The 224,420-nt window shown below is 54.5% G+C and carries 227 protein-coding genes, 7 tRNA genes, 1 other RNA gene and 6 pseudogenes (2 of these 241 running past the window's edge); 127 read left to right on the top strand and 114 right to left on the bottom strand.

Going from position 1 to position 224,420, the window contains the following annotated elements; translation table 11 throughout:
- Positions 1-178 carry the 5' end (the start) of an ATP-dependent chaperone ClpB gene (gene clpB / locus CKV94_RS10215; protein WP_003822600.1) on the bottom strand. The gene continues 2,396 nt to the left of window position 1, outside the view, so only the first 178 of its 2,574 coding nucleotides appear in the window; its start codon is at positions 176-178; the stop codon falls past the left edge of the window.
- Between the two features lie 162 nt (positions 179-340).
- On the opposite strand from clpB, the gene CKV94_RS10210 reads away from it, so the two are divergent.
- Together CKV94_RS10210 and CKV94_RS10205 are read left to right on the top strand one after the other, a co-directional pair.
- On the top strand, positions 341-790 hold the full coding sequence (locus CKV94_RS10210) for an acyl-CoA thioesterase (RefSeq protein ID WP_003822599.1): 450 nt from the start codon (positions 341-343) through the stop codon (positions 788-790).
- The gene (locus CKV94_RS10205; protein ID WP_003822598.1) at positions 787-1,710 is read left to right on the top strand and encodes a tyrosine-type recombinase/integrase; all 924 of its coding nucleotides are present in this window, start codon (positions 787-789) and stop codon (positions 1,708-1,710) included. The genes CKV94_RS10210 and CKV94_RS10205 overlap by 4 nt, the downstream gene beginning before the upstream one ends.
- A gap of 105 nt (positions 1,711-1,815) precedes the next feature.
- Here the strand turns inward: CKV94_RS10205 and CKV94_RS11265 are convergent, their stop codons facing one another.
- The 8 genes and pseudogenes from CKV94_RS11265 to ccoN form a co-directional block, all read right to left on the bottom strand.
- Entirely contained in the window at positions 1,816-1,983 is a 168-nt protein-coding gene (locus tag CKV94_RS11265; protein ID WP_003822597.1) for a hypothetical protein, read from the bottom strand.
- 89 nt (positions 1,984-2,072) lie between these two features.
- Positions 2,073-2,351, bottom strand: a complete 279-nt coding sequence (locus CKV94_RS10200) for a hypothetical protein (protein WP_003822596.1) — start codon at positions 2,349-2,351, stop codon at positions 2,073-2,075.
- Positions 2,352-2,408: 57 nt separating this feature from the next.
- Positions 2,409-3,242 (bottom strand): PHP domain-containing protein, encoded by an 834-nt coding sequence (locus CKV94_RS10195; RefSeq protein WP_035580052.1) that lies wholly within the window; start codon positions 3,240-3,242, stop codon positions 2,409-2,411.
- Positions 3,243-3,314: 72 nt separating this feature from the next.
- Positions 3,315-4,607: a serine--tRNA ligase gene (serS, locus tag CKV94_RS10190; RefSeq protein WP_003822594.1), complete on the bottom strand. Its 1,293-nt coding sequence runs from the start codon at positions 4,605-4,607 to the stop codon at positions 3,315-3,317.
- A 115-nt stretch (positions 4,608-4,722) separates the two neighbouring features.
- Positions 4,723-5,733: pseudogene (ccoP, locus tag CKV94_RS10185) on the bottom strand (cytochrome-c oxidase, cbb3-type subunit III); the annotation flags it as partial.
- Positions 5,734-5,774: 41 nt separating this feature from the next.
- Positions 5,775-5,924 carry a hypothetical protein gene (locus tag CKV94_RS10180; protein WP_003822591.1) on the bottom strand — a complete coding sequence of 50 codons (150 nt, stop codon included), beginning with the start codon at positions 5,922-5,924 and terminating at the stop codon, positions 5,775-5,777.
- A 9-nt stretch (positions 5,925-5,933) separates the two neighbouring features.
- Positions 5,934-6,557 carry a cytochrome-c oxidase, cbb3-type subunit II gene (gene ccoO, locus CKV94_RS10175; RefSeq protein ID WP_003822590.1) on the bottom strand — a complete coding sequence of 208 codons (624 nt, stop codon included), beginning with the start codon at positions 6,555-6,557 and terminating at the stop codon, positions 5,934-5,936.
- Between the two features lie 39 nt (positions 6,558-6,596).
- On the bottom strand, positions 6,597-8,039 hold the full coding sequence (gene ccoN, locus CKV94_RS10170) for a cytochrome-c oxidase, cbb3-type subunit I (protein ID WP_003822589.1): 1,443 nt from the start codon (positions 8,037-8,039) through the stop codon (positions 6,597-6,599).
- 261 nt (positions 8,040-8,300) lie between these two features.
- Between ccoN and CKV94_RS10165 the strand changes: the two genes are divergently transcribed.
- The 4 genes from CKV94_RS10165 to CKV94_RS10150 all read left to right on the top strand — a co-directional run bounded on the left by CKV94_RS10165 (position 8,301) and on the right by CKV94_RS10150 (position 10,962).
- A complete protein-coding gene (locus CKV94_RS10165) occupies positions 8,301-10,040 on the top strand; it encodes a M61 family metallopeptidase (protein ID WP_035580049.1) in 1,740 nt (579 codons plus the stop codon).
- 194 nt (positions 10,041-10,234) lie between these two features.
- Positions 10,235-10,537 carry an integration host factor subunit alpha gene (locus tag CKV94_RS10160; RefSeq protein WP_003822587.1) on the top strand — a complete coding sequence of 101 codons (303 nt, stop codon included), beginning with the start codon at positions 10,235-10,237 and terminating at the stop codon, positions 10,535-10,537.
- A complete protein-coding gene (locus tag CKV94_RS10155) occupies positions 10,521-10,865 on the top strand; it encodes a hypothetical protein (RefSeq protein WP_003822586.1) in 345 nt (114 codons plus the stop codon). Before CKV94_RS10160 ends, CKV94_RS10155 begins: the two co-directional genes overlap by 17 nt.
- A 20-nt stretch (positions 10,866-10,885) precedes the next feature.
- A tRNA-Pro gene (locus CKV94_RS10150) sits at positions 10,886-10,962 on the top strand.
- A 415-nt stretch (positions 10,963-11,377) separates the two neighbouring features.
- Here CKV94_RS10150 and CKV94_RS10145 read toward each other — a convergent pair.
- From CKV94_RS10145 to dapA, 6 genes are all read right to left on the bottom strand, one after another.
- Complete coding sequence (locus tag CKV94_RS10145) at positions 11,378-12,154, bottom strand: ferredoxin--NADP reductase (protein ID WP_023886469.1); 777 nt, start codon at positions 12,152-12,154, stop codon at positions 11,378-11,380.
- 274 nt (positions 12,155-12,428) lie between these two features.
- Entirely contained in the window at positions 12,429-13,073 is a 645-nt protein-coding gene (locus CKV94_RS10140) for a thermonuclease family protein (RefSeq protein WP_003822583.1), read from the bottom strand.
- A 4-nt stretch (positions 13,074-13,077) separates the two neighbouring features.
- Entirely contained in the window at positions 13,078-13,671 is a 594-nt protein-coding gene (gene rdgB, locus CKV94_RS10135) for an RdgB/HAM1 family non-canonical purine NTP pyrophosphatase (RefSeq protein WP_003822582.1), read from the bottom strand.
- Complete coding sequence (locus tag CKV94_RS10130; protein ID WP_003822580.1) at positions 13,668-13,940, bottom strand: NGO_0222 family membrane protein; 273 nt, start codon at positions 13,938-13,940, stop codon at positions 13,668-13,670. The genes rdgB and CKV94_RS10130 overlap by 4 nt, the downstream gene beginning before the upstream one ends.
- A gap of 386 nt (positions 13,941-14,326) precedes the next feature.
- Entirely contained in the window at positions 14,327-15,454 is a 1,128-nt protein-coding gene (bamC, locus tag CKV94_RS10125) for an outer membrane protein assembly factor BamC (RefSeq protein WP_003822577.1), read from the bottom strand.
- Positions 15,455-15,496: 42 nt separating this feature from the next.
- Positions 15,497-16,372 carry a 4-hydroxy-tetrahydrodipicolinate synthase gene (dapA, locus tag CKV94_RS10120; RefSeq protein ID WP_003822576.1) on the bottom strand — a complete coding sequence of 292 codons (876 nt, stop codon included), beginning with the start codon at positions 16,370-16,372 and terminating at the stop codon, positions 15,497-15,499.
- Positions 16,373-16,775: 403 nt separating this feature from the next.
- Here dapA and CKV94_RS10115 point away from each other — a divergent pair, with 403 nt between their 5' ends.
- Both CKV94_RS10115 and CKV94_RS10110 read left to right on the top strand, forming a co-directional pair.
- Positions 16,776-17,021, top strand: coding sequence for a CsbD family protein (locus CKV94_RS10115; RefSeq protein ID WP_003822574.1), 246 nt, complete (start codon positions 16,776-16,778; stop codon positions 17,019-17,021).
- A 138-nt stretch (positions 17,022-17,159) separates the two neighbouring features.
- Positions 17,160-17,666 (top strand): disulfide bond formation protein B, encoded by a 507-nt coding sequence (locus CKV94_RS10110; protein WP_003822573.1) that lies wholly within the window; start codon positions 17,160-17,162, stop codon positions 17,664-17,666.
- A gap of 226 nt (positions 17,667-17,892) precedes the next feature.
- On the opposite strand, the gene msbA is transcribed toward CKV94_RS10110, so the two are convergent.
- The 3 genes from msbA to adk all read right to left on the bottom strand — a co-directional run bounded on the left by msbA (position 17,893) and on the right by adk (position 21,130).
- Positions 17,893-19,707: a lipid A export permease/ATP-binding protein MsbA gene (gene msbA, locus CKV94_RS10105; RefSeq protein ID WP_003822570.1), complete on the bottom strand. Its 1,815-nt coding sequence runs from the start codon at positions 19,705-19,707 to the stop codon at positions 17,893-17,895.
- A gap of 174 nt (positions 19,708-19,881) precedes the next feature.
- On the bottom strand, positions 19,882-20,400 hold the full coding sequence (locus tag CKV94_RS10100) for a CNP1-like family protein (RefSeq protein WP_003822568.1): 519 nt from the start codon (positions 20,398-20,400) through the stop codon (positions 19,882-19,884).
- Positions 20,401-20,482: 82 nt separating this feature from the next.
- Complete coding sequence (gene adk, locus CKV94_RS10095; RefSeq protein ID WP_035580042.1) at positions 20,483-21,130, bottom strand: adenylate kinase; 648 nt, start codon at positions 21,128-21,130, stop codon at positions 20,483-20,485.
- A gap of 216 nt (positions 21,131-21,346) precedes the next feature.
- Between adk and CKV94_RS10090 the strand changes: the two genes are divergently transcribed.
- From CKV94_RS10090 to rpsU, 3 genes are all read left to right on the top strand, one after another.
- On the top strand, positions 21,347-22,492 hold the full coding sequence (locus tag CKV94_RS10090; protein ID WP_035580040.1) for a M14 family metallopeptidase: 1,146 nt from the start codon (positions 21,347-21,349) through the stop codon (positions 22,490-22,492).
- A complete protein-coding gene (pgeF, locus tag CKV94_RS10085; protein WP_035580037.1) occupies positions 22,489-23,280 on the top strand; it encodes a peptidoglycan editing factor PgeF in 792 nt (263 codons plus the stop codon). The genes CKV94_RS10090 and pgeF overlap by 4 nt, the downstream gene beginning before the upstream one ends.
- Before the next feature lie 331 nt (positions 23,281-23,611).
- A complete protein-coding gene (rpsU, locus tag CKV94_RS10080; protein ID WP_023886457.1) occupies positions 23,612-23,824 on the top strand; it encodes a 30S ribosomal protein S21 in 213 nt (70 codons plus the stop codon).
- 385 nt (positions 23,825-24,209) lie between these two features.
- On the opposite strand, the gene CKV94_RS10075 is transcribed toward rpsU, so the two are convergent.
- The 8 genes from CKV94_RS10075 to clpS all read right to left on the bottom strand — a co-directional run bounded on the left by CKV94_RS10075 (position 24,210) and on the right by clpS (position 34,450).
- On the bottom strand, positions 24,210-25,553 hold the full coding sequence (locus CKV94_RS10075; RefSeq protein WP_003822560.1) for a DUF58 domain-containing protein: 1,344 nt from the start codon (positions 25,551-25,553) through the stop codon (positions 24,210-24,212).
- A 9-nt stretch (positions 25,554-25,562) separates the two neighbouring features.
- Complete coding sequence (locus tag CKV94_RS10070) at positions 25,563-26,567, bottom strand: AAA family ATPase (RefSeq protein ID WP_003822559.1); 1,005 nt, start codon at positions 26,565-26,567, stop codon at positions 25,563-25,565.
- 148 nt (positions 26,568-26,715) lie between these two features.
- Entirely contained in the window at positions 26,716-28,080 is a 1,365-nt protein-coding gene (locus CKV94_RS10065; RefSeq protein ID WP_003822557.1) for a DUF4350 domain-containing protein, read from the bottom strand.
- A complete protein-coding gene (locus CKV94_RS10060) occupies positions 28,077-29,627 on the bottom strand; it encodes a DUF4129 domain-containing protein (protein ID WP_003822555.1) in 1,551 nt (516 codons plus the stop codon). The genes CKV94_RS10065 and CKV94_RS10060 overlap by 4 nt, the downstream gene beginning before the upstream one ends.
- Entirely contained in the window at positions 29,624-30,604 is a 981-nt protein-coding gene (locus CKV94_RS10055; protein ID WP_003822554.1) for a stage II sporulation protein M, read from the bottom strand. Before CKV94_RS10055 ends, CKV94_RS10060 begins: the two co-directional genes overlap by 4 nt.
- Positions 30,601-31,374 carry an RDD family protein gene (locus CKV94_RS10050; RefSeq protein WP_003822553.1) on the bottom strand — a complete coding sequence of 258 codons (774 nt, stop codon included), beginning with the start codon at positions 31,372-31,374 and terminating at the stop codon, positions 30,601-30,603. The genes CKV94_RS10055 and CKV94_RS10050 overlap by 4 nt, the downstream gene beginning before the upstream one ends.
- 469 nt (positions 31,375-31,843) lie before the next feature.
- Positions 31,844-34,141, bottom strand: a complete 2,298-nt coding sequence (clpA, locus tag CKV94_RS10045; protein ID WP_003822552.1) for an ATP-dependent Clp protease ATP-binding subunit ClpA — start codon at positions 34,139-34,141, stop codon at positions 31,844-31,846.
- 3 nt (positions 34,142-34,144) lie between these two features.
- Positions 34,145-34,450, bottom strand: a complete 306-nt coding sequence (gene clpS / locus CKV94_RS10040) for an ATP-dependent Clp protease adapter ClpS (protein ID WP_003822551.1) — start codon at positions 34,448-34,450, stop codon at positions 34,145-34,147.
- A gap of 448 nt (positions 34,451-34,898) precedes the next feature.
- Between clpS and CKV94_RS10035 the strand changes: the two genes are divergently transcribed.
- The 11 genes from CKV94_RS10035 (at position 34,899) to CKV94_RS09985 (ending at position 47,287) form a co-directional block, all read left to right on the top strand.
- The gene (locus CKV94_RS10035; RefSeq protein ID WP_003822547.1) at positions 34,899-35,102 is read left to right on the top strand and encodes a cold-shock protein; all 204 of its coding nucleotides are present in this window, start codon (positions 34,899-34,901) and stop codon (positions 35,100-35,102) included.
- Positions 35,103-35,356: 254 nt separating this feature from the next.
- The gene (locus CKV94_RS10030) at positions 35,357-36,817 is read left to right on the top strand and encodes a DegQ family serine endoprotease (RefSeq protein WP_003822546.1); all 1,461 of its coding nucleotides are present in this window, start codon (positions 35,357-35,359) and stop codon (positions 36,815-36,817) included.
- 87 nt (positions 36,818-36,904) lie between these two features.
- Positions 36,905-38,848, top strand: a complete 1,944-nt coding sequence (locus CKV94_RS10025) for an ATP-binding cassette domain-containing protein (RefSeq protein WP_003822545.1) — start codon at positions 36,905-36,907, stop codon at positions 38,846-38,848.
- A 1-nt stretch (position 38,849) separates the two neighbouring features.
- Positions 38,850-39,359: a hypothetical protein gene (locus tag CKV94_RS10020; RefSeq protein ID WP_064103482.1), complete on the top strand. Its 510-nt coding sequence runs from the start codon at positions 38,850-38,852 to the stop codon at positions 39,357-39,359.
- Between the two features lie 92 nt (positions 39,360-39,451).
- Positions 39,452-40,528 (top strand): peptide chain release factor 1, encoded by a 1,077-nt coding sequence (prfA, locus tag CKV94_RS10015; RefSeq protein WP_003822264.1) that lies wholly within the window; start codon positions 39,452-39,454, stop codon positions 40,526-40,528.
- Between the two features lie 81 nt (positions 40,529-40,609).
- A complete protein-coding gene (locus CKV94_RS10010) occupies positions 40,610-41,317 on the top strand; it encodes an aspartate/glutamate racemase family protein (protein WP_003822263.1) in 708 nt (235 codons plus the stop codon).
- Between the two features lie 45 nt (positions 41,318-41,362).
- The gene (gene rfaE1 / locus CKV94_RS10005; protein ID WP_003822262.1) at positions 41,363-42,331 is read left to right on the top strand and encodes a D-glycero-beta-D-manno-heptose-7-phosphate kinase; all 969 of its coding nucleotides are present in this window, start codon (positions 41,363-41,365) and stop codon (positions 42,329-42,331) included.
- A gap of 260 nt (positions 42,332-42,591) precedes the next feature.
- On the top strand, positions 42,592-44,565 hold the full coding sequence (locus CKV94_RS10000; RefSeq protein ID WP_003822259.1) for a DNA topoisomerase IV subunit B: 1,974 nt from the start codon (positions 42,592-42,594) through the stop codon (positions 44,563-44,565).
- 67 nt (positions 44,566-44,632) lie between these two features.
- The gene (locus tag CKV94_RS09995) at positions 44,633-45,904 is read left to right on the top strand and encodes a hypothetical protein (RefSeq protein WP_003822257.1); all 1,272 of its coding nucleotides are present in this window, start codon (positions 44,633-44,635) and stop codon (positions 45,902-45,904) included.
- Positions 45,905-46,112: 208 nt separating this feature from the next.
- The gene (locus CKV94_RS09990) at positions 46,113-46,718 is read left to right on the top strand and encodes a glutathione S-transferase N-terminal domain-containing protein (protein ID WP_003822255.1); all 606 of its coding nucleotides are present in this window, start codon (positions 46,113-46,115) and stop codon (positions 46,716-46,718) included.
- A gap of 164 nt (positions 46,719-46,882) precedes the next feature.
- Complete coding sequence (locus tag CKV94_RS09985; RefSeq protein WP_003822254.1) at positions 46,883-47,287, top strand: ClpXP protease specificity-enhancing factor; 405 nt, start codon at positions 46,883-46,885, stop codon at positions 47,285-47,287.
- Between the two features lie 77 nt (positions 47,288-47,364).
- Here the strand turns inward: CKV94_RS09985 and CKV94_RS09980 are convergent, their stop codons facing one another.
- The 4 genes from CKV94_RS09980 to dndC are packed head-to-tail and all read right to left on the bottom strand — an operon-like array spanning position 47,365 to position 52,382.
- On the bottom strand, positions 47,365-48,984 hold the full coding sequence (locus CKV94_RS09980) for an FtsK/SpoIIIE domain-containing protein (protein ID WP_003822251.1): 1,620 nt from the start codon (positions 48,982-48,984) through the stop codon (positions 47,365-47,367).
- Positions 48,985-48,995: 11 nt separating this feature from the next.
- Positions 48,996-51,047 (bottom strand): AAA family ATPase, encoded by a 2,052-nt coding sequence (locus CKV94_RS09975; RefSeq protein WP_003822250.1) that lies wholly within the window; start codon positions 51,045-51,047, stop codon positions 48,996-48,998.
- A gap of 1 nt (position 51,048) precedes the next feature.
- Positions 51,049-51,273 carry a DNA modification system-associated small protein gene (locus CKV94_RS09970; protein WP_003822248.1) on the bottom strand — a complete coding sequence of 75 codons (225 nt, stop codon included), beginning with the start codon at positions 51,271-51,273 and terminating at the stop codon, positions 51,049-51,051.
- Positions 51,270-52,382 carry a DNA phosphorothioation system sulfurtransferase DndC gene (gene dndC, locus CKV94_RS09965; RefSeq protein ID WP_035580212.1) on the bottom strand — a complete coding sequence of 371 codons (1,113 nt, stop codon included), beginning with the start codon at positions 52,380-52,382 and terminating at the stop codon, positions 51,270-51,272. Before dndC ends, CKV94_RS09970 begins: the two co-directional genes overlap by 4 nt.
- A gap of 59 nt (positions 52,383-52,441) precedes the next feature.
- On the opposite strand from dndC, the gene CKV94_RS09960 reads away from it, so the two are divergent.
- Positions 52,442-52,693 (top strand): helix-turn-helix domain-containing protein, encoded by a 252-nt coding sequence (locus tag CKV94_RS09960; protein WP_035580209.1) that lies wholly within the window; start codon positions 52,442-52,444, stop codon positions 52,691-52,693.
- On the top strand, positions 52,690-53,166 hold the full coding sequence (locus CKV94_RS09955) for a hypothetical protein (RefSeq protein ID WP_003822245.1): 477 nt from the start codon (positions 52,690-52,692) through the stop codon (positions 53,164-53,166). Before CKV94_RS09960 ends, CKV94_RS09955 begins: the two co-directional genes overlap by 4 nt.
- 86 nt (positions 53,167-53,252) lie before the next feature.
- Here the strand turns inward: CKV94_RS09955 and ylqF are convergent, their stop codons facing one another.
- The 6 genes from ylqF to CKV94_RS09920 all read right to left on the bottom strand — a co-directional run bounded on the left by ylqF (position 53,253) and on the right by CKV94_RS09920 (position 58,496).
- On the bottom strand, positions 53,253-54,182 hold the full coding sequence (gene ylqF, locus CKV94_RS09950; RefSeq protein WP_003822244.1) for a ribosome biogenesis GTPase YlqF: 930 nt from the start codon (positions 54,180-54,182) through the stop codon (positions 53,253-53,255).
- Between the two features lie 364 nt (positions 54,183-54,546).
- On the bottom strand, positions 54,547-55,404 hold the full coding sequence (gene rapZ, locus CKV94_RS09940; RefSeq protein WP_035579948.1) for an RNase adapter RapZ: 858 nt from the start codon (positions 55,402-55,404) through the stop codon (positions 54,547-54,549).
- On the bottom strand, positions 55,385-56,347 hold the full coding sequence (gene hprK / locus CKV94_RS09935; RefSeq protein ID WP_003822238.1) for an HPr(Ser) kinase/phosphatase: 963 nt from the start codon (positions 56,345-56,347) through the stop codon (positions 55,385-55,387). The genes rapZ and hprK overlap by 20 nt, the downstream gene beginning before the upstream one ends.
- A gap of 14 nt (positions 56,348-56,361) precedes the next feature.
- Complete coding sequence (gene ptsN, locus CKV94_RS09930; protein ID WP_035579945.1) at positions 56,362-56,808, bottom strand: PTS IIA-like nitrogen regulatory protein PtsN; 447 nt, start codon at positions 56,806-56,808, stop codon at positions 56,362-56,364.
- Positions 56,809-56,909: 101 nt separating this feature from the next.
- Complete coding sequence (gene ubiA / locus CKV94_RS09925; protein ID WP_080543235.1) at positions 56,910-57,734, bottom strand: 4-hydroxybenzoate octaprenyltransferase; 825 nt, start codon at positions 57,732-57,734, stop codon at positions 56,910-56,912.
- 252 nt (positions 57,735-57,986) lie between these two features.
- Positions 57,987-58,496 (bottom strand): chorismate--pyruvate lyase family protein, encoded by a 510-nt coding sequence (locus CKV94_RS09920; protein WP_003822235.1) that lies wholly within the window; start codon positions 58,494-58,496, stop codon positions 57,987-57,989.
- A gap of 92 nt (positions 58,497-58,588) precedes the next feature.
- On the opposite strand from CKV94_RS09920, the gene CKV94_RS09915 reads away from it, so the two are divergent.
- The 5 genes from CKV94_RS09915 (at position 58,589) to CKV94_RS09895 (ending at position 64,308) form a co-directional block, all read left to right on the top strand.
- Positions 58,589-59,065: a SixA phosphatase family protein gene (locus CKV94_RS09915; RefSeq protein ID WP_035579942.1), complete on the top strand. Its 477-nt coding sequence runs from the start codon at positions 58,589-58,591 to the stop codon at positions 59,063-59,065.
- A gap of 3 nt (positions 59,066-59,068) precedes the next feature.
- Positions 59,069-59,434 carry a hypothetical protein gene (locus CKV94_RS09910; RefSeq protein WP_003822233.1) on the top strand — a complete coding sequence of 122 codons (366 nt, stop codon included), beginning with the start codon at positions 59,069-59,071 and terminating at the stop codon, positions 59,432-59,434.
- A gap of 62 nt (positions 59,435-59,496) precedes the next feature.
- Positions 59,497-59,871 carry a YkvA family protein gene (locus CKV94_RS09905; RefSeq protein WP_003822232.1) on the top strand — a complete coding sequence of 125 codons (375 nt, stop codon included), beginning with the start codon at positions 59,497-59,499 and terminating at the stop codon, positions 59,869-59,871.
- 251 nt (positions 59,872-60,122) lie between these two features.
- Positions 60,123-60,956 (top strand): pantoate--beta-alanine ligase, encoded by an 834-nt coding sequence (gene panC / locus CKV94_RS09900; RefSeq protein ID WP_003822230.1) that lies wholly within the window; start codon positions 60,123-60,125, stop codon positions 60,954-60,956.
- Positions 60,957-61,221: 265 nt separating this feature from the next.
- Positions 61,222-64,308 (top strand): DNA translocase FtsK, encoded by a 3,087-nt coding sequence (locus CKV94_RS09895; protein ID WP_003822228.1) that lies wholly within the window; start codon positions 61,222-61,224, stop codon positions 64,306-64,308.
- Positions 64,309-65,054: 746 nt separating this feature from the next.
- Here the strand turns inward: CKV94_RS09895 and CKV94_RS11610 are convergent.
- From CKV94_RS11610 to CKV94_RS09880, 4 genes are all read right to left on the bottom strand, one after another.
- Positions 65,055-65,111: a hypothetical protein gene (locus CKV94_RS11610; protein ID WP_408607583.1), complete on the bottom strand. Its 57-nt coding sequence runs from the start codon at positions 65,109-65,111 to the stop codon at positions 65,055-65,057.
- A 175-nt stretch (positions 65,112-65,286) separates the two neighbouring features.
- A complete protein-coding gene (locus CKV94_RS09890; protein WP_003822225.1) occupies positions 65,287-66,186 on the bottom strand; it encodes a plasmid partitioning protein RepB C-terminal domain-containing protein in 900 nt (299 codons plus the stop codon).
- Positions 66,173-67,066: a plasmid partitioning protein RepB C-terminal domain-containing protein gene (locus tag CKV94_RS09885; protein WP_003822224.1), complete on the bottom strand. Its 894-nt coding sequence runs from the start codon at positions 67,064-67,066 to the stop codon at positions 66,173-66,175. Before CKV94_RS09885 ends, CKV94_RS09890 begins: the two co-directional genes overlap by 14 nt.
- Positions 67,063-68,628, bottom strand: a complete 1,566-nt coding sequence (locus tag CKV94_RS09880) for a recombinase family protein (protein ID WP_003822223.1) — start codon at positions 68,626-68,628, stop codon at positions 67,063-67,065. Before CKV94_RS09880 ends, CKV94_RS09885 begins: the two co-directional genes overlap by 4 nt.
- 55 nt (positions 68,629-68,683) lie before the next feature.
- Between CKV94_RS09880 and CKV94_RS09875 the strand changes: the two genes are divergently transcribed.
- Both CKV94_RS09875 and CKV94_RS09870 read left to right on the top strand, forming a co-directional pair.
- The gene (locus tag CKV94_RS09875; RefSeq protein WP_003822222.1) at positions 68,684-69,025 is read left to right on the top strand and encodes a helix-turn-helix domain-containing protein; all 342 of its coding nucleotides are present in this window, start codon (positions 68,684-68,686) and stop codon (positions 69,023-69,025) included.
- 275 nt (positions 69,026-69,300) lie between these two features.
- The gene (locus tag CKV94_RS09870) at positions 69,301-69,780 is read left to right on the top strand and encodes a phage virion morphogenesis protein (RefSeq protein ID WP_035579936.1); all 480 of its coding nucleotides are present in this window, start codon (positions 69,301-69,303) and stop codon (positions 69,778-69,780) included.
- 187 nt (positions 69,781-69,967) lie between these two features.
- Here the strand turns inward: CKV94_RS09870 and CKV94_RS09865 are convergent, their stop codons facing one another.
- Complete coding sequence (locus tag CKV94_RS09865) at positions 69,968-70,213, bottom strand: surface lipoprotein assembly modifier (RefSeq protein ID WP_035579933.1); 246 nt, start codon at positions 70,211-70,213, stop codon at positions 69,968-69,970.
- Between the two features lie 145 nt (positions 70,214-70,358).
- On the opposite strand from CKV94_RS09865, the pseudogene CKV94_RS09855 reads away from it, so the two are divergent.
- Positions 70,359-70,541 (top strand): annotated as a pseudogene (locus CKV94_RS09855) (ABC transporter C-terminal domain-containing protein); the annotation flags it as partial.
- Positions 70,542-70,592: 51 nt separating this feature from the next.
- Here CKV94_RS09855 and CKV94_RS09850 read toward each other — a convergent pair.
- The 3 genes from CKV94_RS09850 to CKV94_RS09840 all read right to left on the bottom strand — a co-directional run bounded on the left by CKV94_RS09850 (position 70,593) and on the right by CKV94_RS09840 (position 72,416).
- Positions 70,593-70,928 carry a thioredoxin family protein gene (locus tag CKV94_RS09850; protein ID WP_002641729.1) on the bottom strand — a complete coding sequence of 112 codons (336 nt, stop codon included), beginning with the start codon at positions 70,926-70,928 and terminating at the stop codon, positions 70,593-70,595.
- Between the two features lie 92 nt (positions 70,929-71,020).
- Entirely contained in the window at positions 71,021-71,521 is a 501-nt protein-coding gene (locus tag CKV94_RS09845) for an OsmC family protein (RefSeq protein WP_223417298.1), read from the bottom strand.
- A 46-nt stretch (positions 71,522-71,567) separates the two neighbouring features.
- On the bottom strand, positions 71,568-72,416 hold the full coding sequence (locus CKV94_RS09840; RefSeq protein WP_003824814.1) for an aldo/keto reductase: 849 nt from the start codon (positions 72,414-72,416) through the stop codon (positions 71,568-71,570).
- A 128-nt stretch (positions 72,417-72,544) separates the two neighbouring features.
- Here CKV94_RS09840 and CKV94_RS09835 point away from each other — a divergent pair, with 128 nt between their 5' ends.
- The gene (locus CKV94_RS09835) at positions 72,545-73,435 is read left to right on the top strand and encodes a LysR family transcriptional regulator (protein ID WP_095114615.1); all 891 of its coding nucleotides are present in this window, start codon (positions 72,545-72,547) and stop codon (positions 73,433-73,435) included.
- A 42-nt stretch (positions 73,436-73,477) separates the two neighbouring features.
- Here CKV94_RS09835 and CKV94_RS09830 read toward each other — a convergent pair whose 3' ends face one another.
- The 7 genes and pseudogenes from CKV94_RS09830 to CKV94_RS09800 form a co-directional block, all read right to left on the bottom strand.
- Positions 73,478-74,131 carry an IS1595 family transposase gene (locus CKV94_RS09830; RefSeq protein WP_064086049.1) on the bottom strand — a complete coding sequence of 218 codons (654 nt, stop codon included), beginning with the start codon at positions 74,129-74,131 and terminating at the stop codon, positions 73,478-73,480.
- 138 nt (positions 74,132-74,269) lie between these two features.
- A complete protein-coding gene (locus tag CKV94_RS09825; protein WP_003821654.1) occupies positions 74,270-74,830 on the bottom strand; it encodes a LysR substrate-binding domain-containing protein in 561 nt (186 codons plus the stop codon).
- 189 nt (positions 74,831-75,019) lie between these two features.
- A complete protein-coding gene (locus tag CKV94_RS09820; RefSeq protein WP_003821656.1) occupies positions 75,020-75,322 on the bottom strand; it encodes an ArsR/SmtB family transcription factor in 303 nt (100 codons plus the stop codon).
- A gap of 79 nt (positions 75,323-75,401) precedes the next feature.
- Positions 75,402-75,923 carry a rhodanese-like domain-containing protein gene (locus tag CKV94_RS09815; protein WP_003821657.1) on the bottom strand — a complete coding sequence of 174 codons (522 nt, stop codon included), beginning with the start codon at positions 75,921-75,923 and terminating at the stop codon, positions 75,402-75,404.
- A gap of 12 nt (positions 75,924-75,935) precedes the next feature.
- On the bottom strand, positions 75,936-76,130 hold the full coding sequence (locus CKV94_RS09810; protein WP_080543217.1) for a YgaP family membrane protein: 195 nt from the start codon (positions 76,128-76,130) through the stop codon (positions 75,936-75,938).
- A gap of 277 nt (positions 76,131-76,407) precedes the next feature.
- Positions 76,408-77,067, bottom strand: a complete 660-nt coding sequence (locus CKV94_RS09805) for a hypothetical protein (RefSeq protein WP_003821659.1) — start codon at positions 77,065-77,067, stop codon at positions 76,408-76,410.
- Between the two features lie 112 nt (positions 77,068-77,179).
- Positions 77,180-77,389: pseudogene (locus tag CKV94_RS09800) on the bottom strand (hypothetical protein); the annotation flags it as partial.
- Between CKV94_RS09800 and CKV94_RS09795 the strand changes: the two are divergent.
- The 3 genes from CKV94_RS09795 to CKV94_RS09785 are packed head-to-tail and all read left to right on the top strand — an operon-like array spanning position 77,360 to position 81,058.
- Complete coding sequence (locus tag CKV94_RS09795; protein WP_003821661.1) at positions 77,360-77,632, top strand: type IIL restriction-modification enzyme MmeI; 273 nt, start codon at positions 77,360-77,362, stop codon at positions 77,630-77,632. The pseudogene CKV94_RS09800 and the gene CKV94_RS09795 overlap by 30 nt on opposite strands.
- Positions 77,633-77,678: 46 nt before the next feature.
- The gene (locus CKV94_RS09790; protein WP_197696258.1) at positions 77,679-79,817 is read left to right on the top strand and encodes a helicase-related protein; all 2,139 of its coding nucleotides are present in this window, start codon (positions 77,679-77,681) and stop codon (positions 79,815-79,817) included.
- 2 nt (positions 79,818-79,819) lie between these two features.
- The gene (locus tag CKV94_RS09785) at positions 79,820-81,058 is read left to right on the top strand and encodes a GIY-YIG nuclease family protein (RefSeq protein WP_003821663.1); all 1,239 of its coding nucleotides are present in this window, start codon (positions 79,820-79,822) and stop codon (positions 81,056-81,058) included.
- Positions 81,059-81,237: 179 nt separating this feature from the next.
- Here the strand turns inward: CKV94_RS09785 and CKV94_RS09780 are convergent, their stop codons facing one another.
- The 10 genes from CKV94_RS09780 to CKV94_RS09735 form a co-directional block, all read right to left on the bottom strand.
- Complete coding sequence (locus tag CKV94_RS09780; protein ID WP_003821665.1) at positions 81,238-81,648, bottom strand: hypothetical protein; 411 nt, start codon at positions 81,646-81,648, stop codon at positions 81,238-81,240.
- 1 nt (position 81,649) lies between these two features.
- Positions 81,650-83,692 carry a hypothetical protein gene (locus CKV94_RS09775; protein ID WP_003821667.1) on the bottom strand — a complete coding sequence of 681 codons (2,043 nt, stop codon included), beginning with the start codon at positions 83,690-83,692 and terminating at the stop codon, positions 81,650-81,652.
- Positions 83,693-83,694: 2 nt separating this feature from the next.
- Positions 83,695-84,228 (bottom strand): site-specific integrase, encoded by a 534-nt coding sequence (locus CKV94_RS11515; protein WP_223417341.1) that lies wholly within the window; start codon positions 84,226-84,228, stop codon positions 83,695-83,697.
- 48 nt (positions 84,229-84,276) lie between these two features.
- Complete coding sequence (locus tag CKV94_RS11505) at positions 84,277-85,215, bottom strand: hypothetical protein (protein ID WP_003821668.1); 939 nt, start codon at positions 85,213-85,215, stop codon at positions 84,277-84,279.
- A complete protein-coding gene (locus CKV94_RS09765; protein WP_035579670.1) occupies positions 85,208-86,482 on the bottom strand; it encodes a site-specific integrase in 1,275 nt (424 codons plus the stop codon). Before CKV94_RS09765 ends, CKV94_RS11505 begins: the two co-directional genes overlap by 8 nt.
- A gap of 151 nt (positions 86,483-86,633) precedes the next feature.
- A complete protein-coding gene (locus CKV94_RS09760; protein WP_035579673.1) occupies positions 86,634-87,149 on the bottom strand; it encodes a single-stranded DNA-binding protein in 516 nt (171 codons plus the stop codon).
- Positions 87,136-88,524 (bottom strand): MFS transporter, encoded by a 1,389-nt coding sequence (locus tag CKV94_RS09755; RefSeq protein ID WP_035579675.1) that lies wholly within the window; start codon positions 88,522-88,524, stop codon positions 87,136-87,138. Before CKV94_RS09755 ends, CKV94_RS09760 begins: the two co-directional genes overlap by 14 nt.
- A 153-nt stretch (positions 88,525-88,677) precedes the next feature.
- The gene (locus CKV94_RS09750; RefSeq protein ID WP_003821675.1) at positions 88,678-89,403 is read right to left on the bottom strand and encodes a DUF4304 domain-containing protein; all 726 of its coding nucleotides are present in this window, start codon (positions 89,401-89,403) and stop codon (positions 88,678-88,680) included.
- Between the two features lie 263 nt (positions 89,404-89,666).
- On the bottom strand, positions 89,667-90,674 hold the full coding sequence (locus CKV94_RS09740; protein ID WP_003825078.1) for an IS5 family transposase: 1,008 nt from the start codon (positions 90,672-90,674) through the stop codon (positions 89,667-89,669).
- An 87-nt stretch (positions 90,675-90,761) separates the two neighbouring features.
- Positions 90,762-91,391 carry a lytic transglycosylase domain-containing protein gene (locus CKV94_RS09735; protein WP_003821678.1) on the bottom strand — a complete coding sequence of 210 codons (630 nt, stop codon included), beginning with the start codon at positions 91,389-91,391 and terminating at the stop codon, positions 90,762-90,764.
- A 395-nt stretch (positions 91,392-91,786) separates the two neighbouring features.
- On the opposite strand from CKV94_RS09735, the gene CKV94_RS09730 reads away from it, so the two are divergent.
- A complete protein-coding gene (locus CKV94_RS09730; RefSeq protein WP_003821679.1) occupies positions 91,787-92,617 on the top strand; it encodes a basic amino acid ABC transporter substrate-binding protein in 831 nt (276 codons plus the stop codon).
- A gap of 275 nt (positions 92,618-92,892) precedes the next feature.
- Here CKV94_RS09730 and msrAB read toward each other — a convergent pair whose 3' ends face one another.
- Complete coding sequence (gene msrAB, locus CKV94_RS09725; protein ID WP_050754430.1) at positions 92,893-94,491, bottom strand: bifunctional peptide-methionine (S)-S-oxide reductase MsrA/peptide-methionine (R)-S-oxide reductase MsrB; 1,599 nt, start codon at positions 94,489-94,491, stop codon at positions 92,893-92,895.
- A 308-nt stretch (positions 94,492-94,799) separates the two neighbouring features.
- Between msrAB and CKV94_RS09720 the strand changes: the two genes are divergently transcribed.
- The 5 genes from CKV94_RS09720 (at position 94,800) to CKV94_RS09700 (ending at position 100,506) form a co-directional block, all read left to right on the top strand.
- Positions 94,800-95,075, top strand: coding sequence for an HP0495 family protein (locus CKV94_RS09720; RefSeq protein ID WP_161802038.1), 276 nt, complete (start codon positions 94,800-94,802; stop codon positions 95,073-95,075).
- Positions 95,075-95,698 carry a lipoyl(octanoyl) transferase LipB gene (gene lipB / locus CKV94_RS09715; RefSeq protein WP_003821683.1) on the top strand — a complete coding sequence of 208 codons (624 nt, stop codon included), beginning with the start codon at positions 95,075-95,077 and terminating at the stop codon, positions 95,696-95,698. Before CKV94_RS09720 ends, lipB begins: the two co-directional genes overlap by 1 nt.
- 61 nt (positions 95,699-95,759) lie before the next feature.
- Positions 95,760-96,749, top strand: a complete 990-nt coding sequence (gene lipA / locus CKV94_RS09710; RefSeq protein ID WP_035579678.1) for a lipoyl synthase — start codon at positions 95,760-95,762, stop codon at positions 96,747-96,749.
- A 294-nt stretch (positions 96,750-97,043) separates the two neighbouring features.
- On the top strand, positions 97,044-97,718 hold the full coding sequence (locus tag CKV94_RS09705) for an LOG family protein (protein ID WP_003821687.1): 675 nt from the start codon (positions 97,044-97,046) through the stop codon (positions 97,716-97,718).
- A gap of 658 nt (positions 97,719-98,376) precedes the next feature.
- Positions 98,377-100,506 (top strand): lysine decarboxylase LdcC, encoded by a 2,130-nt coding sequence (locus tag CKV94_RS09700; protein ID WP_003821689.1) that lies wholly within the window; start codon positions 98,377-98,379, stop codon positions 100,504-100,506.
- Positions 100,507-100,803: 297 nt separating this feature from the next.
- Here the strand turns inward: CKV94_RS09700 and CKV94_RS09695 are convergent, their stop codons facing one another.
- Both CKV94_RS09695 and CKV94_RS09690 read right to left on the bottom strand, forming a co-directional pair.
- Positions 100,804-101,139 carry a hypothetical protein gene (locus CKV94_RS09695; RefSeq protein ID WP_035579681.1) on the bottom strand — a complete coding sequence of 112 codons (336 nt, stop codon included), beginning with the start codon at positions 101,137-101,139 and terminating at the stop codon, positions 100,804-100,806.
- A 26-nt stretch (positions 101,140-101,165) separates the two neighbouring features.
- Positions 101,166-101,600 carry a surface-adhesin E family protein gene (locus CKV94_RS09690; RefSeq protein WP_003821692.1) on the bottom strand — a complete coding sequence of 145 codons (435 nt, stop codon included), beginning with the start codon at positions 101,598-101,600 and terminating at the stop codon, positions 101,166-101,168.
- Between the two features lie 81 nt (positions 101,601-101,681).
- Between CKV94_RS09690 and recQ the strand changes: the two genes are divergently transcribed.
- A complete protein-coding gene (gene recQ, locus CKV94_RS09685) occupies positions 101,682-103,514 on the top strand; it encodes a DNA helicase RecQ (RefSeq protein ID WP_003821693.1) in 1,833 nt (610 codons plus the stop codon).
- A 71-nt stretch (positions 103,515-103,585) separates the two neighbouring features.
- Positions 103,586-103,695, top strand: a pseudogene (locus tag CKV94_RS11400) (IS5/IS1182 family transposase); the annotation flags it as partial.
- Between the two features lie 370 nt (positions 103,696-104,065).
- Here the strand turns inward: CKV94_RS11400 and CKV94_RS09675 are convergent.
- Positions 104,066-105,853, bottom strand: coding sequence for a 2-isopropylmalate synthase (locus CKV94_RS09675; protein WP_003821698.1), 1,788 nt, complete (start codon positions 105,851-105,853; stop codon positions 104,066-104,068).
- Between the two features lie 474 nt (positions 105,854-106,327).
- Between CKV94_RS09675 and CKV94_RS11250 the strand changes: the two genes are divergently transcribed.
- The 7 genes from CKV94_RS11250 (at position 106,328) to CKV94_RS09645 (ending at position 112,725) form a co-directional block, all read left to right on the top strand.
- Positions 106,328-106,489 carry a hypothetical protein gene (locus CKV94_RS11250; RefSeq protein ID WP_003821699.1) on the top strand — a complete coding sequence of 54 codons (162 nt, stop codon included), beginning with the start codon at positions 106,328-106,330 and terminating at the stop codon, positions 106,487-106,489.
- Between the two features lie 90 nt (positions 106,490-106,579).
- On the top strand, positions 106,580-107,173 hold the full coding sequence (locus CKV94_RS09670; RefSeq protein WP_003821700.1) for a DUF2059 domain-containing protein: 594 nt from the start codon (positions 106,580-106,582) through the stop codon (positions 107,171-107,173).
- A gap of 215 nt (positions 107,174-107,388) precedes the next feature.
- Complete coding sequence (locus CKV94_RS09665) at positions 107,389-108,363, top strand: class 1 fructose-bisphosphatase (protein WP_003821701.1); 975 nt, start codon at positions 107,389-107,391, stop codon at positions 108,361-108,363.
- A 132-nt stretch (positions 108,364-108,495) separates the two neighbouring features.
- Positions 108,496-109,302, top strand: a complete 807-nt coding sequence (locus CKV94_RS09660) for a carbon-nitrogen hydrolase family protein (RefSeq protein ID WP_003821702.1) — start codon at positions 108,496-108,498, stop codon at positions 109,300-109,302.
- A 106-nt stretch (positions 109,303-109,408) separates the two neighbouring features.
- A complete protein-coding gene (locus CKV94_RS09655; RefSeq protein WP_003821703.1) occupies positions 109,409-110,098 on the top strand; it encodes an SIR2 family NAD-dependent protein deacylase in 690 nt (229 codons plus the stop codon).
- 137 nt (positions 110,099-110,235) lie between these two features.
- Complete coding sequence (locus CKV94_RS09650) at positions 110,236-112,116, top strand: monovalent cation:proton antiporter-2 (CPA2) family protein (protein ID WP_003821706.1); 1,881 nt, start codon at positions 110,236-110,238, stop codon at positions 112,114-112,116.
- 15 nt (positions 112,117-112,131) lie between these two features.
- Positions 112,132-112,725: a 5-formyltetrahydrofolate cyclo-ligase gene (locus CKV94_RS09645; protein WP_003821707.1), complete on the top strand. Its 594-nt coding sequence runs from the start codon at positions 112,132-112,134 to the stop codon at positions 112,723-112,725.
- Positions 112,726-112,887: 162 nt separating this feature from the next.
- Here CKV94_RS09645 and grpE read toward each other — a convergent pair whose 3' ends face one another.
- A complete protein-coding gene (gene grpE, locus CKV94_RS09640) occupies positions 112,888-113,466 on the bottom strand; it encodes a nucleotide exchange factor GrpE (RefSeq protein ID WP_035579684.1) in 579 nt (192 codons plus the stop codon).
- Between the two features lie 280 nt (positions 113,467-113,746).
- Here grpE and dsbD point away from each other — a divergent pair, with 280 nt between their 5' ends.
- Positions 113,747-115,531 (top strand): protein-disulfide reductase DsbD, encoded by a 1,785-nt coding sequence (dsbD, locus tag CKV94_RS09635; protein ID WP_003821711.1) that lies wholly within the window; start codon positions 113,747-113,749, stop codon positions 115,529-115,531.
- A gap of 218 nt (positions 115,532-115,749) precedes the next feature.
- Here dsbD and gap read toward each other — a convergent pair whose 3' ends face one another.
- The gene (gap, locus tag CKV94_RS09630; RefSeq protein ID WP_035579842.1) at positions 115,750-116,778 is read right to left on the bottom strand and encodes a type I glyceraldehyde-3-phosphate dehydrogenase; all 1,029 of its coding nucleotides are present in this window, start codon (positions 116,776-116,778) and stop codon (positions 115,750-115,752) included.
- A 226-nt stretch (positions 116,779-117,004) separates the two neighbouring features.
- Between gap and asd the strand changes: the two genes are divergently transcribed.
- Together asd and pepN are read left to right on the top strand one after the other, a co-directional pair.
- Positions 117,005-118,123, top strand: coding sequence for an aspartate-semialdehyde dehydrogenase (asd, locus tag CKV94_RS09625; RefSeq protein ID WP_003821713.1), 1,119 nt, complete (start codon positions 117,005-117,007; stop codon positions 118,121-118,123).
- A 342-nt stretch (positions 118,124-118,465) separates the two neighbouring features.
- Positions 118,466-121,135, top strand: a complete 2,670-nt coding sequence (gene pepN, locus CKV94_RS09620) for an aminopeptidase N (RefSeq protein WP_003821719.1) — start codon at positions 118,466-118,468, stop codon at positions 121,133-121,135.
- A gap of 72 nt (positions 121,136-121,207) precedes the next feature.
- Here pepN and CKV94_RS09615 read toward each other — a convergent pair whose 3' ends face one another.
- From CKV94_RS09615 to CKV94_RS09605, 3 genes are all read right to left on the bottom strand, one after another.
- Positions 121,208-121,792: a biliverdin-producing heme oxygenase gene (locus CKV94_RS09615; protein WP_003821721.1), complete on the bottom strand. Its 585-nt coding sequence runs from the start codon at positions 121,790-121,792 to the stop codon at positions 121,208-121,210.
- A 118-nt stretch (positions 121,793-121,910) separates the two neighbouring features.
- Positions 121,911-124,349, bottom strand: a complete 2,439-nt coding sequence (locus CKV94_RS09610) for a TonB-dependent hemoglobin/transferrin/lactoferrin family receptor (protein ID WP_035579687.1) — start codon at positions 124,347-124,349, stop codon at positions 121,911-121,913.
- 49 nt (positions 124,350-124,398) lie between these two features.
- Positions 124,399-125,373, bottom strand: coding sequence for a transferrin-binding protein-like solute binding protein (locus CKV94_RS09605; RefSeq protein ID WP_003821728.1), 975 nt, complete (start codon positions 125,371-125,373; stop codon positions 124,399-124,401).
- 297 nt (positions 125,374-125,670) lie between these two features.
- Here CKV94_RS09605 and CKV94_RS09600 point away from each other — a divergent pair, with 297 nt between their 5' ends.
- The 3 genes from CKV94_RS09600 (at position 125,671) to yciA (ending at position 128,894) form a co-directional block, all read left to right on the top strand.
- A complete protein-coding gene (locus CKV94_RS09600) occupies positions 125,671-127,059 on the top strand; it encodes a porin family protein (protein ID WP_155114493.1) in 1,389 nt (462 codons plus the stop codon).
- A 145-nt stretch (positions 127,060-127,204) separates the two neighbouring features.
- Positions 127,205-128,260, top strand: coding sequence for a uroporphyrinogen decarboxylase (gene hemE, locus CKV94_RS09595; RefSeq protein WP_003821730.1), 1,056 nt, complete (start codon positions 127,205-127,207; stop codon positions 128,258-128,260).
- Positions 128,261-128,453: 193 nt separating this feature from the next.
- Positions 128,454-128,894, top strand: a complete 441-nt coding sequence (gene yciA, locus CKV94_RS09590; protein WP_003821733.1) for an acyl-CoA thioester hydrolase YciA — start codon at positions 128,454-128,456, stop codon at positions 128,892-128,894.
- 205 nt (positions 128,895-129,099) lie between these two features.
- Here the strand turns inward: yciA and rtcR are convergent, their stop codons facing one another.
- Positions 129,100-130,716, bottom strand: coding sequence for an RNA repair transcriptional activator RtcR (gene rtcR, locus CKV94_RS09585; RefSeq protein ID WP_003821737.1), 1,617 nt, complete (start codon positions 130,714-130,716; stop codon positions 129,100-129,102).
- 579 nt (positions 130,717-131,295) lie between these two features.
- Between rtcR and CKV94_RS09575 the strand changes: the two genes are divergently transcribed.
- The 5 genes and pseudogenes from CKV94_RS09575 (at position 131,296) to CKV94_RS09560 (ending at position 135,714) form a co-directional block, all read left to right on the top strand.
- Positions 131,296-131,766: a hypothetical protein gene (locus tag CKV94_RS09575; RefSeq protein WP_003821738.1), complete on the top strand. Its 471-nt coding sequence runs from the start codon at positions 131,296-131,298 to the stop codon at positions 131,764-131,766.
- Positions 131,767-131,776: 10 nt separating this feature from the next.
- Positions 131,777-132,190, top strand: coding sequence for a hypothetical protein (locus CKV94_RS09570; protein ID WP_003821739.1), 414 nt, complete (start codon positions 131,777-131,779; stop codon positions 132,188-132,190).
- Between the two features lie 219 nt (positions 132,191-132,409).
- Entirely contained in the window at positions 132,410-133,978 is a 1,569-nt protein-coding gene (locus CKV94_RS09565) for a TROVE domain-containing protein (protein WP_003821740.1), read from the top strand.
- A gap of 88 nt (positions 133,979-134,066) precedes the next feature.
- A pseudogene (locus CKV94_RS11395) lies at positions 134,067-134,212 on the top strand (IS5/IS1182 family transposase); the annotation flags it as partial.
- Positions 134,213-134,412: 200 nt separating this feature from the next.
- Positions 134,413-135,714 carry an ATP-binding protein gene (locus CKV94_RS09560; protein ID WP_003821742.1) on the top strand — a complete coding sequence of 434 codons (1,302 nt, stop codon included), beginning with the start codon at positions 134,413-134,415 and terminating at the stop codon, positions 135,712-135,714.
- Positions 135,715-135,846: 132 nt separating this feature from the next.
- On the opposite strand, the gene CKV94_RS09555 is transcribed toward CKV94_RS09560, so the two are convergent.
- Positions 135,847-137,223: a nucleobase:cation symporter-2 family protein gene (locus CKV94_RS09555; protein ID WP_003821743.1), complete on the bottom strand. Its 1,377-nt coding sequence runs from the start codon at positions 137,221-137,223 to the stop codon at positions 135,847-135,849.
- A 329-nt stretch (positions 137,224-137,552) separates the two neighbouring features.
- Between CKV94_RS09555 and CKV94_RS09550 the strand changes: the two genes are divergently transcribed.
- From CKV94_RS09550 to CKV94_RS09540, 3 genes are all read left to right on the top strand, one after another.
- Positions 137,553-138,269, top strand: coding sequence for a hypothetical protein (locus CKV94_RS09550; protein WP_003821744.1), 717 nt, complete (start codon positions 137,553-137,555; stop codon positions 138,267-138,269).
- 78 nt (positions 138,270-138,347) lie between these two features.
- Positions 138,348-138,935 carry a hypothetical protein gene (locus tag CKV94_RS09545; RefSeq protein WP_003821745.1) on the top strand — a complete coding sequence of 196 codons (588 nt, stop codon included), beginning with the start codon at positions 138,348-138,350 and terminating at the stop codon, positions 138,933-138,935.
- Positions 138,936-139,032: 97 nt separating this feature from the next.
- Complete coding sequence (locus tag CKV94_RS09540) at positions 139,033-140,511, top strand: RNA ligase (protein WP_003821747.1); 1,479 nt, start codon at positions 139,033-139,035, stop codon at positions 140,509-140,511.
- A gap of 101 nt (positions 140,512-140,612) precedes the next feature.
- Here CKV94_RS09540 and CKV94_RS09535 read toward each other — a convergent pair whose 3' ends face one another.
- Positions 140,613-141,056: an RpiB/LacA/LacB family sugar-phosphate isomerase gene (locus tag CKV94_RS09535; RefSeq protein WP_003821750.1), complete on the bottom strand. Its 444-nt coding sequence runs from the start codon at positions 141,054-141,056 to the stop codon at positions 140,613-140,615.
- Positions 141,057-141,221: 165 nt separating this feature from the next.
- Here CKV94_RS09535 and CKV94_RS09530 point away from each other — a divergent pair, with 165 nt between their 5' ends.
- The 3 genes from CKV94_RS09530 (at position 141,222) to CKV94_RS09520 (ending at position 143,104) form a co-directional block, all read left to right on the top strand.
- Complete coding sequence (locus CKV94_RS09530) at positions 141,222-142,079, top strand: segregation and condensation protein A (protein WP_050754424.1); 858 nt, start codon at positions 141,222-141,224, stop codon at positions 142,077-142,079.
- 129 nt (positions 142,080-142,208) lie between these two features.
- Entirely contained in the window at positions 142,209-142,679 is a 471-nt protein-coding gene (locus CKV94_RS09525) for a PaaI family thioesterase (protein ID WP_035579848.1), read from the top strand.
- The gene (locus tag CKV94_RS09520) at positions 142,676-143,104 is read left to right on the top strand and encodes a PaaI family thioesterase (protein ID WP_003821754.1); all 429 of its coding nucleotides are present in this window, start codon (positions 142,676-142,678) and stop codon (positions 143,102-143,104) included. Before CKV94_RS09525 ends, CKV94_RS09520 begins: the two co-directional genes overlap by 4 nt.
- A gap of 181 nt (positions 143,105-143,285) precedes the next feature.
- On the opposite strand, the gene CKV94_RS09515 is transcribed toward CKV94_RS09520, so the two are convergent.
- The 5 genes from CKV94_RS09515 to CKV94_RS09495 form a co-directional block, all read right to left on the bottom strand.
- A complete protein-coding gene (locus CKV94_RS09515) occupies positions 143,286-144,083 on the bottom strand; it encodes a formate/nitrite transporter family protein (protein WP_003821757.1) in 798 nt (265 codons plus the stop codon).
- A gap of 244 nt (positions 144,084-144,327) precedes the next feature.
- Positions 144,328-144,771, bottom strand: a complete 444-nt coding sequence (gene ubiT, locus CKV94_RS09510) for a ubiquinone anaerobic biosynthesis accessory factor UbiT (RefSeq protein WP_003821758.1) — start codon at positions 144,769-144,771, stop codon at positions 144,328-144,330.
- Between the two features lie 12 nt (positions 144,772-144,783).
- Complete coding sequence (locus CKV94_RS09505; protein ID WP_003821759.1) at positions 144,784-145,704, bottom strand: U32 family peptidase; 921 nt, start codon at positions 145,702-145,704, stop codon at positions 144,784-144,786.
- 42 nt (positions 145,705-145,746) lie between these two features.
- Entirely contained in the window at positions 145,747-145,998 is a 252-nt protein-coding gene (locus tag CKV94_RS09500) for a hypothetical protein (protein WP_003821760.1), read from the bottom strand.
- Complete coding sequence (locus CKV94_RS09495) at positions 145,970-146,161, bottom strand: hypothetical protein (protein WP_003821761.1); 192 nt, start codon at positions 146,159-146,161, stop codon at positions 145,970-145,972. The genes CKV94_RS09500 and CKV94_RS09495 overlap by 29 nt, the downstream gene beginning before the upstream one ends.
- A 93-nt stretch (positions 146,162-146,254) precedes the next feature.
- On the opposite strand from CKV94_RS09495, the gene CKV94_RS09490 reads away from it, so the two are divergent.
- On the top strand, positions 146,255-147,124 hold the full coding sequence (locus tag CKV94_RS09490; protein WP_003821763.1) for an acyl-CoA thioester hydrolase/BAAT C-terminal domain-containing protein: 870 nt from the start codon (positions 146,255-146,257) through the stop codon (positions 147,122-147,124).
- 251 nt (positions 147,125-147,375) lie between these two features.
- On the opposite strand, the gene ubiU is transcribed toward CKV94_RS09490, so the two are convergent.
- Entirely contained in the window at positions 147,376-148,485 is a 1,110-nt protein-coding gene (gene ubiU, locus CKV94_RS09485) for a ubiquinone anaerobic biosynthesis protein UbiU (protein WP_223417300.1), read from the bottom strand.
- Between the two features lie 270 nt (positions 148,486-148,755).
- On the opposite strand from ubiU, the gene alaS reads away from it, so the two are divergent.
- Both alaS and CKV94_RS09475 read left to right on the top strand, forming a co-directional pair.
- Positions 148,756-151,377 (top strand): alanine--tRNA ligase, encoded by a 2,622-nt coding sequence (gene alaS, locus CKV94_RS09480; RefSeq protein ID WP_003821766.1) that lies wholly within the window; start codon positions 148,756-148,758, stop codon positions 151,375-151,377.
- Positions 151,378-151,481: 104 nt separating this feature from the next.
- Entirely contained in the window at positions 151,482-151,832 is a 351-nt protein-coding gene (locus tag CKV94_RS09475; protein ID WP_003821768.1) for a VOC family protein, read from the top strand.
- A gap of 119 nt (positions 151,833-151,951) precedes the next feature.
- Here the strand turns inward: CKV94_RS09475 and CKV94_RS09470 are convergent, their stop codons facing one another.
- From CKV94_RS09470 to CKV94_RS09455, 4 genes are all read right to left on the bottom strand, one after another.
- Complete coding sequence (locus CKV94_RS09470; protein ID WP_035579692.1) at positions 151,952-153,508, bottom strand: L-lactate permease; 1,557 nt, start codon at positions 153,506-153,508, stop codon at positions 151,952-151,954.
- Positions 153,509-153,711: 203 nt separating this feature from the next.
- The gene (locus tag CKV94_RS09465; protein ID WP_003821770.1) at positions 153,712-155,166 is read right to left on the bottom strand and encodes a LutB/LldF family L-lactate oxidation iron-sulfur protein; all 1,455 of its coding nucleotides are present in this window, start codon (positions 155,164-155,166) and stop codon (positions 153,712-153,714) included.
- Positions 155,163-155,861, bottom strand: coding sequence for a LutC/YkgG family protein (locus CKV94_RS09460; protein ID WP_003821771.1), 699 nt, complete (start codon positions 155,859-155,861; stop codon positions 155,163-155,165). The genes CKV94_RS09465 and CKV94_RS09460 overlap by 4 nt, the downstream gene beginning before the upstream one ends.
- Positions 155,858-156,628: a (Fe-S)-binding protein gene (locus tag CKV94_RS09455; protein ID WP_003821772.1), complete on the bottom strand. Its 771-nt coding sequence runs from the start codon at positions 156,626-156,628 to the stop codon at positions 155,858-155,860. Before CKV94_RS09455 ends, CKV94_RS09460 begins: the two co-directional genes overlap by 4 nt.
- Positions 156,629-156,833: 205 nt before the next feature.
- Here CKV94_RS09455 and CKV94_RS11240 point away from each other — a divergent pair, with 205 nt between their 5' ends.
- Entirely contained in the window at positions 156,834-157,169 is a 336-nt protein-coding gene (locus tag CKV94_RS11240) for a hypothetical protein (protein ID WP_153716635.1), read from the top strand.
- 52 nt (positions 157,170-157,221) lie between these two features.
- On the opposite strand, the gene CKV94_RS09450 is transcribed toward CKV94_RS11240, so the two are convergent.
- The 3 genes from CKV94_RS09450 to feoB all read right to left on the bottom strand — a co-directional run bounded on the left by CKV94_RS09450 (position 157,222) and on the right by feoB (position 160,640).
- Positions 157,222-158,331, bottom strand: a complete 1,110-nt coding sequence (locus CKV94_RS09450; RefSeq protein WP_035579694.1) for a glycerol dehydrogenase — start codon at positions 158,329-158,331, stop codon at positions 157,222-157,224.
- Between the two features lie 312 nt (positions 158,332-158,643).
- Entirely contained in the window at positions 158,644-158,778 is a 135-nt protein-coding gene (locus tag CKV94_RS09445) for a FeoB-associated Cys-rich membrane protein (protein WP_003821776.1), read from the bottom strand.
- Entirely contained in the window at positions 158,778-160,640 is a 1,863-nt protein-coding gene (gene feoB / locus CKV94_RS09440; protein WP_035579697.1) for a ferrous iron transporter B, read from the bottom strand. Before feoB ends, CKV94_RS09445 begins: the two co-directional genes overlap by 1 nt.
- Positions 160,641-160,802: 162 nt before the next feature.
- Here feoB and CKV94_RS09435 point away from each other — a divergent pair, with 162 nt between their 5' ends.
- Positions 160,803-161,456: an IS1595 family transposase gene (locus tag CKV94_RS09435; protein WP_095114614.1), complete on the top strand. Its 654-nt coding sequence runs from the start codon at positions 160,803-160,805 to the stop codon at positions 161,454-161,456.
- Between the two features lie 52 nt (positions 161,457-161,508).
- Here CKV94_RS09435 and CKV94_RS09430 read toward each other — a convergent pair whose 3' ends face one another.
- Positions 161,509-161,826: a FeoA family protein gene (locus CKV94_RS09430; RefSeq protein ID WP_003821781.1), complete on the bottom strand. Its 318-nt coding sequence runs from the start codon at positions 161,824-161,826 to the stop codon at positions 161,509-161,511.
- Positions 161,827-162,529: 703 nt separating this feature from the next.
- On the opposite strand from CKV94_RS09430, the gene pip reads away from it, so the two are divergent.
- Together pip and aspA are read left to right on the top strand one after the other, a co-directional pair.
- Entirely contained in the window at positions 162,530-163,468 is a 939-nt protein-coding gene (gene pip / locus CKV94_RS09425; protein WP_003821784.1) for a prolyl aminopeptidase, read from the top strand.
- Between the two features lie 232 nt (positions 163,469-163,700).
- Entirely contained in the window at positions 163,701-165,098 is a 1,398-nt protein-coding gene (gene aspA, locus CKV94_RS09420; protein ID WP_003821785.1) for an aspartate ammonia-lyase, read from the top strand.
- An 82-nt stretch (positions 165,099-165,180) separates the two neighbouring features.
- On the opposite strand, the gene CKV94_RS09415 is transcribed toward aspA, so the two are convergent.
- The gene (locus CKV94_RS09415; RefSeq protein ID WP_035579700.1) at positions 165,181-166,338 is read right to left on the bottom strand and encodes a THUMP domain-containing class I SAM-dependent RNA methyltransferase; all 1,158 of its coding nucleotides are present in this window, start codon (positions 166,336-166,338) and stop codon (positions 165,181-165,183) included.
- Between the two features lie 160 nt (positions 166,339-166,498).
- On the opposite strand from CKV94_RS09415, the gene mutY reads away from it, so the two are divergent.
- Positions 166,499-167,515 carry an A/G-specific adenine glycosylase gene (mutY, locus tag CKV94_RS09410; protein ID WP_035579703.1) on the top strand — a complete coding sequence of 339 codons (1,017 nt, stop codon included), beginning with the start codon at positions 166,499-166,501 and terminating at the stop codon, positions 167,513-167,515.
- 106 nt (positions 167,516-167,621) lie between these two features.
- On the opposite strand, the gene CKV94_RS09405 is transcribed toward mutY, so the two are convergent.
- Positions 167,622-168,539, bottom strand: coding sequence for an EamA family transporter (locus CKV94_RS09405; protein ID WP_003821788.1), 918 nt, complete (start codon positions 168,537-168,539; stop codon positions 167,622-167,624).
- Between the two features lie 45 nt (positions 168,540-168,584).
- On the bottom strand, positions 168,585-168,836 hold the full coding sequence (locus tag CKV94_RS09400) for a DUF1289 domain-containing protein (RefSeq protein ID WP_023886358.1): 252 nt from the start codon (positions 168,834-168,836) through the stop codon (positions 168,585-168,587).
- Between the two features lie 207 nt (positions 168,837-169,043).
- Here CKV94_RS09400 and CKV94_RS09395 point away from each other — a divergent pair.
- The 4 genes and pseudogenes from CKV94_RS09395 to CKV94_RS11235 all read left to right on the top strand — a co-directional run.
- Positions 169,044-169,577, top strand: a pseudogene (locus CKV94_RS09395) (methyltransferase); the annotation flags it as partial.
- A 74-nt stretch (positions 169,578-169,651) separates the two neighbouring features.
- Complete coding sequence (locus CKV94_RS09390) at positions 169,652-170,428, top strand: hypothetical protein (RefSeq protein ID WP_003821794.1); 777 nt, start codon at positions 169,652-169,654, stop codon at positions 170,426-170,428.
- 114 nt (positions 170,429-170,542) lie between these two features.
- On the top strand, positions 170,543-171,304 hold the full coding sequence (locus CKV94_RS09385) for a surface-adhesin E family protein (RefSeq protein ID WP_155114494.1): 762 nt from the start codon (positions 170,543-170,545) through the stop codon (positions 171,302-171,304).
- 104 nt (positions 171,305-171,408) lie between these two features.
- A complete protein-coding gene (locus CKV94_RS11235) occupies positions 171,409-172,185 on the top strand; it encodes a hypothetical protein (protein WP_035579710.1) in 777 nt (258 codons plus the stop codon).
- A gap of 76 nt (positions 172,186-172,261) precedes the next feature.
- On the opposite strand, the gene CKV94_RS09370 is transcribed toward CKV94_RS11235, so the two are convergent.
- The gene (locus CKV94_RS09370; protein WP_003821799.1) at positions 172,262-173,506 is read right to left on the bottom strand and encodes a D-alanyl-D-alanine carboxypeptidase family protein; all 1,245 of its coding nucleotides are present in this window, start codon (positions 173,504-173,506) and stop codon (positions 172,262-172,264) included.
- 281 nt (positions 173,507-173,787) lie between these two features.
- Here CKV94_RS09370 and ilvA point away from each other — a divergent pair, with 281 nt between their 5' ends.
- The 4 genes from ilvA (at position 173,788) to glyA (ending at position 178,154) form a co-directional block, all read left to right on the top strand.
- Positions 173,788-175,314, top strand: a complete 1,527-nt coding sequence (gene ilvA / locus CKV94_RS09365; RefSeq protein WP_003821803.1) for a threonine ammonia-lyase, biosynthetic — start codon at positions 173,788-173,790, stop codon at positions 175,312-175,314.
- Positions 175,315-175,423: 109 nt separating this feature from the next.
- On the top strand, positions 175,424-176,059 hold the full coding sequence (locus tag CKV94_RS09360; protein ID WP_003821804.1) for an alpha/beta hydrolase: 636 nt from the start codon (positions 175,424-175,426) through the stop codon (positions 176,057-176,059).
- 140 nt (positions 176,060-176,199) lie between these two features.
- Positions 176,200-176,523, top strand: coding sequence for a divalent-cation tolerance protein CutA (cutA, locus tag CKV94_RS09355; protein ID WP_003821805.1), 324 nt, complete (start codon positions 176,200-176,202; stop codon positions 176,521-176,523).
- Between the two features lie 380 nt (positions 176,524-176,903).
- Positions 176,904-178,154, top strand: a complete 1,251-nt coding sequence (gene glyA, locus CKV94_RS09350; protein ID WP_003821807.1) for a serine hydroxymethyltransferase — start codon at positions 176,904-176,906, stop codon at positions 178,152-178,154.
- Between the two features lie 179 nt (positions 178,155-178,333).
- On the opposite strand, the gene erpA is transcribed toward glyA, so the two are convergent.
- Together erpA and CKV94_RS09340 are read right to left on the bottom strand one after the other, a co-directional pair.
- Positions 178,334-178,684 carry an iron-sulfur cluster insertion protein ErpA gene (erpA, locus tag CKV94_RS09345; RefSeq protein WP_003821808.1) on the bottom strand — a complete coding sequence of 117 codons (351 nt, stop codon included), beginning with the start codon at positions 178,682-178,684 and terminating at the stop codon, positions 178,334-178,336.
- A gap of 249 nt (positions 178,685-178,933) precedes the next feature.
- Positions 178,934-180,439, bottom strand: coding sequence for an SEL1-like repeat protein (locus CKV94_RS09340; protein ID WP_003821810.1), 1,506 nt, complete (start codon positions 180,437-180,439; stop codon positions 178,934-178,936).
- A 556-nt stretch (positions 180,440-180,995) separates the two neighbouring features.
- Here CKV94_RS09340 and CKV94_RS09335 point away from each other — a divergent pair.
- Positions 180,996-181,832 carry a 23S rRNA (adenine(2030)-N(6))-methyltransferase RlmJ gene (locus CKV94_RS09335; protein ID WP_035579854.1) on the top strand — a complete coding sequence of 279 codons (837 nt, stop codon included), beginning with the start codon at positions 180,996-180,998 and terminating at the stop codon, positions 181,830-181,832.
- A 73-nt stretch (positions 181,833-181,905) separates the two neighbouring features.
- Here the strand turns inward: CKV94_RS09335 and CKV94_RS09330 are convergent, their stop codons facing one another.
- Positions 181,906-182,469 (bottom strand): hypothetical protein, encoded by a 564-nt coding sequence (locus CKV94_RS09330; RefSeq protein WP_003821813.1) that lies wholly within the window; start codon positions 182,467-182,469, stop codon positions 181,906-181,908.
- Between the two features lie 180 nt (positions 182,470-182,649).
- Between CKV94_RS09330 and CKV94_RS09325 the strand changes: the two genes are divergently transcribed.
- From CKV94_RS09325 to CKV94_RS11500, 3 genes are all read left to right on the top strand, one after another.
- A complete protein-coding gene (locus CKV94_RS09325) occupies positions 182,650-182,883 on the top strand; it encodes an alternative ribosome-rescue factor A (RefSeq protein ID WP_003821815.1) in 234 nt (77 codons plus the stop codon).
- A gap of 361 nt (positions 182,884-183,244) precedes the next feature.
- Complete coding sequence (locus CKV94_RS09320) at positions 183,245-184,510, top strand: Glu/Leu/Phe/Val family dehydrogenase (protein ID WP_035579715.1); 1,266 nt, start codon at positions 183,245-183,247, stop codon at positions 184,508-184,510.
- 200 nt (positions 184,511-184,710) lie between these two features.
- Positions 184,711-184,959, top strand: coding sequence for an alternative ribosome-rescue factor A (locus tag CKV94_RS11500; protein ID WP_023886342.1), 249 nt, complete (start codon positions 184,711-184,713; stop codon positions 184,957-184,959).
- Positions 184,960-185,085: 126 nt separating this feature from the next.
- On the opposite strand, the gene CKV94_RS11230 is transcribed toward CKV94_RS11500, so the two are convergent.
- From CKV94_RS11230 to CKV94_RS09305, 3 genes are all read right to left on the bottom strand, one after another.
- Positions 185,086-185,259, bottom strand: a complete 174-nt coding sequence (locus CKV94_RS11230) for a hypothetical protein (protein ID WP_003821825.1) — start codon at positions 185,257-185,259, stop codon at positions 185,086-185,088.
- Between the two features lie 95 nt (positions 185,260-185,354).
- Positions 185,355-186,137 carry a WGR domain-containing protein gene (locus CKV94_RS09310; RefSeq protein WP_223417301.1) on the bottom strand — a complete coding sequence of 261 codons (783 nt, stop codon included), beginning with the start codon at positions 186,135-186,137 and terminating at the stop codon, positions 185,355-185,357.
- A gap of 65 nt (positions 186,138-186,202) precedes the next feature.
- A complete protein-coding gene (locus tag CKV94_RS09305; RefSeq protein ID WP_003821829.1) occupies positions 186,203-187,828 on the bottom strand; it encodes an ABC-F family ATPase in 1,626 nt (541 codons plus the stop codon).
- A gap of 276 nt (positions 187,829-188,104) precedes the next feature.
- On the opposite strand from CKV94_RS09305, the gene CKV94_RS09300 reads away from it, so the two are divergent.
- The 5 genes from CKV94_RS09300 (at position 188,105) to CKV94_RS09280 (ending at position 191,145) form a co-directional block, all read left to right on the top strand.
- Positions 188,105-188,680, top strand: coding sequence for a peptidylprolyl isomerase (locus CKV94_RS09300; protein WP_003821833.1), 576 nt, complete (start codon positions 188,105-188,107; stop codon positions 188,678-188,680).
- 26 nt (positions 188,681-188,706) lie between these two features.
- The gene (locus CKV94_RS09295; protein ID WP_003821834.1) at positions 188,707-189,267 is read left to right on the top strand and encodes a YceI family protein; all 561 of its coding nucleotides are present in this window, start codon (positions 188,707-188,709) and stop codon (positions 189,265-189,267) included.
- Between the two features lie 86 nt (positions 189,268-189,353).
- Positions 189,354-189,845 (top strand): peptidylprolyl isomerase, encoded by a 492-nt coding sequence (locus CKV94_RS09290; RefSeq protein WP_003821835.1) that lies wholly within the window; start codon positions 189,354-189,356, stop codon positions 189,843-189,845.
- 76 nt (positions 189,846-189,921) lie between these two features.
- Entirely contained in the window at positions 189,922-190,164 is a 243-nt protein-coding gene (locus tag CKV94_RS09285) for a zinc-ribbon domain-containing protein (protein ID WP_003821836.1), read from the top strand.
- Between the two features lie 6 nt (positions 190,165-190,170).
- On the top strand, positions 190,171-191,145 hold the full coding sequence (locus CKV94_RS09280; RefSeq protein ID WP_003821837.1) for a glycosyl transferase family 90: 975 nt from the start codon (positions 190,171-190,173) through the stop codon (positions 191,143-191,145).
- Positions 191,146-191,233: 88 nt separating this feature from the next.
- Here the strand turns inward: CKV94_RS09280 and CKV94_RS09275 are convergent, their stop codons facing one another.
- The 5 genes from CKV94_RS09275 to CKV94_RS09255 form a co-directional block, all read right to left on the bottom strand.
- Complete coding sequence (locus tag CKV94_RS09275; RefSeq protein ID WP_003821838.1) at positions 191,234-191,974, bottom strand: pseudouridine synthase; 741 nt, start codon at positions 191,972-191,974, stop codon at positions 191,234-191,236.
- Positions 191,975-192,101: 127 nt separating this feature from the next.
- Positions 192,102-192,881: a 3-deoxy-manno-octulosonate cytidylyltransferase gene (gene kdsB, locus CKV94_RS09270; protein WP_003821840.1), complete on the bottom strand. Its 780-nt coding sequence runs from the start codon at positions 192,879-192,881 to the stop codon at positions 192,102-192,104.
- Positions 192,878-193,060: a Trm112 family protein gene (locus CKV94_RS09265; protein ID WP_003821842.1), complete on the bottom strand. Its 183-nt coding sequence runs from the start codon at positions 193,058-193,060 to the stop codon at positions 192,878-192,880. Before CKV94_RS09265 ends, kdsB begins: the two co-directional genes overlap by 4 nt.
- A 143-nt stretch (positions 193,061-193,203) precedes the next feature.
- Positions 193,204-194,235 carry a tetraacyldisaccharide 4'-kinase gene (gene lpxK, locus CKV94_RS09260; protein WP_003821845.1) on the bottom strand — a complete coding sequence of 344 codons (1,032 nt, stop codon included), beginning with the start codon at positions 194,233-194,235 and terminating at the stop codon, positions 193,204-193,206.
- A gap of 21 nt (positions 194,236-194,256) precedes the next feature.
- On the bottom strand, positions 194,257-194,757 hold the full coding sequence (locus CKV94_RS09255; protein ID WP_003821846.1) for a dihydrofolate reductase: 501 nt from the start codon (positions 194,755-194,757) through the stop codon (positions 194,257-194,259).
- Between the two features lie 150 nt (positions 194,758-194,907).
- On the opposite strand from CKV94_RS09255, the gene ribH reads away from it, so the two are divergent.
- The 5 genes from ribH (at position 194,908) to rnpB (ending at position 198,669) form a co-directional block, all read left to right on the top strand.
- Complete coding sequence (gene ribH / locus CKV94_RS09250; RefSeq protein ID WP_003821850.1) at positions 194,908-195,393, top strand: 6,7-dimethyl-8-ribityllumazine synthase; 486 nt, start codon at positions 194,908-194,910, stop codon at positions 195,391-195,393.
- A 24-nt stretch (positions 195,394-195,417) separates the two neighbouring features.
- Positions 195,418-195,855 carry a transcription antitermination factor NusB gene (gene nusB, locus CKV94_RS09245; protein WP_003821852.1) on the top strand — a complete coding sequence of 146 codons (438 nt, stop codon included), beginning with the start codon at positions 195,418-195,420 and terminating at the stop codon, positions 195,853-195,855.
- A 216-nt stretch (positions 195,856-196,071) separates the two neighbouring features.
- Positions 196,072-197,532 (top strand): TrkH family potassium uptake protein, encoded by a 1,461-nt coding sequence (locus tag CKV94_RS09240; RefSeq protein ID WP_003821853.1) that lies wholly within the window; start codon positions 196,072-196,074, stop codon positions 197,530-197,532.
- A 207-nt stretch (positions 197,533-197,739) separates the two neighbouring features.
- Positions 197,740-198,087, top strand: a complete 348-nt coding sequence (locus tag CKV94_RS09235) for an SMI1/KNR4 family protein (RefSeq protein ID WP_003821855.1) — start codon at positions 197,740-197,742, stop codon at positions 198,085-198,087.
- Between the two features lie 227 nt (positions 198,088-198,314).
- Positions 198,315-198,669, top strand: an RNA gene (rnpB, locus tag CKV94_RS09230) — RNase P RNA component class A.
- Positions 198,670-198,943: 274 nt separating this feature from the next.
- On the opposite strand, the gene CKV94_RS09225 is transcribed toward rnpB, so the two are convergent.
- Positions 198,944-199,150 (bottom strand): glycine zipper 2TM domain-containing protein, encoded by a 207-nt coding sequence (locus CKV94_RS09225; RefSeq protein WP_023886327.1) that lies wholly within the window; start codon positions 199,148-199,150, stop codon positions 198,944-198,946.
- 106 nt (positions 199,151-199,256) lie between these two features.
- Here CKV94_RS09225 and CKV94_RS09220 point away from each other — a divergent pair, with 106 nt between their 5' ends.
- From CKV94_RS09220 to CKV94_RS09170, 11 genes are all read left to right on the top strand, one after another.
- The gene (locus tag CKV94_RS09220; protein WP_003821861.1) at positions 199,257-199,703 is read left to right on the top strand and encodes a CopD family copper resistance protein; all 447 of its coding nucleotides are present in this window, start codon (positions 199,257-199,259) and stop codon (positions 199,701-199,703) included.
- A gap of 295 nt (positions 199,704-199,998) precedes the next feature.
- On the top strand, positions 199,999-200,424 hold the full coding sequence (gene rimP / locus CKV94_RS09215) for a ribosome maturation factor RimP (protein ID WP_003821862.1): 426 nt from the start codon (positions 199,999-200,001) through the stop codon (positions 200,422-200,424).
- Between the two features lie 36 nt (positions 200,425-200,460).
- Positions 200,461-201,957, top strand: a complete 1,497-nt coding sequence (gene nusA / locus CKV94_RS09210) for a transcription termination factor NusA (RefSeq protein ID WP_003821864.1) — start codon at positions 200,461-200,463, stop codon at positions 201,955-201,957.
- Positions 201,958-201,972: 15 nt separating this feature from the next.
- A complete protein-coding gene (gene infB / locus CKV94_RS09205; protein WP_003821865.1) occupies positions 201,973-204,738 on the top strand; it encodes a translation initiation factor IF-2 in 2,766 nt (921 codons plus the stop codon).
- 361 nt (positions 204,739-205,099) lie between these two features.
- On the top strand, positions 205,100-205,432 hold the full coding sequence (locus CKV94_RS09200) for a hypothetical protein (RefSeq protein WP_003821867.1): 333 nt from the start codon (positions 205,100-205,102) through the stop codon (positions 205,430-205,432).
- A gap of 23 nt (positions 205,433-205,455) precedes the next feature.
- Positions 205,456-205,827, top strand: coding sequence for a 30S ribosome-binding factor RbfA (rbfA, locus tag CKV94_RS09195; protein ID WP_003821868.1), 372 nt, complete (start codon positions 205,456-205,458; stop codon positions 205,825-205,827).
- 111 nt (positions 205,828-205,938) lie between these two features.
- Positions 205,939-206,847: an AAA family ATPase gene (locus CKV94_RS09190; protein ID WP_003821869.1), complete on the top strand. Its 909-nt coding sequence runs from the start codon at positions 205,939-205,941 to the stop codon at positions 206,845-206,847.
- Positions 206,844-207,752 carry a DUF58 domain-containing protein gene (locus CKV94_RS09185; RefSeq protein ID WP_003821870.1) on the top strand — a complete coding sequence of 303 codons (909 nt, stop codon included), beginning with the start codon at positions 206,844-206,846 and terminating at the stop codon, positions 207,750-207,752. Before CKV94_RS09190 ends, CKV94_RS09185 begins: the two co-directional genes overlap by 4 nt.
- A 303-nt stretch (positions 207,753-208,055) precedes the next feature.
- Positions 208,056-208,520: a hypothetical protein gene (locus CKV94_RS09180; RefSeq protein ID WP_003821872.1), complete on the top strand. Its 465-nt coding sequence runs from the start codon at positions 208,056-208,058 to the stop codon at positions 208,518-208,520.
- A 3-nt stretch (positions 208,521-208,523) separates the two neighbouring features.
- Positions 208,524-208,979 (top strand): phage tail protein, encoded by a 456-nt coding sequence (locus CKV94_RS09175; RefSeq protein ID WP_003821873.1) that lies wholly within the window; start codon positions 208,524-208,526, stop codon positions 208,977-208,979.
- Positions 208,980-208,981: 2 nt separating this feature from the next.
- Complete coding sequence (locus CKV94_RS09170) at positions 208,982-210,202, top strand: contractile injection system protein, VgrG/Pvc8 family (RefSeq protein ID WP_003821876.1); 1,221 nt, start codon at positions 208,982-208,984, stop codon at positions 210,200-210,202.
- Positions 210,203-210,227: 25 nt separating this feature from the next.
- Here CKV94_RS09170 and CKV94_RS09165 read toward each other — a convergent pair whose 3' ends face one another.
- The 4 genes from CKV94_RS09165 to CKV94_RS09150 all read right to left on the bottom strand — a co-directional run bounded on the left by CKV94_RS09165 (position 210,228) and on the right by CKV94_RS09150 (position 212,756).
- A complete protein-coding gene (locus CKV94_RS09165) occupies positions 210,228-211,466 on the bottom strand; it encodes a thermonuclease family protein (RefSeq protein ID WP_003821877.1) in 1,239 nt (412 codons plus the stop codon).
- A gap of 21 nt (positions 211,467-211,487) precedes the next feature.
- Entirely contained in the window at positions 211,488-211,787 is a 300-nt protein-coding gene (locus tag CKV94_RS09160) for a hypothetical protein (protein WP_003821879.1), read from the bottom strand.
- Between the two features lie 6 nt (positions 211,788-211,793).
- Positions 211,794-212,027, bottom strand: coding sequence for a YdcA family protein (locus tag CKV94_RS09155; protein WP_169838806.1), 234 nt, complete (start codon positions 212,025-212,027; stop codon positions 211,794-211,796).
- A 63-nt stretch (positions 212,028-212,090) separates the two neighbouring features.
- Positions 212,091-212,756, bottom strand: a complete 666-nt coding sequence (locus CKV94_RS09150; RefSeq protein ID WP_223417303.1) for a LexA family transcriptional regulator — start codon at positions 212,754-212,756, stop codon at positions 212,091-212,093.
- Positions 212,757-212,887: 131 nt separating this feature from the next.
- Here CKV94_RS09150 and CKV94_RS09145 point away from each other — a divergent pair, with 131 nt between their 5' ends.
- From CKV94_RS09145 to CKV94_RS09065, 18 genes are all read left to right on the top strand, one after another.
- Positions 212,888-213,097: a type II toxin -antitoxin system TacA 1-like antitoxin gene (locus CKV94_RS09145; RefSeq protein ID WP_003821882.1), complete on the top strand. Its 210-nt coding sequence runs from the start codon at positions 212,888-212,890 to the stop codon at positions 213,095-213,097.
- 44 nt (positions 213,098-213,141) lie between these two features.
- A complete protein-coding gene (locus CKV94_RS11225) occupies positions 213,142-213,654 on the top strand; it encodes a hypothetical protein (RefSeq protein ID WP_003821883.1) in 513 nt (170 codons plus the stop codon).
- Entirely contained in the window at positions 213,644-214,123 is a 480-nt protein-coding gene (locus tag CKV94_RS09135) for a YmfL family putative regulatory protein (protein WP_003821884.1), read from the top strand. Before CKV94_RS11225 ends, CKV94_RS09135 begins: the two co-directional genes overlap by 11 nt.
- The gene (locus CKV94_RS09130) at positions 214,104-214,397 is read left to right on the top strand and encodes an ogr/Delta-like zinc finger family protein (protein WP_003821885.1); all 294 of its coding nucleotides are present in this window, start codon (positions 214,104-214,106) and stop codon (positions 214,395-214,397) included. Before CKV94_RS09135 ends, CKV94_RS09130 begins: the two co-directional genes overlap by 20 nt.
- A gap of 69 nt (positions 214,398-214,466) precedes the next feature.
- Positions 214,467-214,925, top strand: a complete 459-nt coding sequence (locus CKV94_RS09125) for a hypothetical protein (RefSeq protein ID WP_003821886.1) — start codon at positions 214,467-214,469, stop codon at positions 214,923-214,925.
- Entirely contained in the window at positions 214,925-215,173 is a 249-nt protein-coding gene (locus CKV94_RS09120; RefSeq protein WP_003821887.1) for a hypothetical protein, read from the top strand. The genes CKV94_RS09125 and CKV94_RS09120 overlap by 1 nt, the downstream gene beginning before the upstream one ends.
- Positions 215,166-215,576 (top strand): hypothetical protein, encoded by a 411-nt coding sequence (locus tag CKV94_RS09115; protein WP_003821888.1) that lies wholly within the window; start codon positions 215,166-215,168, stop codon positions 215,574-215,576. Before CKV94_RS09120 ends, CKV94_RS09115 begins: the two co-directional genes overlap by 8 nt.
- Complete coding sequence (locus CKV94_RS09110; RefSeq protein WP_003821890.1) at positions 215,569-215,877, top strand: hypothetical protein; 309 nt, start codon at positions 215,569-215,571, stop codon at positions 215,875-215,877. The genes CKV94_RS09115 and CKV94_RS09110 overlap by 8 nt, the downstream gene beginning before the upstream one ends.
- A complete protein-coding gene (locus tag CKV94_RS11220; RefSeq protein ID WP_035579726.1) occupies positions 215,874-216,104 on the top strand; it encodes a hypothetical protein in 231 nt (76 codons plus the stop codon). The genes CKV94_RS09110 and CKV94_RS11220 overlap by 4 nt, the downstream gene beginning before the upstream one ends.
- Positions 216,076-216,999, top strand: coding sequence for a DNA methyltransferase family protein (locus tag CKV94_RS09100; protein ID WP_035579729.1), 924 nt, complete (start codon positions 216,076-216,078; stop codon positions 216,997-216,999). Before CKV94_RS11220 ends, CKV94_RS09100 begins: the two co-directional genes overlap by 29 nt.
- 17 nt (positions 217,000-217,016) lie before the next feature.
- Complete coding sequence (locus CKV94_RS11215; protein WP_003821893.1) at positions 217,017-217,265, top strand: hypothetical protein; 249 nt, start codon at positions 217,017-217,019, stop codon at positions 217,263-217,265.
- Complete coding sequence (locus CKV94_RS11315; RefSeq protein WP_003821894.1) at positions 217,262-217,453, top strand: type ISP restriction/modification enzyme; 192 nt, start codon at positions 217,262-217,264, stop codon at positions 217,451-217,453. Before CKV94_RS11215 ends, CKV94_RS11315 begins: the two co-directional genes overlap by 4 nt.
- A complete protein-coding gene (locus CKV94_RS09090; protein ID WP_003821895.1) occupies positions 217,453-217,737 on the top strand; it encodes a hypothetical protein in 285 nt (94 codons plus the stop codon). The genes CKV94_RS11315 and CKV94_RS09090 overlap by 1 nt, the downstream gene beginning before the upstream one ends.
- 68 nt (positions 217,738-217,805) lie before the next feature.
- Positions 217,806-218,114 carry a MazG-like family protein gene (locus CKV94_RS09085; RefSeq protein WP_003821896.1) on the top strand — a complete coding sequence of 103 codons (309 nt, stop codon included), beginning with the start codon at positions 217,806-217,808 and terminating at the stop codon, positions 218,112-218,114.
- On the top strand, positions 218,111-218,323 hold the full coding sequence (locus CKV94_RS09080; RefSeq protein ID WP_003821897.1) for a DNA translocase FtsK: 213 nt from the start codon (positions 218,111-218,113) through the stop codon (positions 218,321-218,323). Before CKV94_RS09085 ends, CKV94_RS09080 begins: the two co-directional genes overlap by 4 nt.
- Positions 218,324-218,366: 43 nt before the next feature.
- Entirely contained in the window at positions 218,367-220,661 is a 2,295-nt protein-coding gene (locus CKV94_RS09075; RefSeq protein WP_003821898.1) for a replication endonuclease, read from the top strand.
- Positions 220,662-220,742: 81 nt separating this feature from the next.
- Positions 220,743-220,958, top strand: coding sequence for a DUF4224 domain-containing protein (locus CKV94_RS09070; RefSeq protein ID WP_003821899.1), 216 nt, complete (start codon positions 220,743-220,745; stop codon positions 220,956-220,958).
- A gap of 33 nt (positions 220,959-220,991) precedes the next feature.
- Positions 220,992-222,032, top strand: coding sequence for a tyrosine-type recombinase/integrase (locus CKV94_RS09065; protein ID WP_197696257.1), 1,041 nt, complete (start codon positions 220,992-220,994; stop codon positions 222,030-222,032).
- 150 nt (positions 222,033-222,182) lie between these two features.
- On the opposite strand, the gene CKV94_RS09060 is transcribed toward CKV94_RS09065, so the two are convergent.
- The 7 genes from CKV94_RS09060 to recB form a co-directional block, all read right to left on the bottom strand.
- A tRNA-Leu gene (locus CKV94_RS09060) sits at positions 222,183-222,273 on the bottom strand.
- Positions 222,274-222,301: 28 nt separating this feature from the next.
- Positions 222,302-222,379 (bottom strand) — tRNA-Cys (locus tag CKV94_RS11210).
- An 80-nt stretch (positions 222,380-222,459) separates the two neighbouring features.
- Positions 222,460-222,533 (bottom strand) — tRNA-Cys (locus CKV94_RS09055).
- A 43-nt stretch (positions 222,534-222,576) separates the two neighbouring features.
- Positions 222,577-222,652 (bottom strand) — tRNA-Gly (locus CKV94_RS09050).
- Positions 222,653-222,679: 27 nt separating this feature from the next.
- A tRNA-Gly gene (locus tag CKV94_RS09045) sits at positions 222,680-222,755 on the bottom strand.
- Between the two features lie 23 nt (positions 222,756-222,778).
- A tRNA-Gly gene (locus CKV94_RS09040) sits at positions 222,779-222,854 on the bottom strand.
- A 151-nt stretch (positions 222,855-223,005) separates the two neighbouring features.
- Positions 223,006-224,420 carry the final stretch of an exodeoxyribonuclease V subunit beta gene (gene recB, locus CKV94_RS09035; protein ID WP_003821902.1) on the bottom strand. Its footprint extends 2,311 nt past the window's final position, so 1,415 of the gene's 3,726 nt are visible here — the last part of the coding sequence; the start codon falls outside the window, past its right edge — the gene reads right to left on this strand; the stop codon is at positions 223,006-223,008.

Genomic DNA, 224,420 nt, shown 5'->3' with positions numbered 1-224,420 from the left:
CCTGCGGCACATTCACGCCCGCATGAGCCAAGAGCGCGGCGGCTCCGCTGTTTTGGTCGTCAAGCAGGGCTTTCAACACGAAGCCTGCTTCCAGATAGCTGCTGTCCGCAGCCAACGCCAAACTCTGAGCTTCTGCAAGGGCTTGTTGGAATTTGGCGGTTAATTTGTCATATCGCATAATTTTTTCCTTTACATATTATTTTCTTGCCACACATATGGGTTTAGAGCAGATTTTGTCAAGACCTTTGCAAAACAATTTTATGAAATGTTGTTGCAATACGTTCAATCATCAGGCAACAAATGCTAAGATAGCCCCGTTTTTAATCAGCAGGCTCCCAATATGCCCGCCGCCCAACGCATCCAAATCAACCTGCCCGAGCACTTCTGTTTTTCAACCCGCATCACGGTAGAAGTCGGTCATCTCAATTATGGCAACCACCTCGCCAACGATGCCGTTTTGCGTATCGCCCACGAAGCCCGTCTGCGCTTTCTTGCTGCACACGGCTGCACCGAAATCGACGCCTTTGGCGCTGGTCTGATTATGGCTGATGCTGCCGTGCAATATCGCACCCAAGCCTTTCATGGCGAGGAGCTGTTGGTTCAGGTAGCCTTAGGCGAAATTAGCAAGGTCGGCTTCCCGTTTTTCGCCAAACTCACCCGCCTCTACGACCAGGCCGAAATCGCCCGTGTGCAATGCGGCATGGTGTTTTTCAACTACGCCTCCCAGCGTATCGAACGCACCCCCGACACCTTCCGCACCCATTTTGCCCGCTACGGAGCAGCGCAATGAGCATCGGTTGGACAGCACAAATCGAAGCCTGGCTGCACAGCCTGCAGCAGCAAAACCACTCCCCCCACACCCTGGCCGCCTACCGCCGTGACCTTACCTGGCTGGCCGATTTTCAGCCGCAAAGCAAACTTGCCCGCCCCTTATTCACCGCCGCCCTGCGCCAGTTGGGCCAACAAAACCAACACCCCCGCAGCATCGCCCGCCGGCTCAGCGCTTGGAGGCAGTTTTGCCGCTGGCTGGTGCAAACAGGCTACCTGAAAGCCGACCCGACCCACGGCCTAAAAGCCCCGAAAGCTCCTGAGCGCCTGCCTAAAGCCGTACCCGCCGAGCCACTCAACCAACTCCTCGACCAAGCCCCGGAAAACCCACTCGACAGCCGCGACCTCGCCATCTTCGAGCTACTCTACGGCAGTGGCCTGCGCTTGGCTGAAGCCTGTGCCCTCGATTTGGACGACCTCAACCTACAAAGCGGTTGGATAGCCGTCACCGGTAAAGGCCGCAAACAACGCCACCTACCCCTTACTGCCCAAAGCATCCGTGCCCTCGCAGGCTACCTAAAAACCCGTACCGCCGCGCCCGACGAAACCGCCCTGTTCACCGGCCGCACCGGCCGCCGCCTCGGCGCTCGCCAAATCCAGAAACGCCTACAGCAATTCGCCACCCACCATGGCAGCCGACACCTCAGCCCCCATATGCTGCGCCACAGCTACGCCAGCCATCTGCTGCAAAACGCCCGCGACATCCGCGCTGTGCAAGAGCTGCTCGGCCACAGCCAACTTGCCACTACCCAGCACTACACCAAGCTGGATTTCGACCATCTCGCCCGCATATACGACGATGCCCACCCGCGCGCCAAACGTCGACAAGGTAAAGCTGAAACAGTGCAAGGACAGGATAACGAAGACAAAATAGAGAAATAGTGTTGCTAGTCGGCCGGCGTGTAATATAACGAAAGGCTACCTGAAAATTTTCAGGTAGCCTTTTCTGAAGCTTAGCCAATGGCAGAGTCGCATTCCAGCAAACAATCAGCCCAGTGTTCTGTTCTGCTCAATTTCCTGCTTTTTGCGCTCTAGAATACGCTCGATTTCCTCTTCGCGGCGCTGACGCTCGATTTCTTGCTCGATACGACGGTTGCGGAAAAAGAAGAAAGCCACCACGCCGGCCAAAATCAGGGCCAGTAAAACCAAAAACATACTCACCACTCCTCTAAAAGTTCTCAAATATCTAGGCAGTTATTTCTGCACACTCAGAAATACTGCCTGACGCTTTTCGGCAGTTTACCTTATTTGGCTTTTTTTGCCTTTTTGCTATCGTCGCCACCTTGCAGACGGTCGGCAATAAAGCCTTGGATCAGCTCGCGCTTTTCCCAAAAAAAGGTTTGCATTTTGCCCAAGGAATAAATCCTGCGTACCATGCCAGGCAGTCCGGCATGTACGATAGCAGCAATTTCGTTGTTGCTGGTTTCTTCGGCCATGGCCTGCTCCAGCGTGAGTTTTTTCTCCGTGAGGTAGTCTTGCAGCTGCTTTCTCACATAGTTGTTGATTTCAAACTGTTTAATCATGGTTCATTTCCTTATATCGTTTTCCCGTGCACAAAGTATTAGTGCGTGCATGGAGTACTACAAGCAAAATTCTTGCCAAACCGGCCGACAGCGTTCGGGCAATGGCGGGCAAGCGCCGAGGCGACCGCTGCCGAAGTCGCCTATGCGATGGAAATCGCTACCAGCGCTGGCCAGAAAGCCGTGTTGCTCAGCGAGGCGGGCATAGTTGAGGCGGTCGTTCAAGTCGGTCGTGCTGCTGTGCACCTCAATAGCCTGCCCACCCAGCGCTTTAAATTCAGTGAATAAATTACGTTGCGCGGTAGCGGAGAGACCATAGCGAATGGGGTGAGCGACAACAGCAATGCCACCTGCGCCCAGAATGGCAGCCACAGCTTCTTCGAGCGTAACCCATTCATGCCTCACATAGCCGGGCTTGCCATCACCCAAATATTTTTTAAAAGCCTGCTGTTTGTTGCGCACATGGCCTTGTTCCATCAACCATTGCGCCAGATGGGTGCGGCTGGCCATTTCACGGTTTGGCACCAGCGCAAGTGCGCCCTCACAGGCACCGGCGAGGCCTTTCTTCTCAAGCTTTTCCGCCATACGCAGAAAACGCTCCAACCGACCGCGGCGCAGCCTAGCCAGCAGGTTTTGTAGCACGGTATCGGTTTCATCGAAATTGAGACCGACAATATGAATGGTACGTTTGCGCCAACTCACGGAGATTTCCACGCCGTTTATCAGCCGGATGCCCAAGGCTTCCGCTTCCTGACGTGCTTCAGCCAGACCGCCGGTATGGTCATGGTCGGTAAGCGCGAGCAAGGTGCAGCCATTGGCGTGCGCCAGTTTCACCACTTCGCGTGGTGGCAGAGCACCATCTGAAACATTGGAATGGCAGTGTAAATCTATCATCTAATCAGCTAATTGGCATGACATGAAGGCTACCTGAAAAACCAAAAATAGGTTTTCAGGTAGCCTTTGGGCTTAGGGGACGAGTTTGTCCACGCCGCCCAAATAGGGGCGCAAGGCAGCAGGGATGCTGATGCTGCCATCGGCGTTTTGGTGGTTTTCCAGCACCGCCACTAAGGTACGGCCTACTGCCAAGCCGGAGCCGTTCAGGGTGTGCACCAAGCGATTTTTACCATCTTCATCTTTGAAGCGGGCTTTCATGCGGCGGGCTTGGAAATCTTCGCAGTTGGAGCAGCTGGAGATTTCGCGATAGGTATTTTGCGCGGGCACCCACACTTCCAAATCGTAGGTTTTGGCGGCGCCGAAGCCCATATCGCCGGTACACAGAGTAATAACGCGGTAAGGCAGTTCGAGCAGTTGCAAGATGCGCTCGGCGTGGCCGACCATTTCTTCCAGTGCGTCGTAGGAGTGGTCGGGGTGAGCAATTTGCACCATTTCTACCTTATCAAATTGGTGCTGGCGGATAAGGCCGCGCGTGTCTTTGCCGTGCGAGCCGGCTTCGCTACGGAAGCAGGGTGAATGGGCGGTGAGTTTGAGAGGCAAGGCATCGGCCGGCAGGATGCGCTCGCGAACGGTGTTGGTCAGGGTTACTTCGGCTGTGGGAATGAGGTACTGCTTGGTTTTGCTCTCGTCACCACCGCGGATAACATGGAACAAATCTTCACCAAATTTGGGCAGCTGGCCAGTACCGATGAGAGTGCTATCGCTGACGATATAAGGGGTGTAGCACTCGGTGTAGCCGTGCTGCTGGGTGTGGGTGTCGAGCATAAATTGCGCCAAGGCACGGTGCAGGCGGGCAACCTGGCCTTTCATCAGGCTGAAGCGGGCACCGGAAAGAGCAGCAGCAGTTTCAAAATCGAGGCCGAGCTTTTCGCCCAAGTCCACATGGTCTTTGATTTCAAAATCAAATTGACGCGGAGTACCTACGCGGCGCACTTCCACGTTTTCAGTTTCATCTTTGCCGGCTGGCACGCTCTCGTGCGGTAAATTCGGGATACCTAGCAGCAAGGCATCGATTTGTGCCTGTACGGCTTGGTAGTCGGTATCAGCCTGTTCCAAATCGGTTTTGATCTGTGCTACTTCGACCATAGCTGCTTCGGCTTCGGCATGTTTGCCCTGCCCTTTGAGCGCACCGATTTGTTTGGACACACTGTTGCGTCGGGATTGCAGCTCTTCGGTACGCATTTGCAGAGCCTTACGCTGAGCTTCCAATGCGTCGAAGGCGGCAGAATCAAAAACAAACCCGCGTTGTGCCAGTTTGGCGGCTACAGCGGCGGCATCGGTACGGAGAAGTTGGATATCTAGCATGACTTATGTCCTGTAAAGAGAATTTGGCTATATTGTAAACGCGGTGTATAGGAAAGGCTACCTGAAAAATGCCTTGGCTTTTTCAGGTAGCCTTCGAATGGACGCTCTCTTACTTAGCCGCAGGCTGCGAGGCGGCAGAAGCTGCACTGGCTGAGGAAGCAGCAGCTGGTGCGGGAGCGGATGCTGTTGCCGCTGTGGGTTTGGCGGCGCCGTTCGGATTGGCTTTACCCCACACATAGGCAGTCAAGATATGGATTTTGTTATCATCCAAGAATCCTTCCCATGCCGGCATTTGGCTGTGGCGACCGTTAGTAATGGTTTCCACAATGGCTCTTTCGCTGCCACCCCACAACCAAACTTTATCAGTCAGGTTCGGGCCGGCTCCCTGCACGCCTTGGCCTTTATCGCCGTGGCAAACGAAGCAGTTGGCGGGCGGACCGTGGAAGATGGCATCGCCACGTTTGGCACGTTCTTCATCATGCGATGCGCCGGAAAGAGACAGTACATAATGAGCAGCGTTTTTCACGCCTTCTTCACCCAAGGCAGGGCCCCAAGGCGCCATAATGCCAACACGGCCTTTGGCGATGGTTTGCCGGATTTGCTCAGGTGAGCCACCCCACAACCAGTCGTTGTCGGTGAGGTTGGGGAAACCGGTTTGACCTTTGGCATCTGAGCCGTGGCATTGGATACAGTAGGTATCGAATAGGTTTTTACCGAAGCGTTGCGCCTGCGGGTCTGCTGCTACTTGCTCCACCGGCATATCGGCAAATTTTCCATATACAGGTGCAAACTGGGCATTGGCGGTCTCCATTTCTTTCTCATACTGGTTGCTGCTGGTCCAGCCAAATGAGCCTTTGTAGTCGCCCAAACCAGGATAAACATACAGGTAGCCGATGGAGAACAGCCAAATCAGGATGTAGAGATAAAACCACCAGCGAGGCAGCGGATTATTATATTCCTCGATGCCGTCCCAACTGTGGCCAGTGGTTTTTACATCTTCGCCTTTGGCCGGTAGCTTAACCTTATTTTGCGACAAAATCAGCCATATCAGCCCAATAAAGCTGATCACGACGATGCCGGCGATGTAGTAGTTCCAGAAATTGCTAGTAAAGTGGGATGTATTCATTATTGTGCTCCGTGTTCACGGTCTAAGGAATCTGGTTATTGTTATACCGAATCATCATCATCAATGATGCGCCGTCCCTCTTCATCATAGTGCGCTTTGAATTTGCCATAATAGGCAATACCAAGCACCACCATAAAAAACAAGAAGCAGATGACGGTGTACATAACCCGAACCAGATTCACTTCGCTCATGAAACTGCCTTATTTTCTTACTTCATGGGTATTTTTCAGTGCCAAACCCAAGCCTTGCAGATAAGCGATGACCGCTTCCATCTCGGATTTGCCTTCCACCTGCGCCGGAGCAGAGGCGATTTCCTCATCGCTATAAGGCACACCTACCCTGCGCAGGGCACGCATATGGCTGGCCACAGTTTCTCCATCCACACGGTTTCGTGCCAACCATGGGAAAGCGGGCATATTGGAATCTGCCACTACTTGGCGCGGATTAATCAGGTGACGGCGGTGCCATTCATCGGAATAGCGGCCACCCACGCGAGCCAAATCTGGACCAGTACGCTTGGAACCCCACTGGAACGGATGATCGTACACCGATTCACCGGCCACAGAATAATGGCCATAGCGCTCGGTTTCAGCACGGAAGGGGCGGATCATTTGGGAGTGGCAGTTGTAGCAGCCTTCACGGATATAAATATCTCGGCCAGCCACCTGAAGCGCCGTATAGGGCTTCACGCCTGGGATTGGCTGAGTAACGGTTGGGCTGAAAAACAGTGGCACAACCTCAACAAACAACCCAACGCTGATCAGCAGAAAGGTAAACACAATCAGGTAGCCTACTTTTTCTTCGGCAAGTTTTTGCAGTTGCATTTTGGTAGCCTGTTCTTGATTTCTATTGATTTTATAGCTTTAGTGCTGTTGGTTCTGTGTGAGAGCAGGAATAGCAGCATCCACCGGCTTGCCCGCTACTGCGGTGCGGTAAACGTTGTATGCCATCAATACCATACCCACCAGATACAACAGACCACCGGATAAGCGGATCAGATAAAAGCGCATGCTTTCACGAACCGAGGCAACGAAATCAGGATTGGTAAGCGTACCGTCTTCGTTCAACGCGCCCCACATCAAACCCTGCATCACACCGGCAATCCACATGGAGGCGATATACAGCACAATACCCACTGTGCCGATCCAGAAATGCGCTTCCACCATTTTGGTACTGTACATTTCCTTCTGGCCGAACAGGCGCGGGATCAGATAGTAAATCGAGCCCATGGTCACAAAACCTACCCAACCCAAAGCACCAGCATGCACGTGGCCAACCGTCCAGTCGGTATAGTGGCTCAGGGCGTTTACGGTTTTAATCGACATCATCGGACCTTCAAAGGTAGACATACCGTAGAAGGAGAGAGAAACCACGAGGAATTTAAGAATCGGGTCAGTGCGCAGTTTGTCCCACGCGCCGGAAAGAGTCATGATACCGTTGATCATGCCGCCCCAAGAGGGCACAAACAGAATCAGCGACAACACCATACCCAAAGACTGCGTCCAGTCTGGCAGTGCGGTGTAGTGCAGATGATGCGGGCCAGCCCACATATAGGTGAAAATCAGCGCCCAAAAGTGCACCACAGACAAGCGGTATGAGTACACAGGTCGACCTGCTTGTTTAGGCACGAAGTAATACATCATGCCCAAGAAGCCGGCGGTGAGGAAGAAGCCTACGGCATTGTGGCCATACCACCATTGCACCATGGCATCAATCGCGCCGGCGTAGATGGGGTAGGAGGTCATATCGAACAAGCCGGCAGGCACAGCTAAACTGTTGACAACATGCAACAGTGCCACGGCCAAAATGAATGCACCGTAAAACCAGTTGGCTACATAAATGTGTTTTACTTTACGTTTAGCGAGCGTGCCGAAAAACACAATGGCATAAGCCACCCAAACCAGAGTAATCAGAATATCAATCGGCCAAGCCAATTCGGCATATTCTTTGCCTTGTGTATAGCCCATTGGCAGAGTAACCGCCGCCAGCACAATCACCAGCTGCCAGCCCCAAAAGGTAAAGGCTGGGAGCCAGCCGCCATACAAGCGGGCGTTACAAGTGCGCTGCACCACATAATAAGATGTGGCGATCAGGCCGCAGCCGCCGAATGCAAAAATAACAGCATTGGTGTGCAGCGGGCGTAAACGACCGAAATGGAACCATGGTCCCACCTCAGACAGATTCAGTTGTGGGAAATAGAGCTGTGCCGCCACGATTACCCCAACCAACATCCCAACCACACCCCAAACCACTGTCATCACAGCAAACTGCCGCACTACTTTGTAGTTATAGGTTTGTGTTTCCATGAAAAACCTCCATAAAGATGGCTGTACTCTTCTTCAACACCGGTTCAGCCAAACCCATGCAGGCCGGCACATCCGATTTTCTTAATTTATATAGAAAGAAACCACCGCAAGCCATACAGCGATAGACTGCGCGCAGTTTAAGCGGTATATTTTAAAGCAAAACACACACTATAACCACAAAAATACACACATCTTTTCATTTTTCGCAAAACAGGCTACCTGAAAACTCCATATCCCTTTCAATCAAAACCGAATAAATAAATGCCTCACTACACCATTACCCCACTACTCAAACAACATCTCTTCCGTGTTTGCCTGCGTTTCAGCCACCACGGCAGCCAACCCGTTCTCCTCACCTTACCCAACTGGGTGCCCGGTAGCTATATGATTCGTGAGTTTGCCCGGCACATCATCCGCATTGAAGCCAGCTGCAACGGCCAAGCTGCCGATTTACAAGCCATCAGCAAAAATATCTGGCAGGCCGAAGAAAATACACCCGGCGACTGGATCATCGAATACGATGTTTATGCTTTCGATCTCTCCGTGCGCGGTTGCTATTTAGATAGCGAACGCGCTTTCTTCGACGGCGCCGCCCTGTTTTTTCAGGTAGCCTCACACACTGAAGAGCTACACCAAGTCGAACTCTGTTTCCCCAGCCAATGGCAAACCGCCACCGCTCTGCCCAGACTAGGTGACCATCTCTACCAAGCAGACAACTACCGCCACCTCATCGACTGCCCGCTGGAAGCCGGCACTCTCGAAATTCTCGAATTCACCGCTGCCGGCATTCCACACCGCATCGTCCTCAGCGGCCACTACCCCGACTTCGACCGCCAACGCCTGCTAGCCGACACCCAAGCCATCTGCACCGCCCAACTCCAATTCTTCCCCAACCCCGCCCCGTTTGCGCACTACACCTTCCTGCTGCATCTGGGCGACCACATCTACGGCGGCCTCGAACACACATCATCTACTGCCCTACTCGCCGACCGCAGCTGGCTACCTGAAAACAACCTTGCTGAAGCCTCTACCAACTATACCCAGCTGCTCGGCCTGATTTCTCATGAATACTTCCATGCTTGGAACGTCAAATCCATCAAACCTGCCGCCCTCGCCCAATCCGACCTCAACCAAGAAGCCTACACCGAGCTTTTATGGGCATTCGAAGGCATTACATCTTATTACGACGACCTATTCCTCGTGCGCAGCGGTCGAATCAGCCCTGCTGCCTATCTCGAGCTCTTAGCCAAAACCATCACCCGTGTGCACCGCAACCCCGGCCATCGACGGCAAACCCTCGCCCAATCCAGCTTCCACGCCTGGGACAAATACTACAAACAAAACGAAAACAGCCCCAACGCCATCACCAGCTACTACCAGCAAGGCGCCCTCGCCGCCCTCTGCCTCGACCTCTATATCCGCAAGCAAAGCCGGCACAGCCTCGATAGCATTATGCAGTCCCTCTATCAAGACTGGCTGACCAGAAAACAACCGCTGCATGAAACCGAATGGGAAGAGCTTGCCCAAACCATCACCAGCCTCGATTTACACAATCTGTTTGACCAGCTCATCCGCAGTACCCAAGCCCTGCCCCTTGAAATAGCCCTCGCCCACGCCGGTTTACGCCTACACTGGCTACCCCTGCCGCCTTCTCACAACGGAGGCTGCGGGCCACTCCCCCCTATTCCGCCAGCCAATGACTTCGGCGCCCGCTTCCAGCAAAACGGCAGCGACATCACCATCAGCCACGTACTCAATGGCAGCAGTGCCGAACATGCCGGCCTAGCCCCTGGCGACCGCATCATCGCCATTAATGGCTATGCCGCCAACGATTTTGCTACCCAATGGCAGCAACAAAAAATCGGCAGCCAAGTCAAGCTACACTACTTCCGGCACAGCGTATTGCACCACACCACCGCCCCTGTACAACCTGCCACTGCCAATACCGCTTGGCTAACCATCGAAAATTCAGCTGCACTGCAAGCTTGGCTGCAAATATAAAAATACAGCTATTTTTCAGGTAGCCTGCGCTATGGCAGCTCACAGCGAAACCCACTGTGGATAGGCATAATGCACAGATTGCCACACAATATGCCGCCCTGTTCTACAGATTTTCTCATATACCCCAGCATTCGCTTGATTTCTAAAAAGTAATTAGCGATAATCCGCAACTTAGCAACTTAGAGGTAAACCCAATGACACTCACCAAAGCAGAATTAGCCGATATTCTGGTAGAAAAAGTCAGCAATATCAGCAAGAACGACGCAAAAGAAATCGTTGAACTATTCTTCGAAGAAATCCGTGCCACTTTAGAACGCGGCGAAGAAATCAAAATTTCCGGCTTCGGCAACTTTCAACTACGCGACAAACCGCAGCGCCCAGGCCGCAACCCCAAAACCGGCAAAGAAGTTCCGATTACCGCCCGTCGGGTGGTAACCTTCCACGCCAGCCAAAAACTCAAAGGCATGGTGGAACACCACTATGGCAAACAAAACTGAACGCGCCCTGCCGCCCATTCCGGTTAAACGCTATTTCAGCCTGGAAGAGTTATGCTATCTGGCCGATATCCAGCCCGAGCAATTCTTCCAATGGCAGCAAGATAATGGCGTAGTGATCGGCCATGGCGGTAACCAATACACCCGGCAAGATGTGGTGAAAATCCGCAAATTAAGCGGCAGTTTCCCCACCTACATCGACCGTTTCAATCTAAACGGCCACGACAGCCTAAACCGCCCCGCGGCCACTGCTGAAGAGGTTCGGCAGGATTTGCAGGTTGTTTTAGAAAAAATCGAAGCAGCCCTTGCCAAGCCGCAAAAAACAGCTTAAAATTACTTTCTTTCGGAAGTCGGAGTGTGGCGCAGTCTGGTAGCGCACTTGCATGGGGTGCAAGGGGTCGAAGGTTCGAATCCTTTCACTCCGACCAAAAATCCAAAGGCTTAACCAAAATGGTTAAGCCTTTTCTTATTATCTCTTCATACAACATTGCCTACCCTGATTACTCACAGCCTCTACTTATATCCAAGTTTATAAACCTACTAAAGGCTACCTGAAAACGAACGCAGTGAGTTTCGCTAAAACATGATCCGCAACAAAACTAAAACGAGTTTTGGCACAGCCTAAGCTGAGTTGCCACGAAGTTAAAACCAGATTTTCAAAGGAAGGCCAATTTCTAAAAAGCAAAACGAGCAAAGCAAATCTCACTAAAATTCTTAAGCCTCCCCCTTCAACATCCGATAAAAATGGATACACCAGCCGATATCTCCCCATGTGAAGGTTCCACCAAAAAGGCTACCTGAAATTTTCAGGTAGCCTTTTTGGTGTACTCAAACATTTAAACCTTATTGGTCCACAAACGCGCGTTCAATCAGATAATCACCGCGCTGCCCCATTTTGGGCGACACAGTGAGACCGAAGCTGTTGAGCACATCACTGGTGTCTTTGAGCATGGCCGGGCTGCCGCACAACATGGCGCGGTCATCTTGCGGATTAATCGGCGGCAGGCCGATATCCTCGAACAGTTTGCCGCTCCGCATCAAATCGGTAAGTCGGCCTTGGTGTTCGAATTCCTCTCGGGAAACAATGGGGTAGTAAATCAGTTTCTCGCGAATCATTTCGCCCAAGTATTCGTGGTTAGGCAGCTCTTGGGTGAAGCGGTCATAGTAAGCGAGGTCTTTTTTATAGCGCACACCATGCACGAGAATGACTTTTTCAAATTGCTCATACACTTCCGGGTCTTTGGTAATACTCAAGAACGGCGCGATGCCGGTACCGGTGGAGAGCAGATAGAGGTGTTTTCCGGGGTTTAAATCGCCGCAAATCAGAGTGCCGGTGGGCTTTTTGCTGATGAGCACTTCGTCGCCGACTTTAAGGTGCTGCAAGCGGCTGGTGAGCGGGCCATCCGGCACTTTAATGCTGAAAAATTCGAGATGCTCTTCCCAGTTGGCGGAAGCCACACTGTATGCACGCATCAGGGGTTTGCCGTCCACCAACAGGCCGACCATGACGAATTGCCCGTTTTCAAAACGCAGGCTGTCGTCGCGGGTGCAGGTGAAGGTGAAATAGGCGTCGGTCCAGTGGTGTACGGACAGGACTTTTTGTGTGTTGAAGGCTGCCATATTGTCTTTCTGAATAAAGTGAACCCGCACGGCGGCGGAAAAATTTGCGAATTATAGCATTGTGTTGGCAGGGATAGGAGTTTTATTGCGAACGATTTTGATTAAGCAGCTATCTAGTTTTGGCCAAGCCCATCCCTTTCGCTTTTGCTCCGTTGCAACCTCGTTTGAGCTTCGTTGAGGCTTACGCTTTAGCGAAACTCACTGCATCCGTTTTAACAAAACTCACTGCGTTCGTTTTAGCGAAACTCACTACGTTCGTTTTCAGGTAGCCTACTCAATGCCGGTACTGTTGTTGCTGCCGGTGACGAAACTGCCACGGTGCCTGCGGAGAAGCTTGCCGCCATAGGCCGAGCCGCTGGTTTTTGGCTTGCACCTCAGCTTCGGCATAAGCGGCATATTCAGCCTCACTCTGCCATTCTCGGGCGTAGCGGCGGTAGTGCCAGGCGCAGCCGTCGGCCACCTGCTGCCGGTTAATATCACGGCCGTTCAGGCGGATTTGTGCCACTTTGCGGCCGTAGCGGTCGGTATCCACGATTGCGGCCTGCACTTGCCGATACAGCACTTGTTCGGCCAAACGGTCGCGGCAGGCTTTGCCGTGGGCTTGCTCCAATTCCGGCGCATCAATGCCGGCAAGGCGGATTTTATGTCGGTGGCCAAAGCCGTCTTGCAGATGCAGCGTATCACCGTCCCACACGCGCACCACTTCGCCGCTGATGGTGTTGCTCCTGGCAGGTTCGGCACTGGCAGGCAAGATAGAACAGGCGGCCAGCAGCATGGCACAGCCAATCATACCGATTTTGGCAGAATTTGCTTCGCTCGTTTTAGCTCCACAGAAACTCACTACGTTCGTTTTAGCGAAACTCACTACGTTCGTTTTCAGGTAGCCTTTGGCCAGCGAAAGGGATAACTGACCTTTCATCGCGTTAAAACCCGGCACGTATTTTTGCTGCCAGTTGCCGCAAAGCTTGGGCACGGTGGCTGAGTTGGTTTTTGGTGTCCGGCGTGAGCTGGGCAGCGGTTTGCTGCAAATCGGGCAGGTAGAAATGCGGGTCGTAACCAAAGCCGTTGCTCCCAGCAGCCTGCTCCTGCCATTGCCCGTACCATACGCCTTCGGCAATCAGCGGCTGCGGATCATCAGCGTGGCGCACCAAAACCAGTACGCAAACGTAATACACGGCACGGTTGGCCTGCATCGCTAAATCGGCGCTCAGTTTGGCATTGTTGGCTGCATCAGAACGCGGTTCCGCTCCGGCATAGCGTGCGGAGAGCACCCCCGGCGCGCCGTTTAGGGCGGGAGCGCAAATGCCGCTATCGTCGGCCAGCGCGGGCAGACCGCTATGTCGGCTGGCATGTCGCGCCTTGGCCAGCGCGTTTTCCACAAAACTCACATGCGGCTCCGGGCATTCGGGCACGGCAAAATCTGACTGCGGCCGCACCCGCCAGCCGAGTTCGGTAAACAGAGCATTGAATTCACGCAATTTCCCAGCATTGCCGCTGGCTAATACCAATTCTTTCACGATGTCTCCTTGTCGACCGCTTGAGCTTCGCTTTCCAGCTGCTGAGAAGCAACCTGCTGCATTTGTTGGGCAGCAATCAGCTGTTTTTCACGCAAAAACTTGGCCAGCGACGCCATCTGCCCGGCTACACACAGAAAGGCGGCCAGAAAGCAAGCCACGGCAGCGATGGAGTGTTTCAGAATAAACAAAACATTGCCGGCAAGCAGCAACAGAATAAACAAGATGGTAAATAGCGCGGTAAGTTTCAGGTAGCGTCTGGTTTTATTCATAGTGGTATGAGAGATAAGAAGCTAGGGAGGAGTGCCTAAAATATTGGAAGTTCTATAGATAAAAAGGGAATACAAACTATCGCTTACATTCAAACAATATTAAAGTTTTGAGATACCTGCTAAGGCGTGTATGCCACCAACAGGGTAAACAGCGGGCAACACGAACGTTTCGGCTATGTTTAGTTAATTTTCGGTTACGGAGCACAACCAAACTGATCGTCCTACTCTAACTCCGCTGACTCTTATATTTTCAGGTAGCCTAATTGCACACGATAAGGCTACCTGAAATATCATTTTGCTAGCGGCTTCTTTTCCCTACCTGCCTTAACCAATAAGCACAGAAGCAGCCTTTAATCTGCATTAAAGGCTGCTTTCTCATTGTGTTATTAGCGTAGCTCGTTATACAGGCGGCTCAGCCAGGTTTGTGCATCTGCGCCTTGGTAAGGGCTGCCATCTTTGTTAGACAATACTAATTGGCTGGCATTGTTGCCCCGCGGCTGTACGGTCACTACAAATTCGGGCCGTGCCTGCGGCTCAGCAGGTTTGCTGCTGCGGCCAAACAGACGACCGAAGAAACCGGGTTGCTCAGTACGCACGGCTTCGCCTTCGGCAGGAGCTACCTGAACCAAATAGGCTTGGCGCTGGGTGTTTTGGGCAGTAACACTCAGACCAATACGGTCAAGCGCGAGGCCGACGCGGCGCCAATTACGGGCTTGGTCGCCACGCAAAATCAGATGGCCGTTTTCCAATGTGGCCAAATCTCCACTGCGCGGAGCGGCAGATTGCTGCTGTTTCAGCGCCTGTTCAATCTGCTGTTCGTCCGCACCCAAATACTGCATGAAACGGCCGAGCAAGGCGGCTTCCAAAGCAGTATCACGCTGCGAGGGCTGCCACATGGTGGTGTCTTTGTTGCGGTCGGAGTAGGTTTCCTTCATGCCGCGATGGGTGAAGAATACATCGGTACCACCTTTGCTGTTGCGCTCGAGGCGGATGGTAAATTTGTCGCGCTCGCCAGTGGAATATACACCGCCCAGGCCGACGCGTTCAAACAGGCGGCGCAGGCCGTCTTGCGGCAGTTTGGCCCGGTTTTCCGCCCAATCGGTTTCCATCAGGCCGATACCCGGCTCTTCACGGGCAATCACGAAGCCCTGCTCTTGCCAGAAAGCGTGCAAGAGTGGCCACACTTCGGCCGGGTTTTTGTTGGCAATGTTCAGCCAACGCTCACCACCTTCGCGCTGCATGGTAATGTTTTTTACCTCAGCCAACACCGGCGAGCCGGCTTTATTGGCAGCGGCCTGCTGGCTGCGGGCAACATCGGTGGCCCGCACTGAGCCGCCGGTGGGCAGGTTGTACACATTGCCTTGCGAGGGGTTGTCTAAATCGGGCGGCACTTCCAAGCTCACCACTTTGCGGTTTTCAGTTTGGTAGTCCAGCTTGGGCGTTTCGGTTTTAGTGGCGCAACCGGCCATCAGGCTGGCCATCAACAAGGCGGCGGGCAGTTTGAATACGTTCATGCAGCTATGTCCTTCAGGGTTGAAACTTGGGATTAAATCCAATTAAATCAGTTGCAGTTTTTGCAGTGCGGCGCTCACTCGCGCCTGGCCGGTTTCGCTCAGGCTAACCATCGGCAAGCGCACGGCACGGCCGCACAAGCCCAGTTTTTCCAGCGCCCATTTCGGCGCGGCCGGGCTGGGCTCGCAAAACATTTCTTGATATAGAGGCACCAGTTTCGCATTCAGCGAACGGGCCTCCACCAGATTGCCGGCCAGCGCGGCACGGCACATATCGGCAAACAGCTTGGGCGCCACGTTACCGGCCACGGTAATCACACCGTGTGCGCCGCACAGCATAGCAGCCATACCGGTGGGATCATCGCCGGAATAGATGGCAAAATCTTTGGGTACACGGTTAACCAGATCCACCATGCGGCCAATATCGCCACTGGCTTCTTTGATGCCGATGATGTTCGGGATTTCGGTCAGGCGCAGCACGGTATCGTTGTTCATGTTGACCACTGTGCGGCCGGGCACGTTGTACACAATCATCGGAATATCCGCCGCTTCGGCAATAGCAGCGAAGTGGCGGTAGATGCCTTCCTGCGGCGGTTTATTGTAGTACGGCACCACAGACAGCGTGGCATACGCACCGGAGCCAACTGCCGCACGAGACAGCTCGATGGCTTCGCTGGTACTGTTCACACCGGTACCGGCAATCACAGGAATGCGGCCGTCGGCAAAGCGGATGGCTGCCTCGATCACTTCAATCTTTTCCGGCACACTGAGCGTGGTGCTCTCGCCGGTGGTACCAACGGCGACAATGGCATCGGTGCCGTTGGCAACATGCCAATCAATCAGGCGTTGGAATTGTTCGTAGTGGACACTGCCATCTTCACGCATCGGAGTGATGATGGCGACAAGACTACCGGTTAGCATGGCTCAACCTTTATTTGGAGGGTGGTCGAAAACGGGGCGATTGTAGCCTATTTTGCCGGCTTGTGCGAAATATTGCATAGATTAAAACTTGCTTGCCGGAATTATCTCCCAAGTGCCGGCAATATGGATTTAGCAAACAGATTGAGTATGATAAACGAAGACATTAACTGCTTTCAGGTAGCCTTTGCAACATACAATAAGGCTACCTGAAAATATAGCCGAATAATTTTCAGGTAGCCTCCACTAGGCAGCCACCACTATAGGCTGCTTGAAAATGGATTTGACTCTTGGCAAAGGAAAAACAAGCGGAAACAGTAAAGCAAGGTTAATTGGTTTTACTCGTCAAGTAGAAACGGTTTATAGTCATAGTTCCTACATCACACAACCACCAAGGAGTATTTTTATGAGCAATTTTGATGAAATCGTAGGCAAAGTAAAAAAAGAAGTGGGCGACACCATCGGCAGCGGCAAGATGCAGGCTGAAGGACTGATTCAAGAAGGCGTTGGTAAAGCCAAAGAAGCCATTACTGACGTGGAAAAACAAGCAGCCGATGTGCTGGAAAAAGGTAAAAAAACTGCTGAAGAACTGATGACTGAAGCCAAAGACAAGGCTGAAGGACTGATTAACGACATTAAAAGCAAGTTTTAATTAAACAGGCACAACAGTTTTGCTCTACTAAACAAAGGCTATCTGAACAAATTTCAGGTAGCCTTTGCCGTTTGGCGCTCTCCGACGGAGGGTTTATAATGTTATTCCTTAATTTTGCAAGCTAGATGAAAGCAGATCATGATTGGTTCTTATCGAAAAATCCTGTTGGGCATCTTTGCCGTGGCGGCGGTGTGTACGGCGATGTCGTTGTATATGCAGTATGGGCGGGGCATGGATCCGTGCGTGATGTGCATTATCCAGCGGGTGTCGATTATTTTCGTGGGGCTGCTTTCGCTGCTCTCTATGCTGTTGCCGCTGAAGCGCCGTTGGGCGCGGACGGTAGCGGCAATGCTGGTAAGCATTCCGGCGCTATGGGGCGGCTGGACGGCCATCAGTCAGCTGCATCTGCAAAGCCTGCCCCTGGAACAGCAACCTTCCTGCGGGGCGCCATGGACTTTCCGCTTGCAGGGTGCGCCGCTGTTTGATTGGTATGAGCCGATTATCCGCGGCTACGGCCAATGCGGCACAGTGGAATATTTCTTGAGTGTGCCGTTTGCCTGGTGGTCACTGCTGGCTTGTGCATTTATCTTGCTCGGCCTGTGGGGCGGCTGGTGGGTGATGCGCCATCATGAAATAGCGGAATAGAAGTTTTCAGGTAGCCTGTTGCAATATGCAGGCTACCTGAAATTTTGGGATTGATTAAATGGAAGGCTGGCTGAACATTTCAGGCAGCCTTAATGCGTGCTAATCCGGCTTATTGGCCGGAATACCAGCATTGCAATCCAATCCATGCAACACTTGCCTGCAAACATACTAAAAGGCTACCTGAAAGATTTCAGGTAGCCTTTCCTTTTACTCCTATGCAACAGCGTTAAAGCACGCCCGATAGGCTTTCGGCGGTTTCTGCCTGTTGCGCCTGTTGCTCTTGCTGTTCGTGGAACTGCATACGGTAGAGGTCGGCGTAGCGGCCGCCTTTGGCAAGTAGCTCGGCATGTTTGCCTTGCTCGACAATCCGGCCTTCATGCATCACCACAATCTTATCGGCCTGCTCGATGGTAGAGAGGCGGTGCGCCACCACCAAAGTGGTGCGCTGCTGCATGAGTTTGTCGAGCGCGGATTGCACCAAGCGTTCGGATTTGGTGTCGAGCGCGCTGGTGGCTTCGTCCAAAATCAGGATGGGCACGTTTTTCAACAGGGCGCGGGCGATAGCGATACGCTGGCGCTGGCCGCCGGAGAGTTTGAGGCCGTTTTGGCCGATTTCGGTTTGCAAACCCTGCGGCATGGCAGAGATGAATTCCCAAGCATTGGCGGCTTTGGCTGCTGCTTCAATATCGGCGGGATCGGCATCGAAACGGCCGTAGGCGATGTTTTCGGCCACCGTGCCGTTAAACAGCACCACGTCTTGGCTCACCAGCGCCATTTGTTTGCGCAGGGAGGCCATGCTGTACTCACGGATGTCGCGCCCGCCGATACGCACTTCGCCAGCGGTGGGGTCGAAGAAGCGCGGCAATAGATTGGCCAGCGTGGTTTTACCACAGCCGGACGCACCCACCAAGGCCACCACGCTGCCGTTGGGAATGTGCAAATTGATGTTGTCGAGGCTGTTGCGAGCAGCGCCTTCATAATAGTGGCTCACGTTTACCAACTCGATATCGCCGGTGTGCTCGCTGAGGGTTTCGGTGCCGTTATCGGGCTCAACTGGTTCGTCTAAAAAGCTGAACACGCTCTCGGCGGCAGCCAGGCCGCGCTGCAGCGAGGAAGAAATGCCGGTCATGCGCTTGATGGGATCGAACATCATCAGCATGGCGGAGAGGAAGGACATGAAATCGCCGGCGCTAAACGAATCGGAAGCAGCGCGGGCGGCAGCCAAATAAAGGATGGCGGCCAGCGCGGTGGCAATCATCAGCTGGGTTACCGCTGTGCTGAAGGAGTTGGCGGCGGTTTGCTTCACGCCGTTGCGGCGCACGTTGATGGCGGTTTCATCGAAGCGGTTTTTCTCGTACTCCTGCCCGCCATACACTTTAATCACGCGCTCGCCGGTAATGCTTTCATCTAACACCTGCGTCATCTGCCCGATATATTGCTGGCTTTCGCGCGAAAGTTGGCGCAGGCGTTTGCTCACCTGGCGCACGCACCAGGCCAGCACCGGAATCAGAATCAGCGTAATAATCGTGAGCTGCCAATCCAGATACAGCAGAAAGCACAATAGCCCGACCACGGTGATGCCGTCTTTGGCGGTTACGGTTACCACATTGAAGCCGGCCTCGGTAATCTGGCTGGCATCATTCATGATGCGCGACATAATCCGCCCGCTGCCGTGTTGGCTGAAATAGCCGGCCGGCAGCTTGAGCATTTTGGCAAACATTTCGCGGCGAATTTGCTGCACTAGATGGCCGGAGAGGTAGCTGGTGCTGTATTCGTTGATGAAGTTGAAAATACCGCGCAAGATAAACAGGCCGATAATCGCCAGCGGTACCCACCGCATAGCGGAAAGGTTTTTCTCCACAAAGCCTTCGTTAATCAATGGCTTGAGCAGCCAGGCGAAAATCGGCCCGGTAGCGGCCACCACCACCATGCCGAACACGGCCAGGGCGAAAATACGCAGATAGTTTTTCAGGTAGCCAAACAGGCGGCGGTATAAGGCCAGGCTGCTGGCTGTAGTGTGCGGGGTAGAAGACGAAGACATGGTGGCCTCTGTCGTTGAAAACGGCGATTGTAAGGCAAATCGGGGGCGGGCAACAATGCGGCAAGGCTGCTTTAGCAGGGTTTAACTTAAATTTGTGGCTGGCTGGAAAAAGGCTACCTGAAACCCAAACCGGTTTTCAGGTAGCCTTTATCTTGGCTTTAAGCGTTCCCGGCGTCAATGCAGCCCGCCCAGGCTGCGGATGCGCTGATCGAGCTCTTGCGCGGTGAGCGCGCGGCCATCGTTGCAGAAAATTGCCATCAGGCGGCTGCGCACCGGGTCGTTGGCGTTCACATAGCTGTCGAACTTGCGCCATACATTATTACGCGGAGCAATCCAGCGCCGGTTGGTGTTGTCGCCGAAAGCGAAAGATCTGAGGTGACGGTCGCCGCAGCGCATGCCTTCGTAGCTCATATTTGGTTGTCCGCCCTGCGGTTGCACCGCCAGCACATAGCGCATGCTGCGGTCGGCGGCCTGCTGCACGGGCAGCTGTAGCCAAACTTTATTGCGGTAGGTAGGGTTGATATACAGCTCAAACCACTCGCCGCGCTGCAAATCGGGATAATCAGGCAGCACCACGGCAGCCTCTTCCCACGGCTTTTCTTCTTCCGGCATGTAAGAGCGGTTTTCGCGCAATTCGGCCGAAGCGGCGGCGGAAAGCACCAATACGCAGGCTGCAAACCATAATTTTTCCATTGCTTTTCCTTTTTCAGGTAGCCTTTTGGTTTCAGGTAGCCTGCTACTTGGCTGGAGGCTACCCGAAAACTTCTGCGCCGGCTTATTTGCCTAAAGCAGACAATACAGCAGCTTTCACGGCTTCCACCGGCTGTGTACCGTCGATTTTGATATAGCGGGGCGCGTTGTCGCCGGTGAGCTGGCTGTAGAAGCCGATGAGCACGGCAGTTTGTTTGTGGTACACATCCAGGCGGTTTTTCACGGTTTCCTCACGGTCGTCGTCACGCTGGATCAGGTCTTCGCCGGTAACGTCGTCTTTGCCTTCCACTTTAGGCGGGTTGTAGCGGATGTGGTAAGTACGGCCGGAAGGCAGGTGCACACGGCGGCCGGCCATGCGCTCGAGAATCACCGCATCAGGCACATCGATTTCCACCACCGCATCCAAAATCACGCCTGCCTCCTGCATGGCTTCGGCCTGTGCCAGCGTGCGCGGGAAGCCGTCAAACAGGAAGCCGTTTTTGCAATCATCCTGTGCAATGCGCTCTTTCACCATACCGATGATGATATCGTCACGCACCAAGCCACCTGCATCCATAATCTTTTTGGCTTCCAAACCCAGCGGCGTGCCGGCTTTAATGGCGGCGCGCAGCATATCGCCGGTAGAAATCTGCGGAATACCGAAAGCGGCAGTAATAAACTGCGCCTGCGTGCCTTTGCCCGCACCGGGTGCGCCCAATAACAAAATCTTCATTGTCTCTTCCTTTAAAATCAATATAAAAGCACGGTAGCGGCACGATGCAAACAAGCTGCCCGAAGCGATGCCGCCACCCAATCCGCTGTACAGTTTAGAGCCCCTGCCGCAAAAAATCCAGTTTCCGCCGCCCTTTCCCCACCCCGCCGTCCCTAGAAAGGCTACCTGAAAAGCATTACAATCCCCGCTTCCCCTCCTCAAGTAGCGAGACCTGCTATGCCTAAAATCAGCAGCAACTTCGATGCCGGCGCCATCAGCGTAATCGACAGCGCCGACAGCCAAAACATCCGCCTCGCCCTGCGCGGCGACAATGCCGCCTCCTTCAGCCAGTGGTTTTATTTCCGCCTGCAGGGAGCGGCCTACCAACCTTGCCGTATCCGCATCGAAAACGCCGGCCAATCCAGCTACCCCGAAGGCTGGGAAGATTATCAGGCCACCGCCTCCTACGACCGCAGCAACTGGTTCCGCGTGCCCACTCATTATGAAGACGGCGTGCTCATCATCGAACACACCCCGCTGGCCGGCAGCGTGTATTACGCCTATTTCGAGCCCTACTCCCACGAGCAGCACCTCAACCTCCTCGGCGACGCACAAGGCAGCGGCCTGTGCCAAATCGACGACCTCGGCAGCACCGCGCAAGGCCGCGACATCAACCTGCTCACCATCGGCCACCAAGCCGCCAGCGACCTAAAAATCTGGATCATCGCCCGCCAGCACCCCGGCGAAAGCATGGCCGAATGGTTTGCCGAAGGCCTGCTCTCCCGCCTGCTCGACCACCAAGACCCCACCGCCCGCGCCCTGCTCGACTGCGCCACCTTCTATATCGTGCCCAATATGAACCCCGACGGCGCCGCCCTGGGCAACCAGCGTACCAACGCCGCCGGCGCCGACCTCAACCGCGAATGGCAAAACCCCAGCCCCGAGCGCAGCCCCGAAGTGTATGCCGTGCGCCAAAAAATGCACGAAACCGGTGTAGATTTATTCCTCGACATCCACGGCGAAGAAGCCCTGCCCTACGTATTCGCCGCCGGCTGCGAAGGCAACCCTTCCTATGATGCCCGTCTCGCCGCGCTCGAAGCCGCCTTCAAAACAGCCCTGCGCCAGGCCAGCCCCGATTTTCAAGACGAACACGGCTACCCCAAAACCGCCCCCGGCCAAGCCAACCTCGCCATTGCCAAATCCTACGTGGGCGAAACTTTCGGCTGTCTCTCCTACACCCTCGAAATGCCCTTCAAAGACAACATCAACCTGCCCGACGACGACTTCGGCTGGAACGGCCAACGCTCCCTGCGCCTGGGTGAAGCCATCCTCAGCGCCATCCTCGCCGTCTGCCCACAACTGCGCCCGGATGAAACTGCATGAACGGCCAATTCCCCGCCAACAGCTTTGCCGCCAGCCTAGGGCTACCTGAAAGTTCAGGTAGCCTCCTGCACGCCGATTGGCCCGCGCCCAGCAATGTCCACACTTTGATTACCACCCGCCAAGGCGGCGTCAGTCAAGGCCGTTTCGCCAGCTTGAACGTGGGCGACCACGTGGGCGACGACCTTGCCGCCGTGGCCGAAAACCGCCGCCGCGTGCAGGCGTATGTTCCCCTGCCGCTGGTCTATCTGCGCCAAGTGCACGGCAACCGTGTAGTGCACGCTGCCGACTACCTTGGCACTCCGCCGGAAGCCGATGCCGCTTTCGACCGCAGCCGCCGTGCCGCCTGCGCCGTCATGACTGCCGACTGTCTGCCCGTACTCCTCTGCGACCGCGCCGGCAGCGTCGTGGCCGCCGCCCACGCCGGCTGGCGCGGCCTAGCTGGTGGCGTGCTGGAAAACACCATCGCCGCTATGCAAGCAGACCCTGCCGACCTCCTCGCCTGGCTCGGCCCTGCCATTGGCCCCGACGCTTTTGAAGTGGGCGGAGACGTTTTGGCTGCCTTCACCCAGGCCGACCCCGCCGCCGAAGCCGCCTTCGAGCCCATCGGCAGCGGCAAATACCTGGCAAACATTTATCTGCTCGCCACCCAAACCCTGCGCCGTGCCGGCGTTAGCCAAATCTACGGCGGCCAGCATTGCACCGTGCTCGAGCGCGACCGCTTTTTCTCCTACCGCCGCGACGGCCAAACCGGCCGCATGGTCAGCACCGTGTGGCTTAGCCCGGAGTAAGCAGGCAAAGGCTACCTGAAAGCCCATGCTGCCGATTTAAACCAAGCATGGGCTTTATCGCGAAACACTTATTCCCTCATACGCCGCTACCGCCTTGCCCTGCTTGACAAATCCGACCGTAGCCGCGATAATTCTCGCCTTTATATGCAGCCCTTTCTGCTGCCTAATATTTTGGCGCACCGCTCAATCGGTGCAGCCGTCCCGATTAGGAGGTGATTTTTCCACCACGGCTCTTATCCAGCCCGCACCAGCCAGTGCAAAAGTGATAAATCAAACCATTTTCTCGGGCACCATTGCCCGGCAACAAATAAAATATTTTAAGGATGATAAAATGCCTTCTATTCGCGTAAAAGAAAACGAACCGTTTGAAGTAGCCATGCGCCGTTTCAAGCGCTCTATCGAAAAAACCGGTCTGCTCACCGAGCTGCGTGCCCGTGAAGCCTACGAAAAACCGACTACTGAGCGCAAACGCAAAAAAGCCGCTGCAGTAAAACGTTTGCAGAAACGCCTGCGCAGCCAACAGCTGCCGCCGAAACTGTACTAATCTTTCGAGAAACAAACACAGCCCGTTACCACAACCGGCTGTGTTTTTCTTTGGCCATAAATCGAAAAGGCTACCTGAAAGTTTATGTGCTCATGGCTTGGGGGTTTGGATGCACCACTGACTGAAACAATTTCGTTTCATACGGCATTGGCTCGCCTTACAGCCCTTCCGCACTACCTAAGACCAGCCTCCTGTAAGAAAATGATTGTTTCAGCTATAAGTTTGAGTGTTTGAAGTTAAAGACAGGGCTACCTAAAATTTTCAGGTAGCCTCTTTAGCATTTGAGGCTACCTGAAAACTTACAGCAGATACAAATATTGGTTTACGGTTTACCGCCCATTGCCAGCCCTCAGCAAGAACAGGAAATACTTTCAGGTAGCCTGCCCTACCACGCTTGACGACGTTTGAGCTGGAGGTAGCGGTTGATGAGCTCGGTGCTCAGTTGGTTGGGCAAAACATTGATGGCGTTGATGCGGGCGGCATCAAAGTGGCGGATGGCTTCGGCCACGTGGCTTTCGTATTGCAAAGCGCCGAGGTAGGCTTGGGCGTCTGCTTCGTTGCGCACGGGCTGTTGGCGCACTTCTTCGGGGGCGAGCGGGCGCAGGCCGCCGAATAAAACCATGTGGTGCTTGCGCAGGCGCTGGATGTGTTGCAGCAGATGGCGGCTGTCTTCGTGGTTCAAGTGGGAGAGCACCACCACGAGGGCGCGGCGTTTCTGTTTTTGCAGCAATAAGTTCACGGCGCTTTCAAAATCGGCAGCCTGCTGCGAGGGCTCGATATCGAATACGCCCTGCACCAGGCGGCCGAGCTGCTCCATGCCCTTGTGCGGCGGCACGAAGCGGGCCACGGGATGGGCGAAGGTGAGCAGGCCGGCGGCATCGCCGTGCTTGAGCGCGGTGTAGGAAAGCAGCAGCATGGCCTGCAGGGCATGGTCGAAATGGCTTTTGCCTTCCATTTGCAGGCGCATATTGCGGCCGCAGTCGAGCAGGAAGATGAGCTGTTGGTCTTGCTCGTCTTGATAGGTGCGCACGATGGGGCGGCTCATGCGGGAGGTGGCTTTCCAGTCGATATTACGAATGTCGTCGCCGTCTTGGTAGTCGCGCAGTTGGTGGAAATCCTGGCCGAGGCCTAGGCGTGGCAGTTTTTTCACGCCCACGAGGTTGAGCCAGCGCTGCAGGCCGATTAAATCGGCACCGAGGATGCGGCTGAAATCAGGCAGCACGTCCACTTTACCGGGCAGCTCCTGCCGATGCCGCCGCTGCCACAAGCCGAGCGGGCTGGCGAGCCAGTATTCGATGCCGGCAAATTCGGCACGACCGCGCCGGCGCGGGGTAAGCCGGTAGCGGATGGTGGAAAGGCGGCCGGGCCGCGTGTCGATAATCAGGTGCGGGGTGTCGGTGTCCCAATCGGGCGGGAACAGGTCGGCCACCAGGATGGTTTGCGGCTGCCGCCAGCGGCCTTTGGCCGGCGGGGTGAGCGTGAGTTCCACTTCGTGCGGCCGGCCTTGGATAAACTGGTGCGGCAGGCTGCGCTCCCAGTTTGGCTCAGGCTGGCGGCGCTGCCAGAAGGCATCAACCAGCGCAGCCAAAACGAGCAGGATGGCAAGGCCGCCGGCAGTATATTGGACGATGCGGCCATTATCTGCGTTCAGGTAGCCTGCCAGCCAGCCGGCAGTGCACACGGCAACGATGGCGGCAAATAGCAGCACCAGCAGTCTGGACGGTCTCATGGGCAGGCCTTACAAGCGCGGGGCGGGCACGGAGGCGGCCAGTTCGTTCAACACCTGCTCCACTTGGATGCCTTCCATTTCCATTTGGGTGGAGAGGCGCACACGGTGGCGCATAGCAGGCAGCCAGATGGCTTTGATGTCGTCGGGGGTAACGAAATCGCGGCCGGCCAACAAGGCATAAGCGCGGGCACAGCTGATGAGGGCGATGCCGGCACGCGGCCCTGCGCCCACGGATAAGGCAGGCCAGTCGCGGGTAGCCGCCACCAGGCGCACGGTGTAGTCGATAATCTGCGGATCAACGCCCACCTGCGCCACCAGTTTTTTCAGCTGCTCGATTTGCTGCGGCTGGAACACGTGTGAAGGCTGGCTGCTGCTGAGCAGGTCGTTATTGCTGCTGTTGATAACGGCATTCAGCATGCGTGCTTCGTCGGCAGGAGCCGGGTAGCCGATCATCACTTTAAACATAAAACGGTCGAGCTGGGCTTCGGGCAGCGGATAGGTGCCTTCCTGCTCGATCGGGTTTTGCGTGGCCAATACCATGAAGGGGCTGGGCAGATGATGGGTGTGGCCGTCGAGCGTGACGCTGCGCTCCTGCATCACTTCGAGTAGGGCGGATTGGGTTTTGGCCGGGGCGCGGTTGATTTCGTCGGCGAGCAACAAGTGGGTGAACACCGGGCCTTGGCGCAGCTCGAAACGGCTGTTTTGCGCATCGTAGCGGTAGTGGCCGGTAACGTCAGATGGCATCAAATCAGGGGTAAATTGGATGCGGCGGAATTCGCCGGCAAAGGTTTGCGCCAGCGAGCGCACGAGCAGGGTTTTACCGGTGCCCGGCACGCCTTCGAGCAGCACATGGCCGCCGGCCAGGAATACGGTGAGCACTTCGTCCACTACCTGCTGTTGGCCGATGAGCACTTCGTTCAGCCGCGCGCGCAGCATTTGAATGGCGCGCGCACCCTGCTGGATGGCGGGGTTGGTGCTGGCTTGGTGGGGCTGGGAAAAATTGATGTCCGTCATCGAATCATCCTTTTGCGTTGTTTATTTCGTTGGTTAATCGGAGGTTTGGGTTTCAGGTAGCCTGTGGTTCGGTTGAGGCTACCTGAAAAATAGGTTGGGTCGGACTACCTGAAACATGCCATTTATATTTTCAGGTAGCCTCTGCCGTTCAATACCACGAGCGGTTTATCTTACGCACGATGCGCTGGTGGGCGGCAAGCATTTGCAGCCACTGCACCAAATTGACCTTTTCCGGCAAGGGTGTAATCCAAGGCTCGACCACGGAGGGCGGCAGCTTGGTTTGGGCACACAAAAACTCCAGCTGTTTGCGGCTGCTCATCTGCTTCCAGGCCGGGTGGCGCTGTTGTAGGCCTTCGAGCAGTCGGCGCTGCATATCGCTGAGGATGGCACGGCGGCTCAGGTGGCGGGTAAGGAACTGGCCTTGTGCGAGCAGGTGCTGGTTCAGGTAGCGTTCCGGCGCGGGCGGCAGTTGCTGCACCACGCCCACGCGCACGATGATGCGCCACAGCAATACGGCGGCGGCGGCCAGCACGACGGCAAACAGTATGGGCTGGCTTTTGAGCATTTTCCATATCATCGGCTCGGAGCTGCTGTAATCAGACGGATAAACTTTGTCGGCCAATAAGATGCTGTCTTTTTCCTGTGCCAGATAAACGGCGAGATAGGGGTGATCGTAGAGGGCAAGATGATTGCGATTAAAATCAGGGCGGCTTGGATTGCCCAGCCAGTCTTCGTTCCAGGTGAGCAATACGCTGCCGTCACCATAGCGCACGCGGATGGTTTGCACGGCGCCGTAGCCAGTTTTGCCTTGGAACAGCACCAGTTTGCTATCTTGCACCACCCAGCCGCTATTAGAGCTGTATCCGGAGCCGGTGAAGGTTTGGATCGCGACACCCTCGGGCAATTGGATGCTACTCAAGCCAGCATTGCAGTGCGGATCAATCTGCAAAGCAACTTCATCGCCAATTTGGCGGGCGGCTTCGCGGCGCTGCTCGGCAGCTTTCACGCAGGCAGGCAGATTGGGCAGGGTTTTGCTGTCGGTTTCTTCCAGCTCCACGGTGCCGATTTGCAGGTGGCGCAGCATGGTTTGGCGGAAGTTTAGTGTGTCTTTATCTTCACTATTATCCGGCTTGCCGTCTGCTTTTAACGGATTGTCATCAGCATAACTGGGGAGCGCCATCACCAGATGATTGCCGCGCCCTACCCATTCCAGCAGGCGTTCGGCATCTTCCTTATCCCGCATGCGGTTGTCGGCCACGATCAACAGTCGATTACTGTCGTATGAGTTGAGCTCGTTTAAACCAAACAGACTGTGCTCGTGCTGGATATTTTTCACACCATATCGAGTGAGCAGGGTTTTCAGAGCGTAGAGCGAGCCTTCGCGCATTTCCTGCTGCGGATCGAGCGACTGCCAGGTTTTGCTTTCCTGCTTGGACAGGCCGGCAACGGCGATCAAGCCACCGATAAGCAATATGGCAATCAAGCCGATTAGGATAGAACGGCGGTTTTTCATGCCCTACCCTCCCCGGCGGCACGCAGGCTACCTGAAAATTCCTGTTCCCCGCCGGCAAACACTTGGCGGTATTGGCGGCACAGGCTGTGCACCGCTTCGCGCTCTGGCAAACGGTGGGCATAAGCCAGCTCTACCCAGTTGTCGGTAAGCGGCTGCCAGTAGTCCAAAAGCTGCGGCTGGCGCTGGCGCACGCGCTTGAGCACTTGGCCTTCGGTGTCGCTGCTGCGCAGCGGCAGACCGTATCGGCGGCTGATTTGCGAGAGGCTGGCGCGGTAGAGCAGGCTCATGGCGGCACGCGGGTCGCGTTCGTATTCGGCCAGCACGGCGGAAGCCACGTCGTTGGGCAGGCTTTCGGGCGTAATTTTCATGCCGAACAAGGTTTCCGGCACTTCTTCGCCCTGGCTCAAGCCGAAGCCGCCGTTGGCTTGATACCAACGGTATAAAATCCATAACACCAAGGCTAGCAGCAGGCCGATTAAGGCATACATCATGGCGTTAAACCAAACTGGCGATGGGGGTTTCACATCAGGCAGCTCCGGCAGCTGGCGTGATGAAGCATCGTCGTCTTTATCGCATTTGAACCAGCAGTATTCGGTTTTTGTTTTAATGCTTTGAAACGGCGCCTTACGCAGAGTGTTATCACGGATTTGCTCTACCTTTTCACGCTGGGGCAGCGGTTCGGCATGCAGGCTACCTGAAAAACTGAAGCCGATAAACACGGCTAAAGCCAATGCCCACAACGCGCTGCTACTGCCCAACAGGCGGTCTTGGATTTTGCGGGCAGCCAGTCGGATGTCCCAGCCTTCGGCCTTGGTGCGGGCATTCAGATAAAGCGTGAAACCGCAGGCCACATAAATCGGCCCCCAGAAACACAGCAGCAGCACATAAATGCCATTGAGCAAATGCTGGAAAATCAAACCTTCTCCGGAAGACACCAAAGCCTCAATCTGCTGCAAAGCATCGGTGGAACGCGTCCCGCCGAACGGGCCGGCCACAATGTTTTGCGCCGGATCGCCCGTCCACAGCCAAAACAGCATCGCAAGCAGACCAAAAGCCAAGATACTTTCCAGATGGATGCCGAAAAACGCCAGCCAGCTGGCCGCACCGCCGCTTTGGCGCGACAATTCGTTGCAGCGGCGCTGATGCGCCTTGCCACTCAATCCTTCCAAGAGCGTAACCGGCAGCACCAGGCTGCGGCGCAGACTGAACCGCCGCCAGGTTAAATCACCAATCAAGCGCGGTCGCCACATCTGCCTAAATGCCGTGCGCACGCATTGCCGGTATGGCGGCAGCGGCTCGAATACCTGCTGCGACATCAGCCACAGCACCGGTGCTTCAAACAACGGCTTAAGCCACCACACCAAAAAACCACCCCATTCAGGCTGCTGCCAGCACAAAGCCAGCACCAACGCATACACCGGCAGCGACAGGGTGGCCCACACCGCCATATACAGCGCCGGCCGCTCCTGAAACAGGCGCGCACCCAAATCCAAAGCCTCCCAGCCGCTGCGTGGGCGGAAATTCAGGCGGGTTTCCCAAATATTCATGCCGCCCTCCTGCCCGCATACAGCAGATAGGCATACACCAGAAGCCACATCGCTATGGAAACAATATATTTCAAAATCATCGGAATACTGGTAATCGGCGACCAAAAGCCTTCAATAAACGCGGCAATAAACAGCATCAGGAAACCGCCATTCATCAGCCCAACTGCCTGTTTACCCTGAATGCGCAAGGCATCGCGCCGCGACAAACCCAGTGGGTTGAGCAGCGCCAAACCCAACCGCAGGCCGCCTGCTGCCGCCATCACAATACCGGTAAGCTCAAATGCGCCGTGCGCACCTACAAACGAGAAAAAGGCCGGCCCGGCCGGATCGCGGGTCATATAGCCCATTGCCCCGCCGATTACCCAACCATTCATCACTGTGAGATACACCGTGCCCAAACCAAACAGAATGCCGCTGGCAAAACTTTGAAACGCGATACCTATATTGTTGAAAATATAATAGCCGGCCATCAAAAAGTTTTGCCACGCCTCGCGATTGGTACCCTCACTATACTGATCCAGCATCTCTTTATAGCTATCCGCCAATTGCGGACCATGCTGTAAGCCTTCGATTTTGTCCACGCTGTCGGGATAAAACGCCGCGAGCAGGAAAGCCACGATAAACGGCAGGTAAAACAGCGCATGCGCCAGCCACACCAGTTTTTTCTCACGCCGCACCAGCTGCGGGAAGCCCTGCATCACGAAATCGCGGCAGCGCACCCACAGCGATACCTGCTGCCCCACATACAAAAGCTGGTGCGCGCGTTCGCACAGATATTGCAAATAATCGGTAAGGCCGCCGGAATAGCAGCGGTCGGTGGCCACCGCCAAATGGTGGCACACTGTGCGGTAGTTCTGCATAAACAAAGCGGTTTTCTGCGCACTCAGGCTGCCGCGCCGTTTTTCCAGCTGCTGCAAATCCTGCTCGAACGTACGCCAGAACGCCTGATGCTGTTCTTCAAAAAACAGTTGCCTCACGCCGCCTCCTTCCGCTGTTCACCCGCATAATATTTGGCCAAACCCAAGATCAGCTGCTCGGCGCTGCGTTCGTCTTCCTGACGGCCGAAAATCGCCTCCACCATCATTTGTGCCAACTCGCCGGTACGCGCCGCACTCAAATGGCGGCGGCGCTCGACAAAGCTCAAAATTGCCTGCTGCTCCTCACGCGTGAGCGCCACGGGCGGAGTAATCGCTTCAATATTGCCCAAATCCATACGCTCGGCCTGCCCGCGCGTTTTATCCACATATACCACCACAGTGGACGCCATGATGTCGCCCAAGCGGCGGCCGTAGGGATTGCACAGGCCGCAAATCATGCCGATACCATAGAAAAACGGCAGGCTGTCGAATACGCGCAGCAGGTTGCGCAGTAACGAAGCCGACCAGGAAATATGCGTGCCGTTGTCGTTAATCACACGCAAGCCGAAGATTTTCTTGCCCGGCGTCTGGCCGTTCCAGCACACTTCAAACACCACGAAATACAACCACAGCGTGAAGAAAATATTAACAAACAGCATAAAGAAGAACAGGCCTTTAGCGATATTGCCGTCATCACCGCCATTCGCACCAGAGAAGATAAATGCAAACAACATAGTGGAGAGCATCAGCCAAATGCCACGGAGAATGAAATCAACAAACCAAGCGCGCGAACGGGCAAACACCGAAGCCGGACGCAGATAAATATCAATGGCTTCTGGCGTTTCAACTTTGAGCAGGGTATCCAGCCGCGAGAGAATGGGTTCAGACATAATGAATGGTTTGCCAAACGAGATAAAGGGTGGCCAAGAAAATGACGAACTTTGCCCGAAAGACGGGGGTTTGGCAAGCCCCCCAAAGGAGTGGGAAAACTGCTTACAGACAATTTTTATGCGGGATGACTGTGTGGGATTAGGATAGAAGAAAAGGCTACCTGAAACACAATAGCGCAATTTCTGCGAACCACTCTTCAGTTAGCCTTTAAATATCAACCAGCACCAACTTCTCTGCATACCAGCAGGCTACCTGAAAACGAACGCAGTGAGTTTCGCTAAAGCGAAACTTCAATGAAGCTAAAACACAAAGCGGCAGCTTTCACGAACCAATTTTCAGGTAGCCTAAGTTCAGTTCAGGCTACCTGAAAATATCAGCTTCAATACAGTTGCATCCTCGCCCTCATAAAGAAGCTGCACTTCTGCAAAGCTACAACACGCTTACACTGCAAACCATATCCGACCTACATCAGCCGTTGGCATCCGCCACTTTGCCGCGTTTGGCTTTAGCAGCAGAGAAAGCAAGGGTAACTTTGTCGGATTTGGTATCGTAGCCGATGGTTACTTCACCGCCTTTGCTTAGGCGGCCGAACAGGAGCTCGTCGGCGAGCAGGCGGCGGATTTTGTCTTGAATCAGCCGTTGCATGGGGCGTGCGCCCATTTGCGGATCAAAGCCCTGCTCGGCCAAGTAGCTGCGCAGACCGGTGGTGAAATGGGCTTCCACATTTTTCGCCAACAGCTGCTGCTCCAGGGCAAGCAGGAATTTGTCAGTTACCTTGGCGATGATTTCGGTATCCAACGGAGCAAAGGAAATCACGGCATCCAGGCGGTTGCGGAATTCGGGGGTGAAGGCTTTTTTCAGCGCTTCGCCCTCGTCGCCGCTCATGCGCTGGCGGGTGAAGCCGAGCACAGGACGGCTGAGGCTTTCCGCACCGGCGTTGGTGGTCATGATTACGATAGCGTTGCGGAAATCGGTTTTGCGGCCGTTGTTGTCGGTGAGCGTGCCGTAGTCCATGATTTGCAACAGGATATTGTGCACGTCTGGGTGGGCTTTTTCGATTTCGTCCAAAAGCAGCACGCAGAAGGGCTGCTTGTTTACCGCTTCGGTGAGCAGTCCGCTCTGCTCAAAGCCAACGTAGCCGGGCGGCGCACCGATGAGACGAGCCACGGCGTGGCGTTCCATGTATTCCGACATATCGAAACGTTGCAACGGCACGCCCAAAATATAGGCAAGCTGGCGGGCGACTTCGGTTTTGCCCACGCCGGTGGGTCCGGAAAACAGGAAGCTGCCGATGGGTTTTTCCGCCGACCCCAGACCGGAACGGGACATCTTAATGGCGGCAGCCAATGCTTCGATAGCAGCATCTTGGCCGAACACCATATTTTTTAGATTGCGCTCCAAATGGCGCAACACTTCTTTGTCGTCTTTGGATACGGTTTGCTCGGGAATGCGGGCAATTTTGGCCACCACTTCTTCAATCTGTGCGGCCTCAATCACTTTGCGCCGTTTATCACCAGGCAGGATGCGCTGGGCGGCGGCAGCTTCGTCAATCAAATCGATGGCCTTATCGGGTAGGAAGCGGTCGTTCAGGTAGCGTACCGAAAGCTCGGCGGCAGCACTCAGGGCGTGTTGAGAGAAGCGGATTTGATGGAAATCTTCAAGCGCAGGTTGCAGGCCTTTAAGGATTTCCACGGTTTCGGCTACGCTGGGCTCGGGCACATCGATTTTCTGGAAGCGTCGGCTTAAGGCGTGGTCCTTAGCGAAAATGGTGCGGTATTCGTCATAGGTGGTGGCGCCGATACAGCGCAGATAGCCTTTGGAGAGGGCGGGTTTGAGCAGGTTGGAGGCATCCATGGTGCTGCCGGTGGTGCTGCCTGCGCCGATGATGGTGTGGATTTCGTCGATAAACAGGATGGAATGCTCGATTTTGGCCAGCTCTTTGAGTACGGCCTTGATGCGGGCTTCAAAGTCGCCGCGGTATTTGGTGCCAGCCAGGAGCGAGCCCATATCCAATGCAAACACAGTGGCGCCGGCCAGTGCTTCGGGCACATCGCCGTGCTCCAAACGATAAGCCAAGCCTTCGGCCAGCGCGGTTTTGCCCACACCGGCCTCACCCACCAGAAGCGGGTTGTTTTTGCGGCGGCGGCACAGGGTTTGCATGAGACGTTCCAACTCCATGGTACGGCCAACCAGCGGATCGATACGCCCTTCGCGTGCTTCAATATTAAGGTTAACGGTATATTTGGCTAAGGCATGACGGATAGGTTTGCCCTCTTCGCCACCTTCCTGTTCAACTTCATCACTTTTATCTGCTTCCACTACGCGATCCGGCACGATGCCGTGCGCGATATAGTTGAGAATCTCGCTACGGCCAATCGACTGCAAGCCCAGGAAATACACAGCATGGCTGTTTTTTTCCGACATAATCGCCACCAGTACGTCCACCGGCTGCACCTGCCGTTTGCCTGCCGACTGCACATGCACAATCGCACGCTGAATCACGCGCTGGAAGCCGAGCGTGGGCTGGGTTTCGCTGCCAGTTGGAGAATCCTCGGGCAGCACCGGTGTATTTTCTTCAATACTGATGGCCAGCTGTTCGGCCAAAACCGGAATGTTTGCACCGCAGCTTTTTAACACCGCCCGCACCTCGTCGCTCTCCTGCACCAGCGAGAGTAATAAGTGTTCGATGCCGATAAATTCATAACGCTGCATACGCGCATCGGCATAAATCACCTGCAAAATGCTTTCCAGCTCTTTCGACAACATGGCTCACACCTCCTCAACCATACTCAGCAGCGGATGACCGGCCTGCCGGGCAAGGTTTTGCACTTGCTGATGTTTGGTATCAGCAATATCTTTTTGGTAAATACCGCACAAGCCTTTACCTTCATGATGCACTTGCAACATCACCGCCTCTGCCCGATTTTCAGTTAGCCTGAAAATATCAGTAAGTAAACCAACTACAAAATCCATCGGTGTGTAATCATCATTCAGCAAAAATACACCGTATCTCTTGGGCGGCGGCGCGTTTTCCCGGACCACTTCTGGCCGGAGCGCCTGTTCGGTATCAGACATAACTTTAATTCTTCACAACATATTGCCACTGGCCAAAGACATTCCTCCTTAGCCAGCAGCAAAATAAACTCTTGCTACAATTAGGAAACCAACAGGTTTAACTGAATCAGTTTTGAATTGTAAATCACCCTGATTTGTTGGTTGCCGTTTTTTACACAAACTAGCCGCAGGATGATGCCAGCAAATTATATTCAACCACACGGTGAAATACAAAATAAGGGCAAACGCTCAGATTTCTGTCTTTTTTTTGCGATTTTTAACGTTATTATTCAAACATTACTTGACTGTTAATTCCAGCTGCGCGAAACTTACTCACGCAAGCGCGGCAGGCCGGATAAATTGCTCCGGCTCGGCAGCTGAACAAACCGTTTTACCCAACACAGTCGTTTTCCTGCTTTGCCAACCCTGCTTTTTTCCGATATTTTGTTTTTTAGATAGGATGTATTGTATGGCAACTGGTACTGTTAAATGGTTTAACGATGCTAAAGGTTTTGGTTTCATCACTCCCGATGAAGGCGGCGAAGATTTGTTTGCCCACTTCTCAGCCATCAACATGAATGGCTTCAAGACCCTGAAAGAAGGCCAGAAAGTTTCTTTTGAAGTAACCACCGGCCCGAAAGGCAAACAAGCCTCTAATATCCAGCCGGCCTAAGTAGCCGCTTATTAAAAAGACAGGTAATCGCCTGTCTTTTTGTGCTTTCAAATATCCCAGTCTGCTTCGGCAAAGGCTACCTGAAAACACATCTCAGCAAGATCACAGCCTGATATAGCAAGTTTTTAGCCTGCTACAACCACACACTCCCAATACACCCCGCCAAAGCAAGAGCCACCCAGCCCGGCATAGCTAAATAAATGCTTTAGTTATACAATGCTTCCCTTGCCTGCCGATACAATATTATTGCCACCATGCCAAATACCACCCGCTCCATCCTTCCCCTTCTGCTCGCCCTGCTGCTCTTAGGCGGCTGCGGCAAAGAAGAAGCCCCAGCCGGCAATTCTGAGTTTGTCCGCACCGTGAGCGCGCCCGCAGGCGGTACCGATATGCTGCTGCCCGATTTCACCAAACTGGTCGAACAGGAAGGCGGCGCCGTGGTTAATATTCAAGCCAGCCGTACCAATGAAAACACCACCTTGGCTAGTGGCGAAAACGATATCGACCAGCTGCCTGAAAACGATCCCTTCTCGGAATTTTTCAAACGCCTGCAGCCCAGCCAATCCGATTTAATCGAGCCCGGCGACGACGAATATAATTTCGGCTCCGGCTTCCTCATTAGCTCCGACGGCTACATCCTCACCAACACCCACGTCCTCAGCGGCATGAACAGCATCAAAGTCGTGCTCAACAACCGCCGCGAATACACCGCCCGCCTAGTCGGCTCCGATACCCAAACCGACATCGCCCTCTTAAAAATCGACGCGCAAGGCCTGCCCACCGTCAAAATCGGCGACCCCAAAACCCTGCGCGTAGGCGAATGGGTAGCCGCCATCGGCGCACCTTTCGGCTTCGACAACAGCGTAACCGCCGGCATCGTTTCCGCCAAAGGCCGCAGCCTGCCAAATGAAAACTATACCCCTTTCATCCAAACCGACGTGGCCATCAACCCCGGCAATTCCGGCGGCCCGCTGTTTAACCTGCGCGGGCAAGTGGTGGGCGTAAACTCCCAAATCTACAGCCAATCCGGCGGCTTTATGGGCATCTCCTTCGCCATCCCCATCGATGTAGCCATGAATGTAGCCGACCAGCTGCGCCGCAACGGCAAAGTTGAGCGCGGCCGCATCGGCGTGGTGATTCAAGAAGTAAGCTACGACTTAGCCAAATCCTTCGGCCTCCAAGCCGCCAACGGCGCACTGATTTCGCAGGTAACCCCTGGCGGACCCGCCGACAAAGCCGGCCTCCAACCCGGCGACATTGTGCAAAGCGTAAACGGCGAAAACGTGAAAGCTTCCAGCGACTTGCCCGTGCTCGTCGGCATGATGCCGCCCGGCACCCAGCTCACCCTCGGCATTTGGCGCAATGGCAAACGCGAAGAAGTACAAGTCACCCTCGGTTCTAGCAACACCGGCAACGCCGATACCGGCAACCAATCCGGCAGCGGCACCAATGCCGATAACGGCAGCGGCTTCACCTCCGAGCCTACCGGCCTGCAACTGCGCAGCCAAGGGCAAGGCCTCTTGGTTTTGCAGGTTGAAGGTGCCGCCCAACAGGCTGGTCTGCGGCGTGGTGACATCATCCTAATGGTAAACCGCACCACCGTGAGCGACGAAAACAGCTTCAACCAAGCCCTCAACCATGCCGACCGCACCGTCGCCCTACTCATCCAGCGCGGCAACAGCAAGCTGTTTTTAGCGTTGGAATTACACCGTTAGCCGACCCACATAGCAAAGGCTACCTGAAAAATATTTTTCAGGTAGCCTCTTCATCTAAAAAATTCAGATTCCCACATATCAAACAATATGATAGAAATCAACCGCCTCACCCTGCAACGCGGCAATAAAGTCCTGCTCGAACAAGCCTCCGCCCGCATCACCCCCGGCCGCCGGGTCGGCCTCATCGGCAAAAACGGCAGCGGCAAATCCAGCCTGTTTGCCCTGATTAAAGGCGAAATCGGTGCCGATGCCGGCGACATCCGCCTGCCCCCGCATTGGAAACTCGCCGCCGTGGCACAAGAAACCCCCGCTCTGGAAATCAGCGCACTGGATTACGTGTTGCAAGGCGATGCCGAGCTGCAAACTTTTCAGGTAGCCCTCAAGCAGGCCGAAGCGCAAAACGACGGGCACGCCATTGCCGAATGCCACGCCAAGCTTGAAGAAATCGACGCCTACAGCGCTCCTGCTCGCGCAGCCAAGCTATTAAACGGGCTTGGGTTTAGCCAATCTGAACACAGCCGCCCCGTTAAAGCCTTTTCCGGCGGCTGGCGCATGCGCCTCAACCTTGCCCAAGCCCTCATGTGCCGCGCCGACCTGCTCCTGCTCGACGAACCCACCAACCACCTCGACCTCGAAACCGTGTTGTGGTTGGAAAGCCACCTCGCCGCCCTGCCTTGTACCCAAATCATCATCTCCCACGACCGCGACTTCCTCAACGCCGCCACCAACCACACCATCGAGCTCGCTCAGCGCCAACTGCACAGCTACAGCGGCAACTACGACTTCTACCAGCAGCAACGCGCCCAGCGCCTTGCCAACCAACAGGCTGCCTATGTCAAACAGCAGGCGCACATCCAGCACCTCCAATCCTTTATCGACCGCTTCAAAGCCAAAGCCACCAAGGCCAAACAAGCCCAAAGCCGAGTTAAAGCCTTGGCCAAACTCGAGCTCGTCGCCCCTGCCCACCTCGACAGCAGCTTCAACTTCTCCTTCCCCCCTCCCGAACACCTGCCCAACCCCCTGCTCAAGCTCGAACAAGTCGATCTCGGCTACGGCGGCCACACCGTCCTGCACCAAATCACCCTCTCGCTCGAAAGCGGCGCCCGCCTCGGCCTGCTCGGCGTAAACGGCAGCGGCAAATCCACCTTAATCAAAGTCCTTTCAGGTAGCCTTGAGCCCCAAAGCGGCCAAATCATCCGTACCGACAAACTCAAAATCGGCTACTTCGCCCAGCACCAGCTCGACACCCTGCGCGCCGACCAAAGCCCGCTCTGGCACATTCAGCGCCTCAGCCCCGAAGCCAAAGAGCAAGACATCCGCAACTTCCTCGGCGGCTTCGACTTCGCCGGCGACATGGCCATCCAGCCCATCACCGGCTTTTCCGGCGGCGAAAAAGCCCGCCTCGCGCTGGCCGTTATCGTGTGGCAGCAGCCCAACCTGCTCCTGCTCGACGAACCCACCAACCACCTCGACCTCGATATGCGCCACGCCCTCACCGTGGCCCTGCAAAGTTTCCAAGGCGCGCTCATCGTCGTTTCTCACGACCGCAGCCTGCTCGAAGCCACTACCGACAGCTTCCTGCTCATCGACCAAGGCTACCTGAAAACTTTCGAAGGCGACCTCAACGACTACCGACGCCTGCGCCTGGCCCAAAGCAACCCAGAAGCCGCCCCGCCTCCTTCTGCCGCCGGCCAAAACCGCAAAGACGAAAAACGCCTCGCCGCGCAAATTCGCCAGCAACGCGCCCAGCGCGGCAAACCCATTCAGCAGAAAATCGAGAAAGCCGAACAGCTCATGGCCAAACTCAGCACAGAGCAAGCCGAATGCGAAGCCTTTCTCGCCGATGAAGAAGCATATAAGGAACACAATAAAGCCAAATTGCACCAATACTTAGCCAAAACAGCTGAAATTAAAGTACAATTAGCACAAATAGAAGAAGACTGGCTCGCCCTGCAAGAACAACTTGAAGCCGTGTATCAAGCCGTCGAACAGGAATTTTCCAGCCAGCAATCGTTAGAAAAGGGAAAATAAAATGCAGAAAACTACGCTACTTACCATTTTCGCCCTAAGCTGCCTCAGCGCAGCCGCCGGCCCCGTTTATTCCTGCGGTAACGGCAGCTACAGCAGCAAACCCGGCCCCGGCTGCCAACGTGCCGACCTGCCCACTATCGGCCGCTACAGTGCCGCCCGGCCGCGCCCCACGCCTGCGCCCGTTGCCGCCGCACCCGCTCCGCAGCGCGCCGCTGCCGCCGGCAGCCAGCAAGCCGCCGTATATCGTGCGCCCGCACCGCAGCCCGTGGCCGCAGCAGCCCCTTCCGGCCGCACCAACAGCGGCCGCCGCATGATTCTCGAGCAAGAGCTGGCCAACGAACGCCGTGCCCTGGCCACTGCACAAAGAGCCCTCACCGAAAGCCGCACCATGCCCAAAGGCGACGGTGCAGCCTACCAGGCTCACCAAGCCCGCGTCAGCAGCCTGCAAAGCGACGTGCTCGACCGCCAGCAAAACATCCAAGCCCTACAGCGCGAACTCAGCCGCATGTAGGCACGGCGGCAAACCCAGCCGCATTTGCTATAATCCTTTTCAGGTAGCCTCTATCGCTTGAGGCTACCTGAAAATTGTTTGAAAGAGCCCACATGAAACCCTCCGTTCTAGACAAACTCCAATCCCTCTCCGAGCGGCTCGAAGAAGTAACCGCCCTGCTCAGCACCCCCGAGGCCACTGTCGACATCAACCGCTTCCGCCAGCTCAACCAAGAGCATGCCGAGCTCACCCCCGTGGTAGAAGCCTACCGCCAATACCGCCAAGCCGAAAGCGACCTTGCCGACGCTGAAGACATGCTTGCCGACCCCGAAATGAAAGACTTCGCCGCCGAAGAAATCGAGGCCGCCAAAGCCAAAATCGAAACGCTGGACACCGAGCTGCAAAAACTCCTGTTGCCCAAAGACGAAGACGACGGCAAAAATATCTTCCTTGAAGTCCGTGCTGGCACCGGCGGCGATGAAGCCGCCCTGTTTGCCGCCGATTTGCTGCGCATGTACACCCGCTATGCCGAGCGCAACCGCTGGCAGGTCGAAATCGTTTCCGCCAACGAAAGCGATTTGGGCGGCTACAAAGAAGTCATCGCCCGCATCGCCGGCATCGGTGCCTACGGCCGACTCAAATTTGAAAGTGGCGGTCACCGTGTGCAGCGCGTGCCCGCCACCGAAAGCCAAGGCCGCATCCACACCTCCGCCTGCACCGTGGCCGTGATGCCCGAAGCCGACGAGCTCGAAGAAATCCAGCTCAACCCCGCCGAACTGCGCATCGACACCTTCCGCGCATCCGGCGCCGGCGGCCAACACATCAACAAAACCGACTCCGCCATCCGCATCACCCACCTGCCCACCGGCATGGTGGTGGAATGCCAAGACGGCCGCAGCCAGCACGCCAACAAAGCCCAAGCCATGAAGGTGCTCGCCGCCCGCCTGAACGACAAACAAAAGCGCGAAGCCCAGGCCAAAGAAGCCGCCGAACGCAAATCCCTCATCGGCAGCGGCGACCGCAGCGAACGCATCCGCACCTACAACTACCCGCAAGGCCGCGTTACCGACCACCGCATCAACCTCACCCTGCATAAGCTCGACTTCGTGATGGACGGCGATATGGAAGAAATCACCAACGCCCTGATTGCCGAACACCAGGCCGAACTCCTGGCCGCGATGGGCGAATAAGTTTTAACGCTGCCGGATTGCATTTTCAGGTAGCCCGTACTGCCCACAGGCTACCTGAAACCCATCCGAAAGAAAGACCGCATGAACACACTCGGCATCATCGGCGGCATGTCGCCCGAAAGTACCGCCGCCTACTACACTCAAATCAACCGCCTCATCAACCGGCAAAAAGGCGGCAACCACAGCGCGCCCATCCTGCTCGCCAGCGTTGAATTTCAAGAAATCGTGGATTGCCAGCAGCGCGGCGATTGGCACAAAGCCGGCGAAATCCTTGCCCAAGCCGCCCGTACTCTGGAGCAGGCCGGCGCAGACGCCGTCCTTCTGGCCACCAACACCATGCACAAAGTTGCCGCCCCGATACAGGCCGTCATCGGCGTGCCCTTTCTGCATATTTTAGACAGCGTGGCCGAACGCATCCGCGCACAAGGCATCCGCACCGTCGGCCTGCTCGGCACACGCTTTACCATGCAGGACGCGTTCTACCGCGAGGGTCTGGCCGCACGCGGCATCCAAGCCATCGTGCCGGATGAATGCGTGCAGGCCGAAATCCACCGCATCATTTTCGAAGAGCTCTGCGTGGGCAACTTTACCGAAAACAGCCGCCGTTTCTATGTGCAAGCCATCGAACGGCTGGCTGCCCAAGGCGCACAAGGCATCATCCTCGGCTGCACCGAAATCGGCCTGCTAGTGCGCCCCGAAGATACTGCCGCGCCGCTGTTCGACACCACGGAAATCCACGTGCAGGCCGCTGCTGAGTTCATTTTGCAGCCTGCCCAACATAGATCATGATTTTCAGGTAGCCTGCCCACCCCATTCATTAAGAGGTTAGCCATTATGCCAACATTGCCTGCCAACCTAATTTCGCTCCTACAATCCGCCCGTGTGCTGGTGGTGGGTGACACCATGCTCGACCGCTACTGGTTTGGCGAAGTGGAGCGTATTTCCCCCGAAGCCCCTGTGCCTGTGGCCAAAATCGAACGTATAGATCAGCGTGCCGGCGGCGCCGGCAACGTGGCGCGCAACATCGCGGCCCTGGGTGGGCAGACAGCCCTGTTGTCGGTGGTTGGCCAAGACGAGGCTGCCAACGAACTGGAAAAAATCGTTCAAAGCAATGGCGTACAAACCTTTTTAGAACGCGATGAAACCATCGACACCACCGTCAAACTGCGTGTGCTGTCGCGTAACCAGCAGCTTTTGCGCATTGATTTTGAAGAGAAGCCCAGCCAAGACGTGCTGGATCGGCTCAACCGCCGTTTCCGCAGCCTGCTACCGGACTACGATGCGGTTATCCTTTCCGACTACCGCAAAGGCTGCCTGTTTCAGGTAGCCGATATGATTGATTTCGCCCGCGATCACAATAAACCCGTGCTGATCGATCCCAAAGGCGACGACTACGAAAAATATGCCGGTGCCAGCCTAATCACCCCCAACCGCAACGAACTGCGCCAAGTGGTCGGCTCGTGGGAAAATGAAGCCGATCTCACTGAAAAAGCCGAAGCCCTGCGCCGCCACCTGCAATTAAACGCCATCCTGCTCACCCGCAGCGAAGAAGGCATGAGCCTGTATGAGCCCAACCACATCAGCCACCAGCCCACCCGCGCGCAGGAAGTGTTTGACGTATCCGGCGCGGGTGATACCGTTATCGCCACCGTAGGCCTCGGCCTGGCCGCCGGGCTGGATTTGCGCCAAGCCATGCACATCGCCAATGCCGCCGCCGGTGTGGTGGTGGCCAAACTCGGCACCGCCGTGTGCAGCCAGGCCGAACTGCTCGCTGCTTTGCAGCAAGATGTCGAAGCAGGCTAAAGCCCAACCCCATTCCCAACACAGGCTACCTGAAATTTTGTCCCACTCACTTTCAGGTAGCCTGTTTCTTGTAGACCAGGCACAGCTTGGATAGCCATAAAGCACCAATCCCAATATGTTAAAATATAGCTGCAGCACTTATTCCTTCCTACCGCGTTGGCTCGCCTTGCCGTACTACTCTGTACTGTCTGCGGCTCGCCGCCTGGTAGGAAAAAAATAATTGCTTCAGCTATAAGCCTAATTGAAACGTGAACACACCCATGACCAAGCAATACTCAGAAAGCAGCATCAAAGTCCTCAAAGGCCTGGAGCCGGTGAAAGAACGACCCGGCATGTACACCCGTACCGACAGCCCCACCCACATCTGCCAGGAAGCCATCGACAATGCTGCCGACGAAGCACTGGGCGGCTTCGCCAGCCGCATCGATGTGGAAATCCATGAAGACGGCTCGCTTTCCGTGTCCGACAACGGGCGCGGCATCCCCGTGGGGCTGCATCCCGAAGAAAACGTGCCCGTGGTCGAGCTGGTGTTCACCCGCCTGCATGCCGGCGGCAAATTCAATAAAACCAGCGGCGACGGCGCTTATGCCTTCTCCGGCGGCCTGCACGGCGTGGGCGTATCCGTAACCAACGCCCTCTCCCGCCGCCTCGAAGTGGCCGTGCGCCGCGAAGGGTGCGAATACCGCATCGCCTTTGTCGGCGGCGACGTGGTTGAGCCTTTGACCGAAACCGGCAAATGCCCCGCCAAAGACAGCGGCACCACCCTGCGCATCTGGCCAGATGCCCGCTACTTCGAAAGCCCCAACTACGACATCGCCGAAATCGAACGCCTGCTGCGCGCCAAAGCCGTGCTACTGCCCGGCGTAACCGTTACCCTCACCCGATGGCACAACGGCCTGCCCGAAACCCAAACCTGGCACTACCCCGACGGCCTGGAAGGCTACCTGAAAACCCTGCTGGCCGAGCAAGAAAACACCCTGCCCCTGCTTACGCTGCAAAACCACGTTTCAGGTAGCCACCACGGCGATTTTGCCGATGGCGAAGGTGTATCCTGTGCCCTCACCTGGCTGGAAGAAGGCCGCATCACCACCGAAAGCTATGTTAACCTCATCCCCACCCCCGCCGGCGGCACCCACGAAGCCGGGCTCAAACAAGCCCTGTTCAACGCCGTATCCAACTTCATCACCCACCACAACCTTTTGCCGCGCGGCGTGAAAATCCAAAGCGACGACGTATTCAACCGCGTCGCCTTCGTGCTTTCCGTGCGCATGCTCGACCCGCAATTCCAAGGTCAAACCAAAGACAAACTCACCAACCGCGACGCGCTCAAACTCGTGGCCTCCCTCGCCGGCGACCCCGTCGAACTGTGGCTCAACCAAAACCTCGAAGCCGGCAAGAAAATTGCCGAGCTCGCCATCAAACAAGCCCAAGAGCGCATGCGTTCGGTGAAGAAAATCGAAAAACGCAAGGGCAGCGGCATTTCCGTGCTGCCCGGCAAGCTCACCGACTGCGAAAGCGAAGACATCCGCGAAAACGAGCTGTTCCTGGTGGAAGGCGACTCTGCCGGCGGCTCCGCCAAACTCGCCCGCGACCGCAACACCCAAGCCATCCTGCCCCTGCGCGGCAAAGTGCTCAACAGCTTCGAAGTACACCGCGACCAACTCTTCGCCAACACCGAAATCCACGATATTTCCGTGGCCATCGGCGTAGACCCGCACGGCGAAGGCGACAGCCCCGACCTCTCCGGCCTGCGCTACGGCAAAATCGCCATCCTCTCCGATGCCGACGTCGACGGCTCGCACATCCAAGTGCTGCTACTCACCCTCTTCTACCGCCACTTCCCCGAGCTCATCCGCCGCGGCCACATCTACGTTGCCCAGCCGCCGCTGTTCCGCGTGGACGTCGCCGCCCAAGGCAGGAAAAAAACCGCCCGCAAATTCTACGCCCTCGACCAAACCGAGCTTGAAGGCATCCTGGAAAAACTGCGCAAAGAAGGCCTGCGCGAAAACCAATATTCTATCAGCCGCTTCAAAGGCCTGGGTGAAATGAATCCCGACCAGCTCAAAGACACCACCATGCACCCCGACACCCGCCGCCTGCTGCGCGTGCATATCCCTGAACACAGCAGCGAGCCCACCCACAACGTATTTGTGAAGCTCATGGGCAAGGGCGAATCTGCCCAGCGCCGCAGCTGGATGGAAGCCGAAGGCGACAAAGCCGAGCTGGATATTTAGGCTACTTTCCATTCAACTGAATCAGTCAGCCCCAACTGCCCATTCCCTTTATCCCAGGAATTGCGCGATGAAAACAAACGAAAAACCTCCGGCTACACAGATATTACTGCCTATTCTGATTTTTGCCGCCCTAGGTATGGGTTTGTGGTTTGCCTTTCCTGATCTGCGGGCATCATCCGGCGGGCATGCTCAAGAAAACAATCCTCCTATTACCGCCTCCGATACCTCTGGTATTAACTTAGAAAAAGAACCGGAATCCATTTCCGCTATCCCGCCCTTGGAAACCGAACCACCTCGAGACGACAAACAGCAGCCTGCTGCGCTCAGCAGCTATCCACTTGCCGATCATAGCTGGGGAGATACCTTCAATCCGCAGAAGTCTACGCCTTCGCAAGGCTATTTTGCCTGGTATATCAACACCAACCAGCCTAAACAGGTCATTGGCCGCGAAACGGTAAACAGCATTGCCATCAACTATCCTTTCGACCAATTCCTCAAGATTCCGTCTGAAGACTTTGGCGCCTACTGGGCCGGCCGATTGCATGTTCCGCAACGCGGTGCTTACCGCATTTCAGCAGACATCAGCTGGGCAAAAATGCGCGTGATGCTGAATCGGCACATCATTGCCGAATCAGAAAACTCAAGTGAAAACCAAATGGTATGGCTCGAGCCTGGCGACTACCTGCTCGAAGTAGAATTCATCAATAATTGGCACACTACCGGCTTCCAGCTTACTGTTGCCCCGGTAATCGAAGAGATGGATAGCTCCGACCTACCTGCCGCTGTGGCCGCCAGACAGCTGCCAGCGCGAACTGTGGCCTATGCAGTCAGTGTAAATGAGAGCAGCAACAGGAATAACAGCCTCATCCTGCAGATGCCGACCGGCAACACCCCATACATCCTGATTCTAAGTAGTTCTAATGCCGTGCAATGGGACATCCAAGGCCGTGCCCCGGAACTGGTTATCTACAACAACGCAAGCAGCGGCAGTACCGTGCACACAGCCGGCCAGGTGCCGCAAATTGCCTGGAAAAATAGGATACCTTACGATATCACCAACCAAGAAGTCTCCTCTTGCCATTGCACGGTACATGACTTCCACTGTAACAACAGCAGAACCAGCTTGAAGGAGCTTGCTGCCGACATCCGGCAGCTAACCGGTTTCCCGCTGCAAGGCTTCAGCGGCGAATACAGAACCAACTACCTGCCCATCCCGCAAACCATAGTTAATTCTGCCAGCATTGCAAACAATGCCCGCCAACTGCAAGAAATCGAACAGGCCCGCCAAGCTTGTGCCAAACGGAACAATGCCGGATTTGAAGATATGATGCAGCGCTAACCCACCGCATCCGGCAACAAAGGCTACCTGAAACATTACTTGCTTTTCAGGTAGCCTCTCCTTCCATCTCAAATTTAAATTAATCATATAAACATCATTAAGTTACACCTATTTTCTAGCCATAAAACCACCGGCAGGCTATAATACACGGCTGGCATACGCCGGCAGTCTTGCCAAGCCGGCGACACCGTTTAGGGAGAATACAGTTATGATGGTTTTATACTCAGGCATTACCTGCCCCTTCAGCCACCGCTGCCGCTTCGTGCTATACGAGAAAGGCATGGATTTCGAAATCAAAGATGTAGACATCTTCAACAAACCCGAAGATCTCTCCGTGATGAACCCCTACAACCAAGTTCCCGTATTGGTTGAACGCGACCTCATCTTGTTTGAGTCCAACATCATCAACGAATACATCGACGAACGCTTCCCACACCCGCAGCTCATGCCCGGCGACCCTGTTATGCGCGGTCGCGGCCGCCTGGTTTTATTCCGGATGGAAAAAGAGCTGTTCAGCCACGTGCAAAAACTTGAAAGCCCCGACACCTCAGCCAAAGAGCAGGCCAAAGCGCGCGAAGCCATCAGCCAAGGCCTCACCCTGCTCGCCCCCGCATTCTCCAAAAACAAATACGTGCTGGGCGACGACTTCTCCATGATCGACGTGGCCATCGCCCCCCTGCTGTGGCGACTCGACCACTACGGCATCAAACTGGGCAAATCTGCCGCGCCCATCCTGAAATACGCCGAGCGCATTTTCCAACGCGAATCCTTTATCGCCGCGCTCACCGCCGCCGAAAAAGCCATGCGCCGCTAAGCATATAGGCCGTTTGTTTGGAAACCGCTTCCGCGTTGTCTAAACAAGCGGCTTTTAGCTGAAATCATGATTTTTCATTCTAGGCGGCTATCCAACGCCGTAGGAAGTGAAGTATTTTAGCGATATGCTTTCAGGTAGCCTTTCGCCACACAGGAATCTTGCCCATGAATCCCACCCTTAAACCCTACCTCATCCGCGCCTTGCACGAATGGTGCAGCGACCAAGGCCACACTCCCTATATCCAAGTATGGGTAAACGAACATACCCGCGTGCCCATGCAGTTTGTGAAAGACAACCAAATTATCCTCAATATCGGCGCCACCGCCTGCGCCGGCCTGCACATCGATAACGACTGGGTCAACTTCACCGCCCGCTTCGGCGGCGTGGCGCACGAGATTTGGATTCCGGTCGGCCACATCGGCGCCATCTATGCCCGCGAAACCGGCGAAGGCATGAACTTTGATATCACACCCTACGAACCCAGCACCCCGCCCCAACCCGAAGCGGGAAACAGCGGCAAAGACAGCAAACCCGCCGGCAAACACAAAGGCCTGAAGCTGGTGAAATAACCCTTGGCACAACCAAAACAAAGGCTACCTGAAAAGCAGTTTGTATGCTTTCAGGTAGCCTCTTAATATCTCTTTAACTACACATTATACCCGTGTAAAAACTGTGCTGCGCCACCATTCCATTTGACTAAGTGGTCACCTTTACTGGTTAAATACTCCGCTCCGCCTTCGCCTAAAATCATGCGTGAAGAGCCAGGTTTAACAACGCGCAATGCAATCCGACTGGGCAAATTGGCAAGTAGTTTGGACGAGAATGTTTGCGAATTGGGTTCTTGCGTTACTAAAAGCATATGAATGCCGGTTTTTGCACCTTCTTGAAGCATTTGGATAATCGGTTTTTCGGCATTTTTGTCTGTGTCCAACAAGGCCGCCAATTCCTCCAGCAAAACAATGAGGAGTTTTGGCCGATATTCTTCGGGCAGATGCTGTATTTTTTCAGCATCGTGTTCACGCAAAAGTGCCAACCGCCCGTTCATTTCATCTACAAGGTTTTCCAGCAAAGACAAAAACCGACTGCGTTCCCCGTGTATTTCGCTCTGCCACAGGTTGGGTGCGGTTTTGAATACGGAATAGTTGGCAGCAGGATCAAATATCGCCGCTTCAAAACTATCCTGACGGTTGAGCTCAAAAAGGCTTTTCATGATGGATGAAACCAGCACGGATTTGCCCATCCTCGTCGTGCCACCCACCAATATATGCGGCGCTTCATATAAATCGGCAAAAACAGCCTTGCCGTCCTCATCAGCACCGATACAACACGGTATCAGGAAATCGCCGCGATATTGTTTCAGTGCCGATTCAAAATCATTCTTTTCCAGTTTGTGCCAGGTATTTTCATGGCGGAGTATTTTGATTTCATGGGCGTGCGGTAGTCCCGCATACTGTTCCGTGCGTACGGTGCTGCTGTCTTTGGGAATTCCCATTGCCGAACAAAATCTGTCGTATAGTTTGTCCCAGTCGGCATAGTCGGTAAATTGGATGAGATAGCTATCGTAGCGCACACCCTGTCCCAAAAATGTTATGGTTTTCACTCCTTTGCCCATACCCTGCAATGCGGCAACGATTTTCTCGCCCATTTCCCGATTGGCGGCGGGAGAGGATCTCAAATCGATGCCGTTTGAAACAGGATTTGGGGAGTGCAGACTGCCTGAAACGGCCGGGGCAGCACCGTCTGAACCACTGCCCCTGTGTTGCGCCGCCAGGCCGGCCAGTTCGTCAAAGAATATCTTTTTGGCTTCCACGATGCTGCCGTCGCAGTAGTCCAAGGCTTTCCGGTAACGCCCTTCCAACAGTTTCGCGCCGTTGTGCCACGCCAGTTGGATATAGGCAAACAAGTGTTTTTTGGTGAATTTCCGTTCTGGCGCTTCGTCAAACATGCGCTGGCTGATGTAGGCTAGCCAAAATTTTTCTTCGCCTTTTTTGCCGTTTTGATTAAAGCAGGTGTTGAACGATGCGATTTCCAAACCACCGTCCATGCCGGGTTTCTGTTCCCAATCTTTGATATTTTTGGTTTTGGCAAAGCAGAAGGCGATGCACAGCCGTGCCCATTCATGGTTCTGCATTTTAGGCAGCACGCCGTCGCTTTCGAGCCGTTTCAGAATTTTGGCCGCTTCGCCGCTGGATTTGATGTGGGTGTTTTCAGTCAACGTTACCCAGTATTTGTCATTGCAGATTTTGTCGTCGTCCAATTCGTACATGGCGTTTCCCTTTATTCAAAATAGGCGTGCGGGGTAACGGTGGCACGTTTTCCGCCACCTTGCAGGCTTTGCGAACGGATAAGGTAGCTTTTGCCGATACGCCCCTGTGCGTTGAGCTTTTGATAGGCTTCGGATCCGATTTCGGCACTTTGCACCAGAATAATCACTTGGCGGTTCAAATTCATCCAGTATTGCACCAGATTGTTGCAATGGCGCGTGTCCAACGATGTGAGCGGGGTATCGACCACGAAGGGGACTTGGTAGTCGGTGATTTCGGCCAGCGCGGCAATCAGGGTCAGCACCAGTATTTTCTTTTCTCCGTGCGAAAGCGGCTGGAAGTTGATGGCCGTGCCGTTTTGGCTGTACAGAGACAGGCTGCCGTCTTCGCCGATTTCGATGTCGCCGATTTGTTTGTCATGGGCGATTTTCTTGTGCAGGCTGCTTACGGTTTTACGAAATGCGTCCAGTTTGCTGCGGCGCAGTTGCACGGCCAAGTCGTCTATCATGCGGCACACGGCTTCGGCGCGTTCGGCTTTTTGCTGTTTGGGCAGGCTGTCTATCAGTGCCTGTTGCAGGGTTTCCCAGTCGGTTTTCAAGCGGTTGGCTTCGGTTTGGCTGCGCTCGATGCTGTTTTGCGCACCACCGAGTTTTTGGTTAGCTTCGGCCAGCTCTTTCTGAACGCGCTCCAATTCTTCGCGCAGACGGTCGGAATCGGCAAGGCTGTCTTCCTGCTGTTCATAGCGGCGTTTCAGCTCGGCCAGTTTGGTTTCCTGACGGTTTTTCTCTTTGTTCAGGCTGCCGAGGTCGTTGTCGGGCGATGTGATGCGGGCAATGTTGTCGGAGGCCGCCTGAAAGCCTGCATCGTCCAAGTAATTGTGCTGCATGGGGTCAGACGCATCTGGCGGCAGTTTGTCGAACAGAACGTTCCATGATTCGTTCAGAGCACGTTTGAGCAGTTCGTCTTTCAGGATTTTCGGCGTCAGTAGTTCCAGCGTGTTGGGATTGGTGGAAAACGCCTGCCAGAATTCTTCCAACCGGTGCGCGTTCTGCTCTTTGCCCTGCTCGTGCAGCAGGCGGCGGTAATCACCGTGAAGCTGCGTTTTCAGGGCGGCGATATCGCTTTCAGGTAGCAGGGCAAGCGGCAAGGCCAACAAGGCTGCCTGAATGCTTTGGTTCAGTCGGGCGGTTTCGGCTTCACACTGTTCGATTTGGGCAATCAGCTCTTTGGAATGCTGCGTGCTGCCCGCGCCCCGCAACCGCGTCTGCAAATTGTCCTGCCTGGCTTCAGCTTCCTGCTTCTGCCGCTGCCACTGTTGCAGGGTTTCGGTGTGGCGCGCCAATTCTTCGGAGGCCGTCTGAAAACGGCGTTCGGCTTCGGCAAGCTGCTCTTTCTGCCGGCCACCCGCCTTTTCGCTGTATAGTTCCTGCCCGTATTTCTTCACGTCTGCCTGCAAGGCTTTAAGCAGGTCGATGCCTAAAAGTTTGTTCAGCGCACCGCTCATCCAGCCGCCTGCGCCGAACTGTTTGGCGATATTGACTAGCTGTTCCCCGTCAAAAAAGAAAAACGTGGAATATTCGGACGGCAGGCCGTAATCTTCTAAATAATCTTGGATTTCTTCGCCCGAAACGGGTTGCAGGCTGCCTTTGTCGGACGAATACAGCATCAGTTCGTTATGTTCTTCCCGATAACGGCCGTGATGGTCGAAATGCCATTTGCGGACGATGCGGATGCCCTGTTCGTCGAATGCGCCGGTTTTCATTAAATCCATTTCCAGCACCATTTCGTAGGATCTGGCCATTTGGGTGGCGGCCTCCTTGTACAGCGACTGGCTGATGAAGTCATGGTATTTGAATTTGCTGTCACCCAGTCCGGCGCGTTGGAAATTGGCAATCGCGTCTTTGTCGTACAGGCACAGGTAAATCGCTTCCAGCAGCGTGGTTTTGCCGTGCCCGTTTTCCGCCCCGACCAAAATCAGGTTTCGCCCTTTTTCTGGCGGGGGAAATTCAAATTCGGCTTCGGCGTAGGATTTGAAATTTTTCAGTTTTATCCGTTTGATATACACCTTATTTCCCCCATAAATCCTGTTGTTCGAAGATTTTGTCCAGCTTCTGCTTCATGCCGCCGTATTTGTCACCCTTGCGCCGCACCTGGCGCGCCCAAGCAAGAAGTTCCGCCGCCGCTTCTATTTTGATATTGTGTTTTTTGGCGGCCGCTTCCAGCAAATAGCGCGCGTCGGGGTCGCGCCACAGCAGCAGGTCGGCAATTTGTGCTTTGGTTTCCGGGTTCATCGTCTGTCTCCTTGTTTCAAAATATCTTCCGTCCAAATCTGCTTGATTAGGTCGATTTCTTCCTGCGAAATCAGTTCTTCGCCGAAAGCAGCCTGCACGTCCAGCAGCTTCGCCAGCATTTCCTGCCGCGCCGTGATGGTGAACGGGCCGGGGATGTGTTTTCCGCCTTTGAACGTGAGTTTTCCGTTGCGCCGTTCGGCCTGGCGGTATTCGGGTTTGTTGCGGATGTCCACCAGCCAGTCGCGGTATTCGATTAACGGTGTGAATTCAGTTTTCCCCGCATCCACAAAACCTTGCAGGCTTTTGTCCTTATTGACCACCGTGCACGTCCAGCAGCCGAAGCGGCTGGAATTGGTGCCGCAACCGGGGGCTTCTTCCTGCGACAGCACAATCGGGCATTCGCCGCCGGCGGCTTCGCGGTAGAGCTTGATTAAACCGTTGTGCGTGCCGCCCCAGGGCGGGTCGTTGGCAGCAAGGAATTCCCACACGTCGTCGGTACTCAAATCGGCAATTGGTCGGTACACCAACGCATTTTTCAGATCGCTGTGCGGAGTCAGGTTGCTGTTTTCCAAGTTTTGGTGGTTTTCGATACTGGCCTTTCGGGTGACGGATTCGTCTTTACGCACACCCAGCACGATGATGGCTTTGCCATTTTCGTTTACTTTTTGCAGGATGTAGCCGCTAGTAGGCTGAATTTTCAGGCGATCGGTACACCAGCGCATTGAGCGGTTAGGCGTGGGGTAGCCTTTGCCTATGAGTAGAGTCCAAAAGGTGTCCTGCAATTTCGGCACGGTAATTTCGCCGCTAACGGGCAGCCTGAAAATTTCAGCGGCGCGCAGGATTTCTGCCAAAGATTGGCGCATGTGTTTCACCACCAGCGGACTTTCCACCAGCGTGTCGTTGGACACGAAAAATACCTGCCGCATCCGAAGCATCGGCGGCAGCGAAAGCAGCATGTCAAACACCAAATGGGCGACAAGGGTACTGTCCTTGCCGCCTGAAAAGGTAACAATCCAAGGGTAGTGCTGTGTTTCGCTCAAATATTCTTCAGTGATATTTTGGCGTATAGCCTCAAACGGATCAGCTGTATTTATGGGGATAACCTTCATACATTTTCTCATTTGCACCGAAAACAGGTGCATCCATGATTGTACCTAAAATCGGTGCAATGAAGAACATCCGGCTGTCGGTTCATTCCAAGGAACATACGAAATTGCGACAGCTCCTTATCCGGCGACGCCTGGATTTGGGGTTGTCACAACGTGCGTTGGCGGAACGGATGGATGTGGTGCATTCGTTCGTAGGAAAAGTGGAAACAGGTGACAGACGGATGGATATATTTGAATTTATCGAATACTGTCGGGCTTTGGATTGGGATGCATCAGAGGTAGTTCGGGGTTTGCAGGAGGGCTCGGTATGATAGATTTACCGGTCTTGTTGAAATATGCAGAACAACTCCGAGGGTTGCATACCAGTTTTACTTATGCGCAAAATCAGTCACCGCACAAATTTATTTTGCTGTACAGCCTGTGTCTTCTATATGCATCAGGTAGCTTGAGAACAGAGCAGATTAAATTTTCTGACGGATTGTTAATTGAATGGCAGATGGTGTTTCGGAAACAATGGCAGCTGTGGGTAGCGAATGACTACCATCAGGAAAAATTCGATATGCCGCTTTACCATATGAAGACCGAGCCGTTTTGGCATTTCCACATCAAACCCGATATGGCGGACATATTTGAACAAAAGAATCGCATGAAGACTTTATCCAGCCTGCGTCAAACCGTTTCAGGTGTAGAGCTTGATTTGCCGCTCGCGCGGCTGCTGCTACAACCCGAAACGCGCCTGGTACTGCAGGATGTATTATTGGCAAGGTTGTTTGAGATTCTGTAGCAACATGGTAAAGCGATAAACAAAGAAAACAAAGGCTACCTGAAAAGCAGCTTGTATGCTTTCAGGTAGCCTTTGGCATATATCGCCTATTTACCCTTACGCCGTTCAGCCTGCCGCTCGGCACGTTTGGCTTGTAGGCGGGCTTCTTCTTCGCGGGCGGCAGCAAGCCAGATTTGCCATTGCTCAGGGGTTTCGAGGGTAATGCGGCCGATTTGGCCGTCGCGGAAATCGGTGAGGGTGTTTTCGGCGGCTTTTTGGTAGTTGATGCGGCCACCGCCAAGCAGGGCACCGCGCCGGCGGCCGATCCATTCGAGCCAGTCGGTGTCTTGCCAGCTTTGGCTTTCTTCCGGGTCGGCTTGGTAGCGCGCTTGCAGCTGGGGCAGGTAGTGCTGGCGCAGATAGTTGAGCAGCTCGAGGGCGACGGTTTCTTCATCCAGCGCATTGCGGCCTACAGCGCCGCTGGCGGCGAGGTTGTAGCCGCTTTGCGGAACGATGATTTTCGGCCAAAGCATGCCAGGAGTGTCGTAGAGCCAGAAGTCATCGGCAAGCAGCAAGCGCTGTTCGGTTTTGGTGATGCCGGGTTCGTTGCCGGTTTTGGCGGATTTTTTGCCGATCATGCCGTTGATCAGGGTGGATTTACCTACGTTCGGGATGCCGCAGATGAGCACGCGCAGGGGGCGGTCGATGCCTTGCCTATGAGGAACCAGCGCGCGGCAGGCAGCGGTGATTTTTTGGGCGGCCTGGCGTTCGGAAGCATCAAGGGCCAAGGCGCTGGTGTTGGGCCGGTTTTGCAGTTCGGTCAGCCACACGCGGGTGAGCTCGGGATCGGCAAGGTCTTGTTTGTTCAGCAAGTAGAGCTTGGGCTTGCCGCGTGATAGCTGGGCCAGCAGGGGATTTTGGCTGGAGGCGGGCAGGCGGGCATCCAGCATTTCGATGACCATATCGGTGCTTTTCAGCCGCTCGATGAGGGCTTTTTTGGTTTTGTGCATATGGCCGGGAAACCATTGGATGCTCATGATGTTTTCTTTCTATTGGTTTCAGGTAGCCTTTGGCGGAGAAGGCTACCTGAAAATGTTGGGGATACAGGTTGGCGGTGTTGAAACTGATTTTTTTAGCGCTGCAGAACCCTGCCTGCCTTCCTTCGGAAGTCTCAGTTCGCTCCGCAGAAACTCATCCTCCTTCGGAAGCATCGTTTTAGCTCCACAGAAACTCGTCCTCCTTCAGAATTCCGTTTTAGCTCCGCAGAAACTCGCCCTCCTTCGGAAGCCCGTTTTAGCTTCGCAGAAACTCGCCCTCCTTTGGAGACCTCGTTTTCAGGTAGCCTGTGGTGTTGAGGTTACCTGAAACTCAAACTTCAACCAAAGCAAATATGCTTGGCACTCACGCGCGGTGGGCGGCGGTGGCGGGAAGCTGGCGGTGGCGCACCCACACGGGGTAGTCACGCAGGCGTTCGGCCACGGCTTCGGCCACGAATACGGAGCGGTGCTGACCGCCGGCGCAGCCGATGCCGACCACGAGCATGTGTACGCGGGTTTGGCGGGCATATTCGGATAGCCAGCGGTTTAGGTAGCCGCTGATGTCGGCTACCATCTGCTGCACGATTTTAAATTGGGCGAAATAGGCGCGCACGGCTTCGTCTCGGCCGGTGAGTTCGCGCAAGTTTTCATCGTAATACGGGTTGGGCAAGGCACGGGTGTCAAACAGGAAATCCAAATCCAACGGTGCGCCGTATTTGAAGCCGAATGATTCGATCACCACCTGCAAACCGCCGTGGCTGAGAGCTAACCACTCCTGGATGCGGAATTTCAAATCGCCGATGCTGTCGTGGGAGTTGTTGATGCAAAAAGCGAAACTCTGCCACGGTTGGAGCATTTGCCGCTCGGCGGCTATGCTTTCGGCCAAGGTAAGGGTGGTGGCTGCGAGGGGATGGCGGCGGCCGTGGCGGTCGAGCCGGCGGATAAGGGTAGCGGTGTCGGCATCAAGAAACAACAAGCGCAGTGGGTGGCCTTGGCGGCGGATGGCACGCAGGCAGTTTTGGATGGTGTCTTGGGGATACAGCAGGCGGATATCGAGGCTGATGGCCAGCTTGCTGATTTTACTGGCAGCAGATTGAGCCACCAATTGTGGCAGGAGCGCGGGCGGAATATTGTCCACGCAAGTGAAGCCCATATCACCGAGCAGTTTTAAGGCAACTGTTTTTCCCGAGCCGGTCAGCCCGCTAATCAGCACTATCCTCATGGCTGCGTTCGTCTTCCCTCAGCATGGCGGTATGGCGTTCTAAAAATTCTTTGGTACTGTCTTTGCCACGCGCCTGCAGAATATAGTTGCGCACCGCTGCTTCCACCAGCACGGCGAGGTTGCGGCCAACGGCCACCGGCAGCGTCACCGAGCGTACGGCCACGTTGAGGATGGTTTCGGTTTCGCTCTGGATGGAAAGGCGGTCGAGCGTTTTCATGTAGTTGTCGTCGGCCAGCGTCAGGTTGATGATGAGTTTAAGCTGCTTGGAGGGCAGCACGGCGGTTTCGCCGAAAATGGTGCGGATATTGAGCACGCCCAGGCCGCGCACTTCGAGAAAATCACGCAATACGGCCGGGCAGCGCCCTTCTAGCGTTTCCGGACCGGTGCGGTAGAGTTCCACCGCGTCGTCGGCCACCAAGCCGTGTCCGCGCGAAATCAGCTCCAAGGCCAACTCACTCTTGCCCAAGCCGGACGCGCCCATCAGCAGCACGCCGATTTCAAACACGTCCAAAAACACGCCGTGCTTCACAGTGGAGGCGGCCAGCACGCGCTGCAGGTAAATCCGCAGCACGTCCATCAAAAACGGGCTTTCGGTTTTGGAGGTGAGCAGCGGCACGTTATGGGTGTGGCAATAATCGCGCAGCATGAAAGGCACGGGCAGATCGTTGGCCACAATCACCAGGGCGATGCTCAAATCGAAGAGTTCGTCCAGACTCGCCTTCACTTCCCCGGCGGCCATCTTATCTAAATAAGCCACTTCGGCCACGCCCAACACCTGCACTTGGTTGGGATGGATAAAATTCAAATGCCCCACCAGCGCCAACACAGGTTTGTCGGCATCCACGCTGATGCGGTTGTCTGCGCCCGCCGTGCCGGCCGACCAAGCCAAACTCAACTTGGCCTGGTTGTCTTGATAGAGCTTGCGCACGGAGATGCTGGGCATGGGCGTCCTGTTGGTTATGCGGTGAGGATGCGGTGGGCGGCTTCAGCGCTTTCGGCAACCAAAAGCTGCTCGCGCACGGCTTTATCTGAAAGCTTGATGGCCAAGGCAGATAGCACTTCTAAATGCTCGCCGGAAGCATTTTCCGGCACCAGCAGCACAAACACCAGCGATACCGGCTCACCGTCGGGCGCATCAAAATCCACGGCTTCTTTCAAGCGGATAAACGCGCCGGTGGCCGCTTGCACTTCGGCATGCCGGCCATGCGGGATGGCCACGCCGTGCCCCAGCGCGGTGGTGCCGAGCTTTTCGCGCGCAAACAGGCATTCAAACACAGCGGCGCGGCTCAGGCCGGATTCGCTTTCCAGCAGCAGGCCGGCTTCTTCAAACAGGCGTTTTTTGCTGCTCACTTCCAAATCCAGCACAATATGCGATACGGGCAGGATATTGCCGATCAGGCTCATGGTTACTTCTCTTGCGTAAAAATTCATTAAGGATAGGATTGTACCTGTGCCGCCGCCGAAGGGCAATTTTGTGCCCGGCGGCCAGCTTTCAGGTAGCCTAATCAGCCGCCGCTGTAATGCGCCAGCAAGCCGAGCCATAAAGCCCAGCCGATGCGGTTGTTGGATAAGAACACTTTAAAACAGGCTTCCCGGTTGCGGCTGCGGATGGCACGGTATTGGCCGAATTGGTGCCATACTGCGTACACCAGTGCGAGCCAATACGGCCAGCGGGCGTGAATGGTGCAGCCGGCAGCGGCCATCAGCAACACAAACAGTGCGTGGCACAACATGGCGGCTTCAGCATCGCGGCGACCGAAAGTGATGGCCGAGGTTTGAATGCCGATTTTCAGGTCGTCTTCCTTATCGGCCATGGCGTAGATGGTGTCGTAAGCCAGCGTCCAGCAGGCATTGGCGGCAAACAGCAGCCAAGCCAGCGGCGGCACATGGTTTTGCACGGCAGCAAAGGCCATCGGAATGCCGAAGGAAAAAGCCAGCCCCAAATACAGCTGCGGCAACGGGAAAAAGCGTTTGGTGAAGGGATAGCTCAAGGCCAGAAACAGCGCGGGCAAGCTCATCAGCTTGGTAAGCGCATTCAACGGCAGCAGGCATAGGCAGGCAGCGGCACACAACGCCAACAGCAAAAGCATCGCCTCTCGCGTGCTCACTTTGCCGGTGGCAAACGGGCGACTTTTGGTGCGCGCCACCGCACCGTCGAAATTGCGGTCGGCAAAATCATTGACCACGCAGCCGGCACTGCGCATCAGAAAGGTGCCTAGCACAAAGGCAAACAAGATGCCGAAATCGGGCAGCCCACCGGCAGCCATCCACAGCGCCCACAGGGTGGGCCACAGCAAAAGCAGCGTGCCGATGGGCTTGTCGGCGCGCATCAGTTGCAGGTACACGGCCAGACGCTCGGCTTGCTTCGGGGAGAGGAAAGAAAGAAAAGGCACGGGAGTTCTCGGGGTGTGGTTTCAGGTAGCCTCGAGGCTGCGGCAAAGGCTACCTGAAAAAGAGTGTTACACAATAAAACAGCCTGGTGGAAGCTGATGGTTTAGGCTACCTGAAAATTATCGCTTTCAGGTAGCCTGCATGTGGTGGCAAGAGGCTACCTGAAATACTGTCTGCTGCAAAATACCGCCCTACTCTTCTAAAAACCTTGCCAGCTCGGGCATAAACCCTTCTGTCAGCACCATCTTTTCGCCGTTCAAATCGAATGCCGAACGGCGCAGGCAAACGGCTCGGGCGGCTTGTTCTTGTTGCGCGGACGGCACGGCGGCGAAGGCGAGCGGGCTGCGTTCGGCGGCCAGGCGGCCATCAAACAGGCGTTTGCCCAAAGGCTGCGTGCCGCAAGCTAGGATGCTTGGCCACGCCCCCGCTAAAGGGCACACGCTGCGCGCCCACACCACCGGCGTATCATTCAGCAGCAGCCACACCTGGCGCACATGAAACGCATTGCTCCCCACCTCTTCGCCCGGCCATCGTTGCGCCCTTTCACCCTGAAAGGCTACCTGAACGCGAAAATCTGCGCCGGTGGCCTGCAAGGCCAGGGTGAGCGAGGTTGCCTGTATCAGGCGGCGCAGAGCGGCGGAAACGGTGGGCGGTTCGGGCTGCCAAATCAGCGGCGGCAGGGTGTGTGGAAAGGCTGTCATTTGTTTGTGTTATTGAAACCATGCTTTTCAGGTAGCCTCTGCGGCTGCCAAGCATTAAGATGCGAATTGTATCAGAGAATAAGGAAGGCAAGATGAACCTGATTTTATGGCGGCACGCCGAAGCTGAAGATGGCGTACCCGATTTAGAACGCGGCCTCACCGACAAAGGCCGGCGGCAGGCCGATGCGGCTGCCCGGTGGCTGCGGCCGTATCTGAACGACCAAGTAGACGTGTGGGCTTCGCAAGCATTGCGCAGTCAGCAAACTGCCGAAGCGCTCGGCCTGCCCTATGCCGTGAAACCCGAGCTTAATCCGATTAACCACGTGGAAGAGCTGCCCGCGCTGATTGCCGCGCATAAAGGGTCGGATTATTTGATACTGGTGGGGCACCAGCCCTGGCTGGGGCAATTTTGCAGCTATCTGCTCAACGGCGGCTGGCTGGCCGGACAATATTGGACGGTGAAAAAATCCGGTATTTGGTGGTTTGGTGTGAAAAGCGGTGAAGGCGGCAGGCTCTACGCCAAGCTGAAAGCCGCCATGACCCCGCAGCTGCTATTGCCGGAAGATTAAAAGATGCTCAACAAAGCCGAGATTGAGGAAAAAATCTTCTCTATTGATGCAGAGGTATGTACCCATGCCATTTTAGAGATGGTTTTTAACGCCGATCGCGAAGAAGTGGATTGGGTTTCCGACTATTTGGTAAAACTGAGCGAAAATACCAACCCGACCGTGAGCGGCCTGGCTTTAACCTGTTTCGGGCATTTGGCTAGGCTACACGGATATATGGGCGACCACAGGCGGGTTGTTGCGCTATTGGAGGCTTTCCGAAACTCGCCCGTAAGCGAATTGCGGGGCAGGGCTGAAGATGCGTTAGAGGATATTGAAATTTTTTGTAGCAAGCCGCAAACGCATTGCTCCGAACCGACATCCGGAACATAAATCCACTTGAAACCTGTCGCTGCCGCGCCCATTTGTGCCCCATCCAATGCAAGGAGTTTGCTATGAATCAAGACAACCCTGTCCGCCCCGAAGATTTCGTGCCGGAATTCCGCCGTCGCCGTTTTGAGCCGGACGGCTTTTTGCGCAAACTGCGCCGTTTCGCGTTGCGGCTGGGGCGGCCGGTGGTGGAACAGCTGTATGCGCTGTATTTCCTGTTTCAATCGCCCGCCGTGCCCAAACGCGCCAAGCTGATTATCGTGGGCGCGCTGGTGTATTTCGTCAGCCCCATAGACAGCATCCCCGACCTGCTCGGCCCGCTGGGCTTCAGCGACGACATTGCCGTGGTCACGCTGGTATACGCACAAATGAAGGATTATCTGACAGAGGAAATCAAAATCCGCGCCCGTGCCGCGGCGGAACGATTAGTGCGGAAATAGGCTTGCCTATACCCGGAAAGGCTACCTGAAAACCCGATTGAGTATTTTCAGGTAGCCTTTCTCATACTCGGGCTACCTGAAACTTTGAAACGCATAAACCGCATCACATAAATGCAAACAAGCCATCCACGCTCCATGCTGTGACCCAACAATGAAGGCTACCTGAAACTCCATCATCTGTTTTTTCAGGTAGCCTCTCCCAGCACGGCGGAGTATACTGCGCCGCATTTTATTGATAGGGCAAACCAGCCATGAAAATTATCCATACCATTAAAGAACTGCGCGACTGGCGCCGCGAAGCTGGCAGCGTGGCATTCGTGCCCACCATGGGCAACCTGCACGAAGGGCACCTGGCCTTGGTGCGTGAAGCGGCCAAACGGGCAGACAATGTGGTGGTGAGCATTTTTGTCAACCGCCTGCAATTCGGCCAAGGCGAGGATTTCGACCGCTACCCGCGCACGCTGGAGCAGGATGCCGCCAAACTGGCTGGCGAAGGTGTAGCCGTACTCTTCGCACCGAGCGAGCAAGAGCTGTATCCGCACGTGGCTCAGCAATACAACGTGGAGCCGCCCAATCTACAAAACGAACTGTGCGGCGCGTTCCGCCCGGGGCATTTCCGCGGCGTGGCCACCGTGGTGGCCAAGCTGTTCAACATTGTTGAGCCCGATTACGCCTGCTTCGGCAAAAAAGACTACCAACAGCTGGCCATCCTGCAAGGCATGGCTGCCGATTTGAATTTCCGCGTGGAAATCGTGCCGGTAGACATCGGCCGCGCCGCCGACGGCCTGGCGCTCTCCAGCCGCAACCAATACCTGAGCGAAGCCGAGCGCAAACAAGCCCCGCAGCTCTACCGCGAATTGCAAGCCGTTGCCCGCGCAGTGGAAAACGGCAACCGCGACTATGCCGCGCTGGAGCAACAGGCGGCAGCAAACCTGAAACAGGCCGGCTGGCAGGTGGACTATGTGGAAATCCGCCACGCGGGCAATCTTCAGGTAGCCCATGTCGGCGACGGCGAACTGGTGGTGTTGGCCGCCGCCCGTTTGGGCAATACGCGCCTCATCGACAATGTCGAAATTCACCTTTGATATTCCAAAGAAGTAAACCGTTTGGCTATCCCCCTCCGCCCGCAATATGCGGGCGGAGATCTTTGTAAAGCCTTAGATTTGAGCAACAATCAAAGCGCCAGCATCACAGAACGCGCAAACATATCATACAGATAGGCAGACCATCGGGAAGCACATCACGCAGAAATGCGCCAAAGTCGAGTTTTTACCCAGGCCACAAGGTTTAATTTCGACGGGAAACACGTTAAAATACCAGCCTTTGCGCCAAATTCGGGAGCCGCTGTTTATGTTTTTAGTTTTTCTGCTGATTCTGTTGTTGGCCGGCATCGCCGTGCTCTTGTGGTGGCGCGCACGCGAAGAGCGCGAATGGCTGCTGGAGTTTACCTATCTCAACCGGCACCAAAACAATAAGCAATCCACTGATATCGAAGCGGAAAATACACCGCAGCAACAACCTGCCCGCCCCAATGTGCTGCCGCAGCGCGCGCAAACCCAAGTGAAGCTGCACTATCAAAAAGTGCAGGACGAATTGCAGCGCAAAATCGAGTTGCTTGCCGGTGGCGTAAAGAAAAAAGCCCGCCGTCGCAACGTGAGCGAAAACCAAGAAGAGCTGCCGATTTTCAGTCCCACCGAAGAAGAAACAGCCGCCGCGGAAGCTGCCCTGCTGGCAGAAACTGCCGTTGATGCGACTCCTGAACAGGTTGACAACACTGATAGCTCTCATACAGCCGAAACCGAAACCAATACCGCCGCCGAGCCGGAAATCCACGATTTATCCGCTCCCGATGCCGATTTGCCGGTGATCACCGAAGCCGAAGCCACCCGCCACAGGCTACCTGAAAACATCGAAAACGAAGAAAACCAGCCTGAGCCGAGCATCATTTCCCTTTCCGAAGCCACCCGTATGCTGCATAAAAACGAAGCAGCCGAAGCCAAGCCACTGGAACCTGTGGTGCTGAACTGGCCGATTAAAGCCCCCTCCCCCGCCGCTGAACCGCGCGAAGAAATCACATCAGCCGATCCCGCCGTGCAGTATGTGCGCGAAAAAATTCAAGCCCACCTGCCGCCTGCAGCCGAGCCTGTGCCTGAAGAGCCTGCCGAAGAGCGGCACACCATCAGCCCCGACGACATCCGCAACAACCTCCTGCGCCAGCGCCTGCGTGCACGCCGGCAACCCCAGCCCGCGCCCCAACCAACCATTGCCCCACAGCAGCCCGATTTGCCGGTAATCAATGAAGACGAAATCTTGGCTAATCTGGCCAAAACCGATGCCCCGGCCAATCGCCAGCGCAGCCGCTTCAAACGCCAAACCGTGCGTGAGAGCGTGATTCCAGCCGCTGCGCGCGTGAACCACAGCCAGGGCGCACAAGTGCCGACGGCTATGCCGCTCCAGCAAGCCCAACCGCTGCCGATTTCCACCCGCTTTACCCCCTTCAATCATGGCACTGCGCCCGAAAGCCCCGACGCCCAGCCCACTGAGGAGGAGTCGGCGCTGCCCGCCGAACAGCCACCGATTTTTTTCCCGCAAAGCACCGTTGAAGACAGTCCGCCTTGGAGCTTGGCTGAAACTGTGAGCGACGATACCGCTGAAACGTATTCAGACACCGCCGACCAAGCCGGTGCCCAATATCACTTCCGTCCCGACCTCTCGCTCACCGAGCAAGCACCGGCTACCGAACCCGCCATCGAATTCGACAACGGCAACGAATGGCAGCAAGCCTTGGAGCAAGGCGCAGCCGAAGCCCAGGCGCAAGCTGCGTGGACAAGCCCCGCGCCCACTGCCGCGCCCGGCATCCCTCCCCTGCCCGACCTGCCGACGCAGCCCGCGCCAGTTTCGGCCGTTTCCGCCGTATCGTTTGCCGATTTCGGCCACTACCATGTGCCGATGAACGAGCTGCTCCTGCCGCCGCAATACGACAACGAAGCCACCCTCAGCGAAGAGCAGCTGCTGGACAACAGCATCAAAATCGAAGAAAAACTGGCCGAGTTCCGCGTGAAAGTAAACGTGGTGGATGCTTATGCCGGCCCGGTGATTACCCGCTATGAAATCGAGCCCGATGTAGGCGTGCGCGGCAACTCAGTGATTAACCTGGAAAAAGACCTTGCCCGCTCGCTCGGCGTGGCCGCCATCCGCGTGGTGGAAACCATTCCGGGCAAAACCTGCATGGGCTTGGAGCTGCCCAATCCCAAGCGGCAGATGATCCGCCTGAGCGAAGTGTTCAATTCGCCGGTGTTTGCCGAAAGCAAGTCCAAGCTCACCCTCGCGCTGGGCCAGGACATCACCGGCCAGCCGGTGGTAACCGACCTCGCCAAAGCCCCGCATCTTTTGGTGGCCGGTACTACCGGCTCGGGCAAATCCGTGGGCGTGAACGCCATGATTTTGTCGCTGCTGTTCAAGGCCACGCCCGACGAAGTGCGCATGATCATGATCGACCCGAAAATGCTCGAGCTCTCCGTGTATGAAGGCATCCCGCACCTGCTCGCGCCGGTGGTAACCGACATGAAACTTGCCGCCAACGCGCTCACCTGGTGCGTGAACGAGATGGAAAAACGCTACCGCCTGATGAGCCATGTCGGCGTGCGCAACCTCGCCGGTTACAACCAAAAAATCAAAGATGCCGCCGCCCGCGGCGAGCGGCTGGCCAACCCCTTCAGCCTCACCCCCGACAATCCCGAGCCGCTCATCAATCTGCCGCACATCGTGGTGATCGTGGACGAATTTGCCGATCTGATGATGACGTCTGGCAAAAAAATCGAAGAGCTGATTGCCCGCCTCGCCCAAAAAGCCCGCGCCGCAGGCATCCACCTCATTCTCGCCACCCAGCGCCCCAGCGTGGACGTGATTACCGGCCTGATTAAAGCCAACATCCCCACACGCATCGCCTTTCAGGTAGCCTCCAAAGTGGACAGCCGCACCATCATCGACCAAATGGGCGCGGAAAACCTGCTCGGCCAAGGCGATATGCTCTTCCTGCCGCCCGGCACCGGCTACCCGCAGCGCGTACACGGCGCCTTCGTGGACGACAGCGAAGTGCAGCGCGTGGCCGAATACCTCAAAGGCTTCGGCGCACCCGACTATGTGGAAGACATCCTCACCTCCGGCGTGGGTAGCGACGATTTGTTCAGCAATGCCAACAGCGGCATCGGCGGCAGCAACAGCGGCCAAGACCCCCTGTTTGACGAAGCAGTCGCCATCGTTTTGCGCACGCAAAAAGCCACCATATCCTCCATCCAGCGCCACCTGCGCATCGGCTACAACAAAGCCGCCACCCTGGTGGATCAAATGGAAGCCGAAGGCATCGTTTCCCCCGCCGACAACAACGGCAAACGTACCATCCTCGCCCGGCCGGATCATTTGGACGATGGTGCATAGGAGCGGATAAGCTGGAAAAGGGCTACCTGAAATTTTCAGGTAGCTTTTTTATTGCAACGTGCTATCAAGCTCAGCCAATTTTGGCTTTACTAAGCAAATAACATATATATGCTCTGTCTGTTCCGGCCTACCCCCACACAGCAGGCTACCTGAACGCAGTAGATTGAACTCTTAAATTTGGCATAAAGGCTACCTGAAAATTTTCAGGTAGCCCATACAAATCAGTCGGCCTTGTTACTGTGCCCTAATTTTTCCTAGTAATTTACGCACTTCTTCCAAAGCGTACCAACCCCATGATTTATCCATTTCTATCCCCTGGATGACACTAAAACGGTTGTTTCTATATAATAGAAATCGTAAAAATAAAATCACAATGATTTCAATTTATTATTTCTGAAAATTAGTATAATTCTTCAAAATACGTAAAAATAACGCCAAGAATAGAGTAATAATAGCATTATATTTTACAAAATTAACATAGGGTTTTAATTAAACCTTGGGGCTGACATAGAGAACCCTAGAATACAACACATCAATCCAGCAAAATTTTAAGCTGCCGAGACAGTGTATCGACGAGACAGTGTATCGAAGTTAAATTCAAATTTGCACAAAACCAATATCTTCATTATGCAAAACAAAAGAAACGCTTAGTCTGCCCCTCTATACATTTCCCACAACACCTCCGTCAACCACAAGCAGTTCCAACTTATGCAGCAAGCTCGCCTTCAATTTTTCTACTTCAACAATCAAATCTTGCGATTTGTGCTTCCCCGTTCAATCTTGGCATAGCTGCTAGGAGACATTCCCATTTTTTCAGCTATGTCTCCCAGCACCCGGTTCTGGGTTTCACACAGAAGATTGATTTTCTAGTGTGTTTTCATTAGCCACTACTTTTTCGGAGGGTGGCGTACTTTTTGTGATTGGAGTAACAAAGCTAAAAAAGCCACCTTTCAGAAATGAGGCAGCTTTTTTGATACTTTACTCTTTCTCAAGAGACATCGGGGCTTGTTGTAATTGCTGGGAAACCGTATCTAATGCGGTTAGGATGTCCGCATAATACAAGCTGATGAACTCTTTCACAGCAGAGTTATCTAACAATCTTTTTAAATAACCGCCAGCCACAATCAAAGACAGATTGGTATCACTAATTTCTTTCTCTGTCCGGGTATAGTCCTCCTTCAACCTGTCCATTTCTTGTTCCAACAGTGAAAGTTTTTCTAGACTATCCGAGTGCTTTTTCTTTTTCTGAGCATGATCAACCAAGTCTTCCTGGGAGGAGGCCACCAAGATCATCTCCGCATAGGACTTGGTGAACTTGTTGGCTGCAATCATCATATCTGCAGCTTCCATCTGTCGGATGGGTTTCATTTTTCGGAGAATCCGAAACGTATCTTGTGCCAGATGCTTGTCTGCGAGTTTCGCGGCTACTTCGGGCGCGATATCATTCAGCAAATTCAACTTGCTTTCGATTCCGGATAAGTTGATATTCAGGGTTTTGGCAATTTTCTCCCTTGATATGCCTTTGCCAATTGCACGGCTGATCATCCGGTATTCCTGAATTGGGCTTAACCGGTTAATTTGCCGGTTATAGGTAAATCCTTCATCGTCTGTGGACAGCAGACATACTACCGTGTCGATTCCTAGTTCTTGTAAGGCAAGCAGACGGAGATGACCGTCCAGTAAGAGGTACTTACCGTTTTCTTCATAAACAGCCAGCGGCTCAATAACACCAATTTCCTCTACTGAGGCCAAGATGCTTTTGAACTTCACGCTTTCCCGTATCCCTGCGGGGAAGGGGTGCATGGTTTGAATATCTTTGAGCGCGATGTTCTTCAATGATGCTTGGAAAGCATAAGCGATGTGTTTAGGCTGATTCATTGATATATGTTTCCCTATAATGGCTCAGACATTTACTGAGGTTCTCAGGCATATCTACGATTCTCTCTGCCCGAAGCAGTGTTTTGAAATGATTATCCTCAAACAAACGATTTAACCCAGAAAGAATGATCAGCAGCTGTTGTTGGCAAAATTCAGCCTGTGTTGCCATCAACTGTCTTCGCTTAATCTCATTCTCATACATTTGAAGTAGCTTCTCCTTATTGATAGGTGTATTACGCCTCGGAGTGAAGTGGTAAGTTTTACCATCACGCTTTCTCTGTTGGATCAGTCTCCTGATTTTGGCAATATCTCCGCGCTTTAGCTTCTGTTGTTGGTAAAGATCGGATAAAGCCGTTTGAACTTCTTTTTCTTTTGCACGGGAAATATCGACAGCAACGTCAATCGGCAAATAGCCTTTTTCTACGCCTGCAATCAGGCGTACCTCACCTTCTCGCAACAAATGTAAAATTCCCCGTATGTATGCTTGATGAAGGCCGATTTTTCGTGAAATATCTTTTTCGGAATATCCACGTTCATACAACACCCGAATGGCAGACAGTATTTCCAAATTGGTGTGCTTACGTCTAGCAATATTTTCAGCCAGGCTGATTAAAAATCCTTCGTCACCACTAACCTCCACAATGTGACACGGTATGTACTCTTCACCTAGCTCTTGGCAGGCGGTCAATCTTCCTTCGCCGCATAATAGGCCATACCATTGTTCTCCATCCAATATTTCCGATTTGGTAACGGTAATCGGACGCTTTAGACCGACTGCCGCGATGCTGGCGACCAATTGGTTAAACACTTTAGGGTTCCTACTGCGTGGATTCAGGACCTTGATTCGATTGATCGGTAGTGTTTGAATCACCATCCTCATAAAATTGCCTCCTTAATCAATACCCGTTTACTCATGGCAAAAAAACGACTCAAATCTTTATGGCGATAACAATCCCAGTCAATCGGGTTTTGTTCCGTCAATCTCACTTTGGCACAATGGGTTTTTTCGGAAGGAAGTAGATAGTAATCTACTATTTTTTCCGCCGTTTCATCCAGCCGCACAGCTATGGTCAAATCAGGAGCAAGGCTACTGTCAAAACGTATAAACCAGCGTTTGGTACCAGCATCGGTTATCCGACAGCGTGCCAGCACTAGAGAAACAAAAAACTCCTGATTAATATGGAGTAAATCGTTTTCCGGAATGCGGGATACCGCTCCCCCCAGCCGCTCAATTTCTGCAATCGTCTGCTCAACCAGATCTGCATGAGTCCGTCTCAAGGCACGATTGATTTTCAGATAGCGATAGTCTCGGCTGGGTGTATAACCTACTTCCTGATAGCTCTTAAGTAGGCTTCCGAAGCGGCTACGAAACATACTGCTGGAAGGGCAATCTGCGGCTTCATCAATGATCAAGCCAGACAGCTTGCCGTTAATTCTGAGTAGCTCCTTTAATTTATCCAGCATTTCTTCATTGCTCCAATGCCGGCTTCTTTGATGGATAATGCTTTGGGCGGCATTGAACAGTACGGTGGAAACAATGGGTTGAAAGACTGAATTGGCCCGTACCCATTGTTCGGAGGCATTCTTGCCTTTATGTGGTTTGAAGGGCGAATAGCTGCTTTTGTTCCAGACATTATTGCCGATGTATTTTTCGTTAATCAGGATTTGATGCACAACACCTCTAGTCCAAGAGGTGCCACGGTCGGTCAAAATGTGCTGTCTGTTTAAATCATCAGCTATCGCCTGTTCGCTCATTTTTTGGTAAATGAAGTCCTCGTAAATTTTCCGGATAACGGCCTGTTCATGTTCCGGGCCGGGAACCAGAATTACCCTGTCGGTTTGGATACTCTTATGTTCCCCGGCCTTAAGCTCAAATTTTGGCTGCCTGTTCTCGTCTACCAACAAACGGCGCAATCCGTACCCTGCAGAGCCGCCTTGTCGAAAACCGAGCCTGATCAAGTTTTCCTGTCCGAGAAAAACCTTCTTTGATAGTCCCTTGCTAAAGAGACCGGCGGAAGTTTGCTGGAATACATCTATGATACCTGTTACTACTGGATCCAACTCTTCTGTTGCCACTGGAATCGGTTCCGCACATTTGTGCAGAATGATGTTTTGCTGCTGACAGAGGTATTGGTAATAACTAGATTCTTGCGGGTCAATAAAGCGTCCCCAGCGACTCGCGTCATAAACCAAAATATGACCGAAATCTGCTTTGCCGCTTCTGACCAAATCAATTAAGTTCAAGAACTGATACCGTTTTTGCGTCACGACTCCGCTGATGCCTTCGTCAATAAATTCACCAACAACGGCCAGTCCGTTCTTATTGGCATATTCCAGCAAAAAAGCTTTCTGGTTATCAGGCGAATATTTCTGATGATCCGTGGACATACGGATATACAGAACCGCTTTTTGCTGTTTTGATAACTGTTCCTTTGGATCCATAACAAATGGTAGGTAATTTATTGATTAACAAAATATAAAGGAACAGTTAGGAAAAATGTTGCACTCAAATGGAAAAAAACTTCCCTTGAAGAATATCAATGAAGATATGTGGAAAGAGTTACTCTCAAGCGCTTTATACAAAGAATTGCAGAAAAATCATGTCAATGTCAAAAACCTTGCACATTGGACAGGTGTATCAGAGCGAACAGTCAAAAACTGGTTGGGAAAAAGGTTTATGCCTGACAGCTTGGCTATGATCAGGTTGATGCAGCATTCAAGCTTTGTCCGTCAAATCGTACTCACTCAGATCTGTTTAAGCGAAAACTTGAATGCGGCAATGTTCGTGTGTGAATTCAAAAAGTTTCTTGCTTCATCAGAAGCATATCTGAGAGACTGATACTAGTAAAACAGGCATCTCCTGAAGGATATGCCTGTTTTGATTTCATAATGCAGATCACTCAGAGCGATCTAGTGTCGAGAATGTCATCTCAGGGAACTTTTCTCGTGCAAGCCGGCGTAGATTAGTTCGATGCTCGGCACCGAAGAGGGAAATAAAAAATAATTTGCTGTTTGTTGCTAAAATATTTCGACGCGCCGCCGTCTCCGCGTTTTGTTTCCATCACTCAATGCCGCCCAGCTGGCTTGGGTAATTAATCTATTGAAAGGATGACGATGCTGGAAATCAGCCTGGACGACAGCGACCTGCAACGCGGCCTCGGACAGCTGTTGCGCAACGCCCGCCACCCGCGCCCGATGATGCGAGCCATTGCCGCCGAACTGCTCAGCATCACCGAAGACAACTTCGAATCCGAAAGTTGGGGCGGTCAAAAATGGCCGGCCAATACGCGCGGCGGCAAAATCCTGCAAAAGAGCGGACAACTGGCCGCCAGCATCCACACCGCCTCCGGCAGCAACTTCGCCCGCTTCGGCACCAACAAACCCTACGCCGCCATCCACCAGTTCGGCGGCACGGTCAAAGCCAAAAACAAACCCTATCTGGTATTCAAAGTCGGCGACGGCTTCCGCAGGGTCAAACAGGTCAAAATCCCGGCACGCCCCTACCTGCCAATGAGCAAAGGCGGTACACTTCAGGCCGGTGCCGAATCCCGCCTGCTGGATGTCACCCTCGATGCTTTGGTACGGGGTGTCTGAAAATAAAAAAGCGGGCAAATTCGCCCGCTCCGTTTTGTTGCACCCAGTGCAACGTTGTTACAAATTTCCTATCCCCCTTCATCCATCCTCATCCAACTTAATCCCATTTATCTCACAGACCCCTTATATTTATTTCACTGGGTTTCACCAATGATGGATTTTTTTCGATTAAAGAACCATTAAACAATTAAAACCGATAACGCAGGTTCACGAGCACTTCGTTTTGCCGATAGCGGTAGTAGTCGGCATTGCTGCGGTTTACGGTGTGCTTGAAGCGCAGTTCGGGGTAAATGCCGTGCCACTGCCAGCGCGGAAAGCCCAGCGCGACAACAGCGGTGTATTGTTTGTCTTGGCGCCGCTCACCGTTGCTGATGAAGCTGGCCGCATCATAGCGGCTGCGGCGGTGCATCAGCAACAGGTTGGCATAAGGCAAAGTGGCTATTACTGTGTATGTCTATGTCATGAAACCGCACGACGCTGGCATCGCCGCCATGGCGGTTGACACAGTCGGCGAAGGCTTGCGCCATATGGATGCGCTCAATCCACCGCTGTGATGCCCAGTGCGGGTTGTCTGCCGAGATGTAATCGCCGCGCTGGAAGCCGAACAGGCCGATTTAAACGCCCAACTTTCCGACCCCGAAATCTTCAAAGACTACGAAAAAGCCGGCAGCCTGCAAGCGCGCGCGGAGGAAATCGAAACGCTGCTGCTGGAGAAATTGGAACGGTGGGAGATGCTGGAAGGGAAGCAGAACGGGGGGTGATTTTGAGGGTTCAGGTAGCCTGATAGGGCGTCTGAAACATTGATAGACCAGTTACTGATGTCCGCTTTCTGCTACTTTTGTCCATTTTGCCAATGTCTGCTTCATTTGTGCCTGAGGGATGAAGCGGGCCATCCGTTCTACTTCCTTGCCTTGATAAAACAGCAGCCATGCAGGTGCGGTCAGCACGTGGAAACGTCCGGCCATTTCGGGTATTTCAGCAATATCGGCTTTTACGGCATACACATTTCCTTCCTCCGCCAAAGCTGAGTCAAGCTGGGCGGCCACGACCGTACAAACACCGCAGATTGGGGCTTTGATGTACAGTGATACTAAAGGGTGTGTGGCGATGGCCTGTTCGATGTCTTTCAAAGTGTGCAGTTGTTGCATGTCATGTCCTCCTTTGAGCGATTAAGCCCTTTTCTAGTTGTCCAGAAAAGGGGCTTTTAACGAAATGAAAACAAGAAAACGTTTTGAGTCGTCTAGATTTTTTCCACAACCACTTTTGCCCGCGCTTTCAGGCTGTTCAACACTGGCGAGGTGGCGGCGGAGCGGTCGGCGAAATTTTGCAGGGTAGGAAGGTCGGCATCGGCTTTTACTTTTACGGTTAGCACCAGATTATCCAGTCCGCCGTAGCCATCTTCCATGCCGCACAGTTTGGCCATGTCGATACCGCCGCTTGCGGATATTTCAAACTGTTCCAGTTCCACGCCTGCTTGTGCTGCTTGCAACTCGAAACCTATGGCGCAGCAGCCTGCAGCAGCACCGATCAGGTATTCCATCGGACTTGGGGCGGCGTTTTCACCGCCCATGTTTTTCGGTTCGTCTGTGGTAAAGGCAGGGAAGCGGCGCACGGAGATTTCGTTCTTCGTGCCGGATACCCAGCGCGAATCGGCGCGCAATGCTGCCTTGCCTTTTGTATGGTCGTTTTCAATCGCTGCCATGGTAGTTCGGAAACGTTCGATATCTAACCCGTTAATCATGTTTTGTCCTTTCATATGATGAATTGCAGATGGTTTTTCGCTACACTTACACGTCCATTTTCCACGCGGCGATACGTTTCAAATTATCCACCGTGTCGTGATTGACGATAGCGTCGAACGTGCCGTCCAGTTTGGCAATTTCGGCTTTGTCTTCATCACTGAGAGCAAAATCAAAGACATTCAGGTTTTCCGCCATGCGTTCGGGTTTGGTGGATTTTGCCAATACAATGATGCCACGTTCCACCAGCCAGCGGGTAATCACTTGTGCCACAGATTTGCCGTATTTCGCACCGATTTTGCTTAACACGGGATTGTGGAAAATATCGTTTTTGCCTTCAGCAAACGGTGCCCATGCTTCCACGGCGATGCCTTCAGCCTGCAAAGCGGCAACGGCTTCGGTTTTTTGTTGGAACGGATTGATTTCAATCTGATTGGCTTGCGGCATCACTTTATTGAATAGTCCCAAATCCACCGCGCGTACGAGCGAAAAATTGCTCACGCCGATGGCGCAGATTTTGCCGGCTGCCTGATATTCTTCCAGCGCGCGCCATGTGCCGTAGCTGTCACCGTAAGGCTGATGAATCAGCACCATATCGATGTAATCCAAATTCAGACGGCCCAATGAACGATCCAACGAGGCTTTGGCGGCTTCGTAGCCGAAATTTTCCACCCAAATTTTGGTGGTAACAAACAATTCTTCGCGTGCCACGCCGCTGTTTTTAATCCCCAAACCGACTTCGGTTTCATTCATATAAATCTGTGCCGTGTCGACGTGGCGATAGCCTGCCTTGATGGCGGCAATCACGGCCTGTTCGGTTTCTGCAGGCGGAATTTGGAATACGCCGAAACCAAGTGCAGGAATTTGTACGCCTTTGTTTAATTTGATGTTTTGCATGATATTGTCTCCTGTTTGTTCTCATGAAAGTGTAGCCATTTTAGCCCGTGTTTTTATTGAGATAAATTAGGTTTGGTTTTATGATGTCGTGAATTAAATTCACTAATCACCTAAAACGGGGTAGGAAAATGCAGAACTTTAACGAGCTGAATTATTTTTTGACGCTGGCGCAAACGCAGAGTTTTGTGAAAGCGGGGCAGCTTTTGGGGATTTCTTCTTCGGCGTTGAGCCACAGCATGAAAAATCTAGAAACGCGGCTGAACCTGCTCCTGCTCAACCGCACTACGCGCAATGTGTCGCTGACCGAAGCGGGGCAGCAGCTTTTCGACCAACTTTCTCCACTTTATCAAGCCATAAACCAAGAAGTCGATGCGTTAAATGACTTTTTGAATACACCATCGGGGCTGATTCGTATCAATGCTCCGACGCTGGCGGCGGAAGCGGTGTTATACCCGAAATTAAAGCCGATTTTGAACCAATACCCGAAAATCCGCTTGGAAATCGTGGTGGACGATCGTTGGGCAGATATTGTGAAAGAAGGGTTTGATATGGGCGTACGGTTAGGCAACGATGTAGCGAAAGAGATGATTGCGGTGCCAATTTCCGCACCGCTCAAAATGGCGTTGGTCGCCTCGCCCGATTATTTGGCGCAACACGGTTCGCCGAAAAATATTGACGATTTGCAGCAGCACCGCCTTATCGGCACGAAGCTCTCCGCCGAACACGGCACGGTGATGCAGTGGGAATTCAAATACAAAAAAGAGCTGATTACATTCACGCCCAAATCGCAGTTTTCCATCAACAACCATCTACGCCTGCAAGCCGTTTCAGACGGCCTCGGCATTGCATGGGTGGCACATATGAGCGTGGCAGATGCACTCAATTCGGGGCACCTGGTCGAGCTGTTGCCTGAGTATGCGATGACTTACGAACCGCTTTACCTCTATTACCCCAGCCGCCGCGGGCATTCGAATGTGTTTAAGTTGATTGTGGATGCGCTGCGGGTAGAGGTCGTCTGAAAAGGCTACCTGAAAAATAAAAGGGGCTGTACTAGATTAGCCCTAAATTCCACACCACTCCCGCAAGATTTTAAGCTGCCGGGATGGTGTGCCGAAGTTAAATCGAAATTCGCATTCTTTCAAGAACAGCGGGAAAGATTTGCGATCGATTCCGTTGTACTTGCGTAAGACGCGTTTTGCCTGATTCCAAAAGTTCTCAATGCCGTTGATGTGGTTCTGGCGGTCTGCAAATTCCTTGGAATGGTTGATGCGGTAATGGATAAAACCGCTCACGTCCAACTTGTCGTAACTGCTCAGACTATCGGTATAAACAATACTGTCCGGCATGATTTTCTGTTTGATAACAGGCATCAAAGTATCGGACTTGGCATTATCCACCACAACGGTATAGACCCGTCCGTTGCGTTTCAGAATGCCAAAGACAACCACTTTTCCTGCCGCACCGCGACCACGTCTGCCTTTACGCCGTCCGCCGAAATAGCTTTCGTCCAATTCGACAGAGCCATCGAAAACCTCATCGGCAGCCAAGGCCAAATGATGGCTGATGACCATACGGATTTTGCGGTAGAACAGGGCTGCCGAATTGGGATGGATACCCAAAATATCGGCGGCAGAACGGGCGGTAACTTCGAGTACAAAAAAGCGGAGCAGTTCTTTCTGTACTTTCTTCCTTAATTTGCAGTGTGTTATCTTCATATTTCGAGGGTAACATATCTGCTAATCTAGTACAGCCCCAAATAAAAAGCAGTCTGCACTTCCATCAACAAAGTGCAGGCTGCTTTTGAAATTTGGCTTTGCCGCTTCCCGCTTCGTCCGTTTTCAGTCTGCCCAACTTCAACGGTATTGCGCCGTTTTCTCCAGCAAAAACTCAATCACCGCCTGCACCTTTTTCGTCCGCTGGCTGTGTTGCAGATAATAAAGATACAACGGCGGATACTGCCGCCAATACTTTTGCAGCACGGGCACAAAATCCGTGCGGTCGGGCTGTTGCTGCATATTGTGGGTAAACGCCCGTCCAATACCCAAGCCTTGGCGGGTGGCATCCAATAAGATTTCAGGGTCGTTGCAGATAAGTGGCGTATCCATTTCCACGGCGGTTTCCTGCCCGTTTTGCACAATCACCAGCGGCTCGATTTTGTTGGACGAGATAAAACGGTAGCCAATGAGTTTGTGGGCGGGCAAATCCTTGGGCGTTTTCGGCGTGCCGTGTTGCGCGGCGTAGCTTTGGCTGGCGTACAGCCCTTCCTGCGTGCCGTTCAGCAGCTTTCGGGCAACCATACCTTCATCCAAACGGTTGCCGAACCAATCAATCATCTGCTCCAACTTCAACAGCGGGAAGCAGTCGATATGTTGGGCAATCATGGCTTGTGCGGTTTGCCGGAAGAAGATGCTCATAGAAAATCCCCTAAATGTCTTGGTGGGAATTTAGGGGATTTGGAGAATTTTGCAAAGGTCTCAGGTTCATTAGGCAATAGTGCAAAGGGTAGATTACTAAACACAACAAAAAGGTCGTCTGAAAAATTTTCAGACGACCTTTTAGGCTAATTTTTCCGGATAGTCTGTCCAAGGCAGTACAACCACATTTCAATCTTTTCCTGCACAGAAAAAGGAATACAGCAGCTGTATCATCTCGTTGACTCGTGAATCGGCAATGTAATATTGCCGCTCTCGGTGGTTCACTTCAAAAGACACCAATCCGGCCTCGCGCAACAGGGCTAATTGGCTGGACATCGCCGCTTGAGGCAGGCCGGATGATTCAGCCAGTTCGGTTACATTGTGCGGTCTTTCGTGCAGCTTACATAGTACGGCGAGGCGATGGGGGTTTGCCAGAAGTTTAAGAAAGGCAGCGGCTTCTTCGTAGGGCGGTTGATTATCGGCAGTGGTCATGGTTTGCCCTTTTCGGCAAATGTGAAGGTCGCATTATCAGTCATAACTGCCGCAGCGGCAACTTTCGGACGACCTCTGTTTAGCGGTTCCATGGCATTTTGGCCAGTAGTCGTGCCATGCCGCAGAATCCGGTTAAACCGGCTGTCAACAGGCCTGCGCCGACTAGCGCATCTATCAGATAAAACCAAGGCGACACCAGCCAACCTACCAACACGCCGAACAGAACCAACCCGCCCGCGATGGTTTGCACCTGCCGCATGATGTCCGGCGCGGCATGTTCGGCGATTATGGGGAGACCTGCGGCTTTCCATGCCTGCAAACCGCCTTCAAGAATGTAGCACTCGCGTCCCCGACCAAGTTCCGCCAATGCTGCTTCCGCCTGCGCCGTGCGCTTGCCGCCTAAGCAATAAAAAATCAGACAGGGCGCGGTGTTGTCGGGCAGTTTTTCACGATGTCGCTCCGGTGGCAGGGACAATGCGCCGCCAATATGCCCGCCCCGATATTCTGCTTGGCTGCGAATGTCCACTGCCAACGCACCCTCACGAATTTTCGCTGCCGCTTCCTCAGGAGTAATCCGTGGAAGTTGTCCTTCTTTACTCATGTTTTGCTTTCTTTATTTTTTGTTGATGTGGCAGGTATTGATGCCCAATAAGCTGTACAACGCGCAGCTTCCTATCAAAGCGGTAGCCAGCGGGATGATGCCCAACCAACCCCACCAGCCGATTTGACCGGTCGCAGCGGCGGCAATTAAGGCTACCCCAATGACAATGCGGAGAGCGCGATCCAAAGTACCTAAGTTCCGTTTCATTTAATTGCTCCTTGTTTGAGAGTGATTCATCTAAAAATAAAAATATATAATAAAAATTATATATAACAAATATTATAGCTTTAAGATAATTTTGTCAAACGGTTTGCAACCATGCGGCTCAAAAGGATGGGATGACCTTATTTTTAAACGGGTATGTGCAAGCTAAGTTATGCCTAATTTGCTACACGCAGCAAAAAGGTCGTCTGAAATTTGCTGACTGTTTTTCAGGCAGCCTGCACCATTCAAGGCTACTTGAAAATTCATTTCTAAAAAAAGCTCATTCATTCAATGCTGCCAATCTCGCCCGAACTTTTGCAGCCGCATCTTCCGTGCTGTTGCCGACAATAACGTTTTGTTTGTCGTCGAAATACTGCACGGCAGGGAGGTCGCGCAGGAAGCCGTCAATATCTTGTGCGGTCAGGAAACGGCCGTGCATATCCCAGCCGACATTGAGGGCGCGTCCTTTGACGGCAGCCATGCGGTCGTGCAGATGGCCGTAGAGGTGGTATAGGCCGTGGTGGATGCCGTCCCATTCGTATAAGGGATAGTGGCACAAAATCGCGGTATTGCCGATTTCGGGCAGTTTGAGCCGTAGGTAATGGCTGGCGGACGAGAGCAATGGATGGCCGTCGGCTTTGCGCGTGTTGAGGAAATGTGCTTCGTTTTGCCGAATCAGGTAGTCGTGGTTACCGTAGATCAAATGATGCTGCCCGTTGAGCCGTTGCAGCACGGCTTCGATGTGTGCGGGCTTTTTGGCAAAGCAGACATCGCCGAGGTTGTACACAGTGTCTTGCGGGGTAACGACGCGGTTCCAGCAGTCGATCAGGTATTCGTTCAGCTCGTCGGCTTTATCGCTTTGCAGGCGGAATTGCGGGCAGTATCGGGCGATGTTGGGATGGGAGAAGTGCCAGTCGGCGGTGAAATAGGTTTGGGGCATGGGATACTCGGTTTCTGGTGATCTGACAATAAAAAACAAGGTGCAGGCTGCTTTTTAGGCCGTCTGAAACAGGGTTGTGATGATAAAAAAACAGCCTGCACTTTTTGCCTGCCTATCTGCCGGTCAATACCAACCGTTGGCAGAAAGCTTCCCAGTCTGCAAGGTTCACGGCGTGTGAGCCGTCTGCTAACCGGTGTACATCGGAAGCGCAGGCGGTGTGCCAATAGGTGTAAAACGGTAGTTTGGCGATGTCGGCTTCCAATACGGCAGGGGCATTGTCTTGTCCTGGCGTATGCACAATCGGCAAGCCGACGATGCTGAAAAATCTCACATAGCCGCGCTTGCCGAAGACATCCTGCTTATCCGCGCCGACTCCCCCGACCAAACCCTCGCACAACTCTACGACCCCGACAAAATGCCGCCGCCACTCAAAGAAGCCCATCTCCGCCTCGATGCCGCCGTTGACCGCCTCTACCGCGCCAAACCCTTTTCAGACGGCATGGAGCGCGTAGAATTTTTGTTTGACTTATACGAAAAAGCCGTCAACGGCCAAACAACGCCGTAAAACGGCATCTTTGCCCCGACATCACCGTCTTTAAAAGGAAAATATCTTGACTATCCCCCTGCTCCACGTCGAATACGGACAAACCGGCAACAGCACCAAACCAAACAATATGGGCATGCGCGAAATGCAGGCCAAAGCGTTTGCCAAACGCGACGCGCAATATCTGCTGCTCAAAGCGCCGCCCGCCTCAGGCAAATCCCGCGCGCTGATGTTTTTGGCTTTAGACAAGCTGGCCCATCAAGGCATCAAAAAAGCGATTATCGCCGTACCCGAAATGTCCATCGGCGGCTCGTTTGCCGATACCGAATTGGCGAAACACGGCTTTTTTGCCGATTGGCGCGTCAAGCCGGAAAACAATCTCTGCACCGGCAGCGGCGACGATAAAGACCAAGGCAAAGTGGATGCCTTTATCCGCTTTATGCGCGGCAACGACCAAGTTTTGGTCTGCACCCATGCGACTTTCCGCTTTGCTTTCGACAAACTCGCAGATGTCGGGGCATTTAATGATACGCTGGTGGCAATTGACGAGTTTCATCATGTTTCTGCGGAAGTAAACAACCGCTTGGGCGCAGTCTTGGACGAAATCATGAACAACTCCTCAGCTCATATTATCGCCATGACCGGCTCTTACTTCCGAGGCGACGCCGTGCCGATTTTGAGTGAAGAAGACGAAGCCAAGTTTGAAAAAGTAACTTACACCTACTACGAACAACTCAACGGCTACCGATATTTGAAATCTCTGGGATTGGGCTACCACTTCTACCAAGGCCGCTATCTCGATGCTTTGGGTGAAGTGCTCGATCCGTCGAAAAAGACGATTATCCATATTCCCAACGTCAATTCGGGCGAAGCGGCGGTCGATAAGTATTCGGCTGTCGACCACATCATCGACACCTTGGGCGAATTTGTGGACAAAGACCGCGAAACAGGCATCATCACGGTCAAAGCCCATGACGGCAGGCTGCTGAAACTGGCGGACTTGGTGGACGACCGTAAAACATCCGACCGTTCTTTAATCCAGGCATATTTACGCAATATCAAATCACGCGATGATATGGATATTATTGTTGCGCTGGGTATGGCGAAGGAGGGGTTCGACTGGCCTTATTGCGAGCATGTACTGACCATAGGCTACCGCAGCTCGATGACGGAAGTCGTCCAAATTATCGGTCGCGCCACCCGGGATTGCGAGGGCAAAACCCATGCTCAATTTACCAATCTGATTGCGCAGCCCGATGCGGCAGATGAAGATGTCCAAGTGTCGGTCAATAATCTTTTGAAGGCGATTACGCTGTCGTTGCTGATGGAGCAGGTATTGGCACCCAATATCACGTTCCGCCGACGTTCGGACATGAAACCAGGAGAAACACCCAATCCGGGGGATGTGCTTATCGACGATACGACGCTGCCCGCCTCTAAAAAAGTCGTCGATATTCTGAATAAGGATTCAGACGACCTTATCGCTGCGTTGGTACAGGATACGCAAAATGCCAAACGCTATATTCAGGAAGACACGCCTGCCTCTGCCGTCAATGAAACCGCCCTGCCGAAAATTGTTGCCTGCCGTTATCCCGAGCTGTCGGCAGAAGAGCAAGACCAAATCGTGCAAGGGACACTGACCAAAATGGCGGTAACCCAGGGCGGCGGCATCAAAGACGGCAAGGATTTGCCCGACAACGCGCTTATCGAAGGCGAAAAAACCTATATCAGACAAGGAGATTTTTTTGTCGATACGGTTAAGTTGCAAGAAGCTGGACAGAGTTATTCCGTCGAAGAAACCGTCAGGGAACGTGATTTACCTGACAATGCGCAAATCAAAAACCCGCAAACAGGTGAAGTCAAAACTGCTGACAACCGTTTTATCAAAGTCGGCGAAAAATTTATCAATGTAGACAGGTTGAATGTGGATTTAATCCGCGAAGTCAATCCTTTCAGAGACGCATATGAAGTCTTGTCCAAAAATGTGGACGCGCCGCTGTTGAAAGCGATTCAGGATTATGTACAGGCAGACCGCATTCAAATGACGGAAGATGAAGCCGCTATGCTGTGGCCGCGTATCAATGAATTTGTCCGCAACAACAATCGGATGCCTGACAAAGATTCAGACGACCCCTTGGAAAAACGCATGGGCGAGGCCTTAATCTATATCCGCCGCCAAAAAGCGGAACGTATGGCAAGGGGCTGAATATGTTGCTAAAAGGTATGCGCGTTGATTCCATAATCATCAGCTTGGACGATATTTTCAATCACGATGATTTAGGCCTGCTTGCCGATGTCAAACCGATTGCACCCAAAGCCGATGAAAATGCAATGGTTTTGCAAACATTCAAAGAAGTCGAATCGTTTTTCAGACGACATGGACGTTTGCCGAACAATGATGGAAATTTGGATGAGAAAATTTTAGATAGGAAATGGCAAGCCTTGCTGAACAACAAACAGCATTGTGAAACCCTCCGACAATACGATACGCTCAATTTGCTAAGGCCGTCTGAAAAAACGGAATGCTGCAAAGCTGAAAATGTGGTTACGCTGGAAGACATCTTCAACAATGACGATTTAAACCTGCTCGACGTGGGCAATACGGATATTTTCCGGATGGAACATATCCCGCAGCGGGCAGCAAATGGATCTCCCTATGAGGATGAAAACAATGCAGTACGAAAACCGTGTACAGATTTTTGGCGGTTTGAAGCTTGGTTTAAGCAGATCCACCATATGCTCAAACACGGCGAAGCCCACTTCGAACGCCTAAAAACGGAAACCTTCCTGCAGCCGGGCGATGTGTTCCTACTACACGGAGCTTTGTGTTACGTCGCTGATTTTGCAGAGACGGAAGACAGGAAAAGTACAAGAGGAAACAGACGGTTGCGCGTTATTTATGAAAACGGGACGGAATCCAACATCCTGACCCGTTCACTCGCCCGCGCTGTCTATAAAGATGGAAATGGTAAAAAAATTATGCTGAGTAGTGCAGAATTATTACCTGATATCCTGACTGCCAACTCCCCACAGGACTTGGTGACAGGACAACTTTATGTCGTCCGCCTGCTTCAACCTAAACCGGAATTTGCCACATATAGAAATTTGTACAAAATCGGTTTTACCACAGGGACTGTGGAGGCGCGAATTGCTGATGCCGAAAACGATACAGCTTTTTTAGAAAGCAAAGTGGTACCCGTATTGTCGTTTGAATGCCGCAACATCAATCCTCATACATTCGAGCGTTTATTACATGCTTTCTTTGCTGCGCAAAGAGTGAATATTCGTTTGATTGGAAAGAATGGAAAAATCTACATCCCGCACGAATGGTTCGATGTCGAATTGGATGTAATAGAAAAAGCTGCAGAATATATTATTAACGGCACAATCAATCAGTACCGTATGAATAATACAACTGGAAAAATTGTTCCTAAAATCATAAAATAAATCAGGAAATTTATTCAATAAAATCCGTATTTAGGTAATCCTTTGGTGGCTCAAATATTTTTGATATTAACCAGATAATAATCACTCATTCTGCTTTTTTACCAGCAACCTTGCCGATATAGCTTTTGAAGGTTACCGAGAGATCATGTGGAATTTAGGGCTAATCTACGTCAGCCTCTTTATCTATGCTGCCGGTTAACAGCAATAAGAGGTTTATTTAGTGTATCTTGTGTCATTCCATGCATATATGCATTATATTGCCATACAATAAATTGCTGTTTATATCGCTCATTAATTTCTTCCAAGAGTTGTACCTGAGCCTTCAAATTATTAACTTGTTTTAGCAAATAATCCATCGTTACATTTGGTACTGGTTCTTTTTTTGCATCTTCTTTTATTTTTTGCTTCTGTTGGCTAAAGGCTTTTTGTATATCAGGATAATTAGCCAGTGACTGCCTCTCAATACTCTTAATATTCAATAACTCTGCAACTTTAGAGCAAAATAAATTCCATGTTAACTTCCCCTCCCAGGTCTTAATTAACATGATGATATCTTCCAAATTTTCTTCTGTAATAAGAATTTTAGGCATACTACATCTCCATTAACCTATATAAATCATCATCTAGTTTAGCCGTTTCTGCCTTTTTAACATCTATATTCATTCCTTTTTCCAATAAAGTCAGCTTAACTGGTGAAGGATCATATTCGTCAGGTACTCGTAATAGTGTACCATTTGAAATTTCACTATTCTCCAAGAATGCAATTTTGGTTCTTATATGCGCCAATCTCCACCCTAGGTTACTTATCCAACGATCTGCACCAAAAGCTCCTAATTTATGGTGTTCTTTTGCTTTATTAATTTGCTCTGTAAGCTGAATTTCTCTATGTTTTAATATTTCTAAAGATGATTCTAATCCTTTAATACAAATAAGTTCTTTACATGTTTCACAATCCCCATGGCGAGAACATGGCGACATTGCATAATCATGCTCACAAATGCCTATTTCTGTTATTGTTGTGATTCCCACTCCATCTTTCCCTACGTCCTCATATGTAACTGGAAGATTTAAATGTATTTTATCTAATATTGAGATATCCTCAGGAATTAACAAATCCCGGACTGCCTCACTTTTTTCTTCTTCTGTCCTGTGATCATAAGCTTTATTATCTGCAATTCTAGCCCTCCCTGCCCAGTTCGCTAAAGTTAATTCATCCATTCCACCTCTCTCAGCTTTTGTACTTAACCAATGCCTTGCATTGTGTGATAGTAATCTAACAAACTCCCCTTTCGAAGTTGTTATACAATGCTTTTCCCATAATGATGTTTTAGGACGTGTATCAGAATAGCAGAATCTATCATTAATAAGATTTACTGTCGGTAATAAAAAAGAGAACTTTTTAGGGAGAAAAGCATTATGAAATTCATTTTCTCTGAATAATAATAAGACTTCAGAAGCTTTAACGTTTTTATTTTTATCAATATATGGCCAGTAATTGAATTTTGAGGTATATTTTTCGTATAAGTATTTTCCTAAAACATTAGGAGTTATAACGCCACTATTTTCTTTCATTAACTTTTTAAACCACTTAGTTTTAATCCCATGCTTTCCATTAATTTCTAAAACCTTACCTATTTCTATTTCAGTTAAAGGTTTTTGAGATAAATAATGGGATACTTGCATACCTTGATCTGGTGATATCATTACCGTGTTAGGATTTTCTTCCGCAAACTTTGCTGCTTTTCTTGCTAAAGCTCCTATATCTGTTAAACGTTTGACTGCTTCAATAATCACATCTTGCATACTACTAGGAACCCATTTCAAACCCTCTTTTCCGTTTTTTGCAGGTATCCATCGAATACCTAATTGCTTATTTCCTAAGCTATCTTCTTCCCATTCTAAGCAATTAACAGATAAAGACATCAACTCAGAACAACGAGATGGAGCAACCATAAGTAGAGCCATAACTGCTGTATAATACTCAGTTTCTTTATCTAAATTTGGTGCATCATGAAAGAGTTTAGCAACCAACATCATTTCTTCATCTGTTGGCATCTTACTTGAACGGTATTCTTTTCCTCTTTCATCAAGCAATATCGTTAAATCTCTAGGACGTTTATATGGGTTATTCCATAAAGACAAATTTGGAGTAATACCATTTTCACGACAAAAATCAAACAACTTCTCAAGTTGATATCCTAATTTATTGACTGATTTAGTATCTTTTTTATATTTTTTCAATACAATGGTTTCAACTTCATTAATGACTAAATTATCGAGTTGTAATATATCGCAATTACCTTTTACATTGTATAAAGCCATTTCAACCATACGTAATGATTCCATATGCCGTGATAATTGACGAATTGGCTGCTGAGAATAAACATAACGAATGTATGCTTTAGCAAAATCAATAAATGGTTCAGATAACGGCTCATATTGATAGGATGTAGATTTAACCCTATCTGTGGAAAAACGAACTTGAATGTTGTGAAGATTAAAGGTATCTCTCCATTGATTATTGTCCCAACAATTACTTCCGAAAGCTGTAAGTTTGTTTTTACAGAAAGTGATAAAATTTTCTAAACTGGATTTTGGATTCTCATGTACTTGGAAAAAAATTGTATTATTCATAATTAATGAGCATCCATATTTTTTTTCATTTCATTACATGCTTGAACAACATATTCAACAGCCAATATAATACGATCCTTAGAAGATGCATAATCTATACTTTTAGTTCTTCTTAAACGTTCTTCTTTCTCTTTATATAGTTTATTTAATATTTGTTGATGTGGACCATCAACCAAAGGTCTAAATTTAGGGCATAAATAACATGTCTCATAGCCAGTTATACAAAAATCATTCGTCCCACATGCTCCTATAGTATCTACTCCGTTATTAGTTATTAAAGATGTTGGATCAAATCCTCTTTCACTTTCATTTAAATTAGAAATAATTCTACCAACAAATGCTTGGGCCAGTTTTCCCATTTCAGCACCCATAACACGATCAATATATTGAACTGTATCCGCTGTATTTTCAGTATATACTTTCACATTTTGTGTATCTGAGTGATCTAGTAGTTCTGCTATAATCGCTGCACCAACTCCTTTTCTCCCTAGGTTAGTTCCCCTTGTATGACGAAAACGTCTTGCATTAACATGAATAATTTCACCTGTCCGCTCTGAAACAGCTTTTTGATGTATACAGAATTTTCATAATACATTCTGTTCTAATGAAGAAGCAGAGTAATGAAAAATATCTTTTTCTAATAATGAAAGATCAAAATGCCTATTTCTTATATTATTATTAAGAGTCTTCCAATCGATAAAAATTGGTAATTTCATTTTGTAAACTGATATAACTGATTCATCAATCAAACTAAGTAATTTTTTGTACTGATATTCTACAAAATTTAATATAACTAAATACAAATCCTCTGTGATGGCAAGTTTTTTAAATGTTTTTCTAAATAACCCACCTCTCTTTTTAGCACTAGGGATGTTTAGGAAATAATTCCATGTTCCTTGAGAAGCTTCCTTTTTCAGGTCTTCAAATTTTAAATGGCGAATTTGAATAGGTCTTCTCGCGGTAGCTTGAAGTAATTGAATATATGCATATGTTTCAAATGAAATAAGATCTTCTTTCCAAAGTCTAGCCAGCTCTGTCATTAAAGCCAAAATTTCATTTTCTGTAAATGCCCCTGTATAAGGGCATCTCATTAATACCGATTTACCTTTATCATTTCCAATCAAGGTAAAGCTTTCAAGTAAAGATACAACAGCTTTATCAACTCCATAATAACCGTACTCGTTCCATGAGAGCAAAAAACCTTTTAATGCACCTAAATGCCATTCACGTTCTTTTCCTAAGTTAGTTTTCCAATTTAATAGTGTGTGAGTGTCAATAGTTTTTAGCTGCGTATTAACTACCAACTCATGAAATCTATTGTACATATTAATAGTATGATAGCTAGAATATTTCTCAGCATAGACTGCTAGTGCCTTTCTAAACCCATTTAAAGTTTTCTTATCTATACTCAATATAGCATTATAGAAATTAATTTTTATATCTTTACTTATATGCCAAGAGTTTTTATTTTCATCAAACTCATATCCATCTCTTGAACATCTAATACTTTTATTTTTATCCATAATTATCAATCTTCTTCTGAAACTCAGCTTGAAGTTCTAATAATATTTTATTAGCTTTTTCTCGGATATACCGTTGATTATAAATATCCCCAGATTTTTCTGATGTATGTCCCATAATATGTTGCCTTATTTTTGCTTCTTTCTCAGATGAAATAAAATCTTTATGGGAGAAATTATTATTTATAGTTTGATTATTTCTATCTACTTTTTTTGAAAAATCCAAGTTCCATTCGTGGCGGAAAATATGTGGATGAATGATAGAAAATTTTGTATCAACCTTTTTCATTGTTGGAACAATGATATTATCAAATGAACTCGTACTGATAGGGCTTCCTTGGGTTTTCCCTTTCCGATGTGTTACAAACAAATACGGATGACTATTTGCGTGTGGAATTTTAGAACGATAATTCATGATATAGTCATCAATATAATGAGCTGTTTTCTGCGAAATAGGAAGACGTCTTTCTTTAGTTTTACTAACTGCCTGTATTTTCCTTGTATCAAACTTATCATCATGAGTCCGTCTAATTAAAATAGATGGCCTAACTGTCCCTATCTCAATAAATGGGATTTGTATTGATAAAAGCTCCCCTCTCCTTATTCCTAATTCCTTTAACAAGATAAACATCAGATGATTTCTTTTTTTTATACCTATATCTTTAAATGGATTATTAGGATTAGAAAAATTAGCAATGAGCATAAATTCATCTAATAATCCATCAGGTAATTCGCTCTCTGTTCTTATAGATAAATTTTTATGATACTTTGGTTCTGCAGCTTTAATTGACAAAAGCGATTTAGCTAAATTCTTCTGGTATTTATCGGAAATGCTAATTACTTTAGACAAAAATAAAATATACTTTGAAAGTACTGCTAACCGATTATATTGATGGCTTAAAGAAACAGATGAGGATATATCAATAAATTGAGTTTGGCCTTTTGTTAAAACTTTTCTTTTCGTACAATCGGCTTTTTTTTGTTTCACTGCATTTAGCTTCATATGCCTAATGAGAGACTCTAATTTACCTTCGTTTAGAGCGACTTCTTTATGAAGTAAATCACTAATGGTTAATTTATTATTTTGCTCCCAATCCATTAGCCATTGTATAACTCCTAATCTATTCCTAATCGTATTCACAGCAAAGCGGTAACGTAGCTCTACTGTAACCCATAAAGTCGAATAGAAATCAGGTATCCCTGTTTCTTTGTTAACCAAAAGGGGAAAACGTTCTCCATTTGGGAAAAGGACTGTCTCTAATTTATACATAATGCTTAAATTTACAAAATCAATATATATAAATACTAACGAATTCAATGTAACTTGTAAAGATTAATGTAAAAAAAATAGAAGCCTTGTTTTAAAAGGCCTCTATATAATATATTTGAGTTATATTTTACATATTTCTCTTATATGTAACTCAGAAGGGAATATCGTCATCGATATCGTCAATCGGTGCCGGGGCAGGTGCGACAGCTTGGCGACGAGGCGGAGCGGGTGGCTCGGCAGCGTAAGCCGGTTCATTATAGCTTTGGGCGGATTGCTGACGCGGGCTGCTGGGTGCGGCTGCGTATTGGTCGCTGCCTTCGTAGGGGCTGCTTCCGCTGTTACGCCCATCAAGCATTTTCATTTCGTTGGCCACGATGTCGTAGGCGGTGCGCTCGATGCCGTCTTTGCCGGTGTATTTGCGGCTTTGGATGCGGCCTTCAATATATACCTTGCTGCCTTTTTTCAGATATTGGCCGGCAATTTCTGCCAAGCGGCCGAACATACTGATGTTGTGCCATTCGGTACGCTCCTGGCGCTGCCCGTTGCGGTCTTTCCAGTTTTCGCTGGTGGCAATAGAAAAATTGGCTACAGCATCGCCGCTGGGCAGGTAGCGCACTTCGGGATCACGCCCCAAGTTGCCGATAAGTATCACTTTATTCAACATGATTTCCTCCTAAAATAATCTGTTTGGCTGCAGCTTCATCGAAACCCTGCTGCCGCGCCTTGATATAAACGGTTGAACGGTCAGCGCTGAGGCTGGCTGCCTCCACGCCTTCAAACTGCTGCAACACGACTAAGAGCCGCTCTTCGCAACCCTGCCATATGGGCGAGATGCTCAGTGCTAAATTGCGTACGGCAGCCGGTGCGGGCGCCGCTGCGGCCATCAGCAACCAGGCCAGCGTAAGCACCATAGAAAAGGCAAACACGCCGATCAAGCCGAAATGTTCAAACAAACGCCCGCCGGCCGCGCCACCCACAAACACGCCGATGGATTGCGCCGTGTTATACATGCCCATGGCGGTGCCTTTTAAATCCGTCGGCGCCACTTTCGACACGATAGACGGCAGGCTGGCTTCCAAAATATTGAACCCGACAAAATACACCACCAGCGATATGCCGATGGCCAAAAGCGAAGCCTGGCCGGCATAAATACCGCATAAAGCCGCCGCAATCAACGCGATACCAGCAACAAACACTTGCTTAAGCTTATTGCGCGTTTCGCCCACCACAATCGCCGGCACCATCAACAGCAATCCCAGCAATACCGCCGGCAGATAAAGCTGCCAATGCTGCTCTTTGGGCAGCCCCAGGCCGCGCATCACAATCGGCAGGCTGGCAAAAATCGCCATCATCACCGCCTGCAAGGCGAAAATACCGAAATTAAGCTGCATCAAGCGTTTATTACGCAACACCTCGCTGATCCGCGAAGTTTGCATTTCCGTATCTTCGTGGAACTTCCCTCGCTGCGGATTGGGCGTAATCCAAGCCACCACACCTATAGCCAGCACACACAACGCGCCGGTGAGCGCAAATAGGCCGGAAACATTGATATAGCGGGTAAGCAGTGGCGAAACCACCATACTGACAGCAAAAGTGAGGCCGATGGTAAGCCCCACCGAAGCCATGGCACGGGTGCGCACTTCTTCACGCGTTAAGTCCGCCAAAAGCGCGGTAACTGCCGCACTCACTGCACCGGCACCCTGAATCGCCCGGCCGATGAGCAGCCAGGTAACGCTATCTGCCGCAGCGGCAATAAAACTGCCCAAAGCAAACACCACCAGGCCGAGGTAAATTACCTTTTTGCGCCCCAGCTTGTCGGAAAGCATACCGAGCGGCAACTGAAACAGCGCCTGCGTCAAGCCATACACCGCAATCGCTAAGCCGCCCGACCCAGGCGTGCTGCCCGGCAGCTCTTTGGCATACAGCGCTAACACGGGCAACACCAAAAACATGCCCAACATACGCAGCGCATACACGCCGGAAAGCGATGCGCTGGCACGCCATTCTGCGGGTAATAAGGCTGTGCGGGGAGCTCGAGACATAGTTTTAACCGAAAGAGTTGGGGAAAAACGCCGCAGATTATACCCGAAGCCTTGCTCCGTCGGTGGGCTTTTAACGCTGGCAAGGCCGGATTAGTTTTCTGGTAGCCTGCTTCGCGCTCGAGGCTACCTGAAAGGATATATGTGTAATAAAGCTCACGTCAGCACACCCCACCGGGCGGCATCCCGCTCTAACTCCGACAAATAATCCAGCCAAACTTGCGGATCGGGCTGCTCGCCGCCAAACACGATGCAGCCATCTTCGTCTTCGTAATATTCATCATCCCCGGGTTGGAAATGCTCGGCGGCTTGGCATTCTTCACGATAGCGCTGTTGCGCCCACTCTTGCTCTGCCCAATAAAACCGTTGCGCCTGTTCCGGCTCACCCAATTTGGCGGCCAGCCGCATGGCGTGCCGGTTATCGATAAGCGGATAAAGCTGCTGCGGCAGGTTGTGTGCAGCAAAGTGTGGCAGCACAAATGTTTCCACTATGGTTTGCACTTCTTGCAAAACGGCAGTGTTATTTGCACCATCTGCTACTTCAAACCAAATATCTTGCTGCTCCGGTTCGGGCAGCAGGAAGCCAATGCGTTCCTGTGCCAGGCAATCGTGTATGCTCGGAAAATCAGGCAGAGCCTGCCCGATTTCTTGGAACCGCGGGTCGTGTTGCAACAGCGGGCAGGCGATGCCAATATTGAAAGTAAAGCTGATGCGGCTTTTGTTGCTCCACCGGCTTTTTTGCGTGTGAATAAGCTGACCAACGCCGTGTTCGGTACAGCGGTAGAAATGGTTGCCTTTTTTCTTGAAGCCAAGCGGTTTGAGTAGGATATGCAGATTCTTGATGGTTTGGCTGAAGGCTTGTTCGGCAGTGAAATATTCCATATTTTGCAGTTGATCTCAGATTATATTTTTTCAGGTAGCCTGCTTCGCGCTGGAGGCTACCTGAAAAATAGAAAAGGCACTTCGGCTATGCTGAAAATCGAAATATGGAGACCTTTGCAAAATACCTCTCTTCACCTTTTCGCTGACAGCCAGAACCCAAACACAGGTTTTCGGCTATTTCCCTCCCCCAATACCTCCTGTTTTACCCAAATACCCCCTTAATCCTCCCCGGATACCCGATAATCAGGCATCCGGGCCGCCTTTTAGGCGGCAACAGGCACACTTAGCCTGTTAGCCGCTTTCAACAGGTTCAAACACATCGCCTTCAGATGGCTTTGCGCACTCACTTTAATCAGTCCGAAATAGGCTGCCCGCGCGTAGCGGAATTTACGGTGCAACGTACCGAAGCTTTGTTCGACCACATAACGGGTCTTCGACAAATATCGGTTGCGTTTGGTTTGCGCTTCCGTCAGCGGGCGGTTGCGGTGGGCTTTGCGCATAATGCCATCCTGCAGTCGACGCTCTTCCAGATGTTGCCGGTTTTCCGCACTGTCGTAGCCTTTATCGGCATAGACGGTTGTGTCTTTGGCTATTCCTTCCAGCAAAGGCAACAGGTGGTTGCACTCATGGGTATTGGCGGGGGTAATGTGCAGTTTCTCGATATAGCCTTCCTCATCGGTACGGGTATGTTGTTTGTAACCGAGTTTGTAGAGGCCGTTTTTCTTTGTCCAACGGGCATCTTTATCTTTACTCGGTGTGGTTTGGCCGCTGACTTGTCCTTCTTCATCGACTTCTATGGCCTGACGCTGTTTGCTGCCGGCGGTCTGAATAATGGTGGCGTCAATGACGGCGGCGGATGCTTTCTCTACTTTTAGGTTTTTTTCGGTCAGTTGGCGGTTAATCAGTTCCAGCAATTCGGACAGGGTGTCGTCTTGCGCCAGCCAGTTGCGGTAGCGGCATAAGGTGCTGTAATCGGGGATGCTCAACTCGTCAAAACGGCAAAATAGGTTGAAATCGATGCGGGTGATGAGACTGTGTTCGAGTTCGGGATCGGAGAGGCTGTGCCATTGTCCGAGCAGGACGGCTTTGAACATGGATAACAGGGAATAGGCGGGACGGCCGCGGTGGTCTCGAAGGTAACGGGTTCTTTGACGATTCAGGTACTGTTCGATCGGTTGCCAATCAATCACTTGATCCAACTTCAATAGTGGGAAGCGGTCGATGTGTTTGGCAATCATGGCTTGTGCGGTTTGCTGGAAGAAGGTGCTCATGAGAAATCCCCTAAATGTCTTGGGTGGAAATTTAGGGGATTTTGGGGAATTTTGCAAAGGTCTCATATGGACTTTCAGGTAGCCTAACTATGACCACTGCCAGCGGTTCTGCCACGCGCCGATTACCGCGTCGGGATAGCGCCGGCTACCGAGGCTGCCGTTGTAACGCGCCAATGCACGTTCCATATTGCCGTTTTCCAGATTGCTGTAGTGGCGCAGGATGGTGCAGCCGTAGCGCAGGTTGGTGCGGATGTCGAACAGGTTGTGCTCCGGTTTGCCGATGTAGCGCTGCCAAAACGGCATCACCTGCATCAGCCCGCGCGCACCTACGCTGCTGATGGCATACTGCCGAAACGCACTCTCCACCGTAATCAGCCCCAAAATCAGCTGCGTATCCAGCCCGGCACGGGTGGTTTCGTATTGAATATTGATAAGCAGGCGGCGGCGCTCCAGCGGGTCGGGCACAAAACGTGCCAGCCGCAGCGACATATCATTGAGCCAGCGCGGCGCGTTATACGGGTTTTCAAACACCAGGCGCGGCGGGTTCACATTATTCACCGAATGGCGCATCACCGAAGTGACATCGTCCGACAGCGTCTCCTCGCGCTGCGCCCCGGCACGGGCGGCTTGAGGCAGGCAGGCAACGGCGGAAACAGCAGCAAACGAAGCGAGCAGGCGCCGCCGCTCGGGCTGTTCGGGGGCAGACGGATACGGCATGGTTTTAAAGTGCACCGATTAAGATGATAACAGCCGCTATTATAGTGGAGTTTCGCCCACACGGCGTAGCTTGAGTCTGTTTGCTGCACCGAAGCTGGCTATCATCGATACAGGTCGAACAATGAAATGGCATTTTAGATTCGCAGCAGCCGATGCTTTCAGGTAGCCTTACCTGATATCGTTGAAGCGATTACTTCTTCCCACAATGCAGCCTACAGACAGCATGAATAAGGCAACAAAGTGCGCCCACTGCCCCAGTAGAAATAAGGTGCTTGGGCTATATTCTGCAATAAACCTTTAGAATTTCCGCATATGGTTGTATGATGTGTTCCCGAATGATGCGCACGGAGCGCAATCATTAATTAATATCCAAACCAATCCAGGAGAACCAAACAATGAACATGAAAAAATGGCTGGCCACCGCCCTGGCCTGCTCCGCCATCGCCCTCAGCGGCTGTGGCAATTCCGGCGGCACCCAGCAAGCTTCACAGCCTGCCGATGCCAATGCTTCCGGCGCTTCCGCCCCCAGCAGCGAAAAAGTATTGCGCGTGGCCACCAATGCCGAATTCGCCCCCTTCGAATCTAAAAACCCCGATGGCAGCCTCAGCGGCTTCGACATCGACCTCATCAACGCCTTAGCCAAAGAAGCCGGCTACCGCGTGGAATTTAAAGATCAATCTTGGGACAGCCTCTTCAATAGCCTGCGCAACGGCGATGCCGACGTAGTGGTAGCTGCCGTAACCATCACCCCCGAACGCCAACAAAGCATGCTCTTCACCGACCCCTACTTTGAAATCACCCAAGTAGTGGCCGTGCCCGAAGGCAAACAAGTGGCTTCTGTGGAAGATTTAAAAAACCTCAACCGCGTAGGCGTGGTAACCGGCAATACCGGCGATTTGGCTGCTTCCAAACTCTTGGGCGCCACCAATCCTAAAGTAACCCGCTTCGAAAGCCTGCCCCTCTTGCTGAAAGAATTGCAAAACGGCGGCGTGGACGCAGCCGTGAGCGACAGCTCCGTGGTGATGGAATTCATCAAACACAACGGCGACAAAGGCTTCACCATGATTAAAGTGCCCGATTTCGAAGCCGAACACTACGGTATCGCCCTGCGCCAAGACGACACTGAACTGCGCGACACCCTCAATAAAGCCCTGGCCGCCATCAAAGCCAGCGGTGAATACGACCGCATCCACCAGCAATACTTCGGTACCGCCGCTGCCAAATAAGCCGGCTCTGCCAATTTCGCGCCAACCTGCCTGCAAACAATATGCAGGCAGTTTTTTTATGCGGGAAAGGCTACCTGAAAGCTCGTTATTCCTTTTCAGGTAGCCTTTAGCCAATCAACTCAACTGCTGATACGGTGCTAGCTATCCTTACCATACACCTGTACAGTCTGCGGCTCGCCACCTTGTATCAATTGTAATTGGATTGGCTAGATCAGCCATCTCAAAACAAAGGCTACCTGAACATTCTGGTAGCCTTTTTCTGTATTGATCCGTGCTTAATGCAAATCTTTCAGATAGCCGCCGTAGCCTTGCTGCTGCATTTGGTTTTCGGGGATGAAGCGCAGGCTGGCACCGTTGATGCAGTAGCGCAGACCGCCGCGATCTTGGGGGCCGTCGGGGAAAACGTGGCCGAGGTGGGAGTGGGCGGCGCTGCTGCGCACTTCGGTGCGGTGCATATGGTAGCTGTAGTCGTCGTGTTCGGTCACGGCATCGGGGCTGATGGGGCGGGTGAAGCTGGGCCAGCCGCAATGGGAGTTGAATTTGTCGCGGCTGCTGAACAGGGGCTGCCCGCTGACGATATCGACATACAGGCCGGGCTCGAACAGGTTGTCGTATTGGTGGCTGAAGGCGCGTTCGGTGTCGCCTTTTTGGGTAACGCGGTATTGCTCGTCGGTGAGGGTGCGGCGCAGGGTGGCGTCGTCGGGCTTGCGATAGGTGGCGGGATTGAAGCCTTTGGCGGGAGCACTGCCGCCCTCGGCCGGCTCGAGCGGCTTATCGGCCAGGCCGATGTCGATGTGGCAATAGCCGTTGGGGTTTTTGGCGAGGTAGTCTTGATGGTAGGCCTCGGCGGGATAGAAGTGTTGTAGCGGCAGGGCTTCCACCACAATGGGGCGGCTATATTTGCGCTGTTCGGCCGCCAGGGCGGCGCGCACGGTTTGGGCTTCGGCCGGGTCGGTGTAGTAGATGCCGGTGCGGTATTGGCGGCCGCGGTCGTTGCCTTGCTGATTAAGTGAGGTGGGGTCGATTACACGGAAGTAGTAGCGCAGCAGGTCGGTTAGGCTGATGCGCTCGGGGTCGTACTCCACCTTCACGGTTTCGGCATGGCCGCTGCCGTGAATCACGTCTTCATAGCTGGGATGGGCGGTTTGGCCGTTGGCATAGCCGGATACGGCATCCACCACGCCGGGCAGGCGCTGCATATAGGCTTCCACACCCCAGAAGCAGCCGCCGGCCAGATAGATGGTTTTGGTGTGCGCGGTGCGGCTGCTGCCGTCGGCGGCGGTGTAGTGTTGCTGCACGGGCACGGCGGCGAGATCGGCATTGGGGTTGTCGAGCAGGGCAAGGGCTTGTTCGTGCTGCAGGCTGCCCTTGTGCACGCGCAAGATTTCTCCGTCGGCAGAAAGCAACACCCAGCTGGGATACACGCCAATACCGGCGGCTTTGGCCAGGCTGCCGTCATCGAGGGCTACCTGAAAACCGGGATAATCGAGCTTGCCAAACCATTCTTTAAATTCGGCTTCCGGCTTTTCGCCGAGAAATCCGGGCGAGGCCACGGCAATCAGGTTGGCACGGGCGTTTCCGCCGGAAAATTCGGCAGACTGCTGCCACTCGGCAGTAGTTTGCAGCTCGCTTAGGCACAAGGGGCACCAGCTGGCCCAGAATTTAACCAGCGTGGGTCGGCCGGGCTTGAGCAGGGTTTGCACCGACCGGCCATCAGGGGTGTGCAGGGAAACGAGGCGTTGGGCAAAGGCGGGATTATTGGGCATGGTATGGGCTCCGGGTTTGGCTTGAGCGATGAACTTAGGGGCAAACAAGCCGAGAATAAGAACGGCGGGAATGACGGCGGCTAAGAGCAACAATATTTTACGCAGCATGATTCGGGCTTTCGGAAAAATGGAAGACATAGCTTAGACGGAGCAGGCAGCGGTTTTCTGACACACTATAGCGGTTTCTCTGTTGAAATAACACAAAGCGGCAAACCAAAGCCGTCTTATTCTTATTTTAAGCAGCTATAAAAATCAGGCAGTTAATCTTTTCAGGTCGCCTTTATCCGGCGCCAAAGGCTACCTGAAACCCTATTTCCGCCACACGGCGGCGTGTTGTTCAAGCCATCGGTTTTCCAGTAAAATGCCACCCTGATTATACCGCGCCGCCACCCCGAACGGCGGCCGCTTGAAAGACCATCATGAGCGAAACCAACCAAGAAACCCTGCTGGAATTCCCCTGCCGCTTCTCCATCAAAATCATGGGCGCCAAGCACCCCCAATTTGCCGCCAAAGTGCTCGAAACCGTGCAGCAGCACGCGCCGGATACCGCCGAGCACGATTTGCAGCACCGCGAAAGCAGCCAGGGCAACTACCAAGGCGTAACCGTTACCATCAACGCCGAAAACAAAGAGCAGCTCGATGATATCTACCGCGCGCTCACCTCGCACCCGATGGTGAAAGTGGTGCTGTGATGAAAGTCATCCAGCTTGGCCTAGCCGAATACAGCCCGATTTTCCACGCCATGGAAGCCTTCACCGACGCCCGAAACGATAGCACGGAAGACGAGCTTTGGGTGGTGGAACATCCGCCCGTGTTCACTCAAGGCATGGCCGGCAAAGCCGAGCACCTGTTGTCCCGCAGCAATATCCCCGTGGTGCAAATCGACCGCGGCGGCCAAATTACCTACCACGGCCCCGGTCAGCTGGTGGTATATACCCTAATCGACTTCAAACGCCGCAAAATCAGCGTGCGCGAATTGGTGAGCCGCTTGGAAAACAGCATCATCGCCACCTTGGCCGAATACGGCATCGCCGCCGCAGCCGACCCGAAGCGCCCCGGCGTGTATGTGGAAGGCAAAAAAATCGCCTCGCTCGGCCTCCGCATCAAACGCGGCGCGGTGTATCACGGCTTGGCATTAAACGTAAACATGGATTTGAGCCCCTTCCGCCAAATCAACCCCTGCGGCTACGCCGGGCTGGAAATGACCCAAATTGCCGACTTGGTGCAGCCCACCCCATCCGTAGCCGACGTGGCCACCAAGCTGACTGCCCATTTGCAGCAGCAGTTGGGGCTACCTGAAAAACAGGCCGATTAGATCACCCACAGGCTACCTGAAAAGTACACACCACATTAAAAACACAGCAAAGGTATAAACCATGACCACAGAAAACAAACAAGACAACAGCCGGGGCGTCAAACACAAAGGCGCGGCCAAAGTTGCCCGTATCCCGATTAAGGTTGTGCCGCTGGAGCAGAAGCTGAAAAAGCCCGAATGGATTCGCGCCCAGCTGCCCACCGGCAAAAAGTTTTTTGAAATTAAGAACATCCTGCGCGATCAGAAAATGCACACCGTGTGTGAAGAGGCCAGCTGCCCCAATATCGGCGAATGCTTCAGCCGCGGCACCGCCACCTTCATGATTATGGGCGACATCTGCACCCGCCGCTGCCCCTTCTGCGACGTCGGCCACGGCCGCCCCAACGCGCTCGATCCCGAAGAGCCGCAACATCTCGCCTCCAGCGTGGCCGCCATGAATTTGCGCTATGTTGTTATCACCTCGGTAGACCGCGACGATTTGCGCGACGGCGGCGCCCAGCACTTTGCCGATTGCATCACCGCCATCCGCGAGCGCAGCCCCAACACTAAAATCGAAATCCTCGTGCCCGATTTCCGCGGCCGTATGGACATCGCCCTCGAAATCCTGGCCAAAACCCCGCCCGATGTGATGAACCACAATCTGGAAACCCACCCGCGCCTCTACAAACAAGCCCGCCCCGGCGCCAACTACCAGCATTCGCTCGAACTGCTGCGCCGCTACAAAGAAATGATGCCGCATATCCCCACCAAATCTGGCATCATGGTTGGCTTGGGCGAAACCGACGACGAAGTGCGCGAAATCATGCGCGATATGCGTGCCAACAACATCGAAATGATTACCGTGGGCCAATACCTGCAGCCCAGCAACAGCCACCTGCCCGTATTGCGCTACGTTACCCCCGAAATGTTCAAACAGTTCGAGCACGAAGCCTATGCCATGGGCTTCACCAACGCCGCCATCGGCGCCATGGTGCGCTCCAGCTACCACGCCGATGCCCAGGCTGCCGAAGCCATGGCCTCAGCCGGCGGCGGCTGCCACCACGGGCATTAACGATACACGCCAAACAGGCTGCCGGAGCAATCGGCAGCCTGTTTTTTTGCACCATACAGGTTTCAGGCTACCTGAACGCATCAGTTCCACCTAAAGCCAAAGGCTACCTGAAAAGCTGTTGTGGCATTTTCAGGTAGCCTTTGGCCGCCCTACCCTCCGGCCTGTGCGCAAAAATTCCTATTTCGCTATAATCCACCTTTTCACTTTTACCGGCTAATTGCCGAAACCACTACCTTCCAAGAGGATGAGGCCTGCACCAAGCTGTCGAATATAGATGCAGTTTACGGCGTGCACATGCAACACAGAAATATGCCGTGGGCAGTATTTAGCCAAGGCCTCGGGCTACCTGAAAGAATAAATATGAACGCTATGAACAATATTGTCGTCTATTGCGGCTCCAACCTCGGCGAAGACCCGAGCTACAGCCAAGCTGCCCGCGAGCTGGGGCGTGCCATTGCCGAACGCGGCAGCCGGCTGGTGTACGGCGGTGGCGGCATCGGCCTGATGGGTGAAGTGGCTTCTGCCGCCCTGGCTGCCGGCGGCAAAGTAACCGGCATCATCCCCACCTTCCTGCGCCACGAAGAAATGGCGCACGGCCGCCTCACCGAGCTCATCATCACCGATAATATGGCCGATCGGCGTACCAAAATGATTGAACAGGCCGACGCCTTCATCGCCTTGCCCGGCGGGTTGGGTACCTACGAAGAGCTGTTTGAAGTGCTCTCGGCCGCCCAGCTCAAACTGCACAGCAAACCCATCGGCTTGCTCAACATCAACGGCTTTTTCAATCCTATCACCACCCTGTTGCAACACACCGCCAGCCAAGGTTTCATGCCAGCCGCCAATACCGGCTTAGTGTGTACAGACAGCAGCATCCCCGCCCTGCTGAACAAAATGGCCGCCTATCGTTTCCAAGACGCCCCTAAATGGAAACGTCCCGCCTGGCAAGAGCAGGCAGAGGCTACCTGAAAATACTGCTTCCTCCTTATTATTCGGCAACAAACTCGCTTCTCCAACGGTAGGTGCTTCCCCAAGCCTACCGTTTCTATTTTTATAAACTCACGCTAATCCCTTGCCGGCATAGCTCTTCCACTTCTTTTCCACACCCTATCCTACAGCTTTACTCTAAAAATTTCTGACTAAGGTCAACCCAAGGCGCCATGTTTTATGATATGATGTATCAATAAATAGATAGGCATTCAAATAAACTGCCAACTCAGCCACATATCAAGATATTGTTCTTTAAAATCAACCAGCTTTAAATGCAGGCAAGGTATGCAAATAATTCTAATATTTGCCCACTTGAACGCAACAGCTAAAGAACTGTTACATTTTCTTATCAGTCCTTAACTGTAATCCGATATTCTACCCGCCGCCAGCCTCGGCTGCCACGATTCTCTATCTAATGCCAGGCCACACAGCCAAGAATATCATTAATACCCTATCAATCACTTGCCTGCATACCCCATATGCAGGTTTATTTTTGCCCTTGTATCCGCAAGCGGCAAAACACAGGTTGCCACTACTGTTGTTGCGCCAAAATGGCACAACAGCGGCGGTAGCAAAAAGCCAGCTTACCTGCTGGCAAAAGCAGTTGTTTTTTTTATTTACTTAAAGGATTTAGATCATGAAGAACATCTTATTAGGCTGTGGTCATAAGGAACTTGGTGACTATCTGAAGAGCTTGATTGAAACTTTGGAAAAGGGTGGTCACACCATCCGAATAGCCCATGACCCGCAAGAAATCCTGACGTTCCTGAAACATGACGCCAGAATAGGCTCAGTGCTTTGTACACTGGATATTTTCAACCGAGAATTAGACGAACAAATTATTGCACTCAACGATGAGCTACCCGTATTCATTCTGAAGCCCACCGACTGCGACAAACCCGTGGACTTCGGCGCTGTAGGCGACCATGCCACCTTCATCGATTGCCATCTGTTCAGCAACGAAGACGTCGTTGATAAAATTGAAAAAGCAATCTGTCACTATATCGACAATATCACCCCGCCCTTCACTAAAGCCCTGTTTGACTACGTTGATAAAAACAAATACACATTCTGTACTCCGGGCCACATGAGCGGTACCGCTTTCTTGAAATCTCCCGTAGGTAGCCTGTTCTACGACTTCTACGGTGAAAACACATTCAAATCAGATATTTCAGTTTCTATGGGCGAATTGGGCTCTCTGCTCGACCACTCCGGCCCGCACAAAGAGGCCGAAGAATACATCGCCGAAACCTTCAATGCCGACCACAGCTACATCGTAACCAACGGTACTTCCACCGCCAACAAAATCGTGGGTATGTACTCCGTTCCGGCCGGCAGCACCGTACTGATCGACCGTAACTGCCACAAATCATTAACCCACCTGTTGATGATGAGCGACATTACTCCGGTGTATCTGAAACCGACCCGTAACGCCTACGGTATCTTGGGTGGTATTCCGCAAAAAGAATTCACCAAAGAAGTTATTACCGAAAAACTTACCAAAGTTCCGGGCGCCACTTGGCCGGTACATGCCGTGATTACCAACTCCACTTATGACGGCCTGTTCTACAACACCGACAAGATCAAAGACACCCTGGATGTGAAATCCATCCACTTCGACTCTGCTTGGGTTCCCTACACCAACTTCAGCCCGATCTACAACGGCAAAACCGGTATGGGCGGTAAGCAGGTTAAAGACAAGGTAATCTTTGAAACCCACTCTACCCACAAACTGCTGGCTGCATTCTCACAGGCTTCCATGATTCACGTTAAGGGTAACCTGAACACCGCCACCTTCGGCGAAGCCTACATGATGCACACCTCCACTTCTCCGTTCTACCCCATGGTAGCCTCTACTGAAGTGGCAGCAGCCATGATGCGCGGCAACTCCGGTAAACGCCTGATGCAGGATTCACTGGAACGCGCCGTTAAATTCCGTAAGGAAATCAAGAAACACAAAGCCCATGCCGACTCATGGTATTTCGATGTATGGCAACCTGAAAATGTTGACAACATCGAATGCTGGGAATTGCATCAAACCGACAAATGGCACGGCTTCAAAGACATCGACGCCCAACACATGTACCTCGACCCGATTAAGGTAACTCTGCTTACCCCGGGCTTGGATAAAAACGGCGAGCTGGAAAAAACCGGTATCCCCGCCAACCTTGTTTCCAAATTCTTGGAAGACCGCGGCATCATCGTGGAGAAAACTGGTCCCTACAACATCCTCGTGCTCTTCAGCATCGGCGTGGACGACACCAAAGCCCTCAGCCTGCTGCACGCATTGAACGAGTTCAAGTCCCTGTACGATGCCAACGCCACCGTAGAAGAAGTATTGCCGCGCGTATTCAACGAATCTCCCTCTTTCTACCAAGACATGCGGATTCAAGAATTGGCACAAGGCATCCACAGCCTGATCTGCAAACACAACCTGCCTGAACTCATGTTCAGCGCATTCGAAGTGTTGCCGACTATGGTGATGAACCCGCACAAAGCCTTCCAGCTTGAGCTGAAAGGTCAGATTGAAGACTGCTACTTGGAAGACATGGTAGGCAAGATCAACGCCAACATGATTCTGCCCTATCCTCCCGGCGTACCGTTGGTAATGCCTGGTGAAATGATTACCGAAGAAAGCAAGCCCATCTTGGAATTCCTGATGATGCTGTGCGAAATCGGCGCCCACTTCCCCGGCTTCGAAACCGACATCCACGGTGCTTACCGTCAAGAAGACGGCCGCTACAAAGTTAAGATTGTTAAAGCTTAACCCACGCGGTACGGGGCTTCATGCCCTCGCAGCATAAACCAACCGGCCTGAATAATCAGGCCGGTTTTTTATATGCCGATATAGCTGGGCAAGCAAAGGCTACCTGAAATTTTAACTGCGCAGAAACCCTGCTGCGCCGTGCTTTCAGGTAGCCTCTCCCATACAAACTCCAACATCAAAACTTTCACATAAACTTTCAGGTAGCCTCTCCGTACGGAAAGGCTACCTGAAAGCGCAGCTTTAACCAGTCAAAACCAGTTTCTGCAAAGCTAAAAATCTGCTGCTACTAATCTTCGACTAAGGCTGCTGTCCGCGTACTGCCGTCCAAGCCGCGTCCAACCGGCGGCCGGCTTCTTCCAGCGTGGTATTTGATTGCTGCGCGGCCACATCCGCCTCATTCAATTGCGTTTGCAACTGCGTGATTTCCGCCTGTTTCTGCTGCAAAGCAGTTTGCGCCGCTTCCAAACGGGTGCGCAGCGTGTTCACACGGCTGCCGTTATCGGTTTGCGCCTTTAATGCTTCCTGATACGCCATCTGTGCACTCAAAAGCTCGGTTTGCGCCGCATCATCCGCCCAAGCTGGCGCAGCAGCGACCAGCAGGCACAGACCGGCCACAATTCCCTTGATCCGCATATTTTCTCTCCTTAATTCTGCAAAAATCACAAAGTTTTGCCACAGGCAATTTCAAACTGTTTACCGCCGGCCGAACCTTTCACCACCGGCTGGGCAGGCCGCCTGGCTGTTTCATATTGGTTGGTAGCCAGTTTGTTGCCTGAAGCATCCCACATATCCACCGCAGCCAAACGGCGGGTGCGCGCCTGGCAATCGAACTGCCATTGGTTGACCGCCGTTTTGAAATGCGGCGTGTTCACATAATGCTCGCGCCCCGCATCCGACACGGTAATCCGCTCGCGGAAACTAACCCGGCTGCCTTCTTTCCGAATGCTGGAAGTGTCTATTTCGTAACGCATATTGCCGTTCTGGCTCACGCCCACTTCTCTCCAGCTGCCGCCCAGGCTCGGCCCGCTGCTCATACTCGGACAACCCGCCAACACCAACACCGCACACAGCCCGGCCCATCTCTTCAGTTGCATAAAAATCCTTTCAGGTAGCCTTCAAACGCTATAAAATCCGCGCCATTATATCCAACAAATCCCGCAAACGGAAAACCACTCATGCCACAACCCTCCGCCCTCAGCATCCTGCGCGAAGTTTTCGGCTATCACGCCTTCCGTGGGCGGCAGGAAGAAATTGTGAACGCGCTGGCAGAGGGGCAAAATCTGCTGGTGCTGATGCCTACCGGCGGCGGCAAATCCCTGTGTTATCAAATTCCCGCCCTGATGAGGCGCGGGCTGGCCGTGGTAGTGTCGCCGCTGATTGCCCTGATGGACGACCAAGTGGCCGCCCTGCAGGCCGCAGGCGTGGCCGCCGCCAGCGTGCACAGTGGCATTGGCAGCAGTCAGGTGCAGCAGATTGCCGACACCATCGAGGCAGGCTACCTGAAACTGCTCTACGTTTCCCCCGAGCGTTTGGTAAGCGAACGCTTCCTGCGCTTTCTCGACCACACCGAAATCAGCCTGTTCGCCATCGACGAAGCCCACTGCGTGAGCCAATGGGGGCACGACTTCCGCCCCGAATACCGCCAGCTCGGCCTCCTGGCCGACCGCTACCCCACCATCCCCCGCATCGCCCTCACCGCCACCGCCGACGCTGAAACCCGTGCCGACATCAAACACTACCTCAAGCTGGAAAACGCCGCCGAATACATCGCCAGCTTCGACCGCCCCAACATCTACTACCAAATCATCGAAAAAAACAACGGCAAAAAGCAGCTGCTCGATTTTCTGCACAGCCGCCCCCACGGCGAAAGCGGCATCGTTTACTGCTTAAGCCGCAAAAAAGTGGAAGACACCGCCGCCTTTTTAAACGAACACGGCTACCGCGCCCTGCCTTATCACGCCGGCCTCACCATGACCGAGCGCAACGAAAACCAGCACCGCTTCACCCGCGAAGAAGGCCTCATCATCGTAGCCACCGTTGCCTTCGGCATGGGCATCGACAAACCCGACGTGCGCTTCGTCGCCCACCTCGACATGCCGCAAAGCATCGAACACTTCTACCAGGAAAGCGGCCGCGCCGGGCGCGACGGCCAGCCCGCCGCTAGTTGGCTGTGCTACGGCCTCAACGACTACTCCCTGCTGCGCGAACGTATCCAAACCGGCAACAGCAGCGACTTCCAAAAGCAAATCGAACAGCAAAAACTCGAAGCCATGTTTGCCGTGTGCGAAACCTCCAGCTGCCGCCGCGCCGCCCTATTGCGCCACTTCGGCGAAGAAATCCCCCCCTGCGGCCACTGCGACAACTGCCTGCACCCGCCCGTCCTCTTCAACGCCACCGAAAACGTGCAGAAACTCCTCAGCTGCGTTTACCGCGTCGGCCAGCGCTTTGCCGCCGGCTACGTCATCCACGTATTGCGCGGCAAAGCCGACGACTGGATTCGGCAAAACCGCCACGACCAGCTCTCCACCTACGGCATCGGCGCCGCCCTGTCCGACAAAGAATGGCGCGGCATCATCCGCCAATGCATCGGCCAAGGCCTGCTCGCCACCGACCCGCACAACTACCACGCCCTCATGCTCACCCAAGCCGCCCGCCCCGTGCTGCAAGGCAAGCAGACCGTGATGCTGCGCCCGCTCAAACGCGAAAAATCCGCCACCCGCACCCCGCGCGAACAATGGCTGCGCACCGAGCGCGAAGAACGCCTCTGGCAAGCCCTGCGCCAATGGCGCACCGAACGCGCCCGTGCCGACAATGTGCCCGCCTACATTGTGTGTGGCGACCGCACCCTGCAAGACATCGTGCAACAACGCCCCGCTAGCCTCACCGAACTGCAAAACATCTACGGCTTGGGCGAAGCCAAAATCCAAAAATTCGGCAGCGGTATTCTTGAAGTCTGCGCCCAATTCACTCAAGATGGCGACACCGAAACCGCCCTGCCAGATGCCTAAGCCAATTCATAAAAGGCTACCTGAAATTTCAGGTAGCCTTTTAAATGCGGACAACACGTTTCCAGCCAATTTATAGTGGATTAAATTTAAATCAGGACAAGGCGGCGAGCCGCAGACAGTACAAATAGTACGGCAAGGCGAGCCAACGCTGTACTGGTTTAAATTTAATTCACTATACCTTTGCCACACATGGCGCAGCCCATATTGTTCGGAGCAAGCCAGGCAATACCGGAGCGGCAAAACCAGCTAATTTAAATATAAAAACACAGGCTTTAATCAGATTTTATGTGGCACGAATCAACTATCTGGGGCACAAACCGCCCTGCTCATACAGAATGATTCAGGCTACCTGAAAGCAGTCTGGCGCTGCAAAACTCAGGCGAGGATATCTGCATTGTTCAGATGCGTACATCCCAGCCGCCTGCACAACAAAAAGGCTACCTGAAAACCATACCGCATAGTTTCAGGTAGCCTTTCGCGCAAAATCAAACCGCCCTGCAGCATGATGCCGAAGGGCGGTACTTCAAAAGCAAGCGGAAAACAAAACCCAGCTAAATCCCGCCCTGCGCCTTCACTTTTTCACCACCTTCCAGCTTGTTCAACGCAGAAAGATAGGCTTTGGCGGTGGCGGCCAGAATATCAGTGTCCGCACCCTGGCCGTTGGCTACGCGGCCGTTTCTGGCCAGGCGCACGCCGGTTTCGCCTTGGCTTTCCGTGCCGAAGGTTACCGCATTCACCGAATAAATCTGCAATTCGGCGCCGCTCTGCACCACGCTTTCGATGGCCTTGAAAATCGCATCTACCGGGCCGGAGCCGGTGGCTTCGGCGTGCTGCTCTTCGCCATCGGCACTGAACACGATTTCGGCGCGCGGCAATTCACCGGTTTCGGTAACGATTCGCTGCGAGATGAATTTATAACGATCAGGCGTGAGATTAGACATTTCATCCGATACCAGCACATGCAAATCTTCGTCAAAAATTTCGCGTTTTTTATCGGCCAGTTCTTTGAAGCGGGCAAAAGCAGCATTGAGTGCTTCCTCACTACCCAATTCAATGCCCAGCTCGGCCAATTTGGTTTTGAAGGCATTGCGGCCGGAAAGTTTACCCAAACTCAATCGGTTAGCCGACCAGCCCACCGATTCGGCCGACATAATTTCATAGGTTTCCCGATGTTTGAGCACGCCGTCTTGGTGGATGCCTGATTCGTGGGCAAAAGCGTTGGCACCCACAATGGCCTTATTGGGCTGTACCGGATAGCCGGTGATACTGGACACCAGTTTAGACGCGGGCACGATTTGGGTGGTATCAATGCCGGTTTCCAAGCCGAATAAGTCGTGCCGCACTTTCAGCGCCATCACAATTTCTTCCAAGCTGGCATTGCCCGCGCGTTCGCCCAGGCCGTTGATGGTGCATTCCACTTGCCGAACGCCTGCCTGAATTGCGGCCAGCGAGTTGGCCACAGCCATACCCAAATCGTTGTGGCAGTGGGTGGACCAAACCACTTTACTGCCGTTGGGTACGCTGCGGATGATGCTGCTGATGCGCTCGTACCATGCGGACGGGACAGAATAGCCCACGGTATCGGGGATATTGATGGTGGTGGCACCCGCATCAATAACTGCCGTGAAGATTTTTGCCAAAAAATCCAAATCGGAGCGCACTGCATCTTCTGCAGAGAATTCCACATCGTCCGTGTATTCTTTGGCAATTTTCACCGCTTTCACCGCTGCGTCGATCACCTGCTGCGGCTTCATTTTCAGCTTGTATTCCATATGGATGGGGCTAGTGGCGATAAAGGTGTGGATGCGCTTTTTCGGTGCGGGTGCAATCGCCTCGCCAGCCTTGCGTATATCGTTCTCCACCGCCCGCGCCAACGAGCAAACGGTTGATTCGGTAATGGTTTGGGCAATTTCGTGCACGGCTTCCCAATCGCCGGGGCTGGCTGCAGCAAAACCGGCCTCGATGACATCCACCCCCAACCGCTCCAACTGCCGTGCCACGCGCACTTTTTCTTCCTTAGTCATAGCGGCACCCGGAGATTGCTCACCATCGCGCAAAGTGGTATCGAATACCACTATGCGGCTATTGCCTGGCTGTGCCGGGGCGCGCTGCAAAGTAGGCTGCTGCTCCAGAAAAGCATTCAAATCCAACGGCCTGCCTTGCGCTTCAGCCAAGGCAGTCAGCCTTTGCAGCTGTGCCAACGGCAGCGAACCGCGTGTGCGCCATTTGTAGATGGCTGCGGTGGAGGCAGCCCCTTCAGGATCATGCTGGCGTAAGGCCTCGGCCAATGCGTTTACGCCACCGAAATAAGCAATCAGGAGATCAATATCAAGCTTCATAATGGACTTTCAGTCTAATTCAAACCGGTGATTTGCTAATTACTGGCATAATAGACATTCATGGACACAAAAGCAAGTAGAAATTATATGATGAACGCAAAAATAAGCATAATTTTATACTTATTGTCCACAATAACACACTTGTTGCACATATGCCTTAACCTTTCCCCGCACTTTAGCCACTTACTGGACATAAATGTAAAGAAATCGCTATAATTTAAAACAAATACAAAGGTTTTTGAAACAGAGGAGCTTGCTGCAATATAACAAGCAAACAGCTTGCTGCCGCTCAAAGTGGCAAGCTTTAAAAACCGGCCACGCGCCGCGATAACAAACAGATAACAAACACCGATTCTGATACCTACAGCCGAACAACTCCATCCCGCATAACCAAGGCTTCACTGCCTTGCCAAGTAAACTAGCAAAATAATTAGGGATGTAAAGTGTTTCGTGCCATTACTTGCGGGGGCAGCGATGTTCGATTTATCTCTTTCTCTTTCTTTCTTATTACTGGCTCTGTTGCTATGGCTGCTGGTGCGCCTGAAACAGCACCACCGCCAGCGCAAGCCGCTCACCACTCACGGGCATGACGATTGCAGTTTTTTCACCCGTGAATACCACCGCGACCGACAATAGCCCATTCTGTGGCAGCCGCGCGGTGCATATCTTGTTTTAACTCCGCTGAAGCAAATGCTTTCAGGTAGCCTCACTACAAAAAGGAATCCCATGCCGCATAGCCTCCGCCGGTCTATCTTCCGCAGCCTCGCCTTGGCCGCACTCTTGATTGCCCTGCCCGCCGCCGCGCAAACCCCGTCTGACGAATCACTCAACCGGCTGATTGATTTACAAAACCTGCCCGCCCAGCTGCGTACTGCCGTACCAGCCGCCACCGATTTCACCAACCAGGAAATCAACCGACAAATCAATAGCAACACCCGCCTGAGCCCCGAGCAGCGTGCCGCGCTACAACGTGCTTCCGAACAATATATTTCCGGCATGAACCGCGAAGTTTTCCAATCGGAAGAATTGCTGAACCAAATGCGCGAAATCAGCCGTGATGCCATGCGCCAAACCTACACGCAAGAAGAAGTGGACGCCATGATCACCTTCTACCACACACCTGCCGGACAGAGTGTGTTGAACAAACAGGGCGATTTGACCAAAACTATGATGCCGCCGATGATGCGCCTAATCAGCCAGCGTTACGAACAGGTAAGCCAGCGCCTTACCCCGCAGTTCCGCCGCGAAGTGAATCGTATCCGGCGCGAAGCTGGACGTACTGAGCCGCCACGCCACAGCAGCCGCGGCAAACGCCGTTAAACAGCCCGAACAGCACAACGGTACGGCAAATTTCTCCCTGCAAACCCTACCCCATCCAGCCACTGTGCGGGTAAAATACGGCCATGCCAACAGGCTACCTGAAAGCGAAACCTCTACGCAGTTAAAATCCAACGTAACGGCGTGTAGGCCATACCAAACTTTTCAGGTAGCCTTTAACACAGATAACCCACAAAAACATCCTAATCGAGTTCCCCATGCCCACCCTGTCCCAATTCCTCCAGCAACATCTCGCCGAACACCAACTGCCTGCCGAATTAGGTAGTGTAGTTTCCACCATCGTCCAAGCCTGCCAAACCATCAGCGGCCAAGTGCGCCAGGGCGCGCTCGCCGGTGTGCTGGGCGAAGCCGGTAGTAGCAATGTACAAGACGAAGCCCAGAAAAAACTGGACGTGATCGCCAACCAAATCTTGATTGACGGCCTCTCTGCCAACCCCGCCGTGGCCGGCTTGGCTAGCGAGGAAGAGGAGCAGTTTGTGCCAGCCAGCGATCAAGGCCGCTATCTCGTGCTGTTCGACCCTTTAGACGGCTCGTCCAATATCGACATCAATATTTCAGTCGGCACTATTTTCTCCATCCTAGAAAAACCCGCAGGCCCGCTTTCCGCCCAATCCTTCCTGCAAAGCGGCCGCGCCCAAGTAGCCAGCGGCTACGCGCTCTACGGGCCGCAAACCCAGCTTGTACTCTGCCTGCGCCACGGTGTGGCCGTGTTTACGCTGGATGCCGGCGGCCAATTTGTCCAAACCCAGCTCAACCCGCAAATCCAGCAGGCCACGCGCGAATTTGCCATCAATATGTCCAACCAGCGCCATTGGCAGCCGCCCATGCAGCAATACATTGCCGAATTGCTCGCCGGGGAAACCGGCCCCCGCGGCAAAAACTACAATATGCGCTGGGTAGCCAGCATGGTGGCCGAGATTCACCGCATTCTCATGCGCGGCGGCATCTTTATGTATCCCAAAGACGCGCGCGACCCGGCCAAGCCCGGCAAACTGCGCCTGATGTATGAAGCCAACCCATTGAGTCTGATCATCGAACAAGCCGGCGGCGCCAGCACCAATGCCCGCGAGAGCATGCTCGATATTCAGCCAGAAGGCCTGCACCAACGCGTGGCCGTGATTATGGGCAGCCGCGAAGAAGTGGATTACGCCACGCGATTGCACCAACAATAAACCCAAGGCTACCTGAAATAATTTTGGCTTCACCGAAACAGCCGCACGCAACAAGATATTGTTTTAACTCCGCTGAAGCAGATGCTTTCAGGTAGCCTCCCCTTAGTTTTTTAATCCAACATCGAACACACCATGCAAACTATCCGCGCCGCCGCCATCCAACTCGTTTCCCACACCGACCCCGCCGTAAACCGCCGCAGCGTCGTACAGCAAGTAGCCGCTGCCGCCCAAGCCGGCGCCGACTGGGTGCTGCTGCCCGAATACTGGTCGCTAATGGGCAGGCACGACACCGACAAACTCGCCCAAGCCGAACAATTCGGCCGCGGCCCGCTGCAAATCTTCATGGCCGAGCTGGCCGCCCGCCACCGCATCGTCTTATTCGGCGGCAGCATCCCCCTGCTCGCCAACGAAAGCGGCAAAATCATCAACAGCCTGCTCGTATACGGCCGCGACGGCCAATGCCTCAGCCGCTACGACAAAGCCCACCTCTTCAGTTACACCGGCATTGGCGAAAGCTACCGCGAAGCCGACACCATCGAAGCCGGCAACAGCATCCCCCCGTCTGTGGAAATCGACGGCTGGCGCTACGGCCAAGGCGTGTGCTACGACCTGCGTTTCCCCGAAATCTTCCGCGCCCAGCAGCCGTTTGACGTACTCCTCCTGCCCGCCGCCTTTACCTACACCACCGGCAAAGCCCACTGGCAAACCCTGCTGCAGGCCCGCGCCATCGAAAACCAATGCTACGTTATCGCCGCCGCCCAAGGCGGCCTGCACGACAGCGGCCGGCGCACCTACGGCCACAGCATGATTATCGACCCCTGGGGCGAAATCCTCGCCGAGCGGCCGGAAGGCGAAGGCTGGATCATGGCCGAACTCAAGCCGCAACGCCTGCACACCGTACGCAACCAACTGCCCGCCCTGCAGCACCGCCGGTTTTAAACAAAAAGGCTACCTGAAAAACCATTTCTTATTTCCAGGTAGCCTTTATCCGGCCATATAGGCTACCTGAAAACACACGGCAACCCCGTTCACAAGAAAGCAAACCATGCAAAAAATCGTCGTCCTCACCGGCGCTGGCATCAGCGCCGACAGCGGCCTGCGCACCTTCCGCGACACCGACGGCCTGTGGGAAGGCTACAAAGTGGAAGAAGTGTGCACGCCCGAAGCCTTCGCGCGCAATCCCCAGCTCGTGATCGACTTCTACAACGAACGCCGCCGCCAAGCACAGGCTGCCGAACCCAATGCTGCCCATCGCGCCCTGGCAGAGCTAGAAAAATACTATCAAATTCAAATTATTACCCAAAACGTGGACGACCTGCACGAACGTGCCGGCAGCAGTACCGTGCTGCACCTGCACGGCGAATTGAACAAAGCCCGCAGCAGCGCCGACGAAAACTATGTGGTCGAATGGACGGGCGACCAATCCATCAACGACACCGACCCGCAAGGCTACCCCATGCGCCCGCACATCGTTTGGTTCGGCGAAGCCGTGCCACTGATTGAAACCGCTGCCCGATGGGTATCGCAGGCCGATAAAGTGCTGGTGGTCGGCACCTCGATGCAGGTGTATCCCGCCGCCGGCCTGCTGGAATACGCGCCCTACGAAACCGAACGCTATCTGGTCGATCCGCGCCCGCCGAAAGGATTGGCAAACATCAGCATTATCGAAGCCAAAGCCAAAGACGGCGTACCGCAACTGGTAGACAAACTGATTACTGAAGCCGCACGACACTGATTGCCACAAGGCCGCCAGAAACATACGGCGGTTTCACCGAAACAAACCTGCTGTTTTCAGGTAGCCCCTCCTCCGGCAAAAGGCTACCTGAAAACCATAACCCTTTATTTCAAACACCACTTACCTAAAATACGCCCATGACCACCATCCTGCTTTACTCCTTTACCTACCTGGCTTTCGCCGTTGCCGCCGTGCTCGTCTCCAAAAAACTGGGCTTGGGTTCGGTGTTGGGCTATTTGATGGCCGGTATCGCCATCGGCCCGGTTTTAGGTTTTGCCGGCAAAGAAACCGAATCTATCCAGCACGTTGCCGAATTCGGCGTAGTGATGATGCTGTTTCTGGTTGGTTTGGAGCTGGCACCGCAAAAACTGTGGCAACTGCGGCACAAGCTCTTGGGGCTGGGTGGATTGCAGGTGCTGCTTTCTGTGGCAGCGATTGCCGGCATCACCATAGCCATCGGCAAAAGCTGGCAGATGGGCGTGGCCGTGGGTTGTATCCTAGCGCTCTCCTCCACCGCCATCGTGCTGCAAACCTACAGCGAAAAAAATCTGATGCGATCTCCCGGCGGACAGGCCGGCTTTGCCATTCTGCTGTTTCAAGACGTGGCCGCTATCCCGATGCTGGCACTCTTGCCGCTCTTGGCTGCCGGCCACCATCACCGGAGCGGCCCGCACACCACCAATCTGCTGGCCGACCAGCCCGGCTGGGTGCTCGCCGCCGTGAGCATTGCCGCTATTTTGCTGATTGCCGTAGGTGTGCGTTATCTGGTGCCGCGTATGTTCCGCTTCATCAGCAAAGTCCGCCTCAACGAAATGTTCACCATGTTCACCCTGGCCGTGGTGGTGGGCATTGCCACGCTGATGTCGCTCGTCGGCCTCTCCCCCGCTCTGGGCGCGTTCGTAGCCGGCGTGGCGCTGGCCAACAGCTCCTACCGGCACGAAATGGAAAGCCATCTCGAGCCCTTCAAAGGCCTGCTCTTGGGGCTGTTTTTCATCACCGTGGGCGCGGGCATGAATTTCACTCTACTGGCTAAAGAGTTCTGGGTGGTGGCTGCCATCACCTTAGCCACATTGGCGGTAAAAGGCATCATCCTCTTCATCCTCGGTCTGTTGTTCCGCCTGCCGCGCATGGGTAGCAAACTGCTTGCACTCAGCCTGGCGCAGGCCGGTGAATTCGGCTTTGTGCTGCTTACCATCGCCCGCCAGAGCCATGTGCTGCCGCGCGCCATGGCCGACCGCATCTCATTGGTGGTTGCCCTCTCCATGCTACTCACCCCGCTCCTGTTCATCTTCTACGACAAAGTGATCGCCCCACGCGGCATCGTGGAAGAAAACCAAGAGCGCCCGCACGACGTGATTGAAGAGGAAAACCCCGTCATCCTGCTCGGCCACGGCCGTTTCGGCCAGCAAATCAACAGCATGCTCACCGCCTGCGGCTTCCACACTACCGTGATCGACTACCAGGCCGACACCGTGGAAGGCCTCACCAAATACGGCAGCAAAACCTACTACGGCGACGCCACCCGCCCCGAGCTGCTCAATTCCATCGGCCTGGCACACGCCAAGCTGCTCATTATCTGTATCAGCAACCTCGAGCATGCCACCTCAATCGTGGAATTCGTCCACCGCCACTACCCCAACCTGCCCATCATTGCCCGCGCCCACGACCGCATCCACGCCTACCACCTGCACCATGCCGGCGCCAACTACATCATCCGCGAAACCGTAGACGCCGCCATCCGCAGCGGCCGCCTCGCGCTGGAAAAACTCGGCATCAACTCCGAAAAAGCCCAAGAGCTCAGCGAGTTCTACGCCGCCCGCGACCGCTACCAGATGGACAAAATGGCCGAGAAATACACCCCCGACCTGCCCGTGTTCGCCAACGAGCCCCTGCTCCAAGCCGCCCGCGAAATCGACACCGAAACCGCCCAAATGATGCAGGCCATACTGCGTGGCGAAAGCGTAGAATGGCAGGAAGACCCCGAAAGCTGGACCCGCCTGAAAAAAGGCCTCACCTAAACCACTGAGCCTGCCATGCCAAGTAAAATCGACCTCCGCCGCCACTTCCGACGCCAACGGCAAAGCCTTACGCCTGCCGCACGTCAACGTGCCGAGAAGCGCATCAACAACCTGCTCAAAGGCTACCTGAAACGCGGCAAACGGCTGGCCATCTATTGGCCCATCGGCAGCGAGCTGCGGCTCGACAGTCTCGCCGCCGCCGCCCGCCAACGCGGCACCGAGCTCTACCTGCCCTACATCGAACCACGCCGCCAACGCCTGTGGTTTACGCCCTTCCCGCAACAAGGCCGCCCCGAACGCCGCCGCCAAGGCAAGCTGAACATTCCCCAATTTGCCGGCCGCAAAATCCGCATCCACAACCTGCATAGCATCATCATCCCCCTAGTCGGTATCGACCGGCGCGGCTACCGCCTCGGCCAAGGCGGCGGCTTCTACGACGTTACCCTCGCTGCCACCCGCCACCGCCTCTGTCCGCGCAAAATCGGCGCCGGTTTCGCCTGCCAGGAAACCGACATCCTGCCCGCCGAAGAGCACGATATGCAGCTGGACGACTGGGTGTGCGAAAACGGCATCCGGCGTTTCGGCAAAACGGCCGATGGGCCGCGCTAGCTAAAAATGGATACAACAAAGGCTACCTGAAACTTTAGCTTCGCAGAAACTTCGCTGCGTGGCGTTTTCAGGTAGCCTTTTTATTGAACTATGCACCAAAATTTTCAGGTAGCCTGCATTCGATATAGCAGGCTACCTGAAAATCCGTTTACAGTCCGAAAGCTATTTCGCCTCCGGCGCCTTGGCAACGGACACCGTGGCGGGGCGCAGCACGCGGTCGTGCAGGGTATAGCCCTTCTGCATCACGTTCACGATGGTGTTCGGCTCTTGCTCGCTTTCCACGGTTTGGAAGGCCTGGTGGCGGTGCGGGTCGAGCTTGTCGCCGGGCTGGGGCAGGATTTCTTTGATTTGAGCCTGCTCGAAGGCACGCTTGAGCTCGGTGAGGGTCATCTCCACGCCCATTTTCAGCGCATCGAAATTGCCGCTTTGGTCGAGCAGCGCCATTTCCAAATAGTCTTTTACTTTCAACAGCTCTTCGGCAAATTTCTTGGCGGCGAATTTGTGGGCGGCCTGGATTTCTTCCTGATGGCGGCGGCCTAGGTTTTGCAGCTCGGCCTGATGGTATTTGTTGATGTCGGCCAGCTCGGCTTCCAGTTCGGCCACGCGCTGTGCCAGCTGCTCCGGCGTAGGCTCGGCAGCAGCTTCAGCATTGGTCTGCGGCTCAACCGCTTCGGCCTGGGCTTCCTGCTGCGGGAGTTCAGTTTCGGGGTTTTGGTGTTGGTGATGTTGATGATGAGACATGAAAATTCCTTTGAAAGAGAGCTTTTGCCCTGCCAAATGGGGCGGAGCGGCCGATTTTCAAGCGAAAAGGCGGCGGCGGGCATAATTATTTTGCCGCGGCTGTCAGAAACGGCATGCGCCGCTCGTCTATATAAGCAAGCCTGTGGCGGCAAAGTTAATTTCATCAATCGCTTTGTTAAATTAAGCCCATGGCGGGCAAGTTACTATTTCCTTATAATCCGCGCACATTTTTGTGCCCTTGTTTCAACTTCGTTGAAGCTAACGCTTTCAGGTAGCCTTTATGTTTAAAAAATTGATTCAATCTTTCATCCTGCCCGTGCTGTTGTGCTCCGGCATGGCGGCGCATGCAATCGATGCCGGCCAGCTGCTGCCGGCGGAGCAGGCGTTCCGCCCCACGGTGGCGGCGGGCGAGCAGGATGTGGCCGTGCAGTTTCAAATTGCCGACGGCTATTATCTCTATCAAGAAAAAATCCGCGTAGAAACCGAACCATCCGGCCTGCTGGGCACGGCTGAGTTTTCGCAGGGCAAGGAAAAGGAAGACGAATTTTTCGGCAAGCAAACCGTGCACTACCACCAAGCCGTGGTGAAACTGCCCTTCCAATCTGCCGCACCCGCCGCCTACCGCCTCACGCTCACCTACCAAGGCTGCGCGGATGCGGGCGTGTGCTATCCGCCGGTAACCAAAACGCTGGAAATCAAAGGCGCGGGCGTGTATGGCGACACAGCCGCACCGCCCGCCGGCGGCAGCAACCGCTTCACCGCGCCGCAAGACGGCGCGCCCGCTGCCAGCTCCGTGCCGCAGCCGCGCAAAAGCCCGTTTAGCTTGTCGCGCGACACATTGGGGGCAAACCTGCTGGCTTTTTTTAGTTTCGGCATTGGCTTGAGTTTTACCGCCTGCATGTATCCCCTACTGCCCATTGTGTCGGGCATCATCGTGGGAGACCGTGCCAATGCCGGCAAACGCCGCGGACTGATTTTGTCTTCGGTTTATGTGCAGGGGCTGGCGCTCACTTATGCTGCCGTGGGCGTGCTGGCCGGGCTCACTGGCTCGCTACTCACCGTGTGGCTGCAACAGCCGTGGGTGGTGCTTTCTGCCGCCGCGCTGATTGTGGTGCTGGCGCTGGGCATGTTCGACGTGTTTACCATCCAACTGCCCTCCTTCATTCAAAGCTACTTCCAACAACAGAGCAGCAAGCTGTCCGGCGGCAAGATGGCTTCCGTGTTTGTGATGGGCATGCTCTCGGCGCTGATTGTCGGCCCCTGTGTGGCGCCGCCCCTGGCCGTGGCCTTGGGCTATATCGGCCAAACCGGCGATGCCGCACTGGGCGGCCTGGCCTTATACAGCATGGCGCTGGGCACCGGCGTGCCGCTGGTTCTGGTGGGCACGTTCGGCGGGCACATCCTGCCTAAGGCCGGCGCGTGGATGAACGGCATCAAACATGCCTTCGGCATCATCCTGCTGGCCGTGGCCGTGTATCTGGCCGCCCCCTTCCTGCCCTATGGCCTGACCGTGGCACTTTATTCCCTGCTGTTGGTTATCCCCGGCGGCCTGCTGTTGGGCAAACACCTGCGCAACCGCCAAATCAAGCCGTTGGCTATGGGGCTGGGCAGCCTCCTACTCACCGTGGGCGTGTTTTTCGCCGTACAGAGCGTGCGCATGCAGCCCACCTTCCTGCACCAGGCGCTCACCGTGTTCCCGCCGCAGCAAACCGCGCACCGGGTATTCACCGCGCCGCAGCAACTCAACAGCGCCATGCAACAGGCCTTGGCCAGCGGCAAGCCGGTGGTGCTGGATTTTTATGCCGACTGGTGCGCCAGCTGCAAGGAGATGGAACACAAAACCTTCAGCCGCCCCGAAGTGCAGGCCGCCGTACCACCTGATCGCGTATTCAAAATCGACCTCACCGACAACACGCCCGAGCAGCGCGCGCTGTTGCAGGAATACGGCCTGCCCGGCCCGCCCGGTATCTTCGTTATCCATCCCGACGGCCGCCGCAGCAGCCCGCTGATCGGCTTTACCGAGCCGGCGGCATTTATCGAATGGTATCGGCAGCAGGTTTCCTGAGGCCGGTTGGGATAAGAGCAAAGGCTACCTGAAAAATTTCAGATAGCCTTTTTAATGTGCAGTTTTAATATGCAGCCATATTTTCAGGTAGCCTGAAATTTTGTGGCTACCTTCAACATAAAGAAGCAAGCCAAATGCCGGCATGGCAACACCAGCCACACACCACACAAAAGGCTACCTGAAACTTTTCAGGTAGCCTTTTCTATCACGCAGCAGCCTTATTCAAACGGGCGCACCGGCATCCCGAACATCGCGCGGGCGGTGTTCAGCATCTGGCAGGAGAAGCCCCATTCGTTGTCATACCAAGACAATACTTTCACCATATTGCCGTTGGAAACCTTGGTCAGCGTGCTGTCGAACACGGAAGCCTGGGTGGTGTGGTTGAAATCGGAAGACACCAGCGGCATGATGTTGTAGCCCAGCACGCCTTTCAGGCAGCCTTCGCTGGCGGTTTTTAGCATCGCGTTGATTTCTTCCACGCTGGTATCGCGGCCGGCTTCAAAAGTTAAATCCACCAGCGAAACGTTGATGGTGGGCACGCGCACGGCGAAGCCATCTAGTTTGCCTTTGAGCTCGGGCAACACCAAGCCCACCGCTTTGGCAGCACCGGTTTTGGTGGGAATCATGTTTTCCACCGCGCTGCGGGCGCGGCGCAGGTCTTTGTGGCCCACATCAGTGAGCACTTGGTCATTCGTAAAGGCGTGGATGGTGGTCATCAGGCCTTTGGCAATGCCTACGCCCTCAGCCAGCACTTTGGCTACAGGCGCCAGGCAGTTGGTGGTGCAGGAAGCGTTGGAAACGACAGTCATCTCGGGGGTGAGTACTTGGTGGTTCACGCCATATACAACGGTGGCATCCACATCATCGCCACCAGGCGCGGAAATCAACACCTTTTTCGCGCCGGCCTGAAGGTGTGCCGAGCTTTTTTCTTTGCTGGTGAAAGCGCCGGTGCACTCCATCACCAAATCTACACCCAGCTCTTTCCACGGCAGCTGGGACGGATCACGCTGAGACAGGAAGCGGATTTTGTCGCCGTTCACAATCAGATGGGTTTCATCGTGCGACACCTCGGCGGCAAAGCGGCCGTGCACGGTGTCGAATTTGGTAAGATGGGCGTTGATTGGCAAATCGCTGCCAGTATTGATGGCGACGACTTCAAATTGGTCGCGCAGGCCGTATTCGTAAATCGCGCGCACCACCTGGCGGCCGATGCGTCCATAGCCATTGATGGCAATCTTCAAGCTCATGTTTACACCTTTCATGAATTCCAAAAAACCCCGCGCCAAACAGCCCGGGCAGACACAAAATAATAAAGCGCATTATAGCGGTTTTATCCGCCAAACTACAGCCGCCAAATCCTAAGGGGCTACCTGAAAACATAATTCTGCCGTTCCCCCCTTTACTTTTCTCTGCCGCAAGGTTAAAAAGGCGGTCTCATTTCATTCACACTTCTTTACCAATCAAGGAGCAGTTATGCAAAAAGTAGGATTTGTCGGCTGGCGCGGTATGGTCGGCTCGGTTTTGATGCAGCGTATGCGCGAAGAAAACGATTTCGCCCACATCCCCGAAGCCTATTTCTTCACCACCTCCAACGTAGGCGGCAATGCCCCCGATTTCGGCCAAGCCGCCAAAACCCTGCTTGATGCCAACAATCCCGCCGAACTGGCCAAAATGGACATCATCGTTACCTGCCAAGGCGGCGACTACACCAAATCCGTGTATCCCCAACTGCGCGAATCCGGCTGGAACGGCTACTGGATCGATGCCGCCTCCGCCCTGCGCATGAACGACGATGCCGTAATCGTACTCGACCCGGTAAACCGCAACGTAATCGATGCCGCCCTGCAAAACGGCGTGAAAAACTACATCGGCGGCAACTGCACCGTTTCGCTGATGCTGATGGCCCTGGGCGGCTTGTTCCAAAACGGCCTGGTGGAATGGGCTTCCAGCATGACCTACCAAGCCGCCTCCGGCGCAGGTGCCAAAAATATGCGCGAACTCATCAGCGGCATGGGTGCCATCCACAGCAAAGTAGCCGCCGAACTGGCCGACCCAGCCAGCGCCATCCTCGATATCGACCGCAAAGTATCCGACTTCCTGCGCTCACCCGACTACCCCAAAGCCAACTTCGGCGTGCCGCTGGCCGGCAGCCTGATTCCGTGGATCGACGTAGACTTGGGCAACGGTCAATCCAAAGAAGAATGGAAAGGCGACGTTGAAACCAACAAAATCCTCGGCGGCAGCCGCCCAACCATCGTGGAAGGCCTGTGCGTACGCATCGGCGCCATGCGCTGCCACAGCCAGGCCATCACCCTGAAGCTGAAACAGGATCTGCCCGTATCCGAAATCGAAAGCCTGCTCACCGGCGCCAACGATTGGGTGAAAGTCGTGCCCAACACCAAAGAAGCCAGTATGCACGAGCTCACTCCCACCGCCGTTACCGGCACACTCACCGTGCCCGTAGGCCGCATCCGCAAGCTCGTCATGGGCGGCGAATACATCAGCGCCTTCACCGTGGGCGACCAACTGCTCTGGGGCGCGGCCGAACCGATCCGCCGCATCCTGCGCATCGTATTGGGCAATTTAGATTGATTTAACTTGCCCTGAAACAGCATTAAAGGCTACCTGAAAACAGTCATGGCTGATTTTCAGGTAGCCTTTATATTGTTGCATCCCCTTTCAGCAGCCCGAGATCTTTGCGGCATCAGGCTACCTGAAAACGATGTTTCGGCGCAGTAAAAGTAGGTTGGGTTAGCCACAGGCGTAACCCAACACAAAGAGTATCCGATTGTTGGGTTACGGCTTGCAGCCTAACCCAACCTACATCTAAAACGATGTTTCGACGCAGCCGGAGCTGAGTTTCTGCGAAGCTAAAACCCAGCCCCGTTTTGCGCTAAAATACCCGCTTTCCATTCCTCCATAAGGCCGCCCGCCATGCCCCAGCAAACCGCACACTACCTCAAAGACTACCGCGCCCCCGAATATCTGGTGCCGCACATCCGCCTGAATTTCGATGTGTATGACGACCATATCGCCGTTACCGCCGAACTTTCCATCCAGCCCCAGCCCGATGCCGGCGGCACATTGGTGCTGCAAGGCTCGGCCGAGCTGGTTTCCCTCGAGCTCAACGGCCAAAGGCTACCTGAAACCACCTACACTCTAGAAAACAACACCCTATCCATCCCGAACGTCCCCGCCCAACCCTTCAAGCTGAGCGTAGCCACCCGCCTTTATCCGCACCAAAACAAATCCCTGATGGGGCTCTACGCGAGCGGCGGCAACCTCTACACCCAATGCGAACCGGAAGGCTTCCGCAAAATCACCTACCACCCCGACCGCCCCGACGTGATGGGCATCTACACCACCCGCATCAGCGCCGACCGCGCCCGCTTCCCCGTGCTGCTTTCCAACGGCAACCGCATCGGCCACGGCACGCTGCCCGACAACCGCCACTGGGCCGAATGGCACGACCCCTTCGCCAAACCCAGCTACCTGTTCGCCCTCGTGGCCGGCGATTTGGTGTGCACCCGCGACAGCTTCACCACCCGAAGCGGCCGCCAAGTGGCGCTCGAATTCTTCACCCGTGCCGAAGACGCCGGCAAAGTGCGCTTCGGCATCGAATCGCTCAAACACGCCATGCGCTGGGACGAAACCCGTTTCGGCCTCGAATACGATTTGGATATTTTCATGGTGGTAGCCGTGGGCGACTTCAACATGGGTGCGATGGAAAATAAAGGCTTGAACATTTTCAACACCGCCTGCGTACTAGCCGACAGCCGCACCGCCACCGATGCCGATTTCGAGCGCGTGGAAGGCGTGATCGCCCACGAATACTTCCACAACTGGACCGGCAATCGTGTTACCTGCCGCGACTGGTTCCAGCTCTCGCTCAAAGAAGGCCTCACCGTATTCCGCGACCAAGAATTCTCCGCCGACCGTGCCAGCCGCGAAGTCCGCCGGATTGAAAACGTATCCTTCCTGCGCGCCCACCAATTCCCCGAAGACGCCGGCCCCACCTCCCATCCCGTGCGCCCCGCCAGCTATGTGGAAATGAACAATTTCTACACCCTCACCGTGTATGAAAAAGGTGCGGAAGTGGTGCGCATGTATCACACCTTCCTCGGCGAAGAGGGCTTCCAAAAAGGCATGAAGCTTTATTTCCAGCGCCACGACGGCCAAGCCGTTACCTGCGACGACTTCCGCGCCGCCATGGCCGATGCCAACGGCTTCGATTTCGAGCAATTTGCCCTGTGGTACAGCCAGGCAGGCACGCCGGTGCTGGATGTTTCAGGTAGCCTGCAAACCGGCAACCGCTTCGTGCTGAACATCCGCCAAAGCATCCCGCCCACTCCCGATATGGCCGCCAAACAGCCGATGATGATTCCGCTCAAAATCGCCCTGTTCAGCGCCGACGAAGACACCTTCGGCCAGCCCGTCCCCTTCAGGCTACCTGAAAACGGACACACGCAAACCGAAGCCGTGCTCACCCTGCGCCAGGCCGAAGAAAGCGTTGCCCTACAATTTGAAGGCAACTATCAACAAGTCGTCCCCTCTCTGCTGCGCGGTTTCTCCGCCCCAGTAAACCTGCACTACGCCTACAGCGAGCACGAACTCTCCGTGCTGCTCGCCTGCGACAGCGACCCCTTCTCCCGCTGGGAAGCCGCGCAAACACTCTACCGCCGCGCCATCGCCGCCAACGAAGCCGCCCTGCTTTCAGGTAGCCCCCTGCCCGAGCACCACGCCCTGCTGCAAGCCATCGACTACGTTTTGCGTGCCGACATCAGCGCCGCCTTCCAAGCCGCCCTGCTCGCCATTCCCAACGAAGCCGAACTCTGGGCCGGCCGCCAAAACATCGATCCGCTCATCGTCCACCGTGCCCGCGAAGCCCTGCTCGATTTGATTGCCGCACACTTCGCCGACCAATTCGCCGCACTCAATACCGAAGCCCGCCACATGGAAGAAGAACAATCCGGCCTCGCCGAGCCCTACGAATACCGCCCGCAGCAAGCCGGTTGGCGCGCCCTGCGCAACGCCTGCCGCGCCTTCATCCTGCGCGCCCGCCCCGGGCACATCGAACAAGTGGCCGCCAACTACAATCAAATGGCACGCAACATGACCCACGAATGGGGCATCCTCAGCGCCGTCAACCACAACGATCGCCCCGAGCGCAACCGCCTGCTCGAACAATTCGCCGCCAAATTCCACAGCGACGACCTCGTGATGTGCAAATACTTCAGCCTGGTTGCCGCCAGCCACCGCGCCGACACCCCCGCGCAAGTGGCCGCCGCGCTCGAACACCCCGCCTTCAGCCTGGAAAACCCCAACAAAGCTCGCGCCCTGCTCGGCAGCTTCAGCCGCAACGTGCCGCACTTCCACGCCGCAGACGGCAGCGGCTACGCCTTCCTCGCCGGCCAAATCGGGTGCATCGACCGCTTCAACCCCCAAATCGCCGCCCGCCTCGCCCAAGCCTTCAACATCTGCGCCCAGCTCGAACCGCAGCGCCGCAGCCTGATGCGCGCCGAGCTGCAAAAACTCGCCGAAAACCTCGCCCTCTCCAAAGACAGCGGCGAAATCATCGGCAAGATTTTGCAGGCTTCCGCATAAGGGGGAACACAACAAAAGGCTACCTGAAACTTTCAGGTAGCCTTTTGTTGTGCCGAAAACGGCTATCAAGCCTTACGCGGCTTCGGGCAATTCGAAGATTTCGCGCAGCAGTTTTTTGTAGAAGGCAAAAGCGGTGAGTGCGCCTTGCAGGCCTTGTTTGCGTTCGCTATCGGAAATGTCCAGATTGTTCAGCTGCTCGGCAAAACGGCGCCAGTGTTTGCCCCGGCCGTCGGCGTGCGGGCCGAGGTGGCGGGCACCGTGTTCGGCGTTGTAGCCGAGGTTGTTTTGCGCATCTTTAAACAAGAAGGCGGCACCCACGTTGGAGCCTTCGGCGCAATAGAGCCAGCCCAATGCTTCTGCGCCTTCCGGTTTGGGAATAGGCAGGGAAACGGCTTTTTCGGCAGCGTTCAGATCTTGCAGGTCGAGGATGACGTCATCGTAGCGGGCAAGCTCGGCCAGGCCGGTGATTTTTTCGTTGAGCTGCGGGTTTTTGTAGATGTCGTCCACAATTTTGTGGAACACGGCTTGCAGCTGTAGGAAGCGGATGTAGTTTTCGGTGTTGTCGAAAGGTTTAACCGACATCACCAGCTCGTCCACGCTGTCGTGGGTGGTGCGGCAGTTTTCTTTCAGGTATTGGTTGAACGGGATTTCTTGCATGGTTTATTTTCCTTTGTGTGTTGGCGACATGATTTTCAGGTAGCCTCCAAAGAAGTGCAGAGGCTACCTGAAAACATAAGCTTCAACGTAGTTGAAACAGTTTCCTTACTGCCAAGGTTTAAAACTTGGCTTCGATAATAAGGCCGAAATTGCGGCCGGGTGCGCTGAAACGCTCAAGGCCGGCATGGGCGCAGCCATCGTGGTGGGCAACGCCGCTTCGGTCGGTACAGTTATCCACACGGTTTACTGTGCCGAATTCGCGAATGCTGCGCAGGGTTTCCCAAGTGTAGTAATGACGGTTGAACAGGTTGTAAATGCCCGCGCTAATCGTTACATGTTTCCTAAACTGGTAGCGGGCGGTTAAATCTACCAACCAGATATTGCTGCTGTGGCGTGCATAAGGGAAAACCCTGCCCGTATTGTCGTAGGAGGCGACGGTGTCTTCCGGTTTTTTACGCGCAAAATAGCTAACGTTCAAATCCACGCCCCAACGGTTATCCGGCTGCTGGTAACCGATACCGATCACGCCGTTAAACGGCTGGATGGCGTTAATCGGAATATTGCCGTCAGCTTCGCCTTTGGTGTAGTTCGCGGCCAAGGTGGTGTACATACCGGCGGGCAGGCCGATGCTATCGAGATTCCAGCGTGCTTTCAGCTCCAAACCTTTGATCTCGGCTTGAGAACGGTTCACGTTTTGGTAAACGTCGGCGTATTCGCGGTTGCTTAAGGTTTTTCTGGTGTAGTCCCAGGTCATCACCTCTTTGTAGCCGCGGTTCACGAAATCAATGAAATCGGTGTAGCGGGTGCGGTAGCCAGAAAGGCGTACATGCCCCCAGTTGCCGTGCACATCGATGCCCAGCTCAACGTTTTTGGAACGTTCGGCCTTCAGGTTCGGATTGGGTTCGACATAAAACAGGGTGTTGGGGAAATAGAACCACATTTCATCGGTGGTGGGCGCGCGGAAGCCGGTGCTGTATTTACCTTGCAGGGTAACCGACGGGCTGATGTTCCAATCCAATGCGGCCACATAGCTGGGCGAACTGAAGCGTGCCTGTTGGTTCCACAGGCCTTTGGCTTCAAGCTGGCCTTTCACGTCGGGATTGAAACTTTCCGTATCCAGGGTGTGCATTTTGGTGCGGTCATAACGCACGCCGAGGTTCAGCTTAAAGCGGTCGCTAAAGCGCAATGTGTTGTTCCAATAAAGATTCGTGTTATTGGATTGAGTGCTGACCAAGAATTCTTTTTCATCACGGTCGGAAGCCAGGCGGTCGGGATAGAAAACGTATGTCCAATAACTGGTGTTGCTATTGGTGTTGCGCTTGCGCGATCCGCCCACGCCGTAGGCCATATCCCACGTCAGGCTTTTGCCAAAATCGAAATGTTTTTCGGCAGCCACTTTGAATTGGTCGGTATCGTAATTCAGGCTGCGGCGGATGAAATAGTTTTCGGCATTCCGCCCCATTCGTTGAATGTAATCTTGCTTGGGAATATCCCAAGTCAGGGTGGTCATGCGGATTTTCTGTCTGTCGAGGCTCACTGTCAGCTTGTTCCACGGCCCCCATTCCAGCAGGTTTTCGTATTCCAAGCCAACGCGGCGGCGGTAGGCCACGTCTTGGCGGTAGCGGTAGCTGGTGCTGTCATAAGCACCAAACAGATTAGAGAACTCATCCGTTTCCCGATCCTGTCTGGAGGTTTCGTAAATACCGCTCAGATAGTTGCTGTCGTTGAAGTGATAGCCGAGGCGGAACAGGTCGGCATGATCTTCAGTGTTTTGCGGGTCAGGGGTGCCGCGTGCCACGCCGCTATATGTTGTATTACCAAATTGGTAGTTGTTATTGAAGCGCAGATTGACGTTTTGGCCTTCTTTATGGTTTTTGGTTTCGTGCCCGTTACGCACAGTGCCCACCACCAAGGCATCAAACCCGCCCAGCCGACCGGCAGCGGTAATGCTGGCCAACCATTGTTCGGAGCGGCTCAGGTAGCCGGTTTTCATGCCGACATGGTATGGCTTATCTTCATCCACATAATCGCGCGGCGATTTGGTGCGGTAAATCACTGCGCCGCCCAATGCGCCGCTGCCGGCGGTGATAGAATCAGCGCCTTTGCTGATGGTTACCTCGCTCATGTGCTCCAATTCGGCAGCGTTGCGGTTGGTGTTGAAGTTGCCATATGCCCCAAACAGTTCTTGGAAAGCAGAAGAAGAGCGGCTTTCACCTTGGTCGAGGCCGTCCACTACGATGGCTACGCGATCTTTATCCACGCCGCGGATACTGAAACCATTGGAGCCGGCACGGCCGCCTTCGGCCACACTGATCCCTGGATCGTAGCGCACCATATCGCGGATGTCCTGCACCATTTCTTTATCCAGCTGCTCGCGGCGGATGCGTTCGCGGCCAAGCTGGCGCGGCGCATGCCTGCGACCTTGGATTTCGATGGTTTCCAATTGGGCGGAACCGGCATCGTCCGTTTCGCCCGCTGCCCAAATCGGAGCAGAGAAGATGCTGCACAGAGCCAAGAACAAAATGCTTGGCCGGTGTTGATGGATATGTGTTTTCATGATTCTGTTAGCGAATTGAAAATGGAATAAAGGCTGCCTGAAAATCGAATTAGGGATTAACGGGGGTTAAATCTGTGGCCGTGGTATCCGGGTCGCGGCGAGTATCGGTGGCTGAACCACCAAATACGCTGTCGAGGCTGCGGTTGCCGTTGAAAGTAACCTTACCGCCGATTTCCGTACCGGCCGGGTCGTACCAACCGCTCTTACCGTAGAAGCCACCGTTCACTTGGCCGCTCACCCCGCCGGAAGAGGCTGTGCCGCTGAAGGTATTGCCGTTTACAGTAACATCGTTGAAATCGATGTCCGCACCAAAATCGGCATTGCCTTTAATCGTGCCACCCACTTTTCCGGTGTTGAAATTAACGGTTAGCAAAGAATTAACCCGTTTAGCAGGGTTGGTATCAGTGTTATAGGAAGAGGCCACAACCGAACCGCCTTTCACGCGGAAGGCCCAAACTTCGTAGGTAGCTTTGCCGGTGGGTGCGGTGGCGCCATTGCGCTTCTGCATGTCCGCCGTGTTGGCCAATATGCCGCCCGCGAATAGATCGGTTTGCCCGTCGGCACCAATCCATGCGCCATAACGCAGAGACTGCAGGTAGCCTGCGGGGAAATTAGCATCACCGTTTTCACAGCACACCAGCAGCTTGTTACCATCGCTTGAGGTTTGCGGCTCCATCTTGGTGGGTTGGTTTTTATCGGGCGTAAAACGGCTGGAGAATCTTGGCGGATTAGTGAACCCATCAAAGGCATAACTTTTACCGTTTGGCGCCTGATAGATGAATTTGTTTTCAGACGACGGCGTGCCCCAATACTCCACATACCACGACACATAACGCAGCTGCCCGTTACCGGTTTGGAAGGTGGTGGGCGTTTCGCCTGTGCTGGCCGGGCCAAGGATTTTGCTGGAGTCGGCCGGAGTCAGCGGCGGTACAGGAGCGGTACCGTCTGGAATGGTTACCCCGCCACTGCCGGCACATCCTGCCAACGCAGCAGCCACAGACAAAGATAAAATCAGGTGTTTCATGCTTACTTAAATCCTGCCATTCGTTAAAAAGAATGGTAATATATCTCATTTTTATAAATAAGAAAACCGCTTTATTTGCACGAAATATCTAAACTTAACGAAACCTTATCTATTATATTTCATTATTTTCAAACAATTATTTATCATATGCAGATGAAAACGAGTGCGCTTCTGATTATTTTTACGTTGTGTACAGCACAACACAGTTGGGGCAATACAACGCCGGAACAGGATCAGAAGCGTTTTTTGCAAACGGGGCAGCAGCAGTGGCTGCGACAGTTGGAAAACAACGCGCAAATGCCTGCAGCCAAAGATGGGCAGCAGGCCGCGCCGGTGCTTACACAGCAGGATTTGCTGGCACGGCCACAGCTCTTGGCGCGGATGCTGGTGCAGGTGTTAAACGGCCCGCCGCAGCCGGAATTGTTGGCGGATTTGACTTCACTGTATGCGCAAACGCCGCAGCCAGACATGGTGTTGCTGCGGCGTGCACAAGGCATGCAGGCTAGATATGCGGGCGACTATGCGCGCGCAGTGCAAATTTATCGGGAACTGGTGGCAGAAGAGCCGCAGGATGTGCGCATCCGCCTGGATTTGGCGGCCATGCTGGCAGAAGATAAGCAATGGCGCGAATCGGCACAGCTATTTGAAACTGTGCGGAGCGAGCCGGAAGTGCCGGCGGAAGTGCAGAATAATGTGCAGCATTATCTGAACCATATTGCCAAACAGCAGCAGTGGCAGTGGAGCGGCGGGCTTTCGCCCTCGTTTGATAACAATGTGAACAACGCACCGCCGCCGCATTGCAGCCCGTTCGGTTGCAGCCGCGAACGCGCAGAAGATGCTGTGGGCGTGGCTTACAGCCTGGGTGTGGCGAAAAACCAGCCGCTGGCCGGGCATCATAACTTGCACGTGCAGCTGGATGTGAGCGGCACCAATTATTATTGGAGCAACAAATCGGCCTACGACAGCGCCTACGGCCGTTTGGGTGCGGGCTGGCTCTGGCAGGATGCGCGGCAGCGGCTGTTGGTGATGCCGTTTTACCAATTCCAGCTCAGCGGCACCGACAACTGGGATGGCCGCAAACCGCAAAACAACCACACGCTGAAAATGCACATGTGGGCGCACGCCCCCGGGCTGCGCACGGAATACAGCCGCCTGCTCACCCCGCGCTGGCAGCTGCACACCGCACTGGATGCCTACCGCCAGCACTATCGGATGGATACCAAAGCAGAAATGTATAACGGCTGGTATTTGGGCGAAAGCATTTCCCTGGCTTGGCGTGCCACAGCGCGCAACACGCTGTATGCCGGGCTGAATTTCAACCAGATGCTGCCGGAACAATCCACCCTGAGCGGCAAGCCGAACAATGCCGCCTACCGCCGCCACGGCATCGGCGCCGGTTGGATTCATGATTGGGACGCACTGGGCGGCCTCTCCACCCGGCTCAACGTATCCTTCGCCGAACGGCGTTTCCGCGGCACCGCACTAAACATCACACCGCAAGGCTTCCCGCGCGAACAACGCCGCGACCACGAAATCCAATACTCCGCTTCGCTGTGGCACAGAAACTGGACCATCCTCGGCCTCACCCCGAAGCTGAATTTCTCCTGGCAACACACCCGCAGCAGCCATGTGTGGGCAGAACGCAAAAGCCGGCAAGTGTTTGTGGAATTGGAAAAGCAGTTTTAACAAGAAGCTACCTGAAAGTTCTAGCTGCATAGAAACTATACAGCATGATGTTTCAATTCATTGAAACCACACTTTCAGGTAGCCCCAATTCCCCGCCCTGCCTGTGCTATGATTCGCCTCCCATCCACACCACACAAACCCTACCATGACCACCCTGCAAAACGATACCTTCCTGCGCACCCTCGCCAAACAGCCTGTTTCCCACACCCCGGTATGGCTCATGCGCCAAGCCGGGCGCTATCTGCCCGAATACCGCGCCGTACGCGCCCGTGCCGGCGGCTTTTTGGATTTATGCAAAAACACTGAGCTGGCCACCGAAGTAACCGTCCAACCCATCGACCGCTTTGGCCTCGATGCCGCCATCCTCTTTTCCGACATCCTCACCGTGCCCGACGCCATGGGCTTGGGCCTCTATTTTGCCGAAGGCGAAGGCCCCAAGTTTGCCCGCCCACTGCAAAACGAAGCCGATATTGCCGCGCTGCAAGTGCCCGATATGGCCAAACTGCGCTATGTATTCGACGCCGTTTCCTCCATCCGCCGAGCACTGAACGGCCGCGTGCCGCTGATTGGTTTTTCAGGTAGCCCCTTCACCCTCGCCTGCTATATGGTAGAAGGCGGCGGCAGCAAGGAATTCCGCCAAATCAAAGCCCTGCTCTACCGCCGTCCCGAGCTGCTGCACCACATCCTCAACATCACCGCCCAATCCGTAACCGCCTATCTGAACGAACAAATCGCCGCCGGCGCCCAAGCCGTGCAGATTTTCGACACCTGGGGCGGCCTGCTTTCCGACGCCGCTTTCCCCGAATTCAGCTTGGCCTATATGCGCCAAATCATCAGCGACCTTACCCGCGAACACGAAGGCCGCCGCGTGCCCGTTATCCTGTTTACCAAAGGCGGCGGCCAATGGCTCGAACTGATGGCCGAAAGCGGCGCCGACGCGCTCGGCTTGGATTGGACGGTAAACCTCGGCCAGGCACGGCAGCGCGTGGGCGGCCAAGTGGCGCTACAGGGCAACTTCGACCCCGCCGCCCTGTTCGGCACGCCCGAATCCGTCCGCGCCGAAGTGCGCCGTATTTTGCACAGCTACGGCGAAGGCAGCGGCCATGTCTTCAACCTCGGCCACGGCATCAGCCAGCACACCGACCCGGAAAACGTAAAGGCGCTGGTGGATGCCGTACACGAATACTCCGCCCGCAGCTGAGTCTAAGCCGGTAACTTGTTTTCACTCCGTTCCATTCAGCCAATATTTTCAGGTAGCCTCAAGCTATTTAGGCTACCTGAAAATATCAACCACGCTATAGAGCCTCCTCAGCTTCATCATCCGCATCGCCCCGCTTCCCGCCCACCGAAAACAGCGTAAAATACGCCCTCCCATCCCACTCAAGGATTAGACCATGCCACACCGCAACACGCCCACGCACACCCAGCCGCAAGGCGAGCTCCTGCTGCGCACCGTAGCCATGCCCAGCGACACCAACCCCAACCAAGACATCTTTGGCGGCTGGATTATGTCGCAGATGGATTTGGGCGGCGGGATCTTGGCTGCCGAAATCGCCCAAGGCCGAATCGCCACCGTGTGTGCGCAAGAAATGAACTTTATCCGGCCGGTGAAAGTCGGCAACGTGGTGTGCTGCTACGGCCGTTGTGTGCGCGTAGGCAACACCTCGCTGCAACTAAAACTCGAAGTGTGGGTGAAAACCCTGATGAACGACCACGTTACCGAAACCCGCGAGCTGGTAACCGAAGCCATGTTCACTTATGTGGCCATCGATGCCCAAGGCAACCCGCGCCCGGTGCCGAAGGAAAACAACCCCAAACTGGCCGGCTTGCTGTAAGTACTTGGGGCTACCTGAAAATCTTTGTACTGATTTTCAGGTAGCCCACCATCCCGCGCCGTGCAGCCATGCCCAACCCGCTCCACCCATACCATGCAAACGGTTTAGGCATTGCCGTGAAACGGCCAACACAAAAAGGCTACCTGAAACTGCATCCGCAGAATTTTCAGGTAGCCTTTTTCGCTTGCTAGCCGACACCGCCGACTTACCCCGACACATCCGCCCAAGTCAGCCCGAAGCGTTGCAGGTATTTGCGCAGGCGGTCGCTGTCGTTGGCGGTGGCGCGTTCCAGCCGCGAAACGTTAAACAGGGCGCGGCCGGCGGCAGCCATGTTGTGGTGGCGGCGGCATTCGGCGATGACGTGTTGCAGTTGGACGCGGTCGAACAGGTCGAGGGTTTCGGCATCGATTTTGGCGGGCAGTCCGTCTGAAAAAGGGTTTTCCGCATCGTCCGCATCTGTTTCGTCCGCCCACAGCCATTTCAGACGGCCTATTTCGGCTTCAACCAATTCCGTTTGTATCCTGCCCTGCGGGGCAAGCGTGGCCAGGCGCATGATGCTGGCGGCAAGGTCGCGGAAATTGCCGCGCCATCGGGCTTCGCTTGAATGGGCGAAGGCAAGGTAGGCGGACAGGGCTTCTTTATTGAAACGGGTGGCGCGGCCGAGTTCCTGCGAGGCGAGCGCGAGCTGGTGTTCAATGTTCGGCTCGATGTCTTCGCGACGGTCGGCGAGCGCGGGCAGCGGGTAGTTCCAGATATTGATGCGGGCAAACAGGTCTTCGCGGAAGCGTCCGGCGCGGATTTCCCGCCGTAGGTCGCGGTTGGTACCGGCAATCAGCTGGAAGCTGCTTTGCACTTCCTTGTCGCTGCCGACGGGATAAAAATGTTTTTCTTCAATGGCTTTGAGCAACATGGCCTGTTCGTCCAAGCCCAATTCGCCGATTTCGTCCAAAAACAACACGCCGCCGTCGGCGGTTTTCAGGTAGCCTTCGCGCTTTTCCGCCGCGCCGGTAAATGCGCCCTTTTTATGACCGAACAAGGCGGAAGCCGCACCGTCGCCGCGCAAGGTGGCGCAGTTCACATCGACAAACTCGCCTTTAATCAGATGGCGCGCTTTTTTCAATTCAAAAATCCTGCGTGCCAGCATCGATTTGCCCGCGCCGGTAGGGCCGGAGAGTAGAATCGGTGACGGGGAATGCAGCGCGACTTGTTCGATTTCCGCAATCATGCGGTTGAAGGCGGCGTTTTGGGTAGAAATGCCGCTTTTCAAGTAGCGCACCGCATCATCGCGCACGGCGGCAAGACGTTCGGCAAGCACGTCGTAACGCGCCAAATCTAAATCGATGATTTCATAACCGCCGACATCGCCTTTTCCCATGCTGCGTTTTTGATTTTTCGGCGGCGCAGTCTGCAACAGCACGCCGGGAATTTGGCGCGATTCCACCAATAAAAATAGGCAGATTTGCGCAACGTGTGTACCCGTGGTGATGTGTGTGAGATAGGTTTCCTCTTCAGTATCAAACGTATAGCCCGCTGCCCAATCGTGCAGCTTGGTATAAACCTCGGAAAAATCCCACGGGTTTTCCAGCTCCATAGGCACGAGATTGACAGCGGTGTGCGGCGACACATCTTGAATATCGGCTTTAACATGATCCGCCAGCTCGCGGTATTTCTCCGCATAAAACAGCTCCATGCGGTCAATATGAAAATCCTGGCGCTGATTCATGGCGACGTTCGGCCGCCACTTCAACCAACGCCCTTGGCCGAAACCGCTGTCCAATACCGTACCAAGAAAGCTGATAGCGACGTTTTTTCTACTATTCAATTTTCTATCTTTCTATCTTTTTAGATATTTTTTTAGTATTCTACTCCTTCCGCAGCAAAAGGCTACCTGAAAATATCTTATCTTTATTTTCAATCAATTAAAAATAATTTTTGCCATTTTCCTCATATTTGGCACAGCTATTGCGATATAGCTATCAAGCACCCAGGCAAATGCCGGAGGAATTACAGCCTACTAAGCTCGAGGTCGCGGGTTCGAATCCCGCTTCTGCCGCCAACGATGGCAGAGTAGCTCAGAGGATAGAGCGCGTAACAATTTCTCCACCTCTAGTTGCCGAAGTGCCCCCTACGGGCGAATGCCGGCAGGATTACATTGTCTGGAAACAGCGGGTTCGATTCCCGCCGCCGGAAACGGCGAAATCCTGCCAATCTAGCCGCCCACCTTTTTTCGCGGCATGGAAAAACAAATGCCTTGGAAACTACATTGGTCGCAGGTTCGAGTCCTGCCCCGCTCCAAGCGGGTAGCTCAGTCTGGTAGAGCGGTTAAACGTTTCCCAAAAACTCGTTGTTTGCTGTGCCGCCCCTTATCAATACTTTCAGACGGCCTGAAGGAGATATAGCCATGACCGAATCATTCCATATCGCCTATCAACTGCACGATGCAGGCTGGGCAAGCGTTACCGTGAAATATGGCGAAGAAAGCCATCAGCAAGCCGTTTCCTATCTGCATGATTCGCTGAAAGATTTATGCAATTTAGCACTCGCCCTGCAAAGCGGTGCCAGCATCACTGAGGCGAAAGTCCTGTTTTTAGACGAACCCGGCGAACTGGCCTTATTGGTATCTGCAGCCGAACAAAGCAACGAAGCCGAAGTGAGGCTGATTTATTCGGACGACTGGTTTTTCAGTTTCAACTTCAATCGCAGTCCACAACAAACCTTATGGCACGGCAAAGTGGCCCGGTATGAATTGGCGGAAAACATCCGTCTGATTTTAGAAGATATTTATCTGAATATCGGCGAAAAAGAATATTTGGAAAGATGGGTAGAACATCCTTTTCCGAAAAAAAGCTACCTGAAACTGTTCCGCCTTTAAGGGAATAGATATGAACACTTGGCTAATCATCAGCGTCATCGTTTTTTCGACCATGATTTATCTGTCCTTCCAAAATAGCCGCAGCCGCAAACGCGAACAGGCTTGGCGGGAACAGACTTTTCCCGAAGCGGAATGCAGTTTGATAAAGGAAGGCTGCCGTTACGACATCGCACTTTCAGACGGCCGCACCTTCCGCCAAGCCGAAATACTCGGCACGGCGCAGGGCAAAGAAGCAGATTTTCTGTTCGGCTATGGAAGCATGCTTGTACTGCGTCTTTCAGACGACCGCAAAGCCTATGTGCGGCAGGCATGTATCCGCTGCATGATTGAAAGCGAAAGGTCGTCTGAAAGTACAGCTTCAATGAAGTTAAAATCAATATTTACAAGTTTTACGGGCGGATGCCGGCAGGATTACATTGGATAAACAATCGTCGTACTAATAATACGAAGCAGGAATCCTGCCACAGCCTAGCCGCCCCCCTCCCCCTTTTATGGAGGTAGGCGGATGCCTGAAGAGATTACATTAACCTTCCACGTTAAAAAACCGTATCCCTTCAAATATTAGCCGCCGCGTTGCCAACCATTCGAGGTCGTCTGAACAGTTCAGACCGCCCAAAACCAACAACACGAAAGGAAATGAAAAATGGCCAACACCACCTTGTTCCAATCCGTTAAAACCCGTTTGACCGCTGTCGACACACATAACGAAGCAGGCGGCATCGCCTACACGCTGACACCCAAACAACAGCTCGCCCAGCTTGCCGCCACCGGCTGCCTGAACAGCACTTACTACGCCGATGCGCAAGACCAGCTTGAGCAAGTATTGGAATTGGCGGAAAACCTGGATGCCGAGTTTATCGCCAAAACCGCCGTGTACGCCCGTCAAAAAGGCTTCATGAAAGACATGCCCGCGCTGTTGCTTGCCGTGTTGGCGAAAAAAGACGTGAACATGCTTGCCCGCGTATTCGACCAAGTGGCGGACAACGGTAAAATGTTGCGCAACTTCGCGCAAATCATCCGAAGCGGCGCAGTCGGCAGAAAATCCTTCGGCAACCGTCCGAAAAAACTGATGCAGACCTGGCTTTTGACCGCCACCGAAAAACAATTGTTGAACGCCGCTATCGGCAACGCCCCGTCGCTGGCGGACGTGGTCAAAATGGTGCATCCCAAACCGCGTGAAGCATGGCGCGCTGCATGGTTTGCGTGGCTTATCGGCAAACCGTACGACCGCGAAGCATTGCCGCCCATCACACGCGCTTTTGAAGACTACAAACAAAGCCGCCAAGGCGCATTGCCCGACGTTCCGTTCCAAATGCTCACCGCCTTGGAATTGAACAGCGGCGACTGGGCGCAAATCGCCCGCAACGGCTCATGGCAGCAGGTTCGCCAAAACCTGAACACCTTCCTGCGCCACGATGTGTTTGCCAAAAACAAAAACATCAAAATGGTGACAGAAAAACTGCGCGACAAAGCCGCCATTCGCCGCGCCCGCGTCTTGCCTTACCAATTGCTGACCGCGTATCAGGCGACATCCGAACAGATGCCGTCTGAAATCCGCGAAGCACTGCAAGATGCGATGGAAACCGCCGTACAAAACGTACCGGCCATCCGAGGCAAAGTCGTGGTTTGCCCGGACGTCTCCGGCTCCATGCACAGCCCGGCCACCGGCTATCGCGGCAGCGCGACCAGCAAAACCCGCTGCATCGACATCGCCGCGCTCGTGTCCGCCGCCATGTTGCGCACCAACCCGCAAGCCCGCGTAATACCGTTTGAACAAATCACGGTAAACGTGCAGCTCAACCCGCGCGACAGCATCATGACCAACGCCGAAAAACTCGCCAGTATCGGCGGTGGCGGAACGGCATGCAGCGCACCGCTCGCCATGCTGAACCGCGAAAAAGCCGATGTGGACTTGGTTGTCATCGTGTCCGACAATGAAAGCTGGGCAGACCGCGAACAACAATGGGGCGGCAAAACCGGCCTGATGAAAGAATGGGACATCCTGAAACAACGCTGTCCCGAAGCCAAACTCGTCTGCTTGGACATCCAGCCCTACATCACCGCACAAGCGCAAAACCGCCGCGACATCTTGAACATCGGGGGTTTCTCCGACCAAGTGTTCACGCTCATCGGCTCGTTCGCCGAGCACGGTATGGGCGAGGATTTCTGGGTGGAAGAGATTGAGAAAACCGTGCTGGCGGCAGTGTGCTAGTATTTTTCAGGTAGCCTTTGCCGCACGGTGGAGGCTACCTGAAAACCTATGTGCAACACCCGCAGCACAGGCATTTCCACTCTTCATTCGATATAGTGAATTAAATTTAAATCAGGACAAGGCGGCGAGCCGCAGACAGTACAAATAGTACGGCAAGGCGAGACAACGCTGTACTGGTTTAAATTTAATTCACTATACCGTTATAAATTTTCAGGTAGCCTCTTATCCAAAAGGCTACCTGAAATTCCGCAGGGGCAGGTTTAAAACCTGCCCTCCTTTATTCACGCAGCTCAATGCCGCCGAATTTCCATTAGAAAAATGTAATTAACCATCATTTTTTCATTCGAAAAAATGTATTCATCATCTATTTTTTCATTAGAAAAAATGTATTCCCACCTGTATAATGCCAAAAAAACCGGCTATTAGGACTCCCTATGCAGCGCAGAATTATCCAAGCCTTAAAAAAGTGGAAACTCAAGCCCAACCGCAAACCCCTGATTATCCAAGGGGCAAGGCAGGTTGGAAAAACATGGGCGATGAAGCATTTCGGCGAAACCTGTTTCGCCCAAACCGCCTACATCAATTTCGACCACAACCCACGCATGCAAACCCTGTTTTCAGGCGATTACGACATCGGCCGCCTGCTGCTCGGCCTGAAAATCGAAAGCGGCGTGGATATTCAAGCCGAAGATACCCTGCTGATTTTTGACGAAATTCAAGAAGTGCCGCAGGCCTTGGCATCGCTCAAATATTTCTACGAAAACGCACCGCAGCTCCATATTGCAGCGGCAGGCTCGCTCTTGGGCATCTCCCTGCACCATCAGGTTTCCTTTCCTGTTGGCAAGGTGGATTTCCTACCGCTCTATCCGATGGATTTTCATGAATTCCTCACCGCGCTTGGGCAGCAGGATTTGGTGCAGCTCTTGGAAATGTGCGATTGGCCGCTGATTGCCGCCATGAAAAGCCGCTATATCGAGCTGCTGCGCCAATATTATTTTGTCGGCGGCATGCCGGAAGCGGTACAAACCTTTATTGACACGCAAAATTTCAGCGAAGTGCGCCAAATCCAGCGAAACCTGCTCACGGCCTACGGGCAGGATTTCTCCAAACACATTGCCGACGGTCACACCGTGCAGCGCGTGCGTGCCTTATGGCATGCCATCCCCGAGCAGCTTGCCAAAGAAAACAAAAAGTTCATCTATGCCCACCTGCAAAAAGGCGCCCGCAGCAAAGACTACGAAACCGCCCTTCAATGGCTCAGAGACAGCGGGCTGGTACACATCGTGCCGCGCATCAAAAAGCCGCACCTCCCCCTCACCGCCTACCAAGACAACGCCTTCAAACTCTACGGCTTAGACGTAGGGCTGCTCGCTGCGCAAAGCGGGCTGGATGCGGGCACTCTGCTGGAAGGCAACCGCATTTTCACCGAATTCAAAGGCGCGCTCACCGAACAATACGTTTTGCAGCAACTCATTGCTTCGCAAGATAATCCCGTTTTCTACTGGGCAAGCGAAAAAGGCACGGCGGAAGTAGATTTCGTGTTGCAGCGCGGGCAAGGCGTGATGCCGATTGAAGTGAAGGCGGAAGAAAATTTAAAAGCGAAAAGTTTGAAGGTGTACGCCGAGCAGTTCAAGCCCGAACAGGCGATACGTTTTTCCATGGCTGATTATCGGGAGCAGGAGTGGATGACGAATGTACCACTATATAGCGTAGACGCGTTTTGCAATGAAAAATGAACAAGGCAGGTATTTCCCCGCCGGCTATTTGAAGGCTACCTGAAAACCGTTTGCACAAAATTTTCAGGTAGCCTCTTATCCAAAAGGCTACCTGAAAGCATCAACTTCAACAAAATTAAGGGCTGCCGGCGATTACTCTTCCAGCCTTACCACCTGATCTTTCTCATCTCTCGGCAGAATCAGATTCAGCACCACCGCCATAATGCCGCCGGCGGCAATCGCGTTGCGGAACACTTCCGGTAGTGCCTTAAATACTTCCGGCTCAAAAGCCACGCCCAAGCCGATGCCCACCGAAGTAGCCGCAATTACGGCCTCGCGGCGGTTGATGCCATGGGTCATGATGATGCGCACGCCGGCAATCGCAATCAGGCCGAACATCAGCACCATCGCCCCGCCGAGCACCGGCGAAGGAATGGTGGTGAACACGCGCCCCACCACAGGAAACAGCCCGGCCAGCACCAAAATCACAGCAATATAACGCCCCACATGGCGCGAGGCCACGCCCGTCATTTGGATTACGCCGTTGTTTTGCGCAAACGTGGTGAGCGGCAGCGAGCCGAGCGCCGTGGCAATCACCGACACCAGCCCGTCGGCAAACACCCCGCCGCGCAGCCGTTTTTGAAACTCGTCGCCCTCATATGGTTGGCCAGACACCATCGCCGTGGCCGTGAGGTCGCCCACCGCCTCGAACACGCTCAAAAGATAAATCGTGCCCGCCACCAAAAACGCGCTCCAATCAAAGGCAAAGCCATATTTAAACGGCACAGGCAGCGTGAACAGCGGCGTGTTTTGCAACGGCGAAAAATCCACCATGCCCATCGCCAGCGCGGCAATATAACCCGCCACCAGCCCCACCGCGATGCCGCTCATGCGCAAAAACGGATTGCGCATACAGTTGAATAGCAACACGATGACCAACACAAAACCCGCCAAACCGATATTTTGCACCGAGCCGAAAGCATCCGTGCCCTTCGCGCCGAAACCGCCGCCGAAATCAGTGATGCCGATATCAATCAGGCTCAAGCCGATCAGCAGCACCACCACGCCGCTCACCGTGGGCGTGATCACCCGTTTCAGATAAGGCAGCGCCCAAGCCGAAGCGCAAATCAAAAACGCCCCGGCAAACGACACGCCCAACAGCGTGGACAGCATCGCCGACTCGCTCAGGCCACCTTCGCGCATGCCCAAACCCAGCGAAATCATCACGCCCACAAAGGAAAAATTCACCGACTGAATCGAAAGCAGCCCCGAGCCCACCGGCCCGAAGCGGCTCACCTGCAAAAACGTGCCGATGCCGGAAGCCACCATCGCCATCGAAACCAAATAAGCCGTGGTTTCCGCAGGCAATTTCAGCGCGCCGCCCACAATCAGCGCCGGCGTAACCATCGGCACGAAAATCGCCAACAAATGCGTTATTGCGCTCAACAGTGCATTGGCAAATGGTGGCTTATCTTCCAGCTTATACACTAAATCCGCCTCGGCGGCGGCTTTCATATCGGCATCAGCCATGATTTATTTCCCTGATAATAAAAGGATTAGCAACTCCCAAAGCCGCCGTGAAATAGCAGCCTCGGCTCAAATTTGGGCGCGATTGTAATGCTTTTTACACAAATAGCGCAAAGCAGGCGTATTCCGTTTTTCAGGTAGCCTTATAATTCATAGCTATATTTCTATAAATACTATCTATAAAACTATATCTTTCACCATACATACTAATCATCTGCCTACCGATAAAAAATAGTCCCCCGTAATATCAATCCATTAGACAAACAACTCGCTGCTTGGCACAATCCATGCTAAACAAATCATATTGTTAAAAAGGCTACCTGAAAGCACCCATGCCCTTGCTCCACCTAGAAACCCTACCCCACACCGGCCTGCCTGAATGGCAACACCGTCAACGCTGTGCTGCCATCAGTCGCTTCCACGAGCTCGGCGGCGTGCTCGATTTCCAGCAATTCGCTTACACCACTGCCGCTGCCAACGAGGCCGAACACCGTGAATACCACCTGGCCACCGCCAACCACACTCTGCATGCCGTTCTCGCCGAGCGCAACGCACAGGCCATGCAGCGCGCAGCCCGATACCAAGTGCCCACTCCCGCCGCGCTGGCCCAGCATTTCAGCCTGCAAGTCGATATGGGGTGCAAAATCAGCGCAGCCGAGTTCTACGGCAACCAGCTCGATTTGCAGCACACCCGCCTCATCGTGCGCGGACAAGGCAGCCAATTCGGCCGTTTTCTCTATCATGACAGCGAAACCGATGTCGAGCACACCATAGCCAGAGAGACGCCCAGCAGCGCCTTCTGCCATGCCTTCCTCAATCCACCCTACCCCGCCCGCTTCGGCCAAACGGCCCGCGAAATCGGCGAATATTTCCTCGACTTCTGCCGCCAACTGTTCGGTAGCCTGAACCACATCGAAACCTACGCATGGAACACCAATTGTTCCGACTATTTTGCAGACGGCCGCGAATGGTGGGGCACATACTTCTGGACCGTATACAGCCCGCAAACCCGGCTCTACACCGGTATCATGGGCTCAGCCACCGACTAATTAAACACAAAGCAACAAACTTTCAGGTAGCCTCTAATCCTCCCCCAAGGCTACCTGAAACTGCCAACCAAACAAACCATGACTGCCCTCACCCAACTCTTGCTCCAAGCCTTTCCTGCTGCCTACCAAGCTGAAGCCGGGCAGCTCTTGGCCCATATGCAACACCCCCGCTCCCCAAGCCCCTCCACAGAGCCGGACAAACTGCTGCTAGGCGGCCAAACCATCCGCCTGATTCGCCGGCAATACGGCCTCGCCATCGCCCGCCGCCCCGAATCACTCAACCCCATCCAACACGCCATGTTCCACTGCCTGCACACCCGCCACCACGACGGCCATGTCCGCGAACAACACTTCGCCGCCCTGCTTGCCCCCGACCAGCCCGCCTTTGTTGCCCCCTTTGCCGCCCAGCTGCTCGGCGAATACGTTTTGCCCATTCAAGAGCAAGTGTGCACCTTTTTCCGCCACAACCGCGCCATCCTGGCCGCCTTCTTGGCCGAAAACCCTGCCTACTGGCGCAAACAGCAAAACCGCATCCGCAGCTATTGGCACTGCTACCACCGCCACCAATACCCCGACTGGCCAAGCTACCCCATTAACCGGCTGGCGCAAGAAATCGATGCCGAAGTAAAACGACATCACCGCTCTTTTTCAGGTAGCCTGTCCTGAAAGGCTACCTGAAAGCGAAGCTTCAACACAGTTAAAATGCAGTGCAGCAGCGTTGCTGCGAAGTGAAAACAAACCGACAAAAGAAAGACACGCAACCATGCAAAAATTCATCTTAATCCGCGGCCATCAAGGTTCGGGAAAATCAACTTTCGCCGAACAAAAAGCCGCCGAGTTTGCCCAACAATATCCCGATGCCGAAATCGTCCACATCGAAAACGATTTACTCATGACCGACGAAAACGGCGTGTACCGCTGGTCGGGCGAGGCAGTGGATAAGGCACAGAAGCGCGGTAATGCCTTGATGACCACAACTTTGAAACTCGGACGCCAAAATCCGAATCGCAATATTTTGATTATTAACTCCAACACCAACCAAAAGGCTTCGCGTTGCCGTCACTTGTTGGATCAGGCGAAGAAGAGCGGATTCCAAACGGAAATCTACCGCCTGCACAACTTCTATCCCAACCTGCACGGCGTGAAAGAGCGCGACGTGCTGGCCGCCTATGTGAAGCTCAATCAAAACCCTGTGCCCGACGAAATCCACATCGAAGCCGTGCAGCCGGCCAACGCGGAGCAGTTGGCAAAAATCGAGCGAATGCAAGCCATCGAGCAGCACGCCCTGTCGTTTGACGAAGCGCAGCAAACCTTCGTAACCGAACACTATCTGCAACATGGCAGCCGCAACTTTACCGCCAAAGCATCCAAACGTTATCCCGAATTGCACGTGTTGAAATACGCCCGTAGCGTGTTCTACAACAACCGCTTTGATGATGCTTTGCTGGAGATGCGCGGTTTGATTATCGACGCGCACAACCACATCATCGTGCGCCCGTTTAAAAAAGTGTTCAATTATTCGGAACGTATCGCCAAAGGCAGCCGTTATCCGATCCGCATCGGCGACGAGCGATTGGTGGATGCGGTGGTAAAAGTAAACGGCTTCCTCGGCTGCTGCACTTTCGTCTCGCTTCCAAGCGACCACCCGTCGCACGGCGCAGCGTTTGACGGCAAAGTGCTGTATTCGACCACCGGTTCGCTTGATAGCGCGTTTGCGGACATGACCGCCGCACACTGCGCGCAATACGAACCCCTGTTCCGCGCTTATCCGAACCATACTTTTTTGTTTGAAATCACAGACGCGAAAGACGTGCACATCATCCGCGAAGAATTGGGCGAAACCTTAATCGGCTGCATTGACGTGGCGACAGGTCGTCAATTTACCGAAGCCGAATTGGACGAAATCGGTAAACAATACGGCATCCGCCGCCCCGAAACGCTGAAAAACATCACGTTCGGCGAGCTGAAAGGCCGTCTGAAAAACGTGGAACACGAAGGTTTTATGGTGTTTGATGCCCAAACCGGCGAAATGCTGTTCAAACTCAAATCGCCGTATTACCTGATTTCCAAGTTTCTGGGACGAAGCAACGAAGGCAACATCGGACGCAAGCTCGACAAACGCCATGTCGATGAAGAGTTTTATCCGCTTATCGACCACATCCGCGACCATCGTCAAGCATTCAACGCTATGCCGGAATTGGATAAGATCGCGTTTATCCAAGCATTCTTGCGCCAGTTGTGAGAATGGCTGGTAAAGAAAAGGCTACCTGAAGCAAAGCAGCGCAGCTTCTGCGAAGCTAAAGTTTCAGGTAGCCTTTTGTGCGTTTACGGTTTGCAAGCCCGTCAAACACCGCGTTCGAAGGCTTCGATCTCGCCCACCTTCGGCGCATAGCCGCTGGAGGTGTCGTGGCGCAAATCCAACCAGATGTTTACCAGCGCCCAAGCGGCGGGGGCGGCGATGACGTTTTGCCCCATGCAAAGCACTTGTGCGTTGTAGTTTTCCACCGAGCCGCGCAGGGTGAGCAGGTCGTGGGCGGTGGCGGCACGGATGCCGCGCACTTTGTTCGCGGCAATCGCGGTACCCACGCCCGTGCCGCAAATCAGAATGGCGCGGTCGGCGCGGCCGGCGGCTACCTCCTGCGCGGCGGCAAAAGAAAGCTGCGGATAGGTGCCGTCTGGCGACGACAAATCCACCAGGCCCGTCACACGCGGGTCGTGTTGCAGATGCGTTTTGAGTGCGTTTTTCAATTCAACGCCGTTGGCCGGCGCGGCAATCACGAGTTTCATCAATCGCTCCTTATTCTGATGTGGGAAATGCAGCCAGTATGCGCCGCTTGGCTGATGCTTTCAAGCCGTGTGTTGCTTTCAGGTAGCCTTTTGGAGTAGCGAACCGCTCTTGATAAAATCCACTATAATCCCTGCTTTCCACGCCCGCCAAAGGCTACCTGAAACATGCCCGCTTCCCCGCCCGATATGCCGAGCAGCCCCGGCATCGCCACGCTGTTCGGCCAGCCGGTTACCGACCTGCCCGCCGACCTTTTCATCCCGCCCGATGCGCTGCAGGTGGTGCTGCACAGTTTTGAAGGCCCGCTCGATTTGCTGCTTTATCTTATCCGCAAGCAAAACATCGATGTGCTGGATATTCCCATGCTCAAACTCACCGAGCAATATCTGGCCTATATCGCGCAAATGGACGAGCAAAACCTGGATTTGGCCGCGGAATACCTGCTGATGGCGGCGGTGCTGATTGAAATCAAATCACGCCTGCTCCTGCCCGCGCCGCCCGCCGCCGAAGATGAAGACATTGCCGACCCGCGCGCCGAATTGGTGCGCCGCCTCTTGGCCTACGAGCAAATGAAGCTCGCCGCCGTAGGTTTAGACGCGCTGCCCCGCGTCGGCCGCGATTTCGCCTGGGCGTATCTGCCGCTGGAAATCGCCACCGCCGCCAAGCTGCCGGAAGTGCGGCTGGCCGACCTCACCCAAGCCTGGCTCGCCATCCTCTCCCGCGCCGGCCAACGCCACAGCCACACGGTGGTACAGGAAAACGAAGCCCTTTCCGTGCGTGCCACCATGAGCCGCATCTTGCGCCGTCTGCAAGACGGCAGCTGCCGCTTCAGCCGATTGTTTGAGCCGGAAAGCGGTGTGGCACAAGTGGTGGTGAGTTTTATCGCCCTGTTGGAGCTGGTGAAAGAAGGGCTGGTGCGCCTCACGCAGGAAGACGGCGCTTTTGGCGATATTTTGGTGCAACTGCCTGGTGAAGCAGACGAAACCGCCGTGCTGCAAGGCGAAGGCGATGATGAAAACCAATAGCAAGGCTGGCTGCACATACAGCAATACGGTTTTCAGCCAGCCTTGACAAGGCCTCCTGCCAGTCAAACAATAACACCCTCCGCCTCCTAAAGGCTACCTGAAAATATATTGCTCCAAATCGAAACCGCCATGCCTGCCAATTCCGCCCTCTACCGCATTCTCAGCCAACACTTCCTCGACCTTCCCCATTCCCGCGCCATCGGCCTGCGCTACGAAGGCATCCGCGCCCGCCGCCCCGTGCTCAGTTTCGACTGGCAGCCCCACCTCGTTGGCCGCCACGACACCCAAATCATCCACGGCGGCACCATCACCACACTGGTCGATATGGTTTCCGCCTGCGCGGTAACCGCCCAGCTGCCCAGCGCCGAAATCCTCGCCACTCTCGATATGCGCATCGACTACATGCACCCCGCCACCCCCGGCCGCCTCATCTACGGCCGCGCCGAATGCTACCGCCTGGCCGGCCAAGTGGCCTTCGTGCGCAGCAGCTGTTACCAAGAAGACCCTTCCGACCCCTTTGCCTTGGGCATGGCCACCTTCATGCGCACCCCGCTCTCCCCCGCAGAACAAGCCAAGCTACAGGAGTTGTTGCAAGCATGAGCACCCCTTTTATCCTATCCCCCGAGCTCACCGCCGAGGCCGCCGAGCTCATCCCTTACAACGGCTTCATCGGCCTGCAATGCGGCGAATCCAACGGCCATCCCCTGTTTGCTCTGCCCTACAAACGGGAAAACATCGGCAACATCTTCCTGCCCGCCCTGCACGGCGGCATGCTCGGCGGCTTCATCGAAAGCTGCGCCGTGCTCTTCCTCTACCGCCAGGCCGGCCTTGCCGAGCTGCCCAAGATGATCGATTTATCGATCGATTACCTGCGCAGCGGCAAGCCGGAAACCACCTACGCCCGCTGCTCCCTCACCCGCCAAGGCAGCCGAATTGCCAACGTGGCGGTGGAAGCCTGGCAGTCCGACCCCGCCAAACCCATCGTGGTGGCCCGCTGCCACTTCCAAATGCCCGCCGCCGAATAGTTTTCCGCATCTGGTATGCGCAAAATTTCAGGTAGCCTGTTTAACGGAAAACAGGCTACCTGAAATTTTTATAATGGAAAAAGAATGCTGCGGTGTTGGTTCGCCTTGCCGTACTTGTGCGGCTTGCCACCGTCTCCCATTCTTCATTTTCATCCACTCTATTGGGATAACACATCAAACCCTAATCCACATACTCTCCCTCATCCTCATTCAAAAACGCATACGGCACACCAATCAGCAGCCCGCCGCCGATCCAATTTGCCACAAAAGCCACGCTGCAATGGCGCAGGATATTCAGCGCTTCAAAATGCGACACGCTATCGGCAATCTGATTGAAGCCCACCAGCGCAAATGAAGCAAAGTTCGCCGCCACGTGTTCGTTGGCCAAAAACACAAACATATACACCGCCGCAAACACCGCCGCAATCTTCGCCGCCTGTTCCTTCAGCAACAGATACGCCACCACCGCCACGTTCACAAACAGATTAGCAAAAATCCCCTCCGCCAGCACCAAGCCGTTTGGCCGCTCCAGCTTGTGCCCCACCATATTGGCCAAATAGCCATCCGCCGAAATATGGGCAAACGCGCTGGTTTGGTTGAACAGCCAGGCGGTGAAAATCGAACCGATTAAATTAAACGCCGTGCAGTAGAGTAAAATAATCAGCGCCTTTTCCCATTTGATTTTTTTGAGAAAGGTGCCGGCCGTGAGATACATCATATTGGAAGTGGTGAGCTCCGTATTGAGAAACAGGATATACACCAGCCCCCACGAGAAGAAAAACGGGAAAGCAAAACGCCCCAGCGAAGGGTGTACAGTGTTGAGCACATCCGCCGCAATCACACCCGTGGCCGGCGTGAGCGTGAGCAGCATGCCGGCAATCAGCGAACGCAGCGCATACTTCGACTTGCTGCGCTCAAACAGCCACTCCTTCTTATGGCAGGCCTGCTCGATTTTTTCCACAAATACGGATTGCGCCATAGTGGTTCCCTTTTCAAATTGGATTACTTTCAAATTATGATTTGTATGTTTCAGGTAGCCCTGGTTAAAGCCAGCACAGGCTACCTGAAAACTTCTCTTGCGACAGTGTCGGCACAGCCATACCAGTTTATCGTGCTGCTGCGGTGTAGCCTATCGTTTCAGCTGCCTCAGGCAAGTATGGCAGGCTACCTGAAAGACTTGGCTTCAACACGGTTCAAACGAATCGGCAGCGCCCCACGGGCGCCTATTCAAACATTTCCTGCCATTTCACCAACTGCTCGGCAAACGGCCATTCCACGCTGTCGAGCAGGTTTTTGGTGATCAGCCCCAATTCGGTGTCGCCTTCGATTTGCAGTTTGCGTTTGAAAAACAGGGTATCGGGGTCTTCTTCGCGCAGCATCATGCGCAAGAAATCCACGCCGTTGGCGGCCAGCCGGAGGTCGGGTGTGCCTTCGAAGCGGCGGTCGAGGAAGCGTTCGCTATCGGCGGTGAAGCGCACGGTGATGCCCGCGTCGAGCACGTCGATTTCGAAGGTGCGGCCGTCAAACAGGCTCATGTCGGCGGGCAACAGGCCGCGTTGGAGCATGAGGTTGAGGGTTTTAACCAGCGCGAAACGCGGCGGTAAGGCGGGCAGGCGGCGGCCGATTTGGGCGCACCATTGCGGCAGGGTGATGTCGGGCAGGGGCATGATGGTTTCCTTTCAGGCGGCGTTGATGCCGTAGGCTTTGCGGTTGGCTTCCACGGCTTCGATGCCGGGTTTACCCAGCCAGTAGCCGTCCACGGGTGTGCCGGTGGATAGGCGGGCGAGTTCGGGCAGGGCTTCGTCTAGGGTGGTTTGGCCATCGAGCAAGGCGTGGTGCAGTTCGATGATACGCGGCATGTCGGTGAGCTGGGGCGAGAGGCGCAGGATGTTTACGCCGATGGCGGCCATGTCGGCGTGGTGCGGCAGCAGGCATTGGCTGCCGTAGGACATGGTTTGGATGCCGTTGATGGTGAGGAACGGCTGGCCTTCGCGGGTGTTCATGGTGAGGCCGTGTTCGTGATCGAGGCAGCGGAATTCGCAGCTGTCTTTGTTTAGGTTGTAGTGCCGCGCGGTGAAGCAGCGGGACGAATAGGCCAAGGGAATTTTGCCCCAGGCGAAGATTTCGGTTTCGAGGCCGTCTGAAAGGCGGGCGATGTCGGCCACTTTGTCGCGGGCGAGTTCGGCAGGGGCGACCCAGCGGTATGCACCGAGGTTTTGGAAGAGTTGCAGGGTGGCTTCGTTGTAGATGTTGAGGCTGGCGCCGGCCACGAAGGGGATACCGTGTTTGCGGGCGAGTTTGACCGCCCCCATATCGTTGGCTTCGATTTTAAATTGGGTTTGGCCGGTGATTTTGCGCAGGCGTTTGAGGTCGGATTCGCTTTCGAGCAGCACTTGTGAGGAAAGGATGATTTCCTTGCCGCTGTCAGCGAGGTCTTGAGCAAGGCCGAACCAGTCATCGAAACGCATTTTCTGGCGGCGGGAGCAGACGGTTTCGCCCAGATAGATGGTGTCGAGCGGGCTGGCGAGCATTTGGACGTAGAATTCGAGCAGGGTTTCTTTCTGCCAGAAGAATTGGATGGGGGCGAGGGAGAGTTTCATGGGTGTTCCTTTGTCTTTCTGTCTTTTCAGACGGCCTGGAGGCTACCTGAAAATCGTTTGGGCAAAGCGGGCAATGTTTTTCCAGTTTACGGCCTGCAATACAACGACGGCTTCGTTTTCTAAAAAATCGGCGGCGGAATCATCGGCATAGGTTTGATTGAGGCGGCACAAATCGTAGAAGGTAAAAACAAAATCCTGCCCGTTGATATGCAATGAAAAATCCAACAGGCAACCTTTGCTCTCGGCTTCAAATTCAGCTAGGTCATCAAACCATTCCGGGAAGGTGATGTGCATAGGACTCCTTTTCAGACGGCCTTATTGTGTTCGGTTTCGGCGGCGTGAAATAAGGGTGCGCAAGCGTCCACACGGCGGGGAAGGCAGGGGTATCTTCTTCGACGGCCACGGTCAGGTCGTGTTTGTATAGGGCGTTGCGCAGGTCTTCGATGTGTTTTTTCATGCTCTTATTTTCCGCACTGTTTTTCAGGTAGCCCCTACCGCAAAACGGTGGGACAATGCTTTAACTTTAACGCTTTGTTTTTAGGAGCAAGCCATGCAGCCCGACCGGATATTGTCTTACGCTTCAGACGGCCTGACCGCCGCGCTGTACCGCGGCCGGTACGCGCCGCCTTCCGACCGCATCGTCATCATGCTCGGCGGCAGCGACGGCAGTTACGCGCTCACGCAAACCTATGCCGCCGTGTTCGCCGAAAACGGTCTGACTGCGCTGGCCGTGCCTTACTGGTGGCAGCCGCACCTGGCGCAGGGGCTGGCGCAAATTGCCGTGGAAACGGTGGAAACCGCCGTGCGACGGGCGCAGGAAATGGGTTTTTGCCAAACCGGCGTGTGGGGTATTTCCATGGGTGTGCAACTGGCCCTGCTGGCCGCCTCCCTGATTCCAGACATCGGCCGCGTGGCCGCCGTCAGCCCGCTGGACGTGTGCGTGCAGGGTTTGCAAACCGCGCCGCGCAGGAAGCTACTTGACTGTTCCGCCTTCACCTGGCGGGGGTGCGACCTGCCATATTGCCCGCTTCACATGAACCGCCTGCGCGTATTGCGGGATTGCGTGAAAACCCGCAGCCTTTGTCTGCGCTCCTGCTACCGCGATGCGGTCGGTGCAGCGGAGGAAACACGCATCCGGGTGGAAAACATCCAAGGCGCGGTGCTGCTGCTTTCCGCCGAAGACGACACCATGTGGCCTTCATACGAAGCCGTGCGGCGCATCGTCAGCCGTTTGGAAGACGGCGGCTTCCGGTATCCCATCATCGAACGCGCCTACCACCGCGCGGGGCATTACCTGTTTCCGGTGGAAAGCCGCTGGCACAAACTGTTTGCCAACGCCCGCCGTTACCCGCAGGACTACATGGCCGCCGCCCGCGACGCGCTGGCGCAGGCACTTGACTTTTTCCACGGCTGGCAATAGGGCAAAGGCCGTCCGAAAGCCTTCAAAGCAGCCGAAACTTTTCAGACGGCCTTCGGGCTGCTTGAAATTTATTCACGCCGCCAAACCCAATCCGCGTTTGATTTGGCTCGCATCCGCACCGCACCTTTGTCGGCGGAAGCGGTCGGATACTTGTATCCGACATTTATATTGATCAAAGTGTCGGATTCGAGAATCTGACCTAAAGCTGCTTTTTCAGGTAGCCTTTCAGACGGCCTTGAGGCCGTCTGAAACTACTTCCAAGGCCGGTTATATGCGCCCAGCGTGCTTTGGCTGCCTTCGGACACCTTGCCCAAAGCCGCGTCCCATGCGGGGGTTACGCGGTAGTGTGCGGGGTCTGCCGCCGCTGCGTCCAAAGCCTGCCGCAGCGTGCGCGTAACCTGCGCGGTATACATCGGGCTGCGCTGGCGGCCTTCCACCTTCACCGCCGCCACGCCGATTTTGATAAGCTGCGGCAGCACTTCCAGCACGTTCAGGCTGGTCGGCTCTTCCAGCGCGTAATAGGTTTCATCGTTCACCTCAAAACGGCCTTTGCACAGCGTGGGGTAGCCTGCCGGTTCGTCTTTGTTGAACTGGTCGATCATCACCTGGTTGAGCCGCACGTTCATTTTGTCGGGCAACTGCTCCCAACGTACGGCCTTGGCGGGCGAACACACACCCTGCATATTCGGCGATTCGCCCGTGGCATAGCTCGACAGGATGCAGCGGCCTTCCACCATCACGCACAGGCTGCCGAAGCCGAACACTTCAATCTCCACATCCGTGTTTTCAATCACATGCTGCACTTGGTCTATCGTCAGCACACGCGGCAGCACGGCGCGGCGGATGCCGAACAAGTCTTTCATTAAATTGATGGCTTCGTAATTGGTGGCCGAACCCTGCACCGACATATGCAGCCGCAGATTCGGATGTTTTTCGCAGGCATAGGCCATCACAGCGGGGTCGGCCACAATCACCGCGTCCGCGCCCAAATCGGCGGCGGTGTCGATGGCGCGCCGCCAGCGTTCCACCTGCCCGGCTTGGGCGTAGGTGTTGATGGCCATCAGCACCTGCCGCCCGCGGTCGTGGGCGTAGCGGATGCCTTCGATGATGGATTTTTGGTCGAAATTCAGGCCGGGGAAATTGCGCGCGTTGGTCGCGTCTTTCAGCCCCATGTAAACCGTGTCCGCGCCGTTGTCCACGGCGGTTTTCAGGGCGGGCAGGTTGCCGGCGGGGCAGACGAGTTCGGGGATTCGGCCGCGCTCGGTCGGCTGCGGCTGGGCGGCGGGTTTGGTGTGGTGGGTGGGCTGGAAGTCGTCAAACAGCATGGCGTGTCCGTTTGTTTGGGGGCAAATATTGGGCATTCTACGGGCAAGGCGGCGGTTTGGCGCTGATTTAAATCAACTTCGCTGGGCAGGTATTTTTCAGGTAGCCTGAGCCCTGGCAAATAAGGCTACCTGAAAAGCGTATTTGCAATTTTCAGGTAGCCTGCAAGCAAAAGGCTACCTGAAAATCCTGCCCTTTCATCCACCGTGCAAGTAGGCAGCCACCTGCAATATGCAGTAAAATCACGCCCAATTTTTGTTAAGCGCGCCAGCCGCCCGAATCATTATTTTGAAAGATACCGAAACGCCATGAAAACCTCCGAACTACGCCAAAAATTCCTAAAATTCTTCGAATCCAAAGGTCACACCATCGTCCGCTCTTCCAGCCTCGTGCCACACGACGACCCGACGCTGCTGTTTACCAACGCCGGTATGAACCAGTTTAAAGACGTGTTCCTCGGCTTTGACAAACGCGCCTACAACCGCGCTACCACCGCGCAAAAATGCGTACGCGCCGGCGGTAAACACAACGACTTGGAAAACGTCGGTTACACCGCCCGCCACCACACCTTCTTTGAAATGATGGGCAACTTCTCCTTTGGCGACTACTTCAAACGCGACGCCATCCACTTCGCTTGGGAATTCCTCACTTCCCCCGAATGGCTGAACATCCCCAAAGAAAAACTCTTGGCAACCGTATACGCCGAAGACGACGAAGCCTACAACATTTGGCTGAACGAAATCGGTATGCCTGCCGAGCGTATCGTCCGCATCGGCGACAACAAAGGCGCGAAATACGCGTCCGACAACTTCTGGCAGATGGGCGACACCGGCCCCTGCGGCCCGTGCTCCGAAATTTTCTACGACCACGGCGAAGAAATCTGGGGCGGCATTCCGGGCAGCCCTGAAGAAGACGGCGACCGTTGGATTGAAATTTGGAACTGCGTATTCATGCAGTTCAACCGCGACGAACAAGGCAATATGAACCCGCTGCCCAAACCGTCCGTCGATACCGGCATGGGCTTGGAGCGCATGGCGGCCGTGATGCAACACGTTCACAGCAACTACGAAATCGACCTGTTCCAAGACCTGCTCAAAGCCGTTGCCCGCGAAACCGGCGCGCCGTTCAGTATGGACGAACCAAGCCTGAAAGTCGTTGCCGACCACATCCGCTCCTGCTCCTTCCTGATTGCCGACGGCGTGATGCCTTCCAACGAAGGCCGCGGCTATGTACTGCGCCGCATCATCCGCCGCGCCGTACGCCACGGTTACAAACTCGGTCAGAAACAGGCGTTTTTCTACAAACTCGTGCCCGATTTGGTGAAAGCGATGGGCGATGCGTATCCCGAGTTGAAAGAGAAACAAGCGCAAATTGAAGAAGCCCTGAAAAACGAGGAAAGCCGCTTCGCCCAAACTTTGGAAACCGGCATGGCTTTGCTGGAAAACGCCTTAACCAAAGGCAGCAACAAACTGGACGGCGAAATCATCTTCAAACTCTACGACACCTACGGCTTCCCATACGATTTGACCGCCGACATCTGCCGCGAACGCAATATCAACTTGGACGAAGATGGCTTCAACCGCGAAATGGAAGCCCAACGCGCTCGCGCCCGCGCCGCGCAAAACTTCAAAGCAAACGCGCAACTGGACTACACAGGCGCGGACACCGAATTCACAGGCTACGAAAAACGCAGCCAAGACACCAAAATCATCGCTTTATACAAAGGCAGCGAAGCCGTGGACGAACTCCAAGTGGGCGAAGCAGGCGTGGTTGTTTTGGAACAAACCCCGTTCTACGCCGAAAGCGGCGGTCAAGTCGGCGACGTAGGCTTTATCTTCGCAGGAGAAAACCGCTTCCGCGTCGAAGACACGCAAAAAATCAAAGCCGCCGTACACGGACAATTCGGCGCGGTCGTTTCAGGTCGTCTGAAAGTCGGCGATGCCGTATCCGCCGAAATTGACAACGACATCCGCGACAACATCATGCGCAACCACAGCGTTACCCACCTGATGCACAAAGCCTTGCGCGATGTTTTGGGCACGCACGTCGAACAAAAAGGCAGCCTGCAAAACGCCGAGCTGACCCGCTTCGACATCTCCCACCCGCAAGGCATCAACGCGGAAGAAATCGCCGAAGTCGAACGCCGCGTCAACGCCGCGATTATCGCCAACGTGCCCGTCAAAGTGGAAACCATGTCCATTGAAGACGCGCAAAAATCTGGCGCCATGATGCTCTTCGGCGAAAAATACGGCGACTTCGTCCGCGTCATCACCATGGGCGACTACTCCACCGAACTGTGCGGCGGCACCCACGTCGCCCGCACCGGCGATATCGGTTTCTTCAAAATCATCAGCGAAGGCGGCATCGCCGCAGGCATCCGCCGTGTAGAAGCCATCACCGGCCTTGCCGCGCTGGCATGGGCGCAAAACCAAGAAAGTCTGATGAAAAACATCATCGCTGAAGTCAAAGCCCAAACCGAAAAAGACGTCCTCGCCAAAATCCAAGCCAACGCCGCCAACGCCAAAGCCTTGGAAAAAGAGTTGGCAAAAGCCAAAGCCGAACTTGCCGTCCACGCAGGCGCAAAACTCTTGGACAACGCCAAAGACTTGGGCGCAGCCAAACTCGTCGCCGCCCAAATCGAAGCCGACGCAGCCGCCCTGCGCGAAATCGTTACCGATTTAACCGGCAAATCCGACAACGCCGTGATTCTTTTGGCGGCAGTAAACGACGGCAAAGTCTCCCTGTGCGCCGGCGTATCCAAACCGCTGACAAACAAAGTAAAAGCCGGCGATTTGGTCAAATTCGCAGCCGAACAAGTCGGCGGCAAAGGCGGCGGCAGACCGGATTTGGCACAGGCCGGCGGTACGGATGCTTCCCAAGTCGGCACGATGCTGGATTCGGCAGAAGGCTGGGTTAGAGAGAAGCTGTAATTAGAAAAGTGCAGGCTGCCTGAGAGTGGGTTTTCAGGTAGCCTGAAACTCATATTGAATATTGATGTCTGATTAATTCAGCCGCTTTAAAATAAGGATTGAGCATGGGCGTTAAACGCATTGTGGCCAATATAAACGCAACCCAACCCGCCGCAGCAAAGGCTTTCTACCATGACCTGCTTGGATTGGAATTGCTGATGGATCATGGGTGGATACAGACCTACGGACAGGATACGACTATGTCTGTGCAGGTCAGTTTTGCCAGTGAAGGCGGTTCTGGCATGCCTGTGCCTGATTTGTCTATTGAGGTGGATAATCTGGACGAATTATTAGAGCGGATGCAGCATGCTGGTTTCACGCCTGAATATGGGCCGACTACTGAACCTTGGGGCGTGCGCCGCTTTTTTGTGCGCGATCCGTTTGGGCAGCTGGTGAATATTTTGCAGCATGAGTAAACGATTCTCTAGGGGGAGAGTTTACATAGCATAGCACCAGCAAACTTTCAGGTAGCCTTCCCATACAAACAGCCTGCACTCTCCAAACTAGAGTGCAGGCTGTTTTGATGCCAACAACGTTACAGTGCGAATGCAGTAAAGCAATACACCGTAATGCCCGCAATAATCACATACGCAATCGCATAAGGCATGGCCGAGCGCAGGAAGGCGCCTTCTTGGCCTTGCTGTTCGCAGGCGGCAGTGGCGATGGCGATGCTTTGCGGCGAAATAATTTTGCCGCCGGTCGCGCCGGCCGTGTTGGCGGCGGCGAGCCATGATTTATTCATGCCCAGTTGGTCAGCCACGGAGGCTTGCAGTTTGCCGAACAGGATGTTGGAAGAAGTGTCGCTGCCGGTGGCGAAGGTGCCGATGGCGCCCACCAGCGGTGCAACCAGCGGATAGAACGTGCCGGTGGCGTCTACCAAGCCTTTGGCAATCACGGCAATCATGCTGCTGTGGCTCATAATCGCGCTCATGGCCACCAAGCAGATGACGGTGATGCCAGAAGCCTTCATTTTCACCAAAGTCTGCCCCAGAATTTGGAACAGTTTTCCGGCGGAAACGCCTTGCACCAAGCCGCCGATAAACGCGCCCAAGAACAGCATCAAGCCGGCGTTAGACAACCAGCCGAAGGAGAAATATTTGCCTTCCGCATAAATCGGCAGGTGGATTTTGCTCACCAGTGTGGATTTCAAAAACGCGCTGATGGGGCCGGACAAGGGGCTGGCCATGATGATGAAGAACAGGATGAAGCCGTACACCGCCCATGCTTTTGCCATTTGCCCCATGCTGATGGCTTTATCGGCAGGCGTATCTTTTTTCTCGGTCATTTTCGCATACAGCACGATGAAGACGATACAGGCAATGCTGCCCAAAATGGCAGGCGTTTCCGCGCCGATGAAATAAGCGGCCACAAACTGAACGCCCAGCGACAAGCCGCCAACCACGGCCGACAGGATAATGTTGGGCACGAGGTATTTTTTAGAAGTGTCGGTCAGCATCAGGATGACGAACGGCACCAAGAACATCAAGAAGCCCAGCTGAATCACCACGTCCCCGGCAATGGCATGGGTCTGCTCGGAAGTTACTACCGAGCCGAACACTTCTTTGGCCAAGGTAATTACGGGGATACCGACCGCGCCGAAGCCGGTGGCCACGCTGTTGCCGATGAGCGATACGAGCGCGGAGAAGCGCGGGCTGAAGCCCAAACCAATCAAGATGGCGGCCGGAATCGCCACTGCCGTGCCGAAGCCCGCCATGCCTTCCAGCAGGCCGCCGAAGCCCCACACAATCAGCAGCACCTGAATGCGCTTGTCGCTGGAAATGTTGGTAAATTGTTGTTTAATCACTTCAATCTGTTTGCTTTCCAGCAGCACGTTGTAGCTGAACAAAGCCATCAGAATCACAATCAGAATGGGGAAGATGGCTTTCAACACACCTTCGGCAAATGCCCAGCCGACGTATCCGGCGCCGTAGCCTGTGGGGGGCGCGAAGCCGCTCACGTTGGGTACGGCAAAAATAGCAATCAAAACAGCGGACAACGCAGCCAAGATAGCGCTGCGGTCGCCGCGCATTTTGAAGCCGATCATTAAAATAATCAGAAATAAGATGGGAAAGACGGAAAGGGCGATACTCATGATGTCTCCGTGTGTGTCAATAAAACGCCGTGAAGGCAGGGGGAGGCGGTAAATACAGGGTGCAGGCTGCTTTTTGAGCATTCGAACATAGAGCGCAGCGCTTGCCGTACGCCATCAGGCTACCTGAAAAAGGCTACCTGAAACGGTTTCGGCTTCGCGCCGCGCTATGGTTATATTTGCTCAGAAAGCAGCCTGCACTCGGTTTAGCCGGAAGTTTTCTGTTGTTTTTCTTGCAACAACTGGTGCAGCGATTTGGGCGCGGGCTTCATCGGCACGTGGTTGTCGGTCCAGGTCAGCTGTTTGCCCGGGGTCAGGCCGCGGAATTTGGTGGCCAGCGCACCGAACATGCGGTAGGCGGTTTTGCCGGCGAAGATACCGTCGAACATGCGCCAAGCCAGCTGCTCGCCCAAGGTGTGCGACGCGCCTTGGCCTTTAATCGGATAGGGTACGGCTTCGTCGGGCGCACGTTGGGCTTCTTCGCGCAGGCGCTGCATTTGCTCGGTAATCGGGATTTTCACGGGGCAGACTTCCACGCATGCGCCGCACATGGTGCAGGCGGTGGGCAGGTCGCGGGTGGGCTCCAAACCCAGCAGATGCGGCGACAGGATTTCGCCGATCGGGCCGGGATAGGTGGTGCCGTAGGCTGCGCCGCCGATGCGGGTGTACACCGGGCAGTGGTTCATACACGCGCCGCAGCGGATACATTGCAGCGTGCGGCGCATTTGCTCTTCGCCGTAGGCCTGGCTGCGGCCATTGTCCAGCAGCACCAGGTGCATTTCCTGCGGGCCGTCCAGCTCGTCGGAACGGCGCGGGCCGGTAATCATGTTGAAATAAGTGGTGATGTTCTGACCGATGGCGCTGCGCGGCAGCAGGCTATAAAGCGGCGGGATATCGGACAGTTTGGCCACCACTTTTTCAATGCCGGTAATGGCGATGTGCACGGGCGGCACGGTGGTGGACAGGCGGCCGTTGCCTTCGTTTTCCACCAGGCACAGCGTGCCGGTTTCGGCCACGGCGAAGTTCACGCCGCTCAGGCCGACATCGGCGGTGCGGTACACGTCGCGCAGGGCTTGGCGGGCGAAGCCAGTGAGTTGGTCCACGTCGTCGGTCAGCGGCGTGCCGATGTTGTTGTGGAACAGTTCGCTCACCTGCTCTTTGGTTTTGTGGATGGCGGGCATCACGATGTGGGTCGGTTTTTCGCCGGCCATTTGCACGATATATTCACCCAAGTCGCTTTCCACGGCTTTAATGCCGCGGTCGGCCAGATAATGGTTCAGCTCGATTTCTTCGCTCACCATCGATTTGCCTTTCACCATCAGTTTGCCCTGATGGTGCATGATGATGCCGTGGATGATGCGGCAGGCTTCGTCGGGCGTTTCCGCCCAATGCACTTTCACGCCTAATTTGGTCAGGTTGCTTTCCAGCTGCTCCAGCAAATCGGGCAGTTTGGAGAGCGAACGCTGGCGGATGTGCTCGCACAGGGTGCGCAGCATTTGCAGTTCTTGTTCGTCCGACAGCACCATTTTGCGCTTGGTCATCAGCATATCCATGGCCGTGCGCAGGCTTTTGCGCAAGGGTTTGTCGGCCAGGGCTTCGCGCGCGTTGGCTTTAAAGGTTTCCGGGCGCGGATGGAAGTGTACGGTTTGTTCGGTTCTCATGTGGCATTCTCCAAATCGGCAGGGTCGATATTCTCGGGCAGGATGGCCAATACGACCATATCGCGCGGACCGTGTGCGCCGAAGGCAAGGGTTAATTGGATATCGGCGGTTTTTGACGGGCCGGATGCCAAAATGATATTGGTGGGCATGGCATCGATTAAGGCTTCGCCATGCAGTGCCGCATGAAAGGTGTCGTACATTTTACGTGTATCGAACAGGCAGATGTGTACGGGGGGAACCAGGCTTTGGCTGCGCGGTTCTTCGGGCGAAGAAACCATCATCACCGTGCCGGTGTGGGCGATGCCGCAAACGGACGAGGTGAAACCAGCCTGCACGTCGGCAAAGAATTCGTCTTTCCAATCGTCAATCGGTTTGGCGAAGGCGCGCGTTTCCACAGAAGCAGCCTGCAAAGCCTCTTGGGCGCGGCGACCGTGTTCGGTTTGCGGCGAAAGCAGCATGTTTTGCAAGCCTTTTTGCTGCGCCACTTCCACCAGCTTTTGTTCCCAATCGTTTTCGCGCACCCAGAAAATCTCGGTTTTCACCGCGCGCATGGTGGCCGCCCAATGGCGCAGGCGGTCGGTTTCGCTTTCCCATTCGGGCGACATTTCTTGGTAGTAATCGAAAGTTTGCGGCTCCGCCATCGGATAGGCGTTGGCTTTGCGGAGTTTGGCCAGAATATTGTCGCGCGCGCTCATGCTTTACCTCCCGTGCGTTCCAGCAAGAATGTGGCAATGTGTTTGGGTTTGGGCATGTTCGGCTCGTCTTTGGCGATTTTGCCGCCAATGTTCATCATGCAGCCTGCATCCGCGCTCACGATTTCCGTGGCCTGCGTTTCTTTCAGCGCGGCCACTTTGTCGGTGACCATCGCGCCGGAAATGTCGGACTGCTTCACGGAGAACGTGCCGCCAAAGCCGCAGCATTCGCTTTCGTGGTCGTGCACGATGCGCGCCACGTTTTGCAGACTGTCGATCAGCTTCCAGCCGGTAATGTGCACGCCCATTTCACGGCGCGCCGCGCAGGAAGTATGCACTGCCACTTTCACCGGCTCGCCCACGTCTTTGGGCTCGTAGCCGATGTCGACCAAGAAATTGGTGAACTCAACCACACGGCCGGCCAATTCGTTGGCGCGCTGTTCGTATTCGCTGCCTTTAAACAATTTGGGCCAATGGTGCTTCATCATGCCGCCGCAAGAGCCGGAAGGCACGACGATAGGATAGTTTTCGGTGAACAAGGTGAGCTGGGCTTTGGCGACATTGAACGCTTCTTCGCGGTGCCCAGAAGAGAATGCAGGCTGCCCGCAGCAGCTTTGCTCCATCGGGAAATGCACTTTGATGCCTTGCTGCTCCAGCAGCGTGATGGCATCCATACCTGCTTCCGGCATAAACAAATCCAAAAGGCAGGTGCCGAAAAAGTAAACATCGGCGGGCTTGCCGCCGTGCTGGGTGGTTTGGTTGGTGTTCATGATAATGCTTCTTATAGTTATTTAAGAATCAATAAATGTATTTGCCATAGCAAATCCGCGCTACTTTAAGCGATATACTTTTCAACGGTCAAGATACTTATTAAAGAATGGTTAATGGTGAATGTTGCTAACATACGTAGAGAGCAGCTTTAGCGGATTACAGAGTAAAATTCGTTGTTATGCGGGAGAGATAGGAAATTGATGTTTGAACAATGGATTGCCATTCCATTCGACTAAAGGCTACCTGAAAATTTGGGAGTACGGCATAAAAAATACCGGCGTGGCAACGCCGGTATTGCATAATCCGAAAGGCTGTTTCACTAGCCAATTTATAACAAAAAGGCTACCTGAAATTTTTCAGGTAGCCTTCTCACCACAAACACCCTACCCATCTAAAGTGCAGGCTGCTTTTTCAAGGAAGAATGCTCAATCTCATGAAATGGCTGAAAATAATGCTTTTGCAGCTTTATCCGGGCTGAGACTTTTTGTGGTTTGGGAAACGGACACAGCGCACCCCGCTGCCAGGTTTCAGGCTGCCTGAAACCAACCATGCTTTTCCGGCACGGTTGCCCGAAACAGCTGCCTCATCCAGCTCAACGCGCGGATTTTGCCAGATAATCACGGCCGAAGCGGTCGGCGGCGAGCAGTGCGGCATACACGTCGGCAGGCTGCACGTTGCCGGGCATATTGCCCATGGTGTCGCCTTCGGTGCAGGCGGCTTCGGCCACTTGGCGCATTTTGGCTTCAATGCCTTCGGTTACGCCGATTTGTGCCAGCGTAACGGGCAATCCGACATCCACGCATAATCCTACGACCTGTTCCAGCTCAGCGTTGTCTGCGTTTTCCAGCATGAGCTGGGTCAGCAATCCGAAAGCGACTTTTTCGCCATGCAGGTTGTGGTGGGTTTCGGGCAGCACGGTCAAACCGTTGTGCACCGAGTGCGCGCCTGCCAAACCGCCGCTTTCAAAACCCACGCCGCTCAAATAGGTGTTCGCCTCCACCACGCGCTCCACGGCGGGGGTTACCACTTTGTCTTTTACGGCAGATACGGCTTTGCGTCCGTTTTCCAGCAGCGTTTCGTAACAGAGTTTGGCCAGCGTGAGCGCGGTGGGCGACACTTTCGCCCCGGCCATGGTGTCCGCGCCGCTGTTGGCGCAGGCACGCGCTTCAAACCATGTAGCCAGTGCGTCGCCGATGCCCGCGGCCAGCAGGCGCACCGGTGCGTTGGCCACTACTTCGGTGTCCACTAGCACGCGTTCGGGATTGTTGGGGAAGAACAGGTAGGATTCAAACTCGCCCGCATCGGTGTAAATCACGGACAGCGCGGAACACGGCGCATCGGTAGAGGCGATGGTGGGGCACACGACCACGGGCAGGCCTGCGTAATAGGCAACCGCTTTGGCCGCATCCAATGTTTTGCCGCCGCCCACGCCGATAACGGCTTTGGCGCCGTTTTGTTCGGCAATGTTTTTTACACGTTCGATTTCGGTGCGGCTGCACTCGCCGTTAAACGGCACAATCGTGTGCTGCACGCCGGACGCATTCAGGCTACCTGAAAGTTTGTCCTGCAAGATGGACAGGACGAATTTGTCCGCCAACACGGCTACGTTGTCAGCCAACGGCGAAACGTGTGCGCCGATTTGCCCGAACAGGCCTGCACCTTGGATGTATTTGCCGGGAGATTGGATGGCGATGGTTTGCATGGTATTTCCTTTCATCAGGTTGGATAAGGTCGGATGGTGTTGTCTGTTTACTCAACCGAAAAATAAACCATAGTGCATGCCCCGATGCAAGGCGTGAAGGCGATGTTGTTGTTTTAAATCAAAGAATACTTCTTCCAAGCCACCCTATCCTTCACGCAAATCCGTGTCTGACTGTTGGCGCATTAGAAATTTCAGGTAGCCTCAAACTTCCGAAAGGCTACCTGAAAGCGTCAGCTTCAACGAAGTTAAAATGCAAAAGCAGCCTGCACCTTCCGCCAAACGAAGTGCAGGCTGCTTTTCTATTCGGCAGGCCTAACCGCAGCCGCCGCATTTGCCGCAGCCACTGCTGCAATCGTGTTTCGTTTTTTTGGGTTTGAACACGAACTTCCGCAGCAGGAAGAATGCGCTGGCAAGCATGATGAGGGCGACGATAATATATTGAGTCATCACAAAATCCTTGAAGTAATTTGATACACGATAAAAGCCGCGAGGTAGGCGAGTGCGAACATATAGCCTGTAATTATAGCCGTTTGTTTCAGCGATTTGGTTTCGCGCCTAATCACGGCCAAAGTGGCGGCGCACATGGGGGCGTACACATACCAGGCCAAAAATGCGAAGGCAGTGGGCAGGCCCCAGTTGCTGTGGACGATGGGAATCAGCGCGTTCTGCACCGCGTCTTCGGACGACGCGCCCACGGCATACACCGTGCCCAGCGCGGCCACGACCACTTCACGCGCGGCAATACCCGGAATCATGGCGATACACATTTCCCAAGTGAAGCCCAGCGGGGCGAACAGCGGCTGGATGGCGTGGCCGATCATGCCGGCCAGGCTGTAATCAATTGCCGCACCGGTTGCGCCTTCGGGCGGCGCAGGCCAGCTCACCAAGCCCCACAGAATCACGGTCAGCGCGAAAATAATCGTGCCGGCGCGTTTCAGGAAGGCTTTCACCCTGTCCCACAGGCTGGTCAGGATGTGTTTGAAGTTGGGCATACGGAAGGTGGGCAGCTCCATCAACAGCGGGAACTGCTGCACGTTGCCCTTAATCCGCGCCAACCGTTTCATAAGGTAGGCGGCGAGTGCGGCGGACAGGATGCCGGCAATGTACAGCACAAACAGCGTCAGCCCTTGCAGGTTGAATATCCCGCCCACGGTGCGGTCAGGGATAACGGCGGCGATAATCAGCGCATACACGGGCAGCCGCGCGGAGCAGGTCAGCAGCGGGGCGACGGCGATGGTCACCAGCCGTTCGCGCGGGTCGTGGATGGTGCGGGCGGACATCACGGCGGGCACGGCGCAGGCGAAGCTGGACAGCAGCGGAATGAACGAACGGCCGGACAAGCCGCTTTTCGCCATCACGTTATCCAGTAAAAATGCGGCGCGCGGCAGATAGCCCGAGTCTTCCAGCAGCAGGATGAAGGCGAACAGGATGGTAATCTGCGGCAGGAACACCAGCACGCTGCCTGTGCCGGCAATCACGCCGTTCACGATTAAATCGTTCAAAATGCCGGGCTGCATATTGGCGGCCACCCATTCGCCCAGCCAGCCGAAGCCGCCTTCGATGGCTTCCATAATCGGCGCGGCCCAGGTGTATACGGCTTGGAACACCATAAACAGGATGACCATCAGCAACACCACGCCCCACACGGGGTGCAGCACGATTTCGTCCAATTTTTTATGCCAGGCGGGCAGGGTCATTTCCGTGCGCACGACTTGCGCCAAAATGGATTCGACTTCGCGGTAAAGCGCGTCGCTGTCCAATTCGTCCAACGTGCGTTCGGCGGAGGCGGGGTTGGCAGGGAACGAGCGTTTGCGCGGCAACTGCGCCACGGCTTCGCGCACCGCCTGCACACCCGATGCGCTCACGGCCACGGTTTCCAGTACGGGCACACCCAACAGTTCGCTCAATTTGGCCGCGTCGATATTCAACCCGCGCCGTTGTGCCACGTCGCTCATGTTCAGCGACACCACCATCGGCAGTTTCAGCGTTTTCAGTTCCAAAATCATGCGCAACGTCATGCGCAGGTTGGTCGCGTCGGCCACGGCAATGATGGCGTCGGGCGGAATGCCGAGTTTGCCCACCGCCACGTCTTTCGCCACCGCTTCGTCGGGGCTGGTAGTGCGCAGGCTGTATGTGCCGGGCAAATCGACAATGCGCACGGCTTCGTCGTCCAAAAACGCGCCTTCGCGCTTGTCCACCGTTACGCCCGGATAATTGGCCACTTTGGCGTGCGCGCCGGTCAGCCCGTTGAACAACACGGTTTTGCCGCAGTTCGGCGCGCCGATGAGGGCAAAATAGCTCAGTTCCATCGTATTTCCTTTTTGATTTTTCTCGGTTTTTCTTCTGTTTGCCGCGTGCAATCTGCTTTCGGGCGGCACAGGTTTCAGGCAGCCTGCACTTTGGTCGGCAGGGTTGCAGGCTGCTTTTTCATTGGGGCTGACGTAGATTAGCAGTCATGCTAGTCTACAAAAATGCAGATAACCAATTGTAAATTAAGCAAGAGAGTTCAAAAGAAACTACTTGAATTTTTTGTACTCCAAGTTACCGCCCGTTCCGCTGCCGATATTTTAGACATTCAGCCCAACTCCGCCATTCTGTTCTACCGCAAAATCCGTATGGTCATCAGCCATCATTTGGCCTTGGCTGCCGATGAGGTTTTCAATGGCTCCGTCGAATTGGACGAAAGCTATTTCGGCGGACGGCGTAAAGGCAGACGTGGTCGCGGTGCTGCAGGCAAAGTGGTTGTCTTTGGCATTCTGAAACGCAACGGACGGGTCTATACCGTTGTGGTGGATAATGCCAAGTCCGATACTTTGATGCCTGTTATCAAACAGAAAATCATGCCGGACAGTATTGTTTATACCGATAGTCTGAGCAGTTACGACAAGTTGGACGTGAGCGGTTTTATCCATTACCGCATCAACCATTCCAAGGAATTTGCAGACCGCCAGAACCACATCAACGGCATTGAGAACTTTTGGAATCAGGCAAAACGCGTCTTACGCAAGTACAACGGAATCGATCGCAAATCTTTCCCGCTGTTCTTGAAAGAATGCGAATTTCGGTTTAACTTCGGCACACCATCCCGGCAGCTTAAAATCTTGCGGGAGTGGTGTGGAATTTAGGGCTAATCTACGTCAGCCCCTTTTCATTTTAACTTCGTTGAAGCTGACGCTTTCAGGTAGCCTTTAAGGTGCAGGCTGCTTTTGTTCCGCATCGACCAAATGGTTCCGCATCGACCAAATGGCACATAATCTTCCCTGCCTCATCATGCCGCAGCGAAAACTGCGACTGGTTGCCCAAGCGCACCGCAAACGGCCCGCGCCCAAAGCCACCCACGGCAATCACCTGCAAAGGCATGCCGCCGGAAAAACCCAAATCTGCCAAGCGGCGCGACACCAAGGCATCGAGTTCGCCGAACACAGGATTGGGGACAATGGAATCGATATGCGCAACTGCGCCTTTGCGCAGCTGGGAGAGAGGAATAACGGACATAATTGTGCTCTCTTAGAATGAAGTTGGAGATCTCACAGAAAGAAATGATTTTGATTATTTCTTGCTTAGTTTACCATAAAAATAAATCTTATTAACGTAGAACTCAAACCGAAAACCGCAATCATTCTAGCTTTATTAAGTAATTTATTGTGCTAAATCAAAAAAGAAAGGTTTCTGCTCAAGGCAAGATATGGCATCAGAAGCAAAGAAGAAGGCTACCTGAAAATGCAACGCAGCAAAGTTTCTGCAAAGCTAAATTTTCAGGTAGCCTTTTATTTTGTTTCCTCATGTTGCTGAAGCAGCTTTCCATGTAGATTGACGGTCTGACGCTGGCGCTCCACCATATGTAAATGAAGCTATTTAGCCACACATAATTCCTACCTGCCAAGCCGCACCTATTGCGTATTTCAGCCCAACCATTACTCTATTAAACCATTTAAATAAAACAAATCTTTACGGAAATTTAAAAAATAAACAAAATGGTGTATGATTATTCTTACGATATGCCCGGAGCCGTTATATAGTTGTTCCAAATAGGAATGAAACCAGGCGGCAAGCTGCAGATAGTAAGCTAACCATAAAGCGAGCCAACGTCGTATCATTCCTTTTTAGAACATCTGTATACAGATGGCAAACGGAGTATCGATGAGCATCTGTTAGGCAATACCGATATCTGTCCAAATTCTGAATTAAGGAGAAGTTTATGTATCCGATTCAAGAACCACTCCGCAGCGGCATGCTGCCTGTATCTGAGCTCCACACGATCTACTGGGAGGAAAGCGGTAATCCCGCAGGCATCCCTGTTATCTTCCTGCACGGTGGCCCCGGCGCCGGATCTAGTCCGGCTTGCCGGGGTTTTTTCAATCCGGAAAAATACCGTGTCATCATCATCGACCAACGCGGCAGCGGCAAATCCACCCCTTATGCCGAAACTCGCGAAAACACCACTTGGGACTTGGTGGAAGATATTGAAAAAGTAAGAAAAATGCTTGGCATCGAGAGCTGGCTGGTATTCGGCGGCTCATGGGGTAGCACCCTTTCTCTCGCCTATGCCGAAACCTATCCCGACCGTGTACGCGGCTTGATTCTGCGTGGTATTTTCCTCTGCCGCCAAATTGAAATTAATTGGCTGAGCGAAGAAGGCGGCGTAAGCATGATTTACCCCGAGCAATGGCAACGCTATTTAGCCGCCGTGCCGCCGGAGCAACGCGCCGGTTCATTAGTTGAGGCTTATTATTGGATGCTTAATTCGCCCGACCCCGCCGTGCATCTGCCTGCCGCCAAAGCTTGGGCAGATTGGGAAAGCTGGCTGATTTGGTTCGACCCCAAACCGGTGGACGAAGACCCGCAAGCCTCCTTGGCCATCGCCCGCTTCGAAAACCACTATTTCATGCACCAAGGGTGGTTACAGGGCGACAAATCCATCTTGGCCAACGCCCACAAAATCCAGCATATCCCCACCATCATCGTGCAAGGCCGCTACGATCTCTGCACCCCCACCCGCAGCGCATGGGATTTGAAGCAGGCACTGCCGCAGGCCGATTTGCGTATTATCCAAAGCGGCCACTACGCGCAAAACCCTGCCATCGCCGATGCCCTAGTGCAGGCCACCGATGAATTTGCCGAACGGCTCGGCGCTTGATTGATTCCGTTGAGCACACGCGATGAGGCTACCTGAAAACCGTTTTGCTGTTTCAGGTAGCCTCTTTGATTTAACGCCAATCATGTCTAGCAACTAACTGCTATCATTTTGCTGGCAATGAATACTAACCAACACTCTCCCAACATAGTGCAGTACGCTATCAGCAATCTCTAGGCTAACGCTGCCGCCAGCCTGCATTAACCACCCTACCCCACTCAAAGGATAGCCAAACATGACAACCCGCACCGAACACGACCTCCTAGGCGAACGCGAAATCCCCGCAGCCGCCTATTGGGGCATCCACACCCTGCGCGCAGTGGAAAACTTCCAAATCTCCGGGCAGAAGATTTCCGACGTACCCCAGTTTGTACGCAGCATGGTGATGGTGAAAAAAGCCGCAGCCCAAGCCAACGGCGAGCTGGGCGCACTCAAGCCCGAAATCGCCGCCGCCATTGCCCAAGCCTGCGACGAGGTGCTGATTAAAGGCCGCTGCCTCGACCAATTCCCATCCGACGTATTCCAAGGCGGCGCCGGCACTTCGGTGAACATGAACACCAATGAAGTGATCGCCAACCTCGCATTGGAAGCCTTAGGCCACGCCAAAGGCCGCTACGACATCGTCAACCCCATGGATCATGTGAACGCCAGCCAATCTACTAACGATGCTTACCCCACCGGCTTCCGGCTGGCTGTGTACACCAGCATTGGCGAACTATTGGGCAAACTGGCACACCTGAAAGACACCTTTGCTGCCAAAGCCGATGAATTCAAAGGCATACTAAAAATGGGCCGCACCCAGCTGCAAGATGCCGTGCCCATGACTGCCGGCCAGGAATTCCAATCCTTCCAAGTGCTGCTGGCAGAAGAAGAAACCAACCTCGAACGCACCCGCCAACTGCTGCTGGAAGTAAACCTCGGCGCCACTGCCATCGGTACAGGCATCAATACGCCGCAAGACTACGCGCCGCTGGCCGTGCAAAAACTCTCCGAAATCAGCGACCTGCCCTGCAAGCTCACCGAAAACCTGATCGAAGCCACTTCCGACTGTGGCGCCTATGTGATGGTGCACGGCGCCCTGAAGCGCACTGCAGTAAAGCTCTCCAAAATCTGCAATGATCTGCGCCTACTCTCCTCCGGCCCGCGTGCCGGCCTGAAAGAAATCAACCTGCCGGAAATGCAGGCCGGCTCATCGATTATGCCCGCCAAGGTAAATCCCGTGATTCCCGAAGTGGTAAACCAAGTTTGCTTCAAAGTAATCGGCAACGACACCACCATCACCTTCGCCGCCGAAGCCGGCCAGCTCCAGCTCAACGTGATGGAGCCGGTTATCGCGCAATCCATGTTTGAAAGCATCTCGCTTTTAGGCAACGCCGCCATTACGTTGGCCGATAAATGCGTGCGCGGCATCACGGTAAACCGCGAAATCTGCGAACGCTACGTCTTCAACTCCATCGGTCTGGTAACCTATCTCAACCCCTATATCGGCCACGAAAACGGCGACTTGGTAGGCAAAATCTGCGCCCAAACCGGCAAAACCGTGCGCGAAGTGGTGCTGGAGCGCCAGCTCTTGAGCGAAGCGGAGCTCGACCGCATCCTGTCGCCACAAAACTTGGCCAATCCGCATTTATAAGCTTAAGTTGAAACAAAACAAAGGCTACCTGAAAACCGATTACTGGTTTTCAGGTAGCCTTTTGTTTGATGCTTAAATACAGCTATTCCACCTTAGGCGTGCGGTGGGAGCCGCGCACCATGTCAAGCAGGAACAGGCGGCAGTCGAGGTTGCCGTTATACAGGGGGATTTTGCGCTTGGGCGACAGGCGCATGAGTTTGGGCATGTCGCGGTCGGCGGTGAGCAGGCCGCAGAGCCAGCCGGGGTAGTGCTGTTTGAGCCAGGAGCCGAGCTGGGGGTAGAGCGCGTGCAGGGTTTGGACCTCTTCGAGGCGTACGCCGTAGGGCGGATTGGCGAGGAGGATGCCGTTTTCGCCGTTGGGGCGGGTGTCGCGCACGTCGGCTACCTGGAAAATGATGTGCCCGGCCACTTGGGCTTCGCGGGCGTTGATGGCGGCGGTTTGAATCAGGCGGCGGTCGGTGTCGCTGCCGGCGATGGGTGCGGGAGCTTGCGGCAACACGGCGGCTTGGGCTTCTTGGCGCAGGCGCTGCCAGAGGTCGGCATCAAAGTTGTCCAGCTGCTCAAAACCGAAACGGCGTTCGAGGCCGGGCGCGCGACGGGTGGCGATAAGGGCGGCTTCGATGGGGAGGGTGCCGCTGCCGCAGAAAGGGTCTTGGAAAGGCTGGCTGCCGTTGTAGCCGGCGAGCAGGAGCAGGCCGGCGGCGAGGTTTTCGCGCAGGGGGGCGGCACCGGTATCTTGGCGGTAGCCGCGTTTGAACAGGGCTTCGCCGCTGGTATCGATAAAGATGGCGGCATGCTGTTCGCTGATGAAGGCGTGGATGCGGATGTGCGGATTGGATTTGTCTACGCTGGGGCGTTGGCCTTGGTTGCTGCGGAAGCGGTCGCACAGGCCGTCTTTGATTTTGAGGGCGGTAAAGTCGAGACTTTTCACGCGGGCGCGTTTGCCTTCCACTTTGATTTTGAAGGTTTGCCCGGCATGAAACCAGTCTTCCCAACGAATGCTTTTGGCGGCGCGGTAAATGTCGTCTTCGCTGCGGTAGGGCTGTTTGGCCAGTTGCAGCAGGATGCGGCTGGCGGTGCGGGAGTGGAGGTTGGCGCGGTAGGCGGCTTCGAGGCTGCCTTGGCAGGATACGCCGCCATCGGTGGGGGCGATATGGGTGCAGCCTTGGGCGTCCAGCTCTTGGGTGAGGATGGTTTCGAGGCCGCGCGGGCAGGTGGCGAAGAGGGTATGGATGGTCATGACTGGCAATCGTGGTTGGTTTGGGCTGCGATTATAGCGGGAAACGGGCAGATTGCGGCGGAAGGCTACCTGAAAACCATCCGGCGGCAGCTTGGGCAGTATCATTGCCATTTTAATCCGCTATACAATACGGGATTTTCGGTTTCAGGTAGCCTTATCTATGAACACAGATTTCTCCGCCCGGCTGGTGCGCTGGCAAAAGCAACACGGGCGGCACGGCCTGCCTTGGCAGGTGCGCGATCCTTATGCGGTGTGGCTTTCGGAGATTATGCTGCAGCAAACGCAGGTGGCCACCGTGTTGGCATACTACCCGCGTTTTCTGGCGGCGTTTCCAAACGTAGCCGCGCTGGCCGCGGCGGATGAAGACGAAGTTCTCGCGCTGTGGGCCGGGCTGGGCTACTACAGCCGCGCCCGCAATCTGCATGCGGCGGCCAAACAAGTGATGCACGATTTCGGCGGCCGCTTTCCCGATACGCGCCAAGGCTTGGAAACGCTCAAGGGCGTGGGGCGCAGCACGGCGGCGGCGATTGCCGCCTTTGCCTTCGGCCGGCGCGAAGCGATTTTAGACGGCAACGTGAAGCGCGTTTTGTGCCGAGTGTTTGCACAAGACGGGGCAATCGGCGACAAAAAATTCGAAACCGTTTTGTGGGATTTGGCCGAAAGCCTGCTGCCCGCAGCCGAGGACATGACCCCCTACACGCAAGGGCTGATGGACTTGGGCGCGATGGTGTGCAAACGCAGCAAACCGCATTGCTATGCCTGCCCGATGGCGGAAATCTGCCTGGCCAAACAGCAAGGGCGGATTGCCGAACTGCCGCGCAAGAAAACCGCAGTGGCGGTGAAGGAAGTGGCGCTGTATTGGCTGGTGTTGCGCGACAAACGGGGCAGGGTGCTGCTGGAAAAACGCCCGTCCGGCGGCATTTGGGGCGGGCTCTACTGCGTGCCCTGCTTTGAGCGGCTGGATGACTTGTATGAACGTGCAGCCGCTTTCGGCGTGGCCGTAGAAGATTTGGCCGAAGGGGATTTGGTGAGCCACCGCCTCACGCACCGCCTGTTGCAGATTACGCCGTTGCAGGCAAACGGCGTGGCGGCCGCTGCGGCACACGGCAGCCTATGGGCCAATGCGGCGGAATACGGTTTGCCCAAGCCGCTGGCAGAATATTTGCGGCGCGGGTAAAGCAAGAGGCTACCTGAAAGTTTCAGGTAGCCTTTGTATTCGCATAGCCAAACAGCCGAATTGTTTTTCAGGTAGCCTTCCGGCGTCGATCAAGGCTACCTGAAACTTATATCGCAATGCCCAGCTTTGCCAGCAGCCAATCCAGATAAAACAGGCTGTAAATCGCCGCGAGTGCCAACACAATGCCGGCTTGGTTCACTGCCGAAATCTTCTCCTTGAATGCCAGCGCGCCGGTGAGCGTGCCCAACACAATCACGCCCAAGTTCATACCGGCAAATACCAAGGTCGGGTCGCCGGAAAACACATGGTGTGCCTTGATATAAAACAGAATATTGCCAAAATTCAACAACCCAAGCAGCAAACCGCCGGCAAAATCCGCCGCCTTGAGCGGTTTGCCCTGCCGCCACACATAACCCCACATCAACACGCAAGCCAGCGCAAAAGCCACAAACAGATTCAACGACAGCGCCTGCCCAGTTTTGGATAACTGCTTAAACAGAATATCAATTACCCCAAAGCCCAGCCATACTCCCGCCAGCCAAAACATCCCGCCATCTTGCTTACCCTTGCCAGGCTTGTAGAGCAAAGCTGCCAGCGCACTGAAGGCCAGCACAATGCTCACAATTTTATTGCTGTTCAGCCGTTCGCCAAACAGCAGGAAAGCCGCCAACACCGGCAATACCAGCGACAGCCGCTGCGCCGCATCCGAGCGCACAATCCCCGCCTGTTCCACCGCCCGCGCCATCACCACAAAAATACTCGGCAACAGCACGCCCAAAGCCAAAAACGGCCACAGGCCCCCAATATCCGCCCCACGCAGGCTATCCAGCGGCGGCGCAAGCAAAAACCAGCAGCAGGCCGTGGCCACAATATAGTTCACCGCAATCGCATGCTCAATGTGAACCCCTTTTTTGCGCGCGATTTTCAGTAGCACCGAAACCGCCACGCTGCACAAAACCGCCAAGGCAAGAAACTGCCATGTCCAAGAGTCAGGAAAAAAAGATAAAGCAGATAAAACCAACATGATTGATGTTTAATGATAAAAGAGAAAGAAGAATGAGCAGGATGCTTAGAAAAAATCGAAATCCATCTGCTCCGGCAGTTCAATAGAAACAGCCTGCTGTTCAGCCGCCAACTGCAACAGCTTGCGCTTGCGTAAACGGCACAGGCGCAGCACGTTCTGCTTCTGCGTATCCGTAAGCTTCAGCCAATACAGCCGCTCCTCACGGCTGCGCAAACAGCCTTTGCAATAGCCCTTGCTATTGGCCTGGCAAACGCCGATGCAGGGGCTGGGAATGCTGAAAAATTCGAGTTGTTCCATGATGTGTGCGAAACGCTGCGCGAAGGCGGCATTGTATAGCAAGCATTTGGAGGGAAGCCAGCGGCAGAAGGGTTGGCTGAAAATGCCATATCACCAGATTGCAACGAAACTGAAGTTTTCAGGTAGCCTAAAATAGCAAATGGCTGGCATCCATACCTCGCTTTTAACTAGGCATACACCAAAACCTAAACTATCCCCTATTCCCAACCAGTCCGCCGCCTGCTCGACGTGGGCGGCAACACCGGCCGCTGGGCACTGCAATGCGTGGCATACAACCCGGAAGTGCAAGTCACCATCATGGATTTGCCCCAGCAAATCCAACTGATGAAAGAGCACACCGCCGGCCTGCCCGGTGCCGAACGCATCCATGGCCACCCCGCCAACCTGCTCGCCCCCGACACCACATTCCCCGAAGGCTTCGACGCCATCTGGATGAGCCAATTCCTCGACTGCTTTACCGAACAGCAAGTTACCTCCATTCTCAGCCGTGCCGCCGCCAGCATGAGCGAAAACAGCACCCTCTACATCCTCGAGCCTCTGTGGGACAGGCAAAAATATGAAACCGCCGCCTACTGCCTCACCCAAACCAGCCTCTACTTCACCGCCCTGGCCAACGGCAACAGCAAAATCTTCCACAGCGCCGACCTCAGCCGCTGCATCGAAGCCGCCGGCCTGCAAATAGCCAAAATCCACGACAACCTCGGCCTCGGCCACAGCCTCTTGTGCTGTAAGAAAACGTAAAATAGAAAAAGGCTACCTGAAAAACCAAACCGCAGTTTTCAGGTAGCCTCCAACCCGCATAAAAGGAAACCACCATGCAAGCCATCAAATTAGCCCTCATCCTATCCGCCGCCGCCCTGCCCCTTGCCGCCCAAGCCAAGCAGCCCGCCCGCCAAGCCGCCGGCCTGCCCCAATTCATCCGCAGCATCAACCGGGACGCGCCCATCAAATCCGGCCCCTTCACCATCCGCCGCGCTGCCGCGCAAGGCGGCAACATCCTGATCGACGCCGCCATCGACAGCCAACAACTCCCCCTGCCGCCCGCCGCCGAACGCGAGCCCACCGTCCAAGCCCTGCAAACCCTTGCCGAAGCCTCCTGGTGCGAACATCCCCAATTCCCCGCCCTCAACCAAACTCGCAGCCTCACCACCCGCTACACCATCAGCGGTGAAACCACCCCCATCAACCTCACCATCCCTGCCGGCCGCTGCGCCCAAATCCAAAGCAGCCAAAGCCCGGCACAACAGGAAGAAAACGGCCAAATCGCCGCCCTCATCCTCCTCATTCCCGGCATGAACCAGCGCCTCCCCCTCACCGAAGACAAGCTCACCCTGCAACGCGTCCGCTTCGACCACACCGCGCGCACCATGCACAAACACCTCACCCTCAACGACCCCGAGCTCGCCAAACAGCCCGTCGCACAAATCCGCGCCAAACTGCAGGCCGAAGCCCGCACCCTCGTGTGCGACGACCCCCTGCTCGCCCAAAGCAACCGCTACTACCCCACCACCCACCACTTCACCCTCCCCGGCCAATCCGAACCCTTCGAAGCCACCGTTACCAAAAACAGCTGCACCGAAGACGCAAAATAAGCTGCCCGGCATACAAAGGCTACCTGAAACTTTAGCTTCGCAGAGATTTGCAAAACCCGCTTTCAGGTAGCCTGTATAACCGAGAACAATTAAATCTTCTCCACTCCCTCCATCATGAAATCCCTACTCTCCATCCTGCCCATATCCCTTCTCGCCGCCTGCTCCAACCCATCCGAAACCATACAGCAAGCCCCCTCTGCGCCCGCACCTGCACCGAACACTGCCTCCATCCCCGCAGCCGCTCCAACGCCCGCCGCAGGTGAAGACCTATCTATGGTGTCACACACCCAAAAATTCAAAAAACCCCAGTCCACCCAAGAAGATGCCGTACTGGTGGAAAGCACCATGTATAGCAAAACCCAAAACAGCCCCGTCCTGCTCACCCGCCATACCGTCCTCCCACAAGACCGCCTCAACCAAGACCACAAAACCCACGGCCTCGTCTGCTGGAACTGCGAAAACCACCTCAGCTCCTATTTCGACCTTGCCAGCACCCGCTTCGACCCGGATACCCCGAGCGGCGTGTACTTCAACATGATCATCAACTCCACCGATGAGGAATCCGGCAACGCACCACGATCCAACATATTGAAACTGCACATAAACTGCGCCAACGGCCAAGGCACGCTCCTCACCAACACCCTCTACAGCAGCTTCTTCGGGCGCGGCCAAGCCCTCACCCGCGACATCCCGCGCAACGAAGCCTTCGTGCTCGATCCGCACACCGTAACCCCCCAAGCCCTCGCCGCCGCCGAAGCCTGCCGCATACAGGCACGCCCGCTGTGGAACAGCCGCATGGCCGTGGAAAAACTCGAAGCCGCCATCATCAACAAAAACCTGCAACGCTGGCAGGAACGTGAGCAAGGCAGCCGATAGGCTACCTGAAAACCGAACTCATACCATGTAAAAACCACCCGCAAGCCAAGCTCCGCAGAAACCCCGTTTCAGGTAGCCCAACCCGGGAAGCAACAGGAAACCTCATGTCCGCACGCCTTCAAACCCTCCTCCTAACCGTCTTGCTGGCCGCCGCCCCAAGCATCCAAGCCCAACCCACCCGGCAAGAGCTGCAAACCGTCATCAATTCCATCAATCGCAAACCATCTGTTCGTTTCGGCAGTAACACCGCTAGCCATAGAGTATTGTTGGAAAATGGCCATGTCGTGTTTGATGTCGTTATCAATCCAGAATCCCCTTCTCAGCCCAAACCCCTTCCGATTGACTTGCTGCCTCTCCTGCAATCCAATCTATCAGATCTAAACTTAGGATTTTTATGCGGAAGCAGAGAAACTTGGCAACTCAGCAATCTATCAGACGTAACAATGCGTTATCGTCTAACGGATAAGCACAATGATGCCATTACTGCCACACTCCCTAAAGGATATTGCGCCACCCATTCCACCATTCACCCCCAAACAGAGTCCGAAAAGATGGAAGTCGCAGCCAACATTGTAGCCACTACAAATCAACAGTTACCACTCAAACTGAACGACCAACTAACTTTGACACGGGTAGCAATGGACACAAAGAATCCAACCATGCACCGATACTTCATGATTACCGACCCATCCATCATCGGCCCAAATTTATCCGCTTTCCGCACTTTTCTCCAACAATCTCTAGAAAACGCCACCTGCAATGATCGGACAAATGCCGAAAACAACCGCCATTTCGCCACACACGAACACCTTACTTTCGCCAACCGCCTGGGTTCGGTCGATGTCGTCATCCCCCAAGGCTTTTGCGCCAACCGCCGATAGGCAGCAGCCAAAAAAGGCTACCTGAAACCCCCGTTCCGAGTTTTCAGGTAGCCTTTATCGCATTAATTACGCCGTGTTAAGACCCGCTAAACAGGCTCTTAAACCACAGCACGATGCTGTCCCACAGGCGGCCGAAGAAGCCGGCTTCGGCCACATCGTTGAGCGCCACCACGTCTTTCTGCGCCACCACGCGGTTTTGTGCGTCCATAAATTTCACGGTGCCGAGCACTTGGCCTTTGCTAATCGGCGCGAGTACGGGCTGCACGGTTTCCAACACGGGCTGGAGCTGCGCGGCCTGGCCGTGCGGCACGGTGATGTAGGTGGCGTCGATAAAGCCCACGTTCACGGCGTTATCCGCGCCTTTATACACTTTCACCTGCGAAATGGCGGTTTCGGCCTCATACAGCTTGGGCGTGTCGTAGGATTGCAGCGCCCAGTTGAGCAATTTGCTGCTCTCGGCAGCACGCGCCTGCATGCTTTCGGTACCCACCACCACGGAAATCACACGGCGGCCATTGCGTTTGCTGGAAGCCACCAGGTTGTAGCCGGCGCTGTCGGTGTGGCCGGTTTTCATGCCGTCCACGTCGGGGTCGCGGTAGAGCAGCAGATTGCGGTTGGGCTGGGTGATGTTGTTGTAGCTGTAGGATTGGATGGCGTAGAGCGGATAGTATTGCGGATAGTCGTGAATGATCGCCGCGGAAAGGGTGATGAGGTCTTGCACCGAGGTGTAGTGCTGCGCGCCGGGCAGGCCGGTGCTGTTCTCAAAATGGGTATCGTTCATGCCGAGCCGTTTGGCTTCGGCGTTCATCAGCTGCACAAACTGCGCTTCGCTGCCGGCCACGGCTTCGGCCAGGGTGATAGAGGCATCGTTGCCGGACTGCACAATCACCCCTTTGAGCAAATCGTCCACGCGGGCAGGGGTTTTCGGGTCGAGGAACATGCGCGAACCTTCCGCTTTCCAGCCCTGCTCGGAAACGGTAAAGGTTTGATCCGGTTTGAGCTTGCCTTCTTCCAGCGCTTTAAACACCAAATAGGCGGTCATCAGCTTGGTGAGCGAGGCGGGCTCGATGTGTTCGTTTAATTTGTGCGAGGCGAGCATCTGGCCGCTTTGTGCGTCGTACACGGCATAGGCCGAGGCTTTGATTTCTGGCAATCCCACGGCGGTTACGGGCTGGGTGGCGGCGGAATTGGCAGCGGCAGCCGGAGTAGAAGCGGCGGGAGCGGAGGCTTGGCGGGGGGCGGAAGCGGCTTGCGGTGCGGCCTGCACCTGCCAGCCGGCCACTAAAAGGGATAGGGTGAGAAGGGTGAGTTTTTGTTTCATTGCGTTGTCTGTTTGATTTTATTGAATGGCTTGCCGCCAGCAGGCTTGGGATTGAGGCTACCTGAAAGTGGAACTGTAACGAAGTTAAAGCGCAGCAGAGGTGCTGCAAGGCAGAAATTTTTTCAGGTAGCCTGCCGCCAAAAGCCAATCATGCGGCAAAATTGTGCCGATTATAGCCGCTCAAGCTTGTATTGCTAAGCGTTTAACCTGATTTTTCTTGCCAGCGGCGGCGCAAACGGAGTATCTTGCCGCCTTTCAAAACGATTTCAGACACCGCCATCATGCCTTTGCCCCACACCGACTACCTTACCCGCATCCTCACTGCCTCTGTTTACGACGTGGCTGCCGAAACGCCGCTCGATTTCGCCCGCAACCTTTCCGCGCGCAGCGGCAACCGCATCCTGCTCAAACGCGAAGACCTCCAGCCCGTTTTCTCCTTCAAAATCAGGGGTGCATACAATAAAATGGCCAAGCTGCCGCCCAAGCTGCTGCAAAAAGGCGTGATTACCGCCAGCGCCGGCAACCACGCGCAGGGCGTGGCGCTTTCCGCGCAGAAGCTCGGCTGCGAAGCCACCATCGTGATGCCCGAAACCACGCCGCAGATTAAAGTGGACGCCGTGCGCTCGCGCGGCGGCAAAGTGGTGCTCAAAGGCGTATCGTTCAACGATGCCTACGACCACGCCGTAGAGCTGGCCAAAAGCAGCGGCCAAACCTATATCCCGCCGTTTGACGACCCCGATGTGATTGCCGGCCAAGGCACCATCGGGCTGGAAATCGTTCGCCAGCACTCCAAGCCAATTGATGCCGTGTTCGTGCCCATCGGCGGCGGCGGTCTGGCGGCCGGCGTGGCCGTGTTCATCAAGCAGGTGCGCCCCGAAATCAAAGTAATCGGCGTGCAAACCCACGATTCCTGCGCCATGAAAACCTCCATCGAAGAAGGCCGCCTGGTGGCGCTCAAAGACGTTGGCCTGTTTTCAGACGGCACGGCGGTGAAACTGGTGGGCGAAGAAACCTTCCGCCTATGCCGCGAATTCTTGGATGAAATCATCACAGTAGACACCGACGCCATCTGCGGCGCGCTTAAAGATATTTTCGACGACACCCGCAGCATCTGCGAGCCCGCCGGCGCGCTGGCCTTGGCCGGCCTCAAAGCCTACATCGCCCGCGAGCAGGCGCAGGGCCAAACCCTGATTGCCGTAACCAGCGGCGCCAACATCAATTTCCACCGCCTGCGCCACGTTTCCGAGCGCAGCGAACTGGGCGAAGGCAACGAAGGCATTTTTGCCGTGTCGATTCCCGAGCAGCCCGGCAGCTTCCTCAAGTTCATCAATATTTTGGGCAGCCGCAACATCACCGAATTCAACTACCGCTACGGCGACGACACCATCGCACACATTTTCGTGGGCATCCAAAGCAAAGGCGCGTCCGACCTGGCCGCCATCAGCGCCGAACTCACCGCCGCCGGCCTGCCCAACACTGACCTCACCGACGACGAAACCGCCAAAATCCACATCCGCTATATGGTAGGCGGCCGCACCGGCAAAGTGGCGCACGAACGCCTATTCAGCTTCGAGTTCCCCGAACGCCCCGGCGCGCTGGCCTACTTCCTCAGCCGGATGCAGAGCAGCTGGAACATCACCCTGTTCCACTACCGCAACCACGGCTCGGATTACGGCCGCGTGCTGGTAGGCATCGATGTGCCTCCCGCCGACCACCAAGCCTTCGCCACCTTCCTGCAAGAGCTGGGCTATGTGCACACCGAGCAAACTGACAACGCCGCCTACCGCCTATTCCTCGGCCAGGCTTAAGATCAATACTGCTCATTTTCAGGTAGCCTCATCAGCCCGTTCAGGCTACCTGAAAACATCCGCCTTAGCAGTTAAAATCAAAATCCATTTATAAACAAAGAGAATCCAAATGCTCGCTCCCCAACACCTACTCTGGATAGACGGCCCTGCCGGCCGCCTGCACACCATCTACCTGCCGCCCGAGGCCCCCGAGCGCGGCGTGGCCGTCATCAACCACCCCAACCCCCTGCACGGCGGCACGTTTACCAACAAAGTGATCCAAACCGCCGCCAAAGTCTATGCCCGCCTAGGCTTCCACTGCTACCTGCCCAACCTGCGCGGCGTGGGCGAAAGCGAAGGCGAACACGACTACGGGCGCGGCGAAACCGACGACTGCCTCGCCGTCATCGACTACGCCCAGAACCAACACCCCCATGCAGCCCAACTCATCATTTCCGGCTTCTCCTTCGGCGGCTACGTGAGCCTGTTTGCCGCCCAACAGCGCCGCCCCGATGCCCTCGTGCTGCTCGGCCCCGCCGTGGGCATGTATGAAGTGCCCGCCGCCCAAGCCGCCGACCCGGCGCATACTTTGGTAGTCCACGGCGAAATTGATGAAGTCGTCCCACTGGCCAACGCCCTCAGCTGGGCCGCCCCGCAAGACATCCCCGTGGTTGTGCTGCCCCAATCCTCCCACTTCTTCCACGGCAAACTCATCCCCCTGCGCGACACCCTACTGCGCTTCGTACCCAGTGTGTTGGAAAAATAAGCTGATCGGTTTCAGGTAGCCTTTGGATTGGAAAGGCTACCTGAAAAACTATCCGCCACACTTCCCCTATTGAACCCAAAATATCCGCCAGTCTGCTGTACCCAGCCAGGCTACCTGAAACCCATCTCCTCCTTACCGCCATGCCTACCTGCCAACCAGCCATCGTCCTCACCACCTGCCCCAGCCAAACCGAAGCCGAACGCATCGGCAGGCTCCTATTGCAACAGCGCCTCGCCGCCTGCGTGCAATACGAAGCCATTCAAAGCCAATACCTCTGGCAGGGCGAGCTCTGTTGCGACAGCGAAATCCGACTCACCATCAAAATCGCCGAGCAGCACTATCCCGCCGTTGAACGCCTGATTCTCGAACAGCACAGCTACGATTGCCCGCAAATCCTGCTGCTGCCCGTATCCGGCGGCGCAGAAGGCTACCTGAAATGGCTGCAAGATAACCTCGCGCCGTAATCCGGCCAACTATCTTTAATAATATTGCCGCAGATCAAAGGCTACCTGAAATATTGGCTCCGCAGAAACCCGCAGAGCCCGCTTTCAGGTGACCTTCGTTGCCAGCCGCATACAGCTGAAGGACTTTGCTACATGCCAAGCCACAAGCCGCAAATAGGCTAATCCATATAGCCAGACCAGCCGCCGCCGCAGGAAGCAAAGGGCTTTAGCTATCGGCACCGAATTCGGCTACAATACCGCCTAATGAGTTAAATAAACTCCCCTTCCCCAGCCAACCGTCGGCAGTACAAACGGCACAGTCGGGGCAAGAGCAGGTTTGTTCAGCTTATCCCCCGCTGCCCGCCAGCATCCATCTATTGTCTGTCAAAGGAGACCCAAATATGTTTTCCCGCAGCATCACCATCGCCAAATACGATCCCGACCTCGCCGCCGCCATTGCCGCCGAAGACAAGCGCCAGCAAGACCACGTTGAGCTGATTGCCTCCGAGAACTACGTCAGCTGCGCCGTGATGGAAGCCCAGGGCAGCCAGCTCACCAACAAATACGCCGAAGGCTACCCCGGCAAACGCTACTACGGCGGCTGCGAACACGTGGATGTGGCCGAAGAGCTTGCCCTCGAACGCGTGAAAAAACTGTTCGGCGCCACCTATGCCAACGTACAACCCCACTCCGGCTCGCAGGCCAACCAAGCCGTATATGCCTCCGTATTGAAACCCGGTGACACCATCCTCGGCATGAGCCTTGCCCACGGCGGCCACCTCACCCACGGCGCATCAGTAAATATTTCCGGCAAGCTCTACAACGCCATCACCTACGGCCTGGACGAAAACGAAGTGCTCGACTACGCCGAAGTGGAACGCCTCGCACTCGAACACAAACCCAAAATGATTGTGGCCGGCGCCTCCGCCTACGCCTTGGAAATCGACTGGGCGAAATTCCGCGAAATCGCCGATAAAGTGGGCGCGTATCTGTTTGTGGATATGGCACACTATGCCGGCCTGATTGCCGCCGGCGAATACCCAAACCCCGTGCCGCACGCCGACTTCGTTACCACCACCACCCACAAAACCCTGCGCGGCCCGCGCGGCGGCGTGATTCTGTGCCGCGACAATACCCACGAAAAAGCGCTCAACTCCGCTATTTTCCCCAGCCTGCAAGGCGGACCGCTGATGCACGTGATTGCCGCCAAGGCCGTGGCCTTCAAAGAAGCCCTGTCGCCTGAATTCAAGCAATACGCTAAACAGGTGAAGATCAATGCTGCCGCCATGGCCGAAGAGCTGGTAAAACGTGGCCTGCGCATCATTTCCGGCCGCACCGAAAGCCACGTTTTCCTGGTGGATCTGCGCCCGAAACACATCACCGGCAAAGCCGCTGAAGCTGCACTAGGCAAAGCATTGATTACCATCAACAAAAACGCCATCCCGAACGACCCGGAAAAACCCTTCGTTACCTCCGGCATCCGCGTAGGTACTGCCGCCATCACCACCCGCGGCTTCGACGAAGCTGCCGCCCGCAAACTGGCGAATCTGGTGGCCGATGTGCTGGACAAACCCGAAGACGAAGCCAACCTGGCCCGCGTAGCCGGCGAAGTGAAAGCCCTGTGCGACCAATTCCCGGTATACGGCGCATAAGCAGATAGCTTTGATCGCTTCGCTTAAAATAAAACCAGCCGGCTGGAAACAGCCGGCTTTTTTATGCCATTTAATATATAGCGGATTAAAGATAAGGCGGCGAGCCAGTACCATAGCATTCTTATTTAAAAGGCTACCTGAAAATTTCAGGTAGCCTTTCATTCATGCACTTGAAGCAATCAAACCGAGAACGAAGAACCGCAGCCGCAAGTAGTTACGGCATTCGGGTTGCTGCGGATAACGAATTGCGAACCTTGCAAGCCTTCGGTGTAGTCGATTTCCGCACCGAGCAGGTATTGGTAGCTCATCGGGTCGATTAGGAAAACAAGACCGCTTTTTTCGATTTGGAAGTCGTCGTCGTTCACGATTTCGTCGAAAGTAAAGCCGTATTGGAAGCCGGAGCAGCCGCCGCCGTTCACGAACACTCGCAGTTTCAAATCGGGGTTGTTTTCTTCGGCAATCAGCTCGGCTACCTTATTACAGCAGCTTTCAGTGAAGATAATGGGATCGCTGTGATCAATGTCAGACATGATTTATTCCTTTTTCTGTGTTATGCGGGATGGGCTTATTGTGGCGCAAAGCGGGGTTTGCGGGCAAGTCGGCCTTGAGTAAATTCTAAGCGGCAAATAAGGGCGGAAGCGTCGGGTTTAAAGTGCAGGCAGGCGGTGCCTGCGGCGAAATATTTTAAGGCAGGCGTTGCGTTTCGCCATCATTGCATATAAAGGCTACCTGAAAAACCGTTTGCCATTTTTCAGGTAGCCTTTTGATTTCAGGCAGCCCTAAGCCAATTCTTCCTGCCATTGCTCCAAGAGCTTCTGCCACTCGCCTTCGTTTTTATGACCTTGGGCAATCGCGGCTTTGAGATGGGAAATTGCTTCGCCGGCGTTGGCGCGCACCCCCCAGCCGTGGTAGTAGAGGCAGGCGAGGTTGTAGTGCGCCACGGGGTCGTGCCGGAGGGCGGCTTTTTTAAACCAAGCGGCGGCTTTTTCGTAGTCTTTGCCCACAAATTCGCCAAGGAAAAACATCATGCCGAGGTTGGTCTGCGCACGCGGCAGGCCGTATTCGGCGGCGGCTTTATAGAGCGCGAAGGCTTGGCCGATGTCTTGGGTGGCGCCGTTGAGGCCGAAATGACAAACGAAGGCTTGGCGGTAGTGTTCTTCAGCCAGCTGTTCTTCCGGATCGGGCAGATGGCACACCGGGTCGGACGCACGGCGCTGGGGTTTCACCGGCTCGGCCAGCTTTTCTTTGGCTTCTTCGTGCCCGTTGAGCACGGCCTGTTCATACCATTGCCGTGCCAGTTTGTCGTCTTTAGATACGCCCAAGCCGTAGCGGTACACATCGCCCATCTGATACATGGCGTCGGCATTGCCCAAGCGCACGGCCTGCTCCAGGCAGCGCACGGCAGCTTCGAAATTCTGCTGGATGCCCTGCCCGGTGAGCAGCTGTTTGGCCAACAGGTTCAGTGCTTCGGAATCATTGGCGTTGGCAGCTTGGATAATCCATTGCACGGCGGCTTTGGGGTCGGCAGCGCAGCCGATACCGTTAAGCCGCATATGCCCGGCCTTGCTTTGGGCAGCCACCACGCCTTTGGCAGCCACACGCTCATACCAATGCAGGGCTTTGGCTTTGTCCATGCCACCGAAGCGGCCGGTTTCATACAAGCGGGCGAGCTGCCATTGCGCATCGCCGTAGTCGTGTTCGGCAGCGCGTTTGAGCCAGCTGATGCCTTGGCGCACATCGGTTTTGGTGCCAAGCCCGTGCAGGAGGGCATAGGCCATATGATATTGCGCCTGCGGTTCGCCCAGCGCGGCAGCATGGGAGGCCCAGGCGAAGGCTTTTTGGTGCTGGCCGTGGGCGGCCGCGTTTTCCATCAGCCACACAATAGCCGGCGGGAATTTTTGCGCAGCCAGATGCTGCATCACTTGGCTGGCGGCCAATACGTCTTGCTGCATGCCTTCGCCGTTAGCCTGCATCAAAGCCAGGCTGTAAGCGGCTTTCAGGTAGCCTGAAGCGGCGGCACGCTCCAGCCAATATAGTGCGGTGGCATAGTTTTGCGGCACATTTTGGCCTTGGCGGTTCCATTCGCCCAGCTCGTATTGCGCCTGCTGATGCCCCATTTCGGCGGCCTGGAGCATATCGACCACAGCTTTTTCGCGGGTGTCTTCTGCTTCCAACAGCTGTTGGGCGCGTCGGTAGTAGGCTTCGGCATCAGGCAGATTATCCTGCTCCGTCCGATTTGTTTTCACCAGCTTAACGGCTTTGCGCCCGAGTGCAAATTTAATCATTCGTTCCAACCGTATTTAAATCTTTCTTTTGGCGGCTATTGCGGCCTGGCCACATACCGCCACTCCCTAGTTAAGGCCGGTTGGCAAGGGCTATTCCCCTGCCCGCTAACTGTTCTGTTGCACGGCATCTTGTTAATATACAGACATTTTAGCATGCCGGCATACCCTGTGGCAGCCCGTTTAAGCTATTTGAGGCTACCTGAAAAGCCAGAACACACCGATAATTTGCTAACGGAGCCTCTTTTACGCATAAATTGCCAAACTTTCGGGCTATGAATTGTCGTTCATTTGATTTTGGTCAATATTTCTCCCGACCATTATCTTTATAATCCCCTCCAAGTTGAAAGGATTTAGTGCCCGGCTGGCAATCAAAGCTGGTTGGTTGAAATAGAGATGCTCCTGTTTCTTGCAACATTGGATTCATTTTCCTCTTGATGTGTGTGTGTTTAGGTGTGGCCGACTGCCACACCTTTTTTTATCTGCAATATTTAGCCAAAGTAGCGGAAGCCAACCAACCCGCTATAAAATGCCGCTTTTCCCAACTCAGCGCCACCCCATGCTCAGCTACCGCCATGTCTTCCATGCCGGCAACCACGCCGACATGCTCAAACATTTCATCCTGTTTCTCACCCTCAGCTATTTCAACCGCAAAGACAAGCCTTATTGGTATATCGACACCCATAGCGGCGCCGGCCTATACCGGCTGGCAGACGATGCCGCGCAAAAAACCAGCGAACACCAACAAGGCATCAGCCGCCTGCTCGCCGCGCCCGCCCTGCCCGCTGAGCTGGAACAATTCCGCCAACACCTGCACAGCATCCTGCCCACGCCCGATTTCTATTGCGGCTCGCCCCGCCTTGCCCAAAGCTTGCTGCGCGACAGCGACAAAATGCGCCTGTTTGAGCTGCACCCCGCCGACTTCGCCCTGCTGCAGGAAAACACCCGCGCCGACCACCGCATCATCGCCAAACAAAGCGACGGCTACCAAGGTCTGATTTCCCTCCTGCCGCCCCCAACGCGCCGCGCTTTGGTTCTTATCGACCCACCCTACGAACAAAAGCAAGACTACCGTCAAGTAGTCAAAACCCTACAGGCCGCCCTGCGCCGCTTTGCCACCGGCTGCTATTTGCTGTGGTATCCCTGCCTTTCGCGCGAAGAAAGCCGCCAACTGCCCGCCGAACTGCACAAACTGCCCGCTACCCATTGGCTGCAAGCCGAACTGCATGCCCACGCCCCGCGCAGCGACGGCTTCGGTATGCACGGCAGCGGCATGTTCGTTATCAATCCGCCCTATCTGCTGGCCGAACAGCTCGCCGCCAACCTGCCTGCCCTCGCCGAACTCTTGGCGCAAGACAAAGGCGCTAGGTTTGTGCTGGAGCAAGAAAGTGCTTAAGCATTTAAGTTTTCAGGTAGCCTTTTTCATGCAAAGGCTACCTGAAAAATACAGCACCACGCCAAACCAGCAATCAATACATTAATTTGCCATACAGCTGCCCCGGCTGACAGCGATTTCTGATTTCCTCCGCCAATTCCAAAGCATTCCCCGCGCTGTTAAGCCACACCTGGTTTCCGGCTGCAGACGACGGCTTAATCCGATTCAAATTCAAACTGAGCGTTTGCGGCACTACGCCGGCCTGTTCCGGCATACGGTATTGCAATAACAATTTGTTGGGAAAGTTTCCGCCCCGCAAATTCACAAATTGCAACCATTCATAAGCCACAAAACCTTCGCCCGCACCCGATAAACAATAACGGATACCCTCTTCCTCTAAACGCACAAACTCGCGTGGTCCGGTACGTTTGCCATGCCACCGCCACCACACCAGCCTGCATACCGCTAAGGCAAGCAGCAGCAAGATACCCAAGTGCAATACCGTTATTCGATATTGCCCAGATAGCAAAACTATCCGTCCAAGAATAGTGAGCAACGCCGCGGCACCAAACACAGTAGCCCACCCGTTTAACAAGCCTCTGCCAAACTCCCACTCCCGTATCTCTTTACGACAGGAAAGATAATCATGATTTTCCATTGTGTTATTTCCTCAATAAAGCTATCTGAAAGTACCGTAAAGCAATAATGCAAAACCCTGCAGCATCATATCCCCTCTGCTTAACAACATCAATTTTCAGGTAGCCTGCCCCCCTTGCCCCATCCTAACCGGCAGGCTACAATCCGCGCCCGTTTTAATACAAAACAACAGGAAAGCCCTATGGCACATCAACTCAATAAAGGCAAAATCCGTGATAACGCACTCAAAGCACTGGTGCGCTCCAATCTGTTCCGGCACAAAACGGAACGCAAAAAGAAAGGTAAAGGCAGCTACAACAGGCAGGCAGCCAAAAAATGGCGGGACGGTTTTGAACAACCGTCCCGTTTTGATTTGTATCGCTACACTGATAATCGCCTCAGCCCTCCCTGCCCACCTCCCATTCTGTGCAGGTAGCTTTTTCAACGCTCCATGTTTTGTAATGTGCCGACATCGCCACACCGCCTTGCCACCGATGCAAACCTTCCGTTTTTAAGCATTATCAACTATCTATTTATCATTTCATATACAGCCATTGAAAAATAGCTTGTTTGAAATTCCGCTGATTCGTACCATCAACATCCCTATTAAATCCGCTCATTCCGACATACCCATCGGCCGTCAAAAACAAATATTGAAAAACTGGGGAAAATAAAACCCTATACAAATGAATATATTTTTCAATTATTGGCCACACTCTATTATATTTTGTTTGGAAATTGGTTATAGTTACGACCGCAAGCCCTTTTAGCTCAACCCAACATGAGAAGGAGGAAAAATGTCCCAATCTGCTGCAAAAGAAACCCTGAATCCGTTCGAAATCGCCCGCAAACAGGTGAAAACCGCCTGCGACCGGCTCAATGCCGACCCTGCGGTGTATGAAATCCTGAAAAATCCGCAACGCGCCTTGGAAGTCAACTTCCCCGTCAAACTCGACAACGGCACAGTCAAAACCTTCACCGGTTACCGTTCGCAACACAACAACGCCGTCGGTCCCTACAAAGGCGGCGTGCGTTTCCATCCCAATGTAAATTTTGACGAAGTCAAAGCTCTGTCGATTTGGATGACCATCAAATGCTGTGTCGCAGGTATTCCTTACGGCGGCGGCAAAGGTGGCATTACTTTGGATCCGCGCGATTACTCCGAAGCAGAGTTGGAACGCATTTCCCGCGCTTACGCCGAAGCTATTTCTCCGCTCATCGGCGAAAAAATCGATATTCCCGCCCCCGATGTGAACACCAACGGCAAAATCATGTCGTGGATGGTCGATGCATACGAAAACGTCGTTAAAAAATCCGCGCCGGGCGTGTTCACCGGCAAACCGGTCGAATTCGGCGGCTCTTTGGCGCGTACCGAAGCAACGGGTTACGGCGTGAATTTCGCCGCCGTCCAAGCTTTGGAAAAACTCGGCAAAGACGTTAAAGGCGCAACCTACGCTATTCAAGGCTTCGGCAATGTGGGCTATCACACAGGTTATTACGCACATAAAGCCGGTGCAAAAATCGTTGCCGTTTCCACTGTTGATGTCGCCATTTACAATGAAAACGGCTTGGATATGGAGGCCCTGTTCAAAGAGTATCAAACCAACGGCTTTATCACCAACAAAGCGGGTTACGGCAAGGAAATAAGCAATGCCGAGCTTTTAGCACTGGATGTGGACGTACTTGCCCCATGTGCTTTGGAAAACCAACTGACTTCCGAAAACGCGGGCAAAGTCCGCGCCAAAATCGTGGTCGAAGGCGCAAACGGGCCAACTACACCCGAAGCCGATGCCATCCTACGTCAAAACGGCGTGTTGGTTGTGCCCGATATTCTGGCGAACTGCGGCGGCGTAGTCGTTTCCTATTTCGAATGGGTGCAAAACCTGCAAGGCTATTACTGGGAATTTGACGAAGTTCAGGAAAAAGAAACCGTCGTCCTGCGCCGCGCGTTCCGCGATATTTGGAATCTGGCGCAAGAGTATGATGTGGACCTGCGTACCGCGTCTTACATGATGAGTATCCGCCGTGTTGAAAAAGCGATGAAGCTGCGCGGCTGGTATTGATGGCTTGTTGAAAAAACGGTTTGATAAAGGGTTGCCTGAAAATATTCGGGCAACCCTTTCGTTTATGGATATTTGTCCTTTAACTAGGTATTGACAGCGTAATCAGGGAGTAGCAGAGATGCCGAATGACACCAGAATTACTTGCTGAAATGAGAAAGATAGGTTTAACAATTCAAGATACAAAACAAAAGGAAAGCCCTATGGTACATCAACTTAATAAAGGCAAAATACGTGATAACGCACTCAAAGCGCTGGTGCGCTCCAATCTGTTCCGGCACAAAACGGAACGCAAAAAGAAAGGCAAAGGCAGTTACAACAGGCAGGCAGCCAAAAAATGGCGGGACGGTTTTAAACAACCGTCCCGTTTGATTTGCACTATGCATAACCAAAGTGCCGCATACAGCCTTGACTGGCCTGTATGGAAAATATTTCAGCTACAGGCTACCTGAAAACCGCCTTACCGATTTTCAGGTAGCCTCAAGCTTGAGCCGATTCCAGGCCTGCGCTATGGTTTGTTTCCAAAAAACGCCCCATATCCGCCGAGCCTGACCCCAATGCACCGGCTGCTTGATGATTTAATAATTCGCGCCGGAGAGTATGGTCGACTCTATCGACAAAACCCGCGCGCTATATAGCGGAATCAGCGGTACCCATAAAGCCACAATCCATGCTGTGGTGATGCAAGTGCCGTCCGGCTCATAATCGCATTCGCCGACAAACGTGGTGCCAAACCCATTGAGTGTGAACATACTTTCTCTTTTTCTTTCGTTTTAACTGATTAACCCATGGACTAACTGAAAACCGCTTTGCCGATTTTCAGGTAGCCTCAAATATCGTTACCGCCTTACCCGTTCATGCCGCCGAAGGACATTTCTTTGTCCTCGTCCACCTCGATAGTAAGCGTATGCCCGCCGAAATAGTTGGGCTGCTCAGTGGATAAATCGATGCTGAAATCGCTGACGGTTTTGTCGTCAAAATCCACCCATAAGGATATGCCGGATAGGCAGATGCTGTCGATGATGGCCTGCCTGTCCGTTTCGGCAGTCAAAACTGTGCCGTCATACAGGACGGCTTTGTCTTTCTGTGCGATTTCTTGGGCGACCCAATCGTTGAATGCATCAACAAAATTTTCGCAGTCCAGTGCGAAATAGATAATCTTTTTGCGGTTCTTTTCAATCCATTTCAGCACCGTTTCAATCTTTTTATACGGGATTTTGTTTTTGAACAGCTTTTCCACGGCGGCGGGGTCGTAAAGCGCGTCTTCGTCGCCGTCGTATTCGTCTAACAATTCATCGGCATCCAGCACGATGGGGACGGCGTTGCCCCAAAGCGTTGCCTCGGCAAACAGCCCGTCATATCCGTCTAACAAGGCAAAGCGTTGTTGCAGCAGGCTTTCGGCAGTGGCTTTGGGCTGCGGTGTTTCGCCCGGCGCGGCATAGCCTTTGGCTTTTTTGGATTGGATGAGCTTGGCGGCATCTTTTTCGCATTCTTCCGTGCTGGCAAAGGTTTTGGTTTTGCTCTGCCCTTCCGTGCCGATGCGTCCGAAAGTAACCGTGTGGCTGCATCCTTCTATATTGATTTGCCAGAATTTTTCGGATTGTTCATCGCGGTATTCCAAATATGCCATCCAATCGGTCTCCATGTGTTTTGAAAAAGTGCAGGCTGCTTTTTTTCAGGCAGCCTGCACTTGTCTTACTCAATCCCTTTTTTCGCCAGATAGCTCTCGTAATCGCCTAGATAATATTCATATCCGCCTTTGCCATCCAGCTCGATAATCTGCGTGGCGAGAGAAGACACAAACTGCCGGTCGTGCGACACGAAAATCAGCGTGCCTTTGTATTTTTCCAGCGCCATGTTCAGCGATTCGATGCTTTCCATGTCCATGTGGTTGGTCGGTTCGTCCATAATCAACACGTTGGGTTTCAACAGCAGCAGTTTGCCGTAGAGCATGCGGCCTTTTTCACCGCCGGAGAGCACTTTCACTTTTTTCACCACGTCGTTGCTGCCGAACAGCAGGCGGCCGAGCGTGCCGCGAATCACTTGTTCGTCGTCGCCTTCCTGCCCCCATTGGCGCATCCATTCAGTCAGGTCCATGTCCACGTCGAAGTCGTTTTCGTGGTCTTGCGGGTAGTAACCGATGGTGGCTTTTTCCGCCCATTTGATGCAGCCTGCATCGGGTTTGATGTCGGAGAGTTTTTCGTCGAACGCGCCGGCCAGCAGTTTCAGCAGGGTGGATTTACCCGCGCCGTTGGGGCCGATGATGGCGAGGCGTTGTCCGGCTTCCAAGATATAAGACAGTTTTTCAAACAGGGTTTTGTCGAACGATTTGGCCAGGTTTTCCACTTCCACGGCTTGGCGGTGCAGCTTGTTTTTCTCGTCGGTTTCAAAGCGGATATACGGGTTTTGGCGGGTGGACGGTTTCACTTCCACCATTTCGGCTTTGATTTTGTCGGCCTGCTTCAAGCGGCTGGTGGCTTGTCGGGCTTTGGATTTATTGGCAGAGAAACGGGCGACGAACTCTTGCAGCTCTTGCAGTTTCTCTTTTGCCTTGGCGTTGTCTTTCAGCGCGCGTTCGCGGGATTGGGCGCTGGCCAGCATGTAGTCGTCGTAATTGCCGGGGTAAACGGTGATGGTGTTGTAGTCCAAATCCGCCATGTGGGTGCAGACTTCGTTCAGGAAGTGGCGGTCGTGGCTGATAATAATCATGGTGCTGTCGTATTGGTTCAACACGCCTTCCAGCCAGCGGATGGTGTTGATGTCCAAGTTGTTGGTCGGTTCGTCCAGCAGCAGCACGTCGGGTTTGGAAAACAGGGCTTGCGCCAGCAGCACGCGTAGCTTGAAGCCGGGCGCAACTTCCGCCATGGTAGCGTTGTGCAGCTCTTCGGCAATGCCCACGCCGCTCAATAATTCGGCGGCGCGCGCTTCGGCGGTGTAGCCGTCGTATTCGGCAAACTTGGCTTCCAGTTCTGCCGCGTGCATATAGTCTTCTTCGGTGGCTTCCGGGTTGGCGTAAATCGCGTCGCGTTCGGTCATCGCCGCCCACATTTCGGTGTGCCCCATCATCACCACGTCCAGCACGCGCATGTCTTCGTAGGCAAACTGGTCTTGGCGCAGTTTGCCCAAGCGCACGCCGTGTTCAATCGCCACTTCGCCGCTGGTCTGCTCCAAATCGCCGCCCAAAATCTTCATGAAGGTGGATTTGCCCGAGCCGTTCGCGCCGATAAGGCCATAGCGGTTGCCTTCGCCGAATTTGACGGAGACGTTTTCAAACAGCGGCTTCGCGCCGAACTGCATGGTGATGCCGGAAGTGGAAATCATGGGTGCGCCTTTGCGGAAAATTAGAATATAAAAAGCGGGCGATTTTAACACAATCAATGCTTTCTGTATTTAAAACAACCCTTCTCACCATAGCCGGCATCTATGGCAGCGGAAGCCGTTCTTTACTTCTTGCCGGGCGAGGAGTTGCAAACAGCATGAGCAATACCGCAACGCCTGCTGACGCAGCAGGCAGAAGTGCTTTAGCCGTGCTTGCAAAATTTTCAGGTAGCCTTTACCCTAACGCCATTATTCATTTCCACATCTTAAACCAATATCATGAACAAACCGTTCCGCACACTCATCCTGGCCGCCGCACTCGGCTGCTCCGCCCTCGCCGCCCATGCCGAAACCCGCGTGTTGCTTGAAACCAGCCAAGGCAATATTGAGCTTTCTCTGGATGAAACCCGTGCACCGAAAACCGTGGAAAACTTCCTCGCCTACGCCCGTAGCGGCTTTTACAACGGTACTATTTTCCACCGTGTGATTCCCGGCTTCATGATTCAAGGCGGCGGCCTCACCGCCCAAATGGCCGAAAAAGCCCCCATCCGTCGCGCTCTCGATAACGAAGCCGCCAACGGCCTGAAAAACAACCGCTATACCATCGCCATGGCGCGTACCGCCCAGCCGCACTCCGCCACCAGCCAGTTCTTCATCAACCTGAAAGACAACGAATTCCTCAACCACACCGCCCCCACCGCGCGCGGCTACGGCTATGCTGTGTTCGGCAAAGTAACCGCCGGGCAGGAAGTGGTGGACAAAATCGCCGGCATTCCTACCGGTACCGTGGATATGTATCAAGACGTGCCGCGCACGCCAGTCGTTATCCGCCAAGTGCGGGTTCTTTCGCAATAACCCCAACGTATTAGGAGTGTGATCGTATGAAAAAAACCCTTGCCCTTGCTATTCTTGCCGCCGCCTTCGGCAGCGCCCAGGCCGACACCTATAAAATCGACAGCCACCATGCCAACGCCCGTTTTGCTATCGACCACTTCAACACCAGCACCAACACCGGCGGCTTCTACAACCTCAGCGGCACGGTGGAATACAACCCACAGGCCAAAACTGGCAGCGTGAAAATCGACATCCCTGTGGCCAACTTGCGCAGCGGCAACGAACAGTTCGACCACCACCTCGCCTCTGCCGACCTATTCAACGCCGCCCAATATCCCAGCATGCGCTTTGAATCCACCCGCTTCAACTTCCGCAACGGCAAACTCGCCAGCGTGGACGGCCGCCTTACCCTGCTCGGCCAAACCCACCCCGTACGCCTCAATGCCGACCGCTTCAACTGCTACCACAGCCAGCGCTTCAACGCCCAAGTGTGTGGCGGCGATTTCAGCACCACCATCGACCGCAGCAAGTTTGGCATGAACTTCCTGCAAGGTGTGATCAGCAATCAAGTGAAGCTGAACATCCAAATCGAAGCCGTTAAGCAATAACTCCGCATAAAAGGCTACCTGAAACCCCAAACCGTTTTTCAGGTAGCCTCGTCCCTTTTCTCCAACCTAATTACAGGACAATAAACATGATCAAACTCCACACCAACTTCGGCACCATCGGCATCGAGCTCGACCACGAAAAAGCCCCCGAAACTGCCGCCAACTTCGAACAATACGTGAAAGACGGCTTCTACGACGGCCTTATTTTCCACCGCGTGATCAAAGGCTTCATGATTCAAGGCGGCGGCATGGACGAAAACATGCAGGAAAAACCCTCCCGCGCCCCGATTAAGAACGAAGCCCAAAACGGTCTGAAAAACAACAAATACACCCTCGCCATGGCGCGCACCCAAGCCCCGCACAGCGCCTCCTCCCAATTCTTCATCAACACCAAAGACAACGACTTCCTCAACCACACCTCCCCAAGCCTGCACGGCTGGGGCTACGCCGTATTCGGCAAAGTGGTAGAAGGCCAAGATGTCGTTGACGCCATCGAAGGCGTGTCCACCAAACGCCACGGCTACCACGACGACGTGCCGGTTGAACCCGTAGTCATCACCAAAGCCGAAATCGTATAAGCAAACCAGCCGGGCCGGCCGCAACGTGCCGGCCTAGATTTCACATATAACCATCTATGTATAAAGGGAAAATAACATGATCTTCATCTGGGGCAGCAAAGGTTATTTCGACGACCTTGGCGAAAGCGGCGAGAGCTGCATCTGCGGCCACTGCAACAACCGCGTTAATCTACACATCACCAATGCCTACACCAAATTTACCTTCTTCTTCATCCCCCTGTTCCGCATGGAATCAAAATACTACCTCACCTGCCCCATTTGCTCCCACGGCTGGAAGCTCAAACGCCAGGAAGCCAAACAACTGATGCAGCCCCGCTAAACCGCCATGCCCATCGACCTCGGCATTTACCACCGCCGCCTGCACAAACTCGCCTACTACACCCGCCACAGCCCCTTCGGCCTGTTGCCGCACCGCCTGCTCGCCAAATCCATCGAGCCCGTATTAGCCGAGTTTGCCCGCCTCCCGAGCGAAACCCAGCAGCAAATCCGGCAGCGCGTGGACTACTGCAACCGGCAGAACCAGCCGTTTACCCTTTCAGGTAGCCTAACCCCGGTAGGCCAAGCCGGCAACTTCAAACGCGGCAGCCACACCTCCGCCTACTACTACGACCTCGCCGCCCTGCTACGCTACTTCCCGGCAGAAGCCCGCTTCGCCTACGAATTCGGCGACGTCACCCACATTCCCGCCCAGCCCGCTTTCGTGAAAAGCCGCCCCATCCGGAGCGACAACCAACACTCCGTTTTGCTCAAGCTCGACAGCGTGCGCCACTTCTACATCTACCCCGACCGCACCCCCTTTGCCGCCAAACGCAACCAACTCGTCTGGCGCGGCGCCGCCTTCCAAGAGCAGCGCCTGCGCTTCTTGCAACAATACCACGACCATCCCCAGTGCGACGTCGGCTGCGTACACAAACAATCCATCGGCCAGCCCTACCACCGCAGCTTCATGAGCGTAGGCCAACAGCTGCAATACAAATACATCCTCAGCATCGAAGGCAACGACGTCGCCACCAACCTCAAATGGATACTTGCCTCCCGATCCCTCTGTTTCATGACCACCCCCGTCTACGAAACCTGGCTGCTGGAAGGCCTGCTGCGGCCTGAAGTCCACTACGTCCACCTCCAGCCCGACTACAGCGATTTCGAAGAAAAACTCGCCTTCTACCAGCAACACCCCGATGCCGCCGAACGCATCATCCGCAACGCCAACGCCTATATGCAGCCCTTCTTCAATAGCAGGCAAGAACTGATCACCAGCCTGCTGGTGATGCAGAAATATTTTGAATTAGCCAAAAACTGATGAATCAGCCCGGCCACAACAAAAGGCTACCTGAAACATAGCGTAAACCACACACGCTTTTCAGGTAGCCTTATTCAATTATCTTCAATCAAAACCGCTCGTGCGGCGCTAGATAGCGCCACTGCCCCGGCGGCAGCGCGCCGAGTTTCACCTTGCCGATGCGGATGCGCTTGAGCCCCACCACACGCAACCCGACCAGCTCACACATACGGCGGATTTGGCGTTTTTTGCCCTGTTTCAGCACAAAGCGCAGCTGGTCTTGGTTTTGCCACGACACCTTGGCCGGCCGCAACGCTTCGCCGTCCAGTTTCAAGCCGTGGTTCAGCAGGCGCAGACCTTCTTCGGAAAGTTTGCCCTTCACGCGCACCAGATATTCTTTTTCCACACCGCTGTTTTCGCCGATCAGGCTTTTGGCCACGCGTCCGTCTTGCGTGAGCACTAGTAGCCCGACCGAATCGATATCCAGCCGGCCGGCGGGGGCGAGACCGTGGCGGTGTGCCGCTTTAAACTTTTGCGGGCTGCGGTCTTCCGGCCAATGGTTGGCCTCAGTAATCAACTCAGCGGCGCTGCGGTAGCCTTTTTCGGCCTGCCCGCTCACGAAACCCACGGGCTTGTGCAGCAGGATGGTCACCCGCCCGGCCTGTTCTTCGTGCGCGGCGCGGTGCAGCTCGATGCGGTCGCCCTCGCCCACCTTTTGGCCGAGCACGGCTTTCTCGCCGTTCACACTCACCCAGCCGCGCTCGATATAGGCATCGGCTTCGCGGCGCGAACAGAGGCCGAGCTCGGCCATGCGTTTGGAAAGGCGGACGGTGTTGTCGGGTGTGGTCATATTCGTTTCTTTGTTAGGCAGATTTTGATTTCAGGTAGCCTGCTTGGCATGAGAAGGCTACCTGAAACTATTGGCGAAGCAATGCATTAGGAGATGCAATACTGTAGCGACACTGGAAAATGGTATTTCAGCTAGCCTCTTCGGGATGTCGGGCAAACCAATCGCGCACGCGCTGCAAATCTTCGGCGGTGTCCACCCCGGCGGCGGGGGCGTTGTCGCACACGGTTACGGCGATTTTGCCGCCGTGCCACAACACGCGCAGCTGCTCGAGCGATTCGATGCTCTCCAGCGGCGAGGGCGGCAGGCCGACGTATTGGTGCAAAAAGCCCACGCGGTAGGCATACAGGCCGATATGGCGCAGCGGGGCAAAGCCTTCGGGCAGCACGGCTTGCGTTTCGGCGAAGGCATCGCGCGGCCAGGCAATGGGGGCACGGCTGAAATAAAGGGCGTTGCGCCGCTGATCGAGCACCACTTTCACGCAGTTGGGGTTGAGAAATTCGGCCACGTCGGCAATCGGGTGGGCGGCGGTGGCCATTTGGGCGCTGCTGCTGCCGAGCAATTCGGCGGTGCGGTTGATGAGGGCGGGATCAATCAGCGGCTCGTCGCCCTGCACGTTCACGGCAATATCGCTATCGGCCATGCCGAGCAGCAGCGCGGCTTCGGCCAGGCGGGCGGTGCCGCTGGTGTGCTGTTTGCCGGTGAGCACGGCTTCAATGCCGTATTCGGAGCAGGCGGCGGCAATGGCGGTGTGGTCGGTGGCCACGACGATGCGCTGCGCTTCGCTCAGCTTGGCGCGCTCGGCCACGCGCACCACCATGGGTTTGCCGGCAATATCGACCAAAGCTTTTTCAGGTAGCCTGCTGGAAGCCAGGCGGGCGGGGATGATGACGGTAAACGGGGTGCTCATGCGTGCAGCTCTTCTTCTGTGAGGGGGCGGGCTTCGTTTTCCAGCATGATGGGAATGCCGTCGCGGATGGGGAAGGCCAGCTTGGCTTGGCGGCTCCACAACTCTTGGCGGCCGGCATGGTATTCGAGCGTGCCTTTGGTGAGCGGGCAAACGAGGAGGTCGAGGTATTTTTTGTCCATGGTTTGGTGTCTCCGGTTGGTTGGGTCGGCGCGGCGGGTATCGGGCGCGAACGCCTGTTGGCAAAACTGCTTGCGCTGTGAGGCTGCCCGAAACTTTTCCGCGCGGCCCGCCGTGCCGCTGTTTTCAGGTAGCCTTTCCGTTTTCAGGTAGCCTGTTCCCTATCCGGCAGGCAGCGGCGGATTACGGCCTGCACTAAGGCTTCCGGCAGTTCGGCGCGCACGGGCAATACCCATACTTCCTGCGCGGTGTCGGCGGCGAGCTTCACTGCGTCTTTTTCAGTGACGATGTAGCAGTCGGCTGCGGGCAAATCGGCAATCTGCCAAGCAGCGTGGTCGGGCAGGGCCATTTGCCGTTCGGTTTCGATGCCCAGCCTCGCCAGTTCGGCAAAGAAACGTTCGGGCTTGGCGATGGCGGCGGCGGCGATAACGCTGCGCTGTTTCAGGTAGCCTTCAGGCAAGGGTTCGTGCGGGCGGTGCAGACGGTAAATCTGCCCGCATTGCAGGCGGCTGCGGCAAAGCAACACGTTATCCGGCAGCGCCCAATCCGGCTCGGGTCTGTCGGGCGTGCTGTTGGCGAGCAGCACGGCGTTTACGCTTTCCAGGCGCTGCAAAGGCTCGCGCAAATTGCCGTTGGGCAGCAAATCCAGCGGCCGCCCCACATCGGCGGCGGGGAACACGGCCAGCTCGAAATCGCGTTGCAGAGCGTAGTGTTGCAGGCCGTCGTCGGCAACGATGATTTGCACTTCGGGATGCTCGGCCAAAAGCGCCCTGCCCGCTTCGGCACGGCGGCTGCCAACAGCGGCAGGAGCGCCGGTGCTGCGATGCAGCAGCAGCGGTTCGTCGCCGGCCTGCGCGGCAGTGCTTTGGTTGTTTAACACATGCACACCCTGCCCGCTGCGGCCATAGCCACGGCTGATGATGCCGGGGCGGATGCCGCGCTCCTGCAAGGCACGCACCAAGGCCTGCACCACGGGGGTTTTGCCGCTGCCGCCAGCCTGCACATTGCCCACTACCACCACCGGCACAGGCAGCTTTTCGCTGTGCCGCTGACCTTTCAGGTAGCCTTCACGCCGCCGCGCCGCCAACAGGCCGAACAGCCGCGCCAGCGGCCATAAAATCGGCGTGAGCAGCGGGTTGGGCGTTTGCCAATGGCGCTCGATCAGGCGGTACAGCATTTTTCAGGTAGCCTCGATCTTTCAGCTAGCCTGCCGGGCGCGGCGGTAGTGCACGAAATCGAAGCGGATGCCGTTGGCGGCAGCGGTATGGCTGCTGCGTTCAACCTCCTGCCATTCGGCGGGGTCAAAGGCGGGGAAGAAGGCGTCGCCGTCAATATCCAAGCGCACTTCGGTGAGGCGCAAATCGGTAGCCAGCGGCAGGGCTTGGGCGTAAATCTGTGCGCCACCCATGATGATGATTTCGGGCACGTCGGCCAGCACGGCCAGCGCGGCATCTAAGCTGTCGGCACGTTCCACGCCTTCGGCCTGCCAGAGCGGCTGGCGGGTAATCACGATATTGCGGCGGCCGGGCAAGGGTTTTTTCGGCAGCGAATCCCAAGTTTTGCGCCCCATCACCACGGGTTTGCCCAAGGTGTAGCGTTTGAAAAAGGCGAAATCTTCGGCAATATGCCAGGGCATGGCGTTGCCGCTGCCGATGCAGCGATTGTCCGCCACAGCGGCGATAAGGGTGATGGTTGGCATGGGAGGCTACCTGAAAAGTGGAGCAAAACGCCGCCATTGTAACGCAAGCCATCTTCCTTCACAGCCCCAAAACGTGCGCTTTGGTGTAAAATCCGCTTTCTTTGCGGCGCATGCCGCTTTTGCTTATTTCACTACAACGGAGCAGCGGACATGACCATCATCCCCCCCAACCACGACGGCGCAGGCCTGAATATCGGCATCGTACAAGCCCGTTTTTCCAACGAAATCGGCAGCGCCATGCTTGAAGTGTGCACTGAAAAACTGGTGGAACTGGGCGTACCCGACGGCAACATCACCGTAGCCACCGTGCCCGGCGCGCTGGAAGTGCCGCTGGCGCTGCAAAATATGGCGCAGTCGCACAGCTTTGATGCGCTGGTGGCCTTGGGTGCGGTAATTCGCGGCGAAACCTACCATTTCGAATTGGTGTCGAACGAGTCCGCCGCCGGCATCAGCCGCGTGGGGCTGGATTTCAACATCCCCATCGCCAATGCCGTCCTCACCACCGAAAACGACGAACAAGCCCACGCGCGCATCCAAAGCAAAGCCGCCGAAGCCGCTGTGGTGGCGGTGGAATGCGCCAACCTGCTGCGCCGCCTCAATCCGGCCGGCAACAGCCTGCCCAATGCCATCGTGTAGCCCTTGATTTCAGAAAGCCGAGTAATGAAACCGAAAAACCGCACCCCGCGCCGCCGCGCACGCGAATTTGCCGTGCAGGCGCTGTATCAGGCCGCGCTCAACCAGCTGCCCGATGCCGAAGTAGCCAAAAACATCCGCGAAAACGAATACTTCGCCAAGGCCGACAACGAGCTCTTCACCGCCATTTTCTTCGGCGTGCAGGCCAAACGCCGAGAGCTGATGCAGATTATCCGCCCGCTGCTCGACCGCGACGAAAAAGACCTCAGCCCCATCGAATGCGCCGTGCTGCTGGCCGCTGCCTTCGAGCTGCGTGATATGCCGGAAACGCCCTACCCCGTGATCATCAACGAAGCGATTGAAGTCACCAAAACCTTCGGCGGCATCGACGGCCACAAATTCGTCAACGGTATTTTGGACAAACTGGCGGCCGAACTGCGCCCCAACGATCCGAAACGCGCTTAAGCCGCGCCCGTTGGCCCATGCCGCAGGCTACCTGAAACCGCCGTATCCGCTTTCAGGTAGCCTTTACCGTTTTATCGTGAATATGAATAAAAACAAACCGTAGGATAAACTAAAGCACCCCGCCTGCTATTTTTCAGGTAGCTTCAGCCGCCTCTATGCTATCCCGTTAAAACAGGTACAATACCTGCCGCACAGGCTACCTGAAACCACACCACCATGTATTACAAACTCGCCCCCATCGCCCACGTCCTCTCCCGCCTCGGTTTCGTGTTTTCGCTGCTGCTCTTGGCGCCCACGTTCGTGTCGTATCTCTACCAAGACGCCGCCTTCTGGGTGTTTGCCGACACCGCTGCCGCCACCATCTGCGCCTCCGGCATCATCTGGCTCACCACCCGCAGCCATCAGCGCGAGCTGCGCACCCGCGACGGCTTCACCCTCGTTTTCCTACTGTGGTTGGGTTTTGCCGTGGTCGCCTCCCTGCCGTTTTATTGGTATCTGCCCGGCATCAGCTACACCGACGCCTTCTTCGAAGCCATCTCCGGCCTCACCACCGCCGGCGCCACCGTTTTCACCAACCTCGACAGCTTCCCCCCCTCGCTCAATTTCTGGCGCCACCTGCTCAACTGGGTGGGCGGCATGGGCATCATCGTTTTGGCTGTAGCCATCCTACCCATGATCGGTGTGGGCGGCACCCAGCTTTTCAAAGCCGAAATCCCCGGCATCCACAAAGACAGCAAGCTCGCCCCCCGCATTTCCCAAACCGCCAAAAACCTTTGGCTGATTTACGTTTTCTTCACCCTCATCACCTGCCTCGCCCTGCGCCTGGCCGGCATGAGCTGGCTTGATGCCGTATGCCACGCCATGTCCTGCCTCGGCCTGGGCGGTTTCTCTACCCACGATCAAAACATCGCCTATTTCGATTCCGTGCCCATCGAAATGATTTTGTCTGTCGGCAGCGTCATCGCCGCCATCAACTTCACCAACCACTACTACGCCTTCCGCCAACGCAGCCTCAACGTCTACCGCCGCGACACCGAAGTAAGCGTGATGATTACCGCCCTGATTACCAGCATCATCGTGTGCGCCCTCTACCTGTGGCACAAAGATTTCTACCCCGACTGGTCGCAATCCCTGCGCTTCGTCGGTTTCAACTTCATCTCCATCGGCCTGGCCAACGGCTACGCCAACACCGACTTCGCCGCCTGGCCGCTGCCCGTGTCCCTCTGGATGTTTTTCCTCGCCAATATCCTCTCCAACGCCGGCAGCGCCGGCGGCGGGCTCAAAACCATCCGTGCCATCGTATTGTTTAAATTCAGCCTGCGCGAAATGATGCTGCTGCTGCACCCCAACGCCGTGCACACCGTAAAAATCAACGGCATGCACATCGCCGAGCGCACCGCCATGACCGTGCTCGTATTCACCGCCGTTTACTTCCTCACCATCATCTTCGCCACTTTCGCCCTCATGGCCACCGGCCTCGATTTTGTTACCGCCCTCACCGCCGCCACCGCCTGCATCACCAACGCCGGCCCCGGTCTCGGCAGCGTCGGCCCCGCCGGCAGCTACGCCGAACTAGCCGCCGTGCAAAAATGGCTGTGCGCCGCCGTCATGCTGCTCGGCCGCCTGGAAATCTTCACCGTGTTCATGCTCTTCACCCCCGCCTATTGGCGCAAATAGCGTTGAGCAGTTTCAGGTAGCTTTTATCCCGCTTGAGGCTACCTGAAACATCAATTCTGCCGAAACATGGGATAATTCAGGCTACCAAATCCGGCAGCCCGACTGATTTTCAGGTAGCCTCACCACAGATGATGGCTACCTGAAAAGTAGTGTGGCGTTTATGCCCAATCCGGCTCAACATTCCATCCACCACATCGGAACAAACACATGCCTTTCCCCGTAGAGCCCAAATATATCCAAGCCGCCGAACAAGCCCTCGGCATCCAGCTCCCTCCCCGCTTCAAAGCCAGGCTCTCAGCCGAAAACGGCGGCGAAATCCTGCTCGAACCCGACAACGAAGACAGCAGCTTCACCCTCCTGCCCGTATTCGACACCTCCGATAAAAAACGCCTGCGCCGAACCTGCAATCACATTGCCAAAGAAACCGCCTCTGCCCGGGAAAGCTGGCATGGTTTCCCCACCCAAGCCGTGCTGATTGGCGACAATCAATGCGGCGACTTCCTGCTCCTATTGCCCGAATCCCCGCAACAGCTCGGCGAAGCCGTCTTCCTCTAGTCGAGCGACGGCGGCGAACTGGAACAAGTAGCCAACAGCATCGACGACTTGGCCGAGTAAGCATGTGATCTTTTATCTGATCTTTTCAGGTAGCCTACCAATTGAGCAGCCCTTACAAGGTAATCTAAGCAATTGGTGAACTATGCGAGCAAGACCAAGTTTTCTTTCTGACATCACCATTTTCAGGTAGCCTTTCCCACCCAATCCGTTATAATCCCGCCCGTATCGCAGCAGGCCAGACAGTCGCCGCGCCTTTGGGTGGGGAGGAAAGTCCGGGCTGCACAGAGCAGGATGCCGGCTAACGGCCGGGCGCCGCGAGGCGACGGAAAGTGGAACAGAAAGCATAACCGCCGATGGCTGTGGCAACACGGCACAGGTAAGGGTGAAATGGTGCGGTAAGAGCGCACCGTGCGGCTGGTAACAGTCCGTAGCAGGCTAAACCCCATCCGCAGCAAGACCAAACAGAATGCAACGACGCTGCTCGCCGAGCATTCGGGTAGGTTGCTTGAGCCGCTTGGTAACAATCGGCCTAGAGGAATGACTGTCCAACGACAGAACCCGGCTTACCGGCCGGCTGCGGTACACATTATTTCTAACCGTTTCGATAAAACCGATGCTGCCTGATTTACCCTACCGCGGCCTAATCGGAATAACTGAATATCGAAACTGTGCCAATCCATAAAATATAGTGGATTCAAATAAGAATGGGACAAGGCGGCGAGCCGCAAATAGTACAAGTAGTACAGCAAGGCGAGCCAACGCAGTAGCATTCTTCATTTTAATCCACTACGTCAAAACAACTGCGGGCGGAAGTGCTTTCACACTTCCGCCCGCATCATTAGTAAGGGTTTAGGACTTACTGAACCTGGCTGCCTACTAGACCACCCAGGGCAGCACCACCCAAGGTTGAGCCGGTATCACCGCCAATCACATTACCGGCCACACCGCCCACTGCGGCACCCACAGCAATATTGCGCTGTTTGGTGGTCATGCCGGTACAAGCGCTCAGAGAGGCAGTAAGCAGCATAACAGTGAAAATAGAAGTAATAGTAGATTTTCTCATGATATATACCCTTTCTGTCAGTATCAGAGAGGCATGGCGGATTTGACCGCCCTACCTGCCTGTGAGAGTATCGCATTTTTCTGTGATTGCATCAAAAGGCAGGTAAATGTCTGTTTACTCCGTTGCACACATCATTCACTTATTCTGTGCCATTACCTTCGTGGGCGGGGTGTTGTTTGAGTCGCTGGTTTTATCGGTGCTGCACACCAAAAAAGTCAGCCGTGAGGCTCGGCGCGAAGCCGAACGGGCACTTTCCGCTCGGGCGGTGAAAGTCATGCCCTGGGTAGTTGGGTTGCTGTTTCTTTCCGGCCTGGTGATGATGCACCGCTACCTGCAAATTCTCCACAATCCGTTTGCCAATTCTTTCTTTATCCAGCTCTCCATCAAGCTGCTGCTGGCTTTCAGCATCCTCTGCCACTTTCTGGCCGCTGTTACCCGTATGCGCCGCCACACCATGACCGTGGCCTTTTCCAAATACATCCATCGCGCCGTGCTGGTGCAGATGCTGCTGATTGTGTTTCTGGCTAAGGCAATGTTTTACATCGCGTGGTAACACAGGCTACCTGAAAGTATCAATCGCAATCTAAGTAAAAATAAAGTTTCCGAACTACTTGAGCCAAAACATAAGCCTCAACGAAGTTTAAAACCAAAATCCAATCTTCCCCTTCGTTCCAATCCAGCATTGTTGCGCGATTCTCACAGCCCGCCCGTCACCCTGCACACCAGGCGCAAACAGATTTGCCAAATCGCCGAATATGGTTTAGAATCGCGCCGTTTTTCAGTTATTTATACGAGATAAATGAGAAATGGCCCCGAGGCCATTTTTTTGTTTTTTCAACTAGGGAATCATGGATATTCAAGCCGTTTTAGAAAAAACCCTGCCCGGCCTGGGCTATGAATTGGTGGATTTCGAGCTCACCGCGCAAGGCGATTTGCGCGTGTTTATCGACAAGCCCGAAGGCATTACCGTGGAAGACTGCGCCACCGTCAGCAACCACTTGAGCCGCCTCTTCATGGTGGAAGATGTGGACTATAAACGGCTGGAAATTTCCAGCCCCGGCCTCGACCGACCGCTAAAAAAGGCAGCCGACTTCATCCGTTTTTCAGGTAGCCTCGTCAAGCTGAAAACCCGTTTGCCGGTGGAGGGTCAGAAAAACTTCATCGGCCACATCGAAAACTTTGAAAACGATGTGCTGACTATCGCCTTCGATGGCAAAACTGCTGCCATCGAATTATCCAATATCGACCGGGCGCACCTGAAGCCCGAATTCTAATTTGCCTATTTATCAATTAATGGAGAGTTCATTCCCATGAGCCGCGAAATGTTGCAACTGGCCGAAGCCCTGGCCAGCGAAAAAAACGTTGAATCCGAAGTGGTATTCGAAGCATTGGAGTTCGCCCTGTCGGTGGCCGCCAAGAAAAAGGCCGACCGCGAACACATGGACGTGCGCGTGAGCATCGACCGTAACACCGGTGAATACCACACCTTCCGCCGCTGGTTAATCGTGGCGGATGAAGACTACACCTATCCCGACACGCAAAAAACCATCGAGGAAATCCAAGAAGAATTCCCCGATTCCCCACTGCAAATCGGCGAGTATTACGAAGAAGAGCTGGAAAACGTGGCCTTCGGCCGTCAAGCCGCACAAACTGCCAAGCAAATCATTTTACAGCGCATCCGCGATGCCGAGCGCGAGCAGATTCTGCAAGAATTCCTCGCCCGCCGCGAAGACGTGGTAATGGGCACGGTAAAACGTGTGGAACGCCACGGCATCATCGTGGAAATAGGCCGTTTGGACGCGCTGATTCCACGCGACCAATGCATCCCGCGCGAAAACTTCCGCAGCGGCGACCGCATCCGCGCCCTCTTCCTGCGCGTGGACGAACAAGGCAACAGCGGCCGCAAACAAGTTATCCTCAGCCGCACCTCACGCGAATTTTTGGTGAAACTGTTTGAACAAGAAGTGCCGGAAATCGAAGACGGCCTGCTGGAAATCAAAGAAGCCGCCCGTGATCCCGGCCAACGCGCCAAAATCGCCGTTAAATCCAATGATGCACGTATTGATCCGCAAGGCACCTGCATCGGCGTGCGCGGCTCGCGCGTGAATGCCGTATCCAACGAATTGGCCGGCGAACGGGTGGACGTGGTGCTATGGTCGCCCGAAACTGCCCAGTTTGTGATTAACGCGCTCTCCCCCGCCGAAGTCAGCCGCATTCTGATTGACGAAGACAACCATTCGGTAGATGTTATCGTGGCCGAAGACCAGCTCGCGCCTGCCATCGGCCGCGGTGGCCAAAACGTACGCCTCGCCGCCGACCTCACCGGCTGGCAGCTTAACATCATGACCGTACAGGAAGCTGAAGAGCGTCACGAAGCCGAAGATGCGCAGATTCGCAGCCTGTTTATGCAGCATCTGAACGTGGACGAGCAAACAGCTGATCTGCTGATTGAAGAAGGCTTCGCCGCTCTGGAAGAAGTGGCCTATGTGCCTGCTGCCGAACTGGTGGAAATCGGCTTCGACGAAGCCACCGTAGAAACGCTGCGCAACCGTGCTCGCGACGCCATCCTTACTCTGGCCATCATGTCGGAAGAAAAACTGGACGAAGTGGAAGAAGAGCTGAAAACCCTCAACGGCATTGACCAAGACATGCTGCGCGATTTGGCGCAAGCTGGCATCACCACCCGCGACAGCTTGGCTGAGCTTTCCACCGACGAATTGATCGAAATCACCGGTGTGAGCGAAGAAGAAGCCAAAACCGTTATTTTGGCCGCCCGCGAACATTGGTTTGCCGAAACACAGGAATAAGGAGGCCGGAAACTTATGAGTAATACCGTACAACAATTTGCCGCCGAACTGAAAAAATCCGTGCCCACGCTCTTGGAGCAGCTCAAAGCCGCCGGCGTGGAAAAAAGCAGCGGTGCCGACAGCATCAGCCCGGCAGACAAACAAGCTCTACTGACCCACCTGCGCAAACAGAACGACAGCGGCACCGTATCCATCAGCGTGAGCCGTACCCGCACCGAGCGCAGCACTGTGGCTGGCGTACAAGTGGAAACCCGCCGCCGCCGCCGCGTGGCCGTGCCGCCGATTGAAGCAGTTGCCGAGAGCAAACCCGCTGCTGAAGTTGCCCCGGCACAACCAGCCGCAACTGTTGCCACAGAAGCACCTGCAGCCGCCCCTGCCGTGGAAGAACCAAATGTTCAGGTAGCCTCAGAAGCTGTCGAAACAACAGTGGTTGAAACACCTACCATGGAAACTACTGCTGCCAAAACTGATGCTACACCGGCAGCTACTGAAGTAGCCACGCCGGATGACGCTCCGGCAGCCGAAGCCAAACCGAAACGCAGCCGCAAACCGAAAAAAGAAAAGGCCCCTGAGCCAACACCGCAACCGGTGGAAGTGGTTAGTGCCGCCGAAAAGGCCATGCGTGACGAAGAAGCCCGCCGTGCCGAAGCCCTGCGTGCCCACCAACAAGCCCTGCTGAAAGAAAAACAGGAGCGCCAGGCCCGCCGCGAAGCAGCCAAACTGCAGGCGCAGCAGGAAGCCAAGCTGGCCAAAGAGCAGCAGTCTGCCCCGCGCAGCGCCGCACCGAGCGAAAAAGCCCCCCTTTCCTCCGGCAATGCCGCTCCCAGCGGCAGCCGCCCGAAAAAAGGCGATCGCCACCAGCAGCGCGACGACGATATGCCGCGCGGCCGTTCCGCCAAAGGCAAAGGCAAAGAACGCAGTAATCGTGGCGATGAGGAGCGCGTACGTGGTGGCAAAAAAGGCAAGAAACAGCTCAAGCTGGAGCCGAACCAACACGCCTTCCAAGCCCCGACCGAGCCGGTGGTGCACGAAGTGCTCGTGCCCGAAACCATCACCGTGGCCGATTTGGCACACAAAATGGCAGTTAAGGGCGTGGAAGTGGTGAAAGCCCTGATGAAGATGGGCATGATGGTGACCATCAATCAATCGCTCGACCAGGAAACCGCATTGATTGTGGTGGAAGAAATGGGCCATATCGGCAAACCCGCTGCTGCGGATGATCCCGAAGCCTTCTTGAACGACACTGAAACCGCCGTTCAAGCCGAAGCCCTGCCGCGCCCGCCGGTGGTAACCGTAATGGGCCACGTGGACCACGGTAAAACTTCGCTGCTCGACTACATTCGTCGCGCCAAAGTGGTGCAAGGCGAAGCCGGCGGCATTACCCAGCACATCGGTGCCTACCATGTGCAGACCCCGCGCGGTGTTATCACTTTCCTAGATACCCCCGGCCACGAAGCCTTTACCGCGATGCGTGCACGCGGTGCCCAGGCCACTGATATCGTGATTTTGGTCGTGGCCGCCGATGACGGCGTGATGCCGCAAACCATCGAAGCCATTGCCCATGCCAAAGCGGCCGGCGTGCCGATGGTGGTGGCAGTGAACAAAATCGATAAGGAAGCCGCCAATCCCGAGCGTATTCGCCAAGAGCTGACCGCACATGAAGTGATCCCCGATGCTTGGGGCGGTAATGTGCAGTTTATCGATGTTTCCGCCAAACAAGGCATCAATATCGATGCGCTTTTGGAAGCCGTGCTGCTGGAAGCCGAAGTGCTCGAACTGAAAGCGCCAGTAGACGCACCAGCCAAAGGCATCATCGTGGAAGCCCGTCTGGACAAAGGCCGCGGCGCGGTGGCCACCCTGCTGGTACAGAGCGGCACGCTGAAAAAAGGCGATATGCTCCTGGCCGGCACGGCCTTCGGCAAAGTCCGCGCTATGGTGGACGAAAACGGCAGACAGGTACAGGAAGCCGGCCCCTCCATTCCGGTGGAAATCCTCGGCCTTTCCGACGTCCCCAACGCCGGCGAAGACGCCATGGTGTTGGCCGACGAGAAAAAAGCCCGCGAAATCGCCCTGTTCCGCCAAGGCAAATACCGCGACGTGCGGCTGGCCAAACAGCAGGCTGCCAAACTGGAAAACCTGTTTGCCAACGCCGGCGACGGTCAGGCAGCGCAAAATCTGTCCGTTATCATCAAAGCCGACGTGCAGGGTTCGTACGAAGCGCTTTCAGGTAGCCTCAAAAAGCTGTCAAACGACGAGGTGAAAGTGGAAGTGCTGCACAGCGGCGTAGGCGGCATTACCGAAAGCGATGTCAACCTAGCCATCGCCTCCGGTGCCTTCATTATCGGCTTCAACGTGCGTGCCGATGGTTCCGCACGCAAGCTGGCCGAAAACGAAGACATCGAAATCCGCTACTACAACATCATCTACGACGCCATCGACGATGTGAAAGCAGCCATGAGCGGTATGCTTGCTCCCGAGCAGAAAGAGCAGCAAACCGGCACGGTAGAAATCCGCCAGGTTATCAATATTTCCAAAGTGGGCAATATTGCCGGCTGTATGGTTACCGACGGCCTCATCAAGCGCGACAGCCGCGTGCGCCTCATCCGCGACCATGTGGTGATCCACACTGGCGAGCTCGAATCGCTCAAACGCTTCAAAGACGATGTGAAAGAAGTGCGCATGGGCTTCGAATGCGGCTTGATGCTGAAGAACTACAACGATATCCAAGAAGGCGACATGCTGGAAGCCTTTGATATCGTGGAAGTGGCTCGTACCCTGTAAACAGGCATCAAGCGAAACAAGAGGCTGCCCGAATCCGTTTCAGGTCGCCTCTTGTTATATCTGAAGCACAACAGGCTGCATTGAGAGCATTGTGGCGCAGTAAAATGTTGGGCAAATCAGCAACTTTGCCAAAGCTCCACATTTCGATGATGGTTTTTATAGCCAACCAACTTAACTTTCGCTACGGCGTTAGTTCACCTTGTATCGACAGTCAATTTGGCTTGCTATAACAATTTGGCTATATATGTAAAGAAATAAATGCCTCAGCCTATACCCAGCCGGCGATGGTTGTCGTATCATATCGCCTGTTTACACCGTGTTTGCCCACCATACCAACCGCTGCCCTGATGAGTACGCGAAAATGAACGACAAACAAACCTACACTTTTGAAACGTTTACCCTAATCCGAGAAATACGCCAACGTGAAAACGATGAACCGATCATCGTGGCTACCCTTGTCATGCCCGACAACTTCGTGCTTACTGGACGGCTGCCCATGCGCCCTGTTGACCGTGAAAACGACCTCAACGTTATTCGCTTTTTGGAAAAGTCCTTCGACCTGAAGCCCTATTTCAAAACATACACTTTTGAAGAACAGTTGGGCGAATTCGATCAACTGCGCATCCAACATCGTAAAAAACAATACGATTCGCTGATGGATGCCCTGCTCGACCGCACCAGCGAACTGAAATAACCCCCTATATCGAGAAAGACCACATGGCCAAAACCCACCGCGGCTACGCCCGCCAAGACCGCGTGCGCGAACAGATTATGCGCGAGCTGGCCGAGCTCGTCCGTACCGGCCTTAAAGACCCGCGCGCCGGCTTCATCACCATCAACGAAGTCGAGCTTACCCGCGACTACAGCCATGCCACCGTGTATTACACCGTGCTCGACGATGCCACGCGTGAAATTACCGCCGAAGCGCTGGAACACGCCAAAGGCCATCTGCGCAGCGAGCTCTCCCGCCGCATCAAGCTGTTTAAAACGCCCGAGCTGCACTTCAAATACGACCAATCGCTCGAACGCGGCATGAGCATCTCCCAATTAATCGAACAGGTTGCCGCCGAAGAACCGGTACAAGATTAGGCTACCTGAAAAATATGCCCTGTTGATTGAACAGGGCTTTTCTTCATAAGCGCCACCGCAAAAACATTTTCAGGTAGCCTCACTCACACCACAACTCAAACTATCCACACCATGAATCCCTACTTACAAAACGTCTTCTCCCAACTCAACAGCCTGATTCTCGGCAAAGAAACCGTTCTCCAACACCTGATGGCCTGCATCCTGGCCGACGGCCACGTTTTGCTCGAAGACGTACCCGGCGTGGGCAAAACCACCCTCGCCCACGGCCTGGCCGCCGTGCTCGGCCTCGGCTACCGCCGCGTCCAATTCACCAACGACATGCTGCCCGCCGACCTCCTCGGTATCAACGTTTTCCAACCTGCCGACGGCCAATTCAAATTCCATCCCGGCCCCATTTTCCACCACTTCCTGCTGGCCGACGAAATCAACCGCGCCTCGCCCAAAATGCAATCCGCCCTTTTGGAAGCCATGGAAGAAAAACAAGTCTCTGTAGACGGTAAAACCTACCGCCTGCCCAAACCCTTCTTCGTGATCGCCACCCAAAACCCCATCGAGCAGCTCGGCACCTTTCCCCTGCCCGAATCCCAGCTCGACCGTTTCATGATGCGCCTCTCACTGGGCTACCCCTCCGCCGAAGCCGAACGCCGACTCTACGCCCAAGGCGACCGCCGCCAACTGCTGCCCGCGCTCAAAGCCATGTGCAACGCCGAAATCCTGTTCCAATGGCAGGCACAGGCCGCCCAAGTAAAATGCTCGCAGCAGGCTGCCGATTATGTTTACCGGCTGGTGCAATCCACCCGCCAGCCCGGCCTGTTCGTTACCGGCCTCAGCCCGCGCGCCGGGCTTGCCGTGGTCAAAGCCGCCAAAGCCTGGGCCTTCCTGGCCGGCCGCGATTATGTGCTGCCGGAAGACATCAAAGCCGTATGGATAGCCGTGGCTGGACACCGCCTGCAAACCCTGCAGCCCCAATCCATCTCCCAGCTGCTGGAACAAATGCTGCTTCAGGTAGCCGTATCGTGAGCGCCAACCAATACAGCCCGCGCCTGCGCGACCTGCGCCTGCGCCCCACCCGGCTCGGCATCAGCCTGGCCGCCATGATTGCCCTGTTGTGGCTCGTCGGGCTCAACTATCAGGTAAACCTCGCCTATATCGTCGCCTTCTGGCTCGCCGGCTTCCTGTTTGTCGGCACCCTGCTCAACTGCCTCCAGCTGCTCGGCCTGCGCCTCGACCTCACCCTGCCCGAGGAACTCTTCCAAGGGCAGCCTGCCGATATCCAACTCTTCCCCGCCCCCTCAATCAAAGCCCGCCACCGCCAGCTTTGGTTTGCCCCCGAAAGCCGCCGCAACACCGATCCCGAATACCGCGCCGCCCTCTTCACCGCCAAGCAGCCCCAACCCTTCATCTGGCCCGTGCTGCCCGCACGGCGCGGCCGCCTGATCCTGCCCCCGCTGCGCTGTGCCAGCGTGTGGCCGTTTGCCGTGAGCAGCGTCGAATGTGTCTGGCACTGGCCCGACAACGGCCTCGTCTACCCCGCCCCCAAGCCGCACACCGCCCCGCCCGGCAGCACCCCGGCCGAAGAAGGCGAGCCGCGCCGCAAACTCGGCGGCAACGAAGACCTCGCCTTCCTGCAAGACCACCAACCCGGCACCTCCCTGCAACATATCGCCTGGAAAAGCTACGCCAAAAGCGGCCGCCTGCTCGACAAACACTTCGAAGAACCCGCCTTCCACGCCGCCGACCACATCATCAGCTATGCAGACTACCCCGCCGGCACCAGCGCCGACCGCCTCGCCGGCCTCCTGTGCTACCGCGTGCTCGAAGCCCACGGCCGTGGCCAGCGCTACACCTTAATCCTGCCCGGCCAAACCATTCCCCCGCAAAACGGCCAGCGCGAAAAATGCCTAGCCGCGCTGGCAGTAATGTAAGTAGTTATGTGTATCAGGAAATACCGCATTGGGGCTGAACAGCAGCAAGGCTTGCCAGCTGACGGCATGGACTCCATGCGCACCCTTGTTTAGACAAGATTGATTAAAGGCTACCTGAAAAGTTTCAGGTAGCCTTTAATCATCAGAGATAAATAACTACCTGAGAAATCCATATCCTACTTTCAGGATTCTAGATGGATGCTGCACAAACCATTACAACAAATTGAATTTATTTGATTATTTATTTCCAGCTATCTCACAGTAATACCGATAGAATATGTATGGAATAATGGCATCAAATCCATGCTGCCAGACCTCTCCGGCGTGTGGCGGCAAACCACCAATCTGTTTAACGGCCTAGGCAACAGCGCCCGCCGTGCACCCGGCGCGGTCGGCAATATCGTCGGCGGCCGCGTCGCCAAAGGCTTTTCCATCGGTGGCTACACTGGCGCGGGCGGCATCAACCAAATTGCCGGCCTGGTGCATCGTGGTGAGGTAGTATTTTCCCAAGCCGACGTGCGTCGCTTTGGCGGTTGGCGCGCTGTAGAAGCCTTGCGCACCGGTGGCCTGCGTGCCCTGCAGTCTTTAGGTGGCGGCAATGCCAGCCCAGCGCCTGCTTTGGCTGGCGCCGGCGGCGTTACTATTAACGTCTATGCCGCCCCAGGCCAAGACGAGCGCAGCATCGCCCGTGCCGTGGCCGCCGAATTGGATAAACGCCAAGCCCAGGCTGCCCGCCGCGCTAACTCACGCTACCAAGACAAGGATTAACCCATGCCCCTCGCCACCCTCGGCTTTTTCGTATTCCACACCGCCACCATCCCCTACCACGGCATCGACCGCAGCCAAAGCTGGCGGCATCCGCACAAAAGCATTGTCGGCAACGACAGCCCGCCGCCATCGCAATACACCGGCAAAGAGCCGGACACCATCACTATTCAGGCCGAACTGCGCCCGGAAGTTACTGGCGGCGATATGAGCATCAACCTGCTGCGCAGCATGGCCGATGGTGGCAAGCCGTGGCCGCTCATCCTCGGCACCGGCCAACTGCTCGGTAGCTACGTCATCACCGATATTCAAGATAAGCAAAGCCAGCTGATGTATGACGGCAAAGCACGCGCCATCAGCTTTAGCATGAGCCTGAAAAAAGTAGCCGACCACGCCTTCGGCTTGGAAGGTGAAGCGCTCGGCCTTGCCGTCGGCATGGTGCGCAGTTTGGTAGGAGTGTAGTCATGAGCCTGCTCGACACCGTGGCAGAAACCGTCAACAAAGTATTTGCCACCCTCACCGACAGCGGCGGCCGCCACCTCACACCCATTGCCCGCCTCACCATCAACGGCCAGCCATTCGGCAGTGCTACCTCCGCCCGCATCGTCAGTATCGACCTTACGGACAAGCGTGGCTTCGAGGCCGACGAACTCACCATCGAGCTTGACGACTATGATGGCGCCATCGCCATCCCTAGTCCGGGCAGTAAAATCACCCTGCATCTCGGCTATCAGGAAACCGGCATTGTTGATAAAGGCGAGTATCTATTTTCCGAGTTCACTCACACCGGCGCCCCCGACCGCCTAAACATCACCGCCCGCGCCGCCGACCTTGCCGAAACCCTTGCCCAGCAGAAAGAGCGCAGCTGGCACAAAAAAACGCTCTATCAAATCGTCGAAGCCATCGCCAAAGAGCACCGCTATCAATACCGCATTGCCGAGCAATACAAGCAGGAAACCATCGCCCATATCGACCAAACCAACGAAAGCGATGCCAGCTTCCTTTCCCGTCTCGCCGAGCGCTACGATGCCATCGCCACCGTCAAAGCCGGCCGCTTGCTGTTTATCCCAGCCGGTGAGGCGCAAACCGCCGGCGGTGCGCCCATCCCGCCGCTCACCATCACCCGTGCCAGCGGCGACAATCACAGCTTTAACTACTCGGCCACCAACGCCTACAATGCCGTCCGCGCCTACTACACCGACAAACGCACCGGCCGCCGCAAAGAGGTCGTTATCAACAAAGACAACCTCGAGCCCCAGCGCAAAACCGAAACCCGCAAAACCCGCCGCCGGCGCAGAAACAGCAGCCACACCATCACCCGCACCGTTGAAACCACCCGCCGCATCAACACCGACGGCCTCAAAATCAAAACCCTGCGCCATCTATACGCCAGCGAGCAAACCGCCCTCACCGGCGCCCGCGCCGCTTTCCGCCGCCTTTTGCGCGGTGCCGCCCAATTCAGCCTAACCCTGGCCGTCGGCCGCCCCGACCTCACACCGGAAACACCCGTCAGCGTTTCCGGCTTTAAGCCCGAAATCGACAGCCAGCAATGGCTCATCAAAGAAATCAGCCACCGCCTCGACAGCAGTGGCTACAGCTGCGGCATCCAGCTCGAGGGGCAAATCAACCTAGACGAACCGGCAAATGGCGGGGAGAAACCAACACCCAGCAAAAAGGCTACCTGAAAATTTCAGGTAGCCTGAGCTATGCCTAGCAAATACTCTCACACGGTATCCCATCATTATCCCCATCCAACCGCCGCACACCGCATTGCCGCAAATAAAACATCGCTTCTGCACAACTATTCATCTCTCTGCAGAAACGTTTGCTGCCGCAGCTAAAACCGCGCGCATTCCGTTCCTGCGCTAAGCGCCCGCTGCGCTGTTGATGCGGCTCGGCTGTCGGTAGTGTGGCAACCTGTTCCCGCTGTGGTCGCACACCTCGCCGCCAGTCGCTCGGGTAGATGTAACCGTTTTCACTCCATAGCCCGAGATTTTCCCGCGTCGCCTCATCCTGCATCTCTTGATAAGCCGTATTCGTCATGTATTCTTTATATGCCCAAGCCATACCGGCTTGCACCATCAGCATATTGATATTTTGCCCACTCTCGTCGTACACCTCGGCCAGCGTTCGCCCATAGCGGTCAAATCCACTTTCCTCAAGCCGTACCGTCTGCCCGTAGATATATTCGGAGAGTGTTGATTTGGCTTTTTGTCCGAAAGGCTGCCCTTTCTCTGGAGCATCAATTTGCGCCATCCGCACCGTGACTTGCCGCCGCCCATTAGTCAGGCAAGTAAACGTATCCCCATCCTTAATTCCAACCACTCGGCAGGTATGTTCTGCTGCCGGGCTGTTCTCGCTGGCGGCAGTCTCTGCCGTCTGCTGTGCCACATTTTGAGTCGTTGCGCTCGCCGTGCTGGCAATTTCTGCCGCTGGTCGAGTATCAGCCGCCGCCATCAACCCTACCACCGCCGCAGAAGCAGGCTGGCTGGCAGGAGCAGCATCGGCATAATTGGGCTGGGGAGTAGAGACTGCTTCGGTGTTGGGTGTAGTCGGCATCAAAAGTGCGCCAACAAACAAAGAGCAAAATGCAGAAAGAAAAAATCCGAGAAAGAGAGAAGAGCGGCTGAATCCTTTACCGCTTCTTGAAAATCGGGCAAACAGCCCAGGAAAAACCAACCCGACTACCGAGCAAATCAATAACAACAAACTGGATAGAATCAATACTCCGCCAATTGCGGCAGAGAAAGAGGCCGCCGACGTAATAGCCACGCCGTAGAACATTGCCACAACTGATGCCGCATTAAACCCAAGAAACAGCAAAAACCGGTTATAAACTTTGCCGGTTTTAGAAAAACGGACAAACCATCCCGGGGAAACCAGCCCCACCAGCGCGGCAATCGATAATACAAATGCCGCCAGCATAAACAGCCCGCCGAAAACCATCATCTTTTCTCCTCGTTGTTTTAATTATGACTGCCGATTTCTAAATGCCTGAATACTCTCCGCCACCAAATACCACACAAACAACATCAACCAAATCAGCGGCGCAAATATCAGTAACAACAGCGGCCAGCCCTTTTGCGCCGCCCGCTCTGCCGGAATGGTGGTGCGGTGATAAATCTTGTTATACATCGCCCGCTTCGGGTTGCTAACCATCCCTAATCCGCGCGGCATTTTTATGCCTAACTTGTGCCGCACCATACGCTTGAGCGACGTGCGCGCCGCAATCCGGCGCTTGAGCGATGGCGTGCGGATGCCGAATTTCATGGTGCATCAACGGCGGCGATGCTGGCGCGGCTTACGCTGCGGCGTTGCCTGCTGCTGGCGACTGTTGTTTGCCTGTGCGCGGGTTGCCGGGCGGTCGTAGCCAACACACATCCGCCGCGATTGACTGATGCTGCCGTCTCGACACACAAACTTACTGCCCGAACAGTAAGCAATCCCGCCCTTGCGCCCACTGCACGGCTCACGCCCGCGCGCATCGGCAGAAACAGAAATAGCCAGCAAGCAGCCGGCTATCACAGCAAAAACAGTTTTATTCATTTTCGCTCTCTCACTTTGTCAAAGTAATCACACCACTCTACCAATTTTGGTATGACAAAAACCGATAATCGCAAAATCATCCGGTGGTGTGTTCGGATCAACATATTCCGTTTCGTAAATCGGGTTGTCGCTGCTGATGCGCAACCGCCCGTCGGCCAGCCATTGCAGCCGCTTAATGCGCAACGCACCATTCAAGCGCAGCACGAATACGCCGTCGCCGCGCTGATGTGTCAGGTCAACGAGCACGATGTCGCTGGTTTTCAGGCCGGGGCTCATGCTGTCGCCTTCAATCGGCAGACAGGCCAGCTGGCCGGCAATTAGATCCTCACGCTCCAGCCACTCCGCATCAAACGGTATCTGCTGAATGACATTTTCGGCGTCAAAAAAACTACCATGCCCAGCGCTCACCGGCACGTCATACAACGGCACCAATACAACGCTAGGGGTAGCTTTGCCTGCAGCTGTGTTTTTATCTGATTCACCTTTGCCAAGAATTAACCAATCCAGTGAAACGCCAGTCTGTTCAGCAATCTTTATACATTGTTCAAGTGGCACAACACCCCGCTGTTTGTAACCTACAACGGTTGATGCGTTTATGCCTAATTTATGAGCAAAGTCTTTATCACTTGATGCGGACAATGCTAATTTTGCGCGTTCTAGCATGGTTAAAAGCAAATTTAAATTACCTTTCAAAACAACAATAAATTGCTAAAGGCTAATTAAATTGCGTTTTGGCTGTTTACAAATTTGCTAATAGGCAATATAGTGCGCATCACCACAACGCGAAACCATAACGCCTATTAGGCGAGAAAGGCAATTATAAAATGAACCGCCAAAATGTCAAACCGGAGCCGACTAGGCGCCGTCGCAATAACAGCCCGATTATTCAGGCTGTAATCAACAACCCCGAAGACTTAGCACTTATCAAGCAGGCTGCCGCTATTAACGGTGCCGCCGTCTCGGGTTTTGTCCGCACTGCCGCCGTTAAGGCTGCCCGCCAAGTAGTGGCTGCCGAATCGGTAACTGCATCCTAAGCCCTTTCAGGCTACCTGAACACCAAGACACGAAAGGGCTAATCATGGCAAAAATCCAATACAGCAAAAAACTGCGCCGCCTCAAAATGCGCCTGCAGAGACTCAATCAGCGCATCGCCGAAGCCTATAAGGCCGCGCCCGATGAAATCATCAGCACCCCGTTTGATTGTGCAGCTTCAGCCGCGAATCCAGCGTTGCCAACGCTTCCTCAATCACCTGCTGCGCCTCTTCCGGATCCGGGCTGCACAGCATCAGTCCAAGCGTCTGTTCCTCCACAACCAGCTCCGCAATCCGATCTCGAATGCCAGCTTTATCGCCGTTGCATCCAGCTAAAAAGCTACGCAGCAAAGCAGCAATTAGCAGTTCTTGAGCGTCGAGTTCTTTCTCTGCACGGCTCAATCGTGATGATGTTGCGCGGAGCATCTTCTCAAGCTCGTCGTAAGATAGTTTCTGATTCATTTTTGAGATCCAGTTATTTTGATAATTGGTTAGCAAAGCAAGAAGAGCTTATCACGGATTTAGATCAACTGCTGAAAGGGATGACTGATGACGCCTAACCCCATCAATCAAGCCATCCGCACGATGGCACAGTCGCCCAACGGCGGCTACGCCGCCAGCGCCGCCATGCTCGGCATGACTACTGCCGCACTGGAAAACCGACTCTACGAAGTCAAAGGCCAGCGCATCGGTATCGCCGAAGCCATGCTGCTGCAACGCCTCACCGACCGCACCGATTTTGCCGCCGCCGTGGCTGCCGAAAGCGGCGGGGTATTTGTACCGGTGCCGGAAATGGATGCGGCCGCCCTGCTCGGCGAAGACATCCGCGACCACCTGCACGGCGCGGTTGAAGAGCTCGGCCAGCTGTTCGTGCAATGGCGCGAATCCACTGCCGACGGCTTTTTAAGCCGCTCCGAAAGTGCCGAGCTGTGGGCGCAGGTGCGCAGCGTGGTAAACCGCCTGGTATCTGTGGCCGCCCTCACCGACCGCATCTATGGGGATTTTTCAGATGCCGCTGAAAAACCGTAACCAACACGAGCCGGGCAAATTCCGCGTTCAGGTAGCCTGCCCCAACTGCGGCCACCGCTGCCTAGTGCGCGGTAGCAGCAAGCCGAGCCAGCTCACGCGCCAATATTATGTTTGGTGCACCAATCACCTTTGCGGCTGGCGTGGTTTGGGTATGTTTGAAATCATCAAAACCACCCATGAGCCGCCCACCCCGCTGCGCCACGGCACGCTACCTGAAACAGTAGATGCCAGCTTTTTCATCAATCCCCCGCCCGTAGAAGACCAATTATTTTAAGCCTGCCGCTGCCGCTTGCTGCGTGCAGCAGGGTTTTTGCCGCCCTAAAAAAGGGAAAGGAAAAATAAAATGCAATCAATTCAGCAATTTGAAAAACCGCGCCCCGCTGGTTATACGCAAGCCGCTTGGGATTGCCGTAATCAGATGTTGGCTAAATTAGCCGAACATGTGCCCATGCAAACCGCCGCCCCGCGCCAGCCGATGGTGCACGAATTGCCGGCCAACCAAATCGCCAGCCGCCTGCTCACCCCGAAGCAGGCAGAAGGGGTGGAAATTGTGCAAAAGCTGTGCGGCCACATCCACCGCGCTACCGCCCAAATCAACACCACCCTCATCACCTACGAGCTGCCGGTGGGCACGCTCTGCCTGCCGGAGGTAGCCAATCTGTTGTGGCAGCTGGACGAGTGCATCATCGCCGCCCGTGCCGCCGCCCGCCGCCTCGGTATCCGCGCCGTGCAGCCGCAAGTGCGCCTCACCGCTACGCCGCTCAAGCTCGCCACGCCAAACAGACAAAGGGAGGCTGCCTGATGAATGCCAGCCAACAGCAAGCCGTGATCCGTCTCGGCAACCGCCTCTACCGCGATGCCATTGCAGCCGCCAATGCCGCTCTGTCTGATGGCGTAAGCGGCCACCTTGCCACCGCCGCCTATAACCAGCTCGCCGGTGTGTGGGAAACCATGCAGGCCGTGCACAGCCCGGACAGTACCGCCGCCGACCACATTAGCTACCTCATCGACCAGCTTAATCAACGCCAAGGAAACCGTAATTATGATTAGCCCTACTCCCGATTTTCAGGTAGCCAAAATGATTCAAGCCAACGCCGCTGAAAGCATCCGCCGCGTGTATGCGCAAGCTGATGGCGCCTGTGCACTATATGAACCGCTGCAGCAGCTTGCCGACTGCCTGCACTCTGCCGGGGTGTCGTTTCAAATGGGCTGCTTTGCCGATTACAGCACCATTACCCTGCTATTCGATATTGAAACAGTGGAGCAAGACGTTCGCGTCGACCGCGCCGTGCAAGAGTTTATTGAGGAGAGTGGCTGGGAGCTGCGCCGTAGCGAACCAAAAGAGCCGAACGGGTACGACATCACATTGATTTATGTTTGGCTGCGTCATCCGAGCAAACTGTCAGAAGCCATCAACCTAGAACTTCGCTACTTAGGAGAAAACCATGTCTAAAGCTGCCGCCATATTGCTTGGCATCATCATCGGTATACCGGCTGGCGAATACATCAACGATACCTATCGCGCCAACCAGCAAGCCGCCATGCAGGCCGAGCTGGACAACGCCGAACGCCGCGCCGGCCTGTATTTCCAAGTAAACCAAGATTTGCAGCACCAAATCACCGCTGCCGATCTTGCCACCGAGCAAGCCCGTGCCGATTGCCGCACCCGCCGCCAGGCTGCCGCCTTGGCCGACGCTACCAGCCGCGATCCGATGGCTGGGGTAGTTCTGGAACCAGTAGGAGGTGGCCAATGAATATCCACATCCGTACCTGCGTTTATCACGATTCAAGCAGTAAAGGCCTCAAACACGGTATCAAACATAAGCGGCATGACTGCTGGCGCGGCGAAATCAGCATTTGGCAGCACGATACCGACGGCAAATTACAGCGCATCCGCCGCATCCGAAAACGTTTTCCTACCCCAGAGCAAGCCAGAGAATGGACAAAATCCAATGACCTTTCAAGAGCACAACAACCGTAAAAACGCCGACAAATTCGCCGAATACATCACCGGTGAAACCCTGCGCCGCTTCGTGGCTGATACCGTGCGGCGCTTTGCCGGAGACCATCCTTCCGTGTTGGACGGTGCGGCCGGCAGCGGCCAGCTCGAGCAGTTCGTGCAGCCGTCTGAGTTTGAGGCAGTTGAAATCCAGGAGTCCGCCTGCCAAGCCCTCCGGCAGAATTATCCGCATGCCGCCGTCAGCCATACCAGCTTTTTCCTGTACCGGCCGCAGCGCGAGATGGACTGCGCCATCATGAATCCGCCGTTTTCGCTCAAGTTCAAAGACCTGCCAGACAGCGAAAAACTGGCGGTGCAGCAGCTGTTCCCGTGGAAAAAGTCCGGCTGCCTAGACGACATCTTCATTCTTAAATCTCTGCAGCAAGTGCGCCGTTTCAGCTTTCAGGTAGCCTTTCCAGGTATTGCCTATCGTGCCGCCGAAGCGCGGATGCGGCAAACCGTCGGCTGTCGTCTGGCCGAACTGTGGACAGTCGAGAACGCCTTTGAAGACACGAAAATCAACGTACTCTTTATTGTCATCGACAAGCAAAAAGACACCCCTGAATACCGCAGCGGCGTGTATGACTGCACCGCCGCGCAAATCGTTTGTGAGCAGCGCGAAAGCTTGGACGAGGCCTGCAATTGGCCGTTGCCGCGCCGCCCCGTTGAAGCTGAAGCCAAGATGAGCGAGGCCGCCATTGACGCGCTGAATCAAGCCGTGCTGCAGAGCGACATCAAACGGCTGGAAAACAGCTTGGAATGGCAGCTGAGCCTTATCAGCCTGTTCGGTGCCGCCATCGACTTTTTGCATATGCTGGCCGAAATCCGCCGACTGTGCAACCAATATGAAGAACGTTTTTATGCAATCAAATCATAAGTAATGGGAGTAGAGGAATGAGTCAAACCTGCCGCACTTGCCGCCATTGGCAAACCAGTCAAGCCGGAAAAGATGGCGAACCAAAACCAGCGCCCATGCTGCGCCACGGTTTTGCCGCCTGTACGCAAGGCGAATGTTTCAACTTCCTGCCATCTCACCGCCCAGCCTGCGGCAAATACCAAGCCATCAGCCAAGCCGCCCGGCGCCGCCGCGAAGAAGTAATGGCAGATCTAGAGCTAAAAAATTCAGGCTACCTGAAAAAATGAACTCACCACCCATCCCGCCTTTCGGCAACAACCTAGTTATCTGCACCAGCAGCACGCCAGCCGGATTTTCCTGCCTGATAACCGACCAAATCCCAGATTTAAACATCGTTCCGTCCGCGCAGTGTTTCCCTATGTTTATTTATGAGTGGATAGATGAAAACGAGCCTAAACAACAGGAGCTATTTTGATGAACCTCCAAGACATTCTGGCCAAACTGTTTGAAAAGCATAAGGTGCTGATAAACGAGAAAGTGATGCACCGCGAGCCTGCTCTGGCCGAGGGTGGCTTCATGTATCAATACGCCTGCCTCGACACGCTGGCTGAAATTGCCGAGCAGGCCGGATTTCCAGACCTCGCCAAAGATATTGACTATGCAGTGATTGCAGCCGATGTGCGCCGCAAACAGCGTGGTTTGCACAAATGCACCTGCCGCCGCACCGATTTATTCGACAATCAAAAGAAGGCTACCTGAAGGTGATGCGTTGGATAGGCCAGCGCATCCGGCAATTAATCCCAAGCAATCCAAATTAAGGAGCAATCATGATCCAAACATTCCAGCAAATCCGCGAATGGGCAGAAGCCCGCAACCTTATCAACGGCAGCGACAGCTTCCGCCAACTCGCCAAGCTTACAGAGGAGACAGGCGAGCTGGCCGCTGATATTTCCAAATGCCGACAGCGCGCCAAGATAGCCGACAGCATCGGTGATTGCGTGGTAGTGCTCACCATCCTTGCTGCCCAGCAAGGGTTGAAAATCGAGGATTGCATCGCGCAGGCCCATGAAGAGATTAAAGACCGCCGAGGGGTAATGCGGGATGGTGTGTTTGTGAAAGAAGAGGATATGCAATGAGTGTAAAAGAGCAAACCAAACAAGCCGCACTCGAATTTATCAGGCTACCTGAAAATCACAGCGGCATTACTATCAGCAAACTCCAACGTGCTCTGCGCATCGGCTATGCCGAAGCTGCTTCAATTTTGGATGAGTTGGAGGATGAGGGTGTGGTTTCGTGCACAGATATAGATTTCCGCCGCCACCTGATAACCAAAGAGGCTACCTGAAAATCCGCAACTACTAACCTGCAACCAACCGCCACCATCCGTCATGCTCACCCAAGTTACCCCGTTTGCCCAGGAATTTTTAGACAAGATGCCAGCCGCCATCGCCGAGATGGCGCGGCAGCGTTGGCTGAAGATTGCAAACGTGAAACCGGTGTGCAAACCCCATGCGCTGCAATATGAGTACAGCGACAGCGCGGCCAACTTATGGCTCTGTGAATTTGCTCGCCCGTTTATGTGGAATCCGCTGCCGCTGGATTTAAACGCATCAGACGACGACATTCGCAGCTATGCCGACAAGCAGGCTGCTTTGTTCCGCAGCCGCGCTATGTATGGCATGAATGTGTTGAAACAGCTCAAGTTGGCAGAGGAGCAGGGATTGGATGATTGGAAAAGCCGCTTTGCCGAGCAAATCAAAGCCAACAACTGGGAGGCGATTACTCTGCGCCTGCAAGATGCTCGCTGGTGGCGTCGTTTCCTGCGCCGTGCCATCGGCCGCCGCCTAGAAACCCTGCTGCGCAAAGACTTCAACCTTATCCACCGCCGCCATTGGCTCTATGTTTCTGCGCCATCGCTGCAGCGCCGCCGCCAGCAAAAACACCGCAACCGCATGATGCTCGAATCGCTGCAGATGGTGAATGAGCTGGGGCAAACCTTCACGCTGGCCGAGCTAGTGGAAAAATCCAATGCCAACCCAGCTATCCGCCGCGCCGAGCTGATGACCCGCATTGCCGGTTTTGAATACATCGCCCGCGAAACGGGACACATCGGCGAATTTATCACCTTAACCTGCCCCAGCCGATTTCATGCGGCGCATCATGTTTCAGGTAGTCAAAACAGCAAATACGACGGCAGTACGCCAGCCGAAGCGCAAGCCTACCTGCAAAAAGTGTGGGGGCGCATCCAAGCCTCGCTGCAGCGCCAAGAGATTGCTGTGTACGGCTTTCGCGTGGCCGAGCCTCACCACGACGGCACGCCGCATTGGCACGGCTTGTTTTTTATGCCGAAAGAGCACCGCCAAGCCTTCCGCCGCACCGTTGCCCGCTACGCCTGCCGCGACAGCCGCGAAGAGCTGGGATTAGATTACTTTGAGACCAAGGCCGCAGCCATCGAGCAGGCTAAATTGATTCAAGCCACCCAGCGCCGCCGTGCTATTGAGCATGGCGGTCATGTGTCTAGCATTAAGTCGCTGCTGGCCGATATGCAGACCGAAGCCGGTTTTTGGGCGGCGGCCGACTACCGAGCCTTTCGGCAGGTGGATGCCCGCGTTAATTTTAAAGCCATCGATTGGCGGCGCGGCACGGCAGCGGGCTACATTGCCAAATACATTGCCAAAAATATCGACGGCAAAAACACGCTGGGCGACAGCGTGGGCATCGACTACGAAGCCGATGGCCGCAACGTGGTGGAAACTGCCGAGCTGGTGGATGCTTGGGCATCACTGCACGGCATCCGCCAGTTCCAGCAAATCGGCGGTGCTCCCGTTACCACTTGGCGCGAGCTGCGCCGCGAGGGCATGACTGCGGGCGACTACAACGACACGATTGTCCGCGCTGCGCTGGCCGCCGATGCTGGCGACTGGGGAAAATTTACGATGATTATGGGTGGCGCTACCGCCAGCCGTTCTGCCCGCCCTATCCGCCTCTACAAAGAAGACCCGAAAGAACTTAACCGATACCAAGAGCCGCGCCCGCCAATGATTCGCGGGGTGTTTGAGCCGGAAACGGGGCTTGTGAAAATTAGCCGCATCCACGAATGGCAGATGCTACAGGGCGGCAAAGCCGCCCCTTGGACTGGTGTCAATAACTCTACGAAATCGAAAAAAGTGGGAGAAGTAGCTGATTTTGAATTAGAAGATGATAAGGTTTTTGGGGAAAATCCATATCGCGGTATGGAGCCGCCGCGTTGCCACATCCCGCTACTGCGTGAAGAGATACTGCAACAGATAGATCGGGTGCTGGAAAGCGAAGCGCCTGCGATTATTAAAGAGCGTGAAATCACCATTTTGCACGGGGCGCTGAATGATTTAACTGCCAAGCCCGCCATTAACAGCCGCGAAGCTGCCGCTCAAGTTGCCGCAGCCCGTGCCGCCGCCGAGCAAACCCGGGCCCAATCCGATGCTACGCGCGAATACAAACACCACCTGCACCACCTCGACCGCCTTTCACCACCGGCCAACAGGCTACCTGAAACCGAGATTGACCTAACCCCATTTAAAACCCCGCATCGCCGCTGGCCGGCACCAAAACGCCACGATACCGCTGAAAGCGTGATGGCCGAGCTCGACACCCTGCTCGCCCGTCTCGAAACCGAACATGATGCGCTCTACATCGTGCATTGATTGTGGCTGGTTTCAGGCTACCTGAAAACCATGATTTAGCCGCCGCGCCCTTGGGTACGGCGGCCACCGGAGAAAATTAAGATGAGCGAAATGTTTTTAACTAGGGATGAGGTTGCCAGCCTCACCGCCTACAAGCGCTACGGGAAGCAATGCGACGTACTGCGCCAAATGGGCATCCCATTTATTATCAATCCAACCGGCCGCCCCATTGTCGTGCGCGCCGTGCTCGAGGGCAGGCCGGAGCAAGCTGCCAGCCCGCGCCGAAGATGGCAGAGTAGCAAAGCAAAACCAAATTAAACCATTATGAAACAGGCAATAAGAAATCTGCCCATGAGAATGCGGCAAAAGAAAACCAGTAGCGGCAAGGTGTATTTTTACTATGACACCTGCGCCAAGCCACGCAAGTGGCTGCCACTCGGATCGGACTTTTTCGAAGCCTTGCGCAAGTATGCCGACTACGAGCAGGAATACAGCCAAGAGCTGACCGCCCGTATTGAGCGCGAGGCCACTTTCCGGGTGGTAGCCGAGCGTTATGTGCGCACTGTACTGCCAACGTTGTCACCCAGGACGCAGTCGGATTACCTGTATCAGCTCAAATTTTTGTACGAGTATTTTGACGGCGATAACCCCGCGCCGATTAACCAAATTTTGAGTGTGGACATCTACGAATATTTGGAATGGCGGCAGGCGGCCAAAATCCGTGCCAATCGCGAAATCGCGCTGTTTAGCGTTATCTTTAATTGGGCGCGGAAATGGGGCTACACCAACAATGAAAACCCATGCCGTGGCGTGAATAAATACCAAGAGACCGGTCGCCATGTGTACATCACGGATGAGCAATATTGGAGGCTGTACGAGTGCGCCGAGCGGCATCTGCAACTGTTGATGCTGGTTGCATATTTTATCGGCCAGCGTGTGGCCGATTGCCTGAAAATACGCACCACAGATATTAAAGATGGGGAGCTGTGGATTGAGCAAAACAAGGTGCAAACCAAAGTCCGCATCAAACTCACCGGCGAGTTGGCAGAGGTGCTGGACTTGATTTTGCGGGAGAGGGGCGAGCAGAAACACGATTACTTATTTGTCTCGCTCGGCCGCCAGCGCCATCGCGGCCAGCCGATGACCTATGCCATGCTGCGCGGCGCAATGGATAGGGCCCGCGAAAAAGCTGGAATCGAAAAGGCAGCCTTCCAGTTCCGCGACCTCCGCGCCAAGGCAGCCACCGACACCGACGATGCCGTCGGCATCGAAGCCGCCCGCGTGCTGCTCGGCCACACTACTCAAAACATGACCAAGCGCTACATCCGCAACCGAAAAGGCCACCTCTCCGAGCCGGCCGTCAAGTTAAATAAAAACCGTCAGGCTACCTGAAAAAACGCACGGGAAACCGTGCTTTTTTCATGCGGCAAAATGCAGAAATGTAGAACAAGCCATAAAATGTAGAACAAAACCAAGGCCGAAAATACAGCAAAACCCGCTCAAAGCAGAGCGGGTTTTTGTATTTGGAAACAAGCTGTTTTGTGGTGCCCGAGACCGGAATCGAACCGGTACGCTCGTATTAAGGAGCGACGGATTTTAAGTCCGTTGTGTCTACCAATTCCACCACTCGGGCCGGGCTGTGGTTTGTCAGCCTGGATGATTGGAGGCGGGGGCGCGGATTTTAACCGGCCTATGCGAGGGTTGCACCCCACGCAGCATAAACACTCTGCCACCCCGCCGTGCTGATTGATGTATGGTTGATCTAACCAATACCGCGATGGCTATTTGCTGCCTGCGGCTTACATTCACTTTGGTATTTTGGAGGCGGGAGTCGGAATCGAACCGGCGTACACGGCTTTGCAGGCCGCTGCATAACCACTTTGCTATCCCGCCAAATTAGCTTTTGGCCGACTGTATCGGCCAAATTGCTAAAACTTGGAGCGGGAAACGAGTCTCGAACTCGCGACCTCAACCTTGGCAAGGTTGCGCTCTACCAACTGAGCTATTCCCGCGTAGCACCCGAATCAATAAGTGGATAGTGGAGCGGGAAACGAGTCTCGAACTCGCGACCTCAACCTTGGCAAGGTTGCGCTCTACCAACTGAGCTATTCCCGCTTGGGATTCGGATGATTGAAACTTGGAGCGGGAAACGAGTCTCGAACTCGCGACCTCAACCTTGGCAAGGTTGCGCTCTACCAACTGAGCTATTCCCGCTTGGGTGTTTTCCGGCTGCGCCGTACTTACGAAAGGGGCATATTATAGGCAGATTTGCCAAATAGTCAATATCCATTCTGGAAAACTTGGCTAAGGATTGTTATTTATGCTGATTTTTCTGCCACTCCTTGTCCTGCCGGCACGACTGCAGCTATTCAAGCCATTCCTGCAGAGCGGAAACGGGGATGTCCCAGCACCACAAGCCCTCCTGGCCATGCGGATTTAAGCCGCGCACAAACAGGTAACGCACATGGATGTATTCGGGCAGGGCTCGGCGTTGTTTCAGGTAGCGTGCGGTGGCTACGGCGTAAATCAGCGCTTGCAGGTAATAATGGTGTTCGCTCACCGCCGCGCTCATGGCGGCTCGGCCGTAATCGGCCAAACGGCTGCCCAAGTGATTGGATTTATAGTCGATAACGCATACCCTGCCGTTTTTGCCTGCGGCAATCAGGTCGATGAAGCCGTTGAGGAAACCAGTTACAGCGTGGAAATCCAGCTGCGGCAGGTGGGCGGCGGCGTTTTCAGGTAGCCCGATGTCGGAGCGGGCAAACCAGCGGCGCAGACGTTTCAAACCGAAATCGTGCAGGTGCAGCACGAAGCCCATTTCCGCCACGCGGCTATCGGCGGGAATATCGGCCAACTGCATATTCTCTGCCAACGGCACACGGCGCACGGCCTCTACCATTTCCAACACCGCCGGTAACCATGCTTCAGCCTCGAAGCCGTGTTTGTCCAAGATATCGGCATAGGATGCCGCTTGTTCGGCAGCGAGGTGGACAAAATCGGTTTGTTCCAAAATGCTGTGCAGGCAGATACCGGGCTGGGTACCAGCAGGGAAAGCTAGTAAGGCAGTTTCGGCCTCATTTAACCACAAGTTGCCCTGCCCGTTTGGCTGAACTACATTTTGGCCGTTGGCCCGCAACTCGTCGCTTACATTTTTGCTTCGCAGAAACTCGCTGCGCTCGTTTTCAGGTAGCCTCTCTGTTTCGGCAGCGGGGTTTTCATCGGCCAACAGGTTTTCAGGTAGCCACTCTTCGGCGGTCAGGGTTTGGCGGCTCAGGCCGGTAAAGCTAGTGTGGCGGATAAATTGCAGCGGCCGCTCGGGCAGCACAAGGGCGCGGTAACTGCCCTGCTGTTCGTTGCGGGCGCGGTAATTGGCTTCGGGCGGCTCGCCTTCCAACCATTGCAACTGGCCGGGCGCGGCACTTTGGATGCGCTTAAGCCAAGCCTGTCGCAGGGCTTCGGTCAGGGCTTGGCCTTTCAGGCCGCGCCAATCATCACGGATGGCTTGGCAGTCATCTTCGCCTATTTCGGCCAAGAGATAGGCGAAGGTGTTTTCCGGGGTGTTGCTGCAGGGGGCGGCGTAGAGCACGAGCTGCTCGCGGGCGCGGGTGAGCGCGACATACAGCAGGCGCAGGCGTTCGCCGAGGTCTTCTGCAAACAGCTGCCGCTCGTCTTCTTCGTCCAGCTGGGCTTTCGCCAACAACAGGTTGCGGCCGTTGCTTTGGCTGATGATGTTCCAATCTTGCACCAATTTGTCGCTGGTATCCCACACGAAAGGACAAA

This window comes from Eikenella corrodens, assembly GCF_900187105.1.
Classification (GTDB): Bacteria; Pseudomonadota; Gammaproteobacteria; order Burkholderiales; family Neisseriaceae; genus Eikenella; species Eikenella corrodens.
This window is presented reverse-complemented; position numbering and strand designations above follow the sequence as displayed.

What these genes read in the sequence shown, in the direction of transcription:
- CKV94_RS10210 (WP_003822599.1), top strand. Translation starts at nt 341, where the DNA reads ATGCCCGCCGCCCAACGCATCCAAATCAACCTGCCCGAGCACTTCTGT.
- CKV94_RS10205 (WP_003822598.1), top strand. Translation starts at nt 787, where the DNA reads ATGAGCATCGGTTGGACAGCACAAATCGAAGCCTGGCTGCACAGCCTG.
- CKV94_RS11265 (WP_003822597.1), bottom strand. Translation starts at nt 1,983, where the DNA reads ATGTTTTTGGTTTTACTGGCCCTGATTTTGGCCGGCGTGGTGGCTTTC.
- CKV94_RS10200 (WP_003822596.1), bottom strand. Translation starts at nt 2,351, where the DNA reads ATGATTAAACAGTTTGAAATCAACAACTATGTGAGAAAGCAGCTGCAA.
- CKV94_RS10195 (WP_035580052.1), bottom strand. Translation starts at nt 3,242, where the DNA reads ATGATAGATTTACACTGCCATTCCAATGTTTCAGATGGTGCTCTGCCA.
- serS (WP_003822594.1), bottom strand. Translation starts at nt 4,607, where the DNA reads ATGCTAGATATCCAACTTCTCCGTACCGATGCCGCCGCTGTAGCCGCC.
- CKV94_RS10180 (WP_003822591.1), bottom strand. Translation starts at nt 5,924, where the DNA reads ATGAGCGAAGTGAATCTGGTTCGGGTTATGTACACCGTCATCTGCTTC.
- ccoO (WP_003822590.1), bottom strand. Translation starts at nt 6,557, where the DNA reads ATGCAACTGCAAAAACTTGCCGAAGAAAAAGTAGGCTACCTGATTGTG.
- ccoN (WP_003822589.1), bottom strand. Translation starts at nt 8,039, where the DNA reads ATGGAAACACAAACCTATAACTACAAAGTAGTGCGGCAGTTTGCTGTG.
- CKV94_RS10165 (WP_035580049.1), top strand. Translation starts at nt 8,301, where the DNA reads ATGCCTCACTACACCATTACCCCACTACTCAAACAACATCTCTTCCGT.
- CKV94_RS10160 (WP_003822587.1), top strand. Translation starts at nt 10,235, where the DNA reads ATGACACTCACCAAAGCAGAATTAGCCGATATTCTGGTAGAAAAAGTC.
- CKV94_RS10155 (WP_003822586.1), top strand. Translation starts at nt 10,521, where the DNA reads ATGGCAAACAAAACTGAACGCGCCCTGCCGCCCATTCCGGTTAAACGC.
- CKV94_RS10145 (WP_023886469.1), bottom strand. Translation starts at nt 12,154, where the DNA reads ATGGCAGCCTTCAACACACAAAAAGTCCTGTCCGTACACCACTGGACC.
- CKV94_RS10140 (WP_003822583.1), bottom strand. Translation starts at nt 13,073, where the DNA reads ATGAAAGGTCAGTTATCCCTTTCGCTGGCCAAAGGCTACCTGAAAACG.
- CKV94_RS10130 (WP_003822580.1), bottom strand. Translation starts at nt 13,940, where the DNA reads ATGAATAAAACCAGACGCTACCTGAAACTTACCGCGCTATTTACCATC.
- bamC (WP_003822577.1), bottom strand. Translation starts at nt 15,454, where the DNA reads ATGAACGTATTCAAACTGCCCGCCGCCTTGTTGATGGCCAGCCTGATG.
- dapA (WP_003822576.1), bottom strand. Translation starts at nt 16,372, where the DNA reads ATGCTAACCGGTAGTCTTGTCGCCATCATCACTCCGATGCGTGAAGAT.
- CKV94_RS10115 (WP_003822574.1), top strand. Translation starts at nt 16,776, where the DNA reads ATGAGCAATTTTGATGAAATCGTAGGCAAAGTAAAAAAAGAAGTGGGC.
- CKV94_RS10110 (WP_003822573.1), top strand. Translation starts at nt 17,160, where the DNA reads ATGATTGGTTCTTATCGAAAAATCCTGTTGGGCATCTTTGCCGTGGCG.
- msbA (WP_003822570.1), bottom strand. Translation starts at nt 19,707, where the DNA reads ATGTCTTCGTCTTCTACCCCGCACACTACAGCCAGCAGCCTGGCCTTA.
- CKV94_RS10100 (WP_003822568.1), bottom strand. Translation starts at nt 20,400, where the DNA reads ATGGAAAAATTATGGTTTGCAGCCTGCGTATTGGTGCTTTCCGCCGCC.
- adk (WP_035580042.1), bottom strand. Translation starts at nt 21,130, where the DNA reads ATGAAGATTTTGTTATTGGGCGCACCCGGTGCGGGCAAAGGCACGCAG.
- CKV94_RS10090 (WP_035580040.1), top strand. Translation starts at nt 21,347, where the DNA reads ATGCCTAAAATCAGCAGCAACTTCGATGCCGGCGCCATCAGCGTAATC.
- pgeF (WP_035580037.1), top strand. Translation starts at nt 22,489, where the DNA reads ATGAACGGCCAATTCCCCGCCAACAGCTTTGCCGCCAGCCTAGGGCTA.
- rpsU (WP_023886457.1), top strand. Translation starts at nt 23,612, where the DNA reads ATGCCTTCTATTCGCGTAAAAGAAAACGAACCGTTTGAAGTAGCCATG.
- CKV94_RS10075 (WP_003822560.1), bottom strand. Translation starts at nt 25,553, where the DNA reads ATGAGACCGTCCAGACTGCTGGTGCTGCTATTTGCCGCCATCGTTGCC.
- CKV94_RS10070 (WP_003822559.1), bottom strand. Translation starts at nt 26,567, where the DNA reads ATGACGGACATCAATTTTTCCCAGCCCCACCAAGCCAGCACCAACCCC.
- CKV94_RS10065 (WP_003822557.1), bottom strand. Translation starts at nt 28,080, where the DNA reads ATGAAAAACCGCCGTTCTATCCTAATCGGCTTGATTGCCATATTGCTT.
- CKV94_RS10060 (WP_003822555.1), bottom strand. Translation starts at nt 29,627, where the DNA reads ATGAATATTTGGGAAACCCGCCTGAATTTCCGCCCACGCAGCGGCTGG.
- CKV94_RS10050 (WP_003822553.1), bottom strand. Translation starts at nt 31,374, where the DNA reads ATGTCTGAACCCATTCTCTCGCGGCTGGATACCCTGCTCAAAGTTGAA.
- clpA (WP_003822552.1), bottom strand. Translation starts at nt 34,141, where the DNA reads ATGTTGTCGAAAGAGCTGGAAAGCATTTTGCAGGTGATTTATGCCGAT.
- clpS (WP_003822551.1), bottom strand. Translation starts at nt 34,450, where the DNA reads ATGTCTGATACCGAACAGGCGCTCCGGCCAGAAGTGGTCCGGGAAAAC.
- CKV94_RS10035 (WP_003822547.1), top strand. Translation starts at nt 34,899, where the DNA reads ATGGCAACTGGTACTGTTAAATGGTTTAACGATGCTAAAGGTTTTGGT.
- CKV94_RS10030 (WP_003822546.1), top strand. Translation starts at nt 35,357, where the DNA reads ATGCCAAATACCACCCGCTCCATCCTTCCCCTTCTGCTCGCCCTGCTG.
- CKV94_RS10025 (WP_003822545.1), top strand. Translation starts at nt 36,905, where the DNA reads ATGATAGAAATCAACCGCCTCACCCTGCAACGCGGCAATAAAGTCCTG.
- CKV94_RS10020 (WP_064103482.1), top strand. Translation starts at nt 38,850, where the DNA reads ATGCAGAAAACTACGCTACTTACCATTTTCGCCCTAAGCTGCCTCAGC.
- prfA (WP_003822264.1), top strand. Translation starts at nt 39,452, where the DNA reads ATGAAACCCTCCGTTCTAGACAAACTCCAATCCCTCTCCGAGCGGCTC.
- CKV94_RS10010 (WP_003822263.1), top strand. Translation starts at nt 40,610, where the DNA reads ATGAACACACTCGGCATCATCGGCGGCATGTCGCCCGAAAGTACCGCC.
- rfaE1 (WP_003822262.1), top strand. Translation starts at nt 41,363, where the DNA reads ATGCCAACATTGCCTGCCAACCTAATTTCGCTCCTACAATCCGCCCGT.
- CKV94_RS10000 (WP_003822259.1), top strand. Translation starts at nt 42,592, where the DNA reads ATGACCAAGCAATACTCAGAAAGCAGCATCAAAGTCCTCAAAGGCCTG.
- CKV94_RS09995 (WP_003822257.1), top strand. Translation starts at nt 44,633, where the DNA reads ATGAAAACAAACGAAAAACCTCCGGCTACACAGATATTACTGCCTATT.
- CKV94_RS09990 (WP_003822255.1), top strand. Translation starts at nt 46,113, where the DNA reads ATGATGGTTTTATACTCAGGCATTACCTGCCCCTTCAGCCACCGCTGC.
- CKV94_RS09985 (WP_003822254.1), top strand. Translation starts at nt 46,883, where the DNA reads ATGAATCCCACCCTTAAACCCTACCTCATCCGCGCCTTGCACGAATGG.
- CKV94_RS09980 (WP_003822251.1), bottom strand. Translation starts at nt 48,984, where the DNA reads ATGTACGAATTGGACGACGACAAAATCTGCAATGACAAATACTGGGTA.
- CKV94_RS09970 (WP_003822248.1), bottom strand. Translation starts at nt 51,273, where the DNA reads ATGAACCCGGAAACCAAAGCACAAATTGCCGACCTGCTGCTGTGGCGC.
- dndC (WP_035580212.1), bottom strand. Translation starts at nt 52,382, where the DNA reads ATGAAGGTTATCCCCATAAATACAGCTGATCCGTTTGAGGCTATACGC.
- CKV94_RS09960 (WP_035580209.1), top strand. Translation starts at nt 52,442, where the DNA reads ATGAAGAACATCCGGCTGTCGGTTCATTCCAAGGAACATACGAAATTG.
- CKV94_RS09955 (WP_003822245.1), top strand. Translation starts at nt 52,690, where the DNA reads ATGATAGATTTACCGGTCTTGTTGAAATATGCAGAACAACTCCGAGGG.
- ylqF (WP_003822244.1), bottom strand. Translation starts at nt 54,182, where the DNA reads ATGAGCATCCAATGGTTTCCCGGCCATATGCACAAAACCAAAAAAGCC.
- rapZ (WP_035579948.1), bottom strand. Translation starts at nt 55,404, where the DNA reads ATGAGGATAGTGCTGATTAGCGGGCTGACCGGCTCGGGAAAAACAGTT.
- hprK (WP_003822238.1), bottom strand. Translation starts at nt 56,347, where the DNA reads ATGCCCAGCATCTCCGTGCGCAAGCTCTATCAAGACAACCAGGCCAAG.
- ptsN (WP_035579945.1), bottom strand. Translation starts at nt 56,808, where the DNA reads ATGAGCCTGATCGGCAATATCCTGCCCGTATCGCATATTGTGCTGGAT.
- ubiA (WP_080543235.1), bottom strand. Translation starts at nt 57,734, where the DNA reads ATGCGCGCCGACAAGCCCATCGGCACGCTGCTTTTGCTGTGGCCCACC.
- CKV94_RS09920 (WP_003822235.1), bottom strand. Translation starts at nt 58,496, where the DNA reads ATGACAGCCTTTCCACACACCCTGCCGCCGCTGATTTGGCAGCCCGAA.
- CKV94_RS09915 (WP_035579942.1), top strand. Translation starts at nt 58,589, where the DNA reads ATGAACCTGATTTTATGGCGGCACGCCGAAGCTGAAGATGGCGTACCC.
- CKV94_RS09910 (WP_003822233.1), top strand. Translation starts at nt 59,069, where the DNA reads ATGCTCAACAAAGCCGAGATTGAGGAAAAAATCTTCTCTATTGATGCA.
- CKV94_RS09905 (WP_003822232.1), top strand. Translation starts at nt 59,497, where the DNA reads ATGAATCAAGACAACCCTGTCCGCCCCGAAGATTTCGTGCCGGAATTC.
- panC (WP_003822230.1), top strand. Translation starts at nt 60,123, where the DNA reads ATGAAAATTATCCATACCATTAAAGAACTGCGCGACTGGCGCCGCGAA.
- CKV94_RS09895 (WP_003822228.1), top strand. Translation starts at nt 61,222, where the DNA reads ATGTTTTTAGTTTTTCTGCTGATTCTGTTGTTGGCCGGCATCGCCGTG.
- CKV94_RS09890 (WP_003822225.1), bottom strand. Translation starts at nt 66,186, where the DNA reads ATGAATCAGCCTAAACACATCGCTTATGCTTTCCAAGCATCATTGAAG.
- CKV94_RS09885 (WP_003822224.1), bottom strand. Translation starts at nt 67,066, where the DNA reads ATGAGGATGGTGATTCAAACACTACCGATCAATCGAATCAAGGTCCTG.
- CKV94_RS09880 (WP_003822223.1), bottom strand. Translation starts at nt 68,628, where the DNA reads ATGGATCCAAAGGAACAGTTATCAAAACAGCAAAAAGCGGTTCTGTAT.
- CKV94_RS09875 (WP_003822222.1), top strand. Translation starts at nt 68,684, where the DNA reads ATGTTGCACTCAAATGGAAAAAAACTTCCCTTGAAGAATATCAATGAA.
- CKV94_RS09870 (WP_035579936.1), top strand. Translation starts at nt 69,301, where the DNA reads ATGCTGGAAATCAGCCTGGACGACAGCGACCTGCAACGCGGCCTCGGA.
- CKV94_RS09850 (WP_002641729.1), bottom strand. Translation starts at nt 70,928, where the DNA reads ATGCAACAACTGCACACTTTGAAAGACATCGAACAGGCCATCGCCACA.
- CKV94_RS09845 (WP_223417298.1), bottom strand. Translation starts at nt 71,521, where the DNA reads ATGATTAACGGGTTAGATATCGAACGTTTCCGAACTACCATGGCAGCG.
- CKV94_RS09840 (WP_003824814.1), bottom strand. Translation starts at nt 72,416, where the DNA reads ATGCAAAACATCAAATTAAACAAAGGCGTACAAATTCCTGCACTTGGT.
- CKV94_RS09835 (WP_095114615.1), top strand. Translation starts at nt 72,545, where the DNA reads ATGCAGAACTTTAACGAGCTGAATTATTTTTTGACGCTGGCGCAAACG.
- CKV94_RS09830 (WP_064086049.1), bottom strand. Translation starts at nt 74,131, where the DNA reads ATGAAGATAACACACTGCAAATTAAGGAAGAAAGTACAGAAAGAACTG.
- CKV94_RS09825 (WP_003821654.1), bottom strand. Translation starts at nt 74,830, where the DNA reads ATGAGCATCTTCTTCCGGCAAACCGCACAAGCCATGATTGCCCAACAT.
- CKV94_RS09820 (WP_003821656.1), bottom strand. Translation starts at nt 75,322, where the DNA reads ATGACCACTGCCGATAATCAACCGCCCTACGAAGAAGCCGCTGCCTTT.
- CKV94_RS09815 (WP_003821657.1), bottom strand. Translation starts at nt 75,923, where the DNA reads ATGAGTAAAGAAGGACAACTTCCACGGATTACTCCTGAGGAAGCGGCA.
- CKV94_RS09810 (WP_080543217.1), bottom strand. Translation starts at nt 76,130, where the DNA reads ATGAAACGGAACTTAGGTACTTTGGATCGCGCTCTCCGCATTGTCATT.
- CKV94_RS09805 (WP_003821659.1), bottom strand. Translation starts at nt 77,067, where the DNA reads ATGCCCCAAACCTATTTCACCGCCGACTGGCACTTCTCCCATCCCAAC.
- CKV94_RS09795 (WP_003821661.1), top strand. Translation starts at nt 77,360, where the DNA reads ATGCACAATCGGCAAGCCGACGATGCTGAAAAATCTCACATAGCCGCG.
- CKV94_RS09785 (WP_003821663.1), top strand. Translation starts at nt 79,820, where the DNA reads ATGTTGCTAAAAGGTATGCGCGTTGATTCCATAATCATCAGCTTGGAC.
- CKV94_RS09780 (WP_003821665.1), bottom strand. Translation starts at nt 81,648, where the DNA reads ATGCCTAAAATTCTTATTACAGAAGAAAATTTGGAAGATATCATCATG.
- CKV94_RS09775 (WP_003821667.1), bottom strand. Translation starts at nt 83,692, where the DNA reads ATGAATAATACAATTTTTTTCCAAGTACATGAGAATCCAAAATCCAGT.
- CKV94_RS11505 (WP_003821668.1), bottom strand. Translation starts at nt 85,215, where the DNA reads ATGGATAAAAATAAAAGTATTAGATGTTCAAGAGATGGATATGAGTTT.
- CKV94_RS09765 (WP_035579670.1), bottom strand. Translation starts at nt 86,482, where the DNA reads ATGTATAAATTAGAGACAGTCCTTTTCCCAAATGGAGAACGTTTTCCC.
- CKV94_RS09755 (WP_035579675.1), bottom strand. Translation starts at nt 88,524, where the DNA reads ATGTCTCGAGCTCCCCGCACAGCCTTATTACCCGCAGAATGGCGTGCC.
- CKV94_RS09750 (WP_003821675.1), bottom strand. Translation starts at nt 89,403, where the DNA reads ATGGAATATTTCACTGCCGAACAAGCCTTCAGCCAAACCATCAAGAAT.
- CKV94_RS09740 (WP_003825078.1), bottom strand. Translation starts at nt 90,674, where the DNA reads ATGAGCACCTTCTTCCAGCAAACCGCACAAGCCATGATTGCCAAACAC.
- CKV94_RS09735 (WP_003821678.1), bottom strand. Translation starts at nt 91,391, where the DNA reads ATGCCGTATCCGTCTGCCCCCGAACAGCCCGAGCGGCGGCGCCTGCTC.
- CKV94_RS09730 (WP_003821679.1), top strand. Translation starts at nt 91,787, where the DNA reads ATGAACATGAAAAAATGGCTGGCCACCGCCCTGGCCTGCTCCGCCATC.
- msrAB (WP_050754430.1), bottom strand. Translation starts at nt 94,491, where the DNA reads ATGCTGCGTAAAATATTGTTGCTCTTAGCCGCCGTCATTCCCGCCGTT.
- lipB (WP_003821683.1), top strand. Translation starts at nt 95,075, where the DNA reads ATGAAAGTCATCCAGCTTGGCCTAGCCGAATACAGCCCGATTTTCCAC.
- lipA (WP_035579678.1), top strand. Translation starts at nt 95,760, where the DNA reads ATGACCACAGAAAACAAACAAGACAACAGCCGGGGCGTCAAACACAAA.
- CKV94_RS09705 (WP_003821687.1), top strand. Translation starts at nt 97,044, where the DNA reads ATGCAACACAGAAATATGCCGTGGGCAGTATTTAGCCAAGGCCTCGGG.
- CKV94_RS09700 (WP_003821689.1), top strand. Translation starts at nt 98,377, where the DNA reads ATGAAGAACATCTTATTAGGCTGTGGTCATAAGGAACTTGGTGACTAT.
- CKV94_RS09695 (WP_035579681.1), bottom strand. Translation starts at nt 101,139, where the DNA reads ATGCGGATCAAGGGAATTGTGGCCGGTCTGTGCCTGCTGGTCGCTGCT.
- CKV94_RS09690 (WP_003821692.1), bottom strand. Translation starts at nt 101,600, where the DNA reads ATGCAACTGAAGAGATGGGCCGGGCTGTGTGCGGTGTTGGTGTTGGCG.
- recQ (WP_003821693.1), top strand. Translation starts at nt 101,682, where the DNA reads ATGCCACAACCCTCCGCCCTCAGCATCCTGCGCGAAGTTTTCGGCTAT.
- CKV94_RS09675 (WP_003821698.1), bottom strand. Translation starts at nt 105,853, where the DNA reads ATGAAGCTTGATATTGATCTCCTGATTGCTTATTTCGGTGGCGTAAAC.
- CKV94_RS11250 (WP_003821699.1), top strand. Translation starts at nt 106,328, where the DNA reads ATGTTCGATTTATCTCTTTCTCTTTCTTTCTTATTACTGGCTCTGTTG.
- CKV94_RS09670 (WP_003821700.1), top strand. Translation starts at nt 106,580, where the DNA reads ATGCCGCATAGCCTCCGCCGGTCTATCTTCCGCAGCCTCGCCTTGGCC.
- CKV94_RS09665 (WP_003821701.1), top strand. Translation starts at nt 107,389, where the DNA reads ATGCCCACCCTGTCCCAATTCCTCCAGCAACATCTCGCCGAACACCAA.
- CKV94_RS09660 (WP_003821702.1), top strand. Translation starts at nt 108,496, where the DNA reads ATGCAAACTATCCGCGCCGCCGCCATCCAACTCGTTTCCCACACCGAC.
- CKV94_RS09655 (WP_003821703.1), top strand. Translation starts at nt 109,409, where the DNA reads ATGCAAAAAATCGTCGTCCTCACCGGCGCTGGCATCAGCGCCGACAGC.
- CKV94_RS09650 (WP_003821706.1), top strand. Translation starts at nt 110,236, where the DNA reads ATGACCACCATCCTGCTTTACTCCTTTACCTACCTGGCTTTCGCCGTT.
- CKV94_RS09645 (WP_003821707.1), top strand. Translation starts at nt 112,132, where the DNA reads ATGCCAAGTAAAATCGACCTCCGCCGCCACTTCCGACGCCAACGGCAA.
- grpE (WP_035579684.1), bottom strand. Translation starts at nt 113,466, where the DNA reads ATGTCTCATCATCAACATCACCAACACCAAAACCCCGAAACTGAACTC.
- dsbD (WP_003821711.1), top strand. Translation starts at nt 113,747, where the DNA reads ATGTTTAAAAAATTGATTCAATCTTTCATCCTGCCCGTGCTGTTGTGC.
- gap (WP_035579842.1), bottom strand. Translation starts at nt 116,778, where the DNA reads ATGAGCTTGAAGATTGCCATCAATGGCTATGGACGCATCGGCCGCCAG.
- asd (WP_003821713.1), top strand. Translation starts at nt 117,005, where the DNA reads ATGCAAAAAGTAGGATTTGTCGGCTGGCGCGGTATGGTCGGCTCGGTT.
- pepN (WP_003821719.1), top strand. Translation starts at nt 118,466, where the DNA reads ATGCCCCAGCAAACCGCACACTACCTCAAAGACTACCGCGCCCCCGAA.
- CKV94_RS09615 (WP_003821721.1), bottom strand. Translation starts at nt 121,792, where the DNA reads ATGCAAGAAATCCCGTTCAACCAATACCTGAAAGAAAACTGCCGCACC.
- CKV94_RS09610 (WP_035579687.1), bottom strand. Translation starts at nt 124,349, where the DNA reads ATGAAAACACATATCCATCAACACCGGCCAAGCATTTTGTTCTTGGCT.
- CKV94_RS09605 (WP_003821728.1), bottom strand. Translation starts at nt 125,373, where the DNA reads ATGAAACACCTGATTTTATCTTTGTCTGTGGCTGCTGCGTTGGCAGGA.
- CKV94_RS09600 (WP_155114493.1), top strand. Translation starts at nt 125,671, where the DNA reads ATGCCTGCAGCCAAAGATGGGCAGCAGGCCGCGCCGGTGCTTACACAG.
- hemE (WP_003821730.1), top strand. Translation starts at nt 127,205, where the DNA reads ATGACCACCCTGCAAAACGATACCTTCCTGCGCACCCTCGCCAAACAG.
- yciA (WP_003821733.1), top strand. Translation starts at nt 128,454, where the DNA reads ATGCCACACCGCAACACGCCCACGCACACCCAGCCGCAAGGCGAGCTC.
- CKV94_RS09575 (WP_003821738.1), top strand. Translation starts at nt 131,296, where the DNA reads ATGACCGAATCATTCCATATCGCCTATCAACTGCACGATGCAGGCTGG.
- CKV94_RS09570 (WP_003821739.1), top strand. Translation starts at nt 131,777, where the DNA reads ATGAACACTTGGCTAATCATCAGCGTCATCGTTTTTTCGACCATGATT.
- CKV94_RS09565 (WP_003821740.1), top strand. Translation starts at nt 132,410, where the DNA reads ATGGCCAACACCACCTTGTTCCAATCCGTTAAAACCCGTTTGACCGCT.
- CKV94_RS09560 (WP_003821742.1), top strand. Translation starts at nt 134,413, where the DNA reads ATGCAGCGCAGAATTATCCAAGCCTTAAAAAAGTGGAAACTCAAGCCC.
- CKV94_RS09555 (WP_003821743.1), bottom strand. Translation starts at nt 137,223, where the DNA reads ATGGCTGATGCCGATATGAAAGCCGCCGCCGAGGCGGATTTAGTGTAT.
- CKV94_RS09550 (WP_003821744.1), top strand. Translation starts at nt 137,553, where the DNA reads ATGCCCTTGCTCCACCTAGAAACCCTACCCCACACCGGCCTGCCTGAA.
- CKV94_RS09545 (WP_003821745.1), top strand. Translation starts at nt 138,348, where the DNA reads ATGACTGCCCTCACCCAACTCTTGCTCCAAGCCTTTCCTGCTGCCTAC.
- CKV94_RS09540 (WP_003821747.1), top strand. Translation starts at nt 139,033, where the DNA reads ATGCAAAAATTCATCTTAATCCGCGGCCATCAAGGTTCGGGAAAATCA.
- CKV94_RS09535 (WP_003821750.1), bottom strand. Translation starts at nt 141,056, where the DNA reads ATGAAACTCGTGATTGCCGCGCCGGCCAACGGCGTTGAATTGAAAAAC.
- CKV94_RS09530 (WP_050754424.1), top strand. Translation starts at nt 141,222, where the DNA reads ATGCCCGCTTCCCCGCCCGATATGCCGAGCAGCCCCGGCATCGCCACG.
- CKV94_RS09525 (WP_035579848.1), top strand. Translation starts at nt 142,209, where the DNA reads ATGCCTGCCAATTCCGCCCTCTACCGCATTCTCAGCCAACACTTCCTC.
- CKV94_RS09520 (WP_003821754.1), top strand. Translation starts at nt 142,676, where the DNA reads ATGAGCACCCCTTTTATCCTATCCCCCGAGCTCACCGCCGAGGCCGCC.
- CKV94_RS09515 (WP_003821757.1), bottom strand. Translation starts at nt 144,083, where the DNA reads ATGGCGCAATCCGTATTTGTGGAAAAAATCGAGCAGGCCTGCCATAAG.
- ubiT (WP_003821758.1), bottom strand. Translation starts at nt 144,771, where the DNA reads ATGCCCCTGCCCGACATCACCCTGCCGCAATGGTGCGCCCAAATCGGC.
- CKV94_RS09505 (WP_003821759.1), bottom strand. Translation starts at nt 145,704, where the DNA reads ATGAAACTCTCCCTCGCCCCCATCCAATTCTTCTGGCAGAAAGAAACC.
- CKV94_RS09500 (WP_003821760.1), bottom strand. Translation starts at nt 145,998, where the DNA reads ATGCACATCACCTTCCCGGAATGGTTTGATGACCTAGCTGAATTTGAA.
- CKV94_RS09495 (WP_003821761.1), bottom strand. Translation starts at nt 146,161, where the DNA reads ATGAAAAAACACATCGAAGACCTGCGCAACGCCCTATACAAACACGAC.
- CKV94_RS09490 (WP_003821763.1), top strand. Translation starts at nt 146,255, where the DNA reads ATGCAGCCCGACCGGATATTGTCTTACGCTTCAGACGGCCTGACCGCC.
- ubiU (WP_223417300.1), bottom strand. Translation starts at nt 148,485, where the DNA reads ATGCCCAATATTTGCCCCCAAACAAACGGACACGCCATGCTGTTTGAC.
- alaS (WP_003821766.1), top strand. Translation starts at nt 148,756, where the DNA reads ATGAAAACCTCCGAACTACGCCAAAAATTCCTAAAATTCTTCGAATCC.
- CKV94_RS09475 (WP_003821768.1), top strand. Translation starts at nt 151,482, where the DNA reads ATGGGCGTTAAACGCATTGTGGCCAATATAAACGCAACCCAACCCGCC.
- CKV94_RS09470 (WP_035579692.1), bottom strand. Translation starts at nt 153,508, where the DNA reads ATGAGTATCGCCCTTTCCGTCTTTCCCATCTTATTTCTGATTATTTTA.
- CKV94_RS09465 (WP_003821770.1), bottom strand. Translation starts at nt 155,166, where the DNA reads ATGAGAACCGAACAAACCGTACACTTCCATCCGCGCCCGGAAACCTTT.
- CKV94_RS09460 (WP_003821771.1), bottom strand. Translation starts at nt 155,861, where the DNA reads ATGAGCGCGCGCGACAATATTCTGGCCAAACTCCGCAAAGCCAACGCC.
- CKV94_RS09455 (WP_003821772.1), bottom strand. Translation starts at nt 156,628, where the DNA reads ATGAACACCAACCAAACCACCCAGCACGGCGGCAAGCCCGCCGATGTT.
- CKV94_RS09450 (WP_035579694.1), bottom strand. Translation starts at nt 158,331, where the DNA reads ATGCAAACCATCGCCATCCAATCTCCCGGCAAATACATCCAAGGTGCA.
- CKV94_RS09445 (WP_003821776.1), bottom strand. Translation starts at nt 158,778, where the DNA reads ATGACTCAATATATTATCGTCGCCCTCATCATGCTTGCCAGCGCATTC.
- feoB (WP_035579697.1), bottom strand. Translation starts at nt 160,640, where the DNA reads ATGGAACTGAGCTATTTTGCCCTCATCGGCGCGCCGAACTGCGGCAAA.
- CKV94_RS09435 (WP_095114614.1), top strand. Translation starts at nt 160,803, where the DNA reads ATGCAGATAACCAATTGTAAATTAAGCAAGAGAGTTCAAAAGAAACTA.
- CKV94_RS09430 (WP_003821781.1), bottom strand. Translation starts at nt 161,826, where the DNA reads ATGTCCGTTATTCCTCTCTCCCAGCTGCGCAAAGGCGCAGTTGCGCAT.
- pip (WP_003821784.1), top strand. Translation starts at nt 162,530, where the DNA reads ATGTATCCGATTCAAGAACCACTCCGCAGCGGCATGCTGCCTGTATCT.
- aspA (WP_003821785.1), top strand. Translation starts at nt 163,701, where the DNA reads ATGACAACCCGCACCGAACACGACCTCCTAGGCGAACGCGAAATCCCC.
- CKV94_RS09415 (WP_035579700.1), bottom strand. Translation starts at nt 166,338, where the DNA reads ATGACCATCCATACCCTCTTCGCCACCTGCCCGCGCGGCCTCGAAACC.
- mutY (WP_035579703.1), top strand. Translation starts at nt 166,499, where the DNA reads ATGAACACAGATTTCTCCGCCCGGCTGGTGCGCTGGCAAAAGCAACAC.
- CKV94_RS09405 (WP_003821788.1), bottom strand. Translation starts at nt 168,539, where the DNA reads ATGTTGGTTTTATCTGCTTTATCTTTTTTTCCTGACTCTTGGACATGG.
- CKV94_RS09400 (WP_023886358.1), bottom strand. Translation starts at nt 168,836, where the DNA reads ATGGAACAACTCGAATTTTTCAGCATTCCCAGCCCCTGCATCGGCGTT.
- CKV94_RS09390 (WP_003821794.1), top strand. Translation starts at nt 169,652, where the DNA reads ATGCAAGCCATCAAATTAGCCCTCATCCTATCCGCCGCCGCCCTGCCC.
- CKV94_RS09385 (WP_155114494.1), top strand. Translation starts at nt 170,543, where the DNA reads ATGAAATCCCTACTCTCCATCCTGCCCATATCCCTTCTCGCCGCCTGC.
- CKV94_RS11235 (WP_035579710.1), top strand. Translation starts at nt 171,409, where the DNA reads ATGTCCGCACGCCTTCAAACCCTCCTCCTAACCGTCTTGCTGGCCGCC.
- CKV94_RS09370 (WP_003821799.1), bottom strand. Translation starts at nt 173,506, where the DNA reads ATGAAACAAAAACTCACCCTTCTCACCCTATCCCTTTTAGTGGCCGGC.
- ilvA (WP_003821803.1), top strand. Translation starts at nt 173,788, where the DNA reads ATGCCTTTGCCCCACACCGACTACCTTACCCGCATCCTCACTGCCTCT.
- CKV94_RS09360 (WP_003821804.1), top strand. Translation starts at nt 175,424, where the DNA reads ATGCTCGCTCCCCAACACCTACTCTGGATAGACGGCCCTGCCGGCCGC.
- cutA (WP_003821805.1), top strand. Translation starts at nt 176,200, where the DNA reads ATGCCTACCTGCCAACCAGCCATCGTCCTCACCACCTGCCCCAGCCAA.
- glyA (WP_003821807.1), top strand. Translation starts at nt 176,904, where the DNA reads ATGTTTTCCCGCAGCATCACCATCGCCAAATACGATCCCGACCTCGCC.
- erpA (WP_003821808.1), bottom strand. Translation starts at nt 178,684, where the DNA reads ATGTCTGACATTGATCACAGCGATCCCATTATCTTCACTGAAAGCTGC.
- CKV94_RS09340 (WP_003821810.1), bottom strand. Translation starts at nt 180,439, where the DNA reads ATGATTAAATTTGCACTCGGGCGCAAAGCCGTTAAGCTGGTGAAAACA.
- CKV94_RS09335 (WP_035579854.1), top strand. Translation starts at nt 180,996, where the DNA reads ATGCTCAGCTACCGCCATGTCTTCCATGCCGGCAACCACGCCGACATG.
- CKV94_RS09330 (WP_003821813.1), bottom strand. Translation starts at nt 182,469, where the DNA reads ATGGAAAATCATGATTATCTTTCCTGTCGTAAAGAGATACGGGAGTGG.
- CKV94_RS09325 (WP_003821815.1), top strand. Translation starts at nt 182,650, where the DNA reads ATGGCACATCAACTCAATAAAGGCAAAATCCGTGATAACGCACTCAAA.
- CKV94_RS09320 (WP_035579715.1), top strand. Translation starts at nt 183,245, where the DNA reads ATGTCCCAATCTGCTGCAAAAGAAACCCTGAATCCGTTCGAAATCGCC.
- CKV94_RS11500 (WP_023886342.1), top strand. Translation starts at nt 184,711, where the DNA reads ATGGTACATCAACTTAATAAAGGCAAAATACGTGATAACGCACTCAAA.
- CKV94_RS11230 (WP_003821825.1), bottom strand. Translation starts at nt 185,259, where the DNA reads ATGTTCACACTCAATGGGTTTGGCACCACGTTTGTCGGCGAATGCGAT.
- CKV94_RS09310 (WP_223417301.1), bottom strand. Translation starts at nt 186,137, where the DNA reads ATGGCATATTTGGAATACCGCGATGAACAATCCGAAAAATTCTGGCAA.
- CKV94_RS09305 (WP_003821829.1), bottom strand. Translation starts at nt 187,828, where the DNA reads ATGATTTCCACTTCCGGCATCACCATGCAGTTCGGCGCGAAGCCGCTG.
- CKV94_RS09300 (WP_003821833.1), top strand. Translation starts at nt 188,105, where the DNA reads ATGAACAAACCGTTCCGCACACTCATCCTGGCCGCCGCACTCGGCTGC.
- CKV94_RS09295 (WP_003821834.1), top strand. Translation starts at nt 188,707, where the DNA reads ATGAAAAAAACCCTTGCCCTTGCTATTCTTGCCGCCGCCTTCGGCAGC.
- CKV94_RS09290 (WP_003821835.1), top strand. Translation starts at nt 189,354, where the DNA reads ATGATCAAACTCCACACCAACTTCGGCACCATCGGCATCGAGCTCGAC.
- CKV94_RS09285 (WP_003821836.1), top strand. Translation starts at nt 189,922, where the DNA reads ATGATCTTCATCTGGGGCAGCAAAGGTTATTTCGACGACCTTGGCGAA.
- CKV94_RS09280 (WP_003821837.1), top strand. Translation starts at nt 190,171, where the DNA reads ATGCCCATCGACCTCGGCATTTACCACCGCCGCCTGCACAAACTCGCC.
- CKV94_RS09275 (WP_003821838.1), bottom strand. Translation starts at nt 191,974, where the DNA reads ATGACCACACCCGACAACACCGTCCGCCTTTCCAAACGCATGGCCGAG.
- kdsB (WP_003821840.1), bottom strand. Translation starts at nt 192,881, where the DNA reads ATGAGCACCCCGTTTACCGTCATCATCCCCGCCCGCCTGGCTTCCAGC.
- CKV94_RS09265 (WP_003821842.1), bottom strand. Translation starts at nt 193,060, where the DNA reads ATGGACAAAAAATACCTCGACCTCCTCGTTTGCCCGCTCACCAAAGGC.
- lpxK (WP_003821845.1), bottom strand. Translation starts at nt 194,235, where the DNA reads ATGCTGTACCGCCTGATCGAGCGCCATTGGCAAACGCCCAACCCGCTG.
- CKV94_RS09255 (WP_003821846.1), bottom strand. Translation starts at nt 194,757, where the DNA reads ATGCCAACCATCACCCTTATCGCCGCTGTGGCGGACAATCGCTGCATC.
- ribH (WP_003821850.1), top strand. Translation starts at nt 194,908, where the DNA reads ATGACCATCATCCCCCCCAACCACGACGGCGCAGGCCTGAATATCGGC.
- nusB (WP_003821852.1), top strand. Translation starts at nt 195,418, where the DNA reads ATGAAACCGAAAAACCGCACCCCGCGCCGCCGCGCACGCGAATTTGCC.
- CKV94_RS09240 (WP_003821853.1), top strand. Translation starts at nt 196,072, where the DNA reads ATGTATTACAAACTCGCCCCCATCGCCCACGTCCTCTCCCGCCTCGGT.
- CKV94_RS09235 (WP_003821855.1), top strand. Translation starts at nt 197,740, where the DNA reads ATGCCTTTCCCCGTAGAGCCCAAATATATCCAAGCCGCCGAACAAGCC.
- CKV94_RS09225 (WP_023886327.1), bottom strand. Translation starts at nt 199,150, where the DNA reads ATGAGAAAATCTACTATTACTTCTATTTTCACTGTTATGCTGCTTACT.
- CKV94_RS09220 (WP_003821861.1), top strand. Translation starts at nt 199,257, where the DNA reads ATGTCTGTTTACTCCGTTGCACACATCATTCACTTATTCTGTGCCATT.
- rimP (WP_003821862.1), top strand. Translation starts at nt 199,999, where the DNA reads ATGGATATTCAAGCCGTTTTAGAAAAAACCCTGCCCGGCCTGGGCTAT.
- nusA (WP_003821864.1), top strand. Translation starts at nt 200,461, where the DNA reads ATGAGCCGCGAAATGTTGCAACTGGCCGAAGCCCTGGCCAGCGAAAAA.
- infB (WP_003821865.1), top strand. Translation starts at nt 201,973, where the DNA reads ATGAGTAATACCGTACAACAATTTGCCGCCGAACTGAAAAAATCCGTG.
- CKV94_RS09200 (WP_003821867.1), top strand. Translation starts at nt 205,100, where the DNA reads ATGAACGACAAACAAACCTACACTTTTGAAACGTTTACCCTAATCCGA.
- rbfA (WP_003821868.1), top strand. Translation starts at nt 205,456, where the DNA reads ATGGCCAAAACCCACCGCGGCTACGCCCGCCAAGACCGCGTGCGCGAA.
- CKV94_RS09190 (WP_003821869.1), top strand. Translation starts at nt 205,939, where the DNA reads ATGAATCCCTACTTACAAAACGTCTTCTCCCAACTCAACAGCCTGATT.
- CKV94_RS09180 (WP_003821872.1), top strand. Translation starts at nt 208,056, where the DNA reads ATGCTGCCAGACCTCTCCGGCGTGTGGCGGCAAACCACCAATCTGTTT.
- CKV94_RS09175 (WP_003821873.1), top strand. Translation starts at nt 208,524, where the DNA reads ATGCCCCTCGCCACCCTCGGCTTTTTCGTATTCCACACCGCCACCATC.
- CKV94_RS09170 (WP_003821876.1), top strand. Translation starts at nt 208,982, where the DNA reads ATGAGCCTGCTCGACACCGTGGCAGAAACCGTCAACAAAGTATTTGCC.
- CKV94_RS09165 (WP_003821877.1), bottom strand. Translation starts at nt 211,466, where the DNA reads ATGATGGTTTTCGGCGGGCTGTTTATGCTGGCGGCATTTGTATTATCG.
- CKV94_RS09160 (WP_003821879.1), bottom strand. Translation starts at nt 211,787, where the DNA reads ATGAAATTCGGCATCCGCACGCCATCGCTCAAGCGCCGGATTGCGGCG.
- CKV94_RS09145 (WP_003821882.1), top strand. Translation starts at nt 212,888, where the DNA reads ATGAACCGCCAAAATGTCAAACCGGAGCCGACTAGGCGCCGTCGCAAT.
- CKV94_RS11225 (WP_003821883.1), top strand. Translation starts at nt 213,142, where the DNA reads ATGGCAAAAATCCAATACAGCAAAAAACTGCGCCGCCTCAAAATGCGC.
- CKV94_RS09135 (WP_003821884.1), top strand. Translation starts at nt 213,644, where the DNA reads ATGACGCCTAACCCCATCAATCAAGCCATCCGCACGATGGCACAGTCG.
- CKV94_RS09130 (WP_003821885.1), top strand. Translation starts at nt 214,104, where the DNA reads ATGCCGCTGAAAAACCGTAACCAACACGAGCCGGGCAAATTCCGCGTT.
- CKV94_RS09125 (WP_003821886.1), top strand. Translation starts at nt 214,467, where the DNA reads ATGCAATCAATTCAGCAATTTGAAAAACCGCGCCCCGCTGGTTATACG.
- CKV94_RS09120 (WP_003821887.1), top strand. Translation starts at nt 214,925, where the DNA reads ATGAATGCCAGCCAACAGCAAGCCGTGATCCGTCTCGGCAACCGCCTC.
- CKV94_RS09115 (WP_003821888.1), top strand. Translation starts at nt 215,166, where the DNA reads ATGATTAGCCCTACTCCCGATTTTCAGGTAGCCAAAATGATTCAAGCC.
- CKV94_RS09110 (WP_003821890.1), top strand. Translation starts at nt 215,569, where the DNA reads ATGTCTAAAGCTGCCGCCATATTGCTTGGCATCATCATCGGTATACCG.
- CKV94_RS11220 (WP_035579726.1), top strand. Translation starts at nt 215,874, where the DNA reads ATGAATATCCACATCCGTACCTGCGTTTATCACGATTCAAGCAGTAAA.
- CKV94_RS09100 (WP_035579729.1), top strand. Translation starts at nt 216,076, where the DNA reads ATGACCTTTCAAGAGCACAACAACCGTAAAAACGCCGACAAATTCGCC.
- CKV94_RS11215 (WP_003821893.1), top strand. Translation starts at nt 217,017, where the DNA reads ATGAGTCAAACCTGCCGCACTTGCCGCCATTGGCAAACCAGTCAAGCC.
- CKV94_RS11315 (WP_003821894.1), top strand. Translation starts at nt 217,262, where the DNA reads ATGAACTCACCACCCATCCCGCCTTTCGGCAACAACCTAGTTATCTGC.
- CKV94_RS09090 (WP_003821895.1), top strand. Translation starts at nt 217,453, where the DNA reads ATGAACCTCCAAGACATTCTGGCCAAACTGTTTGAAAAGCATAAGGTG.
- CKV94_RS09085 (WP_003821896.1), top strand. Translation starts at nt 217,806, where the DNA reads ATGATCCAAACATTCCAGCAAATCCGCGAATGGGCAGAAGCCCGCAAC.
- CKV94_RS09080 (WP_003821897.1), top strand. Translation starts at nt 218,111, where the DNA reads ATGAGTGTAAAAGAGCAAACCAAACAAGCCGCACTCGAATTTATCAGG.
- CKV94_RS09075 (WP_003821898.1), top strand. Translation starts at nt 218,367, where the DNA reads ATGCTCACCCAAGTTACCCCGTTTGCCCAGGAATTTTTAGACAAGATG.
- CKV94_RS09070 (WP_003821899.1), top strand. Translation starts at nt 220,743, where the DNA reads ATGAGCGAAATGTTTTTAACTAGGGATGAGGTTGCCAGCCTCACCGCC.
- CKV94_RS09065 (WP_197696257.1), top strand. Translation starts at nt 220,992, where the DNA reads ATGAGAATGCGGCAAAAGAAAACCAGTAGCGGCAAGGTGTATTTTTAC.